The sequence below is a fragment of the Actinoplanes sandaracinus genome, assembly GCF_030009775.1.
Taxonomy (GTDB): Bacteria; Actinomycetota; Actinomycetes; order Mycobacteriales; family Micromonosporaceae; genus Actinoplanes; species Actinoplanes sandaracinus.
Window position 1 is genome coordinate 1 of the sequence record NZ_JASCTH010000006.1, and the last position, 181,551, is coordinate 181,551.

Annotated in this window: 159 protein-coding genes, 4 tRNA genes and 1 pseudogene; 61 read left to right on the forward strand and 103 right to left on the reverse strand. The window is 69.4% G+C overall.

Annotated elements, in window-relative coordinates:
* On the reverse strand, window positions 1-659 hold a 659-nt coding region (locus tag QLQ12_RS10360), incomplete at its 3' end, for a LamB/YcsF family protein (RefSeq protein WP_282759383.1).
* Window positions 660-916: 257 nt separating this feature from the next.
* Between QLQ12_RS10360 and trhA the strand changes: the two genes are divergently transcribed.
* Window positions 917-1,594, forward strand: coding sequence for a PAQR family membrane homeostasis protein TrhA (trhA, locus tag QLQ12_RS10365; protein ID WP_282758963.1), 678 nt, complete (start codon window positions 917-919; stop codon window positions 1,592-1,594).
* Window positions 1,595-1,649: 55 nt separating this feature from the next.
* Here trhA and QLQ12_RS10370 read toward each other — a convergent pair whose 3' ends face one another.
* Complete coding sequence (locus tag QLQ12_RS10370; RefSeq protein WP_282758965.1) at window positions 1,650-1,922, reverse strand: DUF6458 family protein; 273 nt, start codon at window positions 1,920-1,922, stop codon at window positions 1,650-1,652.
* A gap of 114 nt (window positions 1,923-2,036) precedes the next feature.
* Here QLQ12_RS10370 and QLQ12_RS10375 point away from each other — a divergent pair, with 114 nt between their 5' ends.
* A complete protein-coding gene (locus QLQ12_RS10375) occupies window positions 2,037-2,555 on the forward strand; it encodes a SixA phosphatase family protein (RefSeq protein WP_282758966.1) in 519 nt (172 codons plus the stop codon).
* A 6-nt stretch (window positions 2,556-2,561) separates the two neighbouring features.
* Here the strand turns inward: QLQ12_RS10375 and QLQ12_RS10380 are convergent, their stop codons facing one another.
* The 3 genes from QLQ12_RS10380 to QLQ12_RS10390 form a co-directional block, all read right to left on the reverse strand.
* Window positions 2,562-5,048: a S8 family serine peptidase gene (locus tag QLQ12_RS10380; RefSeq protein WP_282758967.1), complete on the reverse strand. Its 2,487-nt coding sequence runs from the start codon at window positions 5,046-5,048 to the stop codon at window positions 2,562-2,564.
* Window positions 5,049-5,210: 162 nt separating this feature from the next.
* Window positions 5,211-7,067, reverse strand: coding sequence for an acyl-CoA dehydrogenase (locus tag QLQ12_RS10385; protein ID WP_282758969.1), 1,857 nt, complete (start codon window positions 7,065-7,067; stop codon window positions 5,211-5,213).
* A gap of 424 nt (window positions 7,068-7,491) precedes the next feature.
* Entirely contained in the window at window positions 7,492-8,622 is a 1,131-nt protein-coding gene (locus tag QLQ12_RS10390; RefSeq protein WP_282758970.1) for a PP2C family protein-serine/threonine phosphatase, read from the reverse strand.
* A 124-nt stretch (window positions 8,623-8,746) separates the two neighbouring features.
* Here QLQ12_RS10390 and QLQ12_RS10395 point away from each other — a divergent pair, with 124 nt between their 5' ends.
* Entirely contained in the window at window positions 8,747-9,289 is a 543-nt protein-coding gene (locus QLQ12_RS10395; RefSeq protein ID WP_282758972.1) for a phosphoribosyltransferase, read from the forward strand.
* A 108-nt stretch (window positions 9,290-9,397) separates the two neighbouring features.
* Here QLQ12_RS10395 and QLQ12_RS10400 read toward each other — a convergent pair whose 3' ends face one another.
* Entirely contained in the window at window positions 9,398-9,679 is a 282-nt protein-coding gene (locus tag QLQ12_RS10400; protein ID WP_282759384.1) for a YciI family protein, read from the reverse strand.
* Window positions 9,680-9,778: 99 nt separating this feature from the next.
* Between QLQ12_RS10400 and QLQ12_RS10405 the strand changes: the two genes are divergently transcribed.
* On the forward strand, window positions 9,779-10,261 hold the full coding sequence (locus QLQ12_RS10405; protein WP_282758974.1) for a YcxB family protein: 483 nt from the start codon (window positions 9,779-9,781) through the stop codon (window positions 10,259-10,261).
* Window positions 10,262-10,314: 53 nt separating this feature from the next.
* On the opposite strand, the gene dcd is transcribed toward QLQ12_RS10405, so the two are convergent.
* Window positions 10,315-10,893 carry a dCTP deaminase gene (gene dcd / locus QLQ12_RS10410; protein ID WP_282758976.1) on the reverse strand — a complete coding sequence of 193 codons (579 nt, stop codon included), beginning with the start codon at window positions 10,891-10,893 and terminating at the stop codon, window positions 10,315-10,317.
* Window positions 10,894-10,968: 75 nt separating this feature from the next.
* On the opposite strand from dcd, the gene QLQ12_RS10415 reads away from it, so the two are divergent.
* Window positions 10,969-11,472, forward strand: coding sequence for a pyridoxamine 5'-phosphate oxidase family protein (locus QLQ12_RS10415; protein ID WP_282758978.1), 504 nt, complete (start codon window positions 10,969-10,971; stop codon window positions 11,470-11,472).
* Window positions 11,473-11,588: 116 nt separating this feature from the next.
* Window positions 11,589-11,662, forward strand: a tRNA-Gly gene (locus QLQ12_RS10420).
* Between the two features lie 1,891 nt (window positions 11,663-13,553).
* On the opposite strand, the gene QLQ12_RS10425 is transcribed toward QLQ12_RS10420, so the two are convergent.
* A complete protein-coding gene (locus tag QLQ12_RS10425) occupies window positions 13,554-15,029 on the reverse strand; it encodes a M4 family metallopeptidase (RefSeq protein WP_282758979.1) in 1,476 nt (491 codons plus the stop codon).
* Entirely contained in the window at window positions 14,989-15,885 is an 897-nt protein-coding gene (locus tag QLQ12_RS10430; protein ID WP_282758980.1) for a hypothetical protein, read from the reverse strand. Before QLQ12_RS10430 ends, QLQ12_RS10425 begins: the two co-directional genes overlap by 41 nt.
* 163 nt (window positions 15,886-16,048) lie before the next feature.
* Between QLQ12_RS10430 and QLQ12_RS10435 the strand changes: the two genes are divergently transcribed.
* Window positions 16,049-17,254, forward strand: a complete 1,206-nt coding sequence (locus QLQ12_RS10435; protein ID WP_282758981.1) for a helix-turn-helix domain-containing protein — start codon at window positions 16,049-16,051, stop codon at window positions 17,252-17,254.
* 62 nt (window positions 17,255-17,316) lie between these two features.
* Here the strand turns inward: QLQ12_RS10435 and QLQ12_RS10440 are convergent, their stop codons facing one another.
* From QLQ12_RS10440 to QLQ12_RS10450, 3 genes are all read right to left on the reverse strand, one after another.
* Window positions 17,317-18,339, reverse strand: coding sequence for a LamG domain-containing protein (locus QLQ12_RS10440; protein WP_282758983.1), 1,023 nt, complete (start codon window positions 18,337-18,339; stop codon window positions 17,317-17,319).
* Window positions 18,340-18,450: 111 nt separating this feature from the next.
* A complete protein-coding gene (locus tag QLQ12_RS10445; protein WP_282758985.1) occupies window positions 18,451-19,491 on the reverse strand; it encodes a hemolysin family protein in 1,041 nt (346 codons plus the stop codon).
* A gap of 9 nt (window positions 19,492-19,500) precedes the next feature.
* Window positions 19,501-20,835 (reverse strand): hemolysin family protein, encoded by a 1,335-nt coding sequence (locus QLQ12_RS10450; protein WP_282758986.1) that lies wholly within the window; start codon window positions 20,833-20,835, stop codon window positions 19,501-19,503.
* An 86-nt stretch (window positions 20,836-20,921) separates the two neighbouring features.
* On the opposite strand from QLQ12_RS10450, the gene QLQ12_RS10455 reads away from it, so the two are divergent.
* Window positions 20,922-21,632 (forward strand): GOLPH3/VPS74 family protein, encoded by a 711-nt coding sequence (locus tag QLQ12_RS10455; RefSeq protein WP_282758987.1) that lies wholly within the window; start codon window positions 20,922-20,924, stop codon window positions 21,630-21,632.
* Window positions 21,633-21,685: 53 nt separating this feature from the next.
* On the opposite strand, the gene QLQ12_RS10460 is transcribed toward QLQ12_RS10455, so the two are convergent.
* The gene (locus QLQ12_RS10460) at window positions 21,686-23,833 is read right to left on the reverse strand and encodes a (Fe-S)-binding protein (RefSeq protein ID WP_282758988.1); all 2,148 of its coding nucleotides are present in this window, start codon (window positions 23,831-23,833) and stop codon (window positions 21,686-21,688) included.
* A 175-nt stretch (window positions 23,834-24,008) separates the two neighbouring features.
* The gene (locus QLQ12_RS10465; RefSeq protein ID WP_282758990.1) at window positions 24,009-24,275 is read right to left on the reverse strand and encodes a cell division protein CrgA; all 267 of its coding nucleotides are present in this window, start codon (window positions 24,273-24,275) and stop codon (window positions 24,009-24,011) included.
* A 198-nt stretch (window positions 24,276-24,473) separates the two neighbouring features.
* On the opposite strand from QLQ12_RS10465, the gene QLQ12_RS10470 reads away from it, so the two are divergent.
* Genes QLQ12_RS10470 through QLQ12_RS10485 form a run of 4 tightly spaced genes read left to right on the forward strand, consistent with a single transcriptional unit; the run spans window position 24,474 to window position 27,996 of the window.
* The gene (locus tag QLQ12_RS10470; protein ID WP_282758991.1) at window positions 24,474-25,271 is read left to right on the forward strand and encodes a DUF881 domain-containing protein; all 798 of its coding nucleotides are present in this window, start codon (window positions 24,474-24,476) and stop codon (window positions 25,269-25,271) included.
* A complete protein-coding gene (locus QLQ12_RS10475) occupies window positions 25,271-27,073 on the forward strand; it encodes a class E sortase (RefSeq protein ID WP_282758993.1) in 1,803 nt (600 codons plus the stop codon). Before QLQ12_RS10470 ends, QLQ12_RS10475 begins: the two co-directional genes overlap by 1 nt.
* Window positions 27,074-27,077: 4 nt before the next feature.
* A complete protein-coding gene (locus QLQ12_RS10480; protein ID WP_282758994.1) occupies window positions 27,078-27,341 on the forward strand; it encodes a hypothetical protein in 264 nt (87 codons plus the stop codon).
* Window positions 27,342-27,345: 4 nt separating this feature from the next.
* Complete coding sequence (locus tag QLQ12_RS10485) at window positions 27,346-27,996, forward strand: aminodeoxychorismate/anthranilate synthase component II (protein WP_282758995.1); 651 nt, start codon at window positions 27,346-27,348, stop codon at window positions 27,994-27,996.
* An 87-nt stretch (window positions 27,997-28,083) separates the two neighbouring features.
* Here the strand turns inward: QLQ12_RS10485 and pknB are convergent, their stop codons facing one another.
* The 7 genes from pknB to QLQ12_RS10520 all read right to left on the reverse strand — a co-directional run bounded on the left by pknB (window position 28,084) and on the right by QLQ12_RS10520 (window position 36,882).
* Entirely contained in the window at window positions 28,084-29,841 is a 1,758-nt protein-coding gene (gene pknB, locus QLQ12_RS10490; RefSeq protein WP_282758997.1) for a Stk1 family PASTA domain-containing Ser/Thr kinase, read from the reverse strand.
* Window positions 29,838-31,199, reverse strand: a complete 1,362-nt coding sequence (locus QLQ12_RS10495) for a serine/threonine-protein kinase (protein ID WP_282758999.1) — start codon at window positions 31,197-31,199, stop codon at window positions 29,838-29,840. The genes pknB and QLQ12_RS10495 overlap by 4 nt, the downstream gene beginning before the upstream one ends.
* Window position 31,200: 1 nt before the next feature.
* The gene (locus tag QLQ12_RS10500; RefSeq protein WP_282759000.1) at window positions 31,201-32,703 is read right to left on the reverse strand and encodes a penicillin-binding transpeptidase domain-containing protein; all 1,503 of its coding nucleotides are present in this window, start codon (window positions 32,701-32,703) and stop codon (window positions 31,201-31,203) included.
* On the reverse strand, window positions 32,700-34,157 hold the full coding sequence (locus QLQ12_RS10505; RefSeq protein ID WP_282759001.1) for an FtsW/RodA/SpoVE family cell cycle protein: 1,458 nt from the start codon (window positions 34,155-34,157) through the stop codon (window positions 32,700-32,702). Before QLQ12_RS10505 ends, QLQ12_RS10500 begins: the two co-directional genes overlap by 4 nt.
* Before the next feature lie 75 nt (window positions 34,158-34,232).
* Complete coding sequence (locus QLQ12_RS10510) at window positions 34,233-35,612, reverse strand: PP2C family protein-serine/threonine phosphatase (protein ID WP_282759003.1); 1,380 nt, start codon at window positions 35,610-35,612, stop codon at window positions 34,233-34,235.
* Window positions 35,609-36,091 carry an FHA domain-containing protein FhaB/FipA gene (locus tag QLQ12_RS10515; RefSeq protein ID WP_282759004.1) on the reverse strand — a complete coding sequence of 161 codons (483 nt, stop codon included), beginning with the start codon at window positions 36,089-36,091 and terminating at the stop codon, window positions 35,609-35,611. The genes QLQ12_RS10510 and QLQ12_RS10515 overlap by 4 nt, the downstream gene beginning before the upstream one ends.
* Window positions 36,092-36,096: 5 nt before the next feature.
* Window positions 36,097-36,882 (reverse strand): FhaA domain-containing protein, encoded by a 786-nt coding sequence (locus QLQ12_RS10520; protein WP_014440161.1) that lies wholly within the window; start codon window positions 36,880-36,882, stop codon window positions 36,097-36,099.
* A 231-nt stretch (window positions 36,883-37,113) separates the two neighbouring features.
* Here QLQ12_RS10520 and QLQ12_RS10525 point away from each other — a divergent pair.
* From QLQ12_RS10525 to QLQ12_RS10535, 3 genes are all read left to right on the forward strand, one after another.
* Window positions 37,114-37,196, forward strand: a tRNA-Leu gene (locus QLQ12_RS10525).
* A 242-nt stretch (window positions 37,197-37,438) separates the two neighbouring features.
* Window positions 37,439-38,263 carry a WecB/TagA/CpsF family glycosyltransferase gene (locus tag QLQ12_RS10530; protein ID WP_407651453.1) on the forward strand — a complete coding sequence of 275 codons (825 nt, stop codon included), beginning with the start codon at window positions 37,439-37,441 and terminating at the stop codon, window positions 38,261-38,263.
* A 190-nt stretch (window positions 38,264-38,453) separates the two neighbouring features.
* A complete protein-coding gene (locus QLQ12_RS10535; RefSeq protein WP_282759006.1) occupies window positions 38,454-39,062 on the forward strand; it encodes a hypothetical protein in 609 nt (202 codons plus the stop codon).
* Between the two features lie 14 nt (window positions 39,063-39,076).
* Here QLQ12_RS10535 and QLQ12_RS10540 read toward each other — a convergent pair whose 3' ends face one another.
* The 3 genes and pseudogenes from QLQ12_RS10540 to QLQ12_RS10550 form a co-directional block, all read right to left on the reverse strand.
* The gene (locus tag QLQ12_RS10540) at window positions 39,077-39,526 is read right to left on the reverse strand and encodes a hypothetical protein (protein WP_282759008.1); all 450 of its coding nucleotides are present in this window, start codon (window positions 39,524-39,526) and stop codon (window positions 39,077-39,079) included.
* Window positions 39,527-39,691: 165 nt separating this feature from the next.
* Window positions 39,692-39,910 (reverse strand): DUF397 domain-containing protein, encoded by a 219-nt coding sequence (locus QLQ12_RS10545; RefSeq protein WP_407651462.1) that lies wholly within the window; start codon window positions 39,908-39,910, stop codon window positions 39,692-39,694.
* A pseudogene (locus QLQ12_RS10550) lies at window positions 39,895-40,626 on the reverse strand (Scr1 family TA system antitoxin-like transcriptional regulator); the annotation flags it as partial. The gene QLQ12_RS10545 and the pseudogene QLQ12_RS10550, both read right to left, overlap by 16 nt.
* 330 nt (window positions 40,627-40,956) lie before the next feature.
* On the opposite strand from QLQ12_RS10550, the gene QLQ12_RS10555 reads away from it, so the two are divergent.
* Window positions 40,957-41,316, forward strand: coding sequence for a hypothetical protein (locus QLQ12_RS10555; RefSeq protein ID WP_282759387.1), 360 nt, complete (start codon window positions 40,957-40,959; stop codon window positions 41,314-41,316).
* Here QLQ12_RS10555 and QLQ12_RS10560 read toward each other — a convergent pair.
* Window positions 41,313-41,993, reverse strand: coding sequence for a Stk1 family PASTA domain-containing Ser/Thr kinase (locus QLQ12_RS10560; protein ID WP_282759010.1), 681 nt, complete (start codon window positions 41,991-41,993; stop codon window positions 41,313-41,315). The genes QLQ12_RS10555 and QLQ12_RS10560 overlap by 4 nt on opposite strands.
* A gap of 98 nt (window positions 41,994-42,091) precedes the next feature.
* On the opposite strand from QLQ12_RS10560, the gene QLQ12_RS10565 reads away from it, so the two are divergent.
* On the forward strand, window positions 42,092-43,318 hold the full coding sequence (locus tag QLQ12_RS10565; RefSeq protein WP_282759011.1) for a Hansenula MRAKII killer toxin-resistant protein 1: 1,227 nt from the start codon (window positions 42,092-42,094) through the stop codon (window positions 43,316-43,318).
* Between the two features lie 6 nt (window positions 43,319-43,324).
* Here the strand turns inward: QLQ12_RS10565 and QLQ12_RS10570 are convergent, their stop codons facing one another.
* Together QLQ12_RS10570 and QLQ12_RS10575 are read right to left on the reverse strand one after the other, a co-directional pair.
* Window positions 43,325-44,797 carry a glutamate--cysteine ligase family protein gene (locus QLQ12_RS10570; RefSeq protein WP_282759012.1) on the reverse strand — a complete coding sequence of 491 codons (1,473 nt, stop codon included), beginning with the start codon at window positions 44,795-44,797 and terminating at the stop codon, window positions 43,325-43,327.
* Between the two features lie 157 nt (window positions 44,798-44,954).
* Window positions 44,955-45,527, reverse strand: a complete 573-nt coding sequence (locus QLQ12_RS10575) for a YceI family protein (protein WP_282759014.1) — start codon at window positions 45,525-45,527, stop codon at window positions 44,955-44,957.
* Between the two features lie 101 nt (window positions 45,528-45,628).
* Here QLQ12_RS10575 and QLQ12_RS10580 point away from each other — a divergent pair, with 101 nt between their 5' ends.
* Window positions 45,629-46,114: a MarR family winged helix-turn-helix transcriptional regulator gene (locus QLQ12_RS10580; protein ID WP_282759015.1), complete on the forward strand. Its 486-nt coding sequence runs from the start codon at window positions 45,629-45,631 to the stop codon at window positions 46,112-46,114.
* Between the two features lie 31 nt (window positions 46,115-46,145).
* Here QLQ12_RS10580 and QLQ12_RS10585 read toward each other — a convergent pair whose 3' ends face one another.
* The 15 genes from QLQ12_RS10585 to QLQ12_RS10655 form a co-directional block, all read right to left on the reverse strand.
* On the reverse strand, window positions 46,146-47,303 hold the full coding sequence (locus QLQ12_RS10585; protein WP_282759016.1) for an acyl-CoA dehydrogenase family protein: 1,158 nt from the start codon (window positions 47,301-47,303) through the stop codon (window positions 46,146-46,148).
* A gap of 13 nt (window positions 47,304-47,316) precedes the next feature.
* Window positions 47,317-48,840: an acyl-CoA carboxylase subunit beta gene (locus tag QLQ12_RS10590; protein WP_282759018.1), complete on the reverse strand. Its 1,524-nt coding sequence runs from the start codon at window positions 48,838-48,840 to the stop codon at window positions 47,317-47,319.
* A gap of 243 nt (window positions 48,841-49,083) precedes the next feature.
* Window positions 49,084-50,457: a chaplin family protein gene (locus QLQ12_RS10595; RefSeq protein WP_282759019.1), complete on the reverse strand. Its 1,374-nt coding sequence runs from the start codon at window positions 50,455-50,457 to the stop codon at window positions 49,084-49,086.
* A gap of 265 nt (window positions 50,458-50,722) precedes the next feature.
* Complete coding sequence (locus QLQ12_RS10600; protein WP_282759021.1) at window positions 50,723-51,742, reverse strand: hypothetical protein; 1,020 nt, start codon at window positions 51,740-51,742, stop codon at window positions 50,723-50,725.
* 157 nt (window positions 51,743-51,899) lie between these two features.
* Entirely contained in the window at window positions 51,900-52,772 is an 873-nt protein-coding gene (locus QLQ12_RS10605) for a hydroxymethylglutaryl-CoA lyase (RefSeq protein WP_282759023.1), read from the reverse strand.
* A 2-nt stretch (window positions 52,773-52,774) separates the two neighbouring features.
* The gene (locus QLQ12_RS10610) at window positions 52,775-54,103 is read right to left on the reverse strand and encodes an acetyl-CoA carboxylase biotin carboxylase subunit (RefSeq protein WP_282759025.1); all 1,329 of its coding nucleotides are present in this window, start codon (window positions 54,101-54,103) and stop codon (window positions 52,775-52,777) included.
* A gap of 134 nt (window positions 54,104-54,237) precedes the next feature.
* Window positions 54,238-54,843, reverse strand: coding sequence for a TetR/AcrR family transcriptional regulator (locus QLQ12_RS10615; RefSeq protein ID WP_282759027.1), 606 nt, complete (start codon window positions 54,841-54,843; stop codon window positions 54,238-54,240).
* Between the two features lie 32 nt (window positions 54,844-54,875).
* On the reverse strand, window positions 54,876-57,716 hold the full coding sequence (locus QLQ12_RS10620) for a tetratricopeptide repeat protein (RefSeq protein WP_282759029.1): 2,841 nt from the start codon (window positions 57,714-57,716) through the stop codon (window positions 54,876-54,878).
* Entirely contained in the window at window positions 57,713-59,479 is a 1,767-nt protein-coding gene (locus QLQ12_RS10625) for an HSP90 family protein (RefSeq protein WP_282759030.1), read from the reverse strand. Before QLQ12_RS10625 ends, QLQ12_RS10620 begins: the two co-directional genes overlap by 4 nt.
* A 249-nt stretch (window positions 59,480-59,728) precedes the next feature.
* Window positions 59,729-60,361 (reverse strand): hypothetical protein, encoded by a 633-nt coding sequence (locus QLQ12_RS10630; protein ID WP_282759032.1) that lies wholly within the window; start codon window positions 60,359-60,361, stop codon window positions 59,729-59,731.
* Window positions 60,358-61,830 (reverse strand): hypothetical protein, encoded by a 1,473-nt coding sequence (locus tag QLQ12_RS10635; RefSeq protein WP_282759033.1) that lies wholly within the window; start codon window positions 61,828-61,830, stop codon window positions 60,358-60,360. The genes QLQ12_RS10630 and QLQ12_RS10635 overlap by 4 nt, the downstream gene beginning before the upstream one ends.
* A 5-nt stretch (window positions 61,831-61,835) precedes the next feature.
* Window positions 61,836-62,672, reverse strand: a complete 837-nt coding sequence (locus QLQ12_RS10640; protein ID WP_282759388.1) for an ABC transporter ATP-binding protein — start codon at window positions 62,670-62,672, stop codon at window positions 61,836-61,838.
* A gap of 13 nt (window positions 62,673-62,685) precedes the next feature.
* Window positions 62,686-63,522: a zf-HC2 domain-containing protein gene (locus QLQ12_RS10645; protein WP_282759034.1), complete on the reverse strand. Its 837-nt coding sequence runs from the start codon at window positions 63,520-63,522 to the stop codon at window positions 62,686-62,688.
* Entirely contained in the window at window positions 63,519-64,094 is a 576-nt protein-coding gene (locus QLQ12_RS10650) for an RNA polymerase sigma factor (protein ID WP_282759035.1), read from the reverse strand. The genes QLQ12_RS10645 and QLQ12_RS10650 overlap by 4 nt, the downstream gene beginning before the upstream one ends.
* A 179-nt stretch (window positions 64,095-64,273) precedes the next feature.
* Entirely contained in the window at window positions 64,274-65,173 is a 900-nt protein-coding gene (locus QLQ12_RS10655) for a sulfurtransferase (protein ID WP_282759036.1), read from the reverse strand.
* A 101-nt stretch (window positions 65,174-65,274) separates the two neighbouring features.
* On the opposite strand from QLQ12_RS10655, the gene QLQ12_RS10660 reads away from it, so the two are divergent.
* From QLQ12_RS10660 to QLQ12_RS10675, 4 genes are all read left to right on the forward strand, one after another.
* Window positions 65,275-67,008 carry a proline--tRNA ligase gene (locus QLQ12_RS10660; protein WP_282759038.1) on the forward strand — a complete coding sequence of 578 codons (1,734 nt, stop codon included), beginning with the start codon at window positions 65,275-65,277 and terminating at the stop codon, window positions 67,006-67,008.
* A 32-nt stretch (window positions 67,009-67,040) separates the two neighbouring features.
* Window positions 67,041-67,433 (forward strand): CBS domain-containing protein, encoded by a 393-nt coding sequence (locus QLQ12_RS10665; RefSeq protein WP_282759039.1) that lies wholly within the window; start codon window positions 67,041-67,043, stop codon window positions 67,431-67,433.
* Window positions 67,434-67,671: 238 nt separating this feature from the next.
* Window positions 67,672-68,115 (forward strand): SufE family protein, encoded by a 444-nt coding sequence (locus QLQ12_RS10670; protein ID WP_282759041.1) that lies wholly within the window; start codon window positions 67,672-67,674, stop codon window positions 68,113-68,115.
* Window position 68,116: 1 nt separating this feature from the next.
* A complete protein-coding gene (locus QLQ12_RS10675; protein WP_282759042.1) occupies window positions 68,117-68,758 on the forward strand; it encodes a DsbA family oxidoreductase in 642 nt (213 codons plus the stop codon).
* Between the two features lie 29 nt (window positions 68,759-68,787).
* On the opposite strand, the gene QLQ12_RS10680 is transcribed toward QLQ12_RS10675, so the two are convergent.
* Window positions 68,788-69,339, reverse strand: coding sequence for a YbaK/EbsC family protein (locus tag QLQ12_RS10680; RefSeq protein ID WP_282759389.1), 552 nt, complete (start codon window positions 69,337-69,339; stop codon window positions 68,788-68,790).
* A 222-nt stretch (window positions 69,340-69,561) separates the two neighbouring features.
* Here QLQ12_RS10680 and QLQ12_RS10685 point away from each other — a divergent pair, with 222 nt between their 5' ends.
* Window positions 69,562-69,960 (forward strand): hypothetical protein, encoded by a 399-nt coding sequence (locus QLQ12_RS10685; RefSeq protein WP_282759044.1) that lies wholly within the window; start codon window positions 69,562-69,564, stop codon window positions 69,958-69,960.
* Here QLQ12_RS10685 and QLQ12_RS10690 read toward each other — a convergent pair.
* The 8 genes from QLQ12_RS10690 to gyrB form a co-directional block, all read right to left on the reverse strand.
* Window positions 69,852-70,361 (reverse strand): NUDIX domain-containing protein, encoded by a 510-nt coding sequence (locus QLQ12_RS10690; protein WP_282759045.1) that lies wholly within the window; start codon window positions 70,359-70,361, stop codon window positions 69,852-69,854. The genes QLQ12_RS10685 and QLQ12_RS10690 overlap by 109 nt on opposite strands.
* Window positions 70,362-70,456: 95 nt before the next feature.
* Complete coding sequence (locus tag QLQ12_RS10695) at window positions 70,457-71,128, reverse strand: DUF6461 domain-containing protein (protein WP_282759046.1); 672 nt, start codon at window positions 71,126-71,128, stop codon at window positions 70,457-70,459.
* A gap of 608 nt (window positions 71,129-71,736) precedes the next feature.
* Window positions 71,737-71,809: transfer RNA gene (locus QLQ12_RS10700), tRNA-Ala, on the reverse strand.
* Window positions 71,810-71,819: 10 nt separating this feature from the next.
* Window positions 71,820-71,948, reverse strand: coding sequence for a DLW-39 family protein (locus tag QLQ12_RS10705; protein WP_211304171.1), 129 nt, complete (start codon window positions 71,946-71,948; stop codon window positions 71,820-71,822).
* A 212-nt stretch (window positions 71,949-72,160) separates the two neighbouring features.
* A tRNA-Ile gene (locus tag QLQ12_RS10710) sits at window positions 72,161-72,234 on the reverse strand.
* Window positions 72,235-72,312: 78 nt separating this feature from the next.
* Entirely contained in the window at window positions 72,313-73,209 is an 897-nt protein-coding gene (locus tag QLQ12_RS10715; protein ID WP_282759052.1) for a DUF3566 domain-containing protein, read from the reverse strand.
* 3 nt (window positions 73,210-73,212) lie between these two features.
* The gene (gyrA, locus tag QLQ12_RS10720) at window positions 73,213-75,726 is read right to left on the reverse strand and encodes a DNA gyrase subunit A (RefSeq protein WP_407651454.1); all 2,514 of its coding nucleotides are present in this window, start codon (window positions 75,724-75,726) and stop codon (window positions 73,213-73,215) included.
* Window positions 75,727-75,835: 109 nt separating this feature from the next.
* Window positions 75,836-77,791, reverse strand: a complete 1,956-nt coding sequence (gene gyrB / locus QLQ12_RS10725; protein WP_282759054.1) for a DNA topoisomerase (ATP-hydrolyzing) subunit B — start codon at window positions 77,789-77,791, stop codon at window positions 75,836-75,838.
* Between the two features lie 541 nt (window positions 77,792-78,332).
* Between gyrB and QLQ12_RS10730 the strand changes: the two genes are divergently transcribed.
* Window positions 78,333-78,899 carry a hypothetical protein gene (locus QLQ12_RS10730; RefSeq protein WP_282759056.1) on the forward strand — a complete coding sequence of 189 codons (567 nt, stop codon included), beginning with the start codon at window positions 78,333-78,335 and terminating at the stop codon, window positions 78,897-78,899.
* Between the two features lie 75 nt (window positions 78,900-78,974).
* Here QLQ12_RS10730 and QLQ12_RS10735 read toward each other — a convergent pair whose 3' ends face one another.
* The 6 genes from QLQ12_RS10735 to dnaA all read right to left on the reverse strand — a co-directional run bounded on the left by QLQ12_RS10735 (window position 78,975) and on the right by dnaA (window position 86,540).
* Window positions 78,975-79,442: a hypothetical protein gene (locus QLQ12_RS10735; protein ID WP_282759058.1), complete on the reverse strand. Its 468-nt coding sequence runs from the start codon at window positions 79,440-79,442 to the stop codon at window positions 78,975-78,977.
* Between the two features lie 32 nt (window positions 79,443-79,474).
* Window positions 79,475-79,990, reverse strand: a complete 516-nt coding sequence (locus QLQ12_RS10740) for a DciA family protein (protein ID WP_282759060.1) — start codon at window positions 79,988-79,990, stop codon at window positions 79,475-79,477.
* A 232-nt stretch (window positions 79,991-80,222) separates the two neighbouring features.
* Window positions 80,223-81,353 (reverse strand): DNA replication/repair protein RecF, encoded by a 1,131-nt coding sequence (gene recF, locus QLQ12_RS10745; protein ID WP_282759062.1) that lies wholly within the window; start codon window positions 81,351-81,353, stop codon window positions 80,223-80,225.
* A 3-nt stretch (window positions 81,354-81,356) separates the two neighbouring features.
* Entirely contained in the window at window positions 81,357-82,229 is an 873-nt protein-coding gene (gnd, locus tag QLQ12_RS10750; RefSeq protein ID WP_282759064.1) for a phosphogluconate dehydrogenase (NAD(+)-dependent, decarboxylating), read from the reverse strand.
* 39 nt (window positions 82,230-82,268) lie between these two features.
* A complete protein-coding gene (dnaN, locus tag QLQ12_RS10755) occupies window positions 82,269-83,402 on the reverse strand; it encodes a DNA polymerase III subunit beta (RefSeq protein ID WP_282759066.1) in 1,134 nt (377 codons plus the stop codon).
* A gap of 1,305 nt (window positions 83,403-84,707) precedes the next feature.
* On the reverse strand, window positions 84,708-86,540 hold the full coding sequence (dnaA, locus tag QLQ12_RS10760; protein ID WP_282759067.1) for a chromosomal replication initiator protein DnaA: 1,833 nt from the start codon (window positions 86,538-86,540) through the stop codon (window positions 84,708-84,710).
* 575 nt (window positions 86,541-87,115) lie between these two features.
* Here dnaA and rpmH point away from each other — a divergent pair.
* The 6 genes from rpmH to rsmG all read left to right on the forward strand — a co-directional run bounded on the left by rpmH (window position 87,116) and on the right by rsmG (window position 90,691).
* Window positions 87,116-87,253, forward strand: a complete 138-nt coding sequence (gene rpmH / locus QLQ12_RS10765) for a 50S ribosomal protein L34 (RefSeq protein WP_282759068.1) — start codon at window positions 87,116-87,118, stop codon at window positions 87,251-87,253.
* 36 nt (window positions 87,254-87,289) lie between these two features.
* Entirely contained in the window at window positions 87,290-87,646 is a 357-nt protein-coding gene (gene rnpA, locus QLQ12_RS10770) for a ribonuclease P protein component (RefSeq protein WP_282759069.1), read from the forward strand.
* Window positions 87,643-87,900 (forward strand): membrane protein insertion efficiency factor YidD, encoded by a 258-nt coding sequence (gene yidD, locus QLQ12_RS10775; RefSeq protein ID WP_282759070.1) that lies wholly within the window; start codon window positions 87,643-87,645, stop codon window positions 87,898-87,900. Before rnpA ends, yidD begins: the two co-directional genes overlap by 4 nt.
* Before the next feature lies 1 nt (window position 87,901).
* The gene (gene yidC / locus QLQ12_RS10780) at window positions 87,902-88,927 is read left to right on the forward strand and encodes a membrane protein insertase YidC (RefSeq protein WP_282759071.1); all 1,026 of its coding nucleotides are present in this window, start codon (window positions 87,902-87,904) and stop codon (window positions 88,925-88,927) included.
* Window positions 88,928-89,072: 145 nt separating this feature from the next.
* Complete coding sequence (locus tag QLQ12_RS10785; RefSeq protein ID WP_282759073.1) at window positions 89,073-89,639, forward strand: Jag family protein; 567 nt, start codon at window positions 89,073-89,075, stop codon at window positions 89,637-89,639.
* A 269-nt stretch (window positions 89,640-89,908) separates the two neighbouring features.
* Window positions 89,909-90,691: a 16S rRNA (guanine(527)-N(7))-methyltransferase RsmG gene (rsmG, locus tag QLQ12_RS10790; RefSeq protein ID WP_282759075.1), complete on the forward strand. Its 783-nt coding sequence runs from the start codon at window positions 89,909-89,911 to the stop codon at window positions 90,689-90,691.
* On the opposite strand, the gene QLQ12_RS10795 is transcribed toward rsmG, so the two are convergent.
* Entirely contained in the window at window positions 90,688-91,401 is a 714-nt protein-coding gene (locus QLQ12_RS10795) for a hypothetical protein (RefSeq protein ID WP_282759076.1), read from the reverse strand. The two genes, rsmG and QLQ12_RS10795, sit on opposite strands and share 4 nt — an antisense overlap.
* Before the next feature lie 442 nt (window positions 91,402-91,843).
* Between QLQ12_RS10795 and QLQ12_RS10800 the strand changes: the two genes are divergently transcribed.
* From QLQ12_RS10800 to QLQ12_RS10815, 4 genes are all read left to right on the forward strand, one after another.
* Complete coding sequence (locus tag QLQ12_RS10800; protein ID WP_407651463.1) at window positions 91,844-93,202, forward strand: ParA family protein; 1,359 nt, start codon at window positions 91,844-91,846, stop codon at window positions 93,200-93,202.
* Complete coding sequence (locus QLQ12_RS10805) at window positions 93,199-94,257, forward strand: ParB/RepB/Spo0J family partition protein (RefSeq protein ID WP_282759078.1); 1,059 nt, start codon at window positions 93,199-93,201, stop codon at window positions 94,255-94,257. Before QLQ12_RS10800 ends, QLQ12_RS10805 begins: the two co-directional genes overlap by 4 nt.
* 4,277 nt (window positions 94,258-98,534) lie before the next feature.
* Window positions 98,535-98,753, forward strand: coding sequence for a hypothetical protein (locus tag QLQ12_RS10810; protein ID WP_282759080.1), 219 nt, complete (start codon window positions 98,535-98,537; stop codon window positions 98,751-98,753).
* Window positions 98,754-101,580: 2,827 nt separating this feature from the next.
* Window positions 101,581-102,234: a hypothetical protein gene (locus QLQ12_RS10815; protein WP_407651464.1), complete on the forward strand. Its 654-nt coding sequence runs from the start codon at window positions 101,581-101,583 to the stop codon at window positions 102,232-102,234.
* Between the two features lie 78 nt (window positions 102,235-102,312).
* On the opposite strand, the gene QLQ12_RS10820 is transcribed toward QLQ12_RS10815, so the two are convergent.
* Window positions 102,313-103,275: a D-alanine--D-alanine ligase family protein gene (locus QLQ12_RS10820; protein ID WP_407651455.1), complete on the reverse strand. Its 963-nt coding sequence runs from the start codon at window positions 103,273-103,275 to the stop codon at window positions 102,313-102,315.
* An 8-nt stretch (window positions 103,276-103,283) separates the two neighbouring features.
* Window positions 103,284-104,597 carry an aminotransferase-like domain-containing protein gene (locus QLQ12_RS10825; RefSeq protein ID WP_282759083.1) on the reverse strand — a complete coding sequence of 438 codons (1,314 nt, stop codon included), beginning with the start codon at window positions 104,595-104,597 and terminating at the stop codon, window positions 103,284-103,286.
* 192 nt (window positions 104,598-104,789) lie between these two features.
* Between QLQ12_RS10825 and QLQ12_RS10830 the strand changes: the two genes are divergently transcribed.
* The gene (locus QLQ12_RS10830) at window positions 104,790-105,449 is read left to right on the forward strand and encodes a GNAT family N-acetyltransferase (RefSeq protein WP_282759084.1); all 660 of its coding nucleotides are present in this window, start codon (window positions 104,790-104,792) and stop codon (window positions 105,447-105,449) included.
* On the opposite strand, the gene QLQ12_RS10835 is transcribed toward QLQ12_RS10830, so the two are convergent.
* The 8 genes from QLQ12_RS10835 to QLQ12_RS10870 form a co-directional block, all read right to left on the reverse strand.
* Window positions 105,446-106,597, reverse strand: coding sequence for an N-acetylmuramoyl-L-alanine amidase (locus tag QLQ12_RS10835; RefSeq protein ID WP_282759085.1), 1,152 nt, complete (start codon window positions 106,595-106,597; stop codon window positions 105,446-105,448). The two genes, QLQ12_RS10830 and QLQ12_RS10835, sit on opposite strands and share 4 nt — an antisense overlap.
* An 88-nt stretch (window positions 106,598-106,685) precedes the next feature.
* On the reverse strand, window positions 106,686-107,009 hold the full coding sequence (gene trxA / locus QLQ12_RS10840; RefSeq protein WP_282759086.1) for a thioredoxin: 324 nt from the start codon (window positions 107,007-107,009) through the stop codon (window positions 106,686-106,688).
* Between the two features lie 16 nt (window positions 107,010-107,025).
* Window positions 107,026-107,985, reverse strand: coding sequence for a thioredoxin-disulfide reductase (gene trxB, locus QLQ12_RS10845; protein WP_282759087.1), 960 nt, complete (start codon window positions 107,983-107,985; stop codon window positions 107,026-107,028).
* Between the two features lie 126 nt (window positions 107,986-108,111).
* Window positions 108,112-109,026, reverse strand: a complete 915-nt coding sequence (locus QLQ12_RS10850; protein ID WP_282759088.1) for a hypothetical protein — start codon at window positions 109,024-109,026, stop codon at window positions 108,112-108,114.
* Window positions 109,023-109,703, reverse strand: coding sequence for an RNA polymerase sigma factor SigM (gene sigM / locus QLQ12_RS10855; protein WP_282759090.1), 681 nt, complete (start codon window positions 109,701-109,703; stop codon window positions 109,023-109,025). Before sigM ends, QLQ12_RS10850 begins: the two co-directional genes overlap by 4 nt.
* A gap of 233 nt (window positions 109,704-109,936) precedes the next feature.
* On the reverse strand, window positions 109,937-111,481 hold the full coding sequence (locus QLQ12_RS10860) for a protein kinase family protein (protein ID WP_282759091.1): 1,545 nt from the start codon (window positions 111,479-111,481) through the stop codon (window positions 109,937-109,939).
* Between the two features lie 229 nt (window positions 111,482-111,710).
* The gene (gene murJ, locus QLQ12_RS10865) at window positions 111,711-113,438 is read right to left on the reverse strand and encodes a murein biosynthesis integral membrane protein MurJ (RefSeq protein WP_282759093.1); all 1,728 of its coding nucleotides are present in this window, start codon (window positions 113,436-113,438) and stop codon (window positions 111,711-111,713) included.
* A 49-nt stretch (window positions 113,439-113,487) separates the two neighbouring features.
* Window positions 113,488-114,366: a hypothetical protein gene (locus QLQ12_RS10870; protein ID WP_282759095.1), complete on the reverse strand. Its 879-nt coding sequence runs from the start codon at window positions 114,364-114,366 to the stop codon at window positions 113,488-113,490.
* Between the two features lie 103 nt (window positions 114,367-114,469).
* Between QLQ12_RS10870 and QLQ12_RS10875 the strand changes: the two genes are divergently transcribed.
* Window positions 114,470-115,900, forward strand: coding sequence for a CCA tRNA nucleotidyltransferase (locus QLQ12_RS10875; protein WP_282759096.1), 1,431 nt, complete (start codon window positions 114,470-114,472; stop codon window positions 115,898-115,900).
* Here the strand turns inward: QLQ12_RS10875 and QLQ12_RS10880 are convergent, their stop codons facing one another.
* Both QLQ12_RS10880 and QLQ12_RS10885 read right to left on the reverse strand, forming a co-directional pair.
* Window positions 115,901-117,064: a WD40 repeat domain-containing protein gene (locus QLQ12_RS10880; RefSeq protein WP_282759097.1), complete on the reverse strand. Its 1,164-nt coding sequence runs from the start codon at window positions 117,062-117,064 to the stop codon at window positions 115,901-115,903.
* A complete protein-coding gene (locus tag QLQ12_RS10885) occupies window positions 117,061-117,573 on the reverse strand; it encodes a SigE family RNA polymerase sigma factor (RefSeq protein ID WP_282759099.1) in 513 nt (170 codons plus the stop codon). The genes QLQ12_RS10880 and QLQ12_RS10885 overlap by 4 nt, the downstream gene beginning before the upstream one ends.
* Window positions 117,574-117,689: 116 nt before the next feature.
* Here QLQ12_RS10885 and QLQ12_RS10890 point away from each other — a divergent pair, with 116 nt between their 5' ends.
* Window positions 117,690-118,145, forward strand: coding sequence for a methylated-DNA--[protein]-cysteine S-methyltransferase (locus QLQ12_RS10890; protein ID WP_282759100.1), 456 nt, complete (start codon window positions 117,690-117,692; stop codon window positions 118,143-118,145).
* A gap of 88 nt (window positions 118,146-118,233) precedes the next feature.
* Here QLQ12_RS10890 and QLQ12_RS10895 read toward each other — a convergent pair whose 3' ends face one another.
* Together QLQ12_RS10895 and QLQ12_RS10900 are read right to left on the reverse strand one after the other, a co-directional pair.
* Window positions 118,234-119,313, reverse strand: a complete 1,080-nt coding sequence (locus tag QLQ12_RS10895; RefSeq protein ID WP_282759392.1) for an inositol-3-phosphate synthase — start codon at window positions 119,311-119,313, stop codon at window positions 118,234-118,236.
* A 20-nt stretch (window positions 119,314-119,333) separates the two neighbouring features.
* On the reverse strand, window positions 119,334-120,002 hold the full coding sequence (locus QLQ12_RS10900) for a PadR family transcriptional regulator (RefSeq protein ID WP_282759101.1): 669 nt from the start codon (window positions 120,000-120,002) through the stop codon (window positions 119,334-119,336).
* A gap of 158 nt (window positions 120,003-120,160) precedes the next feature.
* Here QLQ12_RS10900 and QLQ12_RS10905 point away from each other — a divergent pair, with 158 nt between their 5' ends.
* The 3 genes from QLQ12_RS10905 to QLQ12_RS10915 all read left to right on the forward strand — a co-directional run bounded on the left by QLQ12_RS10905 (window position 120,161) and on the right by QLQ12_RS10915 (window position 125,187).
* Window positions 120,161-120,628: a DUF5318 domain-containing protein gene (locus QLQ12_RS10905; protein WP_282759103.1), complete on the forward strand. Its 468-nt coding sequence runs from the start codon at window positions 120,161-120,163 to the stop codon at window positions 120,626-120,628.
* A 103-nt stretch (window positions 120,629-120,731) separates the two neighbouring features.
* Window positions 120,732-123,527, forward strand: coding sequence for a transglycosylase domain-containing protein (locus tag QLQ12_RS10910; RefSeq protein ID WP_282759104.1), 2,796 nt, complete (start codon window positions 120,732-120,734; stop codon window positions 123,525-123,527).
* A gap of 136 nt (window positions 123,528-123,663) precedes the next feature.
* Entirely contained in the window at window positions 123,664-125,187 is a 1,524-nt protein-coding gene (locus tag QLQ12_RS10915; protein ID WP_282759106.1) for a glycosyltransferase family 87 protein, read from the forward strand.
* A 6-nt stretch (window positions 125,188-125,193) separates the two neighbouring features.
* Here QLQ12_RS10915 and QLQ12_RS10920 read toward each other — a convergent pair whose 3' ends face one another.
* On the reverse strand, window positions 125,194-127,578 hold the full coding sequence (locus tag QLQ12_RS10920; RefSeq protein WP_282759108.1) for a hypothetical protein: 2,385 nt from the start codon (window positions 127,576-127,578) through the stop codon (window positions 125,194-125,196).
* Window positions 127,579-127,600: 22 nt separating this feature from the next.
* Entirely contained in the window at window positions 127,601-128,377 is a 777-nt protein-coding gene (locus QLQ12_RS10925; protein WP_282759110.1) for a deoxyribonuclease IV, read from the reverse strand.
* 128 nt (window positions 128,378-128,505) lie between these two features.
* Between QLQ12_RS10925 and QLQ12_RS10930 the strand changes: the two genes are divergently transcribed.
* The 5 genes from QLQ12_RS10930 to rplI all read left to right on the forward strand — a co-directional run bounded on the left by QLQ12_RS10930 (window position 128,506) and on the right by rplI (window position 131,472).
* Complete coding sequence (locus QLQ12_RS10930) at window positions 128,506-129,504, forward strand: hypothetical protein (RefSeq protein WP_282759112.1); 999 nt, start codon at window positions 128,506-128,508, stop codon at window positions 129,502-129,504.
* 291 nt (window positions 129,505-129,795) lie between these two features.
* Complete coding sequence (rpsF, locus tag QLQ12_RS10935; RefSeq protein WP_014448192.1) at window positions 129,796-130,086, forward strand: 30S ribosomal protein S6; 291 nt, start codon at window positions 129,796-129,798, stop codon at window positions 130,084-130,086.
* A 65-nt stretch (window positions 130,087-130,151) separates the two neighbouring features.
* The gene (locus QLQ12_RS10940) at window positions 130,152-130,730 is read left to right on the forward strand and encodes a single-stranded DNA-binding protein (RefSeq protein WP_282759120.1); all 579 of its coding nucleotides are present in this window, start codon (window positions 130,152-130,154) and stop codon (window positions 130,728-130,730) included.
* Between the two features lie 38 nt (window positions 130,731-130,768).
* Window positions 130,769-131,008: a 30S ribosomal protein S18 gene (gene rpsR, locus QLQ12_RS10945; RefSeq protein WP_007073789.1), complete on the forward strand. Its 240-nt coding sequence runs from the start codon at window positions 130,769-130,771 to the stop codon at window positions 131,006-131,008.
* A 14-nt stretch (window positions 131,009-131,022) separates the two neighbouring features.
* Complete coding sequence (gene rplI / locus QLQ12_RS10950; protein WP_282759128.1) at window positions 131,023-131,472, forward strand: 50S ribosomal protein L9; 450 nt, start codon at window positions 131,023-131,025, stop codon at window positions 131,470-131,472.
* Window positions 131,473-131,624: 152 nt separating this feature from the next.
* On the opposite strand, the gene QLQ12_RS10955 is transcribed toward rplI, so the two are convergent.
* Window positions 131,625-135,155: a hypothetical protein gene (locus QLQ12_RS10955; protein ID WP_282759130.1), complete on the reverse strand. Its 3,531-nt coding sequence runs from the start codon at window positions 135,153-135,155 to the stop codon at window positions 131,625-131,627.
* Window positions 135,156-135,546: 391 nt separating this feature from the next.
* Between QLQ12_RS10955 and dnaB the strand changes: the two genes are divergently transcribed.
* Window positions 135,547-137,010 (forward strand): replicative DNA helicase, encoded by a 1,464-nt coding sequence (gene dnaB, locus QLQ12_RS10960; protein WP_407651456.1) that lies wholly within the window; start codon window positions 135,547-135,549, stop codon window positions 137,008-137,010.
* A gap of 2,274 nt (window positions 137,011-139,284) precedes the next feature.
* Here the strand turns inward: dnaB and QLQ12_RS10965 are convergent.
* From QLQ12_RS10965 to QLQ12_RS10985, 5 genes are all read right to left on the reverse strand, one after another.
* Entirely contained in the window at window positions 139,285-139,623 is a 339-nt protein-coding gene (locus QLQ12_RS10965) for a YbaB/EbfC family nucleoid-associated protein (RefSeq protein ID WP_282759131.1), read from the reverse strand.
* Between the two features lie 297 nt (window positions 139,624-139,920).
* Window positions 139,921-140,643, reverse strand: a complete 723-nt coding sequence (locus QLQ12_RS10970) for a nucleotidyltransferase domain-containing protein (protein ID WP_282759132.1) — start codon at window positions 140,641-140,643, stop codon at window positions 139,921-139,923.
* Between the two features lie 116 nt (window positions 140,644-140,759).
* Window positions 140,760-141,140, reverse strand: a complete 381-nt coding sequence (locus QLQ12_RS10975; protein WP_282759133.1) for a TFIIB-type zinc ribbon-containing protein — start codon at window positions 141,138-141,140, stop codon at window positions 140,760-140,762.
* 181 nt (window positions 141,141-141,321) lie between these two features.
* Complete coding sequence (locus QLQ12_RS10980) at window positions 141,322-142,545, reverse strand: glycosyltransferase 87 family protein (RefSeq protein WP_282759134.1); 1,224 nt, start codon at window positions 142,543-142,545, stop codon at window positions 141,322-141,324.
* Complete coding sequence (locus tag QLQ12_RS10985; RefSeq protein WP_282759394.1) at window positions 142,542-145,037, reverse strand: putative bifunctional diguanylate cyclase/phosphodiesterase; 2,496 nt, start codon at window positions 145,035-145,037, stop codon at window positions 142,542-142,544. Before QLQ12_RS10985 ends, QLQ12_RS10980 begins: the two co-directional genes overlap by 4 nt.
* 370 nt (window positions 145,038-145,407) lie before the next feature.
* On the opposite strand from QLQ12_RS10985, the gene moaC reads away from it, so the two are divergent.
* From moaC to QLQ12_RS11005, 4 genes are all read left to right on the forward strand, one after another.
* Complete coding sequence (gene moaC / locus QLQ12_RS10990) at window positions 145,408-145,899, forward strand: cyclic pyranopterin monophosphate synthase MoaC (protein WP_282759136.1); 492 nt, start codon at window positions 145,408-145,410, stop codon at window positions 145,897-145,899.
* Window positions 145,872-146,369 carry a MogA/MoaB family molybdenum cofactor biosynthesis protein gene (locus QLQ12_RS10995; RefSeq protein ID WP_282759137.1) on the forward strand — a complete coding sequence of 166 codons (498 nt, stop codon included), beginning with the start codon at window positions 145,872-145,874 and terminating at the stop codon, window positions 146,367-146,369. The genes moaC and QLQ12_RS10995 overlap by 28 nt, the downstream gene beginning before the upstream one ends.
* Window positions 146,370-146,495: 126 nt before the next feature.
* Window positions 146,496-147,713 carry a molybdopterin molybdotransferase MoeA gene (locus QLQ12_RS11000; protein WP_282759138.1) on the forward strand — a complete coding sequence of 406 codons (1,218 nt, stop codon included), beginning with the start codon at window positions 146,496-146,498 and terminating at the stop codon, window positions 147,711-147,713.
* A 287-nt stretch (window positions 147,714-148,000) separates the two neighbouring features.
* Window positions 148,001-148,408 carry a molybdenum cofactor biosynthesis protein MoaE gene (locus QLQ12_RS11005; protein ID WP_407651465.1) on the forward strand — a complete coding sequence of 136 codons (408 nt, stop codon included), beginning with the start codon at window positions 148,001-148,003 and terminating at the stop codon, window positions 148,406-148,408.
* A 345-nt stretch (window positions 148,409-148,753) separates the two neighbouring features.
* On the opposite strand, the gene QLQ12_RS11010 is transcribed toward QLQ12_RS11005, so the two are convergent.
* The 4 genes from QLQ12_RS11010 to QLQ12_RS11025 form a co-directional block, all read right to left on the reverse strand.
* On the reverse strand, window positions 148,754-150,196 hold the full coding sequence (locus QLQ12_RS11010; RefSeq protein WP_282759140.1) for a glycosyltransferase 87 family protein: 1,443 nt from the start codon (window positions 150,194-150,196) through the stop codon (window positions 148,754-148,756).
* Window positions 150,197-150,378: 182 nt separating this feature from the next.
* Window positions 150,379-150,888, reverse strand: a complete 510-nt coding sequence (locus QLQ12_RS11015; protein WP_282759142.1) for a DoxX family protein — start codon at window positions 150,886-150,888, stop codon at window positions 150,379-150,381.
* A gap of 27 nt (window positions 150,889-150,915) precedes the next feature.
* On the reverse strand, window positions 150,916-152,121 hold the full coding sequence (locus QLQ12_RS11020; RefSeq protein WP_282759143.1) for an AAA family ATPase: 1,206 nt from the start codon (window positions 152,119-152,121) through the stop codon (window positions 150,916-150,918).
* Window positions 152,122-152,211: 90 nt separating this feature from the next.
* Complete coding sequence (locus QLQ12_RS11025; protein WP_282759145.1) at window positions 152,212-152,799, reverse strand: LppU/SCO3897 family protein; 588 nt, start codon at window positions 152,797-152,799, stop codon at window positions 152,212-152,214.
* A gap of 103 nt (window positions 152,800-152,902) precedes the next feature.
* On the opposite strand from QLQ12_RS11025, the gene QLQ12_RS11030 reads away from it, so the two are divergent.
* On the forward strand, window positions 152,903-153,559 hold the full coding sequence (locus QLQ12_RS11030; protein WP_282759396.1) for a prepilin peptidase: 657 nt from the start codon (window positions 152,903-152,905) through the stop codon (window positions 153,557-153,559).
* Here the strand turns inward: QLQ12_RS11030 and QLQ12_RS11035 are convergent.
* The 12 genes from QLQ12_RS11035 to QLQ12_RS11090 all read right to left on the reverse strand — a co-directional run bounded on the left by QLQ12_RS11035 (window position 153,546) and on the right by QLQ12_RS11090 (window position 167,673).
* Window positions 153,546-156,671, reverse strand: a complete 3,126-nt coding sequence (locus QLQ12_RS11035; protein WP_407651457.1) for a UvrD-helicase domain-containing protein — start codon at window positions 156,669-156,671, stop codon at window positions 153,546-153,548. The genes QLQ12_RS11030 and QLQ12_RS11035 overlap by 14 nt on opposite strands.
* Before the next feature lie 74 nt (window positions 156,672-156,745).
* Window positions 156,746-158,107 carry a metallophosphoesterase gene (locus QLQ12_RS11040; protein WP_407651466.1) on the reverse strand — a complete coding sequence of 454 codons (1,362 nt, stop codon included), beginning with the start codon at window positions 158,105-158,107 and terminating at the stop codon, window positions 156,746-156,748.
* 233 nt (window positions 158,108-158,340) lie between these two features.
* On the reverse strand, window positions 158,341-158,517 hold the full coding sequence (locus tag QLQ12_RS11045; RefSeq protein WP_282759148.1) for a hypothetical protein: 177 nt from the start codon (window positions 158,515-158,517) through the stop codon (window positions 158,341-158,343).
* Between the two features lie 178 nt (window positions 158,518-158,695).
* Complete coding sequence (locus tag QLQ12_RS11050) at window positions 158,696-159,199, reverse strand: hypothetical protein (protein WP_282759149.1); 504 nt, start codon at window positions 159,197-159,199, stop codon at window positions 158,696-158,698.
* Window positions 159,196-160,974 (reverse strand): ABC transporter ATP-binding protein, encoded by a 1,779-nt coding sequence (locus QLQ12_RS11055; RefSeq protein WP_282759150.1) that lies wholly within the window; start codon window positions 160,972-160,974, stop codon window positions 159,196-159,198. The genes QLQ12_RS11050 and QLQ12_RS11055 overlap by 4 nt, the downstream gene beginning before the upstream one ends.
* Window positions 160,971-162,116 carry an insulinase family protein gene (locus QLQ12_RS11060; protein WP_282759152.1) on the reverse strand — a complete coding sequence of 382 codons (1,146 nt, stop codon included), beginning with the start codon at window positions 162,114-162,116 and terminating at the stop codon, window positions 160,971-160,973. The genes QLQ12_RS11055 and QLQ12_RS11060 overlap by 4 nt, the downstream gene beginning before the upstream one ends.
* Window positions 162,113-163,321: a M16 family metallopeptidase gene (locus tag QLQ12_RS11065; RefSeq protein WP_282759154.1), complete on the reverse strand. Its 1,209-nt coding sequence runs from the start codon at window positions 163,319-163,321 to the stop codon at window positions 162,113-162,115. The genes QLQ12_RS11060 and QLQ12_RS11065 overlap by 4 nt, the downstream gene beginning before the upstream one ends.
* Window positions 163,318-164,061 carry a class I SAM-dependent methyltransferase gene (locus QLQ12_RS11070; RefSeq protein ID WP_282759156.1) on the reverse strand — a complete coding sequence of 248 codons (744 nt, stop codon included), beginning with the start codon at window positions 164,059-164,061 and terminating at the stop codon, window positions 163,318-163,320. The genes QLQ12_RS11065 and QLQ12_RS11070 overlap by 4 nt, the downstream gene beginning before the upstream one ends.
* Window positions 164,054-165,010: a T3SS effector HopA1 family protein gene (locus QLQ12_RS11075; RefSeq protein ID WP_282759158.1), complete on the reverse strand. Its 957-nt coding sequence runs from the start codon at window positions 165,008-165,010 to the stop codon at window positions 164,054-164,056. The genes QLQ12_RS11070 and QLQ12_RS11075 overlap by 8 nt, the downstream gene beginning before the upstream one ends.
* Window positions 165,004-166,131: a class V lanthionine synthetase subunit LxmK gene (gene lxmK / locus QLQ12_RS11080; protein ID WP_282759160.1), complete on the reverse strand. Its 1,128-nt coding sequence runs from the start codon at window positions 166,129-166,131 to the stop codon at window positions 165,004-165,006. The genes QLQ12_RS11075 and lxmK overlap by 7 nt, the downstream gene beginning before the upstream one ends.
* Window positions 166,131-167,063: a hypothetical protein gene (locus QLQ12_RS11085; RefSeq protein WP_282759162.1), complete on the reverse strand. Its 933-nt coding sequence runs from the start codon at window positions 167,061-167,063 to the stop codon at window positions 166,131-166,133. The genes lxmK and QLQ12_RS11085 overlap by 1 nt, the downstream gene beginning before the upstream one ends.
* A complete protein-coding gene (locus QLQ12_RS11090) occupies window positions 167,047-167,673 on the reverse strand; it encodes a flavoprotein (RefSeq protein WP_282759164.1) in 627 nt (208 codons plus the stop codon). Before QLQ12_RS11090 ends, QLQ12_RS11085 begins: the two co-directional genes overlap by 17 nt.
* 179 nt (window positions 167,674-167,852) lie before the next feature.
* Between QLQ12_RS11090 and QLQ12_RS11095 the strand changes: the two genes are divergently transcribed.
* Window positions 167,853-168,092 (forward strand): LxmA leader domain family RiPP, encoded by a 240-nt coding sequence (locus QLQ12_RS11095; protein ID WP_282759165.1) that lies wholly within the window; start codon window positions 167,853-167,855, stop codon window positions 168,090-168,092.
* A gap of 332 nt (window positions 168,093-168,424) precedes the next feature.
* On the opposite strand, the gene QLQ12_RS11100 is transcribed toward QLQ12_RS11095, so the two are convergent.
* Both QLQ12_RS11100 and QLQ12_RS11105 read right to left on the reverse strand, forming a co-directional pair.
* Window positions 168,425-169,225, reverse strand: coding sequence for an ABC transporter permease (locus QLQ12_RS11100; RefSeq protein WP_282759167.1), 801 nt, complete (start codon window positions 169,223-169,225; stop codon window positions 168,425-168,427).
* Window positions 169,222-170,130, reverse strand: coding sequence for an ABC transporter ATP-binding protein (locus QLQ12_RS11105; protein WP_282759168.1), 909 nt, complete (start codon window positions 170,128-170,130; stop codon window positions 169,222-169,224). Before QLQ12_RS11105 ends, QLQ12_RS11100 begins: the two co-directional genes overlap by 4 nt.
* Before the next feature lie 248 nt (window positions 170,131-170,378).
* Here QLQ12_RS11105 and QLQ12_RS11110 point away from each other — a divergent pair, with 248 nt between their 5' ends.
* Entirely contained in the window at window positions 170,379-170,678 is a 300-nt protein-coding gene (locus QLQ12_RS11110) for a LysR family transcriptional regulator (protein ID WP_282759169.1), read from the forward strand.
* Window positions 170,679-170,845: 167 nt separating this feature from the next.
* Complete coding sequence (locus tag QLQ12_RS11115) at window positions 170,846-172,096, forward strand: helix-turn-helix domain-containing protein (RefSeq protein ID WP_282759170.1); 1,251 nt, start codon at window positions 170,846-170,848, stop codon at window positions 172,094-172,096.
* A 166-nt stretch (window positions 172,097-172,262) separates the two neighbouring features.
* Here the strand turns inward: QLQ12_RS11115 and QLQ12_RS11120 are convergent, their stop codons facing one another.
* The 3 genes from QLQ12_RS11120 to QLQ12_RS11130 all read right to left on the reverse strand — a co-directional run bounded on the left by QLQ12_RS11120 (window position 172,263) and on the right by QLQ12_RS11130 (window position 174,673).
* Complete coding sequence (locus tag QLQ12_RS11120; protein ID WP_282759172.1) at window positions 172,263-172,514, reverse strand: MoaD/ThiS family protein; 252 nt, start codon at window positions 172,512-172,514, stop codon at window positions 172,263-172,265.
* 4 nt (window positions 172,515-172,518) lie between these two features.
* Window positions 172,519-173,526 carry a GTP 3',8-cyclase MoaA gene (gene moaA / locus QLQ12_RS11125; protein WP_282759174.1) on the reverse strand — a complete coding sequence of 336 codons (1,008 nt, stop codon included), beginning with the start codon at window positions 173,524-173,526 and terminating at the stop codon, window positions 172,519-172,521.
* A 271-nt stretch (window positions 173,527-173,797) separates the two neighbouring features.
* Window positions 173,798-174,673 carry a fructosamine kinase family protein gene (locus QLQ12_RS11130; protein ID WP_282759176.1) on the reverse strand — a complete coding sequence of 292 codons (876 nt, stop codon included), beginning with the start codon at window positions 174,671-174,673 and terminating at the stop codon, window positions 173,798-173,800.
* A 56-nt stretch (window positions 174,674-174,729) separates the two neighbouring features.
* On the opposite strand from QLQ12_RS11130, the gene QLQ12_RS11135 reads away from it, so the two are divergent.
* Together QLQ12_RS11135 and QLQ12_RS11140 are read left to right on the forward strand one after the other, a co-directional pair.
* Window positions 174,730-175,230 (forward strand): GNAT family N-acetyltransferase, encoded by a 501-nt coding sequence (locus QLQ12_RS11135; RefSeq protein WP_282759178.1) that lies wholly within the window; start codon window positions 174,730-174,732, stop codon window positions 175,228-175,230.
* A gap of 111 nt (window positions 175,231-175,341) precedes the next feature.
* Window positions 175,342-176,328: a DUF4192 domain-containing protein gene (locus QLQ12_RS11140; RefSeq protein WP_282759180.1), complete on the forward strand. Its 987-nt coding sequence runs from the start codon at window positions 175,342-175,344 to the stop codon at window positions 176,326-176,328.
* 2 nt (window positions 176,329-176,330) lie between these two features.
* Here QLQ12_RS11140 and fdhD read toward each other — a convergent pair whose 3' ends face one another.
* Window positions 176,331-177,158, reverse strand: a complete 828-nt coding sequence (fdhD, locus tag QLQ12_RS11145; protein WP_282759182.1) for a formate dehydrogenase accessory sulfurtransferase FdhD — start codon at window positions 177,156-177,158, stop codon at window positions 176,331-176,333.
* A gap of 82 nt (window positions 177,159-177,240) precedes the next feature.
* On the opposite strand from fdhD, the gene mobA reads away from it, so the two are divergent.
* The 3 genes from mobA (at window position 177,241) to QLQ12_RS11160 (ending at window position 179,257) form a co-directional block, all read left to right on the forward strand.
* On the forward strand, window positions 177,241-177,840 hold the full coding sequence (mobA, locus tag QLQ12_RS11150; protein ID WP_282759184.1) for a molybdenum cofactor guanylyltransferase: 600 nt from the start codon (window positions 177,241-177,243) through the stop codon (window positions 177,838-177,840).
* A complete protein-coding gene (locus QLQ12_RS11155) occupies window positions 177,837-178,076 on the forward strand; it encodes a DUF6457 domain-containing protein (RefSeq protein ID WP_282759186.1) in 240 nt (79 codons plus the stop codon). Before mobA ends, QLQ12_RS11155 begins: the two co-directional genes overlap by 4 nt.
* Before the next feature lie 98 nt (window positions 178,077-178,174).
* Window positions 178,175-179,257, forward strand: a complete 1,083-nt coding sequence (locus tag QLQ12_RS11160) for a T3SS (YopN, CesT) and YbjN peptide-binding chaperone 1 (protein WP_282759188.1) — start codon at window positions 178,175-178,177, stop codon at window positions 179,255-179,257.
* Between the two features lie 10 nt (window positions 179,258-179,267).
* On the opposite strand, the gene QLQ12_RS11165 is transcribed toward QLQ12_RS11160, so the two are convergent.
* Window positions 179,268-179,723 (reverse strand): Lrp/AsnC family transcriptional regulator, encoded by a 456-nt coding sequence (locus tag QLQ12_RS11165; RefSeq protein ID WP_282759398.1) that lies wholly within the window; start codon window positions 179,721-179,723, stop codon window positions 179,268-179,270.
* Window positions 179,724-179,791: 68 nt separating this feature from the next.
* Here QLQ12_RS11165 and ddaH point away from each other — a divergent pair, with 68 nt between their 5' ends.
* Window positions 179,792-180,622, forward strand: a complete 831-nt coding sequence (gene ddaH, locus QLQ12_RS11170) for a dimethylargininase (RefSeq protein WP_282759189.1) — start codon at window positions 179,792-179,794, stop codon at window positions 180,620-180,622.
* A 51-nt stretch (window positions 180,623-180,673) separates the two neighbouring features.
* Window positions 180,674-181,243: a bacterial proteasome activator family protein gene (locus tag QLQ12_RS11175; protein ID WP_282759190.1), complete on the forward strand. Its 570-nt coding sequence runs from the start codon at window positions 180,674-180,676 to the stop codon at window positions 181,241-181,243.
* Window positions 181,244-181,551 lie beyond the last annotated feature (308 nt).

Consider the following 181,551-nt stretch of genomic DNA (forward strand, 5'->3'; position numbering starts at 1 on the left):
AGGCAGATCGACCGGACCGGGCAGGCGATGACCGAGCCGTCGACGGCGACCACCGCGCCGTCGACGGCCATCCGCCGGACCCGGGTGACCACCTCGTCCGGGTCGTGCACCAGCGCGTCCGGCCGCGAGCGCGGCACCAGGCGACCGTCCGGAAGGTAGCCGCGGTCGGCGAAGCCCTCTCCGACGACGGTCAGGCCCTTCTGCGCGGCGTGCCGGGCCAGCACCGATCCCGGCTGGCAGAGCACCGGCAGTGCCGGGTCATAAGCCAGGACGGCCGCCACCACCGCAGAGGCCTGGCCTTCGTCGACCGCGGCGGTGTTGTATAGGGCGCCGTGGGGCTTCACATAGCGGACACGGTCACCGGCGACCTTGCAGAACGCCTCCAACGCCCCGATCTGATAGAGAATGTCGTCTCGCAGCTCGTCGTGGTCGTAGTCGATGCGGCGGCGGCCGAATCCGGCGAGGTCCCGATAGCCGACCTGAGCGCCGACGGCCACGCCCTTGTCGACGGCCAGCCGGCACACGCGGTACATCGTCGAAGGGTCGCCGGCATGGAAGCCGCAGGCCACGTTGGCCGAGGTCACCACGTTGAGCAAGGCGTCGTCGTCACCCAGGCGCCAGGCTCCGAAGCCCTCACCGAGGTCGGCGTTCAGGTCGATCGCACTCACGGAAGCCAACGGTAGTCCCCGAGCGCACCCACTTGAGCGGCGTAAAAGCACCCATCCGAGCGGCGTAGCCACCACCCGAGCAGCGTGAAGACACCCGGGCGAGTGCCATAAATTCCCCCGTACGATACGGGCAAAACGGACGATCAACCGTTTGCCCGTCGTATCTTCATGCGGAAATCACTCGCGAGCGGCAACCGTATCCGGCATCACTACCTACCAGTAACCTACGGTGCCGTAACCTGGAGATCGTGACGACCTCAGCCCCGTTTCGGATGAAGCCGACCGACCTCGGCAAGCCGCGACTCCGCGGCCGGTTGCATCAGTACGCGTTCTTCGTCGCGCTGGTCTGCGGCATCGTGCTCAGCTCGATCGCGTTGAGCCGGCCCGGCATCGCGCCGTTCCTGAGCTGCTTGCTCTACAGCATCACCGTCTGTGGGCTCTTCGGCACCAGCGCCCTCTACCACCGGCGCGTCTGGAGCGAGCGCGGCTATCAGATCATGCGCCGGGCCGACCATTCGATGATCTTCATCTTCATCGCCGGCACCTACACGCCGTTCTGCATCCTGCTGCTGGACGACGCGATGCAGGCCATCATGCTCAGCCTGGTGTGGGGCGGCGCGCTCGGCGGTGTCGCGCTCAAGGTGATCTGGCCGCACCTGCCGCGATGGGTGGGCGCCCCGCTCTACGTCGCGCTCGGGTGGGTCGCCGTCGCGATCGTCCCGGACGTCCTGAAAGTCGGCGGAGTCACCTGCCTGGTCCTGCTCGCCGTCGGCGGCGTCATCTACACCGTCGGCGCGGTCTTCTACGCGCTGCGCCGGCCCAACCCGTGGCCCACCGTCTTCGGGCACCACGAGTTCTTCCACGCGTGCACGCTGGTGGCGGCGATCTGCCACCACATCGCTGTCTACTTCGCTCTGTACGCCTAGGCGGCACCGTGACGACAACGGCTCGGGCTTCGTCGAAGCCCGAGCCGTTCGTGCGTCAGGAGTAGGACGGCGGGGGCGGCGGGACGTCGTCGCGACGAACCTCGCGGTACTCCGTGTAACCCGCCCCGGTGGCCGGCTGCTGCGTCCGGGTCACCACGGTGCGGCGACGGTTACTCCAGAACGCCAACGTGATGACCAGGCCGGCGAGTCCGGCCAGCATGAGGATCCAGCCGATCACGCCGATGTCGAGCCCACTGATGTCCGCCTCCACGGCGAACGCCAGGATCGCGCCCAGAGCGAGCAGGAAAATGCTTGCGCCGATGCCCATCGGAGCCTCCTCGGGGGATGTCCGCCCGGCCGGGCGATCCCGCTCGACCGTGATGAATGCGTCGATCGAGCGTTTACCCGCACGCCTCAAGTTCCAATCAGGCAAGCTGTACCGATGACCACGCGGACGCTGATCCTGCTGCGCCACGCCAAGGCCGAGACGCCCGGCGACTTCGACGACTTCGACCGCGCCCTCACCGAGCGGGGCGGCTCCGACGCCGACGCGGCCGGCGCCTGGCTCGCCGACGAGCGCCTGCACCCCGACCTGGTCCTCTGCTCCCCCGCGAAGCGCACCCGGCAGACGTGGCAGAACGCGGCGATCGCCCTCTTCCAGGGCCGGTCGGCTCGCCCGGCGCCCGAGGTCCACTATGAGGAGTCGCTCTACCTGGGCCGCGGTGGCGAGGTGTTCGCGCTGCTCCAGGCCCTGCCGGACAATATTCGCACGGTCCTGGTCGTCGGCCACAACCCGACGATGTCCGAAGTGTCTGCTCTGCTGCTGCCCGACGACCAGTACTCCGGCACGGTGGTGGAGATGCGGACCTCCGGCATCGCCGTCCACACCGGGGAGAAGCCGTGGGCCGAGGCCCAGCCCGGGGCGATGCGCCTGACCCGCTCGCACACCGCCCGCGGCTGAGAGACCTTACTTGCGGTACCAGGTCCGGGTGGTCGTGGACTTCACGTTACCGAGCTTGTCGTACGCCCGGACCAGCACCTTCATCGTCCGCTTCTGCTTCGACGCGTTGAAACTCAGCAGGTAACCGGCCTTCACGTCCCGAGCCACCACCTTTCCGTTCACGACCAACTCGACCCGGGCGACACCACCGGCGTCGGAGGCCTTCACGTACACCTTGGTCGTGCCCTTGAGCCGGGCCTTGTTCCTCGGGCCCTTGCTGATCGACACCGCCGGCCCCGCGTTGTCCGCTGTCACCCGGCGGGTGTAGGTCCGGGTGTTGCCGAAGCCGTCCGTCAGTGTCCAGGCAAGATCGACGTTGCCGTTGTACGTGCCGGTCCGCACCGCTAGCGCGTACGGCGCCGTGGTGTCCGTGCCGACGTAGAGGCCGTTGACCGAAAGCTCGGCCTTGCTTACACCGGAGACGTCACTGACGCCGCTCAGGGTGCTGGTGAAGGTGCCGCGGACCCGTGCCGCGTCCGCCGGGCTCATCGCGGTCGCCACCGGGCCGGCGAGGTCGACGACGACCTGGTGGGTCAGCTCGGTCCGGTTGCCGACCAGGTCCTCGGCGATCACCCGGATGTCGCCGGTCGCGGGCGGCACGATGGTGGCCTCCCACGAGCGAGTCGACCCGATCCGGGTCATCGCCGTCCCGTTGGCCGTCACCGAGCGCATCTGCTCCGTGGTAGCCACGGTGTAGACGACTCGCACCGGCCCGTGGATCCGCTCACCGGCGTAGGGCGTCTCGATCACGCCGCCGGGTGCGACATCGTCCACCACGACGGTACGGCTGAGGTCGGTCATGTTGCCCGCTGCGTCGAACACGTTGAGGTGGATCTGGCCGAGCCCGTTCGGGGTGATACGCCCGATCCAGCGCCGCGGGCCGTCCTGCGTCAGCGCGACGTCGTTGGCCCGCACCAAGGTCAGATTCTCGGCCGTCGCGGAGGTGAAGACGACGTCGACCGGCCCGGCAGGCACGGCCATGCCCTGGGCCGGGGCGTCGATCGTTCCGGTCGGCGGCGTCGAGTCGACCTGCACGGTGGCGGTGCGCTCGGCCATCTGCCCGGCGTAGTCCCAGACCCGCACGGTGTAGGTGAGCGGCCCGTTCCGGTCCGCCGGCGGCGTCACCACCAGCGAGTTCTCCCAGATGTGGTTCCGCCGGACGATCCGGCCTTCGGACTCCACCTCGTAGCGCTGGATCGCATGATCCTCGACGATCTTGGGAGTCACCGCGAACTGCCGCCCCGGCAACAGCTGGTCGGCCGGGGAAACGGAGGTGATCTGCGGCGCGACGTCGTCGGCGGCGCCCAGGTCGTGCAGCAGACCGGCCGCGTCGAGGACCGGCGCGTCCTCGGCCTCCATCCGGCCGCCCCGGCCCGCCGAGGCGAGAATCGCGGCACGCAGGGCGGCGCCGTCCAGATTCGGCTTCACCGAGAGGCCGAGCGCCGCGACACCGGACACCAGGGCCGCCGACACCGAGGTGCCGAGCATCACCTGGGACTGCGACCGGGCGTTCAGTGCCTCGTAGTGCCGGTCGGCCGCGATGTCGACCCACGGGGTGGACTCGTGGCCGTTGCGGTTGGAGGCGTTCGCCGGGCGCCCGCCGGCTCCGGCCGAGCCCACGGCCAGCACCGATTCGATCGCCGCCGGATAGTACGGCGCGAGGCTGGAGTCGTCACCGGCCGAGGCGACGACGAGGGAGCCGGCGGCAGTCGCTGTCTCCACGGCCTCCTCGAGGAGGCGGCTGCGGGTGGGCGTGCTCAGTGACAGGTTGATGACCCGCGCATCCTGCTGGGCGGCCCACACGATGCCGGCCGCGACGGTCGAGGTGTATCCCTTCGCGATCCCGGACTGCCGGCTCAGCACCCGGACCGGGAGGATCGAGCACCTGCCGCAGACGCCGGTCCCGCCGGCCCCGTTGCCGTGCTGGGCCGCGATGGTGTTGGCCACCATGGTGCCGTGGTTGTCGTCGTCGGCCGGGTCGGCGTCGCCGTCCACGAGGTCGCGGCCGGGAAGCAGCCGGGGACCTTTCAGGTCGTCGGTCGGGGAGACGCCGCTGTCGACGACCGCCACCGTCACCGACGGGCTGCCGGTGCTCCAGGTCCAGGAGAACGGGATCTGGTTGTTCCATCCGGATCGCCGGTTCGACGCCTCGTCCGGGTCGGCGTCGGCGACGACGGTGCCGTCCGCCTCCGCGTACCGCACCGAGGCGTCGGCGGCCAGGGTGGAGAGCGCGGCCGCCCGCTCGGCCGTCGGCACGGTGACGGTGATCGCTTTCAATCCGGGCACAGCCTGCGGCTCGGATGCTCGCCCGCCGAGCGCGGCCACCACGACGGCCGGGTCGGCGCTGTCGGTGAGCCCGACGACGAGGCGGGTGGTGGTGTCAGCGGCCGACACCGGAACGGCGGTGAGCCCGGTCAGGAGAAGAGCGGCAAGAGATGTGGAGACGATGCGCACCGATGGCCCCCGCGCCAGTGATCAGCATAAAAATGATGATCATCATAACGCACGACGGTACGGTTGCGTAGCGTCGAAAATGGCCGAAAAGACGTAGGCCGGCGGACTTCGTTGTCCGCCGGCCTACGTCTTTTTCAGGAGAGTGGGAAAAGCTTCAGAAGATCAGAACGCGTCCTCGTCCAGGTCCATCAGGTCGAGGGTGGTGTTCTCGATGATCCGGCGGTCGGCACCGATCCGCGGCAGGATCTCGCGGACGAAGAACCGGGCCGCGGCCACCTTGCCGGTGTAGAACTTCTTGTCCGGCTCGGAGACCTCGCCGTTCAGCGCGTTGAGCGCCACCTCGGCCTGGCGCAGCAGCAGCCAGGCGAGGACCACGTCGCCGAGGGCGAGCAGGATCCGGCGAGAGCTCAGGCCGATCTTGTACAGCTCACGGGACTCACCGCCCTGGACGGCCTGGAGCCAGCCCAGCGTGGTGCCGAGGATGCTCTGCATCTCGCCGAGCGCCTTGCCGAGGGCGAGCCGCTCGTCCTTGAGCTGGCCGTTGCCGGCCTCACTCTCGATGAAGCCCTGAATCTCGCCGGCGATGGTGCCGAGCGCCCGGCCGTTGTCCTTGACGATCTTGCGGAAGATCAGGTCGAGGCTCTGGATCGCGGTCGTGCCCTCGTACAGGGTGTCGATCTTCGCGTCCCGGACGTACTGCTCCAGCGGGTAGTCCTGGAGGAAGCCGGAACCACCGAAGGTCTGCAGCGACTCGGCGCCCAGCAGCTCGTACGCCCGCTCGGAACCGACGCCCTTGACCAGCGGAAGCAGGAAGTCGTTGATCTTGCTGGCGATCTTGGCGGCCTTCTCGTCGCCGGCGGCCTCCGCGATCGCGATCTTGTCCTGCCAGGTCGCGGTGTAGATCACCAGGGCACGCAGCGCCTCGGCGTACGACTTCTGGGTCATCAGCGACCGGCGCACGTCGGGGTGATGGGTGATGGTGACCCGCGGGGCCGCCTTGTCGCCGTTCTGCACCAGGTCGGCGCCCTGTACGCGGTTCTTCGCGTACTCCAGCGCGTTCAGGTAGCCGGTCGACAGGGTGGCGATCGCCTTGGTGCCGACCATCATCCGGGCGTTCTCAATGATCATGAACATCTGCCGGATGCCTTCGTGCTGCTCACCCAGCAGCCAGCCCTTGGCCGGGGTGCCGTGCTCGCCGAAGGTCATCTCGCACGTGTTCGAGACCTTGAGGCCCATCTTGTGCTCGACGTTGGTGGCGTAGACGCCGTTGCGCTCACCGAGCTCGCCGGTCGCCGGGTCGAAGTGGTACTTCGGCACGATGAAGAGCGAGAGGCCCTTGGTGCCCGGACCGCCGACGCCCTCGACGCCCACCGGGCGAGCCAGCACGTAGTGGATGATGTTGTCGGTCAGGTCGTGCTCACCCGAGGTGATGAAGCGCTTCACGCCCTCGATGTGCCACGAGCCGTCCGGCTGCGGGATGGCGCGGGCGCGGCCGGCGCCGACGTCCGAGCCGGCGTCCGGCTCGGTGAGGACCATGGTCGAGCCCCACTGCTTCTCAACGAAGAGCTTGGCCCACTCCTTCTGCTCCTCGGTGCCCTCGTGCCAGATGACGTTGGCGAAGGCAGGACCCGACGCGTACATCCAGATGGGGGCGTTGGCACCCAGGATCTGCTCGGCGATGGCCCAGTAGAAGCTCCGCGGAGCGGAGGTGCCACCGATGCCGGCCGGCAGGTCGAGCCGCCAGAACTCGGAAGCCATGAACGTCTCGTAGGACTTCTTGAACGACTCCGGCAGCGGCGCGGTGTGCGTCGCGGGGTCGAAGACCGGAGGGTTGCGGTCACTGTCGACGTAGCTGGCCCCGAGATCCTCCCGAGCCAGCCGGTTGACCTCCGCGAGGATGTCGCGGGCAGTCTCCACGTCGATCTCGTCGAACGGCGCCTGGCCGAACGCCTTCTCTGCTCCGAACACCTCAAACAGGTTGAACTGGAGGTCACGAAGGTTGCTCTTGTAGTGCGTCATGGTGCTTGGCCCCGCTCTCCGGACGCGAGTTACCCGTCAGTAACCCCACTGTATTACTCATCGGTAGCCAACGACAACCCGGGCAGGGTTTCCGGTCGAACTCACCGGTAGGGGTGGCTTGTCCGTCGGTTCGTGGGCCAAACGTCGCCGATCAGGTGGCAGCGGATACAGCCGTTCGGCCATTTGCCTACTTCGACACGCGTCCCACGTATCGCCCGCGGAGACGGCTCGTTTCACCGGATAGACAGCTACGAACAGGGGGACGCCATGTTCGCAACGCTCAAGGGCCTGATTCCGGAGCCGCGTCAGGCCAGCCAGCCACGAAACTACGTCGGGCGGCATCGGCAGCCCGATCCGCTTCCGCCGGGACCGGCGCCGACCTCACCGGCCGCGCCGGCCGAACCCGAGGACCACGCGGCCTGAGTCAGCTGCCCGCAGCTCCGACTTCCCAGCTCGGCACCGGAACGGCAGTGCCGCCGTCCGGGCCGGCGTACTCCAGCAGTACCAGCGCGATGTCGTCCTCGAGCCGCCCGTAGACCCAGTCGGTCAGAGCGGTCTCCAACGACGCCAGACCGTCCCCGACCGTGCCATGGCCCAGCAGGCGCCACGCCCGGTCGGCCGTCGGGAAGAACTCACCCTCCCGGCGGGCCTCGCCGAGGCCGTCGGTGAACAACAGCAGCCGGTCGCCCGGCTCCAGCCGCTCCACCCGCGCCTTCACCTCCGGCATGAACCCGAGCGGCGGGGCCGGCGCCGGTGGCTCCAGCGGAATGACCTGCCCACGGCGCAGCAACAACGGCGCCGGATGTCCACAGTTGACGATGGTGAGCGTGCCGCCACGCTCCTCGACCAGGGCCGCGGTCACGAAGTCCTCATCGCCGACGCTGCGGGCCACCGCCCGGTCCAGGTCCTGCACGATCGACTTCAGATCGGCTCGCTCGTACGCGACATGCCGGTACGACCCGAGCACGATGCTCGCGAGCCGGACCGCGTCCAGGCCCTTCCCGCGTACGTCCCCGATGATGATCCGCACCCCGTACGGCGTGTTGAGAGCCTCGTACAGGTCGCCGCCGATGTCCGCCGCCGCCGTCGCCGAGATGTACCGCCCGGCCACCGCGAGGGCCCCCACCTGCGGACCGATCGGCCGCAGCACCGCCTGCTGCGCTACCGCCGCCAGGCGCAACAGCTCGGCGATCTTCTCGGACTGCCGCTCCCGGACGGTGGCCCCGGCGGCCGCCACACCGGTCGCCAGCACGATCCCCATCAGGTTGACCAGGCCGGCCATGCCCTGCTGAGGGTCGGACACGCCGACGAAGACCGCCCCGACCACGGTCGTGAACACGCCCGCCCCGAGCACCAGCTGCCAGACCGCGAAGACCGCGGCGAGGAAGGGAACCGCCGCGAGCAGGCCGACGAAGTGCGCCGAGGGGCCGTCGGCCAGTTCCACGGCGGACACGACGGCGAGCAGCACGAGGGCCGCGCCGAGGCCGGCGCGGTTCCCTGGGCTCAGCGGGCGTCGTCCCGCCATGAAAGTACGCATGGTTCCGCGGAACAGCATGCCCGATCGACCTGACGTCGGGCATCAACTTGACCCCTAGGCTGAGCAGGTTCTGACCCACCGTCGCTTTGGTTGTCATTCGGTCGGTCCAAAGAAGGGCGACAGCCGGTGACAGGATGTCCCCGTGACCGACGATCTCCGTGACCTTCTCCGCTCGGCTTTCCGCTGGACCGACCTCGGCCCCAGCCATGACTACATGGTGAGCGATCGCTCCGGCTGGTGGCGTGACCCGAAGATCCTGGACGGGCTCGGCCCGGCTCTGGCCGCCCTCTTCCAGGCGGAACGGCCGACCGTGGTGGTCGCGCCCGAGGTCACCGGGTTCATGGTCGGACCGCTGGTGGCGCGGGCCCTCGGGGTGGGGTTCGTCGAGGCGTACCGGGCCGGAGCCCGCCGGGCCATCGCCGAACCGATGATCTGGGCCGACGTTCCCGCCGATCACCGCGGCGACGTGCAGCGACTCGGGATCCGGCGCGACCTCGTCGGGCCGGACGACCGCGTTCTCGTCGTCGACGACTGGGCCGCCACCGGCGCCCAGGCCCGCGGCCTGCGCGAACTCCTCGGAACGCGGTACCTGGGCGTGGCGGTGATCGTCGACGAGTGCCCGCCCGCGATCTCCGCCGAGCTGGCCATCAGGAGTCTGCTGACCGGAATGGACCTCGACCCGTAAGGCACTCCCGGCGCTCACCAACGTGGACCACGCCGTCCACCGGACCTTCGGCGGCCGGCCCCTGACCGGCACGGAGGCCCGCGTTTCCCGGGCGCGCCGGGCGGCTTCTCAGTCGCGGGTCCGCTGATATCCGGCGAGAGCGCCCCGGGTCGGGTGCCAGCCCGTCGCGGTGTAGGTGGCCAGGCCCTGCCGCACGTACGGGTCCGCGGCGATCAGCTCCTGCGCCTCCGCCTCGGTGTCGACGTCCAGCAGGATGATGCCCCCGGTCGGTGGGTCGATCCGGCCGGCCGTGACCGCGTAACCGCCCTTCTCCAGGTCGGCGATGAAGGCCAGGTGGTCCGCACGCGCCGCGTCCACCTCGGTGAGCGGCTTCAGGTAGGTCGAAATCATGAGATACACGCCGCCATCGTAGATCCGCCGACTGTGCCACCCCGGCCCTCGGCCGTCCGGCTGGTACTGATTCGCCCTGGTGACAGCTACCTTTCCGGGGTGCAGATTCAGATCACCGCGGTTTCCGATCCGGCGCTGATCGCGGCCGCCGCCCGGCACGGCCTGCGACGGCCGGTGCTGACGGCCCGGCTTGCCGGATGGGCGTTCCTGCTGCTCGCGGTGCTTCTGCTGGTCACCACCGGCGACCTCGACCCGGCGCTGACGGCCACCGGAGCGGCCCTCGCCGTGCTGGTTCCCGTGGTCCTGCTCAACCGGACCGCGCAGAGCCTGCGGGCCGCACGCCTGACCACCTACGAGATCAGCGAGGGCGGCGTCGCCAGCTCCGACGCGGTGAGCCGGCACGCGTACGCCTGGCGCGCCTTCCGGTCCGTCGAGCAGTTGTCCGGGCAGTTGCTCTTCAGCATGCGAGGCGCCCGCTTCCTGCCCGTGCCGACAGCCGGGCTCAGCGCGGCCGAGATCGAACAGGTCCTCGGCGCGGCCTCGGCCGGCGGGCTCCGGGTCCGCCGGCTATTGGCTCACTGAAAGACCCGGTCGGGGTACGCCCGAACACTCGATCGGGGTACGGCCGACGTCGGTCAGTGGGTGGACCAGGTGCGGAAGTTCTGTGCCGAGCGGCTCGCCGTGGGACCGCGCTGCCCCTGGTAACGCGACCCGTAGACCGCGGAACCGTAGGGGTGCTCGGCCGGGCTGGACAGCCGGAAGATGCACAGCTGACCGATTTTCATCCCTGGCCAGAGCTTGATGGGCAGGTTGGCCACGTTGGAGAGCTCCAGCGTGACGTGCCCGGAGAAGCCCGGGTCGATGAAGCCGGCGGTCGAGTGGGTGAGCAGGCCGAGACGGCCCAGGCTGCTCTTCCCCTCCAGCCGCGCGGCCAGATCCTGTCCGAGAGTGATCACCTCTAGCGTGGACGCCAGGACGAACTCGCCCGGATGCAACACGAACGGCTGACCGTCCTCCACCTCGACCGGCGCGGTCAGGTCGTCCTGCTGCTCCGCCGGGTCGATGTGGGTGTAGAGGTGGTTGTTGAACACCCGGAAGAAGCGGTCCAACCGCACGTCGATGCTGGACGGCTGCATGAGCGACGGCTCGAAGGGCTCCAGCGAGAAGCCTCCGGACTTGATTTCGGAGACCAGGTCACGGTCGGAGAGCAGCATCGCAACACCATACCGACCTGCCCGGATCGGCGTGTTTGGTGGCCGGGTCGAACGTATGTTCGATAGAATGGCCGCATGGCTTCCTGGTCCGATTTCGCCGTCGCCGAGCCGGCGCTCGCCGACGGCATCCGAGCGCTCCTCCAGCAGTACGGGCCCGGCATGGGCTATCTGGCGACCATCCGTCCCGACGGCGGCCCGCGGGTCCACCCCATCTCGCCGGTCTTCACCGACGGCGGCCTCTATTGCTTCGTCGTCGACTCGCCGAAACGCCGCGACCTGGAGCGCGACGGGCGATACGCCCTCCACGCCTACCCGCCCGAGGACAACGACGACGAGGCCTGCCTCACCGGCCATGCCCTGCCCGTCCGCGACCCACGGGTCGTCACCCACCTGGCCGGCACCCTGCACGCCTCACCCGACGTCGACTGGCGGCTCTTCGAGCTCACGGTCGAGACCGCCATGCTCCGCCGGCACGGTCCGGCGGGCGCCCTGCCGCTGGCCGCCACGCCGTTTCTTCCGGCCTACGCCCAGACCTGGCACGCCCCGCGTCCCTTACGCCCGCTCGCCGTCGCCAGCTGACCCGCGAAGCCACCCACCGTCCGCGAAACGGCCTCGCCACCTCTGCCACTCAACCACCACAGATCCCGGGGCCGCGCCTTCACCACAACGGAGAATCAGGTACAGTGGAGCAGCTTGCGGGTGTAGTTCAATGGCAGAACATCAGCTTCCCAAGCTGACAGCGCGGGTTCGATTCCCGTCACCCGCTCCACATACGGAAGCCCTGGTCAGGACATATGTCCCGCCAGGGCTTCCGTCGTTCTAGGCCATGCTGAACCGGGGATGGGCCATTAACGGGCCTTAGCCCGCCTCGGCGGGCCGTTCGCCGCCATCGACAACCCACTTCGCCTTTGCGCTTGCTCGGCTTGCGCCGGGGCCGCCATTACCGCCCGGTCCATCGCGTCGGCGATCCCGTGATCGGCCTCCCGGCTGGCGTGCCCCTCATTCAAGATCCAAGCCACTAGCGGGCTAATGCAGCAGGCTACTTGAGGTCGCTCCAGGCCACTCGATCTCCCGCTGAACTGTGATCCAGGGTGATCACCAGGGGGTCTCGTACGGTTTGACAATCGCCGCAAAATAAAGTTGCGGTACGAGCAATAGCCCGTACCGCAACTTCACCTATAGCTGGCGATCTTTCCTGATCAGCAGAGGACCGTCTTGTCGTAGTCCGCGAGGACACTCAGCGAGTACCAGGTCTTCGTGGCCCCTGCCGCAAGGGTGATGCACGGTGAATCGGTGCCCCAGTCCAGAATGATTCGCACCTTCTTAGTGGAGCCGCAGTTATTCTTGAGGGTGACTCCCACGGGGTTGGTGTCCGAGTCAGCATTGTGAATAGTGCGCCCGATACAGCTGGGGGCTGTGGTGGCCGCGAATGCAGGAGTTGCACCGACACCGACGGCAATCGTCCCTAGAATCGAGACGATAGCCGTACGAGTGATAGCCTGCTTCATTCGTTTCCTCCCGTGTGTTTGATTGATCAGCGCGATCAATCGAGCAAGATCGACGTTAACAGTTCGTGATGCCGATGTACACACATTGAGCAACTCCACTATGTGATCAATCTCACTCCCAATATTGGTGTGTCAATATATAGGTTGCACGCAGAGAGATCCAGTAGATATCATGGATCTAATAGTTGCGTCAGGTGAATTTTCCGCCCTAGCCTCGGCTTTTCATTAAGGGCTATCCTAAAAAGGGGCCGGAAATGCAGAATGCCTTCTGATCAGGAGAAATAGGCTTGTTAAGAGCCCCGGTAACCCGTCGCGGAAGGCACTTGCTGGTCGGTCACGCCGCCGGCACCCGGCTACTCGCCCGATGCGACCGGTTTGACCAGCGCGTTCAGCCAAGTATTGGCCGGACTGCGGCAGCAGCAGGGCGGGTGCGACAGGCACCTCGACATCCGATTCAGTATCGCCGCGACCACCGAACCGGTCCGAGAAGCGATGCGGACCGCGACCAGCTCGGTCCGCGATCAATCAAGCCTGGCTCCCACTCGCCATGACCGGCATCGACCTGTTCGCCCGGACCCAGATCCGATTCCTGGACAGCGATCTCGCCATCAACCAAACGAATCGCCGTCATCGAATAATGACTATGGAATGACGCCCGAGCGAAATACCGAAGTTGGCCCTGTCCCCCCCCGTGCCCCCGATGTGACCTGAGCTGCGTAAACGGTGGGGCAGTCGGGAGAAAGTGCCTCCCGCCTGGCCACGCCGACCGCCTGCCCCTCATCCAAGATACGGGCCATTACGGCGGGCTACTTGAGGGCATTCCAGGCCACTCGATCTCCCGCTGAGCTGTGATCCAGGGTGATCACCAGGGGCCTTGTACGGTTCCCAATCTGACAGCGCGTGTTCGATTCCCGTCACCCGCTCCACATACGGAAGCCCTGGTCAGGACATATGTCCCGCCAGGGCTTCCGTCGTTCTAGGCCATGCCGAAAAAGGGCTCGACCATCGGCCCGGCCATCGGCTCACCGCGACGGCCGGTCCCTCGCCCTCGGCAACCCGCTGTCATCACCTTGCCGGGCTGTCGTGGAGGTGCGGACACCGGACAGCGGGTCACGCTCGGCGTGGCCCACTGTCCGGTCGCGTCAGCAGCCGTCAGGCCCGCGGAGCCTCGGATCGCCGTCGTCGCACGGTCACCAGCAGCACACCCACCACGACGAAGAGTGCGCCGATGCCGGCGAGCCCGGCCACATTCGCACCGGTCAACGCCAGCGGGCCGTCCGCCGCGGCTGTCGGCTCGGTGGCGGGCGAGCTTGCCGGCGAGGTGGACGGACCTCCGGCAGCCGGCCCCGATGACGAACGGGAAGCCGACGGAGCAGCGGGTTTCGGACTCGACCCGGAACCGGGCGGAGCGGACGGGCTGGAGGAGGCGCTCGGCCCGCTCGAGGGGCGCGGCGGCCGCGGAATGTCCGAGACCTTGGCGTACACCCGCCATTCGAAGGTCACCGAGGCACGCTGCCCCGCCGGATCGGTGGCGGTGACGACCACCGTCGAGGTACCGGCGGTGGTGGGAGACCCGGAGATGAAGGATTCCCCGGGTCGGAGCGTCAATCCGGGTGGCAGTCCCGTGGCGGTGTACTTGACCTCGTCGTGGCTGCTTTTCAGCTTCACGAACTCCGTCGATCCGACGATTCCGATCCGTTGCCCCGGGCTGTTCACCGTCAGAGGCGGCAAGATGTAGATCGATGGCTTTGTCATGGCGGAGTTCCCGGCCGGGTCCTTGGCCGTGACCTCTGGAACGGCCGTCGTCGGCTCGGCCACCACGCCTGTGACGCGGCCGGTCGCGGGATCCAGCGTCAGCCCGGCAGGCAGTCCGGTGGCGCTGTAGGTCACCGGGTCGTCCTGCGGGTCGTACGCCTTGACGGTGAACGTGACCGGCTTGCCTGCCACGCCGTACACCGGGGGAAGCTGTTCGATCGCGGGACGCTGCGGCGGCGTCCCGGGCTTGGGATCCGTCGGCTGGGGGCCCGTCGCGACCGGATCGGATCCGTCGACGGCGACAGCCTTCCATGCCGCGTCCACGGCCTTGCGCTCGCTGCTGTCGGCGCCGTACAGATCGGCGGCGGCCTTCAGCGTGGCCTCGCGGGCGGCGGAGTAGTTGGTGTAGGACACCATGTACGTGGTCAGAGCCCGGTACCAGATCTTGCCGGCTTTGTCGTTGCCGATGCCGGTGACCGCCGGGGCTCCGCCGCACGTCGGGCTGTCGCCCCACTTCGACTTACCGCTGCCCACGGCGAGGGTGTAGAAGAACTTGTTCCCTACGCCGGAGCCGTGGTGAACGTCCAGGCTCTTGAGCGCCGGCGTCCAGCACGACAGCGACTCGCCGTCCTTGGCCGGGTCATCCATGAAGCGCAGCGGTTTGTCGGCGCCGTTCCGCTGCTCACTCTGCAGGTAGTCCGGCGGGTCGGCGGGGTTGTCGGCGTGGAACTCGACAAGCGCGCCGAAGATGTCGCTGGCCGCCTCGTTGAGGCTGCCGGACTCACCGGCGTAGATCAGGTCCGCGGTGGCGGAGGTGATTCCGTGCGCCATCTCATGCGCCACCGTGTCGATCGAGGTCCATGCCGCGGGCATCGCGGACCTCGCTGCCGCCCCGGTCGGGGTCGATCAGCTCGAACGTGCCGTCGGCACGGCGGGTGGTGCTCCGCGACACCTTCCCGGAGTGCTGGCCGTGCCCGCTCCCGGCTTCCGTGCGCTCGTTGTCGTAGGCGCGGCGAACGGCGCCGGTCGTCGCGTCGACCACGACGGTCATCGCGCTCGCGTCGAGCCCTTCGACGAGCACCCGCCAGGCCAGCCGCGGCGCGCCGTCACCGGCGTCGACGACCAGTGTCGGGGTGGTCCGAGGCTCCTTGCCGGTGAACTTCGCCTCGGCCACCTTGGCCGCTCTCGCCGCGGTCACGTCGGGTGTGGTCGACACCGAGATCGTCGCGCTCTGAGTCAGCGTCGTGTCCCGGAGCCGGCCGTCGGGGCCGGAGTGCACGATGAAGTCACCGCCGAGCACCTCCAACCCCCGGTAGGTGCGATCGAAGCGGACGTGCCGGCTGCCGTCCTTCTCCACCAGCGCGGAACTCGACTGGTAATCCTCCGCCGCGACACCGCGCACGAGCGCGCGGTCACCGACGACGATCTCCTTCGCCTGCGTGGCCGCCTTCTTCGGGCTCGGTCTGCCCTGCGCCGGGCTCGGCTGGTCCGGCTGGTCCGGCTGGGAGCGTCCGCTGCCGGTTGTCGCACCTGTACCGGGAACCTCCGCGGATGACGACGCCGCGGGCCGGGCGGACGACGACGTTCCCGCCTTCCAAGCGGCGGAGTCCTGCGCGGATGTCCCGGGCCCGTGCGTCCCGGCAATGACCAACGCGACACCCGCGCCGGTCACGACGGTGGCGACGCCGGTGACGGCCAGCCGCAACCGCGTCGAATTTCTTCGACTCATTCCTATATTGCCCCGTGTTGATACCGCCAAGTGCACGACGCACCATTCCAGACCGAGCCAAACGGGGCAAAATCGTTGTGCCGGACACCCGATCACCACCGGGTCGCACGCGGTGGTACAGAGATGAACCACTCGGCCGGAAGGCGGCGTTAACGTCGGCGGCATGACCCTACGACGGAGCGCCGACCCCGCGGTCGGCGATCAGATCCGTGCGCGCCGCCTGCTTCGCGGGTGGAGCGTCCGGTACGCCGCCAGCAGGGCCGGTGTCTCACATGCCACCTGGAGTCGTATCGAACGGGGGCTGCAGACAGCCGACAACCGATTCATGCTGGCGGGCATCGCCGGGGCGCTGGAATGCGCGCCGGCCGATCTGGCCGGCGCCGGGGTTCCGGCCCCCGACCGGGCGACCGCGGCGGCCCGAGCCGGGGTGCTCGGCCTGCGCCGGGCACTGGTCGACATCGACCTGACCGAGCCACCTGCCGGGCCCGCACCGTCGATGTCCGAACTGCGGCGGAGCGCCGCCCTGGCCGACGCCCTGCATCAGGCGTGCGACTACGCCGGCGCCGCCCGCCTGCTCCCGGACCTGCTGCGCGACCTGCACACCGAGACGGCCGGACCGGATCATCTCGAGGCGCTGCGGCTGCTCTGCGACGCGACCCACATCGCCTCCACGGTGCTGCGCAGCCTCGGGCATCCCGCGGACGCCTGGCTGGGCGCGGAGCGATGCCGCGACGCGGCGGACGCGACCGGCGACCCGGTGCTTCGAGGGCATGCGGCGTACGCGCTGGCCAGGGCCGCCGTCGCCTGCGGTTCCTACCAGCGGGGGCAGACGCTCGCCGAGCGGGCGGTGGACGACCTGAGCGGGCACCTGAGCCGGCCCGGCGGACCGGAGGTGCTCGGCTCACTGCATCTGGTGGCCGCGCTGGCCAGCCGGTGCCGGCAGCGACTCGACGACAGCATGGACTGGCTGACCGAGGCGGCCCGGATGGCCCGCCGCACCGGCGAGACCAACGTGATGGGCATGTTCTTCGGACCCACCAACGTGGACATCTGGCGGATGAGCATCGAAGCCGACGACGGCGACCCGCTCCGGGTCGTGGAGATCGCCCGGCGTACCGATCCGGCGGCTATCCCGGCCGGCGTGCGGCAGGTCTTCTACTACGCCGACACCGCCCGGGCTCTGACCCGCATCGGCGGACGGGATCGTGAGGCGATCCGTTTCCTGCTGACCGCGGAGCGGATCGCCCCTCAGCACGTGCGTACGTCGGCCGAGCTGGCGGAGACCATCCGAACGCTGCTGGACCGGTCCCGCCGGCAGGCCGGCGGCGCGGAGGTGCGAGCCCTCTACGAACGCATGCAGGCCAACTGAAGCGGTCCGCAAGCATTGCTCATCGCCGTCGGCGACTTCGTCAGTCGCCGACGGCGGCTCGGTCAGTCGCCGATGGCGATGAAGACGTCGTCGATGGCGCCGGCGAACTGGTCGTTGCCGGGGGCGGGCCCCTTGCCGCCGACCCGAAGTGGTTCCGCGTTGGCGATCGTCAGCTGGGGCGGCACCGGAACCCAGGCGCGCGGGGTGCCGTCGACCAGCATGATCAGGCGGGTGGGGGTGCGGCGGCATTCCAGGTCGTGCCAGGTCCCGTCGGCCACGTCGACCCAGGGCTCGGCACGGTAGATGTGCGCACGCTGGCTGGCGATCACGCAGCTCGGATGGCCCTGACGGTGGTCGACCTGGAGCTTGTACTGGCTGACACCACCGACCGAGTAACCCTTCTGCAGCACGTTGGCGCCGTCGGCCAGGTCGGCGTGGGTCATCCGGATGGAGGCGCCGTAGCGCAGCGGGCGGCGGCCGGGGTTGAGGCTGTCGTCGCGCAGGCCTTCGAGAATCGCCCGGGGGCAGGCCCACTCCCGCGGCAGGGTGCAGCGGTCCGGATAGGCGACGGCAAGACCGGACCCTTGGGGTACGAGCCGGAGCGCTCCCCCGTTCTGTCCGAGCGGCCGCAACTCGTGTCCGCCCCGGGAATCGGAGATCGGCCGGCCTACCCCGCCGTTGAAGTCGTAGTGCACCGCGAACGGCCCGTCCGCGACCCGGATCCGCCCAGGCGGGAGGGGTGCCGAGAAGGTGCTGACATTGCTGAGGAAGCCGGGCCGGGCCGGTGGCACCGCCTGCACGGTTCCGGGCCTGCCCGCGCCCGGGGCGACGGGTGGAAGGGTGCCCCGAACGGTCGCGGGCGAAGCGGAGCCTGGGAGGGACAGGGGCGGGAGCGGGGTACGGGCGGGGCCCGGCGAGAAAGCGGTCCGGCCGGAGGAGGCTGCCGGGGTCTGACTGCGGACGGATGACGTGGCGGGTGGTCCGGCGACGGACGGGGTGTGGGTGACGAGGAGGGAGGCCCCGGCCAGGACGAGTGCCGCTGACAGGGCGCCGATCGGTACGGCACGCCGTCGAGTGTGAAGCATGAGGCTATTGTCCCGATTACCACCTGCGTGATGGTCCGGCGCACCGGCTCGCGGCAAAAGCACTCGAAAGGGTTCGCCCGAACCACCGAAGCCGATCCGGGGTAACGCAGATCACCGTATCCGTGACACCGGATGTGCCGCCCCGGCCGGTTCTCCGATCACCGCGTGCAGCACGTCGTCCAGCGTGATCACGCCGAGGGGCCGCCGCCCGTCGCTGACCAGCACGATGTGCAGCCGGTCCCGCCGCATGGTGAGCAGCAGGTCGGCGAGGCTCCGATCGGGCGGCACCACGGCCAGGGGCCGGATCACCTCAGCCGGGATCGGCAGGCGGCGCTGTGCTCCGCCGTACCCGAGGATGTCTTTGACGTGCACGAATCCCAGCACCCGCCGGGTGTCGCGCTGGACCACCGGGAACCGTGAGCGGCCGCTGCGGGTCGCCACCGCCTCCAGCGTCGCCGGGGACACGTCGGCGGCCACCGTGGTGACCCGCGACCACGGCAGCAGCGTGTCCGCGGCGGTCAGGCTGCTGAGGCCGAGGGCGGCGTGGATGCGGGCGTACTGCTCGGAGCCGAGCAGGCCCTCGCTGCGGGCCTGGGTGACCATGCCGGCGAGTTCCTCGGCGGTGAAGACGGTCTTGACCGCGTCCGTCGTCTCGATCTTCCAGATCTTCAGGATCATCTTGGACGCCCAGCGCATCGCGTTGAGCAGCGGCTTGGTGGCGTTGCAGAAGGCCAGCATGAACGGGCCGAGGATGAGCGCGGACTTCTCCGGGCCGGCCAGGGTGATGTTCTTCGGCACCATCTCGCCCACCACCGTGTGCAGGAAGGTCACGATCATCAGCGCGAGCACGAAGGCGATCGGGTGTACGGCGTTCTCCGGCAGGCCGACCGCACGGAACGGGTCCTCCAGCAGATGCGCGACGGTGGGTTCGGCGATCGCGCCGAGCACCAGCGTGCAGATCGTGATGCCGAGCTGCGCTCCGGCGATCATCAGGGGGATCTGGCTCATCGCGGAGAGCGCCCAGCGCGCCGCCTGCGAGGTCTCGGCGAGCGGTTCCAGGGCGGTGCGCCGGGACGCGATCAGGGCGAACTCGCCGCCCACGAAGAGGCCGTTGCCGACCAGCAGGATCGCCACGAACAACAGCTCACTCATGCCGCGAACTCACTCATCGACGGGCTCCGGCGGCACGACCACGCGGACCTGCTCGATCCGGTGCCGGTCGACTTCCAGCACGGTGAACTCCCAGCCGTTCTCCTCCAGCGATTCGCCGGCGATCGGGATGTGGCCGAGGCGGGCCAGGAGGAAACCGGCGAGCGTCTCGTACGGCCCCTCGGGCAACCGGAAGCCGGTCTGCTCGTGCACCTCGTCCTCCCGGAGCAGGCCGTCGACCACGAACGTCTTCTCCCCGCCGGGGGCGGTCAGCTCACTCGTGCCGGTCTCGCCGAGGTCGGTGTCGTGCTCGTCGGCGATCTCCCCGACCAGTTCCTCGATCAGGTCCTCGACGGTGACCACGCCGTCGGTGCCGCCGTACTCGTCGACCACGATGGCCAGGTCGGCGCCGGCCGCGCGCAAGGCGGTCAGCACCTTGTCGAGGCTCAGGCTCTCCGGCACGTAGACCGGTTCCCGCGCGAGGGCGGAGACACGGATCACGGCCCGGCGCTCGGGTGGCACTCCGAGGGCGTCGTTCACGCCGACCACCCCGGTGACCGCGTCGAGCGTGTTCTCGTACACCGGAAAGCGGGTGTGCCCGGTCTCGCGCGCGACCGTGATGAGGTCGGCGACGCTCGCGGTGGTTTTGAGCCCGACCACGTCGACGCGCGGCGTCATCGCCTTCGCCGCGCGTTTCTCGCCGAACCGGATGGTCCGGCGCAGCAGGACGGCCGTCTCGGTGGGGAGCGCGCCGGCCGAGGCGCTGATCGCGGCGAGCAGACCGAGTTCCTCCGGTGAGCGGGCGCTGGCCAGCTCCTCCTGGGGTTCGATGCCGAGACGGCGGACCAGCCAGTTCGCGGTGCCGTTGAGGGCGGCGATCAGCCATTTGAAGACGATCGAGAAGCCACGCAGCGGTGCGGCGGTGCGCAGCGCGATGCCCATCGGGCGGGCCAGGGCGGCGTTCTTGGGCACCAACTCGCCGAAGAGCATCGAGATCAGGGTCGCCGCGATCAGGGAGACCACGCGCGTGACGGTGTCGGTGGACGAGCCGGCCAGCGGCTCCACCAGCGGGGCGAAGATCTTGGAGAGGGCCGGTGCGGCGAGGTATCCGGTGAGCAGCGCGGTGAGCGTGATGCCCAGCTGCGCCCCGGAGAGCTGGAAGGAGAGCTCATGCAGGGCGGTGCGCACCCGGGCGGCCTGGCGGTCACCCGCTGTGGCGCGCACGTCGATCTCGACCCGATCGACGGTGACCAACCCGAACTCGGCTGCCACAAAGAACGCGTTGCCAACCGTGAGCAGCGCAAACGCCGCCAACGGGAGCACCGCGGTCAGGAACAGGCCGTCCATGATCGCTTCACCTCGGACCTCATTGTGCCGGACCGGGACCATCCACCACTAACCGCGCCGGTGACAGCCTGTCTTACCGTCGGGACATGAACCTCCTGGAAGAGTTCACACTTCTCGCGCACGACGACGAAGGCCGCCGGATCATCGACGGCACCCGGCTGGACTATGCGCTGGGTGGGGCACTGCTGGTGGAGCTGGCGCTGGCCGAGCGCATCGGGATGTCGAACAGGAAGGTCGTGGTGCTGGACGCCACACCCGTCGGCGAGACACTCGCCGACGAGACGCTGACCCACATCGCCGGCGAGAGCCGGGAGCGCAAGCCGAGCCACTGGGTGCGCAGGCCCCCCAAGGGCGTCCGGCAGCGTGTGCTCGATCGCCTGGTCACCTCCGAGGTCTTGCGCGCCGAGCACAGCAGGGTCCTCGGCGTGTTCCCGCGCACCCGGTACCCGTCGGCGCACGGGACCGAACCGGTGGCGGAGACCGCGGTGCGCGGCCGGCTGCGTGCCGCGGTGGAGCGGGTGGGGACGGTCGAACCTCGTACCGGCGCGCTCTGTGCCCTGATCGCCGCGACGGAGATGGACCGGAAGGTCTTCCCGGATATGGACCGCAAGCAGGTCCGGGCGCGGCTGGCGGAGATCGGCGAGGGCGACTGGGCGGCCGAGGCGGTACGCAAGGTCATCCGTGACGTGCAGGTGGCCGTGGCGGCCGCGGTGGTGACCGGCGGCGGGGGTGACGGCGGTAGTGGTGACGGCGGTGGCGGTGGCGGCGATGGGGGCGGCGGTGGCGGCGGGTCCTGAAACGGCCGATGGCCGGGCGCCATCGCGACCGGCCATCGTCAGAAGCTCCAGGATCAGACGTCCTGCTTGAGCGAGCGGAGCAGGACCGTGGCCACGTCGACCACCTCGACCTCTTCCTGCTTGCCCTTGCCGGTCACCCCGTCGCCGATCATCGTGTAGCAGAACGGGCAGCCCACGGCGATGGTCTTGGCGCCGGTCGCCAGTGCCTCCTCGGTGCGCTCCACGTTGATCCGCTTGCCGATCTTCTCCTCCATCCACATCCGGGCGCCGCCGGCGCCGCAGCAGAAGGAGCGCTCCTGGTTGCGGGGCATCTCGACCACGTTGGCGGCCTCACCCAGAACCTCGCGGGGAGCATCGAAGACCCGGTTGTGGCGGCCCAGGTAGCAGGGGTCGTGGTAGGTCACGTCGCCCTCGATCGGCTGGACCGGCGTGAGCTTGCCCTCCTTGACCAGGTGGGCCAGCAGCTGGGTGTGGTGGACCACCTCGACCTTGAGGCCGAGCTGCTCGTACTCGTTGCCGAGGGTGTTGAAGCAGTGCGGGCAGGTCGCGACGATCCGCTTGACCTTCTGGTCGCCGAAGGCCTCGTTCAGCGTCTCGACGTTCTGCTGACCCAGCATCTGGAAGATGAACTCGTTGCCGATGCGGCGGGCCGGGTCGCCGGTGCAGGTCTCGCCCTCACCGAGGATGGCGTAGTTGACGCCCGCCTCGTGCAGGAGCGTGGCGACCGCGCGGGTGGTCTTCTTGGCCCGGTCCTCGAACGCGCCGGCGCAGCCGACCCAGAAGAGGTAGTCGAACTCCTCGACCTCGCCGACCCGCGGCACCTCGAAGTCGAGGCCCTTGGTCCAGTCTTCGCGGGTGTTCTGCGGGGCGCCCCACGGGTTGCCCTTGTTCTCCAGGTTGCGGAGCATGACGCCGGCTTCGGAGGGGAAGCTCGACTCGATCAGCACCTGGTAACGGCGCATGTCGACGATGTGGTCGATGTGCTCGATGTCGACCGGGCACTGCTCGACACAGGCGCCGCAGGTGGTGCAGGACCACAGGACGTCCGGGTCGATGATGCCCTGCTCCTCGGCGGTGCCGACCAGCGGACGGTTGCCCTCGGCGAGCGCCAGGACGTCCATGTGCGCGAGCTGGGCCTCGGTGGCCTTCTCCTCGCCCATCAGGTCCTTGCCGCCGCCGGCCAGCAGGTACGGCGCCTTGGCGTAGGCGTGGTCACGCAGCGACAGGACCAGCAGTTTCGGCGACAGCGGCTTGGCCGTGTTCCAGGCCGGGCACTGCGACTGGCAGCGGCCACACTCGGTGCAGGTGGAGAAGTCGAGCAGACCCTTCCAGGTGAACTGCTCGACCTGGTTGACGCCGAAGAGGTCCTTCTCCGGGTCGGCCTCCTCGAAGTCGAGCGGCTTGCCCTCGCTCATCATCGGCTTCAGCGCGCCGAGGCCGGAACCGGCCGGCTTCTCCGGGCTGCGCTTGAAGTAGATGTTGAAGAACGCCAGGAAGCGGTGCCAGGCGACACCCATCGTCGGGTTCAGCGAGATGGTGATCAGCCAGGTCATCGAGATCATGATCTTGATGAGCGCCATCCAGGTGGCGCCGTCCTCCCAGTCCGGGAGCACGGAGCCGATGGCGTGGCTGAGCGGGGCGGCCCACAGCGGGTACTCGAAGTGGTCGGTGGCGACCTTGAAGCCCCGGATCAGGAACCCGAAGATCAGGACGCCGATGATGATCGCCTCGACGAAGTACGCCTGCCACATGGTCGAACCGAGGAACCGGCTCCGCTTCACCGCGCCCGGCTTCTGCCGCTGGCGGACGAAGACCAGGTAGAGAATCCCGATCATGCCGAGGATGCCGATCCACTCGGTGACCAGGCCGAAAACCACCCAATGACCGATGACGGGCAGGCCCAGCTTCGGGTTGACCACCTCGAAGTACGCCTCGAGCACGAGCAACGACAGGATGACGAACGAGACCATGACGAGCCAGTGGGCGGCGCCGATCGCGCTCCACTTGAGCATCCTGGTGTGACCGACGGTCTCCACCAGCATGGTCTTCGTCCGGGTCTTCGGATCCTCGAACCGGGCCGGGTCCGGCTGGCCCTGGCGGATCACCGCGGTGATGGTCATCACCGCTCGGACCGCCAAGTAGACGGCCACCGCCGTGATTACCCCCGCTAAGACGGTGGCGATGATCTGCGCGATGCCCATCTGGTGCCTCCTCGGTCGGCGGTGCGCCAACCCATGTTACCCACGAGTAATAGACGGGCGCGCGCCGCAGGTCAATCCAGTGCGCCCCCCAGTCGAAAGCGCACCCCACGCCGGGCGGGGGTGCGCTCACTTTCGAGGATTTTCACGTATCCGCAGTAACGGATAACAGGCGTGGTCAGCGCCAGCGCGACAGGAGGCCCAACGAGCTCACCATGCAGCCGAACCCAACGGCGAGGTTCCAGTAGCCCCATGATCCCACCGGGTACTGCTGAGCATCCGAGAGGTAGTACACGACGAGCCAGCCGATGCCCACGACGATCAGGGTCACCGCGGTGACCGGCAGCCACGTGGGACTCGGCTTGTTGGACGCACCTTTCACCGCCGGGCTGACGTCCGACGGCGGGGTGTAGACCTTCTTCTTGCGAACCTGTGACTTCGGCACGGTGCTCTCCTGAGGGCAACAAGTGGTGAACAACCCACCGCTGAGCGGCTCCGGAACTCCCGAATGCTGCCCGTGGCGAATACTGTTCGACCGCTAGCGTAGTCAAGGCGGTACGCAGACAGGCACCCGCCGGGGCGAGAAAATACCCCGAGCGTCTGTTCTTGAGGGGGCGGGGTGGCTTTTCGAGAGGGAGGCGACGTGAAAAACAGCGCCGCTGGAGCCTCCTGGCGCCTCGTGGTGCGGCGTGTCGCCCGCGGCCTCCGGCCCCGGCGCGGTCACCGCCGGTCCGTCTGGTCCGCCGGGGTCCCGCTGATCGCGCTGGCGGCGGGCCTGCTCTTCACCACGTCAGCGACCATCGCCGACGGTACGGCACTGCGCGACGACCGGCGCCCGCAGCTGAATCAGTTGATCGCCGAGAAGCGCGAGCGGCTGGAGGCGAACGAGCGGGACGCCGCCGACCTGCTCGCCGAGGTCGACCGGGAGACGGGCCGCCTGGCGGAGCTCGACCAGCCGGCCCGGGACCAGGCCGACGCCCTGCGCCAGTCGGCCGGGTTCTCCGCACTGCACGGCCCGGGGATGACGGTCACCCTCAACGACTCGCCCCGCCGCGGGTCCGACTTCGGCGACAACGCTCCCAACAACGACGATCTGGTCGTGCACCAGGGCGATGTGCAGGCCGTCGTTAACGCACTCTGGGCAGGTGGGGCCGAGGCTATGACGATCATGGATGTCCGGGTGATCTCCACCAGCGCGGTACGCTGTGTCGGCAACACGCTGCTCCTCCACGGCCAGGTCTTCTCACCACCCTTCAAGATCACAGCGATCGGCGAACCCACAGCGCTGAGTCGTGCGTTGGAGTCGGCAGAGGGAGTCAGGGAGTTCCGGGAAGCCGTGACCGACTTCGGGCTCGGTTACACGGAAAAGGTGGAGAAGGACGTGAGAGTGCAGGCGTACGACGGATCGACCGATCTCCGATCGGCGCAGGCTGCCCGGTGATGGCGCCCCCGGAGTACCCCGCGAACCCGCCGGGCTCGGGCCGTCACCGCGCGCCGGACGCCGACGCGCAGACCGCTTACATCCCGCGCATCACCGACGCGTCGCCGGACGGCGTCCCCGGCGGGCCGCTCGCGCCGCCGGTCGGCCTCGGCGGCAACGTCGACCCGCGGCCGCCGCGGTCCGCGACACCCCGGGCGTCCGCGGCCCCGGGACTCGACGAGATCAACGCCGCAGCGGCCGACCCGCGGCGGCGCTCACTCCAGCCTCCGGCGCCGCCGGTGACCCTCGGAGACCAACGGGGCGGTTCCACCGTCCCGTTGGTCTCCGAGACCACACCGCAGTGGGTTGCGCCGCTCAGCGAGCCGCTCAGCGGCCCGCAAGGCGCCCCGGCGGCGGCCGCCTTCGACGTCCGCCGGCCGGCGCCACGGCCCGAGCCCGCCCCACCGCCCGGAAACACGGCGTGGGACCCGTCCGCGACCGCGCGGATCGACCTTCCGGCCGGGTCGCCGGCGAGCTCCTACGACGGCACGACGACCGCCTGGGCGCCCGCCACCGGACAGCCGGGCCTCGCACCACAGGGCCCGCCCTCGCAGGCCCACCTCCAGCCGGCTCAGCAGAGTCCGCCCTCGCCGGCCCCGCCGGTTCCCTCCCGCGCCGAAGCCGCCTGGCCGCCGCCGGAGCGGCCCGGGGCCGCCGACGGCGCCGCCGACTGGCTGCCCGCGAAGGACCCGGTGGCGGGCGGCGAGACGGCGTGGACGGCCGGGACGACCCGTGATCCGAGCGCGACGACGGTCCTCCGCACCATCGACGCCCCGACCGGCCTGCTCCCCGCCGTTCCGCCCGGTGGCTCCCCGCCGGGCCGGCCCACCCCCGCGCCCCGTCCGGCGGTCAGCGCGGCACAGGCCGCCCGCGAGGCCGCCGGCCCGGAGGTCGCTCTCGGCGCCGCACCGGTGCCCGCCGTGACGGGAGCGCGCTCCGAGAGCGGCGTGGCCGACGCGGAGTCCGGCCCGGCGGAACCCGCCAAGCCGAAGCGTGGTGAGCGGGTGGTCCAGCTGCGGCCCGAGCAGACCGAGGCCGGCTACAAGAGCGTCTACTCCGAGCTGACCCGCCCGACGATCGGGTCACGGATCCGCACCGGCATCCGCACCTCCGGCGAGCTGATGATCACTTTCGGTCTGGTGGTCCTGCTCTTCGCCGGCTATCAGGTCTTCGGCAACTCGGCCGCGGTCGACTCCGAGCAGGACAGCCTGACCGAGGAACTGGACCAGGCCTGGGCCGACCCGACGGTCGCCCCGACCGCGAATACGCCGGCCAAGCAGGGCCCGGCCGCACCCGGCGCCAACCTGGTCGGCCGCCTCTACATCCCGAAGCTCGACAAGAAGTGGGTGGTCGTCGACGGCGTCCAGCCCGACGACATCCGATACGCGCCGGGCCACTACCCGGAGACCGCGAAGCCCGGCCAGGTCGGCAACTTCTCGGTAGCCGGCCACCGGGTCCGGAAGATCTTCTGGCGGCTGGACGAACTCCTGGACGGCGACGTGATCGGCGTCGAGACCCGGGAGAGCTGGTATGTCTACCGCGTCTACCAGCAGCAGGTCGTGAAGCCGAACCAGGTCGAGGTGGTCGCCCCGGTGCCGGGCAAGCCCAAGAGCAAGGCGACCAAGGCGCTGCTCACCCTGACCACGTGCAACCCGAAATTCAACAACTACGAGCGCCTGATCATCCACGCCGAACTGGTCAAGACGGTCCCCCGGGATCAGGCCCTGACGGACGCCGGCATGCCGGCCGAGATGAAGGCGTGAGGCCGTGTACGCGTGGATCTGGCACCGGTTCCCCGGTGGCACCTGGAGCAAGCTGACCTTCTCGCTCGTGCTGGTCGCGGCGGTCGGCAGCCTGCTCTGGTATGTGATCTTCCCGTGGGCCACCCCGCTGCTGCCCTTCGACGACGTCCAGGTCGAAGCCGGAACGGGCGAGCCCGGCTCGGACACGGTCGTTCCCGGTGACGAGGGTCCCGACGAACTGCCCTACAGCACCACCTCCAATCAGCCTTCGCCCAGTCCCCGTAGGTGATGACGTGCGCATTCTGGTGATCGACAACTACGACTCCTTCGTCTTCAACCTGGTGCAATACCTCGGTCAACTCGGTGCGGAGTGCGAGGTGCGCCGCAACGACGAGATCTCGGTCGCCGACGTAAACAAGTTCGGCGCGGCCGGCATCCTGCTCTCACCGGGCCCGGGGGAGCCGACCCGCGCCGGGATCATGATGGATGTGATCAAGGAGTACGCCGGGAAGATCCCGATGTTCGGCGTGTGCCTCGGCCACCAGGCGATCGGTGCGGCCTTCGGGGCCACCGTGACCCGCGCGCCCGAGTTGCTGCACGGCAAGACCTCCGAGGTGCGCCACCAGGGCGTCGGCGTGCTCACCGGGCTGCCCGACCCGTTCACCGCGACCCGGTACCACTCGCTCGCCGTCCTGCCGGAGACCCTGCCGGACGAGATCGAGGTGACCGGGACGACCGAGTCCGGCGTGGTCATGGCGATGCGGCACCGGGAGTTGCCGATCGAGGGTGTGCAGTTCCACCCCGAGTCGGTGCTGACCGAAGGCGGTCACACCATGCTGGCGAACTGGCTCGCCTTCTGTGGCCTGCCGTCGGCTCTGGAGAAGGCGCCCCCGCTCGCCGCCGAGGTGGAGAGCCGACGCCGCTCCGCCTTCGCCGCCGCCTGATCAACCCCGGAACACGAGAAAGGCCGGTGACCCCCGACAGGGATCACCGGCCTTCGCCCGTCGTCGGTGACTAGCCGTCGTCGGTGACTAGTTGTCGTTCTCGCCGGTCCCGGCGCCGCCCGACGCGCTGGCGCTCGGGTCCGGGGCGCCCGTGGCGGCGATCACCTGGAGCTGGACCTTTGAGTTCCGCTTGACTTCTCTGTCGGCCTCGGTGAGCTGCTTGATCACAGTGCCGGGGACACCGTCGGCCTGCACCTCGATCGGTTCGGCGATCAGATCGTTGATCTCCAGTAGGGCCTGGGCGGCATCGAACGATTTGTTCTCGACATCGGGCACTTTCACCAGGGCGTTGTTGGAGACCTTGACCGTGATCGTGGTGCCTTGGTCGACACTCTCGCCGGCCTTCTCGACGTCGAGCACCCGGTCCTTCTCGTCGGTGCTGTTCACCCGCTGGATCTTGGGAACGAGCCCGAGCCCGGCGAGCCGCCTCTCGGCGGTGCTGGCGCTGACGCCCTTCAGATCACTCGGCACCGTCACGGCGGCCAGCGGGTTGCAGACCTTGTAGGTGATCACATCGGCGGCCGTCACGTTCGCGCCGGGCTTCGGGTTCTGCAGCGACACCGTGCCGGTGCAGTCCTTCTTCGTCTCGGCCGACACCTTGGTGTTGGTCAACCCGAGCCGGTTGAGTTCGGCCTCCGCGTCTTCCGGCGTCAGTCCTTCCAGCCGGGGCATGGCCACCGTGGTGGGACCGGTGGGTTTGTCCTTCTCGTTGCCCTTGGACATCGCCAGAGCGACGCCGAGGACCACGACGACCAGCACCGCCAGGCCCGCCACCACGGCCATCACCCAGGAGGAGCGGCTCTCCGGCTTGTCGGGGCCCGCCATCGCGGGCTGAACCGGCCGCTGCACCGTGGTGGCGCCCTGCGGCTGCCACTGGCCGGCCCCGCCGGTCATCGCCATGGTCTCGGCCTGGCTCATCACCGGGGTCGCCATCACCGGGCGGCCGGAGACGGCACGCAGCGCGTCGGCGCGCATCTCCTGCGCGCTCTGGTAACGGTTGAGCGGGTTCTTGGCGAGCGCCTTCAGGACGATCGCGTCGATGTCCGGCGGGACATCGCGGTTGACCGAACTGGGGACACGCGGTTCCTCACGCACGTGCTGGTACGCCACGCTGACCGGGCTGTCGCCCACAAACGGCGGGTGCCCGATGACCAGCTCGAAGAGGACGCAGCCGGCCGCGTACACATCGGAACGGGCGTCGACCGACTCGCCGCGCGCCTGCTCGGGTGAGAGGTATTGGGCGGTACCGATGACCGCGCTGGTCTGCGTCATCGTGGTGGCGCCGCTGGCCAGGGCCCGGGCGATACCGAAGTCCATCACCTTGACCTGGCCGTTCTGCGTGATCATCACGTTGCCGGGCTTGATGTCCCGGTGGATGATCCCGTGCCGGTGGCTGAACTCCAGCGCCGCGCAGATATCGGCGATGATCTCCAGAGCGCGGCGTGGCTGCAACCGCTGCTCCTGGGCGAGGACCTCCTTGAGGGTCCGGCCGTTGACGAACTCCATGACGATGAACGGGTGTTTCTCACCGGCGTCCGAGATCTCCTCGCCGGTGTCGTAGACAGCGACGATCGCCGGGTGGTTCAGAGCCGCCGAGTTCTGTGCCTCACGACGGAACCGCTCCTGGAACGTGGCGTCACGGGCTAGGTCGGTGCGCAGCATCTTGATCGCGACATCCCGGCCAAGGCGCAGGTCACGACCCTTGTGCACCTCGGCCATGCCGCCGTAGCCGAGCAGCTCGCCGACCTGGTACCTGCCACCGAGCAGGCGGGCCTGCGCCGTCATAACGTCTGTCGTCCTTCGTTCGGTCGGAACCAGCCGAGCTGGGCATCGGCCTGCATAAGACGGTACGACGCCACCGACAGAGGGTCAGCGGCCACGCCCGAGCGGAGGATAGCCCCAGAGCTGCTGTGATGACCCAGCACGCTGCCTGAGACGGGATTGCCGTTGCCGCTTCGTAACAGGAAAGAGATGACCCCGGCGCAGAGCAGCACCAGCAACGCCAAAACCACGGCCAGAACCACGAGCACCTGTCGCCCGAGCGAACCCTCCGGCTTCGCGGAGGCCGGATGAGCAGGCGCCGAATGATAAGCGTTGTTGACCGGCGGACCCGACTGCGGGCGGTACGGCGGGGGCGCCGGCGACATGGGCCGGGCCATCGGCGGTGGGGACGGCACGGAGGCCGCGCCCCGGGCGCCCGACACCGGGCGCGGCACCGACGCCCGGGCGGCGCCCGACGTGGGCACCCCGGACTGCGGACGGTTCGGCGGTGAGCTGGTCGGCCGCGAGTTCTGCATCGGCTGCCCGGCCGGCTGCTGCGCGGTCGTCAGTGAGGAGGCCGCCTGCCGGGCCACCGCGGCCATCGCCGAGGCGCTCGGCCAGCGGGCAGCCGGGTCCTTGGCCATGGCGCGTTCCACGATGGCACGGACCGCGGGCGGGATGTCCGCGGGAAGCGGCCGCGGGGTCTCCCGGACGTGCTTCATCGCGATCTCGATCGGGGTGGCCCCGTCGAACGGGCGATGACCGGAGAGGCACTGGTAGGCGACAACACCGAGGGCGTACACATCGGAGGCGGCCGTGGCGACGTCACCGGCGGCCTGCTCCGGCGAGATGTACGACGCCGTGCCAAGCACCGCCCCGGCCACGGTGAGCTGCCCGACCAGTGCTGAGCGGGCGATACCGAAGTCGGTCAGGACCAGCGTGCCGTTCGGGCGTACCAGAAGGTTGCCGGGTTTGACGTCGCGGTGCACGATGCCGTTGCCGTGTGCCGCCTGCAGCGCGTCGGCGGCCTGCGCCACCAGCGCCATGGTCCGCGCCGGCGTCAGCCGGCCGACCCGGCTCAGCGTGCGGGACAGGGCGTCACCCTCGACGTACTCCATGACCAGGAAAGCGATCTGCTGGTCACTGCCGTAGTCGTAGACGTCGACGACGCCCGGGTGGTTGATGGTCGCCATGGTCCGCGCCTCGCCACGGAACCGTTCGGCGAAGCCCGGCTCGTCGAGCAGAGCGGGCAGCAGGATCTTGACGGCGACCGTCCGGCCCAGCACGTCGTCCGTGCCACGCCAGACATCACCCATGCCGCCGCCGGCGATCCGCTCCTCCAAGCGGTATCGCCCACCGAGCATGACCCCCGGGCGGATCATGTCAGTTCCCTCCCCGATTCGCGGCGGCCTTCATGATGAGCCCGGCGATCCGGGCAGCCTCGGCGCTGGCGTGTCCGCCGGGCACGTTCTCCAGCATGACGCACACCGCAGAAACCGCTTTGCCGTTCTCGTCGTACGCGAAGCCGATGAACCACCCGTGCGGGTCGGCGCCTTCGGCGTTCTGCGCGGTACCGGTCTTGCCGCCGACCTTGAAGCCGCTGATCTTCGCGTTCTTGCCGGTGCCACTCTGGACGACGCTGACCATCATGTCGCGCAGGTTGCCCGCGACGGCCGCGTCGATCGGCTCGCGCAGAACCTTCGGCTTGGCCGTGTAGATCGTCCGCCGATCCGAGTCGAGCTGCTGTTGCACCAGGTAGGGCCGCATCTGCTTGCCGTCGTTCGCCACCGAGGCGGCGATCATCGCACCCAGCAACGGCGTCATCCGGACGTCGCGCTGGCCGAGCGACGACTGCGCGAGCGCCGACTTGTCGACGCTGCCGTCCTCGTTGGCGATGGCGCCGGTGCGGCTGGCCGCGACCGCCAGGCCCCGGTCGGTCGCCTCCAGGTCACCGACCCGGAGCGACTCGTCCTCGAAGCCGAACGCCTTCGCTGTGTTCATCACCACATCACGGCCGAGCTTCACGCCGAGCTTGGAGAAGCCGGTGTTACAGCTCGTGGTCAGCGCGTCCTTGAGAGTGATCTGATTGCCGGGGCAGACCTCGTCCTCGGAGTTGCGGATCGTCGCGCCGCCCTCTTGATAGACGCTGCCCGCAGGGATGGAGGTGTCGAGGTTGTACCCCGCCTGGAGCGCGGCCGCCGAGATGATCACCTTCATCACCGAGCCGGGCGGCAGGGTGTTGGCGACGCCCCGGTTCAGCAGCGGCTGATCCTTGTCGGCGATGAGCTTCTTGTACGCGTCCGTGGCCACTTTCCCGTCGTGGCTGGCCAGCGGGTTCGGGTCGTAACTGGGCATCGACACCAGCGCCTGGACGGCCCCGGTGGTCGGGTCGATCGCGACCGCCGCGCCCTTGGTCACGCCGCGCTCGTTCTTGGTCATCTGCTTCCAGGCGACCTCCTGCGCGGCGGGGTTCAGCGACATGATGATGTTTCCGCCACCGGTGTTGTTGCCGGTGAACATGTCGCTGAGCCGGTCCGCGAACAGCTTGTCGCTGGAGCCGGAGAGGATGTCGTTCTCGGCCGCCTCGATGCCGACCTCGGCGCCCACGACCGGCTTGTAGCCGAGCACCGGCGCGTAGATCTCCTTCTTCGGATAGATCCGCTGGTACTTCAACTCCCCGTCGGTCTCGGTGTTCGAGGCCAGCGTCTCGGTGCCCGCTTCGATCTTGCCGCGGGGACGTTCGTACTCGGCGACCTGGACCCGGTTGTTACGCGGGTCGGTGCGGTACTCGTCGGCCTTGTAGGCCTGAATCCAGTTGAGATTGGCGAAGAGCATGCCGAACAGGACGAGGATGACGACGCCGGAGCGTCGGAGGGGGGCGTTCACGGCTTGATCACCTCCGTCATGGCGCCGTGCAACTGGGTGGGTGCCTTCTTCGGCCCGCCGCCGGCCCGTTCCGGCCCGCTGGTCGCGGGGCGGCGGGCGGCGTCCGAGATCCGGAGAAGCATGGCGATGAGCAGCCAGTTCGCCATCAGTGACGAACCACCGGCGGAAAGGAACGGGGTGGTCTGGCCGGTCAGCGGGATCAGGCCGGTGATGCCGCCGAGGATGACGAAGACCTGCAGGCCGAGCGTGAAGGCCAGGCCGCCGGCGACCAGCTTGCCGAACGAGTCACGGACCGCCAGCGCCGCGTGCAGGCCGCGCTCCACGATCAGCAGGTAGACGATCAGCAGGGCGGAGAGGCCGAACAGGCCGATCTCCTCACCGAGGCCGGCGAAGATGAAGTCGGTGCGGACCTCGGGCACCTTGAACGGCGAGCCGGCTCCCGGCCCGGTGCCGAACAGGCCACCGGTGCCCAGTCCGAGCAGACCCTGGACCAGCTGGAAGCTGTTTCCGCTCTTTCGCTCGTAGTTCGCCTGAGAGAACGGGTCGAGCCAGACCTCGGCCCGGTCGTAGAAGTTCGCGAACGGACCACCGACCAGGTCACCGAGCAGATATGCGACGTAGACACCGCCGAAGAACAGGATCAGGCCGATGATCAGCCAGCTGGACCGCTCGGTGGCGACATAAAGGGTGACGACGAAGAGGCCGAAGTAGAGCAGCGCGGTGCCGAGGTCCTTCTCGAAGACCAGCACCAGGAGGCTGAACAGCCACACCGTCAGAACGGGGCCCAGGTCGCGGCCACGCGGGAAGTCGATGCCGAGGACCCGGTGGCTGGCCAGCGACAGCACCTCACGCTTGCGGACCAGGTAGTAGGCGAAGAACGACACCAGCGCGAGCTTGGCGAATTCACCCGGCTGGATCGAGACCGAACCGAGCCGGATCCACAGCTTCGCGCCGTTCACCTCGGAGATGCTGGCGGGCAGCACCGCCGGAATCATCATCAGCACGATGCCGACAAGGCCCAGGGTGTACGCGTATCGCGAGACCACCCGGTGGTCGCGCAGCAGCAGGAGCAGCACCGCCGCCAGGATTAGCGACAGCAGCGTCCAGGCCAGCTGGCGGCCGCTGGTCTCGGCGAAGAATCCGGGCACGGCCAGTTTGTTGGCGATCGCGTTCTCGAGGTCGAGACGGCGCAGGAACGCCACTCCGATGCCGTTGAGGAGCGCCACCGACGGCAGCAGCACCGGGTCGGCGAACGGTGCGGTGAACCGGACCACCATGTGCAGGCCGAAGAAGAGAAGACCGATCAGCGCGGCCGGCACCCAGAAGTTCGGTCGGATCTCGTCGAACTGATTGGCCTCCACCGTCGCGCCGAACGCGGCGACGAGCAGCATGGCGAACACCAGCAGACCGAGCTCGGCGTTGCGGCGAGTCTTCAATCCCCGGATACGCGACATCTCGCCCGTGGAGGCGGGCGTGGGAGCCGGTACGGCGGACGCGGTCAAGAATTTCCCCAGACGTGTTGGCCGTGCTCAGCCGACGGTCCGGCACCCGACCGGGTCGACCGTCGGCGGAGCGCTTTCGGAAGCGGCGGTGGTCGGAGCGGAGGCGGGCGTGCTCCGGTTCGGTGCAACGCTCGCATCGGTGGCGGGAGTAGCCGCGGCCGTCGGCGCCGTGCCTGCGGCGGTGCAGATCGGTTTGAGGTTCGCGTTCGTCGGCTCGTCGACGGTCAGGGCTGCCAGCGCGGTCCGGGCAGCGGCCTGGTCGGGAGCGTGGATGCCCTTCTTGACCCGCTCCTGCGCGGCCGCGGTCAGGTCGTCGAGGCGAACCGTGCTCGTCTCGCTCACCGTCGACAGGTCGAGTCCGCCGATCTGGCCGGGCACGCCCTGGAAGATGGCGAGTTCGCCCTTCTCCGTCGCACCGACGTAGTACTGGTCCTGGGTGTACCGCCAGCCGGCCCACAGGCCACCACCGAGCACACCGAGCAGGAGCAGCACCATCAGCGTGGTCCGCACCGGATGCCCGGCCGGTTCCGGGTCGCGGTCGTACTCGTTCGCCGGTTCCGGCTGGGCCGGCCGGGGCGGCGGCTTCAACGCGGAAGCCCGCGCCGCCGGGGTGGAGCTGTCGGCGACCGTGGTGTTGCCACGGTCGAGTGACGCCGCGCCACCCACGATCGGCGCCTGCTCGACGATGTCCTTGTCGATGGCGTCCGCGATGATGACCGTGATGTTGTCGGGCCCGCCGCCACGTAGTGCCAGCTGCACCAGCCGCTCGACGCACGCCTTGGGGTCGCTGATCTCGCGCATGGTCTGCCCGATGGTCTCGCCACTGACCACGCCGGAGAGGCCGTCGCTGCAGATCAGGTAGCGGTCGCCCTTGAGCACTTGGCGGACCGAGTACTCCGGGTCGATGTCGCGGCCGTCCAGCGCCCGGGTGAGCAGCGACCGCTGCGGGTGGCTGCTCGCCTCCTCCGGGCTGACCCGGCCCTCGTCGACCAGCATCTGGACGTAGGTGTCGTCCTTGGTGATCTGCGCGAACTCGCCCTTGCGGAGCAGGTAGGCCCGCGAGTCGCCGATGTGCACCATGCCGAACTTGCTGCCGGAGAAGAGGACCGCGGTCAGCGTGGTCCCCATCCCCTCCAGCTGAGGGTTGGCGTCGACCGTGTCCCGGAGCTGCTGGTTGGCGGTTCCGACGGCGTGCCGCAGGGCGTCGACCATGGCGTCCCCGGGGACGTCGTCGTCGAGTGGCGCCATGGCGGCGATGACGATGTTGGACGCGACGTCACCGGCGGCCATGCCGCCCATGCCGTCCGCGACAGCGAGAAGCCGCGGCCCGGCGTAGACGGAGTCCTGGTTGAGGTCTCGGATCAGACCGCGGTCGCTCTGAGCGGCATAGCGCAGGGTCAGGGTCATGGCCGTAACTCGAGAGAAGTGCGCCCGATCCGGATCGGAACGCCAAGGGGGACTGGAGTGGGTCCGGAGACCTTACCGCGATCAAGGTAGGTGCCGTTGGTCGAGCCGAGGTCCTCGACGAACCACTGGCCGTCACGGGCGACCAACCGGGCGTGCCGGGCGGAGGCGAAGTCGTCGGTGATGACGAGCGTCGAATCCTCGGCTCGCCCGATCGTGATCGGAGCCTCACCGAGAGTGATTCGCGTGCCGGCGAGATTACCGGCTGTCACGACCAACTGACGCGCCGCCTTGCCGCGTTTCACCTTCGCCGGCCGGCCCTGCAGCACCGCGCCACCCACCCCCCGAGGGCTGGCGACGATGCTCTTGGACCGGCCACCGGTGAAGAGGTCCCGTCGGATCACTCCGACCACCGTGAACACGAAGATCCACAGCAGGATCAGGAACCCGAACCGGGCGACGGTGAGAACGAATTCGGGCAAGGTGGCTAGCCGTCCACTCGGAAGGTCAGCGTCGTCGTGCCCAACTGGATCATGTCGCCCGGGTTGAGCGCGACGGCGGACACCCGCTGGCCGTTGACCATGGTGCCGTTCGTCGAGCCCAGATCGGTCAGCACGACCTGGTTGCCGTCGTAGTCCAGCCGGGCGTGGCGCCGCGAGATGCCGACGTCGGGCAGGCGAAGGTTCGCCTGGTCGCCGCGGCCGATCACGGTCGAGCCCATCTGGAGCGGGTAGGTCCGGCCGTCGCCGGAGACCAGGCCGACGCTGCGCGGGCCGCCGTGACCACCGTGCGGCGGGTAACCGCCCTGCTGGTCGTAGGGCGAGTACTGCGGGCCGGCGTCGTAGGCGGGCTGCTGCACCGGGGCGACCTCGCCACCGGTGTAGACCTCCGCCGTGACCCGGAACATGCCCGTGTCCAGGCCGTCGCCACGCTCGATCTCGACGATCACGTCGCCGTAGACGGTCCAGGCCTGCTCGCCGATGAACTCGGCCTGTGACTGGGCGAGTTCCTGGGCCAGCGCGGCCGCATAGGGCGCCAGACGACTGTGGTCGTATGGCGACAGATCAATCACGTAGCGGTTGGGCACAAGGGTGCGGCCACCGGCAAGGATGGCCTTGTGCGCCTCGGCCTCCCGCTGCATGGCATTCAGAATCTCCACAGGGTGCACGACACCCTTGAAGACCTTGGCGAAGGCCCCTTCGACCAGGCCTTCCAATCGCTTCTCAAAGCGCTGCAGCACGCTCACCGGCTCCTCCTCGGGTTCCGAGGACATGATGGTATCCGGCGACCGCTTGCGCATCTGTAGCCCAAGAGCTGCCGGCACTTCTGACCCTCGTATGGCGCCCCGCAACGCCGTGCTAATGTTTCCTCCGTTGCCGGGGCGGTATCAACTCGCTAGGTGACGTGCGACAGCGTAGTCTGTCGCAGCCAGTAACAAGAAGCAGGCCCGACCAGGCCGCTTCCGCCGAAGAGGTCAGAAGTATGATCTCCGAGGAAGTCACATGGGGATGTGGCGGAATGGCAGACGCGCACGGTTCAGGTCCGTGTGTCCGAAAGGACGTGGGGGTTCAACTCCCCCCATCCCCACGAGATGGCGGGGGCCTCTGTCCGCGGAACGCGCGGACGGGGGCCCTCTCGTCATTTCTTCTCCGGGGGCCGAGCCCCCGGAAGCCCCGCATCACGGTGCGTTACGTGGCGGGCATCTCACCCTCGCGGCTCAAGATCAAGCCCTTCGGGGGGTACGGCGAGGGGCTGCGTCAACTTTCGGGTGATGTCTGCGGGGGCGTTATGCTCGCCGCTTTATTCGGTCTTCAGGGTGGAGTTCGGTCGTGACGGCGACTGGTGCGGGTGTCGGGCAGGGCAAGCGCAACGTGCTCGGCGTGCTGGTGGATGCGACTGACTACGCGACCGCCACGGCACAGATCATGGAGGCCGCCCGGGAACAGCGCGGGTTCGCGGTGACGGCCCTGGCGGTGCACGGCGTCATGACCGGAGTCGAGGACCGGGCGCACAATGCCCGGCTGAACTCCTTCGATCTGGTGACTCCGGACGGCCAGCCGGTGCGGTGGGCACTGAACCTGTTGCACGGGGCCGGGCTCACCGATCGCGTCTACGGCCCGTCGCTCACCCTGAAGGTGGTCGAGCAGGCCGCCGCCGAGGGACTCCCCGTCTACCTGTACGGCTCCACCGAGCCGGTCCTGGAGAAGTTGGTCCCGGCGCTGCAGGGAATGTTCCCGGCGCTGAAGATCGCCGGGGTGGAGGCGTCCAAGTTCCGCAAGTCGCAGCCGGGCGAGCCGGAGGCGATCGCCGAGCGGATCAAGGCGTCCGGCGCCCGGATCGTGCTGGTCGGGCTCGGGTGCCCCCGACAGGAGATCTTCACCTACGCGATGCGGCCGCTGCTGGACATGCCCCTGCTGGCCGTGGGCGCCGCCTTCGACTACCACGCCGGCCTGTTGAGGAACCCGCCCGTGTGGATGCAGAGGTACGCGCTGGAGTGGCTGTGGCGCCTCGGCTTGGAGCCCAAGCGTCTGTGGAAGCGGTACATCCTGCTGAACCCGGCGTACCTGAGCCGGCTCGGCGCGCAGAAGCTCGGCGTGTGGAAGGCGACCCCGCCGGCCCCGGCGACCGACCCGGTGCGGGAGTTCGCGGTCTGAGCTGAGCTGATCTTGTATCGGACAGTGCGGTACAGGTCACTCTTTGAATGTGCGGCTTGTCCACATAGTCGGCAACATTCTCGACTGACAGCGACGGTCCGTTTACACGCGGTGGTTTTTGACCCCTACGGGTAGCTCTTCGGGGCATATCCCGGTTTCGCGGCTTGCACAAACGGTGAACGCTGTCGATGTGGACACCGCTGTGGACGTCATCCTGATCGGCACCCTCGCCGCCGTCTGGCTCACCGCCGGGCTGCTGGCGGACGGCATGCCCGCCGCCGGTTCCGCGCGCCAGCTCCGGCGCCGGGCCGGGTTCCTCTCCGCTCTGGTCGGTGCCGGGGTCGCGGTGTTCGCCGCGGTTCCGCTCATCACCGAACTGGTGCCGGGCGTTTCGGCGGCCCCCGCGGCCGCGCTGCTCCCAGCCGTACCGGCCCTGCTCGTGCTCACCGCGACCGTGCGCCGCCTCGGTTGGGTCCGGCGGGGTGCGGGAGCGTTCGCCACCGCACCGCTCACGCCGGTGCCGCCTGGCCTGCGGGCTGCGGCGGCCCACCCGCTGCTGGCCGCGCCACTGCAGGTCACCGGTCTCGCCGCGCTGGTCGGCTTGCCGATCGCTGCGGGCGTGGTGGAGCTGCCCGGTGGCGAGGCGACCGCGATGGCGGGCATCGCGGTCATCGCGATCGTGCTGGCGGTCGCCGTGATCGGGATCCGGGCGGCGCTGCGCCACAACCGCCTGGCCCCGCTGGGGCTGGCGTCGCTCGACCGGGACCGCGAGCGACCGACCCCGGTGGGTGTGCGCTAGACGGGCCGACCGCCCTACTGCTTCTTCGCTTCCTGCACGTAAAGCAGCTCCAGAATGGAGCGCGCCGCCTCGAACCAGCGGTCCAGCCACTCCGACGGCGGCAACGTGCCTCGGGCCGGAAGCTCCAGCAGCAGGCCGCGCAGCAGCGGGTGGTCCGCCATCGACTGGCTCGATGAGGAGTCGGACCAGCTGGACGAACCGAAGACCGGCTCACTCAGGCTCGGCAGGTCCAGGGACGGCAGCTTCGCGGCCCGGTCCAGCGCGCTGGTCGGCTCGATGCTGTGCGACCGGCCCGGAGACCGGGTCGGAAGCCCGGATCCACTGCGCGACATCAGCTCGCCGTCACTGTTGTCGGAGGAGAGCGCCTCGCGCCGGCCCTGCCGGTACGCGCTGACGCCACCGCTGAACCGGTCCTGCGCCGTCGTCGATGAACCGTTGCTGAGGTTCTCGGAACCAATCGTCATCTGTCTGCCTTGCCTCGTTCGGTGATGTGTCCCGGCCCATCAGCGCGGTCCGGTCCGCGCTTGAGACTTTCAACGAGGCGAGTCGCACACAGCGACGGCAAAATCGGGCAAATAGCAACGGCCGACCCGGGCGATCCGCTCGCCGCGCCGGCCGTTCCCGCGTCCTCAGTGGTCGAACTCGCCGTCCTTGGCACCGCCCACGAACGCGTCCCACTCGGCCGCCGTGAAGATCAGTGCGGGTCCTGTCGGGTTCTTGGAGTCACGGACCGCGATCGCTTCACCGACGAAGGCGACCTCGACACAGTTGTCGCCGTTGGGGCCACTTCGTGTGCTCTTGACCCACTGAGCCTGGTTGAGATCGACCCGAAGGCCCTTGGCCTGGATTTCCACAATGGCTCCTCTACCGGCATCTCGATCATCCCGCTGGACGCTTCCGGATCCAGGGCGGCCGCCCAAATGGTGTCGAGGACCTCGCGGCACATGCGGCGATCGCCGCCCTGCGCAGGAAGAGCACACCGGCCCCGTTCGCCGCGAGCACCGCGTCGGGGTCGCCGGCGGAGGGGAGGTCGCGGGTCGGCTGACCACCACTTCATCGAGCACCACCCCGAGATCGATTGGATCGTCCTGAATCAACAACGACCACCGTTGCCTTCGGACGTGGACGCGCCGCGTGATTCTCTGATCAGTGTCATCCCATTGGGCGGATCCGATGAAAGCCATTGCGTGCGCTTCGGTGTACAAAAGGCCCGGAATGACCGGATGCTCAGGCGTCCGGAATGATCTAGCTTCCACCTTAAAGCCGGCATAAGTGCTGTTCAGGACGGTCGAGCAGGGATGCCACCAGCCTTCCCGGCGGGCAGGTTGAGCAATTCCGACTCACCCTTTCATTATGTCAGCATTTGCGCCATAAAGTGCGTCATATCGCTTACGCCTGCCGCCTGCGCGTCGGTATGCCCGGTTTCGATACGCGTTATCTTGGACGGCGAACAACCCAGCCGTTCCACCACCACATCGATGGCCGCGCCGGCCTCCTCGCGAAGTCTGCGCAGTTCCACACCGAGGCGGCGCCGTCGCGGGGCGGGACTGCGGCGTTGATTCACACGGTCGGTCTCCGGGTCCGGTCTTGATCATCCAAGCACAGTGGATGATCACGGAGAATCACGGAAGCGTGACATGCAACTTGCATCGACGACACTGGTGGTGCAATCTTTCCGTATGGCTTGCATCACTCAACGTTCTTGAGCGAGGCGGCCAGAACTGGCGAAACGGAACAAAACGACGTCCATCACGGGGCGCCGAGCCATCGGAAGTCCGAGTTGGACTTTCGCCCCGACACGGGTGGGGCTGTTCGGCGATAGTGACGTTCCGCAACCACCTTCGATGGTCAATTCCCCCGAAGGCTTGCAAAAGTGCATTCAGGCGGCAAACTGATGCACCAGTCACCAAAGTCCACACTCCACACGGGTCTCAGGGCAGGAGATGACGTGGTTCTACCTCGGTCCGGTGATGTCATCCACGTGACGAAGGCGGCCAGCGTCCAATTCGCATCACCGATGCTTTTCCGGGTCATCCGGGTCCACGACTGGCCGACGTATGAAGGCTGGGTCTGGCTGGATGGCTACGAACTGAACTCGGCCGGTGACGCGGTCGAGCGCCGTTCCATCTTTGTGCAGGTCAACGGGCTTCGTCAGGTCGGGAAGGCGCCCGATCCGCGAGCCCGCAACGGCCGTCAGCCAGCCACCCGCCCGGGAGTCCTCCCCGCGCGGACGGCCCGCACCACCAACCGCTAACCGGAAGCGCTGGCCGACGGCACGGCGGCCGGCGGAGTGGTCGGTGTGCCCTGCCGTGCGACGGCGACGATGAGGGTCACGCGGGTGTCCGACGGCACCTGCTGGCCCTCGGCGGGGTCACAGTTGATCACCGTGTCCGGCTCGGCGTCGCTCTCGCGGCGGATCACCCGCCACTTCAGGCCGCTGCGAGCCAGCGCCGCCTGTGCGTCCGCGAGGGGCATTCCCCGCAGCGCGGGGACGTTCACCTCCTGGTCGGAGGGTTCGGTGGTCGGCGTCGTGGCCGTCGCGCCGGTGCCCGGCGTGGTGACTCCCGGGTCCGGGCCGTTCGTCAGACGGGTGGCGGGCGGCGTGTCCCCGGGTGTCTCCGCGTCTCCGCCGGTGTTCCGAACGATCACCGCGATCCCGACGGCGAGCAGGCCGACCAGCACCAGCGCGACGGTGCCGACCGCGATCGGCGCCCACCACCGGCCCGACGGTTCAGCCTGTCCGGGGTCGGTCCAGTCGCTGTCCTCGTCGTACGGGTTCCGGGGGACAGCGCCGTAGGGCCGCACTCCGGCCCGGCCGGTCCAGACGTCGCGGTCGTCCGATTCGGGACGATCGTCCACAGGGTCCGGATCGCGCTCCTCGGCCATCGCCGCGTCCTTCCGCTCCGTACATCCGCTCCAGTGCAGCGTCAAGGTATCGAATCTTGCGCGACGAGTGTGGTTTCCACCAGGGGAAAGCAACCGGGGCGACCATTTCCCAGACATCGGCGCGGGCCAGTACAGTGCGCGGCATGGCCGAGAAGGGCTGGACAGCACAAGCCGCCACGGCGGCCGGAATCGCCGCCGGCACCGGGGCCGCACAACTGGGCCTCGGGTACGGCTTGGGCGTCATCGCCTGGCCGGTGACCGCCATCGAGGGTGACAGCGCGTGGCTGGGCAGTCTCGGCTGGGCCACCTGGATCACGGCGAGCGCGACCGTTCTCGGCGCGGTGATCGCCGGGCGGCTGCGCCCCGAGCGCGCGGACCGGTGGCGTGGGCTCTGGCGGTTCGCGCTGGCGCTCGCCTCGGCGCTGGGTGCGCTGGTGTCTCTCGCCCTGGTGGCGTTGCCGGCCCGCGCCGCGGTGCGCGCCGACACGGTCTCCCCGCAACTCGTCGCCGGCGGTTACGCGCTAGCCGGCCTGCTCGCCGGGCTCGTGGTCGCCTTCTGGGCGGTGTCCTCCGGCCCGGTCGCGGCCAACCTGATCGGGACCGCGCTCTGGCTGTGGGCGCTGGCGGTCGCCGGCGTGGTTGCCGAGCTGGCCAGTGGACGTGACTTCGAGACGTACCTGACCAGTTGGCAGTTCGCCGAGTCGGTCAGTCCGGTGCAGTACGGCGGGATCTACTGGCCGAGCGCCTTGTTGACCTTGGTTGCGGCGTTCATCATCGGCTCGGTGGCGGCGGCTCCGGCGGCATGGCGGGGCGAGGTGGGGCTGGGCACGGCGATCTCCGGAGCGGTCGGGCCGCTGCTGGTCGCCTTCTCCTTCCTGACTCTGGCTCCACAGCTGACCGAGGTGATGGGCCCGCTGGAGTCGGCGTACCTCATCGCGCCGTACGCCGCCCTCGCCGGTCTGGGGGGCTCCGCGCTCGCGGTGGGGATCGCCCAGGGCCGGCACGGCCGTCTCGATCGGCCGCGAGCGGCCGTCCCGGAGCCGGTGGACGCCTCGCCTGCGGGCGAGAGGCCACCGGTCAAGGAGGCGCCGCCGGCGGGCGAGACGCCCGCGGTCAAGGACGCGCTACCGGTGAAGGCGACCGCGACCGGCCGGGCGACCCCCGCCACCCCGCGTGCGACGGTGCCGGACAAGCCCACGAAACCGGCCGTGGTGGATCCGGAGATCGCCGCGGCTGCCCGGCAGACCGGCCGCGCGCCCGCGAAACGCCGGAACGGCAACGGCGAGACGACGCGCTCGACGATCACCCCGCCCCCGGCGAGCCCGACGGTCGCCCGGATCAATCCGGACGAACCAGAAAAGCGCCCGTAGAGGTCGTCAGATCGGCCAGGTGTGGACCGGCTCGTTGGATCGTTGGTACTCCAGGTAGCGCTGCGTCATCTCGCACAGGGCCGCGGCCCGGGACAGGCCACGCGCCTCGGCGGCCCCGACCGCCGCCGTCTGCCAGGTCGCCCCGTTGCGGCCGGTCCGGCACCGGTCCGCGATGATCCCGAGCAGCCGGTCCCGCTGGGCCGGACGCACTCCCAGCAGGTCCAAGCCGGTGCGCGCCCGTGGCAGCAGCACGTCACGGACCAGATCGGTCACCGCCACCTCGCCCCGTCCCGGCCAGGTCAGGTCAGCCTCGATGCCGTCCCGGGCGCCGGCCCGGAAATTCGCCTCGGCCGTGGCAAAGGCGAGGCGGGCCCAGATCGGCGGGTCCTCCTCAACGAGCTGCCGGACCAGTCCGAAGTAGAACGCGGCGTTCGCGACCAGGTCCGCCACCGAGGGGCCGGAGGGCAGGACCCGGTTCTCCACCCGCAGGTGGGGCCGTCCGTCGGAGACGTCGTAGACCGGCCGGTTCCAGCGATAGACGGTGCCGTTGTGCATGCGTAGCTCGTACAGATGGGGAATGTTTCCGCAGGCGCGGACCGCGACCGGGTCCTCCTCGCTCAGCTCGGGCAGCAGCGGCGGGAAATATCGGAGGTTCTCCTCGTAGAGGTCGAGGACCGAGTCGATCCAGCGGTCACCGAACCAGACCCGGGGCCGGACGCCTTGCGCGCTGAACTCGTCCGGGCGCGCGTCGGTGGCCTGTTCGAAGAACGGGATCCGGGTCTCCGCCCAGAGCCTGCGCCCGTAGAGGTAGGGCGAGTTGGCGCCGAGCGCGAGCTGCACGCCGGCGATCGCCTGGGAGGCGTTCCAGTACCGCGCGAAGTCGGCCGGCGCGACCTGGATGTGGAACTGGGTGCTCGTGCAGGCGCCTTCCGGCGCGATCGTGTCGCTGCTGGCCACCAAATGCTCGGTGCCATCGATGTCGATCCGGAAGTCGTCGCCGCGGGCTCCGGCGATCTCGCGGTCCAGCGCCCGGAACCGCTCGTTGTCGGAGAGGTTGGCCAGGACCAGGTGGCCGGGCCGGACGGTGGGGAGCATGCCGATCAGGGCGAGGCGGCTCTCGCCTTTGCCGGCGCACTCGGACGCCGCCCGGAGAGCGTCCAGGATGTCCTGTTCGTAGTCGCCTAGGCCGTCGCCGGAGACCAGCCGGGGCGGGACGTTCAGTTCGAGGTTGAACCGGCTGAGTTCGGGCTGGAAGCGCGGATCACCGAGGTCGGCGAGGATCTCGGCGTTGCGCATCGCCGGGGCGGCCTCCGCGTCGACCAGGTTGATCTCGATTTCCAGGCCGGTGGTGGGGCCGCCGGAACCGAACGGCTCGCTCGCCAGCATGCCGGTCAGAACATCGACGCAGCAGCGCACCTTCCGCCGGAACAGGACCCGGTCATGCGGCGAGAAGACGGCGGTGCCCAGTTCTTTGCCCATGTGCCCTCCCAGGACGGCCAAGGACGAACCAACGTCGATCACCGCTCTGTGAACGAACGCTTGCGCTCGGTTCACCCTGCCATCCCGGGAGGAGGACCGCCAGCGACAGGAGAAGCGCCGCTGGCGGAAACGGGCGGCGCTTCTCGATCGGGCACGGTCAGCCCTGCTGGAGGATGGCTTCGCCCTCGATCTCAATCTTGATCTTCTTGCCGATCATCACGCCGCCGGCCTCCAGGGCCATGTTGTAGGTCAGGCCCCAGTCCTCGCGGTCGATCTCGGTGTGCGCGCTGAAACCGAAGACGTGCTGCCCGTAGGGGCTGGTGGTGGCGCCCTCGAACTCGACGACCAGCTCGACGGGGTTGGTGACGCCCTTGATGGTGAGCTCGCCCGACAGCACGAACTCGGCGCCCGCGTGCGACTTCACGCCGGTGCTGCGGTACTCCATCGTCGGGTACTTCTCGGCCTCGAAGAAGTCGCCGGTGCGCAGGTGGTTGTCACGGTCGATCTGGCCGGTCTCGACGCTGGCCGTCTTGATCGAGGCGGTGACCGAGGAGTCCAGCGGGTTCTCGCCGACCACGATCGTGGCGCTGGCCTCGGCGAACTGCCCACGGACCTTGCTGACCATGAGGTGCTTCACCATGAAGCCGACCTGCTTGTGCGCCGCGTCGAGCTCGTAGGTGCCGGCGGCGGGGATCTGAAGACCTTCGAACTCACGGGTGCTGACGGTCATGACACTGCCTTCTTTCGAAGCTCTGCGGGAATGCTTGTCTGACGGAGCAACTATATGCTCAGCAATATTCCTCCTGTCAAGTGCCTGGTACAGTTCGTCACGTGAACAAGGACCTGGACGACCCTCGCCTCACTGCAGTCGGACTGCTCGCCGAGGCGTACACGGGCTTGATGAACCGGCTCGCCGCACAGTTCGAGGAGCACCGACTCTCGCAGGTGGAGTTCGAGGTGCTGATGCGCCTGGCCCGGTCCCCGGGCAACCACCTGAGGATGACCGACCTGGCCGGCCAGACCACCCTCTCCACCAGCGGCGTCACCCGCGTCGTCGACCGCATGGAGCGCACCGGCCTGGTCCGCCGCGAGGCGTGCCCGAGCGACCGCCGCAGCTCCTACGCGGTGATCACCGACGAGGGCATGACGCGGCTCGCCGAGGTGCTCCCAGGGCACCTCGAGCTGGTCCAGCGGTGGTATGTCGGGCTTCTGCCCGAACAGAGACTGACGGAACTGCTCGACTCGCTGCGCACCATCCGCGACGCGGTCAACCCCTGCGCGACGGCGGGCAGCGCGGAGACCGCACTGCCCGCCTGACGATATTCGCGGTACGCCCGAGGGCGGAGAGTTACAGCCCCAGACCTCGGGCGATGAGCATGCGCTGCACCTCGGACGTGCCCTCGCCGACTTCAAGGATCTTGGCGTCCCGGTAGAACCGGCCCACCGCGGACTCGTTCATGAAGCCGTACCCGCCGTGCACCTGGGTCGCGTACCGGCTGTTCTCCATGGCGGCGTTGCTGGCGTTGAGCTTCGCGATGGCCGCGTGCCGCTTGAAGTCGTCGCCGGCCAGCATCCGGGCCGCGGCGTCGTAATAGCCGAGACGGGCCACATGGGCGCGCATGTCCATGTCGGCGATGAGGAACTGCACGGCCTGGTGTTTGCCGATCGGGCGGCCGAAGGCGCTGCGCTGCTGGGCGTACGTCACCGACTCGTCGACGCAGCCCTGCGCCAGGCCGACCGAGAGCGCGGCGATGGCGATGCGGCCCTCGTCCAGGATGCGCAGGAACTGGGCATAACCGCGGCCCCGCTCGCCGAGCAGGTTGGCCGCCGGCACCCGCACGTCGTCGAAGGACAACTCGTGGGTGTCCGACGCGCACCAGCCGACCTTGGAGTACCCGGGCGCCACCGTGAAACCGGGCGTCCCGGACGGCACGATGATCGTCGACAGCTCTTTGCTGCCGTCCGGGTTCGTGCCCGTCACCGCCATCACCGTGACCAGGCAGGTGATGTCCGTGCCGGAGTTGGTGATGAACGCCTTCGTCCCGTTGATCACCCACTCGTCGGTGCTCTCGTCGAGAACAGCGCGGGTGGTGGTGCCGGACGCGTCCGAGCCGGTGTCCGGCTCGGTCAGGCCGAACGCGGCCAGCGCTTCCCCGCTGGTCAGCCGGGGAAGCCAGCGCTGCCGCTGCTCCTCGGTGCCGAACCGGTGGATCGGCATGGCGCCCAGTGAGACCGCGGCCTCCAGGGTGATCGCCACCGAACTGTCCACTCTGGCCAGTTCCTCCAGCGTGAGACAGAGCGCGAAGTAGTCGCCGCCCATCCCGCCGTACTCCTCCGGGAACGGCAGCCCGAAAAGGCCCATCGCACCCATCTTGCGCACGATGTCGTACGGGAAGGTCTTGTTCTCGTAGTGCTCGGCGATGACCGGGGCCAGTTGTTCGCGGGCGAACTGCCGCACGCTGGCACGCAGGTCCTCGTACTCCTTACCCAGGCGGAAGTCGACCACCGGATGCCCCTCTCTACACAGGAGTGACGCCGTGCCGTCGCCGGGAGAAGGAGCGGTCCCGACCGCGCGCGGCGGAGAATCGCCGCACCAGCTCAACCCGCAGATCGCCCGGCTCGGCCACGGCGTCCACCACGAGTTCGCTGGCCAGGCGCATGATGTCGATGTCGCGCTCGTACTCCGCGCGGCGCTCGGCGACGAACGCGGCCCGGTCGTCCGGGTCCTCGATCGCCGCGATCTTGTTGGCATAGACGGCGTTGACCGCCGCCTCGGCGCCCATTACCGCGATCTTGGCGGTGGGCAGGGCGATGGTGGCGTCCGGATCGAACCCGGGGCCGGCCATCGCGTAGAGCCCGGCGCCATACGCCTTGCGGACCACCACGCAGATCTTCGGCACGGTGGCCTCGGAGATGGCGGTGATCATCTTGGCGCCGTGCCGGATGATGCCCTGCTTCTCCACCGCGGTGCCGACCATGAAGCCCGGCACATCGGTGAGGAACAGCAGCGGCACGTTGAAGGCGTCGCAGAGTTGCACGAACCGGCTCGCCTTGTCGGCCGAGTCGACGAAGAGCACGCCGCCCTTGAACATCGAGTTGTTGCCGACCACGCCGACCACCTCGCCGTTCAGGCGGGCGAATCCGACGGTCAGTTCACGAGCCCAGAGCGCCCAGATCTCGAAGTACGAGTTCTCGTCGACCAGGCCTTTGACGTACCGCCGCATGTCGAAGGCCTGCCGCTCGCTGGCCGGGACCAGGGCGGCGAGGTCGATGCCGGCGGGGTTGGCGGCGGCGGCCGCCGGCGGCTGCGCGGTCCAGTTGGAGGGGAGGTACGACAGGTAGGTGCGGACCACGTCGAGCGCCTCACGCTCGGTCTTGCAGAGGAAGTGCCCGACGCCGGACTCGGTGCAGTGCACCCGGGCGCCGCCCATCGCCTCCAGCGTGGTCTTCTCACCGGTGACCATCTCGACCATCCGGTCGGATCCCAGGTACATGCTCGCGTTGCCGTCGACCATGGCCACCACGTCGCAGAACGCCGGAATGTACGCCCCACCGGCCGCCGACGGGCCGAACAGCGCGCAGACCTGCGGGATCGCCCCCGAAGCCTTGACCTGGGTGTGGAAGATCTTCCCGGCGCCGCGGCGGCCGGGGAAGAGGTCGACCTGATCGGTGATCCGGGCGCCGGCCGAGTCGACGAGGTAGACCATCGGCACGCCGCGCTCGTAGGCCCGCTCGATGATCCGGATGATCTTCTCGACCGTGCGGGCGCCCCAGGAGCCGGCCTTGACCGTGGAGTCGTTCGCCATCAGGCAGACGTCCCGGCCGTCGATCCGGGCAGCTCCGGTGATCACACCATCCGCGGGCAGTCCGTCAGCGAGACTGTTGGCGAAGAGGCCGTCCTCGACGAACGAGTCCTCGTCGACCAGGAGCGCGATCCGCTCGCGGGCGAAGAGTTTGCCCTTGGCGGCGTTGGCGGCGTGGTAACGCTCCGCACCGCCGGCCAGTACACGCTTACGCGCTCCGGCCAGAGCCTCCCCGTCCATGCCGCCTCCGCAACTGTGCATCGTCGCCCGCATCCGCACTGGACGATGCAAGCTTAACGAGCGTTAGGTTATCTCACTGCGTGGACTGCGGCAATGCCGGACGGGAGCCCCCGTTGCGGGGGGCTCCCGTCCGTTTTCACTGCTACCGGCACTGTGGAGTAGCGCCGGCGGTCATCGGCACCGTCAGGAGCCGACGCGGGTCACGCCCGGGACCGGCGCGACCCGGCCTGTCACCGCGCCAGATCAGCGCAGGCTGCCGAGCAGGTCCAGACCGCCCAGGCCACCGACGTTGTTGGTCAGGCCGCTGACCGCGGACTTCTCGGCGCTGCGGCCGCCGGCCTTGTTGCCGTACTTGTCCGGGCTCACGTAGCCGGCGTCGTGCGGGGCCTTGCCCTTGTCGTCCGCGACGACGGGTGCTTCGCCCGCGTTGTCACGGTTGCCGCCCTTGTCGTAGCCGGCGTTGTCGGGAGCCACGTCGTTGTAGCCGTTGTCGCCACGAACGTCGCCCTTGTCGTAGCCGTCGTTGTCGCCACGGACGTCACCCTGGGGGTAGCCGTCGTTGTCGCCACGGACGCCGCCGTTGTCGTCCTTGCCGCAGTCGTCCGCGACCGGCTCGTTGTTCCACTCGTCGCAGTCGTCCTCGCCGAGGACGTAACCGGGCTGGTAGACCGGGACCAGCGGCTTGACCCACTGGTGCGGGCGGGCGTAGCCGCCACCGACGTTGTTGGCGCAGACGCCGTGTGCGCTGGCGTAGCCGAGCACACCCAGCGAGTTGCCGCACGCGTTGACCGGAACGGTGATCGGCGCCGCGAACTGGGTGCCGTTGAACGTGCCGTAGTTGCCGAAGCTGGCCTGGTTGGCCGCGGCCGCCGGCCACACCCAGGAGCCCTGCGGGCCGCACGGACCTGACGGAACGTACGCAATGCACGGGCCGCTCTCGGTGCGCTTGGCAGCCTTGGCGGACTTGCTCTCCAGCGGGTGCGCCGCCTTGCGGGCGAAGCCGCCGCCGACCTGGTTGGCGCAGATGCCGGTGGAGCTGGCGGAGCCGAGCAGCGCGAGCGAGTTGCCGCACGCGTTGACCGGGATGGTGACCGGCATGGCCACCTGGGTGCCGTTCAGCGTGCCGTAGTTGCCGAAGCTGACCTGGTCGGTGTTGCCACCGCCGAAGCCGCCGAGGCCACTCCAGCCGTGCTCGGTGGCCTTGGCGCTCTCGACCCGGTTGGCGGAGACGCCGGTGGCGCTCGCCTTGCCGGCCACCGCCGCGGCGTTGCCGGACACGTTGACCGGAACGGTGACCGGAACCGCGACCTGGGTGCCATTCAGGAAGCCACGGTTCTGGAACGAGGCCTGGCGGGTCCCGCCGCCGTTACGGCCGCTCTCGACCTGGTTGGCGCCGACGCCGAAGCTCTGTGCCGCGCCCAGGACGCCGGCGGAGTTGCCGACGACGTTCACCGGCACGGTGACCGGGATGGCCACCTGGGTGCCGTTGAGGGTGCCGAAGTTGCCCGTGGTGACCTGGTCGGTGTCGGCCAGCGCGGAGGCTGCCGGAGCGAGCAGCAGGGCGCCGGCGGCGAGGACACCGACACTCAGAGTCTTACGAACCCAAGTCTTCTTCATGAGAAAAGGGATGCCTTTCGCAAATGGTCAGAAATGATCTACACGCGTATTCAGTTGGTACTTCCGGAGCCCGCTTTCGGGCGCAGCGGTGCCCTGGCGCGATTTATCCGGCCCTGACTCCGCCTGTCGACGCGCGCCATGGTTGGCGCTTCGGATCGCGGTTCAGTGGTGTTCCCTCGGACGACTCGCCGCCTGTGCGCAAACGGTTGAGGAATCGCGGGGCATGGACGCTCTACGAAGCGCCGGCGACAGGTGGTGATGACCCTCAGTCAGGTGAGACGGTCGGGGCCTCGGCGTCGTTTCGCCGAGCCGCGACACCAGCCGCGAGCGGAAGCCGGTGGTCGTCCACCGCACCGTTCGCGAGCCGGGCCGGAAGAACGGCCATCGGGCCGGCCTCCGCAGACGCTCCCGGCCCACCGGCCGGGATACCGCTGACTGCTCCGAGGTTCATGCGCCGCGACACGGGCCCGTCGTCGCCGGGCACGTCGTCACGGGCGGTCTCCGACGCCGGCCGGGCGGCCGGAATGTGCCGGTGAACCCGGGACCGGGACTGGATCTTGGCTTTGCGGGCCGGCGTCACGCCGGCCCTCGCTGCCACCTTCGCCACCCGAGCGGGCGTGACAGCCGGTTCTTCCGGCTGTTCCAGCTCCGTCCCGGCGGGCGTGGTGACATCGTCGGCTACCGGGATCTCGGGTGAGATCTCCGCCGGTAGCTCGAACACGGGCTCCGCAACGGTTCCCGCCGACACGGGCAGCGTCCCGTCGTCCGCCGTTCCACCGCTGGCGCGCGGGGAAGGGGTCGCCGTACGCCGCGGCACACCGGCGGTCTTCGCGTCGATCGCGGAGCCGTCGTGCGCGACCTCGTCGAGCAGAACCTCGTCGAGCATCGCCACCGGCCCGGACAGCACCTGTTCCGGTGCCGTGAGAATCGACGTCACGGCATGGGGCCGGTGGTTCTTGGGTGTGGACTCCGGCGGCTGGACGGCCGCTTCGAGGAGTTCGGTCTCCGTCGCGAACTGCGGCACAGGCCCGAGCAGCGAGCCGGACGGCTCGTCACCCTGGTCCGCGGCGTGTGCGGCGGAGCCGGTGAGCAGCCACGCCACCCCGGCCAGCCCACCGATGACGAGTGCACGCAGGAGCCACCGGGATCCGGTGTGTCCCGCGCGGCGCTCCGGCCGCCGCTCCGCCCCCTGGCTGTGGGACGGCATGAGCGGGGAGCCGCCGCGGGTGATCGCCGAGGACCGGCTTGCCGTGCGCTCGTCGCGCTCGACCTCCCGACCCGTCATGATCTACCCCTCGTCGTCGATCGGTGACCGATTAAACCTGTTCGTCAGGAACTTCCAGAACAGGGCGGTATTGGTCACTCGGTATTGGTAACGACGGGGGCGAGCGGGAAGTCACGCGGACAAATCGGAAAACTGACCGCGGGGAAAGCGCAGAAAATCACACCAGACGCGTGCGTGGCCCCGCTCGCAGAACACCCGAGGACAAGGTGCGCCCGACCAGACGCTCCGCCAGAGCCGCCGCTTCCAGCAGACTGTCCAGGTCTATTCCGGTGTCGATGCCCATGTCGTGAAGCATGTGCACCACCTCCTCGGTGGCGACGTTCCCGGAAGCGCCCGGAGCGTACGGGCAGCCGCCCAGCCCGCCCGCGCTCGCGTCAAACTCGGTGATCCCCAGGTCCAGGGCGGTCAGGATGTTCGCGAGACCCGTACCCCTGGTGTCGTGGAAGTGCAGCAGGTCGGGGCGGACCGCGGAGAGAAGGTCACGGACCCGCCGCGGAGTCGCCATGCCGGTCGTGTCGCCGAAGGCGATGCGGTCCGCACCGTCGGCGCGGACCCGGGCCACGATGCCCGCCACCCGGTCCGGGTCGATGTCGCCCTCGAACGGGCAGCCGAAACTCGTCGCGACGATCACTTCGAGCGTCGCGCCGGCCTCGTGCACCAGCGGGATCAGCTGCGCGATGTCGTCCAGCGAGTCCTCGGTGGACCGGTTCAGATTGCGGCGGTTGTGGGTGTCGCTCGCCGACACCACCACCTCTATCTCCCGGAAACCGGCGGCGAGCGCACGGTGGGCGCCGCGGGTGTTCGGGATCAGCGCGGAATATCGCACGTCCGGGTTGTGCCAGGCCTTCGCCCAGACCTCGTCGGCGTCGGCCATCTGCGGGATGGCCTTCGGGTGGACGAACGAGACCGCCTCGATCCGGCGCACACCGGTCCGGCTCAGCGCGTCGAGCAACTCGACCTTGGCGGCGGCGGGAATGGGGTCCTCGTTCTGCAGACCGTCGCGCGGAGCGACCTCACGGATGGAGACCATGGTCACCGCATCCTTCCGACGATGCCGGTGTCGTAGTCGCCGGAGAGGAACTCCTGGTTCTCCAGCAGCTCGGCGAAGAAGGGCAGGTTGTTCTTCGGGCCGGCGATCTGGAAACCCGCCACCGCGGCACGGGCCTTCGCGATCGCGTCGTCCCGGTCGAGACCGAAGACGATCAGCTTCGCCATCAGCGAGTCGTAGTTCTGGCTGACCGTGTTCCCCTCGGTGTAGCCGGAGTCGACTCGCGTTCCTTCGCCACTCGGCTCGACCCAGGTGGTGATCTTGCCGGGGCCGGGGAAGAAACGTTTCGGGTCCTCGGCGTTGACCCGCAGCTCGATCGCGTGGCCGCTCTGCCCGTCTTCGATCGTGACGTCCTCGCCGGAGGCGATTCGCAGCTGCAGCTCCACCAGGTCGATGCCGTGGATCAGCTCGGTGATCGGGTGTTCGACCTGCAGACGCGTGTTCATCTCCAGGAAGAAGAACTCGCCGGTCGCCGGATCGAGCAGACACTCCACTGTGCCCGCGTTGCGATAGCCGACCGCTTCGCCGGCCTTGACCGCGGCCTGCAGCAGACGCGCCCGCAGCTCGGGACCGACCGCCGGCGACGGGGCCTCCTCGACCAGCTTCTGATTGCGGCGCTGCACCGAGCACTCGCGCTCGGAGAGGGCGATCACCCGGCTGTCGGCCAGGCCGAGGATCTGCACCTCGACGTGACGGACCCGGGGGAAGTAGCGCTCGATCAGCACATCACCGGCGCCGAACATGCGCTCGGCGAAGGTGCGGACCTTCTCGTACTCCTTCTTGAGGTCGTCCGCGTTCTCGGCGACGGCCATGCCCATTCCGCCGCCACCGGCAGCCGCTTTCACCATCACCGGGAAGCCGATCGCCTCGGCCGCTTCCAGCGCGGCCTCGACGGTCACGGCGGGGTCCGGCGACCCCGGCGCGACCGGCACGCCGGCCGCGGCCATCAGATTCCGAGCATTGATCTTGTCGCCCATCGCGGTTATCGCATCGGCGCCGGGCCCGACCCACACCAGGCCGTTGGCTTCGACGGTACGGGCGAAGTCGGCGTTCTCGCTGAGGAAGCCATAGCCGGGGTGAACAGCCTGCGCGCCGGTCGACTTGGCGGCGGCCAGGATCGCCTCGGTGTTGCGGTAGCTCTGGGCCGGGTTGGCCGGGCCGACGCAGACCGCCTCGTCAGCCTCCAGCACGAACGGCATGTCAGCGTCCACGTCGGAGTGGACGGCGATGGTGCGGATGCCGAGTCGCTTGGCGGTACGGATGATCCGCCGAGCGATCTCGCCGCGGTTGGCAATGAGCAGTGACTCGATCATGAGCCCTCTCTCCGTGGGTTCAGACTGCCTTGTGGGCGCTTATCCCTATGTAGATTTATGCCTTTTTAAATCTTTATCAGCCGACCAGCTTTCCGGACGGCTTTCTCGGTGACTCGTTCTGGCCGACCGGTTTCTCAGTGGCCGATCAGCGCGTGGACCGTCGCGTCGCGCAGCAGGGCGGCACGGCGCACTCGATCGACCTCGCCGCCCAGGAACGGTGTCGAGTTCATCAGGCCGAACGCCGCGTGCGCGAGCACCCGGGCCTCGGGGGCGGGCAGTTCGGGGCGAACCCGGGACAGCACGGCCACCCACTCCTCGACATAGAGCCGCTGGAGCCGGCGGATCTGGCGGCGCGGGTCCTCCGGCAGACGGTCCAGCTCGTGCAGGTGCAGGGCGATCACCGCGGGGTTGGCCAGCGCGAACTCGACGTGGAAGTCGATCAGATCGGCGAGCGCGGCCTTCGCGTCCTCCGGATGCCGGGCGACACGCTTCTTACCGCCCTCCAGCAGACTCTCGCTCACCGGGATGAGCGCGGCGACCAGCATCGCCTCCTTGCCGGCGAAATGGTGGTACAGCGCCGGACCGGTGACGCCGGCTGCCGAGCCGATGTCGTCCATCGACACACCGTGATAGCCGCGGGACGCGAACAGGCCCACCGCGATTTCCAGAATCTCGTCGCGGCGGGACCGCCGCCTCGGCGCCGGCGGGGTGGTCCGATGCCGCTGATCTACCGTCGTCACCTCGCAACTGTAACCCGATGTCAAGCCTTCACTTAACGGTCGTTCAGCCGATTCACGGCCTCCAGGGCCGCGTCGTAGAGGTCGACGGCGAGTTCCCGGGTGGGCGCGTCCGGACGCATCCGCTTCAGCAGCGCGCCCAGGATCCGCTCCGCCTCGTGGGCCGAGCCGGACCGCAGCAACGCCTCAGCGAGCATGCCCTCCACCCGGTCGGCGTCGTCCGCCGCGCCGATGCCGCGCAGCCGCTCCGGAGCGTCCCGCAGGTGCGGCAGCGCCTCCGCATAGCGGCCGCGTCGCATCAGCAGGTTCCCGACCTCGAAGGCGAATATCGACCTGCCCCAGAGCACCCCGGGCTGAGTGGCCAGCTCAGCAGGCAGTTCCTCATATCGGCGGGTGGCCAACCGGATGACCTCTTCGGCCTCGGCGACCTCGTCGGCGAAGTTCAGCGCCATCAGGCGGCGGCGCAGCACGCGCAGCTCGGCGGCCAGATCGCCGGCCTCGTGCAACGACTCGGCGGCTGCCCGGAAGGTCAGCGCCGCCTCACTGTCACGGTCCATGTCATAGAGGAGCTGACCGGCCTGCTCGCCGACTTGGCCCCGCCCGGCCGGATTGCCCTCCAACCACTCGATCAGGTGCCGGTAGATGCTCAGTGCCCGATCGGTGTCGCCCAGATCACGGTAGACCGTGGCGAGCAGCAACCGAGTGTCGCCGGCCGGCTCTTCGAAGCCCAGCCGGTCGAACCCGAGCAGCGCCTCCTCACCCACCTCGGCCGCCTCCGCCGGGCGGCCCGCGTGGTGATAGGCCTGCGCCAGCTCGTGCCGGGCGAACAGACCGGCCCGATCCGAGCCCTCACCCGCGGCGCCCTCGGCACAGAGCGCGATCGCCTCGACGAAGTCGTCGATCGCCTCCTCCGCCCGGTCCAGTCGCACCAGCGCACGGCCACGGTGGATCCGGGCGGCCAGCGCCGGAGCCGGCAGGCCCGCCGCCAAGGTTTCGGTCAGCGCCTCCACGGCCTGCTCGGGATCATCGGTGAGCTGGCCGAAGACCATCGCCGCCTCGGCGCTCTGCCCGGCCGGCCCGTGCTCCCGATAGAAGTCCCAGGCGGCCCGGGCCGCCGCGACGGCCTCCTCGTGCTGGTGCGCCGCCTCGCGGTTCTGCGCACGGACCAACGCGTGATAGGCCAGTTGCCGCTGGTCGCCGGCCTCCTCCGCACACCGGTCCGAGCGGTCGCCGGCCTCGTTGGCGTCGCCGGGACGGTCCAGCAACCGCAACATCTGGGACACCCGCATCCACGCGGCGGCCCGGATCGCCGGATCGCCGTGCTCGTCCTGGTAATCCGCGTTCGACTGGACGATGGCCAGCAGTTCCTCGCTCGGGCCCTCGGACTGAGCCCGCTCCAGGGCGACGCGGGCACGCAACATGTTCGCCTCACCCACCTCACCGGCACGGGTGAAGAGATCCACCCCCCGGTCCCAGGCGGCCACCGTCTCCTCATGCGCGTCGGCCGGCAGCAGGAAACCACGCAGCGCCCACAGCCGGGCGGCGAGCGCCGGCTCCTCGGGCACCTCGAAACGCGCGTCGAAAGCCTCCATCACGGTACGAGCGGCATCCTCCCGGGATCCCTTCGAGTACTGCTCGGCGAGCTCGATCAGATCGGCGGCGGTCGCCGAGGACGGCACCTCGATCGGCGGTTCCGGCTCCACCACCGGGACGGGCCTCCCGGTGACCGCTCCCGCCTGCTCGGTGCCCGCTCCCGCCGTGACCGGGACGCGCCTCGCGGTGGCCGAGAGCGGCACCTTGACGCCGTAGGGCTCGGCCGTCATCACGCCGGTGATCACGGTGCTCTGATGATCGGTGCCGTTGCGGGCGTCGAAACGGGCGGCCAACCCGGTGGCGAAGGTGGTCAGCTCCTCGGCCAGGGCTGCGGCGGTGATGTCGTCGCGGCCGCCGCGGCGGATCAGGGTGTCACCGTGCCCGAGCTCCGTGAGCCGACGCAGCAGCAGGACCGAGCCCGCGGCGAAGTTCATCGCGGCGGCCGGTGAGGGCGCCCGCTCCAGCCAGTCGATGTGGCGCTGAAGGATCTCCAGACCACGATGCTCGTTGCCGGTCCGGGCACAGAACTGGATGTGCTCTGAGATCTCCCACAGATCGGCCAGGTTGTTGCGCATGACCAGATAGGACCGGCGGTGCGCGTCCGCCGCCTCTCGCAGGCGGCCCGTCTTCAGATAGACCACCATCAGCTCGCCGAGAATGCTCTGCGGCTGCTCGTTGCAGGACAGGTCACCGGCGAGCACCGGTGCGGCCAGTTCGGCGGCCTCCTCGAAGCGCTCCGCACGGGCGAGGTGGTTCACCAGGGTGGTCGGGTCACAGCCGGAACAGTCGGAGAGCCGGTTGCGGGGCTCGGCCTGCCACCGCCTGAACCACTCCGCCGCCTCCTCGGTCTGCCCGACATGCTCGGCGACCAGGTATCGGTGCTTGTAGACCGGCTGCATGCCGTGACCGCTCTCCCTGTACCGCCGCTCCATGTCGTCGAGCACGGCATAGGTGCGGCCCAGCGGCACCTCGGGAAACTTGGTCATCGAACTGACCATGTTCTTGAACAGCCACAACAGGTTGTGCATCCAGCGTTCGTGGTACGGGCTGGGGTTGCGGTCGAAATCGGCCACGCACCATGAGAAGGACGGGAACGCCTTCACCTGCTCGCCGCCGTAGATGTAGGCGGTGGTCGCGAACAGCCGGGCCGAGAACTTGAGCGCGGGGTCGTCGGTCGCGTCCACGTGCCGGAGCACCTGGTCGACCAGGGCGATCTGGGTGGCGCCGTACGGCATCTCCTGCGCCTCGCCGAGCAACTGCCAGAGCTCGTCAGCGGTCTTCATCGAGTCTCCTCGTCGTTCCGCTCGCTCGGGACGGCCCTCTCGAGCAGGCCCAGGAACGAGGTGGTGAGCAGGGCGGCGTCGGACGGGCGGATCGGGTGGTGGCCGAGGAGCAGGGCCTGGCCGTACAGCGACTCGACGGCCAGACCGGCCAGCTCAGGGTCGCCGAGAGTGGCCACCCGGCGAACCAGCGGATTGCGATGGTTCAGCACGAGCTGCGGTCGGTCGGTCGGCACCGTCCGGGAGAGCGCGTCGAGAACCCCGCCCCACAGGTCGTCGGCCTGATCACGACTCGCGGTGAACTCGTCGTGATATGCCGCCGCCCGGCTGACCAGATAGAGAGCCGGCAGGGCGACCGGGTCGAAGGCGCGCACCACCACCTCGCAGCCGAGCCGGTCCAGCCGGCGCTGAGCGGCCGAGAGGAACGGGCGCAACTGCAGTTCGACATCGGCGTCCAGAGCGGTGAACCGGGTGGTCAGATCGGTCGGGTCGAGCCGCTCGGCCCGCACCTCCGCATCGATCAGGGCCAACCGCTCGATCAGCTCGGCGTCGTAGAAGTAGCCGCCGTTGATCAACCCCACGTCCTGGGCGGCGGCGACTCCCGAGAGCTGCTGAAACTCGTCGGCGGTGGCCACATATCGGAGGACGCCGTGACGGGCACGGAACTCGGCGAGGGTGACCTCACCCATGTTGGTCTGCATCGGGTACCACTGCTCGACCAGGCGCAGCATCTCGTCGTCGTGCAGGGCCAGAGCCTTCACACCGAGATGGTGGATGCGCAGGAAGTCGCGGAGACGACGCGGGTCACTCGCCGCCAGCCGCACCAGCCACCCACGGAGTTGGTCGGCGATGGCGTCCCGGGTCTCGGCGAGCAGGCCGTCGTCGTAGAGCGCTTCCCGGCTCGCGGTGGGACGCAACTCGGTGCTGTCGACGACGCAGCGGGCGAAGAACGCCCACTCGGGCAGCAGGCCCTCGATGCTGTCGGAGAGCAGCATCCGCTTCAGGTAGACCCGGTGGCCGCCCCGGTTCGCCGGGTTGACCGGGGTGGGCAGCACGAACGCGGCGCCGGTGAGACCGGCCGCGGGCACGTTGAGCTCGATCACGTCGAACGGCTTGAAGCCGAACGTCCGCTCGGCGTAGGCCAGGCGGGACTGGGGTGGAAGCTGCCACGGCAGGGTGCCGGTGGTGATCCGCTGGTCGTCGACCGACACCGCGACCGGAAGCAGCGAACCGTAGGTGCGGGCCAACTCGGTCACCGTCACCCCGGTCAGGAACTCCTCGGCGCCGCGGCGCGGCAGCAGAGTGACCGTGGTGCCGGGCTCACGCTCGGCCCCGGGACGAACGGCATAGCGGCCGTCCGAGAAGCCGGTCCACAGCACCGGGTCGGCGCCCGCCCGCCGGGTGTGCACCCGGATCTCGTCGGCGACCAGGAAGCAGGAGAGCAGTCCGATGCCGAACTGGCCGAGGAACTCGTGCCGCGCGAAGCCCAGCTCGTCACGCTTGGAGCTGCGGCCGATGGTGGCCAGCAGTTCGTGCACCTGAGCTTCGGTCAGGCCGATGCCGTTGTCGTCGATCCGCAGCGTGCCGTCGCCGGTGCTGTCGGAGGAAGCGACGGTCACCACGCCGGCGTGCTCGGGGCCGAGCGCGGTGATCGCGTCGACGGCGTTCTGCAGCAGCTCGCGGACGTAGACGCGGGGGCTCGCGTAAAGGTGGTGACTGAGCAGATCGACGATGCCCCGCAGGTCGACCTGGAACGTGTTGCTCACGGTGCGGCACGGTACCGGGTACCACCGACAAAATCAGACCGATATCACTCCGCGAGCTGAGGAAGACGCCATGATCCCGACGGCCCCCGTTGGACCCGCGCTCCCGCGGATCCACCGTCGCGATCATGGCGCCACCCAGTCCGCCGCCGCGCAGCCCGTTGCCGCGCAGCCCGTTGCCGCGCAGCCCGTTGCGTGACCTGTTGCGTGGCCCATCGCCGCGTTGGGCGAATGCCTGGCAGACCGTTCCGATCAGGCGCCGTGTGGTCCTGCCGCTTCGCGGTTGGCGAGCAGCAAGCTGAGCACGACCACGATCAGCGCCACGGGCCAGACCCGATGCGCGGTCGTCCACCCGTCCGCGGACGGCATCGACCAGGGCGAGCTGCGCTCGGCGAAGAACAAGGTCACGACCAGGACGAGACCCTGCGCCGCCGGCCCGAGGAGGGCGCCGGTCGCGGTGCCGCGGTGGCGCGCCCCGATCGCCGCGGCCGCCATCGGCAGCAGGCCGCACACCGCGGCTTGGAGGATCATGAAGCCGCCGGGCCAGGTGACTTCGGGCGCGACGGCCCACCGCACGACGGCGTGGAGCACCGCCCAGATCAGCACCGCCGGCGCCAGGACCAACCCGATCCGGAGCCACTGCCGGACCCACCGGGGCACCGGCGTGACCACCGTGGCCGCCATGAGATCGGGCAGCGCGAAGCCGGCGCCGGCCCCCAGCACTCCGGCGGCCAGCCACAACCCGGTCAGGACCGCCCGGAGCGACGGCTCGGTCGCCAACACCGGCGCCTGAGCCAGGACCGCCAGCGGGATCGCCACCCCGAGCGGCCACCACGAGACCGCGCGGGCGAGGTGCCCGGTCAGTGGAATCAGGAGCCTGGTCACCGGCAGATCCCGCCCCCGGCGCCGGGTTCCTCCGGCTCAGGGGTGGCCGGAACCGGCGGCGGTGTGAGAGTGACGCCGATTCCGGCCAGCGCAGTCGACGACGGATCGAGCAACTCCGCCCAGTGCGCCGACAGGTGCCCGGCGACCTCGGCATAGGGCCGGTCCAACAGCGCGACGGCGGCCCGCAGTTCAGCGTCTCCGTAGTTCACGCGGGGCAACCGCAGTTCGCCGCTCCGCAGGCGCGCGACATCACCCGGCGTCGCCTGAGCCAGCAACCACAGGGCAGCCACGGTTCGGTGCTGCCCGGCGCCCTCGCAGCTGTCGTAGAAGAGCGCCTGCCGTCGCACACCGATCGCGGCCACCACGTAGTCACGGGTCATCCTGCCGCGTGAGTCGTCGGCCCACGCTCCGATGCGGCCCCAGGAGGCGGCGGTGATGATCTCCGGCATGCCCGGTGTCATCGGTTGAAGATTGTGGGAGTTGCCGACCTGCCGGACTGCGGGCCGGACGGCTCCGGGCGGCAGATGAGCGATGACCGGTTCCACCGCCTCTCGCCACAGCCCGATCCAGCCCTCGTGGTGGGGCAGCGCGCAGTAGCGGACCTCCCGGTCGGCCTGGCAGCTCAGAACGGCGACCCCGGTGAGCGGCTCGGTGTCCTCCGGGTAATGGATCTCGATGACGGAAGCGCTGGACTGACGGTCGACGGCCAGTCCCGCGGAGGCCACCGCCGCGATCAGGACCGCCGCCGAAATCTTCGGCCAGGCCCGCCAGGCGGCCACCGCGGTGATCGCGACCAGCACACCGAGCAGATAGAGCAGGTGCCATCCGGTCGGCCGGGACGCTCCGACCTCCCACGGCTGGTTCGGCACCAGCCAGACGGCCTCGCCGTAACCGCCTGGGGAGGATGGCAGGACCCGCAGCCCGATCAGCAGGACGGTGAATGCGACCGCACTGAGCGGACCGGCCGCGACCGCGGGCATGAGGCGGCCGGCCAGGACGCCGACGACCGCGCCGATCGCTGGAATCACGACGACGACCGCTGCGGCCCAGGGGTCGAAACGCCCGACCGGCCAGGTCGGCATCAGCAGGAGCAACTCGATGAGATAGAGCACCACTCCGCTCACCGCGGCGACCGGAACCACCACCAGCATCGCGACGCCTCGCCGCCGGCGCCCGGCCGGCATGGTGCGGGTGGTCTCGTCGGCGCCGGCCCGATGGTCCCGGCCGGTGGCCAGGTGAGCGCCGATCAGCAGCGAGGTGGCCAGCACGAGAGAACTCATCCCGGCGTTCTGGGAGAACGTGTCCCAGGACGGCATGCGGGTCCAGGACCACACGACGCCGAGCGCGACCGAAAGGATCAGACCACCCCAGAAGAACGCGCCACGCAGGAGATGCCGGGTCTCGACCCGGGCCAGAGCCATGGTCGCCGCGGGAACCGACACGCGCGGGCGGTCGGCCTCGATCAGCATCGCCGTCACCGGACCGCCCCGGTCGCCACCGCGGTGCCGAGCAGCAGCAGATAGCCGTCCTCGATGGACGGCCGGGTCGCCTCCGCCCCGTCCGGCCGCGGGCCGACGGTGCGGTACAGCCCGTCCGCGTTCCGCCAGTAGGCCGTGTTTCGCACGGGAGGCGACTCGGAGAGCCACACCTGGCCCTCGGCGACGCCGGCCAGTTCCTTGGGGCCGCCCTCGAAGACCACCCGGCCGCCGCTCATCACCACGACGCGCTCACACAGCGCTCCGACGTCCTCGGTCTGGTGTGTGGAGAGCAGCACGGTCCGCCGCTCGCCGATCCGCGAGATCAACGCCCGGAACGACATGCGCTGCTCCGGGTCGAGGCCGACCGTCGGCTCGTCGAGGATCACCAGCTCCGGGTCGCCGAGCAGTGCCTGCGCGAGACCGAGTCGCTGACGCATGCCGCCGGAGAGTTTGCGGACCTTGGTCTTCGCCCGGTCGGTGAGTTCGACCTCGTCGAGCACCCGCCGCACCTCGGCCCGCCGCCGCTGGGTGTCGGTCATCTCCTTCAGCACGGCGACGTAGTCGAGCAGGTCGTACGCCGTGAAGTGGGGGTAGAGCCCGGGGTTCTGCGGGAGGTAGCCGATCCGCCGCCGCACCTCGGTCCGTTGCGCCGGGACCGCCGGGTCGAAGCCGTGCACCCGGATCGAACCAGCGTCCGGACCGAGCGCGGTGGCCAGGCATCGCAGCAGGGTGCTCTTACCCGCCCCGTTGGGGCCGAGCAGACCGGTCACGCCGACCCCGATCGTCAGGTCGACGGCGTCGAGCGCGACCGTCGATCCATACCGTTTGGACAGGCGGTCACCGTGGTCATCGGCTCTCTCCCAGGTCGAAGCGGCGTCGCCGCAGGGTCAGGACTGCCGCGGCGGCCGCGGCCGCCGCGAGGTAACCGAATTGCGCCGGCGGGCCGAACACCAGCGGCACGAAGACGTCGTCACGGACCACCCGGACGACGGCATACAGCCCGGTGAGCCAGAGGCCGCCCAGGGTGCCGGCCGCAACCGGCAGCGACAGGCTGGTGGCCAGGGCGAGCGTCCCGGTGCAGAGCAGCAGTGCGGGCAGCAGCCACGCCGCCGCGAACCACCCGGGGCCGGGCAGCAGGAGACCGGCGACCGCGGCCATCACCACGGCGACGCCGACCACCGCGACGGCCCGCCACAACACCAGGGCGGGACCGGCCGCCGGTGTGGTGCCGGTGATCTCGCGCATCGGGTCGGCCGACGGGCCGTAGGCGGTCGCGACGGTCGCCACCGGCAGGATCGGGGCGAGAGCCAGGAAGACGGTGCTCATCGCGGCGGCGCCGGACCAGTCGAGCCACGACACGGCCACCGCGAGCCCGAGGACCGCTGCCGTGGCGGCCAGCCACGACCAGCGCAACGCCGGGGTGGCGGTGAGCAGGCGCAGCCGGTGCTCGGGCAGGCCCAACCGGGTCAGCAGTCGCTGCAGCGGGCCGACCCGGGGAGCGTGGACGTTGTCGTAGATGACGGAGAAGTTGCCGGTCAGCCAGGTGTAGTCGACCGGCACCCGCGTGCGGCAGCCCGCGCAGGCCAGCATGTGCGCCTCGACCGCCATGACCCGGCTCGGGCTGAGAGTGCCCTCTTCGTAGTCGCTGAGCAGTGCGGTGTCGATGTGCCATGAGTCGGTCATGCCAGCAGCTCCCTCAACCTCGTCCGGGCGCGCATCAGCCGGGTCTTCGCCGTGCCCTCGGGGATGCCGAGCAGTTTCGCGGCCTCACGCACCGAGAGGCCGTCGAGCGCGGTCGCCTCGATCAGGTGGCGCAGTTCGGGGGAGAGCCGGTCGAGCGCCGGACCCAGGGCGCCGTGCTCGACGCCGAGCAGCACCAGCTCTTCGGCGGACGGCGTGGTGGCGACGTCGGGCAGCTCGGCGGCGGGACCGCTCAGCCAGCGGTGGGCCGGCCCGCGCAGGGCGGAGAGGAGGCGGCGGACGGCGATGGTCCAGAGCCATGCCGCGGCGTCGGCCGCCGTCACCTCATACCGATGGGCGTCTTTCCAGACCGCGACGAACGTGTCCTGAATTGCGGCGTCGACCACGTCGGGGTCGGCGCAGCGCCGGCGGAGGCGGGCGCGCAGCCAGCCGGCATGCCGGTGATGCAGCAGGCGCAACGCCGCTGTCTGCCCGGCGGCGATGGCGCGCAGCAGCTCGGCGTCGCTGCTCTGCTCACTGGCCGGCGGCACCGGCTGCGGTCTTTTCCGTCGCACATCTGGACTATCGCCGGCGGTCCCCGATCCGGTTCACCGACAAGACCGAGCCCCGGATTCGGTTCCCACACGGCCGGAGGCACGGATTCGGTTGCCGACGAGGCCGGACTCCCGGGCTCGGTTCATCGAAAGACGGCGCCACCGGCGAAGGGCGGCGCCGTCTGGAAGGCCGTTGAGGATCAGCTGAGTCCGCCGGGCTCGGTGCCCTTGGCGATCGGCGCCCGCACCAGGTTGCCCCACTCGGTCCAGGAGCCGTCGTAGTTGCGGACCTGCGGATAGCCCAGCAGGTACCGCAGCACGAACCAGGTGTGGCTGGACCGTTCACCGATCCGGCAGTAGGCGACGATGTCGTCCGCGGGCTCCAGGCCCAGCTCATCGCGGTAGATCTTGATGAGTTCGTCGTGCGGTTTGAAGGAGCCGTCCTCGTTCGCCGCGGACTTCCACGGCTTGCTGACCGCGCCCGGGATGTGCCCGCCACGCAACGCGCCCTCCTGGGGGTACGCCTCCATGTGGGTCAGCTCACCGGAGTACTCCTGCGGAGACCGCACGTCGACCAGCGGCCGCCCGCTGGAGATGTGGCCCATCACCTGGTCGCGGAAGGCCCGGATCTCCGCGTCGTTGCGAACCGGGACGGGGTATTCAGCGGCGGGGCGGACGGTCTTCTCCCTGGTCAGCGAGCGCCCCTCGGCGGCCCACTTCTGCCGGCCGCCGTCGAGCAGCCGCACGTCGCGGTGGCCGAAGAGGCTGAAGACCCAGAGGGCGTACGCCGCCCACCAGTTGAAGTTGTCGCCGTAGAACACGATCGTGTCGTCACGGCCGATGCCCTTGGCCGCGCACAGTGCGGCGAACGCGGCCGGGTCGAGGTAGTCCCGGCTGACCTGGTCGTTCAGTTCCAGGTGCCAGTCGACCTTGACCGCGCCGGGGATGTGGCCGGTGTCGTAGAGAAGCACGTCCTCGTCCGACTCGACGACGACCAGGCCGGGGGTATCCAGATTCGCGGCGAGCCACTCGGTGGTGACCAGTTTGTCAGGGTGCGCGTACGCCTGTAGCGCCTGCGCCGGATCGTTCGGAACGGACATGCCTGTCACGCTAGCTCTCCGGGGAGCACACCGGACGTGACCCTGGTGACAACGGGATAACCGGATGAATTCGTCGTACCCGGTCCCTAAGCTCGGTCACCATGCTGCTCCGGATGTCCAGTCTGCTGCTCAGAACCCTGCGTGAGGAGCCGGCGGACGCGGAGGTGCCGAGTCACCGCCTCCTCGTGCGCGCCGGGTTCATCCGTCGCGCGGCCCCGGGCGGCTACACCTGGTTGCCACTCGGGAAGCTGGTCCTCGACCGGGTCACCGCCGTGGTCCGGGAGGAGATGCACGCGGCCGGCGGGCAGGAGATCTCGTTCCCCGCGCTGCTGCCCCGCGAGCCTTACGAGACGAGCGGCCGCTGGACCGAGTACGGCGACGATCTCTTCACCGTCAAGGACCGTCGCGGCGCCGATCACCTGCTCGCACCGACGCACGAGGAGATGGCGACCCTGCTGGTGCAGGACATGACCGGCTCCTACCGGGACTTCCCTCTCCTGCTCTTCCAGATCCAGACCAAGTTCCGCGACGAGGCACGGCCGCGGGGCGGCCTGCTGCGCGGCCGCGAGTTCCTGATGAAGGACGCCTACTCCTACGACCTCACCGAGAACGGACTGATCGAGGCGTACGAGCGGATGCGCGCCGCATACCAGCGAATCTTCACCAGGCTCGGGCTGGACCACGCGATCGTCTCGGCCGTGTCCGGTGCGATGGGCGGCTCCGTGTCCGAGGAGTTCCTGGCCGCGGCCGAGGTCGGCGAGGACACGTTCGTGGGCTGCACCGACTGCGACTACGCCGCCAACACCGAGGCCGTGAGCACCCCGGCGCCGCCCGCGCGGGAGGTGACCGCACCGACCATGGAGGTGCACGACACTCCCGAGACGCCGACCATCGCCTCGCTGGTGGAGCTGGCGAACGAGCGTGGCCTCGGCGGGCGCACCGACTGGACCGCGGCCGACACCCTCAAGAACGTCGTGGTCACCGTGCTCCACCCCGGTCATGGACCGGAGCTTCTGGCGATCGGTCTGCCCGGCGATCGTGAGGTCGATCTCAAGCGGCTCAACGCCGCCCTGGCCCCGGCCACCGCGGTCCTCTTCGACGACTTCGAGTCCCGCCCCGATCTGGTCAAGGGCTACATCGGCCCCCAGGGCATCACGATTCCCTACCTCGCCGATCCACGTGTCGCGCCCGGCACCGCATGGCTGACCGGCGCGAACGAGCCCGGCAAGCACGCCACCGACGTGGTCGCCGGCCGTGACTTCAACCCCGACGGCACCATCGAGGCGGCCGTGGTCCGGCCCGGTGATCCCTGCCCGGCCTGCGGCGACGGCACGCTGACGATGCGGCGTGGCATCGAGATCGGCCACATCTTCCAGCTCGGCCGCCGCTACACGGACGCTTTCAAGGTTGACGTGCTCGGCGCCGACGGCAAGCCGGTCCGGCCCACCATGGGCTGCTACGGCATCGGCCTGTCCCGTGCGGTCGCGGCGATCGCCGAGCAGCATCACGACGAGCAGGGCCTGGTCTGGCCGGCGGCGATCGCCCCGGCCGACGTGCACGTGGTAGCGGCCGGCAAGGACGGCCAGGTCGAGGCCGCCCTCGCTCTCGCCGCCACTCTGTCCCGGGCCGGGCTCCGGGTGCTCGTCGACGACCGGCCCAACGTTTCGGCGGGCGTCAAATTCACCGATGCCGAGCTCATCGGCATCCCCCGGTGCGTCGTGGTCGGCCGCCGCCTGGCCGAGGGGTTCGCGGAACTACGCGACCGCCGCACGCGCGAGCGCACGGAAGTGCCCCTTGTGGACATGGCTGGTGTAATCGCCGCGGAGCTCGGGTAACCGTGACACAACGGCGGTGGAGAGGCAGAAGCATGATCAGGCTGGTCGCGGACGCTATGACCCGGAAGGTCGTCTACCTGCCCGAGGACACCCCCCTCGACGAGGCCGCTCAGGTCATGCGCGACCAGGGCATCGGTGACGTGGTGGTGACCCAGGGCCCGACGATGGCCGGCATCGTCACCGATCGCGACATCGTGGTCCGGGCCATCGCCGAGAAGCTGGACCCGGCGGTCGTGACGCTCGGCGCGATCGCCACCCGTGAGCTGCTCATGGTTGAGCAGAGCGCCACGGTGGAGGAGGCCGTGCAGGCGATGCGCGAGCGGGGCGTCCGCCGTCTCCTGGTCTGCGACGCCGACCGTCAACTGGTCGGCATCCTCAGTCTCAGCGACGTCGCCCTTCTGCCCACCTCGTCCGCCGCCGCCTGACCACCGCTCCACCGGTCTCGGCCTGACCACGGCCGACAAGCCGCCCGCCTACCGACGGCGTGATCACTGCCCGGCCGCCCCGCCGGATCGCCGGCCGGCCGCCCGGGGGTGACGTCCCGCCTGCGGCAGCTCCGCCCACGCCCCGAACGGGCATCGACTGCACCCGCCCTTTCCACCGTGGCGCACACCGCATCCACAGCAGCGGCCGTCACGGTGATCGACGCGTAGGGTCGAGGTCGTGAGTGACATGCCGCCGAAGCTGGCCGAGATCGTCGACGACTTCGCCTCCGCGCCCCGCGAGGTCGTGCTGGAGATGCTGCTGGAGTTCGCCGACGCCGTGCCGGCGCTGCCCGCCGACCTGGCCGGGCACGAGGGCATGGAACAGGTCCCCGAGTGCCAGACCGCGTTCTTCCTCAAGGCGGTCGTGCAGCCGGACGAGACCGTGGTGACGCACTTCGACTGCCCGCCCGAGGCGCCGACCACCCGGGCGTTCGCCGGCATCCTGGCCGAGGGCCTGGCCGGGGCGACCGCGGCGGAGATTCTGGCCGTGCCCGATGATCTTTATGCTCGGATGGGTCTCTCCCAGACGATCAGCCCACTGCGGGTGCGTGGTGGGACGGCGATCCTGGCGCGGCTCAAGCGTCAGATCACCGAGCAGGCGACCCCCCTCAAGACGGAGTGACGTGGATATTCAGGTCTGGTCCGATGTGATCTGCCCGTGGTGCTACATCGGCAAGGTGCGACTCGAGAAGGCACTGGAGGCCTTCGACGGCACGGTGACGGTCACCTACCGGGCGTACCAGCTGGACGCCTCCCCAGCGCCGGAGCCCTTGCCGATCAAGCAGGTGATGGCGGAGAAGTTCGGTGGCCCGGCCCGTGCGGAGCAGATGTTCACGCAGGTGGCCGCCATCGGCGCGAGTGAGGGATTGACACTCGACTTCGACCGGGCGATCGCGGCCAACACCTTCGCGTCGCACCGGCTGATCGCCTGGGCGGCAACGCAAGACCGCCAGGCGGACATGCTGGACGCCCTGCAGCGAGCGCACTTCACCGACGGCATCGACATCGGGTCCCTGCCCGCCCTCGCGACCGTCGCCGGCACGATGGGGCTGGACGCCGCCGCCGCGCTCACCTACCTGGAGTCCGAGGCCGGCACCACCGCGGTCCGCACCGACCTCGACGAGGCGCGAGCCCTTGCGATCACCAGCGTGCCGACCTTCGTCATCGACGGGAAGTACAAGGTCCAGGGCGCTCAGGAGCCGAGCACTCTGCTCGCCGCCTTCCAGGAGATCTCACGCCGGGAGAGTGCCAACGCCGGTCTATGACGTTTCACGTGAAACGACATAGACGATTGTCAGGATGCCTCGCGTGCCAGACCGTCGATCACCTCGGCGCCGGGCAGGGCGCCGAGGGCGGGTCCGGCGATGGCGATCTTGCTGTGCCGCACGCCGGATCCGATGATCACGTGCGGGGTGGCCACCACACGCGAATCGACCAGAATCGGCCAGGAGACGGGTAGCCCGATCGGGGTGATGCCGCCGTACTCCATTCCGGTCAGCGCGACCGCGTCGTCGGTCGGCGCGAAACTGGCCTTGCGCACATCGAGGTGTCGGCGGACCACGCCGTTCACGTCGGCGCGGGTGGTGGCGAGCACGATGCAGGCCGCGTACCGCGTGACCCCACCCCGGCTGCCGGCCACGATCACGCAGTTGGCGGACTCGGCCAGGCTGATGCCGTACGCCTCGCAGAAGGCCGCCGTGTCCGCCAGCCCGGGATCGATCGGCGCCACCAGAACCTGGTCGGCGTCGATCACTCCTTCGGTCGGCCAGACCGCCAGGGCCTTGGCCACCGGCGGGGCGAGCAGGTCGGGGCGCGACTGGGCGGGTTCGGTCGGCAGGCTTCCCATCATCCCGCCATCCTCACCCACCCCGGCGATCACGGCACGTCCACCATCGCACCCGACCTCGGACGGACAATAGACCTTAACCACCGCATACGCTGATGAATCGGCAATCGTGAGCGGGCGGCCGGCGGAAAACTCTCAGGTTCAAAGCGATCATGCCGACCGTCAGATGATGTGGAGGAGCGCCGGAAAGCACGCGTCGGGACCGTCAGTGGCCTCGCGTTGATGGTCGGCGCTACGGCGCTGGTCGCCGTCTCCGGCGGCCGTCACTCGGTCTTCGCCGTCCTGCTGCTCGGCCTGCTGGCGATGGTGCTGACACACGCCCTCGTCGTCGAGATCCAGCGCCAGGCGCGCCGCCGGTCACAGACCGCGTGGTACCGCACCGACACGGTCAACACCATCCTGCTGGCGTGCTGGGCGCTGATCGCGGCTGCCATCACCATGGCGCCGTTCGCGTCCCTACAGGTGCGCGGCCTGGGCGGCCTGCTGGCCGCGGGTTACACCGCCGCCTCGATCTACTTCGTCGTGGAGCGCCGGCGCGCCGTCACATCCCCGTTCGTCGCGGTCTCCTCGCCGGCCGTGGTGCCCGAGAGCGACCCGGTGACCGATTCCGCGTCGGCCTGACCGCCCGGCGTCGGCAGCACCACCATCAACGGTGGCACCGGCACGCCGCTCGTCTCGATCGGCAGTTCAGGAACCGGTAGCCAGTCGATCCCGATCTGTTCCGGCCCGGAACCGTCGTCTCGCCCGAGTCGTGGCTCGCCGTCGGCGACGGTCACCGTGAAGACCGACGTCATGCCCGACGGGTAGGGCATCTCCAGCACGTAGCGGGCGTCGCTGACGATCAGGCCGGTTTCCTCGAACACCTCGCGCCGCAGTGCCTCCTCGGCCGTCTCGCCGGGGCGCAGGCCGCCGCCGGGAAGCGTCCACCACTCGCCGCCACCGAATCGCCGGCTGCGCTCGTGCATCATCAGCACACGGCCGTCCCGCACGATCACGGCGGCGGCCCGTCTTCGCTCATCCACGCCCTGCAGGCTAGCCGCACGAACTGCGCCCCGCAGGGCTCATTCATTCCTCTGTGGATAACCCGGCACGTTCGCTGGAACGGGCAAATGCGTGCCTACGCCTGCGGAACCTCGACGAGCAGGTACTCCAGCTGCTGCATCACCTGCGCGGTGAGCGTGACGCCGCTCCGGGCGGCCATGAACGCGAGCGCCGACGCCGTGGGATCGGTCACGGCTGGACCCCCGAGAAGACCGGTCGCCTGCAGGGTCGGGCGGAACTGGTCCGGCTTGTTACCGCCGAGCCGGTCCGGCGCCGAGGTGTCGAGATCCAATGCGAGATCCCCGTTGCGGAAGACCACCAGACGCCCCGGTTCGCCGCCGCCACCTCGGTACGCCAAGACCTCGCCGCGGTTCTTCGAAAGCGACTTCACGAGCTCCCGGGTGACGCCGAGCGTCCCGTTGTCCTCCACGATGACCGACCAGTTACCGACCCGGCCGATGCCCATGAAGAACCGTTTCCGGGCGCCGGCCTCACCGTCACCAGGCCGGACGACCCGGTTCCAGTCCACCCGCTCGAGATCGTCGCCACCGAGTCGTTTGGTGATTTGATGCTCGGTGAGACCCCGCACCAGGGTGAAGCAGAACCCGCTGGTGAGGTCGGCGTTCCGGGCCGGCCAGGCGTAGTCCGCCGACGTCCCGGCGGAGGCGAGCGGTTCGGCGGAACCGGACGCGCCGCACCCGGCGAGGGGCACGAGCGTCAGCAGAAGTAGAGCGGAACGGCGTCTCACCGGTCTAGTAGATCAAAGATCGTGGCTCCGTACCGTCCCCGGCATGGTTAAGGCCAATTGGCCAACCGGCGTCGCGTGCCCCGGTGCAGGAATCCCACCTCGCCGGGGCGACCCGCCCGTGCCGCAGTGCGGCATCGACATCAAGGACGGCCACTATGTGGCGTCCCCATATCGTTATAAAACAGTCACCCCTGAGTGCCCGGCCAGCCGAGCGGCGCAAGGTGAGCGAAGCCGCCTGCACTGAAAACGGCTGAGAGGTCGTCTCGCCTCGTGAGCTCGGCTGCCGACACCCCGCAATAGGGCTTCCCCGGGATCGGCCGTCACCGCGGATCTGAGGGCTGCCACATGCCCGCCGGCGCCCCCGCTATCGCTCGCTCCACATAGCTTGGTCGTCCGATTCAGCCCTGCCGAATCGAGTACGGGACCCGCAGCAGCCCCGAAGGCGCCGACGAGTCCTCAGTGAACGGTGCCTGTCGACCGCCCGAGCCGACGACGGGATCCATCACTCGATCGCCATGAGGCGCGGGTGCGGGGCTCGGCCCCGGAAGCAGAAATGACGAGTGGCCCCGGGTCCGCGCTGTCCGCGGACGAGGGCCACTCGTCAGTCGTGGAGCCCAGGGGACTCGAACCCCTAACCCCCGCCTTGCAAAGGCGGTGCTCTGCCAGTTGAGCTAGGGCCCCGTAACCGCCGTCACCGCAGATCGGGCGCCGTGGTCGCCTCGTGCCAGAGCGCGCGCTCGTCACTGGAGGCCTTGACCTTCTTGACCACCAGAGCCGCCACCCCGACGACACCAGCAATGATGAGGAGCTTCTTCAACACTGAACTGCCACCCCTTACCCGCTGCCCGGAAAGAACAGGTCCGCGTACAAACATGGTTGGTGGAAGTTGAAGCCGCAAGAAGGAACCTGAGCGACTCGAACCAGCCACCGCACCCACCGTAACGCGGGGTTTCCGGGGGCTCGGCCCCCGGAGCAGAAATGACGAGTGACCCCGGTCCGCGCACTCCGCGGACAAGGGCCACCTGTCACTCGTGGGGCTAGATGGAATCGAACCATCGACCTCAGAGTTATCAGCTCTGCGCTCTAACCGACTGAGCTATAGCCCCTCAACTGCGAAGAGAACGTTACCGCATCGGGTTGCGGGCCTCCAAGCGGGGGTACCCGCAACCCGGTGATGCGGATCGTCAGTCGCGCTCGGCCAGAGTGAGCTCGATACCGCCGACAAGGTCGGCGCAAACGTTGTAAATGAAGGCGCTCAGAGTGGCCAGCGCGGTGAAGAGAACCACGTTGACGGCACCGATGAGCATCGACGTGCCGATGACGCCCCAAGCGGTGATCCGGAAGGTGCCGCTGGAGCTTCCCTCGGTGCCGCCGCTGGCGGTGACCAGGTCCTGAAGGTTGCCGTTGACCGAGCTCCACACGCCCATCGTGTCGAGGGCGAGGTAGAGCACCGACGTCGCGACGACCACCACGATGAAGAGCACGATCGACACGGCGAACGCGAACTTCATGACCGACCAGGGGTCGATCCGCTTCAGGTTCAGCCGGGCACGGCGCGGGCCCCGCGCCGCGGCCGACGACACCGTGGAGCGGGCGGACCGCACAGCCTCGGAGACACGGGCCGCCCCGACCGCGGCCGCACCGCCGGCCGGAGCCGGCGCGGAGCCGGCGCGCTGCTTGGCCGCACCGGGTGCGGTCGCCGGCGCCGCCGGCGAGGTGGTCGGACGCGGCGCGGTCCCCTGCGTCGTCGCGGCGGGAGCACTGACGGGGGTACGACCAGAGGTCGCACCCGGCGCCGCACCCTTGCCCTTGGTGACGACCGGCACGGAGGCCGAGCCCTTCACCGGGGGCTGCACACTGGGACGCTTCGCCTCGGCGCCGTCGGTGCCGGCGGCCGGTTCACCCGGGGGCGGGGCCATGCCCGGCGCCCGAGTGAACTTCGGCGGGGACGGGGCGTCGGCGGGGACAGCGGCACGCCCTGTGGTCTCGCGACCGTTCGGTGCGGCAGCGTCTTTCTTCGCCGCATCGTCCGGAGTCGCTGAGGTCCCCGGGCCCCCCGACTTCGCCTGTGTCTCCGGCATCAACTAGTCCTGTTCGTCAGGCTCGTCGGCATTGCGAGCAAGCGCCACGATGGTTACACCTTCTGGGAGGTCCATCAGCTTGACCCCCATTGTGTTCCGATCCCGTGTGCGCCGTACAGGCTTCACGGGAGTCCGGATGACACCACCATTGCTGGTGATGGCAAACAGTTCATCCTCCGGGCTGATCACCAGAGCGCCGACTAGTCCACCACGACGCTCAGTGATCTTGGCGGTCAGCACCCCCTTACCGCCACGTCCCTGTACGGGATACTCCTCGATGGGCGTGCGCTTCGCATACCCACCGTTGGTGGCGACCAACACATCCATGCCCTCGCGAACGACTTCCATCGCGAGAAGCTCGTCGTTGTCGCCGAAGCGCATGCCGATCACACCGGACGTCGCGCGGCCCATCGGGCGCAGCGCCTCGTCGGTGGCGTTGAATCGGATGGCCTGGGCTTTCTTGGAGACCAACAGCAGGTCCTCCTCCGAAGCCGCCAGCGCCGCGCCCACCAATTCGTCATCCTCCCGCAAGTTGATGGCGATGATGCCACCGCTGCGGTTGGAGTCAAATTCCTCCAGGCGCGTCTTCTTCACGAGCCCATTCTTGGTGGCGAGCACAAGGTAGGGCGCGACCTGGTAGTTCGGGATCTGGATGACCTGCGCGATGTGCTCATCCGGCTGGAACGCGAGCAGGTTCGCGACGTGCTGACCCTTCGCCACCCGGCTTGCTTCGGGCAGTTCGTAGGCTTTTGCCCGGTAAACCCGGCCCTTGTTCGTGAAGAACAGCATCCAGTCGTGCGTCGAGATGACGAAGAAGTGCGACACGATGTCGTCCTGGCGCAGTGTGGCGCCGCTCACTCCCTTGCCGCCACGCTTCTGCGACCGGTACAGATCGGTCTTGGTGCGCTTGGCATAACCGGTTCGTGTGATCGTCACCACAACGTCTTCCCGGACGATGAGGTCTTCCATCGAGACCTCGCCGTCGAACGGGATGATCTGGGTGCGCCGGTCGTCACCGAACTTCTGGACGATCTCGGCCAGTTCCTCGGAGACGATCGTCCGCTGCCGCTCCGGTTTCGCCAGGATGTCCTTGAAGTCGGCGATCTCAAGCTCGATCTTGACCAGCTCGTCGATGATCCGCTGCCGCTCCAGGGCGGCCAGGCGGCGCAGCTGCATGTCGAGGATCGCGGTGGCCTGGATCTCGTCGACGTCGAGCAGCGTCATCAGGCCCTGACGCGAGTCCTCCACCGTGGGCGAGCGCCGGATGAGGGCGATGACCTCGTCCAGCATGTCCAGCGCCTTGCCCAGACCGCGCAGGATGTGGGCCCGCTCTTCGGCCTTACGCAGGCGGTACGCGGTCCGCCGCTGGATGACCTCGATCTGGTGCTCGACGTAGTAGCGGATGAACTGGGCCAGGTTCAGCGTGCGGGGCACGCCGTCGACCAGCGCCAGCATGTTGGCGCCGAACGTCTCCTGCAGCTGGGTGTGCTTGTAGAGGTTGTTCAGCACCACCTTGGCGACCGCGTCACGCTTGAGCACGAGGATCAGGCGCATGCCGGTACGGCCGGAAGACTCGTCCCGGATGTCCGCGATGCCGGTGAGCTTGCCTTCCTTGACCAGCTCGGCGATCCGCTCGGCGAGGTTGTCCGGGTTCACCTGGTACGGCAGCTCGGTCACCACGAGACACGGCCGGCCTCGCGCGTCCTCCTCGACCTCGACCACCGCGCGCATCCGGATCGACCCACGACCGGTCCGGTACGCGTCCTGGATCGCCTGCTGTCCGACGATCAGGCCCTTGGTCGGGAAGTCCGGGCCCTTGACGAACTCGAGCAGCGCCTCGAGGGTGGTGGCCTCGTCGACCTCCGGGTTGTCCAGGCACCACTGCACGGCCGTGGCGATCTCGCGCAGGTTGTGCGGCGGGATCTTCGTGGCCATGCCGACGGCGATGCCCTCGGACCCGTTGACCAGCAGGTTCGGGAAGCGGGCCGGCAGGATCGTCGGCTCTTTGGTGCGGCCGTCGTAGTTGTCCTGCATGTTGACGGTGTCTTCGTCGATGTCCCGCAGCATCTCCATCGCCAGCGGGGACAGCTTCGACTCGGTGTACCGCATGGCGGCCGGCGGGTCGTTACCCGGCGAACCGAAGTTGCCGTTGCCGTCGATCAGCGGGTAACGCAGCGACCAGATCTGGCCCATCCGGACCAGGGCGTCGTAGATCGACGAGTCGCCGTGCGGGTGGTAGTTGCCCATCACGTCGCCGACGACACGGGCGCACTTGACGTAGCCGCGGTCGGGGCGGAAGCCGGCGTCGTACATCGCGTAGAGGATCTTGCGGTGCACCGGCTTGAGGCCGTCGCGGACGTCGGGCAACGCGCGGCCGACGATGACGCTCATCGCGTAGTCGAGGTACGAGCGCTGCATCTCGACCTCGAGGCCGACCGGCTCGACGCGCTGGCTCACACCGCCGCCGATGTCGCCTAGGATCTCGTCGCCGTCGGGGGGCTCAGGAGTGTCAGTCACTTTTAACCCTTACTCAAGGTGATGCCAGGCAAATGCGGCCAGAACGGGCATATGGCTGTGGATAACACTGTGGAAAGTGGGCGCACGCTGTGGATACGGCTTCCTGGACCTAGATGTCCAGGAACCTGACGTCCTTAGCGTTGCGTTGAATGAACGACCGCCGAGCCTCCACGTCCTCACCCATCAGGACGCTGAAGAGCTCGTCCGCCACAGCGGCGTCGTCGAGCGTCACCTGGCGCAGGGTGCGGGTGTCCGGGTTCATCGTGGTGTCCCACAGCTCGTGGAAGTTCATCTCGCCGAGGCCCTTGAACCGCTGGATGTCGTCCGGCTTCGCGTTCGCCTTCTTCTGCTGGCGCAGCGCGATCAGCCCGTCCCGCTCACGGTCCGAGTACGCGTACTGGGCGTCGTCACCGCGCTTGTTCCACTTGAGCTTGTAGAGCGGCGGGGAGGCCAGGTAGACGTGCCCGTGCTCGACCAGCGGCCGCACGAAGCGGAACAGCAGGGTGAGCAGCAGCGTCTGGATGTGCTGGCCGTCGACGTCGGCGTCGGCCATCAGGATGATCTTGTGGTACCGCAGTTTCGTGATGTCGAACTCGTCGTGGATGCCGGTGCCCATCGCCGTAATCAGCGCCTGGACCTCGTTGTTCTTCAGCACCCGGTCGATCCGGGCCTTCTCCACGTTGAGGATCTTGCCGCGAATCGGGAGGATCGCCTGGATGCGGCTCTCCCGGCCGGACTTGGCCGAACCGCCGGCCGAGTCGCCCTCGACGATGAACAGCTCGGTCTCGCGCGGGTCGGTCGACTGGCAGTCGGCCAGCTTGCCGGGCATCGAGCCGGATTCCAGCAGCGACTTGCGGCGGGCCAGCTTGCGGGCCTGCTGAGCGGCGATCCGGGCGCGGGCCGCCTGGTCCGCCTTCGTGATGATCAGCTTCGCGTCGGCCGGGTTGCGGTCGAACCAGTCGGCCAGCTGCTCGTTGCAGACCTTCTGCACGAAGCTCTTCATGTCGGTGTTGCCGAGCTTGGTCTTGGTCTGGCCCTCGAACTGCGGGTTCGCCAAGGTCACCGAGATGATCGCGGCCAGACCCTCACGAATGTCCTCACCGGACAGTTTCTGGTCGGCCTTGAGGAACTTCTTCTCGACGCCGTACTTGTTGACGATGGTCGTCAGCGCGGAGCGGAAGCCCTCCTCGTGGGTGCCACCCTCGTGCGTGTTGATGCGGTTGGCGAAGGTGTAGACCGACTCGCCGTACGACTCGTTCCACTGCATCGCGATCTCGACGGCCATGCCCTCCTCGGGGGCGTCGGCCTCGAACTGGATCACGGTCTTGTGGATGGCGCTCTTGGTGGCGTTGAGGTGCCGGACGAAGTCGGCGATGCCGTCCTCGTACATGAACGTGACGCTACGAGGCTCACCGTTCTCATCGACCTGGTCAGGCCGCTGGTCGGTGTAGTTGATGGTGAGGGCTTTGTTGAGGAACGCCATCTCCTGGAGACGGCGATAGATGGTCTGGTAGTCGAAGTCGGTGGTCTCGAAGATGTCCGGGTCCGGCCAGAACTGCACGGTCGAGCCGAGCTTGTCGGTCGGCTCGCCCTTCACCAGTTCGCCGGGAACGGAGTAGTCGTACTTCTGCCGCCACCAGAAGCCGTCCTTCTGGATCTCGACGGCCATCCTCGTTGAGAGCGCGTTCACCACGGAGACGCCGACACCGTGCAGACCGCCGGAGACCTTGTAAGCCTGACCGTCGAACTTGCCGCCCGCGTGCAGCACGGTCAGCGCGACCTCGACACCCGGCTTCTTCAGCGTCGGGTGGAGGTCGACCGGGAAACCACGACCGTTGTCGGTGACCGAGACGCCACCGTCGGGGAGCAGGACCACGTCGATGGTGTCGCAGTAACCGGCCAGCGCCTCGTCGACGGCGTTGTCCACGACCTCCCAGACCAGGTGATGCAGACCGCGCTCACCGGTGGAGCCGATGTACATACCGGGACGCTTGCGGACCGCTTCGAGGCCTTCGAGCACGGTGATGGAGCCGGCACCGTACTCCTGCTGATTCTCTGACACCATCGGCCACTTTCTCGCGCCGGGCCCGGAAGGCCCCGCAACGGGGTTGGCGGGCCCACCAGCGGCGGCCCGGGCACGCGTCAGGAGACCAGAGATGACACCGCGGAAAGTGAGCGGACCACCGGTGGAACCATGCGCGCCGGTCGCCGCGGACGGCCCGCGGATCGTGATCGGCTGGAAAAACCGCATAGCGTGACGATGTTGCTCGGATGGTGGCCGAACGCAGCGTCAAGCACAGTTTTCCCGGTCGCTGTCGATTCTACTCCGCCGGAACGAATCGGCGAGGGTCCGGCACCCCTTCAGGGTGCCTGAGAGTCCCGTAGCGCGATTCGAGGCGCTACCCACGTAATCCCCTACACGGCACAGCCGCCCCGCGCAACGGCAAACGCTGCGGCAGTTTCGGTGGTCTGGCGCGCCTGCGATGCCCCGCCCACACACACTGCGACACTGCTCGACAACGTCCCGCGCCTGTGTCGTAACCTCGCCCGCGCGGGCCGGTGATGGCCGGGTGGTCGCAGGGCAGGTCGAGGAGGGGTGGCCCCGGATGGCGCACGACAAGGGCCTGGACAACGTCGCGGTGCACTGGCCGCGGACCAATCAGTACTACGACCCGGTGGCTCCCGCCGAGTTCGTCGACTTCGGAACGATCGCGGACCGGCCTGAGATCGCGGCCCCCACCGGCGCCCTCGCGCTGCACATCGCCAAGACCGGCACGGTGCGCGCCACCGCGTACACCGAACTCGTCGATCTTCTCCTCGGGCTGGAGGGGGTTCTCTACGCCACCGACGCCGCCGCCGAGGACGAGGACCCGGTCATCGACCCGGACGGCTGCGCGTGGATCGCCGGCGGCCTGGAGCGTTTCGTCGAGGGGCACGAGAAGTTCGGCGACCTGGTCACCTTCGACACCGTCACCGAGGTGCTGAAGACGGCCATTTCCGCGGGCCGCCTCGCCGACCAGCAGTTGCGCTGGCTGGACCAGCGGCTCGCGGCGCTGCGCGACGACGCCGGAAACTCGCCGCACTGGAGTTTCGCGCGCACCGAACTGGCGGTGCTGGCCGGCTTCTACCGCCGCTGCGCCGAACGCGGCTTCGCGATCTTCGCCGACTACTGAGCGACCGACTACTGAGCGACCGGCCACTGAGCGGCGCACCGAGCGAGTCCGGCGACGGAGCCGTCGCGACGGCTTCTAGGACCGGCGGACCAGCCAGGTCACGCCACCGGCGACAGCCATCAGGACCAGAGTCGTCCCACCCCAGAAGATCATCCGGGTACGGTCTCCGCCCGTGCCGTGTCCGGCTGACAGCAGTTCGTTGCCGTCGCACGAGTTGGTCTCGCCGTCGGTCGCGAACACGCGGTACCGGCCGCCCTCGACGAACTTGTATCCACAGGACGCACTGCTCTTCATGGTGACGAGCGTCACCGTCTTGCCCGCCTCGCCCTTGAGGACCGACTCGACGGCGAACTCGACCTTGACCTCGTTGCCGAGCCAGCCGGCGTCCACGTCGTCGGCCACCCCGACGAACGCCGTGTCGGACCGCTCGACCGGATCGAAGCCGGTGGCACACGAACACGCCCAGGCGGGCTGAGCGGCGATCGGAACAGGCGCCAGCACGAGCAGCAGGAGAACAAGGGCGCGGCGCAGATGCAAGGTCATACGGCTCTGACGCGGGGCGGCCCGGATCGGTTTCAGCCGTAGGTGTCGCGCGGGCCGCGCCCCTGCACGCGCCGTGGGCCACGGTTCCACGACGGCGCCGCCGGCCCATGGATGTTGAGCCGGGTCACCACGTTGTTGCCGACCTCGCCGGCGATCTGCCGCAGGAGGGTGGCGGCGAGCAGGCGCAGTTGCGTCGCCCAGGCGGTCGACTCGGCCTCGACGGTCAGCACGCCGCCCTCGAGCCGTACCGGGCGGCTGTGCGCGGCGATGTCCGGGCCGACCACCTTCTCCCAGGCGCCGAACACGGTGGCCTCGGCTTTCGGTTTCTCCCAGCCGCGCGCCTTGACCAGGCGCTCCAGCATCGCGCCGAACAGCTGTGGATCGCGGGGGTCCGGCCCCGGCCCGGAATAGCCGCGCAGCCGCCGGCCACTGCCCGGTCCGGTGCCGGTCCGGCGGCGTGGTTTCTGCGCGGCCTCGCGGCGCCGCGCCAGCGCGGCGTCGAGCACCGCGCGGGCCAGGTCCGGCCCGGCGAGATCCCCCTTGTCCACAGGTTGTGGAGAAGGCGCCGGGTCGGCGGCCCCTTTTCCGGGGGTACGGGGACCGCCCGCCCCACCGTCGGCCTCCCGTGGACGCGAACTGCCCCCAGAGTCGCGCGACGAGCCCCGGAGTTCCCGGTCCTCATCCACCCCTGCCCAAAGATCCCCCAGGGCCTCAGTGAGGCGCTGAGGCCGCTCCTGCGGCCCCGGCGACTCTCCGCCGGACGACCGATCGCGATCAGACTCACGAGACACGGGTCACCGTTCCTGTCACCACGTCGAAGCGGGCGCCGCTCAGGCTCGGGGGCACGTCCTCGGCGACGGCACACGTCACCAGGAGCTGGGCCGCGTCCGACACCAGGCCGGCGAGCCGGTCGCGGCGGCCGGCGTCCAACTCGGCGAACACGTCGTCGAGCACCAGCACCGGTTCGATGCCGTCGGAACGCAGCAGGTCATAGGCGGCCAGCCGCAGCGCCAGCGCGAACGTCGAGGACTCGCCGTGGCTCGCGTAACCCTTGACGGGCAGGTCGCCCAGTTGCAGGGCGAGATCGTCGCGATGCGGGCCGACCAGGGTCGTCCCCCGCTCGATCTCCGCCGGCCGGCGCTCGCCCAGCCGTTCCAGGATCGCCTCCCGCAGCGCGGGCCGCTCCGCCGGCAGCGGATCACCGAGCCGGGAGGCGTACGAGATCGCGGCCGCCGTCCGCCCGGCAGCCACCGCGTCGTAGGCCTTGGTCAGGTGTGGCCCGAGCGCGGCCACCAGCTCCAGCCGCCCGGCCAGCAACTCGGCGCCGTGATGGGCGAGGTGCTGGTCCCAGACCTCCAGCGTCGAGAGGTCCTGCCCGCGGTTGCCGCCGACCTTGCGGGTCAGGTACGCCGTCCGCAGCAGGGCGTTGCGCTGTTTCACCACCCGGTCGTAGTCGGCACGCACCCCGGCGAACCGGGGCTGGCGGGCGACCAGCAGGTCGTCGAGATAGCGGCGGCGCTCGGACGGGTCACCCCGGACCAGTTCCAGGTCCTCCGGAGCGAACAGCACCATGCGCAGGGCGCCGAGCACCTCGCGCGGGCGGCGCACCGGCGAACGGTTCAGCCGGGCCCGGTTCGCCCGGCCCGGCACCAGCTCCAGCTCGACCAGCAGCTCACGTCCCTCATGGACGATCGCGGTACGGATCACCGCCGAGGCGGCGCCGGCGCGGACCAGCGGAGCGTCGGTGGCCACCCGGTGACTGTCCAGAGTGGCCACATAGCCGAGCGCCTCGATCAGGTTGGTCTTGCCCGTGCCGTTGCGCCCGACGAACACGGACACGCCGGGGTCGAGATCGACCGCCACCCGCTCATAGGAACGGAAGTCGGTGAGCTCGACCCGGCGTACGTGCATGAATCAGCGCTTGACGGCGTGGCCACCGAACTGCTGACGCAGCGCGGCGACGGCCTTCATGGCCGGAGAGTCCTCCTGGCGGGACTGGAACCGGGCGAACAGCGACGCGGCGATGACGTGGGCCGGCACTGCGAGGCGCACGGCCTCGTCGACGGTCCAGCGGCCCTCACCGGTGTCGTCCGCGTAGCCCTTGAGCGCGTCGAGTTCCGGGTCTTCGTCGAGAGCCCGGTCCAGCAGGTCGAGCAGCCAGGACTTGACGACGCTGCCCTCCCGCCAGCTCTTGATCACGGCGGGCACGTCGTGCACGTACTCGGAGGCCTTGAGGATCTCGTAGCCCTCGGCGTACGCGTGCATCAGGCCGTACTCGATGCCGTTGTGCACCATCTTGGCGTAGTGCCCGGCGCCGTGGGTGCCGGCGTGCGCGAAGCCGAACTCACCGATCGGCTTGAGCGCCTCGAAGATCGGCTTGCAGTGCTCCACCTGGGCGGCGTCACCACCGACCATCAGCGCATAGCCGTTCTTGATGCCCCACACACCGCCGGAGACACCGACGTCGAGGTAGTGGATGCCCTTGACCGCCAGGCGCTCGGCACGCGGGGCGTCGTCGGTGAACTTCGAGTTGCCACCGTCGATGATGATGTCGCCGGCTTCGAGGACCTCGGCGAGCTGGTTGATCGTGTCCTCGGTGATCTTGCCGGACGGCACCATGGTCCACACGACCCGCGGCGCGGCCAGCTTCTCGGCCAGTTCAGCCAGGCTGGCAGCGTCGCTTACTTCCAGGTTCTGGTCGTATCCGACGACTTCGTGCCCCGCTGCACGCAGTCGTTCCCGCATGTTGCCACCCATGCGGCCGAGACCGATCAGGCCGAGTTGCATGGTGATCTCCCTAGATGAGCGATTGGTTCAAGCTCAGTATCAGCGAGTGACCCGGATCGGCATGATCAGATAGCGGTAACCCGGGATGATTTCGCCGCTTTCGCCAGCGGGCGAGATCACAGCGGGCTTGAACGCGTCGACGAACGAGAGCATCGCGGTCGGAGCGCCGAGGTTCTGCAGGCCGTCGATGAGGTACTGCGGGTTGAAGCCGATCGTCAGCGCCTCACCGGTGAACTCGGCCTCCATGGCCTCGCTGGCCCGGGCCTCCTCGGTGCCGCCGGCCTCGACCACGAGCCCGTCCTCGCTGAAGCTCAGCAGCACCGGGGTGGTGCGCTCGGCGACCAGGGCGACCCGTCGGACCACCTCGACCAGCGCGGACACCGCAACCCGCGCCTCAGCGTTGTGCGAGGTCGGGAAGAGCGACCGCACCGGCGGATAGTTCGCGCCGTCGAGCAGGCGGCTGGTCGTGCGGCGGGCGCCACCAGCGAACCCGATCATGCCCTCGCCCGCGCTGCCCTGCGCCATCGCCAGCGTCACCGAGCCGCCGATCGGGCCGAGCGCCTTGGCGGTGTCGTTCAGCGTCTTCGCCGGGACCAGCGCGTTGATGCTGATCTCCGGGTCGTCCGGGTTCCACTCGATCTCGCGCATGGCGAGCCTGTACCGGTCGGTGGCCAGCAGCGCCATGGTCGAACCGTTCAGCTCCAGTCGCACACCCGTCATCATCGGCAGGGTCTCGTCCCGACCTGCGGCAATCGCCACCTGGGAAACGGCGGAGGCGAAGACGGCCGCTTCGACGGTGCCGGCGCTGGACGGCATCTCCGGCAGGGTCGGGTAGTCCTCGACCGGCATGGTCGGCAGGGTGAATCGGGCGCTGCCGCAGACCAGCTCCAAATGCGCGCCGACAGCGGCGATGTCCACCGGCTTGCCGGGGAGCGCCTTGGTGATCTCGGCGAGCAGGCGCCCGGAGACCAGAGCCGCGCCGTCCGCGTCGGCCTGAACCTCGACGGTGACCTGGCTGGAGACCTCGTAGTCGAAGCCCGACACCTGGAGCCGGCCGTCGGTGACCCGCAGCAGGACACCGGCGAGCACCGGCACCGAGGGGCGGCTGGGCAGGCTCTTGGCTGTCCACGCCACGGCGTCGGCGAGCGCGTCTCGCTCAACCCGGAACTTCATGCTGTCCTCCGCGATGCGTCCTCATACAGGGGCATGGACCCCACTGAACTCTATGGCTCCGGCGGTGCTGGTGCGTGCCCGGCCCCGGTCTGGCTCCCGCTACCGCTGGGAGCGGGAGACCTGAGCCCTGCTTCCGGTGCTTCTCAAGCCTGGCTCTCCTTGGGCCGGAACCTGACCATCCACACCTTCCACAACGCTGATTATTGGTTTTTGTTTTCTTAGAAGAGATAACTAGTCGTCTTCATAGGTCCTGTGCATTCTGTGGAAAACCCGCGTTTGGCCTGGTCAGCGAGTTATCCACCGGTGATTCACATGTGGGAAACCGGGGTATAACCAGGGGTCTTCGTCCACAGTCCTGGAGTTCGCGAGCGTTGTCCACCGTCGTCCACAGGCTATCCACCGGTTGTCCACCGGTTTTATCCCCTGCGCTGTGCATAACGCAGGAACGCTACCGACACGTCGTCCCCAGAACCTTCAACAGGTAATCCACAGGCGTCCACAGGCTGTGAGATCTTTTGTCACTCTCTGTGTCTGTCCACATCGATATCCCCAGGGTTGGTCCACATCTGTGGGGTTGGCTGTCGGGAGATTTCCACCGTCTGGGGATAAGGCCTGTGGACGCCTGTGGATAGCTGTGGACAACGTTGGCACGAAACTGTCACGTTCCGACGTTGACAACTTACTGTTCTCCGCCCTCGGAAGTACGTAGCGATGGAGCTCGATGCAAGGCGCGGCTGTAGATGATCTGGGTACAACCTGTGGACAACCCCGTGCAGAACCGGTGGATAACTCAAGAAATTCGGAGAAACCCCAGGTCAAGCGCCATTCACCCGATCGTGTAAGGCCTGTGGGTAACCGTCATTCCGCGGTCAGAGCCGTCGACGGGCGTCCCTGCGTGCACGTCCCTGTGGACTGGCGGAAAACCCGCGAGCCGAGGCGGTGGCCGCGGCTTCCCCCGCCGTCCCGGAGGCGCAGACCTTCATCGGGTACGGGGACCGGCCGCTGAGATTTTTACCCCTCCCGTGGCGGTTCCACGCGAGGCGCCGGCCGCTCTGGGCCGTACCGCGGCCGGCGGGCGGGGCCGATGGTCACCGGCGGCGGGTCGTGGGTCCACACCGGCGGTACTCGTTCGCCCGGCTTCGGGCACAGGCGCGGGCGTGACGAGGGTGCCGGACGACGGCGGGACGGGCGCGCCGGTGAGTGGGCAGCAGTCCGGATGCGTCGAAGCGTGCCGCACCCGGCGCACGGCCGGGAACGCGCGGCGAGGGCCCCGTGGTGCGGTCGGGGGCCGTGGGGGCGTACCCCTCAGGTGTTCTGTTTGATCCTGTTGGTGAGTTCAGCGATCTGGTTGTAGAGCGACCGGCGCTCCGCCATGTGTTGCCGGATCTTGCGGTCGGCGTGCATGACGGTGGTGTGGTCGCGGCCGCCGAAGGCCTGGCCGATGCGCGGCAGCGACAGATCGGTGAGCTCGCGGCAGAGGTACATGGCAACCTGACGTGCGTTGACCAGCACCCGGCTGCGGGAGTGGCCGCGCAGGTCCTCCAGGCTGACGCCGAAGTAGTCGGCGGTGGACACCATGATCTGATCCGCGGTGATCTCCGGGCCGGCGCCGTCGGGCATGAAGTCGCGCAGCACCTCCTCGGCCAGCGAGAGCTGAACCTGGGAACGGGTCAGGCTGGCGAACGCCGTCACCCGGATGAGTGCGCCTTCGAGCTCGCGGATCGAGTTGGAGACCCGCGACGCGATGAACTCCAGCACGTCGTCGGGGGCGTACATGCGCTCCTGCGCGGCCTTCTTCTGAAGGATCGCGATACGCGTCTCCAGGTCCGGCGGCTGGATGTCGGCGAGCAGGCCCCACTCGAAGCGGGTCCGCATCCGGTCTTCCAGCGTGGCCAGCTGCCGCGGCGAGCGGTCCGAGCTGATCACGATCTGCTTGTTCGCGTTGTGGAGCGTGTTGAACGTGTGGAAGAACTCCTCCTGCGTGCGCTCGCGGTTCTCCAGGAACTGGATGTCGTCGATCAGAAGGATGTCGACGTCGCGGTAGCGCCGCTGGAACGCCTGCGTCTTGTCGTCTCGCAGGCTGTTGATGAAATCGTTGGTGAACTCCTCGGTCGACACGTAGCGCACCGACCTCGCGTGGCCCAGGGTGGTGGCGTAATGGCCGATCGCGTGCAGGAGGTGGGTCTTGCCCAGCCCGGAGCTGCCGTAGATGAACAGCGGGTTGTACGCCTTCGCCGGAGACTCCGCGACCGCCACCGACGCCGCGTGCGCGAAGCGGTTGGACGAGCCGATCACGAACGTCTCGAACATGTACTTCGGGTTGAGCCGGTTGCCGTCCTGGCCACCGGGCCGCGGAGAGGTCCCCGGCCCGCGCAGGTCGAGCGGTTGGCGCCCGGGACCGTTGTCACCGACACGGGTGGGCGTGACCTCGTCGCGGCGATCCTGCCGCTGGTTGTCCCGCCGCTGGGCAGCGTCGGCGGCCATCCGGTGCGCGACCGTGTCGTTCGGTGCCTCCGGGCCTCTCTCGGCCGGGTGCGCGGACGTCGACCGGTTCGCCGGCGGCGGCGCCTGCGGCAACGGGTCGGCGAACAGCGCCTCCTGGCCGTCGCGGGCGGTGGGCACCCCACGTGAGTACGGCGCCTGCGGCGACGAGTGCTGAGCGGAACCGGTCGGGTACGGCTCGGGAGCGTGCTCGGCGGGACCGTAGGCCGACTGCTGGTAGGGCGGTTCGGGCATCCGCTGCGGCCCGTTGTAACCGGGCAGTTCGGGCTGGTAGGCGCCGGGCTCGGCGTAGTGCCGCGGCGGCGGGTCCGCCACCGGTGGCGGCGCCTGCTCGGCCGGGGTGCCGTAGACGGTGCCCGGCATGCCGGAGCCGTCCTCCGGAGGACGGACCGTGACAGCGACCTGTATGGGCCGGTTGAGTCGCCGGGTCAGAGCCTCGGTGATTGCCGGGCGCAACCGGGACTCGATGATGTCTCGGGTGTACGTGTCCGGAACCGATAGGAGCGCCGTGTCCTCCACGATGGCTCGCAAGCGGGTGAACTGCAGATAGGCGCGCTGCTGTCGTGACGCGATCTCGTCGGACAACTCGTCCAGCGTGTCACGCCACAATGTGCCCAGGTCGACCTGATCGGCCACCGCCGCGCCACCCCCATCGCCACCGACCCCCGGTGTGCCTTGTCTGCCTGTCGGCGCCCGTGCGGGCAACCGATGGGCTCCCCCCGACCCAGCACAGTCAACGTGCTGAACACGCACGGCGCCACTGGCTATCCACAGGTTATCCACAACCTGCGGTGGTGCCGGTGGCCGCTCCCGGCCGGACGGTCGGCAGATCTACCGGAGCCTGTAGTGGCGCGGGCGGTAAACAGGCTCACCGTGGCGAACGATCCACCTGCTTGTCCGGTTTTGGCCGCCGCTTCGCGGGCTGCGAACGGCCGGTGAGACCAGCAACCGCGCACGCTAACAGCGGCGAGAGGTGGACTACAACCGCCGTCCGGGCCATCCCCTGTCCGGTTGCGGGAAAAGATTCACTTTGTGCACGGAAAGACCTGGTAGACCCGGGCCGCCCGCCCATGTCGGCGTGCCGACCCAGGATATGGTTGACCGTCCCAGGGGGCGTGCGTAGGGTTGGGCGGTTGCTCCGCCGCGCTCTGCTAAAGTGGCGTCTTGCAGCTGAAGCCCCCAGAGTCGTAGTACGAAGACGGAGTAGTGACGTGAGCAAGCGCACCTACCAGCCGAACAACCGCCGGCGTGCCAAGACCCACGGCTTCCGGCTGCGCATGCGCACCCGTGCCGGCCGTTCCATCCTTGCTGCTCGCCGCGGCAAGGGCCGCGACAAGCTGTCGGCCTGAGCCGACCGCTAGTCGGGTCGGAATGCCCAGGTAGTCGTGTTAGCCGCGGCGCAACGACTGCGGCGTAGCGCGGACTTCGCCGCTGCGATCCGTGGCGGCCGTCGAGCCGCCCGCGGCACCCTGGTCGTTCATTTTCTCATCGACGAGCCGGCGTGTGCCTCCACGGCGCGCGCCGGCTTCGTCGTGTCCAAAGCAGTGGGCAACGCGGTCGTCCGCAACAAGGTGCAGCGTCGCCTGCGGCATCTCGTCCGGCCGTTGCTCAGCGAGCTCCCGGCGGGAGCCTCTCTGGTTGTTCGGGCACTGCCACCGGCAGCCGGCGCCACTTTCGCCACTCTGGCCACGGACTTGGAAGGTGCGCTCGCGGCCGCCCGCAGACCCCGGCGGGCACGATGAGCCTGGCCGCCCGGCTCCTGACGGCTGTGGTCGTCGCGTACCGTCGATACTTGAGTCCGGCGTTGCCGGCCCGCTGTCGGTTCTATCCCTCGTGCAGCGCGTACGCCCAGGAGGCGCTGGCGCGGCACGGTGCGATTCGGGGTACGGGCCTGGCGATCTGGCGGCTCCTGAAATGCCATCCCTTCCACCCTGGCGGGTATGACCCGGTGCCTCAGCCGATCCGTCACCGTCCTGCCGATGTGACTGGAGCTTAGATTGAGTCTCGACCCGATCTACTACGCCATCTCGTGGATCCTTCTGCGATGGCATTCCCTCTGGGATGCCGTCGGCGTACCCGACGGTCGGGTGCTGGGTACCAACTGGGCCTGGATCCTGTCGATCTTCTTCCTGGTGGTGACGCTGCGCGTCATCCTCTTCCCGGTCTTCGTCAAGCAGATCAAGAGCCAGCGCGCGATCCAAGCGCTCCAGCCCAAGGTCAAGGCGCTGCAGGAGAAGCACAAGGGTGACCGCGAGACGCTCCAGAAAGAAATGATGGAGCTGTACCGCGTCGAGAAGGCCAACCCCCTGATGGGCTGCCTTCCGATGTTCCTGCAGATCCCCGTCTTCTTCGGCCTCTTCCACGTGCTTCAGCACCTGAAGCCGAACCTTCCCGACCACCTGAAGCAGATCTACGGCTGGCCGCTGGACAAATTCATCAGCGCCGCCGACGCGCACCTCTTCAACGCTCCGGTGAGTGCCAAGTTCGGCTCGTCCGCGTCCGAGCTGGCCGCCCTCGGCGCCGACAGCACCACCGTCAAGGTCCTGGCCGGAGTCCTGGTGCTGGTCATGATGGCCACCACGTTCCTCACCCAGCGCCAGATGATCCTCAAGACCGGCTGGGCCGAGGACCCGCAGCAGCTCATGATCCAGCGGCTGATGCTCTACGGCATCCCCTTCTCGCTGCTGATCTCCGGCGCGCTGTTCCCCATCGGTGTCGTTCTCTACTGGGTCACCAACAACCTGTTCACCCTGGCGCAGCAGCAGTGGGTGCTCCGCAAGTTCCCGCCGCCGCAGATGGCGAACAAGGGTGGCAGCACGGCCCGTCCGGCTCCCGGCACCAAGATGTCGTCCGGCCTGAAGAGCCCAGTCCAGCCCGCCCGCACGGGCGGCCTCTTCGGTCGCAAGTCCACCCCGGAGCCGGCGAGCCCGGTGGTCGACACCAAGGCGCTGGCCCCCAAGCCGGGTGCCAAACCGGTGAATCCGAAGAAGGGCACCCGACCGGCGAACAAACCCAAGGGATGATCGCGGCTCGGGTTCCTCGCTTCTTGCGGCTGGCCCGAGCGCTCCCCTTGGCCCAAAGACCCTTCCCGCGCCGGTGGGTACGCATCCCGCGCGGGAAACAGCGGACCGACTTCGGTCCGGCCCGAATGACAACGGAGATGAGACCGTGACCGACACCAGCACTCCCCCTTCCGCCGACTCGACAGCAGAGGTCACCGCTGCCGAGCCGGCCGGCACAGAAGAGGCCAAGAAGTCGGAGAGCGTCGCCTCGGACAGCGACCTGTTCCGCCAGAGCGAAATCGCCGCGGACTATGTCGAGGGTCTGCTGGACATCCTCGACTACGACGGTGACATCGACGAGCTCGTCTCGACGGGCCGTCCGATGGTCGAGGTGGTCGGTGGCCGTCTCCAGCCGCTCGTCGGCCAGCGCGGCGCCACGCTCGAGGCGCTGCAGGAGCTCACCCGCCTGGCGATCTTCCGGGCCACCGGCTCGCCGAGCCGGCTGCTGCTGGACATCGGCGGCTACCGCGCCTCCCGGCGCAAGGAACTGGCCGCGGTTGCCCGTAACGCGGTCGAGAAGGTCAAGGAGCACGGCGAGCCGGTCCGCCTGGAGCCGATGTCGGCCTTCGAGCGCAAGTGCGTGCACGACGTGGTGAACGCGATCCCCGGCGTGCAGAGCGAGTCCGAGGGCGTCGAGCCCAGCCGCCGCATCGTGGTGCGTGTGGCGGACTGATCGTGACTGAGCCCCGCTACGGCGCGGGTGACTCCGGCCCGGGCGTTGCTTCGCCCGGGCCGGAGTCTTTCCCCGCGTTCTTCCCTGAGACGTCCTCTTCCGAGGCGTCTTCGTCCTCCCCCAAGTCGCCGTTTTCGCGGAGGACTTCCCCGGCGGCTGCTTCCTCCGAGGGTGCTGCGCGCAGGCCGGCTTCGGCGGAGGACGTCTCGCCTGAGTCGACTGCGGCTTCGGCAGTGACTGCGTCGCAGTCGCCTTCGCCGGAGTCGGTCTTGCTTGAGCTCGGTGAACCGCCTGCTACCGCCGTCGCGCTCTTCGGGGAGCGGCTTGCGCTTGCCAGCCGCTATGCCGAGTTACTCGCGACCGAGGGCGTCGTGCGCGGGCTGATCGGCCCGCGTGAGGCTCCCCGGCTCTGGGAACGCCATCTCGTCAACTGTGGCGTTATGTCCGAGATTTTTCCTCTCGGCGCTTCGGTGATTGACGTGGGCTCTGGTGCAGGTTTGCCCGGTATTGTGCTCGCGGTGGCCCGGCCGGATCTTGTCATCACCCTGGTCGAACCACTGGCACGACGAACCGTCTTCCTCGAAGAAGCGGTCACCACCCTCGGCCTGGACAACGTCACCGTCGTGCGCGGGCGGGCCGAGGAAGTCGCCGGGCATCTGCCCGGCGCCGACGTGGTCACCGCCCGGGCCGTTGCGGCACTCGACAAACTTGCCGGCTGGTGCCTGCCGCTGGCCGCAGTCGGTGGCCGGCTGCTCGCGATGAAGGGTTCGTCCGCTGCCGACGAGATCGCCGAACACGCTGAGGCGATCAGCGCACTCGGTGGTGGTGAGCCGGCGATCCGGCTGTGTGGCACAGGGTTGATCGAACCGCCGACAACGGTGGTGGAGATCGTGAAGGAACGGCACGTGGTTCCCGATCGGCAGCGCCCCACGCCGGCGCGGTCGGCGGGGAAGCGTGGGGGCCGGTCCTCGGACGGCCGTGGGGGTTCGGGTGCTTCTGGCGCCTGGGGAACCAGTCGTGGAGATGGCCGAGGGAGAACGCGGAGGAGCTAGATGGTCCGGCGGGATGCACGCAAGCGAGTCCGCAAGTCGCATCCCGCTGTCCCGTTCGTTCCTGTACCTCCGGCGGCCGTCGTGAAGGCGTCGGTGGCTGCGAAAGGTGTGAGCCCGCAAGTCGGGGATCCTGCTGTTGCCGGGCCGGGCGTTGCGCCTTTCGCCCCCTCGGTGATGTCGGTGGCTTGGGAGTTGGGCCTGGCCCCAGCCGCGCCGGTTCCGTCGGTCCCGTCAGCATTGTCGGGCGCGTCCTTCTCTGCCTCCACAGCCACCGCCACCTCCGCCCCGCCTGCCACGTCCGCGCTGTCGGGCTCGCTCGCCTCGTCGGCAAGGCATGGCGCGGTCGCGTCCGCACCGACGCTGGTGTCGGTGGGCTGGGACCAGGTGGTGCCTCCGGTGACGCCTACCGTGGTGACGACGGCATGCGGGGCGTCGGGTTTCGGCTCGTCCATGCGGATGTCCTCGACGCCGCTTGTTTCGGCGTCGGCGTCGGGTTCGACGCCGACGGTCGTCCTCGATCCGGTGAAAGCATCACTTGGTCCGACTTCGAGGGCGGCCTTCCTTTCCCCGGGCGTGGGGTTGTCTCCGATGTCTGGCGGCCTTACTCCTACGGCACCCACATCTGTTTTCGAGGTGCAAGGATCTAGTTCCGCGCAGCCCGGTTCCTCTTCGGCGCTGGCGGAGTCGTCTCTCGCGTTGTCCGGGTCCACACCTGCGCGGGTGACCGTCCCTGCTGTCGCGCCGTCTGCGCAGCCGTCGAGAGCGCGGTTCTTCGTGGTGCCGCGGACCGTTGGTGCGCCGTCGGCACATAGGTCCCCGAGTGCACGCAGTGGCCCGCACGACGTGGCGGATGGTCGACCGGGTCCGCTGAGTTCTCCAGAGGGAGCCGTCGCCAAGCGGTCTGAGAGCGTCGTTGGCGGCCTGGCGGGATCTTTGTGTCCCCGCGGGGAGGGTGCGACCTCGACGGAGATCTCAGGTGAGCTGAGAGCGGAAATTCCTGAGGGCCCACTGCCAAGTTCGGATAGCGCGGTGGTGCGGTGGGACGAGCGCTTTCGCCGTACGCCGCATGGTGTTGATCTCGATCGTCCGGAACGCACCTGCGTGACGGACGCGGGTCAGGGTGAGGGAAGGTTGCGCCTTGTGCCGGGCGTCATGGTGTTTGCGGCGTCTGTGGAAGACGATGGAGCGACATTGTGCTCGCTTCTTCGGACTGACGACCGTGGCGACACATGCCCGACACCCGTAGGCTGGCCGGATGTCGATAGTGTGGACCGGATCTCCCCCGCCGGAGCGCACGTTCTGCCGGTCAACCCCTTCCTAGCCATCAGGGATGAAGCGGTGCATGAGTACGGTGTTTCACGTGAAACCGAGTCGCCTCTCGACAGGCCGTCGGGAGTGAGCGTGGGCGGGCCGCACGTCGGCGAGCAGAACGTCCCACAGCCCCGGGCGGGTGGTCCTGGCACCCCGCCAGCGTATGAATACGGTGCCCCATCGCCGCATCCGGGCGTGGAAGACGTCCGTGGTCGCGCGTCGGCGCTAGGAACGAGCCCTCTGTCAGCCGTTCCTGGCGCGCCTGCTCCTTCAGGGGTGCCGGTTCAGTCCACCGAGCATGTTTCACGTGAAACGCCGGGGCTGGATGAGGGCGATCCGCCCCTTGCCATGGAAGCGTTGCGAGCTGTGCAGATCCTCAACCCGAGCGGCGAGATCATCATGCCGCGCCCAGACCACCCCCGGGTGATTTGCGTCGCCAATCAGAAGGGCGGCGTCGGGAAGACGACCACGACGGTCAACCTTGCCGTTGCGCTCGCGCTCCACGGCAACCGCGTGCTGGTGGTGGACCTTGACCCTCAGGGCAACGCCTCCACCGGTCTGAACGTGCCCCACCACGCCGGTGTGCCGGATGTCTATGACTGCCTGATCGACAACGTGCCCCTGGCGGAGGTGGCTCAGCAGGTTGAGGGAATTCCGAACCTGTTCTGTGTGCCGGCCACCATCGACCTTGCCGGTGCCGAGATCGAGCTCGTTTCGGTGGTCGCCCGTGAGTCCCGTCTGGCTCGGGCGATCGCCAGCCACCCGGAGAAGTTCGACTACGTCTTCATCGACTGTCCGCCCTCGCTGGGCCTGCTGACGGTCAACGCCCTGTGCGCTGCGCAGGAGGTGCTGATCCCGATTCAGTGCGAGTACTACGCACTGGAAGGTCTCAATCAGCTGATCAACAACATCAACTTGGTGCGTCAGCACCTCAATCCCACCCTCGACGTCTCTACGATCTTGCTGACGATGTACGACCGGCGTACGCGTCTGGCAGATGCGGTGGAACAGGATGTACGGAATCACTTCGGCGCCAAGGTGCTGAACGCGGTGATCCCCCGGAACGTGCGAGTGTCGGAGGCTCCCAGCTACGGCCAGTCTGTGATGACCTACGATCCGGGATCACGAGGCGCCACGAGTTACTTCGAGGCGGCCTTGGAGCTCGCGGTGCGTGGGGTCAATACGGGAGGCGCGGTATGAAGAACCGGCGGGGTGGCCTAGGCCGGGGCCTGGGCGCGCTGATCCCGACGGCGGCGCCCGCCGGCGAAACCGCGGCTGCTGTCGACGTGCTGCCCGAGCCGGTTGTCGAGTCGTCGGTTGCGGTGCCCGCACAGCCAGTGGCAGTGCCGGTGCCAGTCGCACCGGTTCCCGAGGCGTCCCCTGCACCGCTGGAGAACGATCTTGCTCCGGTTCCTGGTGCGCGCTTCGCTGAGTTGCCGGTCTCCGTCATCGAGCCGAACGCCAAGCAGCCGCGGCACGTCTTCGATGAAGAGGCTCTCGAGGAGCTGAAGACCTCCATCCAGGAGGTCGGCTTCCTTCAGCCGATCGTGGTTCGTGAGCTCGGCGACGGCCGGTACGAGCTGGTCATGGGTGAGCGCCGTTGGCGCGCCGCCCAGGCCGTCGGCAGAGAGACGATTCCGGCCATCGTCCGGGACACTCCGGACGACGCGATGCTTCGCGACGCGCTGCTGGAGAACATCCACCGCGCCAACCTCAACCCGCTCGAAGAGGCAGCCGCTTATCAGCAGCTGCTGGAAGAGTTCGGGGCCACGCACGAGGAACTGGCTCGACGGATCGGCCGCAGCCGACCGCAGATCTCCAACACCATACGGCTGATGAATCTGCCGGCCGCTGTGCAACGGCGGGTGGCCGCCGGGATTCTGTCGGCGGGGCATGCCCGGGCGCTGCTCGGCCTGGATAACAGCGCCGCGCAGGATGCTCTCGCCGAGCGGATCGTGCGGGAAGGTCTGTCGGTCCGGGCGACCGAGGAGATCGTCCACCTCGCGGCATCCGAAGAGGCGACGGCCAAGAAGGCGGCACCCGCCCGGAGGGCCAAGGTGCACGCGCCGGCCTTGAACGATCTGGCCGAGCGGCTGTCGGACCGGTTCGACACCCGGGTCAAGGTCGACATAGGCCGTAACAAAGGCAAGATCACGATAGAGTTCGCGACGGTTGACGATCTTGAGCGGATCGTCAGCATGATCGGGGTGGAGGAAGAGGGCTCGGTTCGCGAAGGCGCCGAACCGGAGGAGTGATCTTTCGCTGAGCTTCGGATTGGGCGCGTGAGTGATCACGCGCCCATTTTTTGTGGGAGCGCGGGTCTGGCTGCGTCGATCACTGCGCTCGGCGGTTCGCTGACCTGAAGATCTTGGTTCTGTCAGAACGATTCTCCTGGGATTTCTCCTGGTGCCCGAGTGTCATTACGCCGGGTTTGGAATGGCCCTTTGTGAGGCTTTTTTCCGTTCTTTGACTTGTCGCGTCCCGAATTTCCCAGAGACGCGGCCGAGCCGATCGACGGGGTTGATCGACGGCATCTTCACGAGTGTTGAGACATCGACGTTCAGCGTTTCCTCGGCTGTGGGTGTCAGCGGGGCGTGTGTGTCTGTGTGGAGATCGAAAACGTGATTCATCGTCCCGGCTCGGGAGGCAGCCTCCCCGTCAAGTGATGAGCCTCTGCCGGAGGACAAGATCGCCATTAGAGTTTCGGGCTCCGCCGCCGACTCTGAGAAACAGTGTCCGACGGTCGCCGGGTGAGGCGCCTCAGCCGATGCTGCACTGCACCGACCGGGACTCGCCCCGAACCGGTCAGGCAGACCCATCTCGGGTTCTACCGTCAAGAAATGTAGTCGGCTCGCTACTACCCTCCGTCCGGAGCCTGCGGCGACTTACAGATGCAGACTGCCTGGCTCGGCCTTAGCTGCGGTGGGTCGATGTTGCGGTACTTCTTACGCCGCCGACTTTGGGCTGCTGACCCGTGTCAGGGTGATAAGTAGGGTGAGCCTCCACCCGGGTGGCACGGCGATTTTGGCCGCCGTGGAGGCGAATCAGGGCGGTGTGTCAGTGCGCCTTGCTCGCTTGCGCCACGGTGTCTTTCCGTCACAGCGACGAGTTCCGGCCTCCCTCATCGTGCTGGTCTGATGCTGCTGGATGTTTTGCGTCACCGTCCCGGCTCCTGTCGGCCGAGGGAATGTTGGCGACCGTTGGGTTGCTTGCCCCGAAGCCCCGAAGCCCGAAGCGCGGCCGCCAGTCGCTGGCTGCTGGCCGCTGCAGCCGGTCGCTGGTCGCTGGCCGCTGGCCGCTGGCGAAGCTTGCTCGGCAGGTGTTCCCGGGTTGTAGATGCTGTTTCGCAGACCGCTTCGAGTGCCGGCGGGGCCGTCCCAGGCGTAGCCACCGTGTACTCGGGTGTGCCGCGCCGATGCGTCAACCTCTCGCCATGGGGACCCGCTGCACAGCGGCTGGGAAGTATTGCTGTCCGCGGCGCCGTCATGGAGACGGCTAGGAACCCGCCCAAGAGCCCGATCCGGTTTGGCTGCTGGCGGACATTCTCGTTAGCGCGGAGGCAGACCTTTGGAGATGGACCCCATCTCCAAATCCGCAACTCCTATGAACGAAGCCACAGCTTCTACGAACTAGGAAGCGGTCCGTCGGCCTCGGAAGGTGGTCCGTTGGCTTAGGGAGGCGATCCGTTGTGCTGGAACGGACCGTCGGTGTAGACGACGGTGATGCCTCCGACGGTGATGCCGCGACGCCTCCGGCATAAGCAAATGAGGCGAGAGGATCGGCAGCTAAGTTGCGTCTGCAGTGCCGCCGGCGCGACAGCCTAGAGGGCGCGCCCAGGCCCGCGAGCGGCGCTCTAGCCCGTGAGGGCGTCCCGTGGTGACCTCTGATCGGGAGGGGTCGCCTCGTTTGCGGCTAGAGAAACGCGCTTGACCCTCTCCGCGCACGCGTTCTAAAGAGGGAGAGCCGGCGTGGGCGTCGACGCGTGTTTCACGTGAAACGGATCAGATGCCGCGTGGCGTAGGACCACTGGAAGGAAGACCGGGGTCTTGTCGTTGAACCGGTGGAGCGGCTCTTGGGGCGTGCCGGTACAGCAGCAGGCAAGTGCCGGCGGTCAGCCTAAGAATGTTGAGCTAGGCCGCGCGCCCTCCTAGCTGTCGCAAGGAGGGCGACGGGGCATGCCCGCTCAGGGCTGATTCTTCCGTTCAGAGGCTGTCCTGTTGGAGCGCCGCCCTTCCCCCTTCGAGAGGCGCCGCCGCGGACACGGTTCCCGCCACACACCGCCGAGCGCTGCGGGCGCCCAAGTCGACAGAGCTGGTGCGCTCTGTTGGTTCGATACTTCGGCCTACCTCGTGTGCTACGGAATCGCCTCACCGACGGCGCCGGCTACGTGCTCGGTTGGACTTGGGTAGGCAGCAGGTAGCGGTCTGCAGGCTCGTCGGAATTGACGACGGCATGCGGGGCATCGGGCTTCGGCTCGTCCATGCGGATGGGCGGCAGCGCGGAGCGGGGGTCTGGCTCCCGGCTCGATCGCTTGCTAGTCCGAGATCGCCGGGCGCTGTCTGTAGCGTGCCGATGTCCGAACCCAGCGAGCAACTCGGGCCGCGGGCCGTAGGCCGCAGTCCCCGTCACGGGTCCCTGCGGGTTGGGTCGTATGGGTTCGGACGTTGGGTGGCCCCGCCTGTGGACTCTGCGGGGCATGGACTTGCGGGTTTGCGGTCTGCTGGGACGGGACTGCCTGGTGTACGGCTGGGCCGTCATGCACGGCGGTGAGCGTGAGAAGGAGTAACAACCCCGAGGATCCTGATCCGACACGCAAGGCGATCGGCCCATGACCCTTGCCACGGCCCTGCGGCTTGTCCGCTGCTGACGCCCTTGATTGGCGGCATCGATAGGCTGGGCCTGCTCCCAGCAAATCCGAAACTCAGCTGATCTCTTCACGCGTGAGGCCGGCGCTTCAGGATCGGCGTGACCCCGGAGCGTCACGCGAGAACGATGGCAGACGACTCACACGCGACCTAGGCCACCAAGCCGTGAACCAGCGAAGGAAGGGGTGCCGTCGGCGGTGAGCGTCTGCAGCGTAGACGTTGCGACAGGCACTCACGGCGACAGCGCCTAGACCCGCTTGATGAGGCCGACCACGACATCGCTGGCTATGTCAGCGATGGAACAGGCATGCGTACCTCACAGACCAGCCTCTCGTTGGCCGTGACCCCCACCCGCCACCCGCGACCCGCAAGACCCGCGACCCGCAAGACCCGCGACCCGTAAGACCCGTGACCCGCAACACCCGCTGGCCGTGCTTTAGCTGGCTAAGTCCGCTGCATTGCGTTGACCGGTTGATAGCGACCCCTTCGCTGTGGGCGGATTTGCTGCATGGGGCGACGCCAGAGAAGCAACTTAGAAGGGCGTGAACACGACGACTGGTTTCACGTGAAACATAGCGAACGACGGGTATGTCCTCCTACTGGAACGGCCCCGCCTCGGTGGAGGCGCGGTGCGCGTTTCTACGTGGAGACGACCCCGCGAGCCAGAGCCCAGTGTGGTCGGTTGAATAATCGGGCGACGGGCGACGGGCGACGGGCGACGGGCGACGGGCGACGGGCGACGGGCGAGCGGCAGCGGTTAGCGAGGGTGGGACGGGAGTTCTTGTTGTGGCGCCCAGGTCCGGATATACCAGGCCGTGAAAGCCAGTGGGGCGGGCCCACGAGAAGCGCTTCCCGTGGTGTTGGCGGCAACTGAGCTAATGAACGTAAGCCACATAGCTGCGACTTGATCGCAGTGCTCCTGCGGAACCGGTCCTGGGCCTGCGGCTGACTGACCACGACCGGCTTATCGCTCGATCGCTGCCGCCCCCTCATCGGCGAGGTGCTTCCCACTGAGTGTCAGGCTCCATGGGGACTGCGGTCCCACTGAGCAGTGGCCGTTCTCATCGGCGGTCTGCGGTTCCGATGAGGAGCAGCCGTCCTCGTCGGCCGATGGCGGTCGCGATCAGGGAGGATTTTGCGGAGGCCGGCCAACTCGCTTGAGTGGCTCACACCAGGGCGTGCCGGCGCCGACCTCATCAGGTGTGGCGCCGAGGCGCTCCTGGGTGATCCAGTGGACGAAGCCGGTGGGGTAACCAGTCGTCACGGCAGCTCACCACCTTGCCCGTGGCAGAGCATCATCTCGTCGGCGGGGTATACGAGGTCGCCGCTACCCCGCGGTCGGCAGTGGGCGCCGGACCGAGGCTGACCATGATGACTCCGAGACCCATGATGTTTGGGCATCGCTGGTCGCCGAAGATCCCCTGCAGTGGCATGGGCTTCCGTTGTCGCTTGGCGGCAGCCACACGGATGAGGTCCAGGTGCCGTCGCGGATGAGATCTGTTGAACGATGCCGTCTGCAGCAGTGGCGTCATAGGGACGCGGTCTGGTGATTGCCAACCCCGTTGGATTCCAGAGTTGGAGCTGGAATGCGCCTTTCCGAGGTAGCCGGCTCAGGCGGCGTTGCTGCGTAAAGCCGAATCAGCCTGGCCCTGGCGATCATGTCGCGGGTGTGGTTCAACCGTCCGGTGGCGGTGGCGGTGGCGGTGGCGGTGGCGGTGGCGGTGGCGGTGGCGGTGGCGGTGGCGGTGGCGGTGGCGGTGGCGGTGGCGGTGGCGGTGGCGGTGGCGGTGGCGGTGGCGGTGGCGGTGGCCTTCTTCTCGCCATGCGAATTTGAGCCGCGCGCTCTCGATGTGAAACGAGGCGGGATGCGAAGCGAGCCGACGTAAGGCGGAGTGCAGGGAGAGCCGGGCCCGTGCACAAGGACGGGCTGGGGCGTTGGTGCGATATGTGGGACGAGGCGCACGGCATGGCTTGGCTGGAGACAGGACTAAGGCATGAGGCAGGCCGCGGGAATCGGGGCGATGGGCGGGCGGGACAGGGCGGCGCGAAACCAGATGGGGCGTGCGGGCGATGCGAGGAGGAGGCGATCGCCCGTGTGCGAGGGATGTAGGTGCCGCTAGTTGCTCGACTGCTGTCGGGATTGCTCGCCACGCGAGGGCTCTTGGAATCGCTCGCTGCACGACGGCTGTTGGAGCTGGCCGGCTGAGCGGCCGAGTGGCGGTCGCCGAGGCGGGCCCTCATCTGGAGGGTGGGAGTCACGTTGCGGCGTGAGCGTTTTGGTTATGGGGATTCGTCGAGGAACCACGCGGTGGCAGGGGTCACGCACGAGAGGTTGCCGCCGTCAGCCCACAAGGGTCCGTCTGTGCTCCTCAGCGGGAGACGACCTAGAGGATCCGTGGCGCGACTTCGTCCTCCGTTTCACGTGAAACCGGGTCCGGCTTATAGTCCGATGCCCGATCTGGTTTCACGTGAAACGTGCCGGTCTCTGGCAGCGGGCACACGTGACCCCGCACGTGTTGCTCACAGCCGAGCCAATAGCCATGACGGCCTAGACACTCGCGCTGAGGTAGCCCACTACGGCTGTCGGTGCCATCCGTGGCGGTCGCCGCGCTCCTCCGATGCCGACCGAATAGTCCCCGTAGTTAGTTCGTCGTAGCGAACCGGTGCTCTGCCGCCTTCGCTCTGCCGCCTTCGCTCTGGTCCGTTGACGCTGCCCTTGCCCGGACCCTGCCGCCCGGCCTGCGTCTCCGCCACCGTCACCGCCGCTGCTGCCACCGCCCCGGCCCCGCCCTCGCGTGCCATCAGTGCCGCCGCTGTCGTCGTTTGCGGAGGCTGGGGGCCGGGGCCGTGGGTTGCGGGGCAAGTGCCTTAGGGGGTGAGGCCAGGCCGCCGGCCGCTGTGGTGGACCGGAGGAATCGCGGCGTTCTTTGGTACAGGGCTGGGCGCTGACTTCCATCGCGGCTGAGGTACGTCTGCCGCTTCTGACGGCTCTGGCGTTGGCAGGCTTGAGGTTGGGCATCCTGTTGCGTTCGTCGTTGGCAGCTGGTTTGAGGTGGTCCGCTTGCTGGCGTTCATTACTTCGGTCCTGGAGCGTTCTCCACAGCGCTTCGGGGAGCGCCTTGGGTAGCCGAGGGCGACCTGGCACGTGGAAAGGTTCCGGTTCTGCCGGTGGTCCGAACCGAGAAGCCGAGGCCCGTGAGTAGAAGTCTGACGCGATGAACAGAACGGGTGGCCGTGACGGGCTTAAGGGGAACTCTCTCCGATGTCGAAGAAGGCTATTGAGAAGGAGGCCCTTGAGTGTCGAGGCGGTTGAGTCGACATGAAGCGTCCAGGTACGGAGCCGACATGAAAACGTCCAGGTACAGGTCTGCCTGAGCCGAGGGCAGACCCTGCCGATCCGAGGTCCGGCGAGCAAGCAACCACCCTGCGGCCTGGAGCTATTTCTGGGGAGGGAAGGTACCGAAGGCGGTCTAGCCGAGTTGAGAACCGATGAGCGAAAGCTGCGTGCGTGACACCTGCGTGCTCACGGCCCGAGCCGGGAATGCGGGTGGACCAGTCGGCAATGCTTATGGGGACCCGCCGGCAATGCTGATGGGAGCACGGCCTTGATCCAAGGCAATGACGCGGCGGCGGGTAAAGACGAGGGCCGGGAAAGGCACGTTGCGAGGCGGGGACGGCCCGGAGGGACTTGAAGATGTGCCAGGTGCTCAAGAGAGGCATCCGGCGCCTCCTCGCGCCTAGGCTTTCGGGCAGACCCGGCCCACCGTCGTCTCTATGCTGGCGCCTCCACCACACATATCTGCGCGAGCGCCTCCGCGTAGGTGCTCGCCGGGTGGTCTCTACGCCTGCACATCGGAGGCATGCCATGAGGGCGCCTCCACGGAGCGGGCACGGTCAGGGTGGGCCGCTCACATAGAGGGTCCGCTCAGGTAGGACCAGTCCACAGGTCCGGTCAGACAGTTCCGGTCATGCAGGGCCGCACAAGCAAAGCTGCGCCAGACGGATCCGCGTCGTACAGGTCGTGTCATACGGAGACGACTGAGTGGGGATTCAAATCAGCCACTTAGACGCCCGCGAAGAGGCGCGTCATGCGAGGGGTGCCTCGTAAGCAACGGCATGGGCTGGACCCCGCGGACGTGAAGACGCGAGGAAAGCTCAGGAGAGCTCGCCGAGCGGCGCCGGGCGCACCGACCCTTTCATCGAAGTTCGATGGAACTCTCGCGGTAGCCGACTCCGCCTACCACTGGAGGCGAAAGCCCGCGACGCCGGTTGCACGGCAGACCCGCCAGGGCGCCGCGTGCCCCGACCACCGATGCGGCCAGACATAGGCAGCGATCGGTGGCCCACCCCCGAGCGCGCCACAGTCAGACCGGACGCAACGGGGTGAGCAGACATGCGCGAAGGCCACTATCCACAACCTGTGTGTTGCGCCTGTTGATTCTGAGACTGCTCCGGTTTCACGTGAAACGACACCGATGTCGTACGCCTCATCCACCGCTCTATCCACAGGGGGCGCAAGCGTTCTACGTCGCGTTTCACGTGAAACGGGGGAGCCTGTGGATAACTCCTGTGGATAACTTCTGCGCGGGTGTGTGGAACGCCTCATTCTCATCCTCGTCAACATGGAGAGGTCCCTCCGTCGTGCGAAATTGACCCAGGACAGCCCCTCGCAAGCTGGGCTAAGGTCCCTACGTGTCTGAGAACACCACCCCCATGCCCGACTTCACTCGCTGGCCTTCCTTCCCCTTCGAGGGCGATATGCGGGTCAAGAAGCTCGCCCCGCCGGTGGAGGTGGAACCGCCACGGAGCGGTGAGGACGGCTCCGATTGCGTGGCCTGTGGAACACCCGACGAGGGGTACATCTGGGTCAGTGAGAGGTGGCGCGTCCGCGCCATGGACCGGCCGACCGGACTGCCGATGGTCCTCATCCTTGAGTGCCGTTCGCACCTCGACCTTGGTGACCTGCCGAACCTGCTGGCCGCTGAACTGGGCGTCATGACGGTCCGCTTGGAACGGGCGATCCGTTCACTCGACGGAGTGGCCCGGGTCCACGTGAATCGCTGGGGAGACGGCTCGGCGCACCTGCACATGTGGTTCCTGGCCCGGCCCTACGGTCGGCTGCAACTGCGGGGCACTTTCCTGTCGCTCTGGGACGACATCCTGCCGGTGGTTCCCGAGTCGCAATGGCGGGAGAGTTTGGCTCTCGTCGCCGCCTGGCTCGCCGATTTCGGTGGCAAGGCCAACGCTGAGCCGGCTCACATCGAGTGGGAGTCACCCGGCACGTTCGCCGTCCCGGACAGTGTGGATCCGGAGCCCGACGGCCGCCGTCCGACAACTCTCGGCGATGTGGAAGCAGCAGAGAGCTGAAGGCACCACGAAACCAGCAGAGAGCGAAACATGCGGGCCCGGCGGAATCCGCCGGGCCCGCATGCGTTGTTCAACCGCTCAGCGGGACCCCCGCGCCACCGCCCGCGCCACCAGCGCGCTCAGCACCGCTCCCAGATCAATCCCGGCAGCCTGCACCGCCAGCGGCAACAACGACGTCTCCGTCAGCCCGGGCGACACATTGCACCCCAGCACGTGCGGCTCGCCGTCGTCCGACACGATGAGGTCGATGCGCGAGAGGTCGCGCAGACCCAGGGCTTTGTACGCCGTGAGCGCCGTCTCCGACACCCGGGCCGCGACCTCGGGCTCCAGCCGGGCCGGCACATGCCAGGTGGTCAGCCCGGCCGTGTAGCGGGCCGCGTAGTCGTAGACCCCGTCGCGGGGCACGATCTCGACGATCGGCAGGGTCTCCGGGCCGGTTCCCAGGTCGACGATCGAGACTGTCACGGTGGTGCCGGTCACGTACTGCTCGACCAGGGCGGTTGAGTCGTATGCGAAGCAGCCGACCATCGCGGCCGGCAGATCGGAAGCGTCCCGGACCACGGCGGCCCCCAGACCGGAACCGCCCTGCGCCGGTTTCACCATGAGCGGCAGTCCGAGCCGGTCGACGATCCGGTCGAGGACCGCGACCGCACCCAGCTCGGAGAACCGGTCGTGCGGCAGCGCCACCCAGTCCGGCGTGGGGATGCCGGCTTCGCGCAGCATCGATTTCGCGGACGGTTTGTCCCAGGCGAGGCGGGCCGTCCGGGCGTCGGCGCCGACGTAGGGAACGCCGCACAGGTCGAGGACCCCGCGCAGCGAGCCGTCCTCACCGGTGGCGCCGTGCAGGGCGATCACGACCGCGTCCGGCGGGTCGGCCTGGAGCGCCGGGAGCAGGGACACGTCGGCGTCGTGGAGTTCGGCGGTCAGGCCGGTGGACCGGAGCGCGTCGAGCACCCGACGGCCGGAACGCAGCGACACGTCCCGTTCGTAGGAGAGCCCGCCGGCCAGGACCAGAACTCGCACTTCGTCACGCGTACCCATGCCTGTGATCATGCCAAGTCGGGACCGGGAGCGTCCGCGGCGGCCGGGCCGCGGCGGCGCTGATGGGTGTGCTGCAGCGCGGCGCCGCCGAAGACGGCGCGCATGGCCAGGTCCTGCTCCATGACGCCGGAGAGGCGGCGTACGCCCTCGCGGAGCCGGTCCGGCGCGGAGAAGCTGAAGTTCAGTCGCATGTTGCCGCGGCCGGTGCCGTCGGCGTAGAAACCGGTGCCGGGCACGTAGGCGACCCGCGCGGCGATGGCGCGCGGCATCATCGCCTTGGAGTCGAGGCCCTCGGGCAGGGTGACCCAGACGAACAAGCCACCCGTCGGGCGGGTCCACGTGGTACCGGCCGGCATCAGGTCTTCCAGTGCGCCGAGGAGGGCGTCGCGGCGCTCGCGGTAGATCTCCCGGTAGACCTTGATCTGTTCGCGCCACGGCATCGTCGACAGATATCTGGTGACGGCGCCCTGGGCGAACGCGCTCGGGCAGAGCACGTTGGCCTCGCTCATCATGACCAGCTTCTCCCGCACGGCGTGCGGCGCGAGGATCCAGCCGACCCGCAGGCCCGGTGCGAAGGTCTTGGAGAACGTCGAGACGTAGAAGACGCCATCGCGGCGGCGGGCCCGGAGCGGCAGCGGCGCCTCACCCTCGAAGGCGAGCATGCCGTACGGATCGTCCTCCACCACCAGCAGTCCGGCGCGCTCACAGATGTCGAGAACCTGCTCGCGCCGTTCCCCCGACAGGGTGACACCGGCCGGGTTCTGGAACGTCGGAATGGTGTAGAGGAACTTGGCCTTGCGGCCGGCTCTCACGGTGGCCTCGATGGCTTCTTCGAGTGCTGCCGGGATCAGGCCCTCGGCGTCCATTGCCACGTGCCGAACCTGTGCCTGGGCGGCCTGGAAGACGCCGAGTGCGCCGACGTAGGTCGGCCCCTCGGCGAGCACCACGTCGCCCGGGTCGAGGAACAGCCGGGCCAGGAGGTCGAGGGCCTGCTGTCCACCGACAGTGACCACCACGTCGTCCGGGGAGGCGTTGGTGATGCCGGAGAGGGCCATCACCTCGCAGATGCGTTCGCGCAGGTCGATGGTGCCCTGGCCGATGCCGTACTGGAGGCTGGTGGCGCCGTGCTGCGCCGCGAGCTCGCCGAGCATCTCACCGACCGCATCCAGTGGCAGCGCGGCGATGTACGGCGATCCGCCGGCCAGCGAGACTACCTCGGGGCGGCTGGCGACGGAGAAGAGGGCGCGGATCTCGGACGTGGTCATCCCTCGGACGCGTCGCGCGTACCGATCGGTGTAGTCGTCCTGTGTCGTGCCGGTCATGCGGCTCTCACCTCATTCGAGTCTCGGGATCCACCGATCCTAGACGGGACAGGGGACATGAGGCCCCGACGTCTCATTCCGGCACTTGCCCGACCTGCTCCCGTTCATGGTGGTTCCGACGTAGGATTCGGCGGGGGCGCGGCGGAGACCCGTCCATGTCCGTGAGTCAACTGCGGGAGCAAGGGGTCCGCCATGTCGCGACGCCTGGTCAACCTCACCCTCGACACTCTCGAGGACCTGCCCCGGCCCTGCCGGCAGTGTGTGTACTGGGAACTGGATCCGGTCTCCGCGGAGCGGGCCTGCGCCACCGGTGATCCCGGCCTGGAGAAGGAGGCCTGGGTCTCGCAGACGCTCCTGGAGTGGGGCTCCTGCGGCAAGCTCGCCTACGTCGACGGGATGCCGGCCGGTTTCGTCATGTACGCGCCACCCGCCTACGTGCCCCGCGGGATGGCTTTCCCGACCTCCCCGGTGAGCGCCGACGCCGCACTGCTGACCACGGCCAAGGTGGTGCCCGCATTCGCCGGCGGCGGCCTGGGCCGGATGCTGGTGCAGGGGGTGGCCCGCGACCTCACCAAACGCGGAGTGAAGGCGATCGAGGCGTTCGGCGACGCCAAGCCGGACGACACCGACGAGACGTCCTGCATCGCCCCAGTGGACTTCTTCCTCTCCGTCGGCTTCAAGACGATCCGCCCGCACCCCCGCTATCCGCGACTGCGGCTGGAGCTACGGACGGCCCTGTCCTGGAAGTCCGACGTCGAGTACGCGCTGGAGAAGCTGCTCGGCTCGATGAGCCCGGAGACGCTGCTGCGCCCGGTCCGCCCGGTGACGGCGACCAGGTCCGCCGAGAACTAGCTCTTCTCGGCGAGCGCCAGCCGCAGCTGCCGCACGTCGATCGACCCGGTGGGGACGTCCCGCTCCACCGGGAAGTACATCCGCTGGACGGCGGCGAGCATCGCCTCGACGATCTGCTCACGGAACATCGGGTCGATCAGCCGCTCGCGGTCGCCCGGGTTGGTCAGGTAACCGAGGTCGACCCGGACCGTCGGCATCCGGGTGAGGCGGAGCAGGTCCCAGCCTTTGGCGTGGGTCCGGCAGTCGTGCATGCCGGTGCGGACCACGATCTCCCGCTGCACCAGGTTGGCGAGCCGCTCACCGACGGTCGAGCTGAGCCCGTTGCCGGTGCCGTAGTGGTATGTCGCCACGCCTTCCGCCGAGGGGGACGAGTGCCCGTCCAGGTGGAGGGAGATCAGCAGGTCGGCGCCGAGGGTGTTGGCCAGGGCGGCCCGTGCGGCGCCGCTCATCGGCGCGGCCGGGGACGGGCCCCGGGTCAGGTGCACCCGCATGCCGGCCGCGGAGAGCCGGCCCTCCAGGCGGGAGGCCAGGTCGAAGACGAGATCGGCCTCGTTCCACCGGAGCGGGCCGTCGGGCACCAGCACGCCGGTGTCGTCACCGCCGCCGTGACCCGGATCGATGACGATGGTCTTGCCGACCAGGTTAGGGCCGGACTGCCGGAACGCCTCGGCCTCGCGCAGCCACTGCGGGCGGCCGCCGACCACCTTGCGGCCGAGTCGGCGCAGCGCTTTCATGGTCTGCGGGCCGCAGGAGCCGTCGGGGGCGAGGCCCACCTCGCGCTGAAATTGGGCCACTGCGCGGGCTGTCCGGGCGCCGTAGACGGTGTCGGGCCGGCCGGTGTCATAGCCCATCTCCAGAAGCCGCTCCTGGAGCGCCCGCACGTCCTCGCCGACCAGGGCGTCAGGGACCGAGTGGAAGAGATTACGTGAGCCGAGCCGCCAGCGGGCCGCGTCGAGCGCGCCCCAGGTCTCGTCGCCGACCATGCCGTCGATGCCGAGCCCGCGGTTCTGCTGGAAGGCGCGGACCGCGGTCTCCAGCGCCTCGTCGAAGACGTCGGTCTCCGCCGTTTCCAGCAACTCCAGGCCGACCAGGATCGACCTGATCTCAGAAACGGCCACGCCGGTGTCTCCGCGTCGGATGGACCGCACTCACGACTCCCTAGGGCGAGAAAGGACGACCTACCGGAGACTACGCCCCGCGTCCCACAAGGGGCGCGGGGCGTAGTTCACGGACGTGTCAGAGCGCGCTCTCGATGAACTTGACCAGGCTGCTCTTCGGCTTGGCACCGGTCACCGAGTTGAACGGCTCGCCACCCTTGAAGATGGTCAGGGTGGGGACGGTCATCACGCCGTACGCCATCGCGGTCTGCGGGTTCTCCTCGATGTTGACCTTGACGATCTCCACCTGGTCGCCCATCTCGTTGGCGATCTCGGCCAGCAGCGGGTCGACCTTCTTGCAGGGCACGCACCACTCCGCCCAGAAATCCACCAGCACTGGCTTGTCGGACTGCAGCACATCGGTGGCGAAGGTGGCGTCAGTGACCGCCTTGGTTGCTCCCACAAGGACCTCCCGGGTCTTACAGCTCTATGAATGAAGCGATGAAGCGCTCGGCGTCCAGCGCCGCGGCACAACCGGTGCCGGAGGCGGTGATCGCCTGCCGGTATGTGTGGTCGACCAGGTCGCCGGCGGCGAACACGCCGACGACGTTGGTGCGGGTGCTGGGCGACTGCACCTTCACGTAGCCCTCGTCGTCGAGCTCGATCTGGCCCTTGAAGAGCTCGCTGCGCGGGTCGTGGCCGATCGCCACGAAGACGCCGGTGACGTCGAGAACCTTGGTCTCACCCGACTGCACGTTCTTCAAACGGACGCCGACGACCTTGCCGTCGGCGCCGAGGATCTCCTCGACGACCGTGTTCCACTCGACCTTGATCTTCGGGTTGTCGAGCGCCCGCTTCTGCATGACCTTGCTGGCCCGGAAGCTGTCGCGCCGGTGCACGATCGTCACCGTCTCGGCGAACCGGGTGAGGAACGTCGCCTCCTCCATCGCCGAGTCGCCGCCGCCGACCACCACGATGTGCTGGCCGCGGAAGAAGAACCCGTCACAGGTCGCACACGAGGACACGCCGTGACCGAGCAGCTCCTGCTCACCGGGCACACCGATCGGGCGCCACGCGGAACCGGTCGCCAGGATCACCGCGCGGGCGAAGAACTGCTGCTCACCGACCCAGACGGTCTTGAGGCCCTCGGTGCCGGCCTCGGTCGGCTTGTCGGTCAGCTCGACCCGGGTCACGTCGTCGGTCAGGAACTCGGCGCCGAACTTCTCCGCCTGGGCGCGCATGTTGTCCATCAGCTCGGGACCCATGATGCCGTCGCGGTGACCGGGGAAGTTCTCCACCTCGGTGGTGGTCATCAGCGCACCGCCGGACTGCACGCCCTCGATCACCAGAGGCTTCAGGTTCGCGCGGGCCGCGTAGAGCGCCGCGGTGTAGCCCGAGGGCCCGGACCCGATGATGATCAGATTGCGGACCTCGTCCACTGCCGACTCCTCAGTCTGTTTTCGCCGAACGCGTTAGGCCGGCGACACTGCACGCTAGAACGTCATGCCAGGCTTCCGCCATTCCCTGACCCACGCTGGTGTTCGACCTCACGCGGGGGAATTCGGTCAGCGTACCGGGAGTCGCTTGACCGGGTCGGCGCCCGTGCCGGGCGTGCCGCACTCCGGTCCCACCGCCCACACCCAGGTGCCGTTGGCGGCGCTGAAACGAACGATCAGCGCGGGAGCGCCTTCGAAACGGGCATAGTCCACGAAATCCACCGCGATGGCTCCACCGCTGTTCTCCTCAGCGATGGCCTGCAGGCATGCCGCCAGCGCGTCCGTGCCGCCGAGGACGTCCAGCCGGTCGCCCCCCGTATCCGCTCCCGTGACTGCCGAGGGCTCGCTGCTGCCGAACATCCGAGGGGTCGCCGCCTCGCCCGCCGCCGCCTGCGGCAGCGTGCCCTCGGTGTAGTCGGCGCCGGTGCGCGCCACGGCGCCCGGCGGAGGCGCCACCGCCACCATCGGCGCCGCTGCGGCGTTCTTCCCGGCCGCCGGCGCGGCGGCGCTGTCGGTCAACGTATCGGACGTCGTGCCGAGCCGGCTGACCCCGAAACCGGCGAACGCGACCACCGCGGCGGCCACGGCGATCGGCGCGGCCCACCGTCGCAGCCGCCGGGCCTTTCCAAGATCCACAACCGTTGCCGGTACGGCCGGAGTGGGCTCGAGCGCGGCCGGCGTGTCAGCCGCGGGCGCCAGGGTGAGAGACGGGACGGGGGTGACCGGTGCGGAGTCGGCGGGTGCACGGAACAGCGCGTCCAACCGGGCCGCCAGATCGCCGGGCATCGGCTCCGGCTCCAGGTCTCCCAGCGCGGCGCCGACCGCGATCATGCCCGGCTCCAGCACCTCGTGGGCGGCCTGCCAGGCCGGATCCTCGGCCAGCAGAGCGGCCACCCGCTCCTCGTCAGGGGTGCCGGTCAACGCGCCACCGACGTAGTCGGCGAGCAGGTCGAGGTCGACCCCGTCGAACTCGGCGCCGGTCACCGCGGCTCCTTCCGTTCAGATCCCGTCGGCAGCGGACTCGCCGCCTCCGACGTGGATGGGACGGTCTTGCCGTCGTTCCGGTTCCCACGCAGATATCCCAGGGCCGTCGCCATCCGGGCCCGGCCCCGGGCGCACCGGCTCTTCACGGTGCCTTCCGCCACGCCGAGCATCACGGCGGCCTCCGCCACCCCGTAGCCCTGGACGTCGACCAGCACGATCGCCGCCCGCTGATCGACCGGCAGGGCCGCCAGGGCGGCCCGCACCACGAGCGCCGTCTCGTGGTCGGGCGCCGGTGCCACCGGTTCCGGGCCGGTGGGACGGTCCTCGTCGCGGTTGCCGTCGGGCAGCGGGACGGTCGGGTGGGCCTGCCGCCGGCGGATCCGGTCCAGGCAGGCGTTCACCACGATGCGGTGGAGCCAGGTCGTGACAGCCGCGTCACCGCGGAAACGGGCCGCGTTGCGGTGCGCGTTCAGCAGTGCGTCCTGGACCGCGTCAGCGGCCTCCTCACGGTCGCCGATGGTGCGCAGGGCGACCGCCCAAAGACGGTCGCGATGCCTGCGGACCAGTTCGGCGAACGCGTCCGGGTCACCGGCGACATGGGCACGGACCAGCTCGACGTCGTTCGGCGCGGGGCTCGCCGCGCCGGGAGCACCGGTTGGTACCTCCCTGGGATTCACGCCAGCAATCTATGTCACCGGCACGAACCCGGCGCACACGGACTCCACTATGCGACAGGAATTCATGATTTAGATCATAGTGAGCTCGGTTACCGAATAGCGTGATGTGCCGTGGTCACGGCCGTACTGGGCGTTTGAGAGCTTCGCGCAGATCAGGCCCGGGGGCGACGTCGAACGAAGCAGGGCCGGCCTCCGTTGAGGAAGCCGGCCCTGCTATCGCGTGAAGGTGGGCCCTAGTAGCCGTACAGCTCGATCTCGTTGACGCTGACCTTGTAGCCGGGGCCCTCGTCGCTTTTCGGCAGCGCGGTCAGGAAGACCAGGACGTACTGGTACTTCTGGTTCGGGTCGAAACCGGTGAAGTACCACTTCGTTCCGGCGCCGCCCTCGGGCTTCTCGTCGCTGAGCGAGGTGAACTGTTCCAGCAGCTGCTTGTCACCGTTCGACGAGTCGCCGGGGTCGCCGGGGCCGGTCCGCACGTCCATCGTCGCGCCCGGCGCCGACGTCAGCACCCGCACCTCGGAGAGGGAGCGGGCCTGACCCAGGTTGATCAGGATGCCCATCCCGTCCTTCAGGCCGCCGAACTTGGAGGCGTTGAACGTCTGGGTCGACCAGCCGGTGTCCGCGTCGCCGTCAACGGTCAGTTTCGCCTCGGCGGCGTCGACGCGGTCACCCGGCGGCGCGTCGACCAGGCGCACCATGCTTCCGGAGAGTGCGATCTTCTCCGGCGCGGGAAGTGGCGCGCTGCTGTTGTTGCCGCCGGCGGGAGCGTTCGTCGGTGTGGTGCCGGTGACGCCGCTGCTGCTGTTGTTGTTGCTCGTCTCGCCGATCGCGCGGATGCCGAAGACCAGGCCGATGATCGCGATGATGATCAGGGCGCCGACACCGACCAGGATCTTGGGTGCGCTGCGGATCGGCTCGTTCGACGACGCGGTGCCCTGCACGAAGCGGAGCGGGCCGACGTCCTCGTACTCCTCGTCCTCGGCGGCGGCGTCGAGCCGGCCCAGCTCCGCGGTGAGCGCGTCGGAGGCGGGCGCGACGACCCGGCGGTCGAGCAGGTCCATGGTGAGATCGTCGAGGTACGCCGGGATGCCGGCCCGGATCTGCCGCGGGGCGGCCGGGTTGCCGGCGCTGTCGCGGTTGGCGTCGGTCAGAGCGGAGCGACCCACCTCGGCGTGCGGCCAGTGACCGGTGAGTGCGAAGTAGAGGATGCCGCCGACCGCACGGACGTCGAGCTCGGTGCTGTCGGCCTCATCGGCTCGCGCGTCGGCCAGCACGACCCGGTTGTCGTCGGCGATCAGGGTGCTGCCGGGATGCACGTTTCCGTGGATCATGCCGGTGGCGTGCACCGCGGTGAGCGCGTCGGCGACCGAGCGCGCGATCGTGATCGCCCGGGCCGGGTCCAGTGGGCCCTCGGCGCCGACCAGGTCACGCAGCGACTCGCCGTCGACCCACTCCCGGACCACGTAGGCCCGCTCTTCCTCGTCGATGGCGTCGTAGACGCCGGCGAGGTTGGGGTGGATCACCCGGCTCGCGGCGACCGCGGCCTGGAGCATCTCGGTCGCGGAGTCACCGCCGGGGTGCCTGAGCACGACAGCGACCGGTCGCCGGAGGATCACGTCGATGCCGCGCCACACCTGGCGGCCGGCACTGTCATTGTTGACGTGCTCTTCCAGTTGATAGCGCTCGGCCAGAACCTCACCGGCGGCGGGGGCACCGAAGGTCAAGACCGGTCCGGCCTCGTCGGCCGCGGTCTCGTGGCCTTCGCCGACCTGGGTCACCAGTCCTCCCTCGGTGGTGCATTCCATGGCGTTCGCAAATCGTTGGCGCTGCTTCCCGGCACCGGGGACGGCGGGCTCCCGCCGTCCATGCCGACACCGACCATACCCGTACTCGGCCATGCTCTGGCAGGTCGTCCCCCCGGCGCGGCACCGGTATTGAGCGCTCCGGAGCGGGCGATCCGGTGTCGGATCAGCCGGGATTCACCTGTTCAGGAGGGATATCGGGTGATCAGCGGCTGATCTTCCGGCGCACCATCGCGACCACCTGACTGACCTCGGCGACGCGCAGGAGCAGCGCCACGCTCAGGTAGACGGTCAGGATCACGACGCCACCGACGGCGAGTTGCGTGATCGCCTCGATCCGGCCGTCCGGCGCGCCCGAGCCCGGCAGCAGGCGCACCACCAGCAGAGCCACTCCGGCGGCCACTCCGGCGGCCACCGTCACCTTGCACAGCGCCGCGAACACCGAGCCCAGGTTGAGCCGGCCGATCCGGCGCCGCAGCACACTCAGCGAGATCAGCGCGGAGAGCAGGTAGGAGATGCCGTTGGCGGCCGTCATGCCGGCGGCCGTCAGCGCCTCGTCCAGGATCGCGGCGAAGGCGAAGTAGGCGCCGATCCGGACCGCCACCACCGGCAGGTTGATCAACGCGACGGTCTTGTTGCCCTGCAGCGCATAGAAGGCGTTGGTGCACAGGAAGCTGATCGACAGGGGCACCACGGCGAACGCGGCGACGGTCAGCACCGTGCCCATCGCCAGCGCGTCGGCATTGGTGATCCGGCCGCCCTGGAAGAGGAAGACTGCGATCGGGTCGCTCAGCACCGCGTAGACCACCACGATCGGGGCCAGGGCCGCCGTGACCAGTTTGATGCCCCGGCTCAGGTCCTCGCTGATCTCGGCGTACCGGCCCTCGGCGGCGGCCGCGCTCATCTTCGGCAGCAGCGCGGTCATCACCGAGACGCCGATGATGCCGTGCGCCATCATCATGAGCAGGAAGACGTTGTTGAAAGCCAGGGCGCCGGGGCTGTCGTCGCCGGAGTCGTTGAGGATCCGGACCACCGCGAAGACCGCGACCTGGTTGGCGGCCACGTAACAGAGCATCCAACCGGCCAGGTTGCCGATCTCGCGCAGCCCGAGCGACCGCGGGTCCCAGCGCCAGGCCCAGCGGAAACCGACCTTGCGCAGAGCCGGCAGCAGACCAACGGTCTGGACCACCATGCCGAGCAGAGTTCCGCCGCCCATCAGCGCGATCTGGGCGGGGCTGATGTTCTCCGGGGTCAGCTCCTTCTCGGCGCCGAAGACCAGCAGGAACACCCCGCACACCGCGATGACGACGATGTTGTTGAGGATCGGCGCCCACATCGGCGCGGCGAAATGCCCGCGGACGTTCAGGACCGCGCCGATCAGGGCGGACACGCCGGTGAAGAAGATGATAGGCAGGATCAGGTAGGCGAAGTTGGTGACCAGGTCGCGGTAGTGGTTGCCGGCGTCGCCGCTGGCCTGGATCGCGGTGATCAGCGACGCCGCGGCCACCACCAGGACGGTGGCCACCCCGAGCATGACCACGGCGAAGGAGAGCAATTTCCGGGTGAACTCCTCGCCGCCGTCGGCATCGCTCTTGCGCCGCCGGACCAGCAGCGGGATCAGCACGCTGGACAGGACCCCGCCGAGCAGCAGCTCGTAGATCTGGCCCGGAAGGAACTGCGCGCTGGTGTAGGCGTTACCGACCGCCCCGCCGAGGGCCATCCCGATCAGGGCGTTACGGACGAAGCCGATGATCCGGCTGACCAGGCTGCCGACCGCCATGATCGCGCTCTGGCCGGTGGTGCTCCCGTCCTCGGACGGCGCCCGCTCCTCGCCCGGGGCCGGGCCGTCCACCGAGACCACGGTGACGCCCTCCTGCATCGGAGGCCGTCCGTCCGGTGCCGCGTGCTTGCTGCGGTACAGGCCGCCGTTCACCCAAGCCTCCAGAGCCCTACCGATATTGGAGCCACCATAAGCGCAGAAGTCAGACGTGGTGCCGCAGGAGGGTGCCGGGCTCGGCGCCGGCCAGGGTCTCCACCATCCAGCATGCCTCCAGCGGGACCAGGGGCTCACTCAGCGCGTCGAGCACGGTCGGATGATCGCAGCCGGACTCGGTCAGCGCGCCGAGGAGAGCCGGCACCGCCGCCAGGTCACCGGAGTCGGCGATCCGGCGGGCCAGGGGGCGCGTTTCGGCGTACCACTCCTGGTGGGGAAGAAGGGTGAGGAGGGCGGTCGTACGGCGTACCAGATCGGAGAGGTCCTCGTGGGGGAAGCGGTGACCCGCGCGGACATGGAGCCGCGCCGGGGCCGGGGCGCTCAGGGCGGCGATCGCGGCCTCGTCCAGAACCTGCGGTGACGGTGTCGCCGGAACCGGCCACCACCGCTCGTCCGCGAAGAACGGCAGCGGAGCCTGCTCGGGGCCGGCCGGCAGTGCCGCCGTGACCTCCCGGCGCAGAGAGCGGTACGCCGCCTCGCGCACCGCCGCGATCGTGGCCGGATCGTCGTCGTCGACGGCCGGCGCGAACGGTGAGAGCAACGCCACCACCAGACCGGGATGCGGCAGCAGTGGATCGGACAGGGCGATCACCCGGGCGAAGGATTCCAGTTCCCCCCAGTGCAGCGCGGCCGGGTACGGCCCCTCGGCCGGAGCCCAGCCCAGTTGGACCGGCTCGCTGGAAGCGGGTCGCCGGAGCCCGAGATGCCGCTCGCCGGAAGCCAGGTCGATGTCGAGGACCAGCGCATATCCGCCCACGACAGGGAAGGAGACGTGCAGCTCCGCGGGGAGATCATCGATCCCGGACAGCCCACCGGTCCAGAAGGCGGGGTCATGGGACAGGCGGTACAGCACCTCGGAAACGGGCATAGCGCCATCCTGCCCGGCGGCGGGTCCGGGTGCCACGGTCGCCCTCCGAACGCCCCACCCGGCGCCCTTGAGCGGAGCGGAGGCCAGATAGGCTGGTCATCCCATGTCTGTGTTGAACTCCGCCCAGCAGAAAGCGGTAGCCGAGCTGCTCCGCGTGTCCCCCGTCGCCGATGAGCTCGGGGGCCGCTTCGTCGTCGCGGGCCATGAGCTGCACCTGGTCGGCGGGTCGGTCCGCGACGCGCTGCTCGGCAGCCTCAACGACGACCTCGATTTCTGCACCGACGCCCGTCCGGAGCAGACCCTCGCCGTGGTGAACGGCTGGGCCGACGCGATCTGGGAGACCGGGCGTGAGTTCGGCACGATCGGCATCCAGAAGGACGGGCTGCGGATCGAGATCACCACGTACCGGGCGGAAGCCTATGACGGTGTGACCCGAAACCCGGTGGTCTCCTACGGTTCGTCCCTTCTCGACGACCTGGAGCGGCGCGACTTCACCATTAACGCCATGGCGGTTTCGCTGCCGGGGCACGAGTTCACCGATCCGTTCGGCGGGCTTCAGGACCTGGCCGCACGCGTGATCCGCACGCCGGCCGCACCGGCGGTCTCGTTCGGTGACGATCCACTTCGGATGCTGCGCGCCGCCCGGTTCGCCGCGAAGCTCCGGTTCACAGTGGATGAAGCGGTCATCTCCGCCATGACGGACATGGCGGCCGATCTCGACCGAATCACCGCAGAGCGGATCCGGGACGAGTTCACCAAGCTGATGTGCGCCGCCGACCCGCTCACCGGGCTGCGGCTGCTGGTCGACACCGGGCTCGCCGACCGTTTCCTGCCGGAGATCGCCGGACTGAAACTGGAGATCGACGAGCACGCCCAGCACAAAGACGTCTACGAGCACACCCTGACCGTGGTCAGCAACGCGATGCGGCTGGAAGGCGACGACAGCCCCGACTTCGTGCTGCGGATGGCCGCGCTCATGCACGACATCGGCAAGCCGGCCACCAAAGCGGTCGGCCGGGACGGCCGGGTCAGCTTCCATCACCACGAGGTGGTCGGCGCACGGCTCACCAAGCAGCGGATGAAAGCTCTTAAATACCCCAAGGACGTGACCACCGACGTGGTCGGGCTGGTCGCCCTTCACCTGCGTTTCTACGGGTACGGCCGGGGCGAGTGGACGGATTCCGCGGTGCGCCGGTACGTCACCGACGCCGGCCCGCTCCTGTCCCGGCTGCACAAGCTGACCCGGTCCGACGTCACCACCCGTAACCGGCGCAAGGCCGCGGGCCTGGCCGCCGACTACGACGCGCTGGAGGACCGGATCGCCCGGATCGCCGCCGAGGAGGACCTCGCCAAGGTCCGCCCCGACCTGGACGGCAACGCGATCATGGAGTTGCTCGGGCTGCCGCCGGGGCCGGTCGTCGGGCAGGCCTGGCGCCACCTGAAAGAGCTCCGCCTCGACCGGGGGCCGCTGGATCGCGACGAGGCCGAGGCGGAACTCCTCAAATGGGCCCGTGAGCAGGGCCACATCGCCTGACTAGGCGCGGCCCAGGGAGATACCCCGGCCGAGGAAGTCCTGCGGCAGCCGGCTGCTCTGCCGCAGCTTCCCGGTCAGGTCGTAGACGCCGACGTCCAGACCCCTCACGGTCAGGATCTGGTCGTCGGCGATGAACCGCACCTGCTCGACGAGCGGCAAGGTGGCGACGATCCGGCCGGTCGCCACCTCGGCGATCCGGATGCCGTCCTCCTCGGCGGCGTCCGGCAGGAGAGCCACGTAGCGGCCGTCCGGTGACCAGGCCGCCGAACCGGCCGGCACACCCGGCACCGGAAGCGTGCGCAGCGGCTTCCCGGTCGCCACGGAGAACACCCTGATGTCGCGGACGGTGTCCGGCAGGGCCTCCGACCGCTCCACCCGCGGGTCCCGCTGCGCGATGGCGATCTCCTCGCCGCCCGGCAGCCAGGTGAAGTTACAGTAGGACGGGCAGAGTGCGATCGCGTCGGGCATCTCCCGGTCCACCGCGGCGCCGGTCTTCGCGTCGATGAGCCGCACGCCGCCCCGCAGCAGCGACAACAGCAGCGTCTTACCGTCCGCGGACCATTCGACGCCGCGGCCGGAGCCGTGGCCGAGCTGGCGCGTCTGGCCGGTGACCGAGTCGAGGATGCCGATCTGGGCGGTGATGCCGTCATCGGTCATGACGTACCGGCCGGCCGGCGCGCCGTCGAAGCCCTGGTAGCCGCCCGAGAAGGCCCGGTAGCGGCCGGTGCTCCGGTCCAGGGCGACGTTGCCCTCCTGCACTGTCTTCGGCGCGACCGCGGTCACTCCGTTCGGGCCGTTCACCTCGCGACGGCCCACCGAGGTGACCACGAGATCACCGGGCAGCCGCACCGGAGCGGCCCACCAGTCCTTGCGGATCGCCGGGGCGGTCGCCACGGTGCTCGGGACCGGCACCACCGGAGCCGTGCTCGGCGGGACCGAGGCGACCGGCTGCGGACGCGGACCGCCGTTCCACCCGTCCAGGACGGCGTAGGGCGTGATCACCGCGCCGGCCAGCACGACCGCGGCCGCTCCCAGCAGCGCCTGCCGCCGGCGGCGGATCCGGCGCCCGCGCACCCGGGCCACCGAGGCGAGATCGTGCGCGTTCGGAGCGCTGTCGGCCAGGTCCCGGACCGCAGCCCCCACCATGTCCTCCAACCGCGTCATCGGGCACCTCCCATCGACACCGGCCGGTCGCCGACCAGTAGGCGCAACTTGTTGAGGGCACGGGAGGCCTGACTGGCCACCGTCCCCGGGCGGCAGCCGAGAACCTCGGCGGTCTCCTCCACCGAGCGGTCCTCCAGATAACGCATCACCAGCACGGCGCGCTGCCGCTCCGGCAGCGACAACAGGGCCTCCCGGACCGCGATCCGGTCAGTCACGTCCTGGTCGTGCCGCCCGGCGGCGGCACGGTCCGGCACCTCGGCGACCGTCACCTCGTTGCGGCGTCCGGGCCGGCGCCAGGCGGACGCCCGGTCGTTGTAGATGATCTTCCGTACGTAGGCCTCGGCGTCCCCGTGGATTCGGGGCCATCGTGCGTACGCCTTGGCCAGCGCGCCCTGCACCAGGTCCTGCGCCGACTCGCGGTCCCCCGTCAGAGCGTGCGCGATCCGGAGCAACGACTGCCCCCTGTCCGCGACGAACGCGGTGAACTCGTCTTCGAGTGACTGCTTCACCAATCACCTCCGACGGGCTAGACGGTCGGCGGATCCAGATCTTTGCATGTGACTTCCTCACAGCCTGGGGTTCTTCCCGGCCGGGGTTCTTCGCCACCGCGGGGCAGACTGGAGGCATGTTCGTCATCGACTCCCCGATCGGCCCGCTGGGCATCGCCGTCGACGGCGACGCCGTGGTGGGCGTGCGATTCGGCGTGCCGGCCGGCGCCACCGCCGAGCATCCGGCGGCTGAGCAGCTGCGGGCCTACTTCATGGGCGAGCTCACCGACTTCACCGTGCCGTTCGACCTGCGCGGCGGATCGGCGTTCGAGCGGGCGGTCTGGGGTGAGATCGCGCGCATCCCGTACGGCGAGATGATCACCTATGGGGCGATCGCCACCGCGCTGGGCGACCCGGGAGCGGCCCGGGCCGTCGGCACGGCCTGCAATCGCAACCCGATCCCGGTGATCGTGCCGTGCCATCGGGTGGTCGGCGCCGGCGGCAAGATGGTCGGCTTCGGCGGCGGGCTCGACCGCAAGCGCATCCTGCTGGAGCTGGAGGCGGGCGTGGCGCTGCGGCGGGCGTGGGGCTGAACCGGTCCGGCCGCGGTCGGCGTCCTTCTGCGCGGATATGAAAAGCCGGCCCACGACGTGGGCCGGCTTTTTCATCAGTCGAGGCTGATCAGCTCTCGATGTCGCCGCGGATGAACGCCTCGACGGCCGCGTGGGCGTCGTGGTCGCTGTACTGAACCGGCGGAGACTTCATGAAGTAGGACGACGCCGACAGGATCGGGCCGCCGATGCCGCGGTCCTTGGCGATCTTCGCCGCGCGGACCGCGTCGATGATCACGCCGGCCGAGTTCGGGGAGTCCCACACCTCGAGCTTGAGCTCGGCGTTGAGCGGGGTGTCACCGAACGAACGGCCTTCGAGGCGGATGTACGCCCACTTGCGGTCGTCGAGCCACGGCACGTGGTCGGACGGGCCGATGTGCACGTCGCTCTTGATCATCTCGTGCGGGATCTGGCTCGTGACCGACTGGGTCTTCGAGATCTTCTTCGAGACCAGGCGGTTGCGCTCCAGCATGTTCATGAAGTCCATGTTGCCGCCGAAGTTGAGCTGGTACGTGCGGAGCAGCTCGACACCGCGGTCCTCGAACAGCTTCGCCAGCGCGCGGTGCACGATGGTCGCGCCGACCTGGCTCTTGATGTCGTCACCGACGATCGGCAGGCCGGCGTCGGTGAACTTCTGCGCCCAGACCGGGTCGGAGGCGATGAAGACCGGCAGAGCGTTCACGAACGCGCAGCCGGCGTCGATCGCGGCCTGCGCGTAGAACTTGTCGGCCTCCTCGGAGCCCACCGGGAGGTAGGAGACGACCACGTCGACCTCGGCGTCACGCAGAGCCTGCACGACGTCGACGACCTCGGCGGAGGACTCCTCGATGATCTCCCGGTAGTAGGTGCCCAGGCCGTCGAAGGTCGGGCCACGCTGCACCGAGACGCCGGTCGGCGGCACGTCGGTCAGCTTGATGGTGTTGTTCTCGCTGGCGACGATCGCCTCGCTGAGGTCCATGCCGACCTTCTTGGCGTCCACATCGAACGCCGCGACGAACTTCACGTCCGATACGTGGTAGTCGCCGAAGGTCACGTGCATGAGACCCGGAACGCGGTCGTTGGGGTCGGCGTTCTTGTAGTACTCCACGCCCTGCACGAGGGACGAGGCGCAGTTACCCACACCGACGATGGCGACGCGGACGGAGCCCATCGCGTTTGCCTCCTTGTTCATCACGGCCGGTCCTGGTGTGGACGCGGTGTTTCTGGGGGTGTCGCACCCGCCGTCGGCGTACCGACGGCGGGAGCGGGATTGGGAGCGCCGGTCAGACCGGCGCGTTGGCGGAAGGCAGGGGTCCGGCCCGAACGCTCGTTGGTGATCAGTTCCTCGAGCCAGCGCACCTCGCGCTCGCAGGCGTCCAGCCCGTGGCGCTGCAATTCCAGGGTGTAGGCGTCGAGGCGGTCGGCGGCCCGGGTCAGCACGTCGCGGAGACCCTCGCGCCGCTCCTCGATGCGCCGGCGCCGGCCCTCGAGGATGCGCAGGCGGGTGGCGCGGTCGGTGCGCGAGAAGAAGGTGAAGTGCACCCCGAAACCGGCGTCGTCATACGTCTCCGGGCCGGTTTGGGTCAGAAGGGCGGCGAACCGCTCCTTGCCCTCGGCGGTGATCTTGTAGACAACTCGCCCCCGCTTGCTGGTCATCGGGGGAATGATGTCGCTGTTGGTCTCCGTGGTCTCCGCCTCGCTGATCCAGCCGGCGAGCTTCAACCGCTTCAAAGTCGGGTAAAGAGTGCCATAGCTGATCGCGGCACGAAGTGTCCCGAGTTTGGTGGCGAGTTCCTTGCGGAGTTCGTACCCGTGCATCGGGGCTTCCTGTAGGAGGCCAAGGATCGCCATCTCCAGCATGGGCCCTCCTCCCAGGTCTGTCCCGATGTATCGGCCCGATACATCGCAACCGTAGATCGACCCGGTCAGGTCCGCAACTCGGACATCCTCCGCGAGCGTCGCGCCACGCTGTGTGATGGCTGTCGCCGGGGACGCGAGGACCGCGTACTCTTCTCGCCATGCGCACGCAGCGGCAGATCGTCGACTACTCGCTACAGAGGCGAGCGGTCCTGCGTGACGTGCGAAACGGCCGGATCGGCACACTCGAGGTCTGCGACGCCTCTCCTTACTTGAGAAACGCCGCCACCTTCCACGGCGAGCCGACCGACGAGCGGTGCCCGATCTGCCGCCGGGACAACCTGACACTGGTGCACTACGTCTATGGCGACGAGCTCAAGCAGTCCGCCGGCCAGGCTCGGAAGTTGTCCGAGCTCACGGTGCTGGCGATGACGCTGCGTGAGGTCCAGGTGTTCGTCGTCGAGGTGTGCCGTTCCTGCTCCTGGAACCACCTCATCGAGAGGTTCGTTCTCGGTCGCGACGGTCTCGCTGCCGAGGATTCGTTGCGTAATGAGGTTATGGTCTCGTCCGGTGGTGGGGGATCCCACCGTTCGGGGCAGTCGTCACACAGCGGGGAGGGCCGGCGATGAACCGGTTGGATCTCGCTAACGTGTACGAGTTCGAGACCGGAATCCGGTCATCGCAGACACAAGACAAGGGGGCTGCCGGGACCGCAGCCGCCAACGCCCGCTCGTGGCGCAGTGTGGGGACGGCCTGTCCGGGCCTCCCGACCGCGCCCCCGCGACCGGTAGGTGTGAGGGAATGAACGCGTACGGCGATTCGCAGTCAGCACGAGCCCGGGTACAGGTACCCGGGCCGTCCGCTGCTTCCACTCCTGGCGGCGAACCAGTCGACGAGGCCCGGCCGGGTCCGGGCGCTTACCGGCGCCCATCCGGCTCCGCCTCGCCCGGCCGGGCGTCGGTGGGCTCCGCTTCCGTCGGCGCCGCCTCCGTCGGCTCCGCCGCGGTGGGCTCGGCGACCCCTGGTCGTGCCTCCGTGGGCGCCACCCCCGCCGGTGGCCGCGCAGCCGTGGGATCGGCCACACCGGGCCGCGCCTCGGTGGGCTCCGCTTCCGTCGGTGGCCGCGCCTCCGTCGGGTCGGCCCCGATCGGCGGCCGGGCTTCGGTGCCGCCCATCGGGCCGGGCGGCCCGGGTGGCCCCGGTGGTCCGGGCGGTGGCTCAGGTGGCTCGGGGGGCTCCTCCGGCGGCGGCAAAAAGGGCAAGAGCAAGGCCGCCAAGAAGTACCGTCGTGCCAACGTCCTGACCGCGGCCGCTGCCGTGCTGGTCATCATGCTCGGCGTCGGCATCGTCGGTGGCACCTACTTCTTCGACGACATCAAGCTGCCCACGCCGAAGGCCGAGGATCAGATGAACACGATCCTCACCGCCGACAACAAGATCCTGCAGAGGACCGGCGAGCCTCGCATCAACGTGCCGTACCAGCAGATCAGCAAGACGATGCAGAACGCTGCCGCCGCCGCCGAGGACAAGAATTTCTGGAACCACAACGGCATCGACATGAAGGGCATCGCCCGCGCCGCGTGGAACAACTTCACCGGCGGCGAGTTGCAGGGCGCCTCGACCATCACCCAGCAGTACGCGCGGCACGTCGCTCGTGAGAAAGACATCAGCTACAGCCGCAAGCTGCGTGAGGCGGTGATCGCCCGCAAGCTGGAGTCGGAGTACGAAAAAGCCGAGATCATGGGCATGTACCTGAACTTCATCGACCTCGGCCGGGGCCGTTACGGGGTCGAGTCGGCCGCCCAGGGCTACTTCAAGGCCTCGGTGATCGAGGGCTCCAAGAACGAGATCAACCCCTACCAGGCCGCGGTGCTCGCCTCGATCATCAAGCAGCCATACGCGACCGCCACGCACAAGGGCTACGACCCGGATGTCAACCGCGTCGATGCCCAAGAGCGGTGGGAGTACACGCTCAAGAACATGCTCGAAATGGGTGCGATCACCCAGGAGCAGTACGACAAGCGTCAGTACCCCACGGTCGAGAAGGCCACCGCGAACAGCAAGAACAACGCCGAGGGCAAGCCCGTCGGCATGGTGATGCGTCACGTGATCTACGAGCTGAACAAGCTCGGCATCAACGAGGAGAAGCTGAACAAGGGCGGCTACACGGTCACCACCACGATCAACCCGAAGGTTCAGGCGGCAGCGGAGAAAGCCGGTTCACGGCTGAGCAAGACCTCCCCGCTGTACGAGCGCCCCGAGTCGTACCAGGCCGCGGTGATCGGCGTGAACCCGAAGAACGGCGAGGTGCTCGGGTACTACGGCGGTGACGACCCGACCGGCATCGACTACGGCGGCTACATGAAGGGTGACGGCAGCGGCCTCCCCGACGACGGCAGCGGCGGACAGTCGCCGGGCTCGACGTTCAAGATCTACACGCTGGCGGCCGGCCTCAAGGCGGACATCTCCTTCGACTCGGTCTGGGACGCGACCAAGAAGAAGGAGAACGGCGACACGATCAGCAACGCCGGCGCGGACCCCGGGACCATCTGTGGTGGCAAGAACACGTACTGCGACCTGGAGACGGCGACCGTCAAGTCGTACAACTTCCCGTTCTACTGGATCGCCGACTCCCTCGGTCAGGACAAGGTCATCGAGGCGGCCCGTGACGCGGGCGTGGGCACCATGTGGACCGACAAGGGCAAGATGATCAACCTGAAAGACGCCGAAGCCAGCAGGATGAAGAGCAGCTTCGACCGCGAGGTCGCCTTCGGCCAGTACCGCGTTGTGCCGCTCGAGCACGCGCAGGGTGTCGCCACCCTCGTCAACGGCGGCGTCAAGCACGATGCCCACTTCGTCAAGCAGGTCAAGCAGCGCGACCCCACCACCGGCGAGGAGAAGATCCTCTACACCGCCCCGCAGAAGGGCAAGCGGGTCTTCGCCGCCGACCAGATGTCCGACCTTCTCGGCGTGCTGAAGAGGATTCCGGTGGCGGCCGGCAACACGATCAACGGCCGGGAGTCGGTCGGCAAGAGTGGCACCTGGGAGATCAAGGTCGGCAACAAGCGGCTGAGCGGTGACACCTGGTTCGTCGGTGGCATCCCGCAGCTCGCGGCGACCGTCTGGGTCGGCGGCGCCGGTGAGCGCGTTCCTCTCAAGGAGAAGGACGGCGGCAACATGTTCGGCTCCGGCACGCCCGCCGCGATCTGGGAAGAATTCATCGAGACCACCGCCGAGGCGATGAAGTGGGACGAGGAGAAATTCCCCGAACGCCAGAAGACGGGCGACGCCAGCAAGGGCAACGGCACGAAGCCGGTCGTCGTCACGCCGCCGATCGATCCGAACAGCGGCTTCTGCCAGATCGACCCGAACAACCCGCTCTGCCAGGTTGCCGGCGGCCCCGGTAACACCGCCAACCCCGGCAACGTGGGTAACAACAACAACAACAACAACGGCAACAACAACGGCGACAACGACGGCGGCGGCGGTAACAACGACGGCGGCGGCGGCAACAACGACGGCGATTGACGCTCCGGCCTGAAAGCGGCGCCCACCTCATGGTGGGCGCCGCTTTCCTATGGGGACCTGTGCGTCTGATGAAGATCGGTGTGCCGGACGTGGTCGGTCGCCTTCCCGGGCGCGGTATGCGGCATGATGCCAAGACATGAGCGCCCAACCGCCTACCGATCGGCCTGACGTCTCGAGAGCCACCTCGGACGGTTTCGTGCGGGGACTCTCCCAAGCCATCGGCGGGCCGCTCGGCGCCCACGCGGTGCCCCCGGACGCGCGGCCCGGCCGGTTCTGGACCGCGCCGCGGATCGTGATGGCCCTGGCCTGTCTGGTCCTGGCGCTCTCCTGGGTGCAGAAGTCGCCCTGCATGGACGGCAACTGGCAGAAGAACATCCAGTACACCCGGTACTGCTACACCGACGTGCTGGCGCTCTACTTCGCCGAGGGCATCAACGAGGGCAAGGTGCCCTACAAGGACCACCCGGTCGAATACCCGGTGGTCACCGGTTACTTCATGGGCGCGCTCGGGCTGCCGATCCATGCGTACGGGCAGGACCACCCGGACATCAACCAGGGCAGCTGGTTCTACAACGCCAACGCCCTGGTGCTGTCGCTCCTGGCAGTCGCGAGTCTCGCGGTCATCCTGGCGCTCCGTAGACGCCGGCCGTGGGACGCGGCGATCTTCGCGCTCTCCCCGATCGTCCTGTTCACCGCGACCATCAACTGGGACTTCCTCGCGATCGGGCTCTTCGCCTTCGGCCTGTACCTCTGGGTCAAGCGCCATCCCGTCTGGGCCGGTGTTCTCTTCGGCCTCGGTGCGGCCGCGAAACTGTGGCCGGTGTTCATCCTCGGCCCGATCCTCGTCCTGGCTCTGCGCACCGGGCGGCTGCGGCCGTGGATCGGCTCGATGGTGGCGGCCGCGGTCACGTGGGCGGTGGTCAACTTCCCGGTCTGGTACTGGTACCGCGAGAGCTGGCTGCGCTTCTTCCGCCTCAACGACGAGCGGCCGGTCGACTGGGGCACGTTCTGGTACATCGGGCGTTACCTGGACAGCAAATGGAACACCGGGACGGCCGGGGACCAGGGCCCGTTCCAGTGGCTCAGCGACCACGTCCCCACACTCAACCTCCTGTCGTACGCCCTCTTCGGCGCCTCCTGCCTGGCGATCATGCTGCTCGGGCTGCTGGCCCCGCGCCGCCCGCGGCTCAGCCAGCTCGCGTTCCTGGTCGTGGCCGCGTTCCTGATCTTCAGCAAGGTCTGGTCGCAGCAGTACGTGCTCTGGCTCCTGCCGCTGATCGTCCTGGCCCGCCCGAAGTGGGGCGCCATCATCGCGTGGACGGTCGCCGAGATCGGATACCTGGCCGCCTTCTACGCCGAACTGATCGGCGCCGGCGGCAAGAGCGTCATCCCCGAGGGCACCTTCGTGCTCGCGTCCAGCCTGCGCCTGATCACCGTGGCGGTTCTGTGCGGTTTCGTCGTGCGGGAGATCTGGCGGCCCGAACTCGACGACGTCCGGGCCAGTTACGGCGGCGTCGACCCCGATGCGGGACCGCTCGACGGACCCGAGCATCCCTGGATCACCGGACTGCGCCGGTTCTTCGGGCAGGGTCCGTCTCAGGAGGCCCCGCCTCCGCCGCCGATCTTCAAGGGCGAGCCCGCCACCCTTGTCGGCAATTGAGTTCCGTCAGTTGAGGTAGAAGACGACCGCGTCCGGGACGTCCTCGCGGCGGATGTGCAGGCTGTCCACCGGCCGGTCGCCGGCGGCCTCCCACGGGGTGCCCATGGCCGGCTCGCGGAGCAGCAGGACCTTGGTGACGCCGATCGAGATCAGGTAATCGGTGCTGGCCGCGTCCGGGAAGGTGGCGACCCGGGCGCGGAGCTCGTTCTGGTGCTGAGCGGCGAAGCTGCCGCCGCCGTTGGCGACCCGCTGGAATTTCGTGGTGGTCCAGAGTTGGACCGTCTGGTCGGTGAGTTCGGCGGTGGGCAGGACCAGCATCGGGCCGGGCACCGTGCGCATCGCCGACGGCTGCGGCGGGACGACCGGGTGCGCTGTGGCGTTCCAGCCCTCCAGTGCGACCAGGATCAGCGGGGTCAGGGTGGCCAGGCGCAGCCACGGGCCGGGCCACGGCGGGATCCGCTGGGCGGCGAATTGCTCGGCACGGCGGACGAAGTCATCGGTGGCGCCGGCGGCCAGGACCGCCAGGAGCAGGGTCACCCACAGCATCAGACGCCCGGGAATCCGCAGATCGAACGCGGCCGGGAGGTGGCCGAACAGCGGGAGGTAGGTCCAGCGGCCACCGAAGAAGTTCGTGCCCAGCGTGAGGATCACCGCGACGGCGAGACCGGCCACCAGGACCAGGCGGTGCCGGAGCCGCCAGATCGACAGGAACAGGCCGGCGATGGCCAGCGCGTAGAGAACGAAGCCCGGGAGCAGCGACATCTCGGCGGCCCAGCCGAGGGATTCTCGTGGGGTGGCGTGAGCGGCCCCCCAGATGCGGGATTCGGCCGGGCCGATCAGCAGGCTGCGCAACGGCGGCGAGAAGAAGGTGATCTCCTCGAGCCGGGAGCCGGTGTCCTTGGCCCGCAGAACATACGGAATGGCGATCAGCAGGCCGGTCCCGATGAAGACCTGGGCCCCCAGGATGTTGGTGACGATCAGCCACCAGCCGAAGCCGCGCACCTGTTTCGGCTTGGCCCTCGGTCTCTGCCGGGGCTTGGCAGGAGCGGGGGCGCGCCTCCGGCGGGTGGCGGGCAACCAGCGGCGGCGTTCCTTGTGGGGGCTTTCCAGCACGTCCGCCTTGGAGAGGTCCAGGGGAGGTTCGGCCACGACAGCCGGTGATGGCTTCGCGGTCTCGGCCAGGGTGGCCGTGCTGGCGGTCTTGGCGGGGTCAGGTGTGCCGGCCGGGCCGGGTGAAGGCGGCGTGACCGCCTCGGAACCCGCCTTTCCGGGAACGGCTTGAGGGCTCGCCTTCCAGGGCGCCCGGCGGAGGAGACGGATCAGCGCGGTCACCGTCAGGACGACGAGGAGCAGGCCGAGGACGTACGCGAACGGGATGCCCAGGGAGAAGCCGAGCGAGAGTTGCCAGGTCGCCACCAGCCAGCCGGCCGCGACCCAGCCGATGCGCCGCCGCTCGGGGCGGAAACCGTGCCGCAGTGAGTAACCGTGGCCGCGGGCCAGCATGGCGAGAGCCAGCGGGATGCCGCCCGCCGAGATGATGTCGAGGTGGCCTTCCTGCGCCAGCCGCCACGGCGCGTAGGTGAACGCGACAGCCGCCACCGCCGCACCGGTTCGCAGGGCGCCGAGTTGCCGCACCAGGGCGTAGGCGCCGATCGCGAGCAGCGCGTGGGCCAGCACGAACAGCACGTTGTAACGCAGGATCGCGGCGCCCGGGCCGGTGCCGATCATCCCGGCCAGTGCGTAGCCGAGCAGGCTGTCACCGAACGCGAAGCTGTGCTGGACGGGGAAGTAGGCGTTCGACTGCCACAGTTGTTCCGGCTTGGTGAGGAGGATGTGCCCGATCCAGGAGACCTGCCAGGCCTGCCGGGCGGGATCGCCGAGGTCCTGCGGGAGGGTGTGCATGGGGTACCGCAGCGTCGGCCAGGTCATCGCCACGGCGAGCAGGCAGGCGGCGTAGATCGCCAGGGCGTACTCGTGGATGAGGGAGCGCCGCGCCACCCGCAGGCCCCGGCGGATGCGCCCCGGCTCCTGCTCCGGTGTCGTGGCGAACGCCGTCCACGGGTCCGGCGGGGCGCCGGGTGGCCGGGCCGTCGGCAGTTTCCCGCGCTGCTTGGGCCCCGCGACAGTCTTTTGTGGAGCCTTGCCGGAGGCGGCTTCGGGGACACCCTTGTCGCCCGCTTTGTCGCTTTCAGCTCGTACCTCGGCGGCGGCGGAGACGACGGCCGGTGCGGCCGTCGGCGCCTCTTCGGCTTTGGTGCTGGCCGGCCTCTTGCCCCGGAACAGGCCGAATCGGCGCTGCGGCTTCTCCGCGGCCGGCCGCGTGTCGAGCGACACCTGTTTCGCTCCGGAGGGAGCGGGCACGGGTGGCGCCGGTTGCGACTTGTCGGTCATGACTCTCCCCGAGAGCGGTGCGTCAGTTGCCCGCCCGCTCCCGCAGTAGGGCGATGTCGGCGGTCTGCCCCTCCACGCCACCCGGTGTCTCCACGATGGCCGGAGCGCCGGAGGCGCGGATCGCGGCCACCACCAACTCGGGATTGATCTTCCCATTACCCAGGTTGTCGTGCCGGTCCTGGCCCGAGTCGAACCCACCCTTGGAATCGTTGGCGTGGATCAGGTCGATCCGCCCGGTGATCGCCTTGACCCGGTCGACGATGCCGACCAGGTCTTCCCCGCCGGCGAACGCGTGGCACGTGTCCAGGCAGAACCCGGCGCCGAGCGGGCCGACCGCCTCCCACAGCCGGGCCAGATCGTCGAACCGGCGGGCGCACGCGTTGTCGCCGCCCGCGGTGTTCTCGATCAGGACCGGGACCGGCAGGCCGCCGTCGCTCTCGGCGTATTCGAACGCCTTCTTCCAGTTGGCGAAACCGGCGGCGAGATCGGCGCCCGCACCGACATGGCCGCCGTGCACGATCAGCCCTTTCGCGCCGAGCTCGGCGGCGGCACGGGCGTGCGTCATCAGCAGTTTGCGGCTGGGGATGCGGATCCGGTTGTTGGGTGAGGCGACGTTGACGATGTAGGGCGCGTGGACATAGACGTCCAGCCCGGAGGCGCGGATCCGCTCCGCGTCTTCGCGTGGTTTGGGCGAGTGGTATTTCTGCGGGTCGGTCAGGAAGAACTGCACCGCCTCGGCGCCGCGGGCGGCGGCCTCGGCCAGCGGGTCGGCGGAATCGACGTGGGCTCCGATGCGCATGGAACGAGCCTACGACGCGGGTACGACGCTTCCCCTCCGCGTCACCGGCCTCCGCCGCCCGTCGTTACCTCCATTGATCACGCTTGACGGATGCCGGCCCGGGCCGGCGTTGAACTGGGGGATAGTGCATGTCGCGGCAGTTCCGGTACCGAACGGCGGCTCTGCTGCTGAGTGGATTGATCTTCGGCGCTCCTCTGCTCACGAACGGGACGGCGAGCGCCGAACAGGTCGAGGCCGACGACCGCCACGTCAGCTTCGGCGGTGGTGGCGTCCTCGGCCTGTCGTGCGGCTCCAAGCCGAGTGTCGAGTCGATGACGGTGCCGGCCAGCAGTGTCGTCCGGGTGGTCAACCAGACCGGGCACGACGCGCAGCTCAAACTCGCCGGGACGCCGAAGGGCACCATCCCGGCCGCGGGCGCCGCCGAGGTCGTGTTCCGCCGCGGCACCACGGCGGTCCTGCTGACCCCGGACTGCGCCATCGGCGAGGACGCCCTGCCGATGCTGATCACGGCTGCCCCGTCGTCCTCCTCCGAGGAACCGGGGCCGACCTCGGCGCCGGCGAGCGGCGGCGCCTCCGTGATGATGTCGAAGCCCGCCGGTTCCGGCACGCCGTCGCGTACCTCCGCGGGTTCGGCGCTGCCCGACTCGATCGGGCCGGGGTCGCGGCCCAGCCGTACCTCGTCGAAGGAGGTCCGGCAGGGCGCGCGGCGCCCTGCCGAGTCGCGCCCGGCCACGGCGCAGGGCACGGCCACCCTGGCGCAGACCATGCCACAGGGGGGCATCGGTCCACGGATCAAGGCCAAACCATTGCGCGGTACGGCGGGAGTCGGCGTCCCCGCGTTCGCCGGTATGCCACCGGGCGACAAGAAGACGTTCGTGCCGTCCTCGTCGGCGCAGGCCCGTGCGGCGTCGCCCGCCTCCGCGGCCGACGAGGTGATGACGGTGGCCGACACCACCGGCCCGGGCAGTCTCGATGCCGCTCAGCCGGTCGCCGCGGTCGGCCGGATCGAGGAGGGGCACCCGCTCGGCCTGCTGGGGCTCACCGCGCTGGTCTGCGTCCTGGGCGTCGCCGTGGCGGCAATTCGGGCAATCGTGTCGCAACGTGCATCACGTACAAATCTGGCGTAAGCTCTTTTTTGAAAGCTCCGCGGGGCGGACGCGTCCAACCTCATCGGTGTGGTCGTTCCTCCCCAGGTCCCACCCAACGAATCGGGCCGGACGCCCCGCGGCTCTCCACCGGCGACCCCGTCCCTCGGACGGGGTCGCCGTTTTTGGGCCTCGCGCCCGACCTGGGTATGCTGGCTCGGTTCGCAGTGGGTTCGCCGTGGGCCATCTGTCCCACGGTTTTCTTCTGCGAGCGACACAAGACCTCCTGCCACGGAGAGACCGTGGCCGCTAAGCCCACAGGAGGTGAATGTCTTGCGTCATTACGAACTCATGGTGATCCTCGACCCTTCGCTCGAGGAGCGCACCGTCGCACCGTCGCTCGATCAGTACCTGAACGTGATCAGGACCGCGGGTGGCTCGGTGGAGAAGCTCGACGTCTGGGGCCGTCGCCGGCTCTCGTTCGAGATCAACAAGAAGGCTGAAGGCATCTACGCGGTCGTCGACCTGCAGGCGACGCCTGAGGCCGTGGCCGAGCTGGACCGTCAGCTCCGGCTCAACGAGTCCATCCTGCGTACCAAGGTCATCCGTCCCGAGACCCGCTGACGCGTTTTTGTCAGAGGGTCCTGAGACCCTTTGCCTGAACGACCCAAGCGGCGAGGAGAAGTTTCATGGCTGGAGAAACCGTAATCACGGTCGTTGGCAACCTGGTCAACGACCCTGAGATGCGTTACACCAACTCGGGCGCGGCGGTTGCCACGTTCCGCATCGCCTCGACGCCGCGCACCTTGGACCGGCAGACGGGCGATTGGAAAGACGGCGAGGCGCTCTTCCTCACGTGCAGCGTCTGGCGTGAGGCCGCCGAGAATGTCGTCCAGTCGCTGTCGCGTGGCGCCCGGGTGATCGTGCAGGGCCGGCTGCGTCAGCGGACGTACGACACCAAGGAAGGCGAGAAGCGCACCGTCGTCGAGCTCGAGGTCGACGAGGTCGGTCCCTCGCTGCGCTACGCCACGGCGAACGTGCAGAAGGCGACCCGCTCGTCGGGCGGTGGCGGTGGTGGCTTCGGCTCCGGTGGTGGCGGCGGCAACCGGCAGTTCGGTGGCAACAGCGGTGGCAACAACAGTGGCGGCGGTGGAGCTCGTGGCAACAGCAACGACTTCAACGACGACCCCTGGGCCACGGCGGCCCCGGCCGGCAACTCCCGCTCCGGCGGTGGCAACTCCTCGTTCGACGACGAGCCTCCCTTCTAAGCCTCCGGGCTTTCAGATCATCAACAGGAGTTTGAGCAATGGCTAAGGCTGCGGCGCTTCGCAAGCCGAAGAAGAAGGTGAACCCGCTCGACAAGGACGGGATCACCTACATCGACTACAAGGACACCGCGCTTCTGCGGAAGTTCATCTCCGACCGCGGCAAGATCCGTGCCCGCCGCGTCACCGGTGTGACCTCCCAGCAGCAGCGGCAGATCGCCCGCGCGGTCAAGAACGCCCGTGAGATGGCGCTCCTGCCGTACACGGCTACGGCTCGCTGAGAGGGGGCACCGAGATGAAGATCATCCTTACGCAGGAAGTGTCCGGCCTCGGCACCCCCGGCGACATCGTCGAGGTGAAGAACGGCTACGGCCGTAACTACCTGCTGCCGCAGGGCTTCGCGATCCAGTGGACCAAGGGCGCCGAGAAGCAGGTCGTCGTGATCAAGCGGGCCCGCGAGGCTCGTGAGATCCGTGACCTGGGCCAGGCCAACGAGGTCAAGGGCCAGCTCGCCGGCCTCAAGGTCACGCTGAAGGCGCGCTCCGGCAACGGTGGCCGCCTGTTCGGCTCGATCACCCCGGCCGAGATCGTCGACGCGGTCAAGACCGCTGGTGGTCCGGCTCTCGACCGCCGCCGTCTCGAGCTCCCCGGTCACATCAAGACCACGGGCTCGTACACGGTTCAGGTCAAGCTGCACCCCGAGGTGACCGCGACGTTCCCGGTGAACGTGGTGGCTGCCAAGTAGTCGTCGCACTACGCTGAAACGGCGCGTCGGGCCCAGGCCTGGCGCGCCGTTTCGGCTAGGTGACCGTGGGGCATCGGCCGAGTGCCTCGAAGGAGCCGACGGTCGCCGCGCCCGAATCCCAGATCGTGACCGGCCGCGAGAAGCCGCCGGCGTCAGCTGAGGCTGTTGCCGGTGATGGCGGAGCTCAGCACGGTGGCGAGGCCACCACCCATCACGGCGGCGGCCAGGCCCACGCTCGCCGACTTCCAGGCCGTCGTCGCCCAGCGCAGGCCGTACGCCACGAGCATGCTCAGCGCGAGCGAGATTCCGAACTCCGGGGCGGCGCCGGCCAGCGTGTCCAATGCGTTCGTGCGCTGGCCGCTGTTGAGCAGCAACATGCCGAGCATGAACAGGACGACCGGTACGCCGTACCACATGACCGTGTAACCGACCGCCGCGAGCGGACTGCCGGCCTGCGCCGGCTCCTCATCGTCGTCCGGGTCGAGCAGGTCGTTCGGCCGGTTCGTGTAGAACTCGTCGACGCCGGCCGTCGGCCGCCGCTCGTAGGACCCGGTGCCCTGGAAAGCGCCCGTCGCCCGGCGTGGCGGCCAGGAGGTGTCCTCGTCCGCCGCCGCGGAAGGCGCCGCACTCGGCACCGCGATGACCGAAGTGGCACTCAGGGCCAGATTCGCCGACCCGTCGACCGTGGCTGAGCCGCTTGGCCGAAAGGGAGGAAAGTCCGACGTGTCATAGCGGCGGGACTCGCCGTCGGCGAGATCGCTCTGGCGGGACAACTCACGGCGCCAGTCGGTCTCACCATCCTGCCCGGCGCCTCGATAGTCGGCCCCGCGCCGGCCGGCGCGTTCGGCGGCGAGCCAGTCCGCCAGAGGCGGACGGTCACCGAGGCCGCCACCAGCGGGCGGCGGCGGGTCGTCCCGGTCGCCGGAGCCCCGCCGGGCGGAGGTGTCGGTCAGCGGGTCCGGCCAGCGTGCCGACAGGTCGCTGGAGGAACCGCCGTACGCGGGTTTCTGCTGCTCCGCCCAGGCGGGCCCACCCGCGGGCAACTCGCGGGCCGGGCCGTAACCGGGGCGACGAGGTGGTTCGGCCGGGTCCGGCCAGCGCGAACCGCCACCGGGCGGCACGTCGAAGGACGACGGCGGCGCCGGTACGCCTGAGACGCTGTACGACGGCCCCTGCCGCGGCCGCTGCCGTTCCTGGTCGGTCCAGGACTGGTCGGCGCTGGAATCGCGGTACGAGGGCACCTGGGGCGTCTGACGCTGCTGGCGTTCCTGCTCCAGCCAGGACTGGCCGCCGGCCGGGTTGCCGTACGCCGGCCGTTGTGGCTCCTGGCGCTCCTGCCGTTGCTGGCGTTCCTGCTCGAGCCACGACGGCCCGCTCGCCGGGGCGGCCGGGAGTTCCCGGGCCGGGCTGCCGTAGCCGGGCTGCTGCGCCGCCGGACCGGCCGGAAGCGCACGGGCGCCGAAGACGGGCGGCTGCTGTGCCGCGGGGCCGGCGGGAAGCTCACGGGCCGCGCTGCCGAAACCGCTGCGCGGCGCCTCCGGCCGGGACGGGCCGTACCCCGGGCCGGACGGCAGATCGCGCTGTGCGGCTCCGTAACCGGGATCCTGCCGCGACGGCGTCTCCGCCCAGGGCTCCTCCCTCTGCGGTCGGCGGCGTGGCTCCTGGCCGGCGGGATCACCCCACTGCGGCGGCATCGGGCCCGGCCGGACGTCGTCCGTCGGGTACTCCTCGGGCTCGACGTTGATCCGGCGGTACTGCCGGCTCTGCCGGGGCTCCGGGCTGGCCCGCCACGTTTCCGGGCCCAGCGGCTCGTCCTCGGCCGGAGCGGGCTCCGCGGCACGACGCCGGCGGCCACCGCCATAGCCGTCAGTGCGGTAAGGCTCGTCAGTGCGATACGGCTCGTCAGCGCGGTACGGCTCGCTGGTGCGACGACGGCGTGCGGACTGGCTCTCGTCAGCCGGAACACCGGGAGCGGGCCAGCCCGCACCGCCGGCGTCGGCGGCCGGAACGGCGCTGCCCGGCAGCGGTCCGCCGGGCACGCCGCCGGCCGGCTCGTCACGCCGGGCGCGCCGGCCGGGGGTCTCCGGCTCGGGTTCCCGCATCGAGTCGCGCCGGGCGGCTTCCGCACGCCATGCCAGAACCCGCGGATCGTCCTCGGCACGGCTCCACTGGCCGGTGTCCGGATCACGGGTCCAGTTGCTGGTGTCCTCTTCCGCGTCCCAGGAGGAGGTGTCCTCACGCCAGTTCGACGCATTGGCGTTGTACCGCTGGCGGTTGGGCCGGGGCGCGCGGCGTGCCGGTGCCGGCGGGCCGGCCGGCTCGGGATCGGGCTCCTCGGCCTGCCGGCGTCTGTCCCGGCGCGACGGCGCCTCGGACCGGGCGCCCCAGGTGGTCGTCTCCGCGGCGCGGCCCGGGTCGGAGAAGGCCGTGATGCTGCCGGTGTCGGTGTGCCTGGACCAGTTGTCCGTGTCCGGTTCGTTCGACCAGCCGGACCCACCGGACGGCGCGGTGTCGCCTTCGGCGGCACGCCGGCGGCCGGCCCGGGTGGGCCGTTCACCGTAGCCCGCGTCGCGGTTCCAGGCCGCACGGTCGTCTTCCCGCACCAGGTGACGGGCGTCCTCGGCGGGCGATCGCTGCCAGCCGGGCGCCTCGGTGCGCTCCCACCGGCTCAGCCCGGTGGTGTTCTCGCCGGGTTCCGGCCGGTCCTGCCAGGTCGCGCCGGGGGTGGGGGCCGAGGAGGACCACGCGGGGCCGGAGGCCGCCGCGGTGGACCAGGTCCCGCCGGACGCCGGCGCGGCCGGCCCGGGGTCCGCGGAGCGGCGCCGCGAGCGCGTGGGCGACGAGGGCAGCCGGGAGGGGCTCTGCTGCGGCTGCTGCCAGGACGGTGTCGGGGCGGGCGACTGCTGCCAGGTGGGCGACTGCGAGGACGGTTCCGGCCGCGACGGGGTCTGCGGCTGCTGCCACGACGGCGTTGGGGTGGCGGGCTGCTGCCAGGTCGGTATCTGCGTCGACGGCTGACGCCACGACGGGGTCTGCTCGACCGGAGTGGTCGCGGCCGGCCCGTCGGGGCGGACCTGCCAGGACGACGACGGGTCCGGGTCGTTGCGGCGCCAGGACGGCGTCTCCGGGGCGGACTGCCGCCACGACGGGGTCGCGGACGAATCCCACGACGATGTGGCGTCACGGTCGGAGTCAGAGTCGGGGGTGGGCCACGCCGTACCGGGGATGGATGGTTTGTCCCTCTCCGGGGTGGTGTCGTTCTCGGAGCCCCAGGCCTCGGTGGTGGACCGCCAGACGTGCGAACCGGTCGCGGAACGCCACTCGGTGGTCTGACGCCAGCGCGCCCCGGTCGCCCGCCACTCGGCGGTCTCGGTGCGCCAGCCGGTGCGGTCGGCCGGGAACGTCGGCCGGCCGGTGGCGGTGACCTCGGAGGACCACCTGTTCACCGGCTCCAGGGCCTGGCTGCCGCCATGGCGCGGCTCGACCTCGGCCTGCTGGGCCCAGTCGTCGGCGCGGCGCTGCCAGGCGAGAGCCTCGTCACTCGGAACCAAGCTGCCGGTGTCGGTGAGTGACGCCCAACGGGGCTCCGGCTCCTCGGGCTCCTGTTCACGGGTGGGCCAAGAGCCCGCAGCGCGCCGACTGCGCGACATGCGGGCGCCGTAGTCCCACTCCCGTTGGTCCACCTGCAAAGGGTGACGTGCCGGAGACGGAACCGCAACGCCTCAGTGCGACGGCTTGCTCACCCGAGCCGGTATTTTCGCTGATCCCTTGAAGTTTTTGCCCTCCACAGGCCAGGACGACGAAACCCCTGATGGGGTTCATCCTCCCGAGAAGTTGTCCACACGGTGTGCACAGGGCTGCCCACAGGAGTTGCCGGGGCTGTCCACAGGTTGTCCCCCGACTCGTCCACCGCGGCAGTTGGGCTGGTGGCAACAGGATTCGTACAGTGGGCCAGCCTCACAAGCGGACTTTGATCGGAACGAAGCACTGAATCCAGTCCTGGATCAGTCGAAGGGGTTGTACCGAGAGGCTCCGTTCGTGAAAGCGGCCGAGCCGAGTGGAGGGGGAATCCGGGTGTCGATCACCGACGACGCGAGGCCGGAGTCGCGGCCGCCGTCCCAACCCGGTGGCGGGGGATCCTCCAGTGGAGGCGGAAGTGGCGGCGGCGGTAAAGGCGGCGGGGGCAAGGGCGGCGGCTACGAGGGCGGCCAGTTCGACAAGGCCCCACCACAGGACGTGGCGGCCGAGCAGGGCGTGCTCGGCGGCATGCTGCTCTCCAAGGACGCGATCGCCGACGTCGTCGAGATCCTCAAGGTCACCGACTTCTACCGTCCGGTGCACGCGACCATCTATGACATCGTCCTCGACCTCTACGGCCGAGGTGAGCCGGCTGATGCCCTGACCGTTTCCGCCGCACTCGCCGACTCCGGCGACCTCCAGCGCGTCGGTGGCGTGCCATACCTGCACACCCTGATCGAGAGCGTCCCGACCGCGGCGAACGCCTCCTACTACGCCCGGATCGTGTCCGAGCGCGCCATCCTGCGCCGTCTCGTCGAGGCCGGCACCAAGATCGTGCAGTTGGGTTACGGCGCCGGCGGCAACGGCGGCCGTGACGTCGACGACATCGTCGACCTGGCCCAGCAGGCGATCTACGACGTCACCGAGAAGCGGGTCAGCGAAGACTTCGCGGCCCTCGGCGACATGCTCCAGCCGACCCTCGACGAGATCGAGGCGGTCGGCGCCTCCGGCGGCATGATGACCGGCGTCCCGACCGGCTTCCAAGACCTCGACCGCCTGCTCAACGGCCTCCACGCCGGCCAGCTGATCATCGTGGCGGGCCGCCCCGGTCTCGGTAAGTCGACCGCGAGCATGGACTTCGCCCGCAACGCGGCGATCCAGCACGGTCACGCCAGCGCCATCTTCTCGCTCGAAATGAGCAAGATCGAGATGGTCATGCGTCTGCTCTCCGCCGAGGCGCGGGTCCCGCTGCACACGCTGCGCTCGGGCCAGCTCTCCGACGACGACTGGACCAAACTGGCCCGCCGGATGGGCGAGATCAGTCAGGCGCCGATCTTCGTCGACGACACGCCCAACATGAACCTCATGGAGATCCGGGCGAAAGCCCGCCGCCTCAAACAGCGCCACAACCTGCGGCTGCTGGTCATCGACTATCTCCAGCTCATGTCCTCGCCGAAAAAGACGGAGAGCCGCCAGCAGGAGGTCTCGGAACTCTCCCGTGGCCTCAAACTGCTCGCCAAGGAGATCGAGTGCCCGGTGATCGCGGTCAGTCAGCTGAACCGTGGGCCCGAGCAGCGCACCGACAAGCGCCCTCAGCTCTCCGACCTGCGTGAGTCCGGCTCCATCGAGCAGGACGCCGACGTCGTGATCCTGCTCCACCGCGACGACTACTACGACAAGGAGTCACCTCGCGCGGGCGAGGCCGACTTCATCGTCGCCAAACACCGAAACGGTCCGACCGACACCATCACGGTGGCGGCGCAGCTGCACCTGTCCCGGTTCGTCGACATGGCGATCTAAAGCCCATATTTCGTACGTTCGCAGCCGCCCTCAACCGCACCACCGCGTTCCGGGCCTACCTCGCGGCGCCTCTGCGACTCCAGGCCGCTGCGCGCCTAACGGGTGGCTGCCCCATCACCGCCTGTCCAGACGGTGCGGGCCGCGCCAGACGGTGCGGGCCGCGCCAGACGGTGCGGGCCGCGCCTTGGTGGCGTGCCCGCGAGGCCAACCCCGTGGGCGCGACCAGGCGCCGGTTGGCCTGCCCGCATTGCCCGGTGGTCTGGCTGCCCGGTTGCCCCGGCTTCCCCGGGCTGCCCGGTGGTCTGACCGCCCGGGTGGTGGTCCTGACCGCCCGGGTGGCGGTCTGACCGCCCGGGTGGCCTAGCTGCCTGGGCGGTTGCTGGTCGGGTGGTCTAGGTGCTCGGGCGGTTGGTTGCCTGGGCGGTTGGCTGGCCGGGTGGTCTAGGTGCCGGGGTGGCCTGTTTGCTTCGATAAGGCGAACATCGGCAGTCCCGCCAGCCGGGGGCGTGCCCGCGAGCCAGCTCTGGGCCGGCGGCCGTTGCGGTCGCGGGTTGTTAGGCGGGCCAGGGCGGGATGCCGCCAGCGGGACTCGCCAGCGTTGCGGGACTTGGCAGCGTTGCGGGACTTGCCAGCGTTGCGGATTCGCCAGCGTGGCAGATTTGGCTGCGTCGAGGGGCTTGCCTACGTTGCGGGACCTGGCGGCGTAGCGCCATGTGGCAGCGTTGCGCGATTTTGTAACGTTGCGGATTTGCCGGCGCTGCGGGCTGGCGTAGTTCGACCTAGTCAATGCAGTGCCGGTGGGAGCCACCGCGAGGGAGCGGAAGCCACGTCCGCCCCATGAGCAGGATAATTAGGGGGCATCGCCTCGGTGAGGGATGCCGGAGCGGCACTCGAAATCGGGGAGTGCCCTCACTGCCGCGACTTGAGATCTTGAAGCGAGGACCACCGATTCAGGCGGTTATCGCACCAAGATCGTGGCTGTGCCCAGGTTGCGTCTGGGATGTGCTGAATATCGCTATGGGGCGGCCACCTTCGAGGGTGCAGCCTGGCCCGCGCAATGCAGCTGACCGGGCGGGCAGTCTCCCGGGGTGGAGGCAGCGTCACGACCAGTGCTCTCCGCAGCGTCCAGGGGCGAGATTTGACGTCGCGGTATCGAAGACGTGAGCTGGGGCGTGGTGCCGGCGTCATTGAGCGACATGAGGGTGGCGCATCGGACCCGCCGGCAGCCGCGGGGACTGATCCGATTGGTGCCGAGAGGGCTGAGGAGAGGATGCGCCCAGTCTGCGAGCCGGGCCCGAACAGGCAGTCTGGATGACCCGGCGTATCGGCTCTGCGGACGGCCGGGCCCGGGGTGACGTCTGCAGGATGGGGTCTTCGGATGGCGGGCTGGGGGGCGAGTCCTGCGGGGCTGGGGTCTGCGGATGGCCGGGTCTTCCCGGGCGGGGGTCTGCGGATGGCCGGGTCTCCCGGGCTGGAGATGGCCGAGACCGACGGCTGAAGTCACGGATGCGGATGTGGGTCCGTGGACGTCCGGGCCCGCGTGTCTGCGGATGGCGGGGCCTGCAGGCCTGCGGATGGTCCACTGCGGGCTTGCGGCTGTTCGGACTGGGTGGTCGAACCTCGGGGTGGCGGGTCTTCGAGTGGCAGGGACTCCGGGTCTCGGGACTCCGGGTGGCCGGCATTGGGTGAGGTGCGTGGTGGATGACGTGTGCGTGGCGAGCCCGAAGCGGGTCGGGTGAGTACAGCGGCGACGCGTGCACGTGACCCGAGGAACTGGGTGCACGGAGGCAAACAGACGCGGACGCGCATCGGCCCCGAGCGGCGCTCAGGCGATGAGCGGGGCTCGCATGGCCTGAGCGGCGGATGGCCCGAGCGGCGCATGGCCCGAGCAATGGATGGCCCGAGCAATGGATGGCCTGAGCAATGGATGGCCTGAGCGGTGGATGGCCCGAGCGGCGCATGGCCCGAGCAATGGATGGCCCGAGCGGTGAATGGCCCGAGCGGCGGGTAGGGGTTGAGCGGGGTTCGGAGAGGCCGATCTGCGCATAAGCATTGAGCGAAGCACGGACGGGCTGAGCGGCGCGGACCGGCTGAGCGGCTCCGGCGCGTAAGGGCTGAGCGGCGCGGACAAGCGGCGCACCCGTCGCAGAGGCGCGAGAGCGGCGGCACGCGGGCCCGGCCGAGCCCGGCCGGCTCAGAGCGGCGGACGTTGGCGCCGCCGGACGGCGGGCGAGGAGGAGCCAAGTCGGGCCCGGCGGCGGCCAGGGAAAGGTTCTAGGTGCCCTCGGCCGGCCGGTGATTGTTGACCAGGTGTTCGATTTGGTGCACTTTGCCGGCGGAGGCTTGTTGAACGGTTTCCACGATGACCCGAGCGAGGGTTTCGGTGGACCATTCACGGCAGGCCCCCTGGTCCAGCCGGAGGTCGACGAGCCGGCCGTCAGAGTCCACAGTGGCTCGCACGGCGCCGTCTTCGGACGCGGCGCTGACCTGCATGGTCGCGATGCTGCGCTGCAGTTCGTCCACACCGGAGCGCAGATCTTCGTAGCGGCCGTAGACGTCCTGCAGGTCGGCGCGCAGGGATTGATCGGCCGCTCGATCCGCGGTTTCAGTCACGGTTGTTCCTCCGTTCGCCGCGACAGGGGCGCACGTGACAATACCCAAGATCAGCGACGTTGCGTATTCCAGCGACTTCGTAACGCACACGAAAAGAGAAGCTTATCGAAATAGGTCACTTTAATGTGACGATACGACTCCGTGTTGTCACTACCTAGAGTGATCGATCCCCGGCGGCGATGCGGATAGCGCTCAGAATCGCACGCATTCACACAGGCAACTCGTGCACTGTGGAGCTCGACCCTGGACGGGAACATGACGCTGCGTGCCGGAGAAGGGCCGGCAAGCGACGGAAAATCATCGGCCGGGATCTTCGCCGGCGAGACGGAAACCTTCCTGCAGCGGGCCGCCGGTGTGGTCCAGGACGGAGAGCACCGCTGCTACGAGTGGCTCCCGGTCGCCCCCGACGACGACGGCCCTCTGGGCGGCCGCGAGACGGCCGGGCAGGTCGGGATCAATTTCGGCCAGCCGCCGCGGGAGCCACTTTCCGCGAGCCGACCACCGGTTTTCGGCCAGCAGCAACAGGTCGGACGTGGCGAGGACCAGGGTCGCCGCCAAGTAGGCGATCTCCACCGGGTCGGAGCAGCCGCGCAGATCGTCCACCAGGTCGGTGACCAGGTAACGCTGCATGTCGACGGTCCGGGTGGGTGGCGCCGCCGGGCCGACGGCGAGCAGGGCGGCGGCACGGGCACGATAGGCCTCGGCGGCGCTGTCGGTGCCGGCGAGGATCACGCCTTCGGCGACCATGCGAAGCAGCGGGGTACGCCTCGCCGCCGCATCCTTACGCCAGTAGTGCGCCAGCGAGGTCGGAGTCTGCACGAACAGCTCGACGATCCAGCCGTCATAGCGCAAGGTGTCGCGAAACGGGGCAGGTGGCCCATCCAGAACGACCACGACGTCCAGATCGGACCAGGCGGTTCGGCGGGCGGTCGGCGCACTGCCACCGAGGAAGGCGGCACGCGCGCCGGGGAAACGCTCGCCGACCAGGCGAGTCGCGACTTCGACGGGATCGGCCGGCACGCCACACACCCTGGCATGTCGAGCGGGCCGGCCGCACCCGCGTTTACTGTCCGTCGGAGCGTCAGGCGAAGCGCGGCGTCAGGCGAGGACGCGGCACGATGTCACCTGAGAGCGTGTCAGTCGAACAGGTCGTGCAGGAATCCGCGACGGCGGTAGTGGCCGTGGTGGGCCTGGCCGCGCCGGTAGTGACCGTGATGCCCGTAGGCCGGCACGGGGGGCGGGTAGGCATGCGGCGCCGGCTGGCCATAGGCGGGTGCCGGGTGCCCGTAGGCGGGCGGCGGCGGGGGCGGCGGGTAGCCGGGCTGGTGCGGGGCGGGAGGCGGGGGAACCTGACCGCCGGCCGGGGGCCGGTTGTAGTTGGCCTCGACGGCGAAGAGCTTCTCCAGCTCACCACGGTCGAGGAAGATTCCGCGGCACTCGGTGCACTGGTCGATCGTGACGCCGCTGCGCTCGTAGACCCGCATCTCGCCGTGACACTTGGGACAGGTCATATGCATTTCAATGACGGTACAAGGCCGTGTCATGCCGTGGGGCCGAAGAACCTGTGTCCTTCCTGAATGCGGACGCCCGGAACAACGGACGTGGGCACCCGGACCAGCGAGTACGCACGCCGGACAGCGGGTGCGCACGGCCCGATGGCGGGTGCGGGCTCCGAACCAGCGGGCTCCGACGCCCGGATCAGGGGTTGACGCCCGGATCAGGGGTACGGACATCCGGGCCGGCGGTGCGCGCACTCGGGCGAGCGGTCGCCAGCGCCGCGAGGGCCGGCGCCCAGAGCAGCAGGGCGGCAGGGTAGAGCAGGTAGCCGAATCGTGTCGTCGGCATCAACAGGATCGCGGCGAGAAGGCCGTATCCGCAGAAGAGCGCGGCGGTGGCGGCGGTGCGCGGCGGGCGGCGCAGCAGCCACAGGCCGATCACGGCGGCCGCGGTGACCAGCAGGCCCATGGCCACGTAGCGTCCGCCGGGCAGGGACTGGGAGATCAGGTAGCCGGGGAACGGCGACTGCGCCGGACTGGTGACCAGCCCGTGGCCGAGCGGGAAGCGCAGGACGTTCTCGACGAGAGCGTCGGCGTCGGCAAGCAGCGGCGGGACCAGGGCGAGCAGTGGGAGGCCGAGGGCGCCGGGAAGCAGGCGGCGCCAGGTGCCGGTGGCCACGGCGAGCACGACCAGGACGGCGACGACCGGCAGCGCGAAGAGTTTGCAGGCGGCGGCCGCGCCGACGGCTACGCCGGACCAGCCGGGACGGCCGGTGGCCGACAGGGCCAGCGCGAGCAGGCAGAGTGCCAGGACCGGGATGTCGTCACCCCCGGTGGCGAGGGTCAGCGCGGTCACCGGGAGGACGGTGGCGGCTTGCGTGGCCCGTACCAGCGAAGGGTTTTGGGAGGAGCGGAGAAGCGCGACCGCCGCGCCGACCGCGGCCACGGTGATGATCGCGAACCAGATCCTAGCGTCGGTCCACCAGTGGTCGCCCATCAGCGCGCGCGGCAGGCCGAAAACGGACATGCCTGGCTGATAGGGGCGATAGCCGAGCAGGCGTTCATCGAGCGGAATCGCGGCGATCTCCGCGCGGCCCAGGTAGGGCGTGCCGGTGTGCAGCAGCGACTCGCCCATGTGCTCGACGACCAGCACCTCCTCCTGGGCGCGGTCGGTGCGGCCGCCGGCCCGCTGCACCGACTGGACGACCAGCGGAAGCAGCGCCACCGCCGCCCACGCCCCCCAGGTGAGCAGGTCGCGGCGGCGGACCGCGTAGACGAGCAGCGCGGCCGCCAGGTAACCCCACGCCGCGACCGCGCCCCAGGCGCGATGTGGCATGAGCGTCGAGGTCAGCGCGGTGATCAGCGCGAAGGCCGCCGACACGGAGTAGAGGAGCAGGTCGACCGCGCGGTCCGGCACTTTGATCACGCGGGCAAGTTTGGCAGACGGCGAACCGGCATCCGGATCACCGAGCCCTCGTCGTGCAGTGCGACGGCGAGCACGCCCGGCCGGCCTCCGCAACCGCGCTGGAGAATGCCGAGGAAACGGGCGGCTGAATATGGTCGGGCGAACAGATGCCCCTGCCCTGCCACGCAACCCAGGGCCCAGAGGGCGCGGCGCTGCGGCTCGCTCTCCACCCCCTCGGCCACGACCGTGAGATGCAGGTTGCGGGCCAGGTCGACGGTGGTACGGACGACGGCGGCGGCCTCGGTCGACGTCTCCACCCCGGCCACGAACTCCCGGTCGATCTTGAGTTGGTGCACCGGGATGCGCGACAGCACGGAGAGCGACGAGACGCCCGTGCCGAAGTCGTCGATCGCCAGCCGCACGCCGGCGTTGCGCAGCTCGGCGAGGGTGCGCTCGACCACGTCGAGTTGACTGATGGTGAGCGTCTCGGCGAGTTCCAGGACGAGCCGGTTCGGCGGGACGTCGTGTTTCGCCAGCCGGGCCAGCACCGCACTCGGGAATGTCGGGTCGAGCAGGCTGCGTGGCGACACGTTGACCGCGACCGGCAGGTCGAAGCCCGCCTCCCGCCAGCTCTGCCGGGCGATCAGCGACTGCTCCAGCACCGCGTCGGCGAACGCCGGGAGTTGCCCGGACCGTTCCACCGTCTCCAGGAACCGCACCGGGCTGAGGCTGCCCTGGTCGGGGTGGTGCCAGCGGGCCAGCGCCTCGGCCGCCATCACCTCGCCGGTGCCGAGGTCGACGATCGGCTGGAAGTCGACGGTGAACTCGTGTTCGGCGACGGCCCGCCGCAGTTCGCCGGTGAGCATCAGCCGCTCCAGGTCGGCGGTGTCCCGGGCGTGCGCATAGACCACGGTCTGCTCACCGGCGCGTTTCGCCTGGTACATGGCGATGTCGGCGCGGCGCATCAGCTCCTCGACGCTGCCCGTGCCGGCGGCCAGGGCGATGCCGCCGGCCGCCTCGACGGTGAGCTGCATGCCTTCGACCTCGATGCCGGCGTCCAGGGCGGCGAGCATGCCGGTGGCCCGGTGACCGGCCAGCGCGGGCGTGGGCAGGCCGGTGAACAGGACCGCGAACTCGTCGCCGCCGAGCCGGGCGACCAGGTCACCGGGGGCCGCAGAGGCGCGCAACCGGCCGGCGACCTCACACAGGACGTGGTCACCGGCGGCGTGCCCGAGCGTGTCGTTGACCTCCTTGAAGTGGTTCAGGTCGATCAATAGCAGCGCGAACAGACCGGAGTGGCCGGTGGAGCGGAAGAGTTGTTCGGCGTGGTCGTACAGCCGGCGGCGGTTGGCCAGGCCGGTCAGCGGGTCGTGAGCGGCGGCGTGTGCGTTCTCGGCGGCGATGCGGGCGAGTTCGGCGTACGCCTGCGCGTTCCGGATGGCCGTGCAGACGGCCGAGGCGAAGGTACGCAGTTTGTACTGCTCGACCTCGGTCAGCCGGACCGTGCCACCGAACCGCAGCCGCAGCACCCCGACCCGGACGCTGCCGTCGTGGGCGACCAGGTCGACCGTGGTCTCGTCGGGCGGTGCGGAGCGGGCGGCCGCTTGCGGGCCGTCGGCCAGGACCTGGGATCCGGTCGCCCGCACCGAGCGGGCGGCCAGGTCGATGGTGGCCTCGGCCGCGGAGAAGATCTGCGCCGCCCGGGTGGTCGCCGAGTGCAGGACCTGGGTGAGGTCAACGGCGTTGAGCTCGTCGGTGGCCTTGGCGAGGCGCTGCCAGGACTCGCGTTCCTCGCGGGTGCGGACACTGCGGGACTGCCACAGGTGCATGCACACCACAACGAGCGGAACGCCCAGCAGAAGCACCGGGTCGGTGCCGGTGGCCAGCACACCGACCACGGAGAGGATGGCGACCAGCTCACCGAAATGCAGGATGACCTTGCTGGTCCAGTCGTGCAGCGCTACCTGCCACTTCCCGCTGGCGGTGGCTGTCGACACCACGGGGACGAAGGCGAGGTGGTCGACCAGGATGAACGCGGCGAGCGCCACCATGATCGGGATTACTGGGAACGGCGGCTCGGACAGGTCGGCCTGGACGCCGAAAGCGAGGAAGACGGCGGCTGCGGAACTGGTCGTCAGAGCACCCTTGGCGACACCGAACGCCGTTTTCTGCAAACCGCGCCAATCGAGGCAGCGGATGACTACGCCTGCGGTGATCGCGCAGAACACCACCCAGTGCGCCGGCAGCAGGGTCAGCCCGACCAGAACGGGGACTTCGCCCCAGGTGTTGCTGTCCATGCTGGACTTGACGCGGACGTGCACCCGGAGCTTGTGGGCGATGATCAGGAAGCCGCACAGGCCGACGAGGGCCAGCGGCGTCGGCAGGGGGCCGGGAAGCCGCAGAGCGAAGGCCGCGAACCCGGCGGCGGCGCAGCAACCCAGAACGACGACGAGACCGACGAGCAGCCGTAGCCGCTCTTCGGTCGCGTTGTCGTCGTCGCGGCTGGGAGGCATGAGGTCCTTGTCATCGCCGAAAGCGATCGTGTCGTCGCTCAAAGCACAAGGTAATTCATAGCCGTCTGTCCGCGCATCAGACGGTTTTCATCCCCAGTCTTTTTCGCCCAGCATGGCTTCCTCCTATTTGTCCAATGTCGTCCTGACAGGACATAACTTAGGAGTAGGTGGGGGTGATTTCCAGCCTATCGTGTCGGTATGCGCAAAATGCGATAACAGGACGAGGACTCGTTACGGACAGTTCCCTAACGGACGCTCAATGCGATGTGAATCGCGCTATTCGGCTTCGCGGAACTCCATTCTCGGCCCCAGCAGTGTGCCCTGAGCTGTGTGGACGAGGTGTTAAACCCACGCGAACTAAGCTTCCGGCATGCCACAGGAAAGTCAGCTGACGCACGTCGACGAGACCGGCGCCGCCCGCATGGTGGACGTGTCCGCCAAGACGGTGAGCGACCGCCGTGCCGTTGCGGCCGGCCGCGTCCGTACCACCGCGGAGGTCATCGACCTGCTGCGCCGCGACGGCCTGCCGAAGGGTGACGCGCTCGCGGTGGCCCGCCTCGCCGGGATCATGGGCGCGAAACGGACACCCGATCTGATCCCGCTGTGTCACCCGATCGGTCTCCACGGCGTGACGGTCGAGCTGGAACCCACCATCGACACCGTCGAGATCACCGCCACCACCAAGACCGCCGACCGGACCGGCGTCGAGATGGAGGCCCTCACCGCCGTCGCGACGGCCGGCCTCGCGATGATCGACATGATCAAGGCGGTGGACCCCGCGGCCAGCCTCGAAGCCGTCCGTGTCCTGCTCAAACAAGGCGGCAAGACCGGCGAGTGGGTACGCCCGGAGAACCGGCCGTGACCATCCGGGCTCGGGTGATCGTCGCCTCCAACCGTGCCGCCGCCGGGGTCTACGCCGACACCAGCGGCCCCCGCCTCGTCGCCGGCCTGCGCGAACTCGGCTGTGACGTCGGCGAGCCGGTCGTCGTACCCGACGGCGAGCCGGTCGCCGAAGCCCTCCGCGCCGCCGTCGCCGAGGGTGTCGACGTCGTGCTGACCAGCGGCGGCACCGGCGTCACCCCGACCGACCGCACCCCCGAGGCCACCCGTGGCCTGCTCGACTTCGAGATCCCCGGGATCGCCGAGGCGATCCGCGCCTACAGCCGCGACCGGGTGCCGGCGGCCGCGCTGTCCCGAGGGCTGGCCGGAGTCGCCAGGCGCACCCTGATCGTCAACCTTCCCGGCTCGGCCGGTGGCGCCAAGGACGGGCTGGCCGTGCTCGGCCCCCTGCTGTCACACACGGTGGACCAGATCCGCGGCGGCGATCACTGAGTCCTCCCACCGGGCGTCCCACAACGTGGGTGGCGTCCGGAGCGGTGAACGGCGAGGTCAGCCCACCGGGCGTTCACAGCGTGGACCAGGGCCGGGGGCGCGCCCGCTGAGCGATAGGCTTCCCCGGTGACCGAGTCGACCCCTGTGGACTGGGAACTGGCACGCACCCTCGCCTATGAGGCGGGCCGTGCCGCGGCCGGCGGTGCGGAGGAGATCCCGCTGGCCCTGGCCGACGGCCGGACCCTCGCCGAACCCCTGCGCGCCCTCACCGACCTGCCCGCCTTCCCGACGTCGAGCATCGACGGATGGGCCGTGCGCGGCGCCGCCCCATGGCGACCGGTCGGCCAGGTGCTTGCCGGTGGCACGCCGGCGCCACTCGGCGAGGACGGCACCTGCGTCGAGATCGCGACCGGTGCGATGGTGCCCGGCAACGCCACCGCCCTGATCCGCATCGAGGACTCGGTCACCGGAGCCGACGGCAGAGTCACCGGTGAGCCGCGGACCATCCCCGACTGGCGTCTGCCCGGCGAGGAGGCGCACCTCGGCGAGGAGCTGCTGCCGGCCGGCACCGCGGTGGACCCGGCGGTCATCGGCGTCGCCGCCACCTGCGGTTATGAGACTCTTCAGGTGCACGCCACGCCCCGCGCCGCGCTCCTGGTCTTCGGTGACGAACTGCTCACCTCCGGCCCGCCCGGCGCCGGCCGGGTCCGTGACTCCCTCGGCCCTCAGGTGCCCGGCTGGCTGCGACGCTACGGCGCATCGGTGGAGTCGGTGACCGGGCCGGTCAAGGACACCCTCACCGCCCATCTCGATGCCATCCGGTCGGCGCTCGACACCGCCGACCTGGTCTGCACCACCGGCGGCACCATGCACGGCCCGGTCGACCACCTGCACCCGGCGCTGGCCGAACTCGGCGCTACCTACATCGTCAACACGGTCGCCGTGCGTCCCGGGTTCCCGATGCTGCTGGCCCGGGTGCCCGGCCCGGACGGGCGCGACCGGTTCCTCGCCGGGCTCCCCGGCAACCCGCAATCTGCGGTGATCGCCCTGGTCACTCTGGTCGCGCCGCTACTTGCCGGACTGCGCGGCCGGGCCCTCCCGCCGCTGCCGTCGGTCGCTGCGGGCGCCGACGTCGCGGGCCGGGGTGCCTTCACCCACCTGGCCCTCGCCGCCCTCGACGCCTCCGGGCGGACCGCCACGCCCGTCGGGCACGTCGGTTCCGCCATGCTGCGTGGTCTCGCCAATGCGCACGGCTTCGCGGTCGTCCGCCCGGGCACGCGGGCCACGGCCGGCGATGTGGTGCCCTTCCTGCCCCTTCCTCTGATGCTCGGGGAGCGCCCGTGACCATCCCCATCCCTCCAGACGCCCCGGGCGTTACAGCCGCTCCCGGCGATCCCGCCGCTCCTGGCGTTTCGGTCGCTCCAGGCGTTCCCGCAGTCCCGGATGTTCCCGCTGCTTCCGCTGTTCCCGCTGCGCCAGGCGTTCCCCCTGCTCCTGGCGATTCGGCTGCTCGGGACGTTTCGGCCGCCCCGAGTGTCCCGAACCCTGCGGGCGCTGCGGCGTCGCCAGTCGGCGCTTCCGGCTCCGACGGTGCGAGTGGGGGGTCCCCGTCCGCCGCCGGCCTGGTCACCCTGGTCGAGGTGCTCGACGAACCACTCGACCTCGCCGCCCACGAAGCCGCGGTCGCAGACCCTCGGGCCGGCGCCGTCGTCTCGTTCCAGGGAGTCGTCCGCGACCACGACCACGGCCGCGGTGTAGCCCTCCTGGAATACGAGGGCCACCCCACCGCCGCCGCGATCCTCCGCGAGGTGGCCGAGGAGATAGCCGCCGACCCGGCCGTCTACGCGGTGGCCGTCTCACATCGCATCGGCAGTCTGGCGATCGGTGATGTCGCGCTGGTCGCCTCGGTGAGCACGGCACACCGGGCGGCGGCCTTCGCCGCCTGCGGCCGACTCGTCGACGAGGCCAAGGCCCGCCTGCCGATCTGGAAGCGTCAGCTGTTCCACGACGGCACCGAAGAGTGGGTCAACTGCCCCTGACCTCACCGCCGGGCTCCGGTCACGTCAGCGACGGCTGGCTGTGCTGTGGCGGACGGGCGGCGTCTCGCTGGTGGTCTAGCCGTACCTGGGGCGGGTGTTGCGGCAGGGATAACACGCGTCGGCGACGGCTGGTCAGCGTTGCCAGCGCGGCACGTGTGAGAGGGCTCAGGGCGACGGCTGGGCGGGTGGTTGAACGGACAGGCCACGGCGCGGATCACAGTGACGTGGGAGGAATTTCGGCGCGCCCAGAAGTCCCCACCCGTGCGGATGCCCTGATCCGGTACGGAATGGCCGCGGAGAGGTTCAGCCGCCCGAAGGTTCGGCCGCCCCGAGCCGCGGCGAGGTTCAGCCGCCCCGGGGGAGAGGGATGGCGGCCCGCCGGGCCGGGACCGGCTGCCGTGTCGGCAGCGCCGGTGTTCCGTGCCGCCACGGCAGCGCGTTGACCAGCAGTATCAGGGTGAAGGCGGGCACGTTCCAGATCAGCGACCACTCGGGTGTGACAACCAGGGTCAGGTAGCCGAGGGCAGCCGCCACCAGATAGCCCGTCCCGGTGAGGCGCTTCGATCGGGGAAGCCGGCCGCCGAGGCGGCGGCGCAGGCCGGCGTCGGCCAGAACCAGGACGGCCGGGAGCAGCCACAGGCTTTCGGCGGCGGTGGTGACCGGGCCGGCGACCGCGGCGGTGAGGCCGATCAGAGTGAACGCCGCTACCTCGTCGTTGTCGCTGTGCGCGGAGCGGGCCCGGATCAGGCCGACGGCCAGGAGCAGGATGCCGAACGAGAACCACACGAGGACGGGCGGGGCGGGAAAGTCGTAGAGACGTGCCATCGCCCCGGCGAGGGACTGGTTGTGGATGTCGCTGATCGGGGCGGGCCGGTCGAGTTCCCACATCGTCGTGCCGTACCACGCGAGGGTTTCCGCTGGAGCCGCGACCAGCGCGGCGACGGTGACCGCCGCCGCGGTGGCCAGGGCGGTGACGGCGGCCCGGCGTTGCCGGGTGACCAGCAGATAGACGACGAAGAGCAGCGCGGTGGGGCTGAGGGCGGCGGCCAGCCCGGTGCCGGCTCCGGCCCACGAGCCGTTCGCCCAGGCGCGGCGAAGCGGACTGGACGACGACGGATCGAAGGCCCGGCGCAGCGGGCCGGGCGACGACGGATCGAAGACGCGGCGAAGCGGACCGGGTGACAACGGATCGAAGACGCGGCGGAGCGGGCCGGGCGCGGACGGATCGAACCGGGGACGGGTGAAGCGGGACGCGAACCTGGTGCGATGTGGGAGGTGCAGGGTGCGGGCGGCCCGGCGGAGCCCGACGATGTCAGCGGCGAGCAGCGCGAGGATCAGCAACTCGGGCCGGCCGAGGCCGATGGCGGCGCGCACCGGTTCGGCCAGCAGCGCAAGCGATGCGGCCGCCAGGACGAACGGGCCGCGGCGCCGGCCGTGGCGGCGGGCGACCGGGCCGGCGACGACCAGGGTGGTGAGCAGCAGCGCGGCCACGCCGGCGAGGGCCAGCAGCCAGCCGGCGGCGCGCAGCGGCAGCAGGGTGAGGGGCGCGAGGAGCATCGCCGCCGCCGGTGGCTGCGCGGCTCCCGCTTGGCTTCCGGGTTCGCGGTACGCGTAGAGCCCGTCCCCGTCCAGCCAGCCCCGGACCGCCGCGTGTTCGACGGCGAGGGTGCTCAGCCCGTACCGCTGCAGGTAGAGCGTGATGATCGCGAGCGTGAGCAGCCCGCCGACGGCGACCAACCCCGACCGCAGGCGCGTAGCGCTGTGCGCACTTCTCTCGATTGCCGGCATGGCGCGACCCCCGTCTCGTCCCCGGGCTCGGCATGGCGCTGCCGGTCGACCCGCCCGCTTGCGCGAGAGGCGAAGCGGTCGAGAGCGGCGGCGGGTCATAGCCGAGCGGAAGCGAGCTTAGAAGGCGCAGACCGACCGCGCGGCCCCTCGTCCGCTTTAACGCAAAGGCCGCAAGAAGGTTGTTAGCCGGGCAATTTACGCGCTGCCGCGGCGGATGCCGCAGCGATCTTCGCCTCCCGCCGCGCGGTACGCACCGCCCGCCGAACCGAGCGCTGGCTGCGGTCCACGGCATGCGTTGTCCGATAACGCAGACCCGGACGGCCCTCGGTGTCGACGGCCGCCAGCAGCAGCCCGCCGAGCAGGCCGAGGTTCTTCAGCAAGTGGTCGCGGTCACCCTTGTCGGTCGCCGTGTGCGGGATGAGCCCGGCGGCCAGAACAGCCGCCGCGGGGCGGGTGAAACGGCCGGTGGCGAGGGCCAGGCCGGCCACCACGTCGGCGACGGCCTTGACCCGGACCAGAGTGAGCGGGTCGGTCGGCAGGCGGGGATCGGTCCTCTCCAGCAGCGGGGTCACCCGGTCGGTGAGAGGGCGGGCCGTTTCGGCCCGGGCCTCCGGCCGGGCCAGGGTCCGGATCCCGTCGACGACGAAGATCGATGCCAGCAGGGCTCGGGCTGCGGTGCGTACGGGCCTCATGACCCGGTTATACCCGCAAGCGCGCCATTACACCGGCTGTGTTCTGAGGTAACGGCCGAAGTGCGGGACGGTGAACGCGACCGTGCCGCGTTCGCCGGAGTAGATGAGTCCTTTTTTGATCAGCGCATCCCGGGCCGGGGACAGACTGGCCGGCTTGCGGCCGAGTGAGGTGGCGATGTCGGAGGTCGGCACCGCGGCGTCCATGTCGTTGCCGGGATCGCTGGAGAGCGCGGCCATGGCACGCATGTACTCCCGCTCGGCCGGGGTGGCCCGCTCGAACCGGGAGCCGAAGAAGCCGACGGCCAGCTCGACCTCGGCCTCCGGCGCGGCGACCTTCACGTCGTCGGCGGTGATCGGCGACTGCGGCGCGTGGTCCCACGTCGCCTTCCCGTACGCCTGCACGAAGTACGGGTAGCCGCCGGACTTCTCGTAGAGCATGTCGAGGGCGTCCGGCTCGTACTCCACGTCCTCCCGCTCGGCCGGCACGCCGAGCGCCAGATCGGCGGCGTCCCGGTCCAGCCGGTCGATCCGCTGGTAGCGGAAGAGCCGTTCGGAGTACGACTTGGCGGCGGAGAGCACGGCCGGCAGGTGTGGCAGCCCGGCGCCGACGACGATCAGCGGCGCCCCCAGCTGGGACAATTCGTGGCAGGCCGCGCAGAGCGCGGACACGTCGGTCGCGCTCAGGTCCTGCATCTCGTCGATGAACAGGGCGATCCCGGTGCCGACGTCGGTGGCCAGCGAGGCGGCGTCGGTGAAGAGTTCGACCAGGTCGATCTCGATGTCGCCGGAGTCGGCGCGGCCGCGGGCCGGCGGCACGTCGATGCCGGGCGCCCATCGGTCGCGCAGCTTGGAGTTGCCGTCGTTGGCCCGCAGCGCGAACGCCTTGAGCACGCCGAGCACCTCGTCCACCCGGTCCGGGTCGCGGTGGTGCGGGGCCAGCTCGCGGATGGCCATGTGCAGCGCGCCGGAGACTGGGCGGCGCAGCGACTGATCGGGGCGGGCCTCGATCTTGCCGGTGCCCCAGAGACGGCCGATCGCGGCCGAGCGCAGGGTGTTGAGCAGCACCGTCTTGCCGACGCCGCGTAGGCCGGTCAGGACCAGGCTGCGCTCGGGGCGGCCGCGGGCCACCCGCTCCAGGACCACGTCGAAAGCGTCCAGCTCGCGGCCGCGCCCGGCCAGCTCGGGTGGGCGCTGACCGGCGCCGGGAGCGTACGGGTTACGCACCGGATCCACGCGTAGCACCGTATCGGGCCGTCTAGCGCCAGCGCTAGAGTCGCCTCGATATCATCCTCTAAGGTGATCTAGCGTTCCTGCTAGAAAGATCTAGACGGGCTGATACTCGCGCAGGCAGAGAACGAAATCTACGTCGTCGTACTCGGTGTCGTAGTAGTACCACTTCGTGTAGTTCGGCACGGAGGAGCACTTCTTGATCGCGTCGTTGTCGCCGGTCGTGCGGCCGTCTATCCGCTTGAGAATCTCGTAGGTGTTCCCGGTGCACACCACGATCCGCAGTTTCGGCTCGGCGTTGGAACCCTCGTTGCGGACGCACTGACCCTTCGCCGCGAACCGCGCGTCCGCACTGGTCTGCGGCCGGGGCCCGTGCGCGGCCGGCGTCGTGGCGGTGATCGTGGTGGTCGGCGCGGTATCGTCCCGGCCGCCCAGGACGAACCATGCCGCGGTGGCCAGGCCCCCGCCGATCAGCACGCTCAGCGCGGCGATCGTGGCGCCCATCGCGAAACCGCGCCGGGCGGGCGGGCGCTTCCACTCCGGCTTCTTCCACTCCGCGGGCGGGGCGTACGACTGCTGCTGTGGGATCTCGTGTGCGCCCCAGGGGTCGGAAGGCGCCGAGTACGGCTCCTCAGGGCTCGCGCCTGGCCATGACTGGCCAGGGTAAGGCCCGTTCTGCGACATCGGGGGTCCCTCCAGAAGCGGTCTACGCTGCCTGCCACCGTAGCGTGCGGCGGACATTCGGATATCTTTCACCTTCGTGCCGTCACTACTAGTGATCTTGTCAATGCTCTTCGGCGCCGCGGCCGGCGCCTTCCTGCCCCGGATCGGCTACCGCCTGACGGTCCCCTACGGATCGCCGGCCCGCACCGGTTGCCACCGATGCGGCCGGCCCTTCCCACCCGGACCGGCCGGATGGATCCACGCCGGAGCGGCCTGCTGCACCGGCGGGCGCTGGCCGGTGGTGACGTCCGCGCTGGCCGCCGGACTCCTGGCGGCCGCGCTCGGCCCGGTGCCGCAGTTGCCAGTACACCTGCTCGCGGTGATACCCGGACTCCTTCTGGCGATGATCGACCTGGGCTGCCAGCGCCTGCCCGACCGGCTGGTCGGCACGCTCGCGCTCGTCGGCGGCATCCCACTGGCCCTGATCGCGCCGGACCGGATCGTCCCGGCCGTGTTCGCCGGGCTGCTGGTCGGCGCCACCTATCTGGCGATCGCGTTACTGCCCGGGCAAGGGCTCGGCCTCGGCGACGTGAAACTGGGCGCGGCACTGGCGTTCCTGCTCGGGTTCGCGGGATGGCCGGCGGTGGCCGTCGGTCTCGGCACCGCCCATCTGCTCAACGGCGCGATCGCCACCTGGTTGCTGGTGACGCGGCAGGCACGGCCGATCCCGTTCGGCCCGGCGCTGCTCGCCGGCGCCTGCACAGCGCTTACAACAGTCTGAGTTGCCGGTCCTTCGGGCGCGTCTGGGTAGTTTCGCCCAGCTTCTCGAAAAGTCCGGAATCGATCACGTCGAGGAACGGTGTCGGCTTTTGTTCCCGCTCACTGCCGTGCCGGAACCGCTTCGCCGCGTGGCTCACGTAGAGCCGATCCTGCGCCCGGGTCAGGCCGACGAAGAACAGCCGCCGCTCCTCGGCGGTCTCCTCCTCGGACGGCGTGGAGCCCGGCCAGCGCAACGGCAGCAGGCTGTCCTCACAACCGACCAGGAAGACGACCGGGAACTCCAGGCCTTTCGCCGCGTGCAGAGTGAGCAGGTTGACCGCCTCGGCACGCGGGTCGAGCGCGTCCACCTCGGCGCCGGTCGCCAGCTGCTGAAGGAACATCGGCAGGTCGTCGCCGATCCGTTCGGCCAGGGGGCGCAGCAGCTCGGCGGCGGTCCAGATGTCCTCGGGCGCGATCTGATCGCCGTCCAGTGTCGGCGTCGCGTATCGCTGGGCGAGCGACTGCCCGGCAGCCTTGACCCGGGCGGCCAGCGGGCCGGCCGGCCCTCCGGCGTGCCGCAGCTCGCGGGCGATGTGCTGGACGCCGGGGCGGTCCCGCAGCCGGTTGTGTGAACGTTTCTGCACCGGGATGCCGGCCCGCGACAGCGCGTCCACGATCGGGCCGGACTGCGCATCGGTGCGGTAAAGCACCGCCACGTCCGAGAACGACAGGTTGCCGGCCGTGGTGGCACGGGAGTCGACCCGCCCCGAGTCGAGCGACCGGTGCGAGAGACCGCCGACCAGCTCGTCGATCGTCCGGACCACGAAGTCGGCCTCGTCGGCGACGCTGCGGGCGGTGTACCGGCCCACCAGCGCGGCCTCCGGGTCGAGCCGTGCCGGGTCCAGCCGGCGCCCGCTGACCAGCGTCGACGGTGCGATGGCCTGCACGGCGGCGGCCAGGATCGGCGCCGACGACCGGTAGTTGCGGGTCAGCCGGACCAGCCGGGCGTCCACGAAGTCGGAGTTGAACCGCAGGAAGTACTGCACGTCGGCGCCACGGAACGAGTAGATCGCCTGGTCCGGGTCGCCGATCGCGCACAGGTTGCCGTTCGCCGGGCTGAGCAGACGCAGCAACTGGTACTGCAGCTCATCGACGTCCTGGTACTCGTCCACGAAGATCCACTGCCAGCGCCGGCGGTATCTCTCGACCAGCGCCTGGTCGTCGCGCAGCAGCGCCACCGGCACGCTGATCAGATCGTCCAGGTCGACCAGATCCTGCTGGCGCAGCAGTTTCCGGTACGCCGCGTCGTCGTCGCCCGCCTGCTCCCGGGCCTGCGCTTGCTCCTGCTCGTCGGCGATGCGCCAGCCCGAGCCGAGCCCGGCCGCCTTCGCGTTCTCCTTCAGCACGGTCAGGCCCAGCGAGTGGAACGTGCCCACGGTGATGTCCTCGGCCACGTCTCCGAGCAGCGCCTCCAGGCGCTCCTTCAACTCCGCGGCGGCCCGCCGGGTGAACGTGATCGCCAGACAGCGCTCCGGGAAGACACCCAGTTCAGCGCAGAGGTACGCGATCCGGTGCGTCAGCGTGCGGGTCTTGCCGGTGCCCGGGCCGGCGACGATCAGCAGCGGGCCACCCGGCGCCGAGGCGGCCACCCGCTGCATCGCGTCCAACCGGTCCAGCAGGCCGGTGCCGACCTCTTCCATCCCGGCCAGCATCGGCTCGAACGGCTCGTGCGGGCTCGGTGGCGGAGCCAGCGGCGGAGGAGCCGGCTTCTCCCGGACCGGCTTGGGCTTCGGAGGCTTGGCGGCAGGCATCTCGGCCTTGGCACGAGACGGCGGCTCGGTCGAGGCGGGGAAGTCGAAGAGCGTCTCCACCTGGGGAGCGCTGTTGCGATTACGCAGTTCACCCGGGTCGAACAGGGTGATCACGCCGTACTCGCCGTCGTAGCCGGGGACCCGCCGCACGTCGCCACGCCGCAATCGGGTGATCGCCTCGCGCAGCTCGTCGCCGCCCGCCTTGCCGATCTCATCGACCGGAACCTTGCGCAGAATGTCCAGCTCCGCGCCGAGTGTCGCGACCAGATGATTGAGCTGCGCCTCGACCGTCTTCGATTTCGGCCCGACGCCGTGGATCTCGCCGATGATCTCGTGCAGCTGGATCAGGTGCTCGACGTGATCGTCCTTGTGGAAGCCCAGGGGCCGGTCGGCCAGATCCTCGATCCGGCTCAGCACGCCCACCGTCAGCGGCCGGCCGCACTCCGGACAGCGGCCGTGTGCCGCACGGGTCTTCGCCGGCTCCCAGTTGACGCCGCAGGCACGGTGGCCGTCGGCGTGGTACTTGCCCTCTTCCGGGAAGAACTCGAGCGTCCCGGCGAGGCCGGCGCCGTCGCGCACCGCGAAGTAGTCGGGGGCGCCGGTGAACAGGGTCGCCTCGCGGGCCAGGGCGGCCGGCGAGTGGGCGTCCGAGTTCGAGACCAGGCGGTACCTGTCCAGGCTGGAGACGCGCCAGTTCATCTCCGGGTCGGAGGAGAGACCGGTCTCCACCGCGGTGATGTGATCGGCCAGGTCGGCGTAACAGTCGGCGATCGCGTCGAAACCCGACTTGGAGCCCAGAGCGGAGAACCACGGCGTCCAGATGTGCGCCGGGACCAGGTAGCCGCCCGCCTCCAGGGTGATCTCCAGGAGGTTCCGCGAATCCAGGCCGAGAATCGGCCGGCCGTCCGCCGTGAGGTTGCCGATCCGGGACAGCGCCGTATTGATCTTCTCCACCGACTCGAAGTCGGGGGCATAGAGCAGGTGGTGCACCTTGCGGGTCTTGTCGTCGCGCTTGTAGATCGTCGAGATCTCGACGCTCAGCATGAACCGCGCCGGCGTGGTGCCCCGCAGCGAACCCGGCAGCCGCTTGGTGACCGGCTTCTCGTCGGCGAGCCGGAACAGGCCGGGTTCGGCCGGCTCCAGGCTCTCCTTCAGATGCTCGAACCACGCCGGATGGGTGAAGTCACCGGTGCCGAGCAGGGCGATGCCTTTGCGCCGGGCCCACCACGCGAGGTTGGGGAGTGTCAGATCACGGCTGCAGGCCCGCGAGTAGCGAGAATGAATGTGCAGGTCCGCGACATATGTATCCGTGCTGACCTCCACACTCCGCATCCTGTCACGGCCGTCGGTCCCGCCATGCTTCGCCACGCTCAAACACACTTACCGATCTTGATGGGTTACGTCGCGCGCAATTCGATGACGGTGACCTGCGGGGGCGCGCCCACCCGCACAGGCGGACCCCAGAATCCCGCGCCGTTGGTCACGTAGACCGGCACGCCGTCCACCTTCCCGAAACCGGAGACTACCGGCTGCTGGAGCTTCACGAGAAGGTTGAACGGAGCCATCTGACCGCCATGGGTGTGGCCGGAGACCTGGAGGTCCACCCCGAAGGCGGCAGCCTCCTTCGCCGCGACCGGCTGATGGGCCATCAGCACGACCGGACGGCTGGTGTCCCGGTCGCCGAGCGCGCGGCCGAAATCGGGGGCGTCACCCTGCTGCTCCCCGGCCAGGTCGTTGACCCCGGCCAGGTCCAGGCCGTTGATCGGCACCCGTTCGTTGCGCAGCGGCCGGATGCCCAGCCGGTCCACCTCCGCGATCCACTCCTCGTGGCCGGAGTAGTACTCATGGTTGCCGGTCACGAAGAACGCGCCGTGCCGGGACTCGATGCCACCCAGCGGCGCCGCGAACCGGCCCAGCTCAGCCACGCTCCCGTCGACCAGGTCACCGACGATGCAGACCAGATCCGCGTTCACCGAGTTGATCACCTGGACGATCCGCTGAGCATGGTTCGCACCGGTCAGCGGGCCGATGTGAATGTCCGAGACGACCGCCAGGCGGGTGCCGTCCATCGCCCTCGGCAGCTTCGCCATCGGCATCTGGAAACGATCGATCCGCGGCGCGCTCGTAGCGGTCTTCACGCCGTAACCGGTGACGCCCGCCGCCGTCAGGCCCGCGAAGATGGCCGAGCCGCGAGCCAGCAGCAGCCGCCGCTCGATCCCCCGCTTCTCCTCCGGGGTGGGCTCCGGCTCGCCCGCCGGCCCCTCGCCGGCCACAGACGGCGGGACGGTCGGCGGGACATCCGTGACGACCGGTGCCGTCGTGCCGGCCTGCGCACCGGTGGCCGCGCCACCCACCGGACCGGTCGCGGCGTCGGCGATCGGGATCGCGGCGCTCGCCGGCACCGTTTCACCCTGCCCGGATTCACCCTGCCCGGACGAGGCGGTCCCGGCGGTTCCGGTTCGGGCCTTTGCGGCGGTACGCCCGGGGCCCGCCCACAGACGCAACGCCAGCGCACGCGGAACCTCCAGGACGGCAAGCGTCACCAGCAGGTAGAACATCACGGCGATCCACAGATAGCCGGGCCACGAGAGCCACTTGACATAGCCGGCCCGCACGCCGATCAGCGTCACCGGCGCGAGCGCGCAGAGCAGCACGGCCAGAGCCGTCCCGATCCGGCGCCCTCGGCCCGGCCGCAGCGGATCCCGGACCAGCCGCTTCCACAGATAGAAGTGGATCAGACCGATGATCAGCAGAACCACCGCGAAGAACAGCAACAACCCAACCCTCCCCAGCCGGCAACTCACGTGCCCATGCCACCAGCTTGCCCGACTCGATGTCCCCGAGCGGCCGTGACCCGGTACGACGGCGGACTCGGCACTCAGCGGTGTCTCAGCATGGGTGTGCCACGTGGGCCGCCACCCGGCTCATCGGGGCGCGACTGTAACCCGGCTCACAGGGAGCGGGCGCTGAGCCGGGGTGAAGGGCCGCGGTGTCACCAGGGCCAGTCGATGGAGACGGTGACGGTGGGGGTGATCTCGCCGGCGGTGGCGGCGGTCGGGCTGAGCGCCACACCTATGAAGGTGAGGGCGATGACGGATCGTCTCCACCGGCTGCGGTGGCGGGTTGGTTTTACCGTGCGGACGCTTTCGGTCACCCCGTGTTGTTCCATGGGCATAGTTATATTCGGCGGAGTCGAAGTGGCGCATCCCTAGATCATCTTTTTGAAAGTGGGCTCGCGCGTCCGTCCGGCGACAGTCCATGACAGACCCCGCCGCGGTCCATGCGCTCGCGTCACGCCGTCGTGCCGCCTGCCGGGGGAAGTGCAGGCGGCACGAGCCTGGCGTGGCTCAGTCCGGTCCGGCCGCCCCGACCACGTCGAACAGCATCAGCAGGAAGAACTGCGCTCCGGTGCCGAAAGCGGTGGCCAGCGCATATCCGATGGCGGCGTCGGTGGGAGTCACGCTGTCGCGGTTCTCCTCGAACCAGTCGACGCTCACGCTGCCGTCCGACTTGAGCTCGAAGTCGCCCAGCCGCACACCGTCACGAGTGAGCCGGCTGGTGTCCGGGCTCTTGGGCCGCAGCCGGTACGTCACCGAGTCGTGGACGACGGCCACCTTGTACGAACCTCGTGCGAAGCGTCCCGGGCCGGGGCGCAGCCGAGCCGCTTCGTCGTTCACCAGCATTCTCAGATTCGCCGCTTTGCGGGTGCCGATCGGCACGTTCTTGGCGATGGCCGGGTCGCCGACGCGTTCCACGACCGCGCTGGAGACCGCGTCGCCCACCGCCACGGTGACGGTGACCCACCCGTCCTCCGCCGTGACGTCGACGGACAGTTCTTGGATGTCATTCACGGTACGAGGCTCCCCGCGTCGATGTCGGTGTCGGAAGGTGTCAGTTGGGTGCGAACCAACTCCTGATAGAGGGAGTCATTTTGCAGCAACTGATCATGGGACCCCACCGCGCGCACCATGCCGGCGTCCAGCACGACGATCTCGTCGGCCATCGTGACGGTGCCGAGACGGTGGGCGATCAGGATGACGGTGCACTCACGCGCGACCTGGGTCACGAGCTCGCGCATGGCGACTTCGCTGCGGGTGTCGAGATGCGAGGTCATCTCGTCCAGGAGCAGCACGTCCGGCTTGCGCAACAAGGCCCGGGCGACGGCGAGGCGCTGCCGTTCGCCGCCGGAGAGCGCGAGACCGCGGGCGCCGATGTCGGTGTCCAGGCCGTCCGGCAACCCGGCGACGAGGTCGAGGAGTTGAGTGCGCTCCAGGACCTGGAGGATGGTGGCCGCGTCGGTGTCGGGAGCCGCGTAGGTGAGGTTCTCGCGGAAGGTTCCCGCCAGCATCGGGGTGTCCTGCTCCACATAGGCGAGTCGCCGCCGTACGGCTTCGCGCGGCTGGCCGGCGATGCTCACCCCGTCCAGGGTGATGCGCCCGGCGGTCGGCTCGTAGAAGCGCTCGATCAAGGAGAACACCGTCGTCTTACCGGCGCCGGAGGGACCGACCAGCGCGGTCACCGCGCCGGCGCGGGCGGTGAAGCAGATCCCGGACAGGGTGCTGCCCCGCCCCGGATATCCGAAGCTGACGTCATGGAACGTCACGGTCGCCGGCATGGAACGTGTCGCGGCCCAGACGGGCCCGTCGTGCCGCTCCAGTTCCATGTCCTCCACCGCCTGGATGCGGACCATGGCGCCGAGGCCCTGATGCAGGCTGGTGGCGCCGTCGATCAGCGCGACCACCGGTGTTCCCAGGTTGAAGAGGTAGAGCAGGAACGCGATGAGCGTCGCGACGGTGATGTCCTGCTGTGCGACCAGGACCCCGCCCATGCCGATCACGGCCAGGAAGGACAGTTGCAGGGCCAGGGCGGTGACCACGGTGACGAAGACCTGGTAACGCGCCCCGGTCAGAGCCGCGGCGTAGGCGCGCTCAGCGGCCTGGTCCGCTCGGTCGATCTCGCGTTGCTCGGCGTTGCTGGCCTTGACCGTTCGGATGGCGCCGAGCGCCCGGTCCATGGAGGCCCCCAGAGCTCCGACCGCCTCCTGCCCAGTGGTCACCGCGGCGCGCATGCGAGGGAAGGCGACCAGCACCGCGACCAGGGCGATCACGAGAACGCCCAGGGTGACCAGCAGCAGGGAGGGACTCAGGATCGCCATGATGACGATCGACGTGAGCAGGTGGAGCGCGCCGTCGACGAGCTTGATGGCACCGCTGGTGGCGGCGTACTGCACCATCGTGCTGTCGGAGGTGATCCGCGAGGTGAGATCAGCCGGCTCGGAGCGGTCGAGCTCGCCGATGCGGAGATGGATCAGGCGGCGGATCAGCCCTCGGCGCACGTCCAGCACGATGCGCTCGGAGGTGCGCTCGGTGAGCCAGGTCTCGCATGCGGTCAGCGCCAGGGACAGGAACACCAGGCCGAACAGGCCGGCGGCCAGCCATCGCACCTCACCGTCGGCACCGAGCCTGGTGATGATCTTCTCGGTGAACAGTGGTTGTGCCAATGCCAGGACGCTGCCGACCAGGGTGAGGCCGAGCGCCGTCAGCAGGACGAGCTTGTGGGGTACGGCGTAGCGCAGCAGGGCACGGAGGGCGCTGGCGCGGTACGGGCCCGGAGGTCCGTTCTTCATCGTCTTTTCCCTTCGCATGGGTGGAGCCGGCTGGTGAGTCCCGGGACGGCGGTCGTGAAGTGTTCGGGGGCCAGGTATCGACGTGCCGCGGCCGCCACCTCGGAGGCGCCCAGGTGGTGGAGTTGTCGCGGCACGCTCAGCCAGAACGCCGGCGGCAGACCGTAGGCGGCGGCCCGGGCACAGGACGTCGCCGTCTGTGCCGTACCGGCCTGGGCGGCGACCGTCGTCTGGAAGACGCCGGCCTTCGCGGTCGCCCACTCCGCCGCCGTCGGCGGGCGTCGCACCGCGGTGCCGAGGGCATGCAGCGCGGCGTCGGCGAGCAGGTCGGCCCGGGCTCCTGTGACGTCGATCCGCAGGGCGAGCCAGGCGCCGGTAGCGTCGTGCTCGACAGTGCAGGTGGCGTTCACGACCCCCGGGTAGCGGCGACCCAGCGCACGATGCAGCCGGGCCTGCGAGCCGCCCCCGACGAGTTCCGCGGCCATCAGCACCGCCGCGAAATCCTGATCACCGGGGTACGGCGCGGGGGCGGTGGCCAGCATCGTGGCGTACTCCGCTTCCGGATCGCCGACGATCTGTGGCGGCGCCGGCCGGTGGACCCGGCTCCGCGGACGGGCGATCGGCACGACGTCAGCGGGCACCGTGCCGAGATGACGGCCGGCCGCGCGGATCGCCGTGGCGGCGTCGATCGGACCGGCCACGATCAGCAGCGACGGGCGAGGGCGGATGTGCGCCGTGCGCGGCCCCTCCGCCGGACCGGCGGATCGGCCGGTGAGGCGTCGCGACAGCACATCGCGCCAGAACCCGCGCCGATGGCCCTCGGTCCGGGCCCGCCCGGGTGAGGCCGGCCGGTGCGGATGCCCGGCGAGGATGCCGGCGAATGCCCGCGCGACGTCCTCGAAGCGGTCCGGAACCGAGCTGGCGAGCACGAGCGGCAGGTCGCCGACGGACTCCGCCGTCACGGTGAGCCCGGGAACGGTACGAGCCGCCGTCACGTCCAACCGGCGGATCAGGTCCCCGGCGTCCAGGCCGCCCGTGGCGATCAGAACGAGCCTGGACTCCACCACCGGCGTGGCGTCCGCCGACAGCACCACGATCCGCAGCCCGTTCGCCAACCGGGTGTCCGCGGCCGTCTGCCAGCTCACGGCGGGCTCCCGATGACGCGGATCTCGGCGACCGGTCCGGCGGTCAACCGCTCCGCCGCCCGCGACACCGCGTCCGGGGGGAGGACTCGGATCTGCTCGGTCAGGTGGTGCGGTGGGCCGACGGCCGGCCACAGCAGCGCGGCGCGTGCGGCCATGCTCGCGTGCCCGTCCGGGCCGTCCAGATCTTCCAGCAGGTGAAGTCGCAGGGTGTCGGCCGCGCGCTCCATTTCGGACCGGTGCACTGGTCCGGCGCCGACCTGCAGCAGGACCCGGTCCACGTACCCCCGCAGTGCGCTGTGGGCGGTTTCCGGGCCGCCGCGCACGTGCGCCAGGGCCAGGTCGGCGTGGCGAGCGTGAAATGCGGCGCCGAACATCCCGGCTCGGAAGCCGATCCGGACGGGAGACGGGACGGTGGCCTGGACGCGCCGGGCCACCACGGCGGTGAGCATCACGGTGGCGAGATAGCTCGCGGGATCCTGGTGAAGGTCCGGCATGGGGTACGCCAGCAGCACGGCGGGCGGCTCGCCGGGCCTGCGCACGGTACGCGTGCCGGCCCGGGGCGCCGGTGCGGCCCCGGGGGCCGGGGGCGCGGACGAGCCCGCGTACACCTGGTCGATCAACCGTTGCACCTGCCGGGGCCGGATGTCACCGACCACGGCGAGCGCGGAGTTGACCGGGACGTAGTGGGCGCGCTGATGGACGGAGACCTGCTCGACGGACAGGCGGCGCAGGTCGGCGCGCAGCCCGAATCCGTCGGCCGGCACCGGGTCGCCGCCGTAGAGAGCGGCCGCGGCGAGGCCCCAGGGGAAACCACGCCCGGGGCCGAGCGCGTCGATCTCCTCTTCGATCTTGTCGATCTCCTCCGCCATCACCTGCTGCGCCGCCGGACCGGGCATCGCGGCCGCGAACCGTTGGATCGCCTCACCCACCGCCGCCGGGGGAACCAGCAGGGTGAACGCGCTGTGATCCGGCCAGGTATGTGCTTCGGCGATCCCGCCGACGCCCTCGAGCCAGGCGAACAGATCAGGTCCGTGTGCGGTGGGGCGGTGGCGCATGACGAGGTGCTCGCTCAGGTGAGCGAGTCCGCGGTGTCCCTCACGGTCAGCCCGGTGGCCGGCGCCGACCGCGAGGGACACCGCAGCGATCCGCCAGCGCGGGTCCGCCCGCACGTAGGGGCGGATCGGGGAGATCAGCGCGGTCGTCATCGCGATGACTGATAGACCGAGACGCACATCTGCTGGCCGCCGGTGCCGGTGAACGGCAGGCGCGCCCAGCCGCCGTACCGGTCCACCAGTTCGAGCCCGGCCGCGTCGGCGAGCAGGTCGAGCTCGCTCGGCCACACGTAACGCTGCAGCAGGGTGCTGACCTCGGGGTCGGAGCCGGCCCGCAGGAGGGTGTTCACCACCACCATCAGCTGTTCCGCGGGGAAGGTGCGGATGTTCTCGATCAGCACCCCCGAGTCGCCCACCGGGTTCACGTTGGTGACGGCGGCCGTCTGCACGTGGTACGGGGCGGGATCGAAGGTCTCCAGCACCGCGACACCGCCGGGGGCCAGGTGCCGGGCGATGGCCTGCATGGTCGCCGCCTGCTCCTCCGGAGTCAGCGCGCAACAGAACACGTTGAACGGCGCCAGCACCACGTCGAACTCGGCGCCCAGGTCCAGGGTGGTGAAGTCGGCGGGGATCAGGGTGATCCGTTCGGCGCCCGGCTTGGCCCGCAGGATCTCCAGCATCTTCGGTGAGGCCTCGACGCCGTGCACGTCGTAACCGTGCTCGGCCAGCGGAAGCCCGATCCGTCCGGTGCCGATGCCCAGTTCCAGGATCTTCCCCTGGGGATGGCCGGCGGACTCCAGGAAGCTGATCACCGTGGCGGACTCGAAGTCGGGATAGATGTCGTCGTAGTAACCGGCGACGGCGTCACTGAAGGGGATGGCGTGCTCAGACATGGGTCAGGTCCTCGGTCAGGTTGCGCGCGGGGCACAGCGGGTCGATCCGGGCCTGGCGGAACACACGCGCGATGACCTCGTCGCGAGATTCCGCTCCCGGGGTGGTCGCGTGGTGCAGCAGGGCCGTGGCCAGAGCGGTGCTGCGGTGCTGGCCGAAACTGAGTCCGGTCTGTCCGGGCCGGGGGTCGTCGGGATCGTCGGCTCCGCTGATCCCCGGCCGGTACTGCTCGGTGAAGGCGGAGATCTCGGGAGCGATGCCGGCGAACCCGTCCAGCGCCTCGGCGAGCTCCTGCTCGGCACGCGCCGGAGCCCCGGTCAGGTACACCACGAGGGCGTCGCGGCGCGGGTAGGCGGCCGGGTCCGACAGGATCTTGGCGTGGTACCCGACCTCGGCCCGCTCCAGGTGGTGCAGGGTGGCCCGCCAGATCGCCGGGGCGTGCCGGGCATCGGTGATGTGGACGAACAGGCGCCGTACCCGCTCATCGGGGAGGACCGGGCGCCGCGAGCCCATGACGTAGTAGAAGCCCGGAGAGACGTGGGGACGGCGTGCGTCGAGCAGCACCTCCACGATCTCGCCGACTCGCGGCTCGCCGGGGCCCACGTACCGGTCGCGGGAGATCCGGGCGGTGATCTCCGGCAGGCGGACGACCAGATCCTGGCCGTCGAGTTCGAGAAGCAACCCGTGTGACGTGGTACGGCTGTGCGGCACCTGATCGTGCAACTCGGCCTCGAACCGGGTGCCGTACCGGCGGCGTGGCATCAGCGTCGCGTCGGCGGCCGGAGGGCGCGCCCCGGCGTGCAGGTGCCGGTACAGGTGGAGGGAGAGCGTGCCGCGCAGTTCCCGGGCGTCCTCGGCGCGCAGGGCCAGGCCGGCGACCTCGGCGCTGCGACCGTCCGCGGCGATGCCGATCGCGTCGGCGGCCGCGGCGAGACGGGGGTTGATCAACATGTCAGTTCCTCGGAGACGAGTGCGACGCCGAACAGCCGTGCGGTGGCCACGGAGTCGGTCAGGAATCGGCGACAGATCCCGGCGATCGCCTTGACGACCGGGTTGAGCTGCGAGTGGTTCTCACCCCAGGTGATGAGCCGGTCGTACATGTGCCAGCCGGCGAACCCGAACGCCCGGGCGGCCAGGTCCGGGTCGTCCGCGGGGGCGTGCTCGCGGTATCCGGCCCAGAACGCGCGGACCAGGTCACCCGCGACGTCCAGGCCGGCGGTCGCGCGGCGGTGGATCTCGGTGTGGTCGAGCTCGTCCGAACCACCGGCCACGGTGGCCGCCCGGCGGTCCGAGAGCGCGAGATAGAGCGCCTGGAAGACCAGCTCCCCGGTGAACGCGCCGAGGTCGCGTGCCGGGTCGGCGAGACGGAAGTACTCCCAGTCGCACAGGTACAGCTGGTCGTTGGCGAGGAAGAACTGGTCCATCCGCAAGTCGCCGTGCACCGGGACCCGGCGTGCGGCGGCCTCGGCGGCCCGTAAGGCGTGTAGGCCGGCCACCACCTCCGCGTCGTTCTGCACGAGTCGCCAGCCGGCCAACTGCGCCATGCTGTAGCCGCCGAGCAGCTCGACCGGCAGCGCTGTGAGCCAGGCCAGTGGTGGCATCTCCAGCGGGCTGTCGTCCGTGCCGGACGGCACGTCGAGGCCGTGCAGGGCGCCGATCGCCGCACCGGCCCGGACGCAGAGGGCGGGTTCGAGCTCGCCGGCGACGGCGATGGCGTTCATCGCACGTGCCCCGGGAACGCGGTGGAAGGCCACCAGTCCGGCGTCGGCGTCGGCGCCGAGCAGTTCCGGCGAGCGCAGTGGTGACCCGGGCGGAACGCGGCGCGCCACCTCCTCGTACGCGAGGGTGCGCTGCAGAGCGGTGGGAACCACGGCCGGCAGCTCCTTGATGAAGACGCTGTGCCCCGTCGAGGTGGTGCCGGCCCAGTTGGGATTCCTGCCACCCAACGCGGACACGGTGTTCATATCGATCTCGCCCAGGCCGAGCCGGTGGAGGAAACCGATCACCTCCGGGTGCTCGTCGAGTGACTCCGGAGTGAAGGCGAGGGCCATGGCGGCGGTGACGTCGGTCATCAGTGGGTCCCTGGATAGCCGGGCGCCACGGCGAGCAGCGTCCCGATGAGATGGGTGTACTTGTGCAGTTCGTTGTCCCAGGGCATGGCGGCGGCGTGGTCGCGCATGTGGGTCACGATCCGCAGGACCACGGCGCGATGGACCAGCTCCGGGTCGAGGTCCGCGGCGGCCCGGAGGATCGGGCCGGCGAGCGGGTCGGTGCGCAGGTCCGGCGCCCGGCTCCGGTCGAGTCCACCGGCCACGAACGCGAGCTCCGTCAGCTCGCCGAGCAGCCAGCCGAGGTCGAACGCCGGGTCGCCACTGGTCAGCTCGGCTCCACTGAGGATCTCCACCGGCAGTGGATCACCCGACACGCTCGGCAGGATCGAAGCCAGAGACACGTTGCCGTGCAGCAGGACGCCGGGACCGCCACAGGACTCCCGCGCCCAAGCGCGGATCCGGTCCAGGCCGGCCACGCCCCAGATTTCACGCGCGAGGCTGTGCAGGCGGTCGCCGTGGCCGGCCCGGTGCGGGCCGTCGAGCCAGCGCAGCAGCCGGATGATGCCCGGCGCCGGTGCGAGCGGATCCGCGACGCGGTGGCGGTGCAGGCCGGTCAGGCCGTGGACGACTTCGGTGAGCGCTGCGGCCAGGCGGTCGTGGACCATGGGCCCGGCGTCGTGCCAGAACGCGGCGGTCAGGGGGGCGGCGGTGCGGTAGAGCAGACCGTCGCCGTACGGCTCGGGTGTCACGAACCGTGCTCGGGCGGTGCTCGCCCCGGCCAGGATCCGGTGGTGGTGCGCCGCCACCGGCGCTCCGATGGGCTCATCGATGACACCGGGCCGTATCCACCACAGTGCGGTGTCGGCACTGGGCTGGTGCACGATGGCGTGACGCAACCCGGTGGTGGCGGTGAGGACCGCCGGACCCCACTCGAGATCAACGGCCGGCGTCATGGCGCGCCTCCGCCCGCTGCTGCATCAGTCGCAGCATGGTGGGGACCGGGGTGACGCCGCCGTCGTGTTCCTCACCGGTGGTGGCGCTGACGGCCGGTTCGGTGGGGCCGACCACGATCCGGTGATCGCCGGCCAGCGTCTTGAGATGGGCGGCGGCGGCGGGTCCGTGGGCGTGGCCGGGCGGAAGCGCCGGAGCGATCCCGATGACGGCCGGGGTGAGCTGAAGGGCCAGTTGCAGCGGCGTGTCGGCGAGGCCGAGCGCGAGCCGGGCCAGGAAGTGCAGGCCGGCCGGGTGCACCAGGATCGCGTCCGGCCAGTCGGCCAGTTCCAGGTGGGGAGCGGGCCAGGAGGGCAGCCGCGTCCAGGAGTCCACGGTGACCGGCCGCCCGGTCAGCGCGGTCAGCGCGTCGACCGTGACGAAGCGGGTCGCCGACGGCGTCAGCATCACGCGGACCTCGACGTCGGGGTAGCACTCTTTGATCCAGTTCACCCAGAACGGAAGATGGGTCACGGTGAGGGCGCCGGTTCCCACCAGGAGGAGCCGACGAAAGCCGATCTGTGGCTTCAATAGTGCGGCCAGCTCATCGCTCGTTGCGTGCTGCGCTGCCATGCCGATTCCTTTCCGTGCGACCTGTGCCGGTTCGGGATTGATCCTGTCGGGTGGAAAGTCGGATAGTCCAGCGCGTATTCAAAAAATTGGAGAAGGGTAGCGGCGGACCATTGCGGGATGCGATCTTTCTGGGGCACGGGATGGAGTCACCAGCCCGGCGGAAAGAAAGAGGAAACACCATGGAGCAGAACCTCACCAACGCGGAACTCGTCGACGGTTACACCGCCTACACCTCCGCGGAGGAGCTGGAGCTGATGGACGCCGGCGCCAACGCCCCGGCCTTCAGCCCCGCCGTCAGCCCGCTGATCCCGATCCTGGTCCGCGCCACCCTGATGGCGGCGACCTCCTCGCAGCGCTGTGCCCAGACGATCGCGCAGTCGACCGGTGGCGTGAAGAAGACCATCAAGAAGGTCTGCTGACCGTTTCCTCGCATTACCGGTAGTTTCAAGGTGCGCTGCCCCGCGGTGATTCTTCACCGCGGGGCACGCCTTTTTTTTGGGGGTGTCCGCGTTCGGCGAAAGAGCGATGACGCGGGCGGGCGATCTACGGCGAGGGTGGCCGGACAGCCGGTGAAGAGAATTGCTCCCAGGAGCTGGAACAGCGCGATCAGCATGACAAAAAGGCGGTGCTCCGGGACTCGTCCCGAAGCACCGCCGAAGGCCGGCTCGTCTCTATCCTGTACCGCAGGATCTACGGAGCACGAGCGCGCAAAGAATGGAACTAGTCCTCCCAGGAGTCCGGGAGGCCTTTCTCAGGCGATGTCGCGTCGCCGGATCAGGGTCGTGCCGAGCAGTGAGGTGACCGCGCCGTAACCGAGCAGCACCAGGGCGGCGAGCCAGTACGGCATGCTGTCGGACCCTCCGGTGACCGCGGCCGTGGCGCCGTACGGCAGGAAGTCCATGATGGTCTTCGCCCCCTCGCCGGCCACCTTGACCAGAAGGAACAGCCCGAACGTCGCCGCCAGCGGACCGATGAAGTAGATCGCCGCCGCGGCCAGGCTGGCCCCGATCTGGCTGCGGATGAGCACACCGAGGCCGACGCCGAAGACGGCCCAGAGCGCGAAGGCCACCCCGTTGAGGGCGATGCCGGCCCACACCGTGGGGTCGTCGAGGTGCGCGCCACCCCACCTGTCGGCCAGGAACACGGCACCCACAGCGATGTTCACGACCGTGCCGGCAGCCCACCAGAGCACACCGACCAGAGCGGCCGCCGCGATCTTGGCGGCGACGACGGCGGTCCTGCGGGGGGTGAACAGGAAGGTCGCGGTGGCGGTGTTGTGCTGCACCTCGTTGGTCATCAGCAGCACGCCGAGCAGGAAGACGAAGAACAACCCGATGTACTGGCCGCTGGTGTAGAAGTTGGCGACGATCTCGGGTGTCGAGGGAGCGGTGATCGTCTCACCGAGGACCTCGGTCGTGGTGCCCGCGTCGGCGGGGTCGGCGAGCCAGGCCGACCAGATCGCGGCGGCCCACAGGGGCACCCCGATCAGAATGAGGATCCACCAGACGTTCGTTGTCCGGATCTTGGCAAGTTCGCTGCGTACGAGGTTCATCGGATGGCCGCCTTTCCGCTGGTGAGTTCGAGGAACGCCTGTTCCAGGTCGGGGGAGCTGGCCTCCATCTCGTGGATCTCCAGCTGGGCGCGGAGGGCGGCGCGGCTGACCGCGGCCCGGTCCACTCCCTCCACGAGGATCGCCCCGCCGGCGGCGACCTCGACGCTGGCGCCGAGCGCCGTCAGAACGGAGATCAGCTCGTCGGACTGGGGGGTCCGGATGCGCAGCCGTTGCGGGGAGACGGTGGCGAGTATCTCTGCCACCGTGCCCTGCCGCACCAGCCGGCCCGCCGCGATGATCACGACGTCGTCGGCGAGCGACTGCATCTCCGTCAACAGGTGGCTGGAGACCATGACGGTTCGCCCCTCGGCCGCCAGCGAGCGCAGGAACCCGCGGATCCAGTGGATGCCCTCAGGGTCGAGGCCGTTGGCGGGCTCGTCGAGGATCAGGACCCGGGGGTCGCCGAGCATGGCGGTGGCGATGCCGAGGCGCTGACGCATACCGAGCGAGTAGCCCTTGACCTTGCGGTTGCCGGCATTGCTCAGTCCGACCAGTTCCAGCACCTCGTCGGCCCGCGAGTACGGAAGTCCGGCAGCGGCACAGTAGACCCGGAGGTGGTTGCGCCCGGTGCGGCCCTGATGGGCGGCGGTGGCGTCGAGCACCGCACCGACCCGCCGGACCGGGTTCGGGAGGTCCGTGTAGCGGCGGCCGTCGATGGTCGCGGTGCCTGAGGTGGGCCTCACCAGGCCGAGCAGCATTCGCAGAGTGGTGCTCTTGCCGGCGCCGTTGGGACCGAGGAAGCCGGTGACACGGCCAGGTCCCGCGGTGAACGACAGGCGGTCGACCGCCTGGACGCCGCGGTAGGTCTTGGACAGGCCGGATATTTCGATGTGTCCCTCTGACATCGGCTTCCCTCCTGGAGTGGTTGGGCGCTTGGTGTGACGGATAGGCGCTGCTTCGTCTGAAGAGAAGCACTCCGCAGGCGGGTCGGCGAAGCCTGCTTCAAGAATTCCTATATGACGCTGCGATGACTATCAGATTCACTGTCTTCAGTCAGCATCGTCCCAAGGGTTGACCGTAGTCATAAGTTGATTTAGCTTTATGACTGTAGTGATGAGGCAGTGGCCGGGGGCCACCACCCATGGGGGGAAACATGAACCAGCGCGAACTCGAGGCCTTCGTCACGGTGGCCAAGTTCGGCAGGATGGATCTTGCGGCGCGAGCGCTGGGCTACTCACAGCCCGCGATCAGCTACCAGATCCAGTGCCTTGAGCAGGCACTCGGGGTGAAACTGTTCGTCCGCAACTCGACCGGCACCGCGATCACCGCTAGTGGCGCGATCATGCTGCCGTCGGTGAAGGCCGTGCTGGCGTTGATGAACGGGATCAAGCACACCGTGTCCCAGCGGCCCGCACACTCCACCGCGGTTCCTGCCGGAAGGCTTCCCCAGTAGGGCTGCCCATGGGGTCGGAAGCCCTGGTTCGGCCGGTCCAAGGGCTCCGATCTCGTCCGCCAGTCATCTATATCGAGATTCTCGAGTCATGGACCGAAAGTCCCTTGAGGACTGTTACCATGACTTACTAATGACCAGCACTGCTGTGTAATCGCGAGGTAGCCACCATGGTTCGGAGAGTTCCGCAGCCCGAATTCGGGCTTCGGCTGCGACGGATGCGAATCGAACGGGGCCTGTCTCAGCGCGACCTCGCCGTCGGCTCGGTCAACCAGTCCTACATCTCGCTGCTGGAGTCGGGCTCCCGGGTGCCCACCCTGGAAACCGTCGTCCACCTCGCCGGTGTCCTCGGCGTCCCGCTCAATACTCTCGTCGACGACGTGCCCCTGCACACCGATTCGCCCGCGGTCGGGTCATGGCTCGCCGAGGATGTGATCACTTCCAGCGCCATCGACCATGGCGACCTGGAGGGTGCGCAGACACGGCTGGCGACGACTTACCGTGCGGCTCTCGCGAACGGATCAGCCGACAAGGCGCTGCACCACGGTCTCGGCCTGGAGCGCATTCTGGAGATGCGCGGCGACCAGGACGGTCGATATCGGCTGCTGACCGAACTGGTCGAGATGGCGGTTCGTGTCGGCGTGCCGGAAGCGGCGGTGCGCACCCGGATCGCTCTCGCCAGCGCCGCGCGTGACGTGGGCCGGCTGGCCGAGGCGCTGACGCAGGTGGAAGCGGCGCAGCAGGAGATCGATGACTCCAGCTTCGTCAACGGCCCGGAACATGTCCGGCTTCTCGCCGTCCACACCTCGGTGCTCAGCGATGCCGGCGGCAGCATCGAGGTCGAGCGCATCATCGAGCGCATGCTCACCATGGCGTCCCAACTCGGCAACCGCGCCATCGCCGGGCGCGCGCACTGGGTGGCAAGCGTGGCGCTGGCCCGCCTCGGGGAGGTGGAGAAATCTCTTGTCCACCTCCAGTCGGCGCGGGAGATGCTGGCGAACCCGAGCACCTCGCTGCGGGAGTGGGCGCGTTTCACCCGGGCCGCGGCATCCGCCCTGCTCGACGCCGAAGCCGGGCTCGCCGAGATCGAACCGGCGATGCTGGCGGCCCGCGCAGCGACCGCCGCATCCGAGGCCGGTGACGGCCCGACCGTGTCAGTGAGCCTCGAAGTCCGGTATGCGCTGGCTGTGGGTGACCCGGAACGAGCTCTGGAGATCGCCTCCACCGTCGATGAAGAGACGCTGACCGGCATTGAGAAGGTCCGGTTCGTGCTGGCTCTCGGCCGGGCTCAGCGCCGGTGCGGCCGCGAGGAGGAAGCGGTCGCCACGTTGAGCCGGGCCGGACAACTCGCGGAGTCCGCAGCCGCTTACCGCCGGGCGGCGCAGATCTGGCGCGAGGTCGCCGGGACGGCCCGCCAGTAAGAATCCGTGTCTGTTTGCGGCGGCACGGCCAAACAGACTCGTCCGCGGCATTGCCGAACTCGCGGGTGCGGAGGTCGCCGGCCGACCGGCAAGGCGGCACTGCCGAACATGAGCGGGCCGTGGCCGGTCAGGTCTGCCGGCCGCCTCAGTGGGCCGGTCGTTGGCGTCAGCCACCGGCGAAGGGCGGCAGGATGTCGACAGTGCCGCCGTTGGGCAGCGGCTCCGTGCGGTCGTGGCGAGTCAGGCCGTCGACCAGGAAGCTGGCGGCTTTCAGGACCAGAGACAGCCGCTCGCCATGACGGTCGGCAAGGAGCTGGGTCAACTCCTCAAGCGTCGCGGCGCTGACCGTCTCGCTTGCGGTGCCCGCGGCAGCCCGGGCGCCGGCGAAGTAGCGCACCGTGATCGCGTGTTCGGGCACGGGATCAGCCTCCGATGGCGGACATGGGGCGGACGGGCTGGAGGAAGGCGGGGTCGTCGATACCGTGCCCAGCCCGCTTGCCCCACATGGCAACGCGCCACGCGTCGGCGATCTGCGAGTCGGTGGCGCCGTCACGGAGCAGTTTCCGCAGGTCGCTCTCCTCGGTGGCGAAGAGGCAGTTGCGCACCTGGCCGTCGGCGGTGAGGCGGGTGCGGTCGCAGTCGCCGCAGAACGGCCGGGTCACACTCGCGATGACTCCCACCCGGGCCGGCTCACCGGCGGCGTCGACGTGGCCGGGGATCAGCCACGTCTCGGCCGGCGCTGTTCCACGTGAAACATTGTCGGGCTGGAGCCCGAAGGGCGCGAGCGCGGCCAGGATCTCCTCGGCGGTGACCATCTCACGCCTGTCCCACTGGTGCTGGGCGTCGAGCGGCATCTGCTCGATGAACCGGAGCTGGTAACCGTGATCGAGAGCGAACCGCAGCAGCGCCGGCGCCTCATCGTCGTTGACCCCGCGCATCAGCACGGTATTGATCTTCACGGGCGTGAGGCCGGCTGTCACCGCGGCACGCAGGCCCGTCAGCACATCGGCGTGCCGGTCGCGCAGGGTGAGGGTGTGGAACCGAGCGGGGTCGAGCGTGTCGAGTGAGACGTTCACCCGATCGAGGCCGGCGTCGCGGAGCGGCGCGGCGATCCGGTCCAGGCCGATGCCGTTGGTGGTGACGGAGAGCTTGGGGCGCGGGTCGAGTCGTGCGGCCTCCGCGATGATGCTCACGAGGCCGCGCCGGATCAGGGGCTCGCCGCCGGTGAACCGGACCTCGGTGACCCCCAGTTGCTCGACCGCGATGCGGACGAGGCGTTTCACCTCGTCATCGGTGAGCTGCTGCGGTTGCGGCATCCAGGCGAGGCCTTCGGCCGGCATGCAATAGGTGCAGCGCAGGTTGCACCGGTCCGTGAGAGAGACACGGAGATCGGTGGCGATGCGGCCGAACCGGTCGGCGAGCACGGTCACGCGAGCCGCCTCGGCGACTCGGCTGATGTCCTGCGGATGCGCACAGATCGAATCTAGCCGCTCGCCACGCGGATCGCCCCTAGGCATATCGGCCAATGGACAACCCGCACCCGCGATCCGGACGGTTGAGCCTCGTTCTTCCACGATCGTGCGCACAACGTTCATGCCCGATCGCGACCGCCGGACCGCCGCCGCCCACCGGCCGGGCTCGCCGGCCGCGGGCTCCCCGGCCGCGGGCTCCCCGGGCGGCTCGGCGGGCGGGGGCGGCGAGTCACAGCCGAAGGGCAGCGTCCGCCGCCGCGCGTACGCCGGATCGGTAACCGCTGCCGAAGGCGGCGGTGTGCACCAGCCACAGATGCATCTGATGCAGCGGCACCCGATCGCGCCAGCCGTCAGCCAGCGGCCACACCTCCTGATAGGCGGCCAGAATCACGTCCAGGAAGGGCGCCCCGCCGAAGAGGGCGAGCGTGGCCAGGTCGGTCTCCCGGTGCCCGCCGTGGGCCGCCGGGTCCACGAGCCAGGCGCGGCCGTCGGCTGCCCAGAGCACGTTGCCCGGCCACAGGTCGCCGTGCAGGCGCGCGGGCGGTTCGCTCACCCCGTACCGATGAAGGTTGCTGATGATCTGCTCGACCGCAGCGATGTCGGACGGGTCGAACGCGCCGCGATCGGCGGAGATCTTGAGGTAGGGGGCCAGGCGCCGTTCCGCGAACCAGGAGGCCCAGGTGTCGCCCGGCGTGTTGTCCAGCGGAAGGGGCCCGATGTATCCGGGGTTCCCCGCGCCGAAGGTCTCGGCGCCCGCGCGGTGCAGGCCGGCGAGGTCACGGCCGAAACGCTCGGCAGCGGTACGAGTGGGTTCGCCCGGTTCGATCCATTCCATCGCGAGCATTTCGGGCAGGGCGACGAACACCTCCGGCACGGGTACGGTCCCGGCCTCTCGAAGCCACGCCAGTCCGGCCGCCTCCGCCGTGAACATGCCGGACGGCGCCGGGCCGGACGGCCAGGTCTTCGCGAAGAGCGACGAGCCGTCGTCGAGGGTCAGCCGACTGGCGGCGCACACGCCACCGCCGACCGGAGTCTCCCGAATCCGCTGATGTGTCAAAAATGTCGGTAGATGCTGGGGGTGCGTGCGCAGGTACGCCATGTCCACCCGGTTATCTTGCACTTCCCGTGACGTACGTCTCCATTTCGAGGCAAGATGGCGACATGACCCCTGTCGTCGTGCGCTCGTACCGGCCGAGTGACCACTCCTCGGGCCGGCGGCTGTGGACGGAGCTCACCCGCCAGCACAACGAGATGTACGGCGAGCACAAAGACGACAATGGTGACGGCTTCGAGGAGTACCTGACCCGGCTCGACCTCGCCGGTTTCTGGGTCGCGGACCACGCCGACGACGGGGTGATCGGGATGGTCGGACTGATCATGCGGGGCCGGGCCGGCGAGGTGGATCCGGTGGTGGTCACCGTCACGCACCGGCACAAGGGTGTCGGTCGCCTGCTGCTCCAGCACGTCGCGGCCGAGGCCAAACGCCGCAACATGACCCAGCTGACCATCTCTCCGGAGTCCCGCAACATCGAGGCGATCCGCAGTCTGCACGCGGCCGGCTACGACGTGGTCTCGTCGATCGAGCTGACCATGGACCTGGAGCGGCACACCCACCCGAGGCATCACGGTCTCCAGTTGCACGAGTTGCCGTTCCGGTCATAGAAACCGCCTAGCTGGGCTTCTCCGGCGGGAGACTGTGGACGGGCCGGCGTGTCGTCCACAGCCGCGAAGCACGGCACGCGGCGGATGCCGCCGCGCGGCCACGCTGCCCGCATGAAAGCCGACTGCTCGCTCCAGGTCCGTTCGCCCTCCGAACTCGTCGCGGCCCTGCCCTTCCTGATGGGCTACCACCCGCACGACAGCGTCGCCCTGGTCGGGCGGCGGGGCCGTGACCTCGACTTCGGCGCGTGTTTCGACCTGCCGCCACCGGGCCTCGACACCGACGCGGCGCGGGCCGCGACCCGCGAGGTCGCCGCCGGAATCCTGCTGCAAGAGCCGGATGCGGTGGTCGTCATCGGCTACGGGCCGCGGCGGCGGGTCACCCCGGTGGTCGTTCACGTCGCGGAGGCGCTTCGAGACTTCGGTGTCGGCATCGACGACGTGATCCGCGTCCACGAGGGGCGATGGTGGTCGTACCTGTGCGAGGAACCGCGCTGCTGCCCGCCCGAGGGCAACCTGTGCCTGCCGTACGACAGCGTGATCGCGGCCGAGGCGACCTTCCTCGGCCAGGTGGCCCTGCCCAGCCGCGGTGACCTGGTCGCGCAGGTGGCGGCGGTGCAGGGCCCGGGCCGGGCCGCCATGGTGGTGGCCACCGAGGCGGCCCGGCGCCGGTTCGGTGAGCTGGTGACGGGCGACCGGGACACCAAGCGGCTCCGGCGGGCCGGCCGGGCCGCCGTCCGCGAAGCCGAGAAGCGGTACCGGTCCGGCGCGACCCTCACCGACGACGAGACCGCCTGGCTGGGAGTGCTGCTGACGGACCCGGCGGTCGAGGACTACGCCCTCGACCGGATCGGCCGGAACGAGTGGCGGGTGGGCCTCTGGACCGACGTGCTGCGCCGGGTCGAGCCGGTGTACGTGCCGGCCCCGGCCGCCCTGCTCGCCTTCACGGCGTGGCAGCTCGGCCGGGGCGCGCTGGCCCGGGTCGCGGTGGACCGGGCTCTGGCAGCGGAACCCGGCCACGAACTCGCCGGCATGTTGCACCAGGTGCTGGGCTTCGCGATCTCGCCCGGCATGTTGAGGAGGAACCGCCCGGCATGTTGAGGTCACACCGTGACGCGATGCGCCCCGGCGTAGATGTTCATCGTCGGCTCGCGAAGGAACCCGACGAGCGTCATCCCGGACTCCTCGGCCAGCTCGACCGCGAGCGTGCTGGGCGCGGAGACGGCGGCCAGCATCGGCAGCCCGGCCATCCAGGCTTTCTGGGTGAGTTCGAAACTCGCCCGGCCGGAGACCAGCAGCACGTGCCCGGCCAGCGGCAGCCGGCCCTCCCGCAGCGCCCAGCCGAACACCTTGTCGACCGCGTTGTGCCGGCCGACGTCCTCGCGGAGCGCCAGCATCTCGCCGTCGGCGGTGAAGAGGCCGGCCGCGTGCAGGCCGCCGGTGCGGTCGAAGGCCCGCTGGGCGGCGCGCAGTTTCGCCGGCAACCCGGCCAGCACACGCGCGGGGACCTCCAGCGGATCGGCGGCGACGTCGAACGGCGACCTGGTCCGCACCGCGTTGATGCTGGCCTTGCCGCAGACCCCGCAGGAGCTGGTGGTGTAGAAGTTCCGGCTCGGGTCGGTGACCGGCGGTGGCACGCTGGGGTCGAGGACCACGTCCACCACGTTGTAGGTGTTCGGCGTGTCCGTGCCGGCGCAGAGCTGGGCCGTCGTCACGTCCGCCGCCCGGCCGATCACTCCCTCGCTGAGCAGGAAGCCCATGGCGAGATCGATGTCGTGTCCCGGTGTGCGCATCGTCACCGCGAGCGGCCGCTTGCGCACCCGGATCTCCAGCGGCTCCTCCGCAGCGAGGTGATCCTGGCGGTTCCGGCTGCCGGGAGAGGCGGTGACATCGATGGTCACCACCGTGCGGCGGGTGGTGCTCCTGCCCATAGCGGGAGCTTACGGGGTCCCCCGAAGGCGTCGAACGGAGCGCGTGGTCACGTCCGGCACCCGGTCGGGATACGGTACTCACGTGGGGGGATTCGCGGCGGTGGTCTTGGCCGGTGGTGCGGCACGGCGGATGGGTGGTGCCGACAAGCCGACGTTGACCGTGGCCGGTCAATCGATGCTCACTCGGGTGCTGGCGGCGGTGCATGACGCCGACCCCCGTGTCGTGGTCGGCCGAATACCCGCCGACTTCCCCGTCCCGGTGCACGTCACCCGTGAGGAACCCGCTGGTGGCGGGCCGGTCGCGGCCGCTTTCGCCGGGCTCGCCCTGGTGCCGGAGCGGGTCACCTACACCGCTCTGCTGGCCGCCGATCTGCCTCTGCTGACCGGCGAGGCGGTCGACGTGCTGCGGCTCACCCTCGAGTCGGCGCCGATGGAGGGCGCGGTCTACCGGGATGCCGACGGCCAGCTCCAGACGCTCTGCGGCGTCTGGCGGACGGCCGGGCTGCGGGCCGCGCTCGACCGGGTCGCCGAGGCGCGGGGCGGGCTGCACGGCGCGCCGGTGCGGGCCCTGCTCGAACACGCTCGGGTGGCCGAGGTGTCGTGGCGGCGGCCCGGGCCGCCGCCCTGGTTCGACTGCGACACCGACGACGATCTGCGCACCGCGGAGGAGTGGGCCCGATGAGCGAGCTCGACGACTGGGTCGCCGAGGTCTCCGCCGAGCTGGGGCTGGAAAGCGCCGAGGTGCCCGTGAAAGAGGTGCTCGACGTGGCCCGTGACGTGGCACACAACGTCCTGCGGCCGGGGGCGCCGGTGACGGCGTACCTTCTCGGGCTGGCCGTCGGCGCCGGGGCCGATCCGGTCGAGGTCGCCGCCCGGATCAGCGTCCTCGCCCTTCGCCGGGGCGTTTCCGAAGAGTGATCATCGGCGTTCCATCCTGGACGGAGACCGGACAGGGGTGGGACGGGCGTTCACTGCCTGTCGTCGCTCGATAGGGTGACGGGAACGGAGGTGCGATCATGACGGCAGAAGGCGCCGCGGGCGAGGCATTCGAAGGCGGTCTGCTCGACGAGCCGACCACGGCCGACCTACGGGCCAAGGTCACCCAGGCGTGGCGCGAGTTCGCCGCCTCACTGGCCGGCCTGCTGCCGACCCTGGACCCGGGCGCGCATGTCGACCTCACCCTCGACCCGACCGCCTCGGGCACCGGCACGGCGGTCTATTCGGTCAGCATCAGGGTCCTGCCGGGCGGCGTCGTCGAGGCGCTCGCCGTCGGCAACGCGGCCCTGCCGCAGGAGTACCGGATGGATCGTGCCGCCGTCGCCGACCTGGTCGCGCTCGGCTGGTCGCCGCCGGGTGTGCTGGCCGGCTCGGGCGACTCCTTCGGCCTGCGTTCCTCGCAGGACAAGGCGAGCAGCCTGGCCACGGTCATCACCCGCACGCTGCGGGACGTGCACGGCGCACCGCATCCGGCCTTCCTGGTCTATCTGGTGCACGACGAGAACGACGAACCGATCGAGACCACCCCGCTCGGCACCGCCCGGCACGAGCCCAGCATCGACACCGACCTGGACGACCTCGACGATGACAGCGCCCTGGCCGCGGCTCTGGCCGGTGTCACCGACGATGTGGTGCCGCTGGACGAGCGGGTCCGCACGGTCGTCGCCACCATGTCCAAGACCACCGTCGACCAGCTGCAGGTCGACGCCGACGGCGACATCGGTATCCGGGCCGGCTCGGCGATGGTTTTCGTCCGGGTTCGCGACAATCCGCCGCTGGTCGACGTGTTCTCGCCGATCCTGACCGACGTCGAGCCGACCGAGCAGCTCTACGTGAAGCTGTCTGAGCTGACCAACCGCATGCCGATCGGCCGGCTCTACTGCGCTCAGGACACCGTCTGGGCGTCGATCCCGGTGTTCGGCCGCAACTTCCAGGCGACCCACCTGATGCTGGCGGTGCAGGTGATGACCGGGCTCGCCGACGAGCTGGACGACCGTCTGCACGGCGAGTTCGGTGGGAAGCGTTTCTTCGGTGAGGGCGACAAGCCGGCCGCCCCCAAGGCCGAGGCCGAGGACGGCCACCGCCCGGGGATGTACCTCTAGAGGCCGTCGATCAGACGGCGGGGATCGCGGTCGGCGTCTCGACCAGCCGCGACAGCACCACCATGCTCCGGGTGGACGTCACGAACGGCTCCGCCCGGAGCCTCTCCAGAGCCTGTTCGAGGTGGCCGATGTCGGCAGCCCGCAGGTGCACCAGCGCGTCGGCCTGCCCGGAGACGGTGTAGGCGCCGACCACCTCGGGGTGCCGCCGGGTGGCCACGGTGATCTGTGCCGGGGTGGTCCGCCCGGTGCAGAACAGCTCGACGAACGCCTCGGTCGTCCACCCCACGGCGGACGGCTCGATGACGGCGGTGAATCCCTTGATGACCCCGGTGGACCGGAGTCGATCGACGCGCCTCTTCACCGCTGGGGCCGACAGCGAGACCTTGACACCGATGTCGGCGTACGAAGCGCGGGCGTCTGCCACCAGGAGCGCAATGATTCGCTGGTCGACGGCGTCCATCTGCAACGATTCGCCTCCGAGGAGCAACATTTCTAGCTGTCTGCTGCAACGCAGCCTACCTAGTCTTTAACCTCATGAGCTACACGGAGCGCTTGCCGCGAAACAGGGCATATCTGATGTGTCCGCCTAAGCATTTCACGGTCGAGTACGCCATCAACCCCTGGATGGACACCACCGTCACGGTGGACGCCGGCCTGGCGCTGAAGCAGTGGGAGCAGCTCCGGACCACCCTCACCGACCTCGGGCACGTCGTGCACGTGCTCGACCCGGAGCCCGGCCTCCCGGACATGGTCTACTCGGCGAACGGCGCGTTCTCCGTCGACGGGACCGTCTACGGTGCCCGCTTCCTGCACCCGCAGCGCGCCGATGAGGCGGTTGCGCACCAGGCCTTCTATCTTTCCGATGGCGAGTGGAAGTTCGTCGCTCCGGAGCACGTCAACGAGGGTGAGGGCGACTTCGCCTACCTCCCCGGCGCCTACGGTGGCCTGGTGCTGGCCGGCTACGGCTTCCGCACCGACCCGGCCGCGCACGCCGAGGCGCAGGAGGTGCTGGGCCGCCCGGTCGTCTCGCTGAAGCTCGTCGACCCGGCGTTCTACCATCTGGACACGGCGCTCGCCGCGCTCGACGACCGGCATGTCACCTACTACCCCGGCGCGTTCTCCCCGGCCTCGCAGCAGGTGCTCGCCCAGCTATTCCCGGACGCGGTGATCGCCGACCGCGGCGACGCCGAGGCATTCGGTCTCAACCTGGTCAGCGATGGCCGGCACGTGATCCTCAACACCGAAGCGGTCGCGATGGGACACAAGGTGCGGGAAGCCGGGTACCTCCCCGTTCACGTCGACCTGTCCGAGCTCAAGCGCGGTGGGGGCAGTGTCAAATGTGCCGTCGCGGAATTGCGTGCCTGACCACATCGGCCTCACGAGCATCAGGGGGAGCCGTGCGCAAAGATGGATCGCATGACCGACGACACCCGCACCACTGAGCACCAGGAAGACGGCTCCGTCATCGTCGTGGGCCCCGACGGCCGCCCGATGGGGACCATCGAGGAAGACGGCACTCTGAACCCCGAGGAGCCGGGCAACCTCATCGAGCAGCCGGCGAAGGTCATGCGCATCGGCAGCATGATCAAACAGCTGCTCGAAGAGGTGCGGGCCGCTCCGCTCGACGAGGCCAGCCGCAGCCGCCTGCGGGAGATCCACCAGCGGTCGATCAAGGAACTGGAGGACGGTCTCGCCCCCGAGCTCCGCGAGGAGCTGGAGCGTCTGTCCCTGCCGTTCGAGGGCGAGACCCCGCCGAGCGAGGCCGAGCTGCGCATCGCCCAGGCGCAGCTGGTCGGCTGGCTGGAAGGCCTCTTCCACGGCATCCAGGCCGCCCTCGTCGCCCAGCAGATGGCCGCCCGGCTTCAGCTGGAGTCGATGCGCGGCGGCGTGCCCGGCCGCCCGGCCCTCCCGATGGGCACGACGCTCCCCGGGAAACAGGCCACCGGCCAGTCCGACCACGCCGGTCGCACTGGTCAATACCTCTGATTTCGTACGGGCTGTAATCGCCCCCGCCGAACCACCCCCTCCCGTGGCATCCCCGCGAGGCGCGCTGTGCCCCCCGGCTCCAGCGCGTCTTCCGGGCTGAGCCCGCTGGTCACCCTCACAGCGACCACCGCGCACCCGACGCGCGGCGTGTGGACTCCCGGTGCGCTCCGCGCCTGGAAATCCGCCCGTCGCGCGAAACGGCGACCACCCACGGACCCGCGCGGCGCAGCCCGGCGGCGCTGCGGGCCGGCGCCGGGCGGAGGCGCACGGGGGGGCCCCGGGGGGGGTGGTGCGGCGGGCGGGGCCCG

Excerpts from the sequence above, each read along its gene's own strand:
- QLQ12_RS10370 (WP_282758965.1), bottom strand. The coding sequence starts at position 1,922 with ATGGGCATCGGCGCAAGCATTTTCCTGCTCGCTCTGGGCGCGATCCTG.
- QLQ12_RS10375 (WP_282758966.1), top strand. The coding sequence starts at position 2,037 with ATGACCACGCGGACGCTGATCCTGCTGCGCCACGCCAAGGCCGAGACG.
- QLQ12_RS10385 (WP_282758969.1), bottom strand. The coding sequence starts at position 7,067 with ATGACGCACTACAAGAGCAACCTTCGTGACCTCCAGTTCAACCTGTTT.
- QLQ12_RS10390 (WP_282758970.1), bottom strand. The coding sequence starts at position 8,622 with ATGCTGTTCCGCGGAACCATGCGTACTTTCATGGCGGGACGACGCCCG.
- QLQ12_RS10400 (WP_282759384.1), bottom strand. The coding sequence starts at position 9,679 with ATGATTTCGACCTACCTGAAGCCGCTCACCGAGGTGGACGCGGCGCGT.
- dcd (WP_282758976.1), bottom strand. The coding sequence starts at position 10,893 with ATGCTGCTCTCCGACCGTGACCTGGTCTCCGAAATCAAGTCCGGAGGC.
- QLQ12_RS10415 (WP_282758978.1), top strand. The coding sequence starts at position 10,969 with ATGGCTTCCTGGTCCGATTTCGCCGTCGCCGAGCCGGCGCTCGCCGAC.
- QLQ12_RS10425 (WP_282758979.1), bottom strand. The coding sequence starts at position 15,029 with ATGCCCGCGGCATGGACCTCGATCGACACGGTGGCGCATGAGATGGCG.
- QLQ12_RS10430 (WP_282758980.1), bottom strand. The coding sequence starts at position 15,885 with ATGAGTCGAAGAAATTCGACGCGGTTGCGGCTGGCCGTCACCGGCGTC.
- QLQ12_RS10435 (WP_282758981.1), top strand. The coding sequence starts at position 16,049 with ATGACCCTACGACGGAGCGCCGACCCCGCGGTCGGCGATCAGATCCGT.
- QLQ12_RS10440 (WP_282758983.1), bottom strand. The coding sequence starts at position 18,339 with ATGCTTCACACTCGACGGCGTGCCGTACCGATCGGCGCCCTGTCAGCG.
- QLQ12_RS10445 (WP_282758985.1), bottom strand. The coding sequence starts at position 19,491 with ATGAGTGAGCTGTTGTTCGTGGCGATCCTGCTGGTCGGCAACGGCCTC.
- QLQ12_RS10450 (WP_282758986.1), bottom strand. The coding sequence starts at position 20,835 with ATGGACGGCCTGTTCCTGACCGCGGTGCTCCCGTTGGCGGCGTTTGCG.
- QLQ12_RS10455 (WP_282758987.1), top strand. The coding sequence starts at position 20,922 with ATGAACCTCCTGGAAGAGTTCACACTTCTCGCGCACGACGACGAAGGC.
- QLQ12_RS10460 (WP_282758988.1), bottom strand. The coding sequence starts at position 23,833 with ATGGGCATCGCGCAGATCATCGCCACCGTCTTAGCGGGGGTAATCACG.
- QLQ12_RS10475 (WP_282758993.1), top strand. The coding sequence starts at position 25,271 with ATGGCGCCCCCGGAGTACCCCGCGAACCCGCCGGGCTCGGGCCGTCAC.
- pknB (WP_282758997.1), bottom strand. The coding sequence starts at position 29,841 with ATGACGGCGCAGGCCCGCCTGCTCGGTGGCAGGTACCAGGTCGGCGAG.
- QLQ12_RS10495 (WP_282758999.1), bottom strand. The coding sequence starts at position 31,199 with ATGATCCGCCCGGGGGTCATGCTCGGTGGGCGATACCGCTTGGAGGAG.
- QLQ12_RS10505 (WP_282759001.1), bottom strand. The coding sequence starts at position 34,157 with ATGTCGCGTATCCGGGGATTGAAGACTCGCCGCAACGCCGAGCTCGGT.
- QLQ12_RS10510 (WP_282759003.1), bottom strand. The coding sequence starts at position 35,612 with ATGACCCTGACCCTGCGCTATGCCGCTCAGAGCGACCGCGGTCTGATC.
- QLQ12_RS10520 (WP_014440161.1), bottom strand. The coding sequence starts at position 36,882 with ATGTCCTCGGAACCCGAGGAGGAGCCGGTGAGCGTGCTGCAGCGCTTT.
- QLQ12_RS10540 (WP_282759008.1), bottom strand. The coding sequence starts at position 39,526 with ATGACGATTGGTTCCGAGAACCTCAGCAACGGTTCATCGACGACGGCG.
- QLQ12_RS10555 (WP_282759387.1), top strand. The coding sequence starts at position 40,957 with ATGCACCAGTCACCAAAGTCCACACTCCACACGGGTCTCAGGGCAGGA.
- QLQ12_RS10565 (WP_282759011.1), top strand. The coding sequence starts at position 42,092 with ATGGCCGAGAAGGGCTGGACAGCACAAGCCGCCACGGCGGCCGGAATC.
- QLQ12_RS10570 (WP_282759012.1), bottom strand. The coding sequence starts at position 44,797 with ATGGGCAAAGAACTGGGCACCGCCGTCTTCTCGCCGCATGACCGGGTC.
- QLQ12_RS10575 (WP_282759014.1), bottom strand. The coding sequence starts at position 45,527 with ATGACCGTCAGCACCCGTGAGTTCGAAGGTCTTCAGATCCCCGCCGCC.
- QLQ12_RS10590 (WP_282759018.1), bottom strand. The coding sequence starts at position 48,840 with ATGGACGGGGAGGCTCTGGCCGGAGCGCGTAAGCGTGTACTGGCCGGC.
- QLQ12_RS10595 (WP_282759019.1), bottom strand. The coding sequence starts at position 50,457 with ATGAAGAAGACTTGGGTTCGTAAGACTCTGAGTGTCGGTGTCCTCGCC.
- QLQ12_RS10600 (WP_282759021.1), bottom strand. The coding sequence starts at position 51,742 with ATGACGGGTCGGGAGGTCGAGCGCGACGAGCGCACGGCAAGCCGGTCC.
- QLQ12_RS10605 (WP_282759023.1), bottom strand. The coding sequence starts at position 52,772 with ATGGTCTCCATCCGTGAGGTCGCTCCGCGCGACGGTCTGCAGAACGAG.
- QLQ12_RS10610 (WP_282759025.1), bottom strand. The coding sequence starts at position 54,103 with ATGATCGAGTCACTGCTCATTGCCAACCGCGGCGAGATCGCTCGGCGG.
- QLQ12_RS10620 (WP_282759029.1), bottom strand. The coding sequence starts at position 57,716 with ATGAAGACCGCTGACGAGCTCTGGCAGTTGCTCGGCGAGGCGCAGGAG.
- QLQ12_RS10635 (WP_282759033.1), bottom strand. The coding sequence starts at position 61,830 with ATGCTGATCGAGGCCGACCGCCCGCGCGTGTCGGTTCCCGCGGCGACC.
- QLQ12_RS10645 (WP_282759034.1), bottom strand. The coding sequence starts at position 63,522 with ATGACCGACTCATGGCACATCGACACCGCACTGCTCAGCGACTACGAA.
- QLQ12_RS10655 (WP_282759036.1), bottom strand. The coding sequence starts at position 65,173 with ATGTCCGTTCCGAACGATCCGGCGCAGGCGCTACAGGCGTACGCGCAC.
- QLQ12_RS10660 (WP_282759038.1), top strand. The coding sequence starts at position 65,275 with ATGCTGCTCCGGATGTCCAGTCTGCTGCTCAGAACCCTGCGTGAGGAG.
- QLQ12_RS10665 (WP_282759039.1), top strand. The coding sequence starts at position 67,041 with ATGATCAGGCTGGTCGCGGACGCTATGACCCGGAAGGTCGTCTACCTG.
- QLQ12_RS10680 (WP_282759389.1), bottom strand. The coding sequence starts at position 69,339 with ATGGGAAGCCTGCCGACCGAACCCGCCCAGTCGCGCCCCGACCTGCTC.
- QLQ12_RS10685 (WP_282759044.1), top strand. The coding sequence starts at position 69,562 with ATGGTCGGCGCTACGGCGCTGGTCGCCGTCTCCGGCGGCCGTCACTCG.
- QLQ12_RS10715 (WP_282759052.1), bottom strand. The coding sequence starts at position 73,209 with ATGCCGGAGACACAGGCGAAGTCGGGGGGCCCGGGGACCTCAGCGACT.
- gyrB (WP_282759054.1), bottom strand. The coding sequence starts at position 77,791 with ATGGTGTCAGAGAATCAGCAGGAGTACGGTGCCGGCTCCATCACCGTG.
- QLQ12_RS10730 (WP_282759056.1), top strand. The coding sequence starts at position 78,333 with ATGGCGCACGACAAGGGCCTGGACAACGTCGCGGTGCACTGGCCGCGG.
- QLQ12_RS10735 (WP_282759058.1), bottom strand. The coding sequence starts at position 79,442 with ATGACCTTGCATCTGCGCCGCGCCCTTGTTCTCCTGCTGCTCGTGCTG.
- recF (WP_282759062.1), bottom strand. The coding sequence starts at position 81,353 with ATGCACGTACGCCGGGTCGAGCTCACCGACTTCCGTTCCTATGAGCGG.
- gnd (WP_282759064.1), bottom strand. The coding sequence starts at position 82,229 with ATGCAACTCGGCCTGATCGGTCTCGGCCGCATGGGTGGCAACATGCGG.
- dnaN (WP_282759066.1), bottom strand. The coding sequence starts at position 83,402 with ATGAAGTTCCGGGTTGAGCGAGACGCGCTCGCCGACGCCGTGGCGTGG.
- yidD (WP_282759070.1), top strand. The coding sequence starts at position 87,643 with ATGAGCCTGGCCGCCCGGCTCCTGACGGCTGTGGTCGTCGCGTACCGT.
- QLQ12_RS10800 (WP_407651463.1), top strand. The coding sequence starts at position 91,844 with ATGGTGTTTGCGGCGTCTGTGGAAGACGATGGAGCGACATTGTGCTCG.
- QLQ12_RS10805 (WP_282759078.1), top strand. The coding sequence starts at position 93,199 with ATGAAGAACCGGCGGGGTGGCCTAGGCCGGGGCCTGGGCGCGCTGATC.
- QLQ12_RS10815 (WP_407651464.1), top strand. The coding sequence starts at position 101,581 with ATGCCCGACTTCACTCGCTGGCCTTCCTTCCCCTTCGAGGGCGATATG.
- QLQ12_RS10820 (WP_407651455.1), bottom strand. The coding sequence starts at position 103,275 with ATGGGTACGCGTGACGAAGTGCGAGTTCTGGTCCTGGCCGGCGGGCTC.
- QLQ12_RS10825 (WP_282759083.1), bottom strand. The coding sequence starts at position 104,597 with ATGACCGGCACGACACAGGACGACTACACCGATCGGTACGCGCGACGC.
- QLQ12_RS10830 (WP_282759084.1), top strand. The coding sequence starts at position 104,790 with ATGTCGCGACGCCTGGTCAACCTCACCCTCGACACTCTCGAGGACCTG.
- QLQ12_RS10870 (WP_282759095.1), bottom strand. The coding sequence starts at position 114,366 with ATGCCCGTTTCCGAGGTGCTGTACCGCCTGTCCCATGACCCCGCCTTC.
- QLQ12_RS10875 (WP_282759096.1), top strand. The coding sequence starts at position 114,470 with ATGTCTGTGTTGAACTCCGCCCAGCAGAAAGCGGTAGCCGAGCTGCTC.
- QLQ12_RS10880 (WP_282759097.1), bottom strand. The coding sequence starts at position 117,064 with ATGACGCGGTTGGAGGACATGGTGGGGGCTGCGGTCCGGGACCTGGCC.
- QLQ12_RS10890 (WP_282759100.1), top strand. The coding sequence starts at position 117,690 with ATGTTCGTCATCGACTCCCCGATCGGCCCGCTGGGCATCGCCGTCGAC.
- QLQ12_RS10895 (WP_282759392.1), bottom strand. The coding sequence starts at position 119,313 with ATGGGCTCCGTCCGCGTCGCCATCGTCGGTGTGGGTAACTGCGCCTCG.
- QLQ12_RS10900 (WP_282759101.1), bottom strand. The coding sequence starts at position 120,002 with ATGCTGGAGATGGCGATCCTTGGCCTCCTACAGGAAGCCCCGATGCAC.
- QLQ12_RS10905 (WP_282759103.1), top strand. The coding sequence starts at position 120,161 with ATGCGCACGCAGCGGCAGATCGTCGACTACTCGCTACAGAGGCGAGCG.
- QLQ12_RS10915 (WP_282759106.1), top strand. The coding sequence starts at position 123,664 with ATGAGCGCCCAACCGCCTACCGATCGGCCTGACGTCTCGAGAGCCACC.
- QLQ12_RS10920 (WP_282759108.1), bottom strand. The coding sequence starts at position 127,578 with ATGACCGACAAGTCGCAACCGGCGCCACCCGTGCCCGCTCCCTCCGGA.
- QLQ12_RS10925 (WP_282759110.1), bottom strand. The coding sequence starts at position 128,377 with ATGCGCATCGGAGCCCACGTCGATTCCGCCGACCCGCTGGCCGAGGCC.
- QLQ12_RS10930 (WP_282759112.1), top strand. The coding sequence starts at position 128,506 with ATGTCGCGGCAGTTCCGGTACCGAACGGCGGCTCTGCTGCTGAGTGGA.
- QLQ12_RS10940 (WP_282759120.1), top strand. The coding sequence starts at position 130,152 with ATGGCTGGAGAAACCGTAATCACGGTCGTTGGCAACCTGGTCAACGAC.
- rpsR (WP_007073789.1), top strand. The coding sequence starts at position 130,769 with ATGGCTAAGGCTGCGGCGCTTCGCAAGCCGAAGAAGAAGGTGAACCCG.
- rplI (WP_282759128.1), top strand. The coding sequence starts at position 131,023 with ATGAAGATCATCCTTACGCAGGAAGTGTCCGGCCTCGGCACCCCCGGC.
- QLQ12_RS10975 (WP_282759133.1), bottom strand. The coding sequence starts at position 141,140 with ATGCATATGACCTGTCCCAAGTGTCACGGCGAGATGCGGGTCTACGAG.
- QLQ12_RS10985 (WP_282759394.1), bottom strand. The coding sequence starts at position 145,037 with ATGCCTCCCAGCCGCGACGACGACAACGCGACCGAAGAGCGGCTACGG.
- moaC (WP_282759136.1), top strand. The coding sequence starts at position 145,408 with ATGCCACAGGAAAGTCAGCTGACGCACGTCGACGAGACCGGCGCCGCC.
- QLQ12_RS11010 (WP_282759140.1), bottom strand. The coding sequence starts at position 150,196 with ATGCCGGCAATCGAGAGAAGTGCGCACAGCGCTACGCGCCTGCGGTCG.
- QLQ12_RS11015 (WP_282759142.1), bottom strand. The coding sequence starts at position 150,888 with ATGAGGCCCGTACGCACCGCAGCCCGAGCCCTGCTGGCATCGATCTTC.
- QLQ12_RS11025 (WP_282759145.1), bottom strand. The coding sequence starts at position 152,799 with ATGTCGCAGAACGGGCCTTACCCTGGCCAGTCATGGCCAGGCGCGAGC.
- QLQ12_RS11030 (WP_282759396.1), top strand. The coding sequence starts at position 152,903 with ATGCTCTTCGGCGCCGCGGCCGGCGCCTTCCTGCCCCGGATCGGCTAC.
- QLQ12_RS11045 (WP_282759148.1), bottom strand. The coding sequence starts at position 158,517 with ATGGAACAACACGGGGTGACCGAAAGCGTCCGCACGGTAAAACCAACC.
- QLQ12_RS11055 (WP_282759150.1), bottom strand. The coding sequence starts at position 160,974 with ATGAAGAACGGACCTCCGGGCCCGTACCGCGCCAGCGCCCTCCGTGCC.
- QLQ12_RS11065 (WP_282759154.1), bottom strand. The coding sequence starts at position 163,321 with ATGACGACCGCGCTGATCTCCCCGATCCGCCCCTACGTGCGGGCGGAC.
- QLQ12_RS11070 (WP_282759156.1), bottom strand. The coding sequence starts at position 164,061 with ATGTCTGAGCACGCCATCCCCTTCAGTGACGCCGTCGCCGGTTACTAC.
- QLQ12_RS11075 (WP_282759158.1), bottom strand. The coding sequence starts at position 165,010 with ATGTTGATCAACCCCCGTCTCGCCGCGGCCGCCGACGCGATCGGCATC.
- lxmK (WP_282759160.1), bottom strand. The coding sequence starts at position 166,131 with ATGACCGACGTCACCGCCGCCATGGCCCTCGCCTTCACTCCGGAGTCA.
- QLQ12_RS11085 (WP_282759162.1), bottom strand. The coding sequence starts at position 167,063 with ATGACGCCGGCCGTTGATCTCGAGTGGGGTCCGGCGGTCCTCACCGCC.
- QLQ12_RS11090 (WP_282759164.1), bottom strand. The coding sequence starts at position 167,673 with ATGGCAGCGCAGCACGCAACGAGCGATGAGCTGGCCGCACTATTGAAG.
- QLQ12_RS11095 (WP_282759165.1), top strand. The coding sequence starts at position 167,853 with ATGGAGCAGAACCTCACCAACGCGGAACTCGTCGACGGTTACACCGCC.
- QLQ12_RS11100 (WP_282759167.1), bottom strand. The coding sequence starts at position 169,225 with ATGAACCTCGTACGCAGCGAACTTGCCAAGATCCGGACAACGAACGTC.
- QLQ12_RS11105 (WP_282759168.1), bottom strand. The coding sequence starts at position 170,130 with ATGTCAGAGGGACACATCGAAATATCCGGCCTGTCCAAGACCTACCGC.
- QLQ12_RS11110 (WP_282759169.1), top strand. The coding sequence starts at position 170,379 with ATGAACCAGCGCGAACTCGAGGCCTTCGTCACGGTGGCCAAGTTCGGC.
- QLQ12_RS11115 (WP_282759170.1), top strand. The coding sequence starts at position 170,846 with ATGGTTCGGAGAGTTCCGCAGCCCGAATTCGGGCTTCGGCTGCGACGG.
- QLQ12_RS11135 (WP_282759178.1), top strand. The coding sequence starts at position 174,730 with ATGACCCCTGTCGTCGTGCGCTCGTACCGGCCGAGTGACCACTCCTCG.
- QLQ12_RS11140 (WP_282759180.1), top strand. The coding sequence starts at position 175,342 with ATGAAAGCCGACTGCTCGCTCCAGGTCCGTTCGCCCTCCGAACTCGTC.
- fdhD (WP_282759182.1), bottom strand. The coding sequence starts at position 177,158 with ATGGGCAGGAGCACCACCCGCCGCACGGTGGTGACCATCGATGTCACC.
- QLQ12_RS11155 (WP_282759186.1), top strand. The coding sequence starts at position 177,837 with ATGAGCGAGCTCGACGACTGGGTCGCCGAGGTCTCCGCCGAGCTGGGG.
- QLQ12_RS11160 (WP_282759188.1), top strand. The coding sequence starts at position 178,175 with ATGACGGCAGAAGGCGCCGCGGGCGAGGCATTCGAAGGCGGTCTGCTC.
- ddaH (WP_282759189.1), top strand. The coding sequence starts at position 179,792 with ATGAGCTACACGGAGCGCTTGCCGCGAAACAGGGCATATCTGATGTGT.
- QLQ12_RS11175 (WP_282759190.1), top strand. The coding sequence starts at position 180,674 with ATGACCGACGACACCCGCACCACTGAGCACCAGGAAGACGGCTCCGTC.